The organism is Bacillus sp. BPN334 (assembly GCF_008368885.1).
Lineage (GTDB): Bacteria > Bacillota > Bacilli > Bacillales > Bacillaceae_G > Bacillus_A > Bacillus_A wiedmannii.
In genome coordinates this window covers 1-230686 of the sequence record NZ_QOZW01000006.1, presented here as the reverse complement: position 1 = coordinate 230686, position 230686 = coordinate 1, and the positions used below count along the sequence as shown (strand labels likewise).

Sequence of the window (230686 nt, the reverse complement as noted above, 5' to 3'; positions counted from 1 at the left end):
TGCTCTCGAACGAGTTCTTGGGAACAAATTGAACCTTTCGCAAAATTTGCCCCTATTATTTCATGTGAAAAGATGAAGCATCCCCTCATTTCATCCGTCTACGTAGATCACTATGAAGGCTTCCGTCTCGGCACTGCCTATTTACTCAGTAAAGGCCATGAAAAAATCGGAATCTGTTTAGCAAGAAAAACGAGTGCAAATTCTATGGAGCGCGAAAAAGCATTTGCTGATACGCTTCATAACGAAGGTAAAACGGTACATCCAGATTGGATTTTTCATCAATGCTATACGATGCAGGATGGTGCAAAAATACTTCATCGCATTTTAAACATGAAAAATCGCCCAACCGCTATTTTTACAGCGAACGATCAAGTTGCAGCTGGTTTATTAACAGAGGCGCGAAAGCATAGTATTCGAGTCCCTGAAGAACTTGCTATCCTTGGATTTGATAATCATGAAATTTCAAAGGCGTTAGAAATTTCAACAATTGAGCATCCCGGCCTTACAATGGGCTCACATGCTTTTTCTTTATTCCATAAACAAATCCAAAGCGAGCAAATTGCCGGGAATGCAGAAGAGCTTTCATTCCATTTAATTGAGCGAGATACTGTCTGAAAAAAGAGCGTTACCTATAGCGCTCTTTTTCAGCTCTTCACCTATTGACTTTATATTTCCCATCTCATATAATGAACCTAACGAACGGTAGGTAGGGGATGAAAATGACAGCAAACCGCATTAAAGCTGTAGCACTTTCTCATTTCGCACGCTACGGCTATGAAGGAACTTCATTGGCAAATATTGCTCAAGAAGTCGGGATTAAAAAACCATCGATTTACGCACACTTTAAAGGAAAAGAAGAGCTATATTTTATATGCTTAGAATCCGCTCTTCAAAAAGATTTACAGAGCTTCACAGACGATATCGAAAAATTTTCAAATTCGTCTACTGAAGAATTGCTCTTACAGTTACTAAAGGGCTACGCAAAACGATTTGGTGAAAGTGAAGAATCAATGTTTTGGTTACGAACTTCCTATTTTCCGCCTGATGCATTCCGCGTACAAATTATCGAAAAAGCGAATGCACACATTGAAAACGTCGGAAAACTTTTATTCCCTATATTTAAACAGGCAAACGAGCAAAGTGAACTGCATAACATTGAAGTAAAAGACGCTCTAGAAGCTTTTCTATGCTTACTGGACGGACTTATGGTTGAACTACTATTTGCAGGTTTAAATCGCTTTGGGACTCGTTTAAACGCCTCTTGGCAAGTATTTTGGCGAGGTCTTTCAAACTGACGGATTGCTCCTTTGCAATGCGTCGTTTTTAAGCCCTTTACCTAACGACTGGTAGGAAGGAGAAATGACATATGGCATGGATTTATGTAATCATAGCTGGTATTATTGAAATCTTTTGGGTGATTGGACTTAAAAAAGCGGAGGCACCACTCGAATGGGCTGGTGTTGCGTTATTAATTACAATTAGTTTCGTCTTATTATTTAGAGCTTATAAAGATTTACCTGTCGGCACTGTATACGCAGTCTTTACAGGAATTGGAGCTGGTGGGATCGTTCTTACAGAGATTTTCGTCTTCGGAGAACCTTTCTCTATTGTAAAAGTTCTATTAATTGGTTTAATCTTCTTCGGAGTAATTGGGCTAAAACGAGTAACAGAAGAAAAAGAAGCGAAGGAGGCCGCATAAAATGGCTTGGTTATTTTTAATTCTAGCTGGTATTTGTGAAATTATTGGTGTACTCTTTATGAAAGTAGCCACTGAAAAGAAAGGCTGGGCACCAAAAGTTATTTTAATCGCTAACTTCGGCGTAAGTTTCTTCTTCTTATCCCTTGCGATGAACACGTTACCGATGGGAACTGCTTACGCGATTTGGACTGGAATCGGAACTGCGGGAAGTGCACTTCTAGGTATTCTTATTTTCCGCGAATCAGCGGATTGGCGTCGTCTTGCCTTCTTAAGTTGCATTCTATGCGGCGCTGTTGGCTTAAAACTATTAAGCTAACGTGAGGTGAATGTCATGTGGAAAGAAAAAGGAAAACAAATGTTAGCATGGATTACACTTGGAATTGTCATTCTATTACAAATCAGTTTTCATATAATAGAATGGTTGTTTCATAAAGTAGTATCCATTCTTACCTTCCTTCCTAGCATGGCACTTGAAATTGCATCTATTGCTTGGTCAGTTATTGCCTCCATTGCAATCGTCATTATATGGAGTATCGCCAAACTATGGAATAAATTATTTAAAAAGGACATTACTTCTGAAAAAGAGTAACTGTCCTTTTTTATATTCATTCAGACTTCCTGTAGAAGTTTGATGCGATAAGACAAAGAAGACCAATTATAACAATACTTACACCAATTCCTTTATGCAAATTAGGAAATGGTGATGGTATATCTGAGTAAAAATTTGCTAATATGAGACCGATTGAAAATAAAAGTACTCCTATTCTATATAACCATTTTCTTTTGTTCATCATTCTCCCTCCTAAAATTTTTCATACACTCCTTTCTTTTGGACATACTACCTAAAAAAGGAGTGAATAATATGCAAAATTCTATACATAAGCAGATCCTATTTTTATTTTTCCTCTTTCTCATTCTCGTTATCGTTTTCAGCTTTATATTACATACTCCAAAAGATGTTGTACCGAATAGCCTCTCTGTTTATAAACTCTTACTTTCATATTGTCGTTATTGAAGAAGGTGCCTTATATAAGGCACCTTTTAAAATTCTCTTTTCTCATACAATTTCACTGAAACGAAGATAGATATTATAAACATGCATATTGAACTAACGAATAACACGCTGTTATATAATTGAATTTGTTCCATGCTGACTTCAAAGAACATAGTACCAATTGCTGTCGGTGCTATTAGTATGAATAGCGTAATTAAAGAAGCTTTTTTATAGCCAAACCAAAACAATATCGGTAAAACAATGCTTAAATATATAAAAACAAAGCCAGAAATCATAATTACTGTTGTCGTTATAAATTCAAAAGTTCCATCTTCAAATCGATTGATTACTACAGGACTAGACACTATCATACTTATAATAAAAATAATAAGTGCCATTATGTATTTAGCTAATACGATTTCCTTTCTCGCTAGCGGTAAACTATTTACTATTACTTCACTATTATATTTTTTATCGTCATTAAATGTTTTTAAAATTGCTATTACTGGAATTATAGCTGACATAATCATGTAAAAACTTTTAATATCTATTAATGTCATATACAAGAAAAGAGGATACATTAAGTGCCATATTAAATACTTCCATTGCACGATAAAGTCTTTTATTATAAGTTGCTTCACGATCGCTCCCTCCTTATAAATCACGTTCATTGTACAAATGAATTGAGAAAAACATAGACATAACATATAAAAGAAGGAGTCCTGCTATAAAACAAATATTTACGACTAGACTCGTGTTCCAAGCATTCTCTACATCTAACCATACGTTACTTACAATCAGTCCACTTAAATACCCAAATGCAATTCCGGCGAACGGAGCAATTTGTTTTGCACTGCTATATCCTACTGAAAATTCGATTGGGAGTACAATCATGCTATAAACCAATCCTCCCGTTATTCCGCCAAGAATCTCTCCCCATAGCATAAATACAGTTATATGTTCATTTTGTAACTGGATTAAACCAACTACAAGTGAGAAAATCCCACCTAAAGCAACTAAAATACTTACAAATATGTATTTTGCTATGACAATTTCTTTACGTTGTAACGGTAAACTATTTACTAGCATTTCACTTTTATTTTTATTCTCATAACTCATTAACAGCATGATTCCAAGAACAGGTATAAACATGCTAAATGTCATCAGAAAACTATCACTACGAAAATCAACAATAGCAAGAAAAAACAAACATATTAAATACGCAAACCCTAACTTTCTTTGCAACATCATATCTTTTAAGACTAATTGCTTGATCATGTTTTACCCTCCTAATATGAAAATGCTCCTTCTATAACTCTGCCTCCTGAAACATTTTCATTGAGAGAAACATTGATATGACTATACTTACTAACACTCCGATACCAAGAATACTCATTGATAATGTAGCATCTTCAGATTGAAGTACTTTTAGCATGATTATTTCATCACCAAAAATATTGCACATAAGGCCAATCATACCCATTAAAGGAAAAATCATAATCACATTCAAGACAGTAATAGCTTTGTATCCTCCAATGTAATTAGTAGGTATCGTTACTACACAATAAATTAAAGTTGCTACTATTGCTGAAAATATTGCATATCCAGGAATAGCTATGTCTCTGTTCAATAAAATATTTCCTAATATTACGACTATAAAAGTTGTACTCAAACCAGCCATAATAAATAATGAGCTTGAAATATATTTAGCTATAACTATCTCTTTTCTCGTTATAGGCAAACTCACTAATACTTTTTCTGTTTTACTTTTCTCGTCATAATAAAAAGAAATATATATAATCGTACTACATGTTATAAATAATCCTATTGCAATCCCCATCGGTTCTACGGAATTTCTAAAAACGGATAAAATAGGTATTAAAAAATAGAAAGGAAACATCTTCTTCTGTAAGAAAAACTCCTTCAAAATCAACTGTTGCATATGAATTCCCCCTCTCTATAAATCACGCGTTTCATAAATTTTAATTGTAAGAAACATAGAAGCGATATAGACACTAGCTAATATAATTCCTCCAACTATAAATACACCGATATGCACTGGATTCATAATCCACTCAATGAATGAAGGTGTTGTTTCATCCAATCCATCTCCTATGAATATCCAAGCAATTCCACCAACTACCATTGATGCTCCTGACACTATACTTCGTGCTATCTTTGACCTTGTAACATAATAACTAGGAAAGAATGTTACAACAAAAAATACGGCATAAACAGCTCCATTTATTACTTCATACCACGGAATTTCAATGTATAGATTCGGATGATAGGTACCGATATCACCAATGACCACAATGCCTCTTACAAGAAAAACAACTAACATCGTAGAGAGTATGCCACCAACAATAAATATTGCACTGGAAACATATCTAGCAATTATGATATCCTTTCGGCTTACCGGTAAACTATTTATAATAATGTCACTGTTATTCCTTTCATCCATAAAAGTTAACGTCATAACGGAAGAAAGAGTTATAAATAGACAACTCATCGAAAATAACAATTCACCACTTGGATCTAACATAAATAATACAAGAGGCACAATTAGATTCACTAACCACGTTACCCTAAAAAAGAACAAATCTTTATATATGAGCTGACGCATAGGGACCTCTCCCTTTCGCGGTGTAAACGATGATATCGTCTAATGTTGGTTTTTCTAGTACAACCTCATTTCCAAACCAATCGATAATTGCTTGCTTATCCTTTGCTAAACCTTCGAAACCAAATTTATTTTTTCGTAATCCAACAAATAATTCTTTTCCTTCTCTATCTAATAAATCATTACTTCCTTTTACAATTACGTAGTTCTCCATTAATTCATCTTTCTCACCAGTAAATATAATTTCTCCATCATTTATGAACGTAATATAATCCGCGATGCGCTCTAAGTCTGTTGTAATGTGTGTTGATAATAATACAGATACTTCATCTTCCATTACAATTTCTTGCAACATATCAAGCAATTCACTTCGAACAACCGGATCTAATCCTGCCGTTGGTTCGTCCATAATAATAAACTCCGCGTGGTGTGAAAGTGCGATTGCAATCGCAAATTTCATTTTCATCCCTTTTGATAATTCTTTAATTTTTTTATACTTCGGAACTTGCAATCGATGCATATACGATTGATACTGCTCTTCGTCCCACTTTTTATATAGCGGTGCAATAATACGTTTCATTTGTTCACACGTTAAATCTTCGTAGTAATGATTTTCATCATATACAAAACCGATATTTTGTTTTATTTCCTTCTCGGCTTTTTTATTGTCCTTGCCAAAAATTTTTATATCACCGCTATCTTTTCTAATTAAATTCATAATCATTTTGATCGTCGTACTTTTCCCTGCTCCATTCGGTCCGACAAATCCCATAATATATCCGCGTGGTAACGTAAAACTTATATTTTTCACTGCAAAATCTTGATGACTTTTACAAACGTTTTTTAGCTCTAACATCTCTTATTCCCCCTCATATAAACACGCAATCATCTGCTGTAAATCTTCAAGTGAAAGCTGCAACGCTTTACTTTCATTTACAACCTCTTCCGCTTTACTTTCCAATAGACGTAGCCGCTGTTCTTTTAGTAGTTCATTATTTTTACGTGAAACATAAGTCCCCTTCCCAGCAACAGTTTCTATATATCCTTCTTTTTCAAGCTCCTCGTACGCACGCTTCGTTGTAATTACACTAACTTGTAATTCCTTCGCTAAGCTACGAATAGACGGTAATTGGTCTCCACCCTTTAAACCACCATTTAAAATAAGCTGGCTTAATTGTTTTCTTATTTGCACATAAATAGGGTCTTGGGAAGAATTCGAAATAATAATATTCATGTTTTCCTCCAGTGTGTGTATATACTGTATATACCTTATATATACAGTATATACACACCATCCTATTTTTGGCAAGAAAAAAAGACCAACATTTTCCTGTTGATCTTTCGTATATGTATCACTTTTCAAAGCGATCTAACATCTCATCTCTCATTCCAAAACTCACTACCGCAATTCCTACATACATAAACAGAAGGAACGCCGGATGAACTGTATTGTACCAAGTGCTATCAACAATTAAATAAATCGTTAATGCTACAACAAGAACAAACGCTAAGATAAACATATAAAAGTGTCTTGTACTACCCATAATAAACTCCTCTCTTCTCTCGTCACCATTCAACAGTATATTGTATCGAATAATTCGATATGACTCAAGGTTAACTTTCTGTTATGTAATCAAGTTCCACCTTTACAATGTCCTCACATGCTATTGAAATGATTGTTCCTTGCTTATCAATTGCCGTCACTTCTCTATTATCCATTACACGATGTGCTACTCTTTCTAGTACTTTTCCTTGATCTCGATAACAAAATTCTTTTACATCTTTAATCGTTTTTCCGTTTTCTAAATGGTATATCATTCTATAACACCGATATCCCACATTTTCACCCCCAGCTTGCTCGTTTTTTCACATATACATAAAAATGAGTCATTCCTATCTCATTACATCTTCTTAATTTCAATAAAATTCTAACAAAAATAAATACTTTTATCAAACTGACTTTTTCAACAAAATCACCTATAAAACTGCTTCTTTACACCATTATGAAACAAAAAATATAAACTTTTAACATTTTCTTCACTAATTCTGCACAAATTCTCCATACAAAAAAAAGAACCCGCATATAGCGAGTTCTTCCTTTGTTATGCTAATCAAACTTGTACAGGAGCTAACTTTTCATAACGTAAAACTGGTTTACGAGCAGCCAATGTTTCATCCAAACGTTTAATTACCGTTGTATGTGGCGCTTCTTGTACAACTTCTGGATTTTCTTCTACTTCTTTAGCAATTTGAATCATCTTATCAATAAAACCGTCTAATGTTTCTTTTGATTCTGTTTCTGTCGGCTCAATCATAATACATTCTTCCACATTTAATGGGAAGTAAATTGTTGGTGGATGGTAACCGAAATCAAGCAGGCGTTTTGCGATATCTAATGTACGTACACCAAGTTTCTTTTGACGACGACCTGATAATACAAACTCATGCTTACAATGTCTATCGAACGGAAGATCATAGAATGGTGCTAATCTTCTCATCATATAGTTCGCATTTAATACCGCATACTCCGTTACTGCACGTAGTCCATCTGGACCCATAGAACGAATGTATGTGTATGCACGAACGTTAATTCCGAAGTTACCATAGAATGGTTTTACGCGCCCAATTGCTTCTGGACGATCATAGTTAAAGTGATAGCCATTTTCTGTTTTCTCTAAAATTGGTTTTGGTAAGTACGGAATTAAATCTGCTTTCACACCTACTGGACCAGAACCTGGGCCACCGCCGCCGTGAGGACCTGTAAATGTTTTATGAAGGTTTAAATGCACAACGTCAAATCCCATATCTCCTGGGCGCGCCTGGCTTAATACCGCATTTAAGTTTGCACCATCATAGTATAATTTACCGCCTGCGTTATGGACGATTTCTGCCATTTCTAAAATATTTTCTTCGAATAGACCTAATGTATTAGGATTTGTTAACATAAGTGCTGCTGTTTCTTCGTTTACAACACGTTTTAAATCTTCTAAGTCAACAAGACCATGTTCATTTGATTTTACTGTAATTGTTTCAAAACCAGCTACAGTTGCAGATGCTGGATTCGTGCCGTGAGCAGAGTCAGGAACAATTACTTTCGTACGGTTAAAGTCACCATTTGCTTCATGGTATGCACGAATTAACATTAAGCCTGTCCATTCTCCGTGTGCACCAGCTGCTGGTTGTAATGTAACAGTATCCATACCTGTAATTTCAATTAAATGCTCTTGTAAGTCGTACATTAATTCCATTGCACCTTGTACTGTCTTTTCATCTTGTAATGGATGAATATTTGCAAATCCTGCGAAACGAGCTACATTCTCATTAATTTTCGGATTATATTTCATCGTACAAGATCCAAGTGGATAGAATCCAGAATCTACACCGTGGTTACGGTTTGAAAGTGCTGTATAGTGGCGCATAATGTCAAGTTCAGATACTTCTGGTAGCTCAGCATCTTCTACTCGAATATAATCGCTCTCAAACACATCCTCTAGTTTCACTTCTTCTACATCTAATTTTGGTAGGCTATATCCTATGCGTCCTTCTTTACTCACTTCAAAGATAAGTGCTTGGTCTTGGTTCTTCATTGGATAGCCCCCATTTCGTTTACAAGTGTGTCAATTTCCTCTTTTGTACGAAGCTCAGTTACTGCTACAAGCATATGGTTTTCATGCTCTTTATAATCACGGCCTAGATCGTAACCGCCGATAATATTCTTTTGTAATAATGCATCGTTTACTTCTTTCACTGGACGCTTGCAATCTACAACAAACTCATTGAAGAATGGTCCAGCAAATGTAACTGTGAAGCCTTGCGCTTCAAATTGACGTTTTGCATATTGTGCTTTAGAAATATTTTGACGTGCCATTTCTTTCACACCTTGTTTACCAAGTGCCGTCATTGCAACTGATGCTGCTAATGCATTTAACGCTTGATTTGAACAAATGTTAGACGTCGCTTTGTCACGGCGAATATGCTGTTCACGTGCTTGTAACGTTAATACAAACCCACGTTTACCATCTGAATCTACAGTTTGTCCAACAAGACGTCCTGGAATTTTACGCATAAATGCTTTCGTTGTTGCAAAGTAACCACAGTGTGGTCCACCAAACTGCGTTGGAATACCAAATGGTTGTGCATCACCGATTACAATATCAGCACCAAATTTTCCTGGTGGTGTTAATGCGCCTAATGATAATGGATTTGAAGAAACGATAAATAATGATTTTTGTTGATGAACGATTTTTTCAATATCAGCTAATTTTTCAACTTGTCCGAAGAAGTTTGGATATTGAACGATTACACAAGCAACTGTATCATCTACTTCACTTTGTAATACGTCTAAATCTGTTACACCATCTTTATGATTAATTTCAACAACTTCAAGATGTTGACCTTTTGCATACGTTTCAAGTACTGCTCTTGATTCTGGATGAACTGCACTAGATACAAGAATTTTCTTTTTACGAGTATGGCCAGCTGCTAGCATTGCCGCTTCAGCTAAAGCTGTACCTCCATCGTACATAGAAGAGTTTGCTACATCCATTCCTGTTAATTCACAAATCATTGTTTGGAATTCAAAGATTGCTTGTAATTCCCCTTGTGAAATTTCTGGTTGGTATGGCGTGTAAGCTGTATAAAATTCTGAGCGAGAGATAACGTGATCTACAATTACTGGAGCGTAATGATCATATACGCCTGCTCCTAAGAAAGAAGCGTACTCTTTTAAGTTAGCATTTTTACTAGCCATTTGAGTTAACTCTTTTAGCAGCTCTGGCTCTGATTTTGCTTCTTTAATTTTTAAATCCCCTTTAAAACGAACACTCTCTGGAATATCAGAGAATAACTCATCGATCGTTTGAACGCCGATCGTTTGTAACATTTCTTTTTTGTCTTCTTCTGTCATTGGAAGATAACGATGCAACATGAAATCTACCCCTCTCCCCGTTACTTTGAACGTTTATAAAATGGTGTTGGAACAACTACTGCTTTGACGCGTTTATTACGAATTTCAATTTCTACTTCTGTATCAACTGCTGCGTATTTTACATCAATTAGTGCTAAACCAATGCTTTTCTTTAACGTTGGAGATTGTGTACCACTCGTTACTTCCCCGATTTTTTCTTCTCCAATAAATACAGGGTAATGTGTACGAGGAATTCCACGCTCGATTACTTCGATGCCGACTAACTTACGAGGCGCACCGTTTTCTTTTTGCTCTTTTAACGTTTCTTTTCCAAAGAAGTCTGCTTCTTTATTTGGTTTTACCGCAAAGCCAATGCCAGCTTCAATCGGTGTAATATCTTTTGATAATTCTTGACCATAAAGTGGTAATGTTGCTTCGAATCGAAGTGTATCACGAGCACCTAAACCACATGCTTTTAAGCCTTCTTCTGCTCCAACTTCAAGAAGTTTCTCCCAAAGTTTTGCAGCATCTTCACTCTTACAGTAAATTTCAAATCCATCTTCACCTGTGTAACCTGTACGAGATACAAGTGCTGGAATTCCATCTACAAGAATATCGTTTTTAAATTTAAAGAACTTAATTTCTTTCAAATCTTCTGACACAACTTTTTGTAAAATGCCTTCTGCTTTTGGACCTTGAATTGCAAGCTGTGCAACTTCACTAGAAACATTGACTACTGTCGCATCGCCAATTACATGGCTAGCTAACCATTCGTAATCTTTCTCGATATTTGATGCATTGATTACTAATAAATAGTCTTCTTCACCACGTTTGTAGATTAATAAATCATCTACTGTACCACCATTTTCGTAGCACATAGCTGTATATTGTGCGCCTCCTACTTTTAAAGTAGAAACGTCATTTGTAACAACACGTTGTAAAAATGCTAAACTATCTACACCTTTTACCTCAACTTCTCCCATATGAGATACATCGAACAAACCTGCAGCCGTACGTACAGCTTCATGTTCTTCTTTAATGCTTGAAAATTGAACTGGTAATTCCCAACCACCGAAGTCGATTGTTTTTCCACCATACTTCGCGTATACATCAAATAACGGTGTACGTTGTAATGTAATCATGCTCTCTCCCCCTTATGCTTTGACAAATCAATAAAAGTTGCTCGCCATATCTAAACATTTTCACTCTGAAAAGATAGGATATACGGAATCTCATTATATTTTTTTATGAAAGCGTAAATAAAAAATCACTTTCTTGGATAAAATACGAAAGATTCCACACATTTCACACCATTATCCTAACATTATTCGCTATATTTCATCAATATTCTAGCATAAAAAATAATTTAGAATTTTTCATTCTTAATCTTATTAAATACAACTTTCAAAATTCAACCCTTTATCTTTGCCTATTCTTTAACTTTCAGTATGTGTAATAGCGCCTTATTACAAGGCTTATATAATAAAGATTTTTTTAATAATTACTTTAGTTTATAAAAGGTGGGAGAGTCGTAATGAATGTCGATATTTCCGTAGATCGAACGTGGCAAAACAATTTTTTAAATAGAATTAATGAAGATGGTCCTTGGACAAATTGGGATTTATATCATTTAGCTTATAAAACAGAAAAATCGTTACTTGTTCCTACTTTCGATGGATTACAAGCACCGAAACATTTATCTCATTTCACACCACTTCCTCATCAATTAGAAGTCGCTCAAAATGTCATTGAACAAATGAATGGTAAAGCGATACTAGCAGATGAAGTGGGACTTGGGAAAACGATTGAAGCTGGGCTTATTTTAAAAGAATATATGGTCCGCGGCCTTGTGAAAAAAGTACTTATACTCGTCCCTGCCTCTCTCGTATCACAATGGGCATACGAATTAAATACAAAGTTTTTTATTCCAGCTGTAGCCCAAAAGAAAAGCTACTCGTGGGAACAAGCCGATGTGATTGTATCATCAATTGATACTGCAAAACGTTCACCGCATCGCGATATCGTTTTGAACCTAGAATATGACCTTATTATTATCGATGAAGCACATAAACTTAAAAATAATAAAACAAAAAACTATGAATTTGCACAACGATTAAAAAAGAAATTTTGTTTATTATTAACCGCTACGCCTGTTCAAAATAAGATTGATGAAATTTTCAACCTCGTTTCTTTATTAAAGCCAGGACATTTAGGCAATCAATCCAACTTTGAAGAATATTACGCTTCAAAAAATCGTTCCGCCAAATCTGATGAAGATTTAAAAGCTCTTATTAACAAAGTGATGGTCCGAAATCGACGTCATAATACCGGAATTGATTGGCCAAAGAGACATGTACGTACAATTTTTGTTGAGTTTAATGAAGAAGAGCAAGCTTTGTATAATGGTATTGAAAATTGGCGAGGACAAGATGCCTTCACATCTGCTTTCTCATCGTTAACTTTAAAACGGGAAGCGTGTAGTAGTCGTGAAGCTGTTTACTACTCATTAAAAAAACATGTGGAAAAAAGGCAGAAAGAAAATGAGCATTACATAAAGGACCCACATATTGATGTGCTAATGGACAAAATTAATCATATTCCTTTCAACTCAAAAGCGAATAAAGCTCTTGAGCTTATAAAAGAAATTGACGATAAAGTCATTATCTTCACTGAATATAGAGCTTCACAAATGTATTTACAATGGTTTTTACAACAACACGGTATTTCTTCCGTTCCATTCCGCGGCGGGTTTAAACGCGGGAAGAAAGATTGGATGAAGGAGCTTTTCCAAAACCACGCACAAGTATTAATTGCAACGGAAGCTGGTGGCGAAGGGATTAACTTACAGTTTTGTAGCCATATGATCAATTATGACTTGCCATGGAATCCAATGCGTCTTGAACAAAGAATCGGACGTATTCACCGTCTTGGTCAAAAGAATGATGTTCATATTTATAACTTAGCTACAAAACATACTGTTGAAGAACATATTTTGAAACTGTTATATGAAAAAATCAATTTATTTGAGCGTGTTATCGGCGAGCTTGATGAAATTTTAACGAGAATTAATATGAAAAACATCGACGCGCATATTCAAGAAATCTTTGCGCAGTCAAAAAGCGAAGGAGAAATCCGAATTAAGATGGAAAACTTAACATCTATTATCGACTTCGCGAAACGAAATGAAGCTGAGGTGCAAGGCTATGCAGCAACATGAAATTCATAATTACTTATACAATTTTTTTGAGGCGAATAACTGCGAAATTTTAAAGCGCTCCCCTCATCTATTAGATGTGCAGTTAACAATTGAGATGGATAAATTATTAATGAACCGTCCTTTTTATTGGCACTATCTTGAGAAAACAGGAGGCGTACCGAATCCGATGCGCCTTACTCTTCTTACAAATCCAGAAAGTGAAGAAAACGATGGTGAGCTTATTCACTACGGTTCACCACGTCTTCATCAAATTTTCCAAACGACAAAAGAATTAGGCTCTTACATACGTTTATATGAGGAAGTACGGCATAGCGGGGCAACGCATACACCGCTCCATCCTTGGCTCGGTGTAAATATAAAGGTTTCCTATCAATGTGATCGAAAAAAAGACATCCTTCACTCCATTGGGATTCATCTCATTTCTGGCACAATGATTGCAAACTTTCATGAAACATTAGCTAAAATTAAACTTACACCGAAAATACCTGACTTTTGTTTTACGCTCTCGCCTATCATTAAACCGCAAAGCGGTTTACAACGTATAGAGGATGCTTTAAAGAATATTATTGCAGAAGATGACCATACGTGGGCGAAAGAAGCAAGAGTGCGCTGGAATCACGATTTAGACCTTTTAAATCGTTTTTATGAAGAGAGTGATGAACTTCCCGAAAGCTATGAAATTGAAAAGCAAGCCTTGCAAGAACAATATGAACCCCGCATTACAGTGCAAATTATTAACGGCGGACTCTTTTATGTTACTGCGAATCATTTTCTTTCTTAAAAAGCCCCTTCTGTTTTAGAAGGAGCTTTTTTTGAGTTATCCTCTATCGCCATTACGCTCTTGTTGTTTTTGCTTTGCCATACGTTTTTGATGCGCACGATCCTTTGCGCTCACATGATTAGCATCAGTTGGAAGATTTTCTTTTGAACGACCAATTCCATTGCTCATCTTTATCACTCCTTTTTATATCTTTCAAAATACATCCTTATTTTCAGCTAGAGATACAATCCTTATACAAAAAAATAAGAGCAGCCATTGGCTACTCTTACTTACTCACTCACGTATTTTTGAAACATATCATGGATGCCTTTATTTACTAGGTTCGAGATCTGCTCGTCAGATTTATTCGGATAACGATCACGCAATCTGATAGATGCCTTCACCATTAAATTTTCTAATACAGAACGGCCACCTTCTCCATAAATAATTTCAGCATACTTAACAAGCCTTCCATCCTCTACTGTTGCTGGATTATGATTGAAGAAAAATTTACTCATTGTCTCCACCTCTCTATTTTGATAACGTTTACATTTATATAGATTATTTATGTTATTTATTTCACAATATTGTATGCATGTATATTTAATTAGTTTCATTATAAAGCAACATATCGATAGTAAATATGTGATTTTCCGTCCATTTTGTGAACAAACCAAAAAATGAAAGCGTTTCCTTTATTATATACTAAAAAAACTTACTACGCTAGGGGCAATTTTTTTAATCTACTACTCCCTCAAAAATTAATATATTTTTTCTTTTCCCATTAAACCTTATACAATTTTCAGAAATTATATTATAAAATATATGTATGACTTAAGGAGGATTTATATGAATCAAAATAAAAAAGCTATATTAGATCTTGTCTTTTATCTCGTAATCCCATTCCTCATTTGGAAATTTGCAAAACCTTATATCGATCCTTATTACGCGATGTTACTTTCCTCTGTTCCAGGGATTATTTATACACTGTATACCTTTAAAAAAGAAAAACAGTTTAACGTGACAGGGTTCTTTATTTTAATTACACTCATTTCTAATACAACAGTAGACCTATTATCTGGATCAGCTGAACGAATGTTGTGGAACGATGCGTATTATCACATCGTACTCGGTATTATCGTCATATGTACAATTTTTATAAAAAAACCACTTATGTTATATTTCGCAGCAGATATTGCCGCATTGCAAGGCCATGACCGTGATAAAAGTCGTGAACTGTATCGTGATAGTCGTATCTATCCAGCACTACAATATTTAACGCTATTTTTCGGGCTACAATTTATATTAAAAAGCTTCTTAAAAATTTATTTCATCTCTGTTTTCGGTGTAGATGGCTATGGTGAAATGAGAGCGATTATGACCGCTGTTGGGTGGGGCATTTCCATTTGTATCGGAATTGGATTTGTTTGGGTAAACAATAAAATACATGCAGTGACAGAAGAAAAAGAATCTGTACAGTAAATGAAAATCCCCTAGTAGCATCATACTACTAGGGGATTTTCATTTTGCTACACATATTACGAAATCGTTAACTTGATTTTTTTCTTTTATCTTTTACGTTTCGATAAAACAAAGCAGCACTTAGCGGCATAACACCAAACCACTTATTCATAAATGGCTCTTTTTCAGCACGGCGTTGTTCTTTCTTTTGTTTACGATCTTCTTTTGGAGCATCCATGTACGACACAAACTGCTGTGTCACAAAGCGAACATAATCATTAGTAGACATATTATCATCACCTCTACTTGATTAGTATGTCCACTTTTTTATTCATTAATCTTTTCTTTTAATTCATTCATAATTTGCTTTACAGACTTATTCGTCGTATCGATATGAATATGAGCCTCTTCATAATAAGCTCGGCGCGATTCAAATTTTGCCACAAATGCCTCTATATCTTTCTTCTGAAATAGTGGACGCGTCGTATCTTCACGGAGTCTTTCTGCAATTACATGTGGATCACAATATAAATACACGACAGTTCCATTTTCCTTCATCCACTTTCGGTTTTCCTCTCGCTCGATGATTCCACCACCAGTTGTAATAATTACATTACAACTGGGTAGTGAACGTAACATTTCACTTTCATATTCCCGAAAAGCGATTTCGCCTTCTTCGGCAAAAATATCACGAATTGCCTTCTCCTGATTCTCTTCAATTTTTTGGTCTGTATCGACAACATCCATATGAATTTCTTTACTTAACGCTTTTCCAATTGTTGTTTTCCCAGCTCCCATATAACCGGTTATGTATATAGATTTCATGTTCGTTCCTCTCAATCATCCGTTATTATTTTTTATTATAACGAAAGATTTCATTATTTAATAAAAAAACGTTTTGTTCTCCTTATACAATGAAGAACAAAACGTTATATACACGCTTTTACTTATAAGCGCCTCTTCTCACCCACTGTGTTGCAATCCATTTCTCACCTTTCGTTACAGGTGCCCCTCCATGTAACGTAAGCTCATTTAATGATTGGTCTTGATAAAAATACTCAAAGTATACTGCCATTCCCTTTCTAGGGTGCACAGAAAGATTTAATTTCGGAAAGAACGTTTCTCCGCCTTCTTCTACATCATTTAAGTACATGACAAGCGTACTAATACGATTATTAGCAGCTGATCTACTATGTTCCGCAAAATAATCATAGTGCGCTTTATATTGTTGATCCACTTCATAATTTAAAATGTGTAATCCTTCTCCATGCGACACAGGAACATTCATGATAGATGAAATTCGTTTTTCAATCTTTACAGTAAGCTCATTGTCTTCCAAAAATGCACCGCTACTCGTTCGAATATCATTTACATCACGTGATGAACCAACTTTAGAACGTTCCATTTTACTTTTAGACAATTCAATCAATTCGCCGCATTCTTCATCACTTAATACATTTCCTAACACGACAATAAGAGGTTCTTCGAATTTTGAAATAATGTGTATTTCCCTATCTTCCGTCATAATTGTATTTCCTTTATGATCAAAAATAGTTTGTTCCTTATTTTCACCTATTTGATTGTTATTTGTCATTTCCCTATTCTCCCTAAAAAAATATGTTTGGATAGCTTGAATATATCATATTCTTTCCACCTTTCTCTTTTTTGAGAAAATTTAAACTTTCGTTCGTTATATTTATCCATTTGCTATAAAAAAATAACCTATTTTAAAATAAGAAATTATGGTTTTCATCCGTATATTTTACATTCTATCCTTCTATCCAATCGAATATTTTTTCATCCTTTTTTCTATACCGAAAACTAACCTTGTAGAAAACTTCTTGTTTTATTTTGCACTGCAACGAAACGAGTATAACATCGTTTTCAAAGACGTAATTCCCACTTGCTTCGCCCTTTTCATATTGAAAGAAAAAAGTATCTTCCTTTTCTTTTTGCTGTAAGTCTTTTTTTATATTTGTAATTGATCGATTTAGTAGTTCTTCCAGTACAAACTTTTGCTCTATTTCAATATAAAATTTTTTATCTATAAGCAACATATTCGTTTCGTATACAAAGAACGAAGTTAATAATACAAGAAAAATGATTGTTCCTGGCATCGTAAATCCATCTTGTTTTCTCATATATTTATTTCCATTTCGCTATATCTGACAGCTACACCTTCATATATTTTCCCACTCATATCTTTCACATTTATAAAGAGCAAATGAGGTGTTACTTCATACGAAACCATTTCAACATTTTGTAATATAACTTCTCTTCCGCGCTTATTCACTTTTCTTATAAGATGATTATTCAATTTTTCATACGTCACTTCATCTCCAGTGCGAAGACGGAAGCGTAAAAGATTATCTTTATTTTCAGGGACTATTTTTTCTACAAAAGATACTTCACGAAACTCTAACTGTACTTGTCCTATAAATAGATACACCCGTTTTCTTTGCTTTTTTACCTTTGTAAATACCTTGTTGTATCAGCATTTTTACCCATGACCTTTTTCAAATGTTTCCTATCTTTTTCTATAAAGCGGGGCAAGGGTGGGGCATTACTAAAAAGATGGGGCAAAAGAGCTGAATCTACATTCAGCTCTTTTTTATTGAATTGAATAACGAAAATAAAACTACATCAAATCATACTTTTAAAATATTGTATTAATTGTTATGCTTTACTTAAATTAAGGGAGACGATTATGTGAAGGTTGTTCAATCTATATTTAGGGGATTCCGTTTATTAAGTAAAATCATTAATCCGATATTAAAGGCATTGTCTAAAAGTAAATTTTAAATCTCATAATAATAAAAATCCCCTTCTGCATATGGGTGCAAAAGGGGATTTTTATTATTATGGATGTCTCTTATAGATATAAAATTCGATATTGTTTTAACTAATAACGTCTGCTTCTACTGCTAGTATTGTTCCCGAAAAACACCCACACAATAGCTACAAATATTAAAAGGCTTACTAATACTCCTAATAAACTCGAAAAAACATATTCAATAAAAGTTAATACAAACACTCCATGAATAAACCCTATAACGAATGCCATAATTCTTCCCATGATCGGCTCTGAGAAATCATCCGCAAAAATATCTTTGAACCACACACCTACCATTACAATATTAAGAGCTATGCTTAAAATGTTCATCCACCAAGTCCAGGTTATTTCTGAATTATCTTGATGACTATTGATAATATTCCAATAATCCTGTACAGTTTCAACTTTAATGTCTTGATATTTAAAAATCGCAACTATACTTACGATTAATACAATTAATGAAGCGATAGATTTTCCTGGACGCTCTTTAAATACATCTATAATTTTCTCCATAACGTCTCTCCCTATATTTTATATAAGTCTTATGAAGAGATAAGTCACGTCGCTAAGCTTACCTATTCTATTTATCTATTCACTTTTCTTTTCTGCTTTTCTCTTTTCAAGATAATCCTTATGCTGTTCTGGAGTAACATTCCAGCAAAATGCTTTCTTTCCTACATCCTTCGCATAAATCCTTCTACCTTTTACCGTAATAAACGGTCGACAAATTTTCATTATTATCACTATCCTCTACATAAATTATTTGCAAAGGACCTTAAAAAGTGTTACATTATATGTGTTAATTTTCTGGCGGAAATTAATATAATGTAGCGACGATCACTTTTGATTATTAGCTATGTAGGCCCTTTACATGGGCTATTTTTTTTGCGATTCATGCCTTTTTCTCCTCCATTGTTCTAGATATTCTTTAATTGAATTTGCGCAACGGATAAAGAGACTCCGCAACTTAAAGCAACTTCTCGTGCGGATAATCCCTTTATGATTTGAGGTGGTGCAAGTAACTCACCAGCAAATGTGTTAGCTTGCCACTCTGGATCTTTATATGCTGGTATAGACTCGATATTTTGAGTTCGTGCAAGTTCAATTTTCCCAGGACTATGCATAATAAAATGTCCAATTTCATGTGCCACTGTGAATCTATCTCTTGCACGACCATCAATGGCTCCTTCGTAAACATCCTCACGTAACCTTATTAAATTTTTTTCTGGATACGTTACTCCATATTTACCAACCATTTCATCAATTGACACTATTTCATACTCAAAATCCTTAAATAGCTCAGTCAATCCAAGCTCCAAAAAATCAACAATTGGAAAGTATTCCTCATATTCCATATCCATTATCGATCTTAGCGTATTCGCTAACTCTCTAATACCTTTTCTCGATGTAGGATTAGCGACATAAATCCCCATCTAATCCCTCCCTTTTTTCTTTTTAAGGAGGATATTTTTAATTTTATTTTTCTCCTTCTCGTCTAACTCTTTAAATTCTCTTGCTAAAGCTAAAACAGTAGTTTTATCATCAGAACTAAAACCTTCAAAATCAATTTTAATGACTTTCTGTGAATCTTGTACAGATTGTCTTAATTCTTCAGATTCCTCGTTACTTAAAGAATAAAATACTGAAATTTTGTTAAACCATTCTTGAGGAACATTTCTTTTACCATTTTCTACCGCAGATAAATATGAAGATGTAACTTCTAGTTTACCTGCCATATCCTTTAGTAACTCGCCATTATCGATTCTTAGCTTTCTACAAAACTTTCCGAATGGAGTCAGCATATTTGTTCCTCCTTCCTATTTACGAAATTGTTTACACCTTTATAATACAAAATCTCGTTAATTCAGTCAACATTTTTTGTTGATTCATTTCACAAAAAGAATAAAAGTAACTTGATTTGCAAAAATAGTACGATTGTCAATTAAAACGTTTAATTAGCACACTCTACTCAAGTTAAACAGAAACATCTACAATGGTTATATGCTATCTTTTCAGAAATTCTAATTATATAGAAATAAAAAAACCGCCCAATAGGACGGCTCTTATTTTCGTTAATCAAACTATTCTTTTATTTAACTTCATAATGCCAACCAAGATGTAGCAACCATTCTTCGCAAGCTTTCAGTTGTATATCAGAAGTAGGATCTGTGATGATATAAGCTAATCCATCCGGCTCAAGGATGAACTTACCAGTCATCTTTAACGATGTAAGAGCTTGCATGGCATTAAGCACTTCATAAGGTGAAAACGCTCCTGTTTGAATGATATTTTGTCTAGGTACCTCCGTTTGTACTTGCTCTTGTGCTGCTCCCGTAAACCAAGACAGTGACTTACTCCCTATAAGTGAATTTAGGTCACATTTCCCGATACCAGGTACATTTCCCGTTTCTGTGTACTGCCAAATATCACAAGGATATGCTGGTTTATTACCGCCGTAACGTGGAATCCATACAAAGTCACATTTTACATTTGCCATACCAAATGGAGCATACATATGATGGCCGACATATAAACCAACTTTCTTAGCTCCTAATCGATATAACTCATCGATAAACGCCTGTGTACCGGCTCTCATGTCATCCATTGTTTTTACTTCTACATCAGCCACCCAAACCGTAGCGCTCTTGTCACCGCGATTCCAGAAGTCTTGCGCTTCTTTTTTCGCATCATTAATTGATACAAAACGGCAAAATGCATAGTTACCAAACGGAATGTTATGTTGCTTCATGCTTTGTACATATCCTTTATATAATGGATCTACATAATTTGAACCATCTTGTACACGAGCGATAATAAAATTTATGTATTGCTTTGCTAGAGGCCAATTAATATTACCGTTCCATTTTGAAATATCCACAATATATCTCATTATTCAACATCTCCTTTTTTCTCTTCTTGTTTTTGTTTGCCACCTAAAATCTCAACCGCATTCGTTAATGCTGAAGGTAAAGTAATCCCCATACGTCCTGCGTTTTCTAAAAGAGACAACAGTTCATTTCCAATGAATAAAAAAATTGTCGCTTCACGAACTGCACTATTTGTACCCATAATCACATCAACTTGAGTAGCTGCTGCAACCAATAAAAATAGCATCACCTTTTTGGCGATGCCTTTGAAACCTACTTTACTTTTTAATTCTCCATTGAATCCAGCTGCAATTACCCCTGTTAGGTAGTCAATGACCGCCATCGTAACTAACACTTTCAATGTTGCATCCCATCCTCCCAAGAAGTACCCACAGAAGCCCCCAAACGTAGCTATAAATGTTTTCAATACTATATCAATACGATCCATATTTTCATCTCCTTATTTAGAATAAAAAAGAGAGACGCTTGTCCCTCTCTCAATAAGTACTTTTATTTTAAATTATTAAATCATCCCTTTTAATATTAAACCCAAAAGTGACATAGTGATTGCACTGATAATAATTCTTAAAATCCACGTTGTATTCATGCTAATCTTTTCTAATTGCTTATTAATTGTAGCGATGTCTTTCTCGTTAATTGTTGTACGAGTCTCTAAATTACGAATATCTCGCATAATTTCTTTTTGTTCTGCTTTTAAACTATCAATTTTTACATATACATCTTCCAATATACTCACATCCTTTTTATATCTTAATAAAATAATCTCTACATGATATGAGACAACCTTATTCATGGTGAGTACATCGCAGGAATTTCCATACAAAAGCCGTATTTTGTGCAAAATAAAAAACAGCTTATAGCTGCTCTGATTTCTTATCAATTAAATTTTGAACTAACAATTGTTCTAACACTTCAATTCTACGGTTCATTTGTTTATTCTCTTCTTTTAACTCTTCAATTTCAGCATCTTTAGTAAGTTTTTCTTCTTGGAACGCTTTTATTTGAAGTGCTATTGAAGAATATATTTCAGCTGCATTTTTTTCTTTTGTAACAAAACATTCAGGATTACTTTCATCATCTGCAATCCAACCGTATCGAGTTTGAATATCATTAGTAGTAAGTACCGGATCGTTATCTTGACGATTCATTCGCATTTCATATAGTTGTTCCATATCCGTTTTCAAATTGTATTGTTGGATATTTAACGCCATAATTTTTTCTAAAGCGCTAAACTGCACATCTCGAATATTTGTTTTATACTTACGTTGCGATGATGTTTCAAAATTACTTGCCACTACAGGCGAAAAAGAAGTACCTGAACCGGATTTAACCTGTAATTTACCCGCATAGCTAGATGGTCCATTTCTAAGCGTTAGTGTTTGGAACCGTAAATCCGTATCTCCATTGTAGTCCACTACATCAAGCATATTTTTATCTTTCAAGCTGAAAATAATAGCTGTTTGACTGTCTATCAATACGTTTTTATTTCCACCTTTTAATCCGATACCACCAGTAGCTTCTACCCAATACGACCCACCATTTGCGTAATTAGTTATACCTTTACCTGATTTAACGGTTACAGCCCCATTCATGCCCCCCTCTAGGATCAAATCACCTGATCTTCTAAACATAACTGAGCTTACAAAATAAGGGTCTCCGTTAGAATCTTTTCCGTTTATTATTCCTAAGAATCCTTGCGTTGGTTGTTTACTTAAGACAACAGAACCATCTTGGAAATCAGAATCTCCCCCTAATACAACTGTTGGCTGAATTTGGCTTGTACGATCTTTATAGTATCCAAGGTAAGCCCTGCTTATATTTGACTCCATTAAACGGATGAATTGCTTTTGAATGTGAACGTAATTAACACCATTATCTGTTCGTATTGTAGTCCCTTTAAGCTCCTGCGCTTCTAGATACTTTGCTATAGTTGTTCCATCTAACTCTATTTTACCTGCTTTAATTTTAATAGTTTCTGCTGTTTGATTGATAGATGAAATGATATCGCCTTTTTTCACAGTACTAAGGATATTGGTCTCAGTAACGTGAATACGTCCTTCTAAATCCCTTACATAGGAATCCTTAGCGAATTGTCCATCTGCTTGTATCCTTGTATATACTTCTGTCTTTTTTGCCGCTAAGTCAATGCCTTTCTCATTAACACTAAAGCGGTTATCGATTTGAGTCATCTTTTGATTGTATTGCTCAGTTGCTACTCTATTAGCTATATCTTCTAGCATTTTATCAGCATCAGTTTGATCTTTCGGATGTAACCAAAACTCAGTTGCTACTGTGCCACGTTGCATTATAGGTGCAGCTAACCAAAAACGACCATTTCTTTCGTTGTACGCTCTCCACCTTACGAAACCAGTGTTAGCAGGTGCCTTGCTTGTGTTAACACATCTAACCCATGTGTGGTTTAAGATATTCACTTTAGTCCTACTTGTTGTAATTCTAGTTTTTTTGTCTGAGGTCCAGTATTCTATTTCAATAAAGCAACCAGTCCCAGGATCAAAAACAGGAGGTTTTCCATCAGTAATGAAGTAAGCTGAAGCGACAAAATCCTCTCCAGCTTGACACACTATAAAATCTCCAGAAATGCCCCACCATCTATTCTGATCTAGTCCACTAGTATTGAATTGGAATGAGTTCATGCCTTTGTATTTAAGATTCTTGTCCACAGATACCGTTGTGCCTATATCTCTATTGATAAGCCAATACTTTAAATCTTTTTCGAAATCAGCATTCCTTAATTCGTTAATAGATCCTAATCCACCTACATAGTCCTCAACGTCTTTCTTTTTCATCGTTAGATTCAACGCCTCAGAATGTTGCTCTAACGTTGTAGTAGCCTGAGTTAATGTTTTCCCTTGCTGCGTTTGTGTCTCTTGTAATTTAGAAACATTTTGAGTAATTCCATTTGCTGTTTTCTCTACCTCGGTAAAACGTTTATCAAATCCGCTTTGATTATTTTCTACTTTTGTTATTGTTTCTTTAATGCCATCAACATTTTTTTCAATTTCGGTTGTTTTCTTTGTGAATTCATCTGTTGTTACTTGATCTTCAGGAGCTGGTGTCCATTCGGTAGCTTTATTACCTATTTCAATTTGAAAATTAGAAACGATAATTTTTGCTCCAGTTGTAAAATTATCTAATCTCATATTTATAGATTTAAAAGCACTACCACTAATCGTGATTACTCCTAAGTATTTTCCGCTTAAGTTTTGAGGAGAAAATGTAATTTTGGCCGCAATAAGGGGATAAGGATTACTCCCTTGCATATGCATAGTGCCCGATGGTGTCGTTGTACCTTCAACTTTCCAATCAAAGGAAACACAAGTTTCTTTATTTAAAATTGAACTAGAATCCCCACCTGCAAAATTATAAATATTTACAGTTTGATTCGCTGTATTATTACCAATTAAACTAGCTGGGATTGATGTGCCGAGAACAACATTTCGTCCACCTATTTTAGCATTATTTACTTTGGACTCTACACTCGTTAGCTTCTCACTGATTTTCCCAGCTTCTTCTTTGATTTCAGTTGTTGTTTTCTTAAGCTCACTTGTTGTTTGCTGCACATCAGAAATCGTCTTTTTTGTGCCTTCCACAGTTTGCTCTACTGTATTTAATTTATTGCTAATATCATTATCTTTTTTAGTTAACGATTCAATAGATTGCTTAAATCCATCTGCGGTTTGCTCTATTTGAGTCACTTTTTTATTAATATTGCCTTGTTCTTTTTGTACATCAGAAATTGTGCGACTAACACCCTGTAAGCTTTCCTTTACTTCGTTGAATTGTCCTGTTGCTTGATTCTGCGCTTCTTGAACCTTTTGATTCAACTCTGTTTTTGTGGACTCGATATCTTTGCTTACTTGTTCTAAAGTTTCTTTCTTTACCTTCTCAACATCAGGAACAACTGGGTCCCAAATACCATCTTTCCATAGTTTTAAAATGCCAGGTTTACCATTAGAAATATCTAACCATAATGTTTTTCTATCTTTAAGCCCAGTTGTCGGAGGGTACTTCGATTCAATGATTTCAACGGTATTATTTTTAATGTTCTCTTGAACCTTTTCAGCAATCTTTTTGGCTGTTTCCGATTCTTCCTTTGCATTAATAGCTGTATTTTTAGCTTCTTCCGTTAATTTCTCCAGTTGCTCTAACAGTTCTTTGTTAGCTTTGTTCCCAAGCGAACTAAGAATACGATTGTAAATCTTTCTTAATTCTTCATTCGGATCAACAATTTCATGATAATCTCCAAATACATATTTATCTTGCAATGGATTTTTATATGATTCATCGCCAGCAATCGCTCTTGCTTCTAGATACAATTTAGGTGTAAACCCTGTATCTTTTATTCGGATTGTGTCTCCATCATTAATTAACTCGTGATTTAGTCCGAATACACGACCGATTGATTGTGCTTCAACTTCATAAAAAACAGAGGAATTTACACGTTTTTTTAACTCTGTATTCATAAGAGTCATTAAACGTTTCGAATCCATGTCTTCGTTTTCTGTCTCGGGACTATAAAATCCGAATTTATGTTGCCCTTTCTCATTCCACCTTTGAAATGCATCGCTGTCCACAAGATAAGGGACACCACCATTTATTTCTGTAATAGTAACAAACTCTCCACCTTCTTTTTTCACAAAACCTAATAAGGCTGTACAAATGTTTTGAGAGTTTTCAATCCGTTTAATCCCCAGCAAATCTTTACCGAGGGTTATTTCTTTTCCTGTTTCTCTACCACGCTTCTTTACCATATCTACATAACGCCCAACGATTTGAGAGCCTAAAACTTCAGCGCGGTATTGTATTTCTAGTTCGAATAATGATGCTATCTTTTTTAGAAAACTTAATGGATCAATGAATTCATCAATAGTCATGGAACGGAAACTAGCATATTCTAAATTTCCTTTTTTCCACTTTGTACCTGCAAGAGCTATATCCATCATTTCTATTAAGGTCTTACCTTCTAATTTTTGTGGAGGGATAATTCCAGCTTTAGCAAGTTGAATCCATTCACCAGATGCATAAGCAATTACTGATCTATCATCAGAATTCTTTTCAATTTCAGTAATTACATAAGGAACAATACGACCATCGCGCACTTCTTTTAACACTAAGTTTTGCTGCATAAGTGTGGATGAATGCCTTGTATTATCGAATACTCGAAATTCTAATGTATCGATGTTATTTTTAATTTCCCAATGTCTTTTATCATCCCAATAATCTGTAGGCTGAATAGATGCAACAATTTGTTCTGTTTTAAAATCAACAACATGCAATTCACCACTTGGCGTTCTCATCTGTATCGCTCCCTGTAACTAATTGTTGCTCTAACACCTGGTGGCATAATATCAATACGATTATCTCCACGTATGATTTTAGGAAACTCACTAAATATATCTTTAATATTGATAGCATCTTTCCCGTTAATCGTAACAAGGCTTCTTTCAGTATCAATAATTACTTTATCTCCTGCATCGAAAATATAAGGTTTTGTATTAGAAGGAACTTTGTTTACCTTCCAAATCTTTAAATCATCAATTTGTATTTCGTTAATAGGCTGGTGATTATCCCACTTACAAATCGCAATCATAACTTGTGCAATTTTACGTTCTGTCATCGGATTTCCTGTTTCATCAATCCAACGTTCCACAAGCGAAGCGCCATCTGTTTCTTTACCATCTATAAACTTAGCTACATATACAGACCACACATTTCCACGCCTAGCGATACGTAAACGCCCTCGGAATTGGTTAAATGTATTCGAATAATATCCACTTGTATCAACTAATTTCCGAAAACTATTGGGTGTTCCGCTATTTCCAATTTTCATATGAGCCTTTGTAATTTCAGCAGTCACATATAGATCATTCATATTGATGCGAGCTACCACGTTGCTCGCTTCATCTAACAGAAGAACTTCAACACGCCCCATTTCATCAATGTTTTTGGACTTTAAAGTCATCCATGCCTCCATTTCAAAATCTTGTAATGGACCACCTGGAATGCTTTTCTTAGCTATTGCACCGTAAAATCCTTTCCCTTCTCCGTATTCTTCACAATATAGTGCGTAACCGCCTCTTGATTTAAAACTACCTGTCCCTTTCATATCATCAAATTGTCCAGTAACAGGAGTCCAGCCTATAGGTGAAGCCATTTCATCCCATAGCACACGCTCACGCTCTTGTACCGTTGTTTCCTCAACAGTTAGGGGATAACCAATACGGAAATAGTTTCGTTCTAAAGGATATTTACCAAACCATACATCTAAAAAAGTGCTTGGTTCTTTTACAGTCATTTCAATTAACGCTGGAGCTTCTACACTTCCTTTATTCGTGAACTCTGAGGTAATCTCAGTGGACCAACTTTGAGTGAATGTGTGAGTCTGTACTTTACCTAATTTATATGGTGTGGGACAAACAAATTTAATTGTACCGATGCCAAGCGTTACAAATTCATCTGGATCAAAACTATCATCCACTACGGCTAAATATGTTCTATTTGGTTCTACATCGAAAGTAAGCTCTGCTGCTTGATCTGTAATTAACCAATCTGCAATTTCTTCTTTTATGATTTCTAAATCTGATCCATCAGGAACGATAATTCCTACAGGGATTGATAAAACACGCATTTCCGTTTGTGTGTTTAATAATCTTGCACCTGGATATCCAGGAACACTTAAAAAATTCCTTTTTAACGGTGCCCAAGCTGGTCTTTTCCATCCTTTTGCAATTTGAATAAAGTCTTTTCGTTCGTTATTAAATGTAAAAGAACTCATGTTGACACCTCATTTTTTAATAAAATAAAAGAAACCCAAACCTAAAAGTCTGAGTTTCTTTTTGCTTCTCTTTCTTGATATTCGGTTGTATAGCGATACGTACCGCGTGCCACATCTTGCCCATTTAAAACAACAGGAACTTCCACTACTAAGTCGCCGCCCTGCATTGGACTTACCCTATTATCACCGGATGATCCAGGAGAGTAATTGAGTACTTGATTTGCAACGCCGCTGGTCATAGCTTGTCTACTATTTGACATATTTCCATATACTCCACTCATAACAGTCTTTAGACCTGACAACTGACTCATAGAACTAGCCATCATACGACTCATATCCCCCATCAATTGATTCATTGTTCCTGTTATACCAAGCGATTTTTCTTTTGATGATAAAGGTGTAACCGTAATGGAATTACCTTTCTTATTAAATAATTCTGGTCCGGCTTCTCCGGTAATAAATGAACCATCACCTACAGGTTTTCCACCTTTAGCAAGCATCGGAACATATGGAATCGTTGGGGCGCTCACTCCAGGGATTCGATTTAATAATTGTGCCGGTGTATTGAATGCGGCAATAAATTTATTTATCATATAAATAATTCCGTTAATAGCTGATTTTATACCACTTTTAAGACCACTCCATACACCAAGCACAGCCGATTGCATACCATAAAAAGCTCTGTTAACGGCGTTAGTAACCCAATACACAGGAGTCATTATTGCGTCTGTCAATCCAGTCCATATCGAGGATGCTGTTGATGTAATACCACTCCAAATACTAGAAAGCGTGTATTTAATTCCATTCCACACGCTGCTACTCATACTACTAATCACATTCCATATAGATGAGATAACTTCTTTAATATTATTAAAAATAGACCTTGCTGTTGAAACCATTGAGTTCCATAAACTAGATAAGTAGTTTGTAACGGCGCTCCATACTGCACTTGTAGTAGAACTAATCGTGTTCCATGTATTTATAATCCATTCTTTTATTGAATTAAAAATTGGTACCACAAAAGCAACTATTCCGTTCCAGCATGATTGCAAGAAACTCTTAACTGCATTCCATACATTCACTGTTGTTGTACTGATTGTATTCCACACCGCTATGATCCAAGTCTTGATTTGTTCAAAAATCGGCACAACAAATGCTACAAGTCCATTCCAACAGGAAACTAAGAAATTCTTAATCGTTTCCCACACAAAACTTGTAGTAGAACTAATCGTATTCCAACATTCAGTAATATAATTCTTGATACTTTCAAATATCGGAGTAACAAAGTATAGAATTGCTGTCCAAATCGCTTGTAAATATTGAGTAATGAAATTCCATACGGTTTGAATAACTGTTGAAATGCCAGTCCAAATCATAGAAAAGAAATCAGCAATTCCCTGTAATACAGGAGTTATAAAAGCAACTAGTCCATTCCAGGTGCTAATAAAAAACTCACTAATCGCTGTCCACACTTCAGAAGTTGTTTGTTTAATACTGTTCCAAGCTGCTGATAGTGTCTCAACTGCACCATTCCAAACTCCGGTTAAGTATTCGACAATTGAACTCCATATTTCTGTAGTATTTTCAACCATCGTATTCCATGTTCCAGTTAATAAGTCCCTGATTCCATTCCATAGCTCTATTAAATATTCTTTAATTGAATTCCATATGGATGATGTGGATTCACTAATACTATTCCATGTATCACTCGCCCATTGTGCTATACCTTTCCATATTCCTACTAAGAAATCTCCAATTGCATTCCAAGTATCAATGGTCCATTTCGTGATAGAATCCCAATTTTTATAAATAACTACACCTAAAGCAACCACAGCGGCTACAATCAAAGCGATTGCTGCTATCCATCCCATCATTGCTGCCCCTATGGTCGATATGACAACAACTATTGGCGCTAAAGCCATAAACGCTCCTGAAATTACCCCTATAGCTACCGCTATAGCTGCTAATGTAGCTGCTAACTTTGGATTATTAGAAATCCAATCCGCAATTTTAGCAACAACATCAGCTATAACTCCAAGAACAGGTTTGAGGGCCATTTGTAAATCTTGCATTGCTTTTTGAAATTTAACTGCTGGACTTGCATCTATTTTAGAAGTAGCACCATGTAAGTCCTCTACTCCTTTTTTTAAATCAACTTGTTTACCTTCTGCTTTCAAGATGGTGTCTATGATTTTCTTTCCTTGGTCTTCCCAAAGAGTACCGAACATCTTCGTGCCAAGTGCATTTCTGTCTGTTGCATTTTCAACACCAGCTAAGGCCTTGGTTGCTTCAAGCATAGCTTTTTGTCCACTTTCACCGCCACCAACAATTGCCTGACCCCATTTTTCAAACTGATCTGCCGAAATCTTTGTTTTATCTAAAACCTCTTGCATAGACTTATCTATACCGGCCCCAAACTCAGCCATTTTGATACGTCCTTCTTTAACACCATCCAAAAGGTTATCTATATTCCAACTTTTAGTATCGACTCCTGCAGACAGGATTCCTTGGACTTCTTTAGCTGAAAATCCAGCTTGAACCATCTGATCCCCATATTCAGCAATGATATCTAATTGTTCAGGTGGAAAGCCAGTTTTTAATAGCGTATTAACTAACCCTAATGCTTCCTCATTAGTAATACCTAACGTTGCGCCAATCTCATTGGTTTCTTGTATAAGTTCATTAAAATCAATTCCAGCGTAGGATGCTGCAATAGTCGCTGCCCCTTTAACCACAGCGGCATTTGTTTCATCAGAAGCATCCTTATTTAATGCCCATTGTCTGCGAACACCTTCTAATGCTTCTTCAGCGTCAATACCATAAGTACTAACACCTCTAATAGCTTCTTCAACTGATTTTTCCGATGATTCTGGAACATCAAAGGTGATATCAATCTTTGTTTGTAGCTTTGACATATCCATCGATTTTTCAATAGCGGCTGCAATTCCGCCACCTGCTGCCATACCACCAATAACATTTTCTAATCCTATTTTTAACCCCTCGAATTTCTTCTCTGTTCTGCCAGCCTCTTGCTGTAAGTCCCTTAATTCATTTCGTACTTGCTGAATTGAATTACCAGAATCCACAGATCGAAGCGATTGCTGTAATTTTTCAATGTCAGCTTCTGCTCCTAATGCTTCACGACCAATAAGACCAATCGCTTGGTCTAACTGCCTACTTGTTGCTGTGCCGCTTTTAATTGCATTCACAAGACGATTCCCTAATGCTCCTGCAAAATCATCAACACTTTTCCCAGTTGCGCTAAACAATGTTTCTAATTGCCTTGTGGAACTCGCCACATTATCTTGTTCAGCCTTCATATTTCCAAGCTTATTTTTCAGACCATTAAGAGACCCTTCTGTAAATTCAATCTCACGCCTAAAAGCACGATATTGTTCTTCAGAAATTTTACCGTTTTGAAATTGGGCTTGTACTTGTTGTTCCGCTGCCTTTAATTTATCTAATTTCTGCGTTGTATTTTCTATTTGTTGTGTGAGTAATTGTTGTTTTTGAGCAAGTGCTTCAACGTTGCCTGGATCAAATTTCAATAAACGCTCAACATCTTTTAACTCTTTAGCCAAAGAATCACTTTGTTTATTTACATCTTTCAAGGCATTTTGTAACGGTTGAGTATTCCCCCCGATTTCAATCGTAATCCCTTTAATTCTTCCTCCTGCCATCATCTCACCCCTTTCTTAGAATGCATCGAAGTCTTTTTGGTTCGCTTTACGAGTTTTGTCTTTATCTGGGTTCTCCATTTCAGCAAATTCAGCAATGTAATCAAAACAATCACCAATTGTCATAACTTCTAAATCCCAATGCGTTAATTTCGCCTTATAACAAAGAGCAAGGAACGTATCAGTGGTTAATTCTTCATCACTGAAAGTCCCTTGCTCTTCATTATTTTTGTTTATTTTTTTTTTGCTCCCATTGTACTCTGAATCATATCCATAATTTCTGGAAGGATTTCAGAGATTGGGAATTCATCAAAACCATCTAACCATGTAATTGGTTCAGCAATTGCTGGATTTGCTGTTTTCGCATATAACCAAACTAAATCATAAACCACTTCAAAATCTACTTTACTCAAATCAGCATTTGCTAAATCAATAGTAGCTAATGAGCCCGTTTGAGGATTTGAAGGAGCAATAACCCCTAGCTTAAACATGTCTGCAAATAAATCACGTCTAAATTGTGCTTTGTATCGTTTTACAGTTGCCGCTGTACTTTTTAATCGAACCTGTTTACCGTCTATTGTAATTGTCTTTTCCATTTATTTACGCTCCTTTTGATGCTGCTGTTTTCTTTACGTACACTTCTTTGTACCAGTTATCGTAAAGGGCTTGAGTTGTTTTAGAAGTTGTTTTTGTTTTAACCATACGTTTTCCATTAATATCAATAGGGCTTGATACAAATTTAAGTTCATTTGTATTTGGCTCCGCTGAATTTGTTTTAGTTTTAGATGCAATAGTTGGTCGGCTTGCTGAATTATTGTACATAACGTGTCGAGTTGCGTTTACATCACCATCAAACTCAAACAATAAGGCGAATGGGTTACCTTTCGCATCAGCTAACTCATTTAATACCCCATCTGTTTCATCTAACTGTTCGCCTAACGCATCAATAGCAAATTGTTCTGGAACAGTCGCAATGGATAGCGTTCCATCATAACCTTGGTTATTACTTGCTGCATAGTAAAGCATGTCATCTGCGTAGAACTCAATTAAATCTCCGCGTGGATCAAACGTTAATTCAACCGCTCCTGGAATTGGAATTGGTGTTTTAAATGTAACGACCCCACCTGTCACATCATAAAGTGCGTAATAAACGTTCTTTAAACCAAATGCGACTTTATTTTCTTTAGTCATTTATATCAACCTCGTTTCATATATTTTTTGATACATTTTTTCAGATTCAATAAAAGTCCCATACGAGTCATAAGGAATCTCATGATCGTCTAGGACTTTTTCAAGTTTTGCTTCTGCAACTAAATCTTTTTTAGTTGTGTAAAGCTCAATATTTGCATCGTCTATCTTGTGATAAACCTTGTTATCAGCCATTAAATTCGCTGATCCATCCACAAGGATACAAATATAAGGTGGCGCTGGCACTGGCTTACCTGGCGTTGCTATGAAATGCGAATAAGCCACAGGATAACCTGTAGCTCCAAGGATTTTTGTTAATTCACCTAATGTCATTATTCAAGCGCCCTTTCAATCTGTCTTGGTAATTCATTAATTACATACTCTTCAACTGGACGAATATGTACTTGAGCCGGAACACGTCCACCACCAGCCTTTGCATGGCCATTTTCCAAAAGATGCGTTAGTTGTCCTTTGGTATTGTGAACGACAACGCTATTACCTTCTTTTTTCTTACGCCACCCTTTACGATAAGCACCTGTTTTTTTAGGGCCACTTTGTCTTAATTTACTTACAGCAAGATCAGCTACTTCTTCTTGTGCTGTAAGCAATTCTTCTTCTACAACATTTGCATACCTTTGTAACTCTCTAGCAAGTTCGCTCGCAAAATCGTTCATATTAAACATGCTCCTTTGCGATAATAGTCAATGTTTGATACATTTCATCATCATTCATTGGTGGTTCGATAATGTCAAAGATACGACCATTCATTTTAATTCGCATTAATTCTGTAATACCTGTTGTATAAGGAATTACAAACCGATAAATTCGTGTAGAATGTGAAGCCGAAGCTTCAATATACTCAGAACCTTTTAATGTTTTTGTCATTGCCCATACTTTTTTAACTTCTTGCCAATTACCTGTTTCAACTTCTTGATTTAATTCATCTTTTATTACTTCAGGTTGTTCAATGATAATTCGATTTCTAAAATCACCTGTATTCAGTGGCTTTTTGTATTGAAAAGGACGCATATCAATCACCGTCCAATTTAATTTCTTCTAATGCTTTATCGATGCCTAAACTATTAATCTGACTTAAAAAATTCTTGTCAAAATACTCTAAAGCATCGTTATAAACATAACGAGAGCGTTCAAAGACTAATTCTTTGAACTCCTCGTCATTATTTAAATCATAATCTCCACAAACCCTAATTAATGCCTTGTTAGATGTAGAGAGGATGCGCTTTAGGTTATCATCTTCCTCATCCCCTAAGTGCATCCTCTCTTTAAATCCTTGCAATATTCCATCTGAAATTGTTGCGTTTCTCATTCACTTCACCCTTTATTTAGTTTTTGTTTCTACAGGTGGTGTAAATGAAATTTCTAAATCGTAAACAAGAGCCGCTTTATTATCTTTCGGTTTCCCATTAGCAAATTGTTTAATTGTATAAAGAGTAGCATCTTCGAAAGCTAATGTTTGATCGAATTCTTTTAACTTATATCCACCTGCGATTGCAGCAATATATTGTCCTTTTACAAAGAACACTGCTTTACCAACAGGAACTTCCTCACACTCAACAGGTTTAATGTTATAAGGCAATGCCATTACCCATTGACCTGTTGATGTCTGGATTGTATTACGTGCTTGTACACCAATCGCATCAATCGGGTTAACTACCATTACAATTTTATTTAATACTTTTCTAGATTTCCCTTTTGCATCAACAGATAAAGCTTTTACCACTTCATAAAGTTCTCCGGCTACGATCTCCCCTTTATCAGATGGAGCAAATGTTAATTTACCAGAAGATTTTTTGTCAGTAACTGCACCTGTTTCTGGATTTACATCTTTCATTAAACCAACCGGTTGATGTGCCACAGAACCACCGCCATTAACGAAACCAAATTCTAAACCGACAGAATACGTTTCTACTAAAACAGTTCGGACATAACGCTCAATCCATTCCGGCCCAAGTTCTCGCATATCATTCGGAATTGCTGCAAATGCAGTTAATTTAAGTTGTCCAATTTTTTCTTGTTTGAAGATGGCGTCGATTTGCCCTCGAATTTCACCGAATAATTCGCCCCATACATAAGCTTTTGTTGCATCAGAATAGATAAATTTCGTGACAGCTCCTAGATCTTGCAAACCAATTTCAGCCAATAACGGATGCTCTGTAACTAAATCTTCAAATACACGTTCTTGTGTCGTTACAGGAAGAATTTCACCGTCTGTAAATCCACCCTCTTTTACAACAGCATTGAAGAATTTTGTTTCTGCTGAAGTTAAAACGTTTTGACCACGTTGTTGTAGAATGGAACGATCAAGCATATCATTGTTTACTTGCTCACGAACTGTATTCGCTACATCTGTTTGTAATGCATCAAAGAAATTTTCAAACGCTGTCGTTTGCTCTTTTTCTGTACTTTCAGCATTAGTTAGAGTGTCTGTTAATTTTGCTTTCGCCTTAGTAAAAGCTTCTGATTTATTAAATTTAATTGTCATTATGTGTTTCCCCCAATTTTTATAATTTTAAAAAGAGCCCTTTAATCCCACTGTTTTTAACAGGTTTCGGATTTGGCTCTTTTGGTTTTGGTTCTGTATTAGTTTGTAAATCATTCATGATTTCATTTTTTAACCCAGATAATGCAACGTTTAAATCTTCTTTTGTAATCCCTTCAGATTTCCCTTTATTAAGTGTTCCGTTTCTAAAACCATCGATTACTTTCTGCGGAATCATAGCAGAAGCGGCACCTGAAGCAGTCATTTTCACCGGATTATCCATAAACATAATTTCATCCACAAAATTATTTTCTAATGCTTGTTGTGGTCCCATCCATGTTTCTTCAGCCATCATATTAAGTAATTCCTCTTCAGATTTACCACTTTTAATGACGTAGGCATTTACAATTGCTCGATCTGTCGTTTTCAACATTTCAGCAGCTTTTTCCATATCGCGATGATCGCCACCATTCCACATCGATGCATTATGAATCATGATTTGTGCTGTTGGAGAAATTCGAACTTTATCACCAGCCATCGCAATAACAGAGGCCGCACTTGCAGCCAAACCAACAATTTGAACTTCAACCTGACCTGCATAGTTTTTTAATGCTGTGTAAATCTCTGAACCTTCGTGTACATAACCACCAGGACTATTAATTGATACAATCAAATCCTCACCATTGGCATTAGTAAGTTCTTTTGCAACCATCCCTGGGCTTGTTGCATCCATTTCAAACCATTCATATATCCAAGCTTCATCACTAGAAATGATTGGTCCTTTAATATCAAGCTTCACCGTCATTTTCTTTCTCACTTCCTTGAGATTCAGTTAGTTTCGTGTAATTCTTCGTAATATGATGTGTATTTAAATTAGGATCGTCAGAATCTTCATATCCTACTTCTAATCTGATTTCATTTCCTGTAAATGCACTTGAAGAAATAAGTTTATCAATACTTGTCGCAAGGTCAAAAATACTTTGATACGAAACTGCTTTGATTTCAATTTTTTGCCCTTCAAGATATTCATTTTTTTCAAAGAATTTCACATTTCCTTCATCTGCAATCTTTTTTAACAATGGTTTTACTGTGAAAAGCATGTAATTTTTTGTTTGCTTTTCTACATCAGCCATTTCCCCGTATAACAAAGCAGTTGGAATACCAATAGTCATTGCAACTTGATTAAGAAAACCGTTTGTTACTTTGTTTATTTCATCCACACTTTGACCAGAATTTCCACCACTTGATGTTTCAGCGTATTTGAATCCAGGTTGTTGTGGAATTATAGCAACGTCCTTCTCTCCAATCGCTTTATACATGTTATCAATGAATTCTTGGAGTTTTGCTTGATGCTTCTCGCTTTTTGCTGCAAGCATATCCATATCAACTGTTCCGCGAATTTGATTTTTACGTTTTTGAGAGTTTAATATTCTTCCAAATAAATCACCATAGTCAGCAAAAAGCCCATCAATTAACGGCGATAACTTATCATTCCGATATTTTAAATGAATGACTTCACTTTGTTTAAAACTTCTCTTAAACTGATAATCTTTTACGATAACATTTGTAAAAGTGTCCTCAAAAACGGCGTATTCATCATGCACAAAATCATCAGCAATAAGTAAATCACCATCATCAGCTTGTATAATTAAAGCCTCATTTTCATAAATAAGTTTGTAAATGAACCTTTCCCAAAAGGTGCTTGCTGTCATATTCTTATTTGGTCTAACATTCAATCGATAATAAAGTTCATTTTTTTCAAATTCTTTACCATTTCTCACTCTGAATTCTGACTGACTAATGGTCCGACCTAAAAAAGAAATACAAGTATCAATAGCAAGTCGTTTCATGTGGATTCGATTTGCTTTTTCTATAAACATTTCTATATCAAACATAAAGCCTACTTCACTATTTCTTTTAAATACTGAATCTAGCCATCCAATGGTTATCACCCCCTTTATTAGAATTTAATATCGCTTAATATGAAGTCTGCGGCTTCTTGTATTTCATCTGCTCGATAAAGAGAATGAACAAAGCTTTGGAATCCGTCAGTTTTTCTTCGCACCGGTTCTTTCTTTTCATATATTTTGTTTCCGTCACCCTTAATCACAACCAATACATTCTGTGTATACCAACGCATAAGAGGGTTATCACCGAAAATAATCTGCTCATTTGCAAATGCCATTTCAATCCGTGGCGCTAATAAACTATGAATTGCTTTAGGGTTTCTTATAACTTCTATTTCAAACCCTTCTGCTACTAATAAAGGTCTTATCGCTTCCATTCGGAAGTTATCAGCTATAATTTTTTTAATGCCATATTGTTCACGCATTTTTACAAACCAATCAACAATGTGTTGAGGATTGATAGTTGGCTCGTCCACAACAGTTAGTAAGCCTTGTTCTTCCCATTCTTTTATTGGTGCAAACTTCTGTTTTTTGAACTCGCCTGCTTTTTTTGAATATCCATAATAGACATCAACAAATTCTTTTCGTACAAAGGAATGAGTTTTAAAAATATACTCTCCAGTTTGTCTAAACAAAAGACCACATGCCGCGAAATCTCGAATGCTCGCAAAGTCTAATGATCCAATGCATTCTTGACCATGTAAATCTGGAAACGGTCGATTTGTAGCAAGAATTTCTGACCACTTTGCAACAGAGCGTTCTAAATTAGTAACAGGTAAGTTCATACGCTTTGTCATGAACTCTTCTCTATTACTCGGGTCGTCTTCTAAATCTTCATATTCTTCCTTAATTGTTTCAAGTAACCCTTCAGCATACTCACTTAAAGGCTTAGATAACATGGGATTCGCAAGCTCCCAATTATCAAGATCATCTACTTCAGTTTCGTCATTCAATTTACAAATAAAAGGAAAGACAGCATTCGGACGTGCTTCGCCGTTTAATACCTTCATTGCCTTTTCTTTTTGCTTATCTAAAAAACCGTCACGAACATATCCATCTGTACCAATGTAAAATTCACGTGGGTTTTTCTTTTTCCCTAAACCACTGATATGAACACGGACATCTTTATTGCTTTCGTATTGATGTATTTCATCAAATACAACCGCACCATCACGCAAACCATCTTTTGTATCTCCATTTGAAGTCCTAAATTTCAGTACACTTTCAGTAGCCTTTGAAACTGTTTGAGTTAACGTTGTTTTAAAGGCTCTTTTCAAGACCTCATTCTTCTTCACACATTTATGAACCTCGTCAGGGCTTGTTTTTGCTTGTTCTTCACTATTCGCTACAACTGAAATGTTATACTCTGGAATGCCATGTAATTCACTAATTAAAAAGTGAATAATAACAGAAATCAGACCGTTTTTACCACCGCCACGTCCTAACATCCATAGGAATTTGCGATAAAATACACGTCCATTTTTCTTATAAAATAAAAAGACGAATGCTATTAAGAATTTTTGAAATGGCTGCAATGGAAAATACCACTTCTCACCGAAGTTGATACAATCCTCAATCATTTCATCATCAAAATACAAATCGTCTCTGTTTATAACATGTTTTTCTAGATATTCAATTAACAGTTCTCTCTCTTTATTGAACTTTACTTTCCCACTTCGATAAAGTTCAATATATTCTTCCACATACTTTTGCTTAATCATGTAAGATCACTTTTGCTATAACCTGCATTAGGGATAGTATTCTTAACAACAAACTTTATATCTCTCCCTAATGCAATTAAAGAACTGTTAATTTTATTCCTCTCACTTATAAGAGGGTGGGCCTTAACGAAAACTTGAGTTCCATTTTTAATTGTTACGGATTCCCCTTCTTTAGTTATCGTTTTATTAATTTTTCGAAATGCTTTAACTAGATCAATATAGCGTTCTACCTTTTCAACTTCAACTAAATCTGTCGTATCAATACTATTCATAAGCTGTTCCTTTAACCTTACAATACTAACAGCCATCTACCCACCCCCCCTTACGTGCGTATTTCCGAAAAAAACCTGACAGTTAACCCCCTCCTCCGGTGCCCCTTAGAGCAATTTTTGATGAAATTTTTTAAGGGGGGGGTTATTTCTGATTCTTTTTTACCACTTTTCATCGTTTTCCCATTTATTCTGTTTCTTTTCAAAGAATCTTCCATGTTCTTTATTATGGCAATCCACACAGACTGTTTCTAAATTATCTTTTTCTAATGCAAGTTCTGGATGATGTTCGAGTTCTTTTATATGATGGACAACGAGTTGAATCTTCTTACGCTTGGCGCTCTCACTGTACTCATTCGTGTCTGTTTGTACTCGACCATTCCGTTTACATTCCTGACATTCATAGTTGTCTCTCTTCTTTACTTGCTCGCGTATACTCTTCCATTCACCACTGTCATAGAACTTACGCTTCTGTTGTTTTGTTTTGTATTCATTCATCTGTCTTTATCCAGCGTGTTTGATTCTCTTTATCTCTTTCCAATAAATCTTTTATTGGTGTTTGCATGAGATATTCTATAGAGTAAAACATTGGCTCCTGTTCATACAGCTTATAATATTTAAAGCGCTTAATATCAATCCCAGACTTCTTATACGCTTTCTCATTAGGCTTAAAGTATTTGATGTATGCTTTCTTATCAATAGGTATAAGACCAAGCGCAGCAACCCTACTGTTTAAAACACTATCCAATTATTTTCACTCCTTGCTATTTAATAAATCATCTATTAACTTATTAATTAAATCTGTTATGGCTTCTTCCTTTTCTTCCAGCTTTGTTCTTTTGTTTAACCTATTTAATACTTTAACTACTGGTCGCAATGTTTCTAATTCCACATACTCTTTAAGCTTGTCTTCATCAATAGCATTAAGGATTGTACCAAGAGTAATTGCTTGCTCAAGTTTAGTTAATTGCATCTATACTCACACTCCTTATGCTCTAGGAATTAGAAATTCATCTATCGCTTTATCCAGTACATTAATAAGCGCTTCGCGTACTTGCTTCGGTGTCATATCATCATTCATTTCGTTATGCAATGCTACAGCCTTCTCTAATTTTTGTGGATCAATATGTTCCTTAACTAATTCCAAACCAATAACATTGTTGATTAACTTACCGATAATAACCGTTTGTTCTTGTTTGTTTAGTTTCATTTATTCTCACTCCTCAAAAATAAAAAGCACCCGAATGGATGCTTTTTATAGATTATTAATTTGTACTTCAATTACGGTACGTGAAGTTTTATTCTTCTCTCAGCTAACAACCACGACAGACACTATTGGCAAACTTATCAGGTTCACCTCATTCCATCTACCTAGGATGTTGTTAGCTCAAAGAAGAGCAAAAGCTCTCCTTATTAACGGTAACATTCAATCAGTACCATCTGCTGGTTTCGGATTTTATGCGCCGTCATTATGAAGCCGTTTAGAAATTTAGAAAACAACATAGTGAGTTGTGTTTTCCGCCACTTCTCACAATACAAATATAACACGTTGATTCCAAAACAACCGGCACATTTCCTGCCAAAAAGCGGTCACGACTCTGCCACTTATTTTCCAAAAAAATAATGCAATAAAAAAAGCACCCTCGAAAGGATGCTCTCAAAATCAATTAGCTTCCTGATGATATCGTACAATTAAACCATCAGGGATTTCACGATTAGCACCTGGCCTAAACACTCTATCCCAAGGGCCTCCCGCTTGATGTGTCTTAGCAACTAACTCTCCCGCGCTATATCCACCGTACTTTTTTAATACATTTAAAATGCACGCCACTGCCTCTTCACCATGTTCTGAAGATGTCACCTTCATAATAGAAGGTGTAATAGCTAATGATTCTGTTGAATAACAAATTGTCTCATCTTCTTTATAATCAATTACTGTAGAGCCATGAACTTTATACTTATGAAAAACACTTTCAACTACAGGGCCATATTTAAAGGCTACTAATGGCTCTTTAAATAATTTAGTGCCTGTTTGTATCAAGAATTCTGCATATGAATAATAAAGTAATTTTTGTAATTTAAGGTGTGAAGATGGCAAAATTGATAGTATGAATTTCGAAACATCTGTAGGACTTAACTCTTGACCCTGAACAACCATTCCAATAAAAGTATCAATATCTGGAGTTCTATACACATCTTCAAAGAAAGAATCTTTTTGCACTACGGAATCCCAAGAAGTAGAATCAGTTACTAATTTGTGAATGCCTAATTGTACTTCTCCACATTTTCCTTCTACCCTCTTAAAGAAACCTTGAATATATTCTTTATCAAGTCGAGAATCAGCAGAATAATGCCAAGCAATTCTTCCCCCATGCGAATAGTGACTCATAGCTGCAATAAAATGATAAGCCATAATTAAGCACCTCCTTCAATTTCTTTTGTATTCTTATAAATTTTTGCCCATTCAGTATATGAGCGTTTATGTACTCCATGTGAAATGTCATTTGATTTACAATCATCTGCATTCCATATTTGTAGTTCCCAAGGAAAAAATTTATTATTTCCGCCATAAAAATAAACATGCGTTGCTCTATAGTCATTTTTTGATGAGTTAATTATACGTATTTTATATTTATCTTTTACAGGTTCACAAATTTGATAAAAGTATTCACAATTATGGTCAAAATTCTCAATAACTATTCGAATACCGAAAAGGTCATTCAAACATTTATTAATCTTAAAGGCTCCTGCAACTCCATTGCCTTCTTTTCCAGTAGTATAATATTGTAATTTGTTCATTATCGAATCAAAATCTTTCCCACGAGATCTCATATCAAAATGCTCATAATTATATGCCATCTCGAAATCTATTGCTAAAGGTTTTAACTCATTCATGTAATTTTTTAAAAGACGATTAAATTCATCCTTCGGGAAAAACACTTCTCTTTCTTCGTAAATATCAGTAACTTCTCTAACTTGTTTCTTATTTAAGTTTAGAAATTCTAAATCACTTGATTTATTCTTATCTATCCACGTTGCTGAGAATTTATTATGAAAATCACAGATTTCAATAATAATCTGCTTTATCTCATTATAGTAACAGTGTGGTTTAGTTTCTTGTAAACTTTGTAATTGTAAGCTTTCCAATTCTTACCCCTTCTCCTAACAAATCATAAAGAAATTTAAATTCCCCTTTCATATATAATACCAGAAAAATGAATTTCATTCCATATATGACTTACCCATATCTTATATTGTGTGTAACTGACCCCTTTGCCGAATCGCTTGATATCATTGACTTAATTAAACTTTCCCTTTTGAGTTACACAGTATGGAATTTATGAGTAACTGTATAGAATTAAAAAGAAAAAGCAACGCTTAGATTTTAAATCTAGTCATTGCTTTATCCATTGCATCTTGATTTACACCTATATAACGTAATGTGACCTTCTCAGACGAATGATTGAATATCTCCATGAGTAATGCTATGTTTTTTGTTTGCATGTACATGTGATACCCGTACGTCTTCCTCAAGGTATGTGTTCCTATTTCATCCAACCCAAACTCTGCTGCCGCTCCACTTAGTATCTTATATGCCATACTACGACCAATTGGACGATTCCTACCTTGCCTGCTTTGCAATAGATACTCATTATCTTCTCTTTCTTCAATAAACCATTTAAGTTCTCTTTTCAGTGCTGCAGTAATTTGTATCCGTTTCTGTTTTCCTGTTTTCTTTTCTCTCATAGATATATGACTACTTTTTACATCTCCTACCTTCAATTTCAAAATATCTGAAATTCTCAGGCCTGTATTGATTCCCATGATGAAGAGAATGTAATTACGTAAGCTCTTTTCTTTAAAATAATCTTTTAGCTGCTGTATTTCTTCTGGATCACGTATTGGCTGAACAAAATTCATTATTCATTACCTCCAGTCTCTTCTGTCTCGTAAACTTCTAATCCAAGTGCAAAAGCAAGCTTATAAAATGCTTTAGACTTCCAACGTCGATAAGTACGCTCTGACATCCCTATTTCGTTATAAACCATGTAATCACATACGTCCTCTTCTTCTAAATAACGTTTATAAATAATATCTCTTTGAATGCTTCCTGCACGTCCGTTCCCTAATCGATTTAGAAACTGATCAATACGTACTGACATTCGTTCAAGCCACTCTTCTCGTTTACTTTGTTGGATATTTGCTATAGCAACATCTTCTAATGGTTTTCCAACTGTATGTGTAGGACCATGCTCACGTATTTCATAAGAAGGAGTGACTTTCATTTCTTTACGCATCATCCCAAATTGTCTATGTATACGTACACTTTCCAACACACCTTCTAATTCCTCTTGTGTTGCTACTCTATCGATTTTTGGTAAGAAAGATAATTGTTTAGTCATGTAAGACCACTCCTTTTTATTTTTAAATTACTTTTGTCTTAATGCTCCACGTCTACGTTCATATCGTGGCCCACGAATCCCCATTAAATCTTCAATATCACGAGTACTTAATTTCTCTTTTTGTTTTTTCTTATTTTTCTTCTTTGCTTGTTTCGATTGCTTTTCCCACTCACGTAACTGATCTCTTAACACCTTCATTTCCCCATCTCCCCTTTCAAAATAAAAAGGACACCTATTCCTAAAACAGCTTTAATTGCTGTTCTAATGAATTGGTGTCCTCTAGTTTTCTAGCCGGACCATATTTGTTTTTCACTTTAATTTAGCTTTTTTACTTCCCTTATAAAATCCATACCGATGATCAACCTCTGAAATAAAAATTACAAGTACCATAATGATTCCAGCTTGTATGAAGCTTTTTGAATTACTAAAGGTCACGAACATAATGATTAAGTAAAGAGCCAAATACATTCCGAAAAACTGTTTACTATTCATTTTTTATTCCTCCAGTACTGTTATTTTATTATTCCAGCTTGAACAAAAATGTTTCTCCAAGCGTTATCGACTTGATGTTTCTCTACTGCCTTCGCGCGACGAGCAATTGCTTTTCTAATTTTTCTTTTCTTCAAACCTTTCATTCTCCCAACCTCGCTTTCTATTAAAAGGATTATTTTATTAAAACACAGGAAATAACTTCAAATTCTTAGATTGAAATGAACATCTAGACGATTACACCATATGCTAATTTAAATACTTTCTAGGAAAGCAGGTGAATACTATGCCTTCAGTTGTAGCAAACCTTGTCGTACAAAATAGTACTGGTTCTTTCAACTTAGGCGATTTTTATAACGTTTCTCCAAAAGAGAATACAAAATCTTATAATGGTTCAGGGGCGTCAAATGTTGGTTTTGTTGTCAATACCTTTAGCGGTGTTAGCGCAACAAACACATTTGATGCTGATGTTGCAGACCAAAACCAAGTTGGAACAGCCTAAATTTATTCATTTACCTCTCCCCCTTGAATAAAACTCAATATTCCGTAAATACTGTAGATAGGCTGTTTAACAGCCGGAAATCTCTTATGTGTAACCGTACTGATCGAGATCTCCAATCCACACTGAGCAGTTAGCTTTTGCTAGTTGCTCTTTTATTTTTTCTGACACCTATATATATGGTGATTCATACTATATATAGAAAATCAAACTCATTCTTATATTTGAGGAATATTACTCATGACTCACAACTTGGGTATTCCACTTGTCTGTTTAGTTTTAGGTAGCTTTTGGCAAAATTCACTCCGAGAAAGGGCACTGTTCGAAGGTGCTCTTTTTATTTGTGACCACTCTAGACTAGATTCCATACAATATAGTCAGTCTTTTCTTATAACCTGAGCTCGTCACTTTCGTTATAAAAATGGGATTATATCCTATAACCTTTTCAGGAATTATTCATATTTTATTTCTGAAAAAGTTGCTCTGTTTTATAAAAAGGTGGTTGCGGAAACAACTGCCTTTTTATTTATGACAAAATGCAATTTTCATCACAAATTCAAAATTATGTATTAAAAATGAATCCATTTGATAAAAATCATTTCTTATAAGGGCGCTATTTACTTGCGCCCTTATTTAAATACTTAACTTTACTCCTGACATATTATTTATAAATTAAATACAGTGCCATATGGAATCATTGAAAAAGGCATTCCATATGGCGTAGTGTGATACATTGGGTAATAATATCCCATAGATGAATAGTACGGTTGTGTGTCTTGTTGCATTTGTTGTTGCATTTGTTGTTGCGATTGCAATGCTTGTTGAGCAGCTTGAATTGTACTTTGCATTCCACTAAACGTGATACCCACCGTACCATACGGTCGCATTCTGGATCGATTATCAAAATATGAATAAAACATTATTATTCAACTCACTTCCATATAAGTCATTACAAAATATGATATGAATTTCAATCTCATTAAGTGTTGAAAACTAATCCACTTACTTTTATTTAAATAGCGTTTTTATTTAATTATTGGTTTCACTTCTTCATTTGCTTATATTTGACATGAAACATTGCATATTTCGACATTCTTCTACACAAACAGTCAAATATGGTGTATTATATAGTGGAAGAGTAAGGTAAGAGTTACTCTTTGCCATTTTAGGAAAGGGCCTGCTATTTTTAGCGGGTCCTTTTTTGTCAAACTACAACTAAAATAAAGATTTTGTTTAGTTTTTTATTAGATCTAGACTTTCGTAAATGTTTCCTATCACTTCTAATTCATAACCTCCAGGAATCCATCCGATACAATGTACATCCATATATATGTCATATCCAACCATATCAACAACAAAAGCCCCATCTGATTCATAAACCTTAGAAACGTATTCTTTTTCTTCTGGATCATGAGGAACAAAAATCCTTACGATATCCCCTTCATAAATCTCCTTATCATTCTTGTCTTTTAAGCCTGTGTATTGCATTAAATCAATGCGACTTGTTATATTCAATCCTTCGTAATAAATTTGACCGTTATTCGGGTTAAATGAATATCCGTTGTTATGAAGGCTGATCCAACATTTCTTTTCTTTATGCCAAGCACGAAATTTATTCTTTTTCATTCCCGTTCCCCTTTTCGATTAAAATAAGAATTTTGTTTAAATTACTTCTAAATTTCACATGACCATTTTCTTTAGTGACAAGCTTCATAAACCCAAGTAAGGCATACAATATTAAGAATTTACTCATGAAACACTTTACCTACACCACTTATCATTTTAAGAACACACATATTTGTGTGTTCTATTCTTTTTTAACTAAATAACTATTTTGTTTAAATTTCATGTAATTCTCCGATGTAAGCTGTAACGTATCGGATATACGACTCTTGATTATTTTTTCCGTTCCAAATCTCTATTCGGTCTATGTTTATACTTGGGAATCTTTCTTCCAATAGATTTATCAGTAATTTTTTATTAGTATCGTTATCCACTAATTGCAACTCGTTATCTTCTTTCATAAAAACGAATCCCTTATCACTTAATTGTTGAATTTTATCTACTTCTTCTTTCTTATCTGATACTGGTTTCTTGCTAAACATTCTGCTAAGTCTAGTTAAACTGAAAGCAAATTTTATATTCAATCCACCATACTCAGTGAAAGTCATTTCAGAAATATAATTAAATCCGAGTTCTCTCCACCAACCTTTAATTTTGTTAGTCAATGAATTAAGTTGTTCACTCAGACCATCAATAGGTTTCATATCAGCCATCTTCTTTTCTAGTTCTCTAATACGTAAATTCGCATTCCTAAGATCAGTACTACGTCTTTCTCGTTCCCTAGCCAAATCAGATTCGTAGTTTGTTTCTTTCGCTATAACTGAAATATGACTTTCGGATAAAGAAATAAGTGTCCCCTTCATTTCCTCCGTTAACTTATCCTTTGATAACCATTCATGCATTTGTTGTGCTGCAAAACATAAATCTTTTAATCTCTTTAAAGTGACTGCCTTTTGATCTTCATTCAAAACAACTAATGGTTTTTGATTTTCCACTTTTCATTCCCCTTTTCGATTAAAATAACGCTTTTGTTTAGTTTTTACGTACCTTATCCGCAATCATCATTACGAAATTGGCAACATCTGAGCATTCTTTAATAATTTTCTCCTTGTTGTCACCTAAATCTCTATGAGCATCCAATTCACGCGATAACTCCACGCACTCTTTTATTGCTCTATTGAGAAGCCAATAGCAATCACAATCTTGCCAACCGCCTTTATGGTCATTCTCCTGCAACTTGCTTTCCATCTGTTCAGCAAACCATTTAACTTCAGTTCTCATATTATTCGTATCATGTAATAGGTTCATGGTTTCAAGGTGTTCACATTCACTCTTTTCTAATGCTCTTGCGACCTTATCATGACTTTGTTTCCAATCATCTATTTCTAAATTTGAATTCTGAACTTGTTCAATTAACCAATCGTAATCAAACTTCGTCATACAAATTGCATGATCTGCTATGTTTGTGACATTTTCTTTCACTTCCTGTAATCGTTTGTTCATATCCCATTCCCCCATTTCTTAATAAAATTCAAATTTGGTCTTACTTTAGTAGATCTGAACCCGCCCTTTTCCCTCTGTGTTGAGTTAATATAGTCTCTAATGCAATTACTATTCCTTCATTCGCAATCCACTGTCCACGCAAGTATCCTGATAAACCTAAATCACCATTTTCATACGCTTTATCTGATCCCTTTCTGTTCTCTACTGCGGACTGTTTTAAATGATTGATATATTCTTCAATTGCCTTTTTCATTTTCTCCATCCCCTCCTAATCCAGTGCCAGAAATTCAGCTCTGGTACGATTCGAATGAGTTATCCTAATCTTCTGAATACATTTTCCATGCTCTTCTATTGTTGCGTTCCAAGCTTCGGTTTCAGTCTTAGCATCAAAACAATCCATCTTTTGGCGTTCCTCTTTATCGTAGAAATGGACTTCATAGCTTGGATTCAAAAACTTTTCACTGGTACTTATCGCGTTGTAGTTGAAACTACCTATAACGTCATCAATTGTTAATTGCTTCATAATCGCATCCCCAGTTATTTAATTTTTTCAGTGATTGTAGTTGATACACGATCAACTTTCCCGCCTTGCCAAGTAATTACTTGTTCACCAAATCCTGTTGCTGGAGGATTCAGCGGAGTAACCTCACCGTTTTTTACTACATAAATTTTATTATCCGTAACATCGATTTCGATTTTCATAGGCTTCATACGACTGAAATCCTCCTCTTTCTTGTTAACTAGCTTTTTGTTGTTTCTTTCTTTCTAATTCTTGTTTCATTGATTCAAATTTTATTAACCATGCTTGCCAACGCTTATCGTTTTCTTCTTGCTGTTGCTTTGCTACTTCACAATTACAACCTTCCGTTAGAGTTACACCCGGATAAGTTTCTTTACGAATAATCCCTGTATCATGACATAATACACACATGCTTATTCCTCCTTTTTGAAATTACGTAATCTATAATTATCCCCATACATTTCTAACATTTCAGCGTTTTCCATCATCCGACTGAAATCACGTTCTCCATACATTCCTGCTAATTCATCGACCGTAAAATTAGTAGTAAATAATGTACTTTTACCTATACGGCTATCTACAATTTCATTTGTCTTCGTTTGCTTCCATGTAACGCCTTCTTTATCTTTCTCTGTGAATTCCGCTCCAAAGTCATCGATAATCAAGACATCAACTTTTGCTAGAAGGGACATAAGCTTGTCCTCTGTCATTTCACTATTTTTATTCCAAGTTGATTTGATTTTAGTAAATAGCTTATTCATTTGAATAAACATTGCACTGTGACCCTTTTTCATAAGTTCTTTAGTGGCTGCCACACACAAATGACTTTTTCCTACTCCATAATCACCCGTTATTATCATGCTTGTTGGTTCTTCTTTATTGAATGAAGTAACAAAATTCATTATCGTTGCTTTTGCATCAGCTAATTCCCTTTTAGTAGGTACATAATTTTCAAATGTAGCTTTTTTGAGTTTGTCATTTATTAAACTGTTATCAGCAAATGAATCATATAAATGAATGATTTCATTTTTCTTTTTTATAGCTAGTGTCTCTATAGCTAATTTCTGATCTTCCTTTTCTACCGATCTGCACTGAGGACAAAATTCCTCGTTTGTTTCTGTATCTATCAACATGCGTTTACTGCAAACATCTTTAAAATTTTCTTTTCCTACTAAAAATACATTCGTGCATCTATTAGGCGACAACACATATCTTTGACTAGCGTTTCTTGAAGTTATATTTGTTGATGAAGCTACTATCTTTTTGATTGCTTGCATTAGTTAAACCTCCTTTATAGACTCCTTTTCGTCGTACAGGTTTTTCATTTAAATAACTTTCGAATTTAGTTCCAAATAAAGTGATAGGTCTCAAATAGCCACTCATTTCCGTATTATCAATCCATTGTGAAGCCTTGATGTCAATTACCTGTTGAAAATGATTTAATCTGAAACCCTCTTTCCATCTTGTCCTAATTAAATCTTGTGTTTTTTTAGATGTATATTTGTAATTGGTTTTTGCTTTCGTATTGAGATAATCAACAATTTCTTGATATGGAATAGATTGAACGATGTCCTGAGGTTTTTCAGGACTATAATTCTTTTTTATTTCTTTATCTATATCTTTATCTAAATCTTTATCTATGTCCGTTACGTCATCGTTACATGTAACGTTACAACTAAGTGTTTGTTGTTTTTTCCTTTCTCGGTGTGCCGCTACGCGTTTTCTAGTGTCTTCCTTTATCTTTTCTAAACGGTCTAGATTCTGATGATTTCCCCAATTAACGACGTTGATGTAATGATTATCGTCAATATCAATCATTCCGAAATTTTGAAATACACCTAGTGCCATCCGAACTGTATTTAGAGGTCGATTAAATAGCGTTGCTAGCATATCTTCCGTATATGGGATATTCTCGTTTAAAAAAATATAACCACTTGCATTTGTTTTACCAGCTTGAGCTAATAACTTAATCCAAATGATTAATAATGTATCAGCTTCAGGCATGCTCTCAATTAAGCGTATTTTTTCATCCTCAAACATCGTTGTTGAGAGTTTTATCCATTTCACTTTTACTTCAGACATAGTCCTTACCTCCTCGTACAAATTGCTATATGTGCTTGTCCACTTTGGATAATCCGTTGAATTTCATAATGCGAATAACCAATTTTGAAATACTGCTTAATCATTTGTTTTAATTCTTCTTTGCTTTTTGCTAAATCCCAAAACTGATTAGGTAATAGCACTTGATATTCGATTAAATCCATGTACTATTTCCCAACTTTCCGTGTTATACTTATAGAAACTTGTTTTTTCTAACGGACCCACTGCAATGGGTCTTTTTATTTTGTTCTACATCACTCCAAGCCCATTTTCTTATTGGCTCATAAGTGATATACAGTAGCCATAATCCACCTGTGATTGAAAATCCAAATATAGCTAAAGATGTTAAATCTTCCACAAAATCACCTCCTTATTGTTCTGATAACCATTGCAATAAAAATTCTTTTACTTGTTGAGCTGGGAAATACCACTTTCCTCCTACTTTGTGTTTCGGAAATCTAGGATCAAAAAAGAATGTTTTTTGAATGCTATTCCATCCCATACAAGTTCTTCTTTTTAACTCGTTAGCGTCCCAATACACTAACTCTGCATCGATTTCTTTAACTTTTTCCGCGATTTCTGCTAGATAAAGGTTTCTCACTTCATTTTCATCAACTTGAACACTAATCATTTTCTTTCTCCTCCAATTCCCTAGTTGTCATTTTGACAACTTTTTCCGTAAAAAAAAGTTCGTCTATTGATACTCCAAGCGCATCTGCCAAGGTAGGTATCTTTTCAGCATCTAATCTTCTCTTGCCGTTCTCTATGAAAGAAATAGCTGAAGCGTGGCTAAAATCAAGCTTCTTAGCTAGTTTTTCTTGAGTAATATTCTTTTGTTTGCGAATATCTCGGACTCTGCTTCCAAAAGTCATATCCGCTTCACCTCCTGTTGTTGTCGTTTTGACAACTTCTTGATTTTATTATAGGTTGTCATTTCGTAAATGTAAACCCTATTTTGTCATTTTGTTATTTTTTTTTTTACAGATAGTGAAAAGTTGTCAAAAAGTATATATACTGTAATTAAGCAAAAGTTTTGCAAGGCACAGCAAGGCAGTGTAATACACCTTAAATTAAGGCGAGGCACATAAGTAATGGGATATTATTTATAAAGGGGAATAATGAAATTATGAACTTAAACGAAAGATTGAAAGCGTGTCGCGAAAAGAAAGGTTATACGCAGACTTTCATCTCAGAAAAATTAGACGTGAATAAAGCAACTTTATCTAGTTATGAATCAGGAAGACGTAAACCCGATTATGAGACATTAACTAAATTAGCAGACATATACGAGGTTTCTATTGATTATTTATTAGGAAGATCGATGCATCAAAAATTAACAGTTAAAGAAACCGAAGAAATACACAAAGAAACTAATGAATGGATGACACTGATTAACCAACTTTCTGAGGACAACAAAGAGTTATTTAAATCAACAATACAAAACTTTATATCTAAAAATAAAACTCCGTGAGACTAATAATTGTCTACGGAGTTTTATTTTGTTCTTTTCCCTGTTCAGCAAGTCCCTTTAACAAATCGCGTAAATGATTGACATTTACCCCTTCAGCTTTCTCTATTAATAAAACTTGCGTTATCATTTCTTCCATTTGCCTTTCCCCCTGCATCCTCTTTTAGTTATACACATCGTGGAAAGTTTTTGACCATTCGGTCATTTACTTTCCATTCCTTATAAAGCACGAATGACGCTATCTCTATGATAGCGTCATTCTTTATTTTCAGCCGCCTCCAGCACCCGGATCGACCATCATTCTATATTCAATTGGAGTTTGAGATTGTTGTGATACCTTTTTATCATTTTTTGTTGGTATGAAACCAATAGAAGCAATAATTGCTGCTGTTATTACTATTTTTATAGCCTTTAACTTCAAATAAAATCACTCCTTTTCATACCACAATTATATCATTTTAAGCACTCTCTTGGTAGTCTGGAATAGAAAAAATCCCCTAATCTTTCAAAATCTTCTATTGATTCTTTGAAATAATTTTCTTCCCCAGTGGCTAGACCTTTGTAATATTTTTGTATAGGACTTAGTTTTTTATTTTCTTTTTCTAATTCGTCTAACAACAATAAAGATTTTTCCTCACGACCGGTTACAGCATATAAAAATGCTTCTTCAGCCTTATCCGTAGGTCTTATATTTTCTAAATCCATTCTCCAATAAATCTTTAGGAAATTAAGAGTATTCTCTATAGCCTTTTTTCTTACTATACTTTTACGATTTGACGGAGAATCCAACGTTGATATCCCTTGTTCAAAATAATACTTTGCAATACTGTAATCCTCTAAGATATAAGTTTCACCTAAAATACAGTAAGCTAAAGCTTTCATACACTCATATTTATTCAAAGGATCATTTACAATTTCAAAGCAATATTTTCTTGCTTGTTCTAAATCATTTGCATGCTGGTTACTTGTAGCTAACATTTCTTTTGCTCTTAATGTAAAAGATGTTTTCGAAGTTCCTTTTTTGATTTCATCAATATATGGCATCAATTGCTTTGTGTATTTTAAAACCATTTTGTGATCGTTAAAATCTAGATGTGAGTATATTAACGCGAAATCAGAAATTATTTTCAGTTCATTAGTCGATATTTTTCTTGAATTTCGAAAATCATCTACCGCCCGAAAGAATTCATGTTTATTTATAAATCCTTCATTACGTAATGCTAACAACTGATATACTTCTGCCATCTTTTTATTCAATCTCGCATTTTTATTTGTTTCTGTATTATTTTGGATCTTAGAAATCAATTTTTTTTGTAGTTCAAATTCTCCATACATATTTAATACTTCAAGTCCTAGTCTTTCGTTATTGGGAGATAAGTCATTAAACGACTTCAATAATGACTCTCTTCGAAAATTAATATCCTTAGGCTCATATAATCTTAATGTTTCAACATAGTGCATGAAATCAAATTTAGTACCTTGGGAAAAATAGCTATTCACTGTCGTATGACTAACATTAAATAACGCCGCTAATTTACGATTAGTGTAACCATTAGACTTTAAATCTTCATGCATCTTTTCCAATAACAGTTTCACTTTGCTCCTCCTTGTCGGAACAAAAGACACGTTATACCCATTTTTTAACTTTTAAAGGAAAACGCGTCACTACATTCAAATGATGTGTTATAATTTATGTAAGACTTGCAGTAAGTGTTTTCCCTAGCTGGATTAGGGAAAGCGGTGTAAGAGTGTTAGCGCACTACTTATACACGCTGTGAGTCTTTTTTACGTCCGTATATTTATTTATTTTCATAATAACACAAATTTCCCAAAATTCGGTCATGTAGTTATCTGATTTTTATTGAGAAAGTCGAGAAACCGTGGTAAAACAACGTTTCTTATGTTCTTAAGAATAAGATATGCAATTTTGCATGTACTTGTATGAAATTCCATATCAATATTTTACCATAAAACCGAACTTTTGTTCTATTATATTTTGTAATTAAAATAGATTTACTATCAATATAACATAAATGACAATAAATCTATCATTTATAGTATATCAATATGTCTATAATTATACTTGTACTATGAAGACATTTAGTGAAACTTTAAAAACGTTAAGAAAAAGTCGTTCGTTAAGGCAAGAAGATTTAGCTCTTGAACTAAACCTAAGTAGAAGTCAAATAAACAACTACGAAAATGGTTTTTCAGAGCCTGATCTCACTACATTATTTCACCTCGCTTCCTATTTCAATGTAACACTAGATGTGCTTACAGGTCGCATTGATAATTCGGATGATGAAATGTTACATAATACCTTGATTGGTGTTCAGAAAACATATGGGGTGTTATCTGAAACACAAAGAAAAAACTTCTGCAAGCAACTAGATTATTATGTACGTTTCCTTGGTGAGAATAATGAAATACTATGATTTGATTTCATCATAAAAGAAATCATTTCCAATTTCAAATTGTAAAATTTTCTTCTTTTTACAATTTGAGCAAGAGGGCTGAATAGCTCTCTTTTTTTATTTGACTAAATATAAAAGTGTAAAAATCAATAATTCCCTATCATCGTGTGAAAATCTTACATTTATCAACAAATTATTATTGTATTTTCAGTTTTCAGAATGTAAAATATTCCAATGTAAGCATATACCATTTAAGGGGATGAAGGATTTCATGAAAAAACTATTAGCATCAGCTACAGCATTCACACTATTAACAGTTGGGTATAGTTCCGCTGCATTTGCAGCCAAAAGCCCTAATGACACAAAAAACTGTGGACATTTTAAAAATCAACAAGAGGCTCAAGCTTTTTGGGATCAAAACGGATATGCTGTTGGAAATGATCCAAATCGTTTAGACAATGATAAAGATGGCATTCCATGTGAAGATTATAAGTATCAAACAAGTACAAATACTACAACAGACAATAAAGAAACTGCTAAACCTCAAGAACAAACTAAGCAGGAAAATATACAACAAAATAACCAAGTAACCAATAATAACCAACAATCTAAACAAACAGCTGTAACAGCTGAAACAAAAAAACAAGGCGAAAAATTACCTAATACAGCATCTAACGGTGTTACAATGATGCTTGCAAGTGCTGCTTTAGTATTAGTAGGTTCAATCCTTGTATTCCGTCGTAAAAAAACGAATGTCTAAACTAATACCTAAAACGGCAGGAATATTCCTGTCGTTTTTAATGTGGAGTGATACTCTTGAAAAAACTTGAATGGTTGGGAGTTTTATTAATTACTATAGGCTCTTTTGCTTTTGTTTATTACTTTATAGATTGGTATGATGCAAGAAAAACTGTTGAGTCCTTAACAAGTACTGAAATTCAGCAATATAAAAATATAGAAGCTGTCACTAATGAGAAAAAAGATGTCAACAACGAAGCAAACAAAGAACAATCCCAACATACTCTACCACATCAAGAATCGAATCTTACAAACACTATTGAACCATTACCGGAATCACAAAAACAGATTCCAGCTTCTCAAGTTCAACATCAAATGGGAGAACAAATCGCTTACATGGTTATACCGAAAATCAAACAAAAATATCAAGTTTATTGGGGCGCTGATGCCAAAACTTTAAAAAAAGGAGTAGGAATGTTTGTTAGTGATATTACGACCGCTCCTTCTGGTAATGGACATACTGTTTTAAGCGGACATCGTGACACAGTATTTACTAAATTGGGGGATTTACAAGAAAATGACTATATTTTACTTGAATATGATAAAAAAATATACATCTACCAAATTCAAAAACACTGGATTACAGGGGCAGATGATCGTACTGTGATTATCAAAAAAAATACACCCACATTAACATTAACTACCTGTTATCCATTTAACTATATTGGGGATGCCCCTAATAGGTACATAATTGAAGCTTCTTTAGTTTCTATACAATAAAATACTGATTTTTTCTCAAAAAAGACACTTAAAAAGTGTCTTTTTTTATTATATCCCTGTTCCAGGTCCAAATAACTTTTGCTTACCAATTCCGCCACCTGGTCCATATAATAATGACGATCCTCCTGGATCAGTCATTCCATGCCCTCCCGGATCAGCCATTCTATGACCACCTGGTTCTTCAGTAAAACTCTCCATCTTTCCATTCCCCTTTCTTATTTTGAATACATAATCATTTTAGCACACACGTTCTACATGTGTAAGTTTTTCTTTTACAATAATTAGGTTATCGTGCTATGATTCAAATTAAGTTCAGTGATAACATATCCCATAATAAATTACTAACATGAAATATACATAAAGAGGAGGAATTTTAATGGCAACGTTCAGAAAGCGGGGCAAAAAATGGGAATATCGTATTCGATATGTGGACAAGACTACAGGTAAAAAAAGAGAGATTAGCAAAGGTGGATTTGATTCAAAAAAAGAAGCAACCTTCCATGCTAATGAACGAGAGCGTCAATTATTTCACGGAATGGATGCAAACACCAAAAAAACTCTATTAAGCGAGTATTTAATAGAGTGGCTAGAGACTTATAAAAAGGGAAAAGTGGGGCAAAGCACTTATATTCTTCATAAGAGCAATATTAATAAACACATCATCCCGTATTTTCAAAACATCAAATTGGCTGATATAAATAAAATAGAATACCAAAAATTTATTAATCATCTTATAAACAAAGATTATTCAAAACGTACAGTTAAAATTATTCATTCAACAATGTCTAATTCAATAAAACGTGCTATAGATTTAGAATTGATTTACAAAGATTTTACCAACGGAATTCTAATTGCTGCTGATCGTTTCAACCAGCATTCAAAAAAAGAAAATTACTTAACAAAAGAACAAGTAACAAAATTATTGAATGCGGCTCATAAGGATAAAATACTATACTATACATTCATTTATACCTTAGTAGAAACTGGTATGCGTAAAGGTGAAGCAACAGCATTAGAATGGGATACGAATATTGATTTAGATAACAAAATGATTCATATTGATAGAACTATAAACTATTACGCTTATACTCCTATAGGACAGAAAAATAACAAAGATTTAATTGGTAAAACAAAAACTTATGATTCAGTACGTTCAATTACTATTTCAGATAGACTTGTTACTGTGCTTAAAACATTTAAAACATATCAAAATGAGTGCAAATTAAAACTAGGCGCTAAGTATGATAAAACTTTTGATTTTGTATTCACGACTACAGGTAAGCCATTAACAAAATCAACATTAAAAAATGTTTTAGATCGTATTCTAAAAAATGCTGAACTACATCAAATTAGTGTTCATGGATTAAGGCATACTCATGCTGTACTTCTTTTGGAAGCTGGAGTTGAAATGAAGTATATACAAGAAAGATTAGGACATAAAAGTATCGAAATTACTTCTGATATTTATTCACATGTCACACCTAAAGTAATCCAAAATGAACAAAGCAAATATGAGGCTTATGTGGGGCAAGAATTTATCCTTTAGAAAAAAGCGGGGCAAAAGCGGGGCGTTTGAGATTTATAATACAAATACCCTTCATTTCAAACACGAATAGAAACCCGATAAACCCTTACGTATCAACGGGTTTCAGATTCACCGAGATTACAATAAAGACAAGTGAAACTATCAATTGTCTTTGTCCTATAAACACATCCCATTCCCAATTATTTAATCCTTTTGATTGGTTGTTTTCTATTCCAATAAAATTCAAACGTGGTAAGAGTAAAAAGAACAGTGATAACAGAAAAAAACATACGATCATTTCTATTAATGTAAACCCAACTTCTAATTTATTTTTTCTCCTGCATAAAAGCATTGTTCCATCATTCTTCCTTTCACATCTTTCCACATAGCACAAACTTCATTTCCTCCCCAATATGTGTAATATACATTTCCGTTTACGTCTTTTTCTTTCTGTTGTTTCGCCCCATTCTCATACATATATAAAGCTGCTTCCCTTTTTAATAATACAAATGCTTTATAACGAATTTGTATGTTTTTTCGTTCTTGCATCATCAATACTGTTTGCGGAAGTAGTAAAAATACTGCCATCATTACTATACTTAATGCTACAAGCATCTCAGCCATCACTGACCCTTTTTGACATTTCACGATACGTAAATCTCCCTCTTCCAAGTTGAAATACAATCTCATATTTATAACTTCGATACGAAAGTAAAATCGTTCCACCTCTATTAATATTTCCACTCGGATTATATGTCATCGGATTAGGAAAAGTATTCAAATCAATTTGTACATCGCTATCATATTCTCTTTTAATGATAGAAAGATTCGTACTCGAATCCCCTATATAATACGTATGTCTATCTTTATGCCATCGTAATGTATAGTGTTTTTGACGGTTTATCGCTAATTGTTGCATATACAAAATATCATTTGAAAACTGTCTTAAAAATTGTTCCACTTTTTGTTTTTCATGTAATGAATGTACGTTAAAATACGTGACCATACTTAGTACAGAAATTGCAAATAGAACGAGTAGCATTTCTAAAAGAGTAAAACCTTTTTGCTTCACAGTTTCCCAGTTGTTACTGTGCCATCATTTGAAATATGAATGGATTCACCATTCGGACACTCATCAGCTGTAATATATTTTTCATCCCTTAGCTCTTTTAGCGAGGGTATTTTATTATGTTGTAAATGGTATGCTTGTATTTGAGCTTCTATAGATTTCACATAGGCTTTACATCCTTTTCCTTCGACGGATGAACGCTGTGTAACTACATTCGGAATAATTAATAGTAATAATACAGTTATGACGACCATAACTAATAACATTTCTAAAAGGGTAAACCCTTCTTCATTCTGCATGTAAATGCCTCCTAAATAGAATTCATCATTTGAAACATTGGCATAATCATCGCTAAATACATAAGAACGACTATTCCTCCAATACACGTAAATAAAATTGGTTGAATGATCACTAACATACGTTTAACTTTTTGCTCCATTTTTTCCATAATAAGATCGCTATAGTCACCTAATTCAATCGCCAAATTACCGTTTGCTTGTCCATGCGTAATAATATAAGAAAGTTCTTCCTCATAATATCCGCTTTTAGCAATAATAGATTGCAACGGTTCTCCCGCAATTAATTGACGTTCAATTCGGCCCGCTTCATATTGAAAAAACGGATGATAATGTTGCTCCATCATTATTGTTAGAGCCTCAAGTACTGATAGTCCGCCGTGTAATAAACCGCTCAATTGAGTGGCGAAATAATGTGAATGCTTTAAAATAAGAAATTTTTTTACGAGGGGGATACAAAGCTTAATTTTTACCTGCTTCATATGCGGGAGTTTTTGAAAGTAAAATATATATACACTACAGCCAATCATAACGATAAAAATAGTGCTAAAAATAAGATAGGGTAGTAGCTTAATTGCACTTAATATTTGTTCTGTAAATAACGGTGCTGTGGAACCAAACGAACTATATACCATGTCGACCTGTGGTAATAAAATGCGATTAAAAATCAAAATCATGATTAGTAAAAAGAGCGCCAAAAACATAGGATACTGCATTATTTTGATCATATCTTTCCTATACTTATCCTTTTTATAAAGAAGTGCGCTCCCTTGTTGCAATGCAAAAGAAATATCACCATGTTTCTCGGCATAAAATAAATAACTTAACATCTCCTGATGAAACTTTAATTGATGAAAAGAATCGTGTAGACTTTTTCCATCTTTTAATCCATCAATCATATGCTGCAATTGTACTTTCTTTTCTAAAGGTAATTGAAACCGCAAAAATTCTAGTGCCTGCAAAAGAGAGTACCCTTTCTCTAATAATTCTCCTAATCGTTTCAGTAATACTACTTGATCACTTAAACTCCATGTTTTCTTAAACATAAACATCTTCTTCTAAAAATCCTAAGGCGTATCCTTTACGTAACGAAGATTCTAATGTTTCATGCTTGTACGTAACACATTCTCCGTTCGCTCCTTTAATCGCTTGTTTTAACTCATATCCATATAACAACTCATAAATGCTCGCTTGCCTTACTTGCCGCATTGATTTACATAAAACAGAGCAGTTTCCTCTGCAAAACGGGCACTTCAATTCGACAAGTCGCTGTGCAGCTACAGCCAATAAAGATTGTTCAATCTCTTGCCTCGTTATGCCATAATCCATAAATCGTAGTATCGCTCCTTTCGCGTCACTAGTATGCAATGTCGTCATTACTAAATGGCCAGTCAAACTTGCTCTTACAGCTATTTTTGCGGTTTCTTCATCACGGATTTCACCGACTAAAATAATATCTGGGTCATGACGTAAAATAGCCTTTAATCCCGTCTCATATGTGATACCTGCTTTTTCATTTATTTGAATTTGTAATACATCATCATTTCTTTTTTCAACCGGATCTTCAAGTGTAATGATGCGACGTGTTTTCTTTTTTCTAATCGCCTCTAATAATGCATACATTGTTGTTGTCTTGCCAGAACCAGTCGGTCCAGTAAATACGAGTAACCCATGTGAATAGTGTAAAAAAGAGAGTATTTTTTTCGCTGTACTTGGAAATAACGAAAGATGAGATAACGGCTGAATAGATGCTTGTAAATGAAGACGAATAACGAGACTTTCTTGATATACGGTTGGAAGCGTGGAAAGGCGTAAATACACTTCTTGTCCATCCATTTGTAAATACAGTGAACCATTTTGTGGCTTCCGTCTCTCCCCTATATCCATGGATGCTAAAAATTTAAAGTGTGAAACAAGTTTTTCTCCAAATTCCTTTTCGATACAGTGTTTCGTCATTAAATCTTTTCCTATACGCAGTTGAACCGCTACATCCTTCTTCCGGGGCACAATATGTAAATCCGAAGCTTGTACCCTGCACGCCTCTTTCAAAATCATATTCGCAAAAATTTCAATTCCATTCATCATTTTTCCCTCCCCACTATGTATATAGCATGAAAAAACAGATAAGAAAAATCGATAATTTTGTATTTTCACCAGAGAAAAAAGGGAAAATATGTTTGTGAAATTATGAACAATTTCCGAATTATTGTCTGAAATTACCTATATGGAAGTTTATCTGTATTATAATGTTATTATCTTGGATAAAGTGATAAAGGTGGAGATCCTCATGGAACAAGCTTTAAAAATTACAGGCGTATTATCTGACCCAACTCGTTATTACATTTATAAATATATTTCTCAAAAACATAGTTACGTAACTGTACAAGAAATTGCAGATGAGTTTGACATTCATCCGAACGTAGCGCGTTTACATTTATCTAAATTAGAAGATGTTCATATGCTGAAATCGGAAACGAAGAAAACTGGAAAAGGCGGAAGACCAAGCAGATTATATGTATTATCTGAAGATGTAATTCAATTGCAATTTCCATTCCGTGATTATCAATTGTTAGCAAGAATCGCATTTAATTCTTTACTTAGCCTTGGCGCTGCTGGTGAAAAGGCGCTATACGAAACAGGAAAACAATTCGGGGCCGAGTTAATGCAACAACATATGCAGCGTTTACATGTGAATGAAGATGCTTTAACAGTAGAGCAAAAAGTTCAAATTGCAAAAGAAGCTTTCTCAACAGCTGGCTTATCACCTGCTTTTGAATTAAGTGCAGATGGAACGAAAATTTTCTACGATGTACACAATTGTCCATTTAAAGAGGTTGCTGTTCATCACCCAACTGAAATTTGTAATATGCACGGGGATATGATGAAAGGGATTTTCGAAATCCTATTCCCTAACACGGAATTAACTCGAAACGATAGTCTACTAGATGGATGTAAATCTTGTAATTATAAACTAACAATTTAATTTCTCATATAAAAAGAAGCCAATTATAATTGGCTTCTTTTTATATGAACGAATATTTACAATAGTAAGAAAAATAAACTATAATGAGGAGAGGTTTACTTTTTTTAGAAAAGGAGGGAGATGGCATGGAGCGCATGTTTCGCGTTCTCGGCTTTTGGACTGGAATTTTCTCGGTTATGTTTTACGTAGGGGATATGCATTCGACCGCACTACTATTTTTAGGACAAACAGGTTTCTTCGTACTTTTAAGCTATTTAAATTTAACAGAGCGTATGTATATATACGTATTCGGGGCATATTTAACTGTTTTCTTCATAGGATTTACATACTACACGACGTTTTTACTTGTCCCTGGAGCTGGACATTAAAGATGGCATTTTGCCATCTTTTTTTTAATTCCGCAATTCCCTAGTTGACTTATAGGTTTTATTACCTTATATTCTATATAACAGATTGGAATTAGGGGGAATCAACATGAATACACTGCTTGTCGGAATTAACGTTGCAGTCATGCTCATCTTAGTTGGCGTATTATATTATATGCAACGTAAGCATGTATCTTTTAATAAACGTGTATTTACTGCTTTAGGAGTCGGCATTATATTCGGTCTTATATTACAATTTATTTATGAGCCAACTTCTAAAGTAATTATTGAATCAAATACTTGGTTTAGCTTGATCGGTAACGGTTATGTGAAATTACTTCAAATGATTGTTATGCCACTTATTTTAGTATCTATTATTTCCGCATTTACAAAATTACAGTTAACGAAAAACCTTGGTAAAATTAGTGGTCTTATTATCGGAATTTTAATTCTTACTACAGGAATCGCTGCAGCTGTCGGTATCGCTGCAAGTGCAGGATTTGATGTATCAGCAACAGGCTTACAACAAGGTGATGCAGAATCCGCTCGTCTGAAGTTAGTTGAAGAAAGATTTACTTCTATTGAAAAAACAACAATTCCAGATAAATTATTAGAGCTGTTGCCTACAAATCCGTTTCTTGATTTAACAGGTGCTCGTCCAACATCAACAATTTCTGTTGTAATATTTGCAGCCTTTATCGGTATCGCCTTTATAGGGGTAAAACGAAAATATCCAGAACAAGCAGAACTATTTAAGAAAATGCTTGATGCTGTATATGCAATCGTAATGCGTATGGTAACATTAATTTTACGTCTTACTCCATATGGCGTATTAGCTCTTATGGCAAAAACAGTTGCTGGTAGCGACATAAATGCTATTTTAAAACTTGGTAACTTCGTATTAGCGTCTTACGTGGCACTTATCGTAATGTTCGTTATCCACTTATTATTAATTGCTCTATCTGGTTTAAATCCAATTCAATATTTAAAAAAGGTGTTCCCTGTATTAACATTTGCATTCACATCTCGCTCTAGTGCTGGTGCAATGCCATTAAATATTGAAGCGCAAAAAGAAAAGCTTGGTATTTCCGAAGGGATTGCAAACTTTGCAGCATCATTTGGAGTATCTATCGGACAAAACGGTTGCGCAGGTATTTATCCAGCAATGCTTGCAATGATGGTCGCTCCAACTGTAGGAATCGATCCATTACAACCACAATTTATTTTAACTTTAATCGCTGTCGTTGCTATTAGCTCATTCGGTGTTGCCGGTGTTGGTGGCGGTGCAACATTCGCAGCGTTAATCGTACTATCTACAATGAACTTACCAATTGGTATTGTCGCTCTTGTTATCTCAGTTGAACCATTAATCGATATGGGTCGTACAGCTCTTAACGTAAGTGGTTCTATGACAGCAGGTCTTATTTCTAGTAAATGGCTTGGTGAATTAGATCAAGATACGTACAATCAAGATGATACAAAAACTGGTGAAATTGCTTCATAATAAAAAGGACGCTAACAAAAACTGTTAGCGTCCTTTTTTAGTTCTTTCCATCTTCCTCTTTGTCTTTTATACATAAGGCATAACATATTGTTTCAAACACTATGTATAAAGCTCTACAAATTACTTCAACCATGGCAAAACATCACCTGTATATTATTACGTATAGATATAATGAAATAATACCATTTTTCATTTTTTTAATAACTATTATTCCTCATCTGCAAACTGTAAAAACTCTTCCAACCGCTCCTTTAACTCCTCCTCTATCTCACAATAAGATTCACCAACAAGTTCACCACTTAACTTACTTCCCCAAAACCTTATTTGAAGCGTTACTCCTAAAAAATAACTACAACATTCCCAGATAGGAACTGTATAAAATTCAATCATCTTTCCTTCTTCATCTAATACAGCTATCGAAATCGATGAAGAATATCCTGTTTCAAAAGGATTTTCTTTATCTCTGATCAGTTCTATAAATAATTCCATGTTTTTTTCTATGTACAAATGTGAATAATCTTTAAAAAGTTTAAATGATATTCTCTCTATTTCCTTCTCCATACACTGAATTTTCTCTTTTAACTCCAATGTAAAATCTTGTTCTTTATACTTCATTCTCGCCTCCTAAAACACTGAAAAAGAGAATACCAATCTCGTATTCTCTCATTCTTATGCTGCTACAATTATTTTTATTATCTCACAGCCCGTCCTTCTTACAAATAACCATTTTGTTCGCACCATTTATGAAATTGTCCTACGTCTACTCCAACTAACACGATATCCTTTAGCTCTACATCAATGATTTGTTCTCCAATTACAATAGCAAACTGCGCTTCTAATTTTGTCTCGCTGTTCTTTACAATTCCAATTCGGTTCCGATGCGGTCCATCTTTTATATATGCTTTTTGTCCTACAATATCAAAGTTCAAGTCTCTCACCTCTTTTATTGCGCTTAAATTTGAAATACGAACTCAAATTCGGAAAATTCCCTTTCCTTGCACTATTTCTCTATATATATGACGAAACAATAAAAGAGTCCTCCCTTCTTTACAATTATTTTTTCTTTGTTTCATTTTTGTGATTGAAACGTAAAGTTTATAATAAAATACACTTGGAAGCGCTTTCTATGTAATTTTTTGTGTTATAATATATAAGTAGAACTTCGCAAAGAGGGTTAAAAAAAATGAATACAAAAATGATTAAAAAAGTAATTGACGCATTAAAAGTATATGGCTTTCAGAATGTATCATTCTGTGACAAAACGAAACAATTTTTATTTCATAACGAAATGGATATTATGAGCGGCTATGCAGAAATAACATATAGTAGTCAATTTGAAAAATTCAACGTACAAATTCATCCGATTGAAACACATCACCAAGCAGAGTTACAAGAGGTTGAAAGACATATACAGGCCTGTATAAGAAAAGTGGAATATTTAAACGCACTTCTTAGCGGACAAACAAAACTAGATGACAAAATTATTATAATGTAAAAAAAAGAACGTGAGGATATCACGTTCTTTTTTTTTCACATTATACGTTCATCTTTCCCTTCAGTTGTAATCCTGTAATGGATTCTAATACATCCATTGCTTCTCCAAATGTCATATCAAAAATTGTCTTATCTTCTATGTATGGAAATTGTCTAAAGCGTTTTTCTAACGTTTTCACGGCGTCTGACGTAAAGTGTACGCTATCAATGCCAAATTCTGTTTCAAGAAGAACAATCCAATCTAACACATGAAAACCTAATCCATTTACGAATGAAATAAGTTTTTCTTCTGGCTGTGAAGATAAGAATACGTGTCGTTCCATCTCATCGAAAAGTTCTTCACCTAAAACTTCTGCTAATTCATCATCATGTTCGCGTTCAATAATCTCTTCATATCCGTAATCATCCACAAGCTCTTCTACTTCTTCACTATCCTCACAAAGCAATTGACTAAGAACGGCCTCTTTCTTAAATTCACTATTTTGTACAACTTCTAAAAAGCTCGTTTCCCATCCATTTTCTAATTTCATATTATATACTCCTTTATATACGTTTCTTATCATCACTGTACCCAAAAGATCACTTTTATAACCTTTTAGGTCGTTACTATTATTTCACATGATTCATAACATAAGATGCAAATGCAGTTGCATCTCCTTCAAAAATATTTATTTCTGGCAAATGATAGAACGTTGTTTGAAGCGGGTTTCTTTCATGATATACATATATCTTTTTCTCTAGCGCAATCGCCATTCCAAACTCTGTATGGCTCCCGTTTCCGCCATCTAACATAAGTAAAAAGACATCCGCTTCTTTAATAGCATTCTTTTCTGCCTGACCAATCTCTCTTAATTGATCTTGATTCACTGCTCTTTCGTTTCTTGTCCAATCATATGTATGGTGCCATCCTGCATGTTTCAGTTCATTTGCTATAGAACGTACAAGATGTTTATTTTGGAATCCTGAGGCGACATAAAAATTCATTTATATACACTCCTTCATTATGTACGGGAAACTCCTTTTAGCGTTACTTGCTATAAACATAATAAAGAACGACTTCAAAAAAAAATGCCCATCTTTAAAACTTATTTGCGTTTAAATGATGGGATTCTTCATGCTCTTCTTTTATTTTTTTCTTTTTATAACTTTCATCAGCTAACATTTCTAGTTCAGCTGTTATTTCTGATTTTTCAAGCTCTCTTTCTTGCGAAAATTTCCTTGAAATATAAACAATAACACTACCAACGTACAACACAAAGCATATAATAAGTGCAGTATTTTCATAGAGACTTAGCTCCAACACAGTCACTCCTAATCCATTCGTATTTTCACGCTTCATTAATTGGAATTTCCCTACTAATCCATTTGCTATTGTAACATAAAAATATCAATCCTTGGAATCTTTCACCCTATTAAAAAAGACATGATTGTTTCATCATGCCTCTGAAATATGTTGAATGATTGTTTGAATTGCTTCTTTTCCATTATATTTTTTTAGAGCTGTTTTATACATCTCATTATTTTGATTTAATTCTTCGACATGCTTTATAAGAGATTTCACAGTCACATCTTCTTCATACAATACGGAAGCATATCCTTGTCTTTCAAAAGACTCTGCATTTAGTATTTGATCTCCACGGCTTGCAAATTTCGATAGCGGAATTAAAACCATCGGCTTTTGCAATGTTAAAAACTCAAAAATGGCATTAGAGCCCGCACGTGAAATAACAAAATCTGTTATCGCTAATATGTCTGGCAGCTCTCCATGTATATATTCAAATTGTCTATATCCTTCTTGATTTTGTAAGCTTTCATCAAGATTATCTTTTCCACAAAGATGAACAATTTGATACTTTTTCAGAAGTTCTGGTAACGCTTCTCGAACAGTTTCATTAATTTTCTTTGCGCCCAAACTTCCTCCCATAATTGTAATAACTGGCTTTTTACGTGAAAAACCTAAAAACACTAAACCTTTTTCATGATTTCCCTTTAGCACGTCTTCACGTACAGGAGATCCTGTATAGATTACTTTTTCTTTCGGTAAATGTTTCGCAGCTTCTTCAAATGTAACAAATATTTTCGAAGCAAAACGGAGCGCAATTTTGTTTGCTAGTCCTGGCGTCATATCAGATTCATGTAATAAAACAGGGACTCTATTTAGCCATCCTCCAATTACGACTGGTACAGATACGAAACCACCTTTTGAAAAAATCACATCCGGTTTTAGTTTTCGAATCCTTACATAGGCATCCATAACACCCTTCATTACAAGAAAAGGATCTTTTATATTTTTCAAATCAAAATAACGACGTAGCTTTCCGCTTGCAATACTATAGTACGGAATGCCTTCCTTTTCTATAATTGTTTTCTCAATTCCTTGATGAGAACCGATATAAGAGATATCCCAATTCTGTTCTTGTAAATGTGGAATGATGGCTAAATTAGGTGTTACATGCCCTGCCGAACCGCCACCTGTAAAGACTATTTTCTTCATACGTCTCCCCCTTCTACACTATAATACACTAAAATATCTTGCCTCAGGGTGAGAAAATACCATAGCCGTTACAGATGCTTCTGGTTCCATCATAAATCCTTCCGTTAATGAAATACCTATTTCTTCTGGATGAATAAGGCGAAATAACTTTTCTTGATCCGCAAGTTCTGGACATGCTGGATAACCGAAGGACACGCGTATCCCTCTATATTTCGTACGGAAGCGTTCTTCCATCTTCAGTTCTGGTGAATCTGGAATGCCCCAGCGATCACGAATGAGCATATGTGTTTTTTCAGCAAGTCCTTCTGCTAGTTCAAGCGCTAACGATTGAATAGCATGACTGCGTAAATAATCACCCTTCGCCTTCCACTCTTCAGCAATGTCCCGAACGCCTTCCCCAACCGTAACAGATAGGAAAGCAACATAGTCCATCTCATCTCCAACTGGTCGTACATAATCACCTAAAGTACGATATGGTGCTTTTCCTTGTCTTGGGAATGTGAAACGCTCTATAACACGCGTATGATCTTCTGGATCATATATTACAATGTTTTGTCCGTCACTTTGCGCTGGGAAAAATTGATACACCGCTTTCGGTTTTAACCAAGATTGTCCTTCCTGCAATAATTCATCTATTAAATCATTTAATTCATGTGCTTTCTTATCTCCCTCTCGCAAAAGCTTCTTCACATTTCCTTTTAATCCAAGGTGATGTCCAAGTAGCATTTGTCTATTTAAAAATGGAGCGAGGTGTGCAACTGGAATATCACGTAATACAATTCGCTTTGTTGAATCAGGTATCATAACCTCAGCCTTCGGTAATGGTTCAATTACTGCTGGAATTTCTACTTTCTTCTCCTCTTTTTTTACGATATGAAGATGACGCTCTTTTTTATCTTGTTTCATCTTCTCGCGCTCTTCTTCTTTTTGAAGCTTATTAATAATATCAAGCCCGGTCATCGCATCACTCGCATAGCATACGAGCCCTGTATATGATGGTGAAATACGATTATCTGTAAACTTTCTCGTTAATGCTGCCCCGCCTACAACGATTGGAATATCAATATTTGCCGCTTTTAAATCTTCAGCAGTCGTTACCATTTGTTGCGCTGATTTTACTAATAAACCAGAAAGGCCAATAATGTCAGGCTTCTTTTCTTGTACTTCTTGTACGATTCGATCCGAGCGAACATTGATTCCTAAATTAATAATCTCATATCCGTTATTCGATAAAATAATTTCAACGAGGTTTTTCCCAATATCATGTACGTCACCTTTAACAGTTGCTAATAATACTTTCCCTTTTTTCGCACTCTCGCTAGATTCCATATGTGGCTCTAAATAGCTTACGGCAGCTTTCATACTTTCAGCACTTTGCAATACTTCGGCAACGATAAGCTCATTATTATTAAATAATCGTCCCACCTCATCCATTCCTGTCATAAGTGGGCCATTAATAATATCCAAAGGTTTTCTTCCTTCTGTAAGTGCGAGGCTTAAATCTTCTTGTAGCCCTTGTTTCGTACCTTCAACAATGTAATTTGCCAACCTTTCATCAAGAGTTAATGTTTCTTGGATAACGACATCTTTCTTTTTTGCCGCGCGATAAAAGTTTGTAAATTCTTCTAACGTCTCTTGCGTCGTTTCAAAAAGTAATGCATCTGCAAGACGTTTTTCTTCCTCTGGAATTGACGCATACCGTTCTAATTTTTCCGTATTCACAATCGCGTAATCTAATCCTGCTTTCGTTGCATGATATAAAAAGACGGAATTTAATACTTCGCGGCCAGCTGGTGGTAAACCAAATGATATGTTACTTACACCTAAAATCGTTAAACACTCTGGTAATGCTTCTTTAATAAGGCGAATTCCTTCTATCGTCGCTGCCGCTGAACCAATATATTCTTCATCACCTGTACCTACAGGAAATACAAGTGCATCAAAAATAATATCTGACGGGCGTATACCATATTTCGTCGTCAATAACTCATAACTTCTTTTCGCGATTTCGAGTTTTCGTTCTGCACTAACCGCCATACCATCTTCATCAATTGTTCCTACAACAATAGCAGCACCATATTTCTGAAGAAGCGGCGTCACTTTTTTAAATCGTTCTTCTCCATCTTCTAAATTAATTGAGTTAATAACAGCTTTTCCTTGAATATAAGTAAGAGCTCGCTCCATCACATTTTCATCTGTTGAATCAATCATAATCGGTACTTTTAACACTTTCGTAACTTCTGCCAAGAAGTTTTCCATATCTTCTATTTCATCGCGATCAGGGTCTGCCATACAAATATCAATAATATGAGCATTTTTCTTCACTTGCGCTCTTGCGACTTCAGCAGCCTCTTCAAATTTCCCTTCTGCTACTAATCGTTTAAATTTACGTGACCCAATAACGTTTGTTCTTTCACCAACAAATAATGGTCTCATAGAGTCATCATATTGAAGTGCCTCTAATCCACTAACCCCGTGTCCAGCTCTTTCGTGGTGTTCACGCGGCTTAAGAGAAGCTAACGCGGATTTCATCGCTTTTATATGTTCTGGTTTTGTGCCACAACAACCACCGATAATATTAACCCATCCTTCTTCAGCAAATCGCTTCACTTTTTCAGCGAGAGAAGATGGAGATTCATGATAATGTCCATCTTCATCAGGAAGACCTGCATTTGGATAACAAGAAATGTAACACTCCGACAAATCAGATAGTGAACGAATATGGTCTCTCATAAACTCCGGACCAGTCGCACAGTTTAATCCAACAGATAATGGCTTCATATGTTCTATCGATAAGTAAAAAGCCTCAATTGTTTGCCCAGCCAGAGTCGTTCCCATCGGTTCGATCGTTCCCGAAATCATAATAGGGACAATTTTATTTAGCTCGTCAAAAGCTGCTTGAATTCCAATATAAGCAGCCTTCACGTTACGCATATCTTGACTCGTCTCAACGAGTAATACATCTACGTCGCCATTCAATAAACCTCTCGCCTGCCGTGTATAGGCTTCAATTAATTCTCCGAACGTCACACCACCTGTAACACTAATCGCTTTCGTTGTTGGTCCCATTGCTCCCGCAACATATACTTCCTTCCCGCTTTCTTTGACCGCTTGCTTCGCTAAACGTGCTGCCTTCTCATTTAATTCCTCATCTAAATGAGACAACTCATAATCACTTAATACGATATTCGTCGCCCCAAATGTATTTGTTTCAATAATATCCGCTCCAGCTTCAACATAAGCTTTATGAATCTTTAAAATGACATCAGGCCTTGTTTCTACTAAATATTCATTACAGCCTTCGTACTCTTCTCCTCCGAAATCTTCCGCAGTTAAGTCCTCTTGCTGGATCATTGTTCCCATTGCACCATCTAATATTAAGATGTTATTTTGTAATTTTTCTTCTATACATTTCATCAGTTAATACCTTCTTTCACTTCTTGCTTTTCTCTCACATATTTAACAAGATGTTCTGTAATTTCATATTTTAGAAATGGTGTAATAAGATAAATGCCGTTAAAATACTTCATCGCCGCATCAATTAATTCTTGTGAAATGAGAATTCCTTCCTCAATTGCTGCCTCTTTCGTTTCATGTCCATCCATTCTCTCCCTTATTTCTTCAGGTAGAGTAATACCCGGTACCTCAAAATGAAGGAAATCTGCATTCCTTTTACTTATTAATGGCATAATCCCAATAAAAATAGGTTGTTCCAAATGCTTTGTCGCTTCATACACTTCTTCAATTAACGCGATATCATAAATTGGCTGCGTTAAGAAATATTCCGCTCCAGCATCTATTTTCCGTTCCATTCGCTTAACCGCTGCTTTTAAATGTCTTACATGCGGATTAAACGCACCTCCCACTGAAAACCTTGTTGCTGGACCTATTGATTTCCCTAAAATCGAGCGCCCGTCGTTCATTTCTTTAATCATTTTAATGAGCTCAATAGAGGACAAATCATATACAGAAGTGGCACCTGGAAAATCACCGACGCGTGCTGGATCCCCAGTTAAAGCTAACACTTCTTCCATGCCTAACGCTGATAGGCCTAGTAAATGAGATTGTAGTCCGATGACGTTATGGTCTCTACACGTTAAGTGCGTCAATACCGGAATATCGTGCTTCGTTAATAATGCCCCCATTGCCATATTCGAGATGCGAGGCGATGCTAATGAATTATCTGCTAGAGTAATAGCATCTGCACCAGCCCTTTTCAATGCTCTTGCTCCTTCAAAAAATCGCTGCGTATCTAACGTTTTCGGTGGATCTAATTCCACTACTACTGTCGTTTGTTTTTTTGCTTTCTCTGCTAAAGTGACATGAGCTTTCGAACGTTTCTCATGTGTATGAACTACTTTCGGTCTTTGAATCGTATCCTTTTCTATTACAGGCGTAACATTTAGAGTAGCACGTTTCATACTTTCGATATGTTCTGGAGTAGTGCCACAACAACCACCCAATAACCGAATACCTTGCTCAATAAATTTCGGTGTCATCGCTTCGAAATAAGCCGGACTTCCCTCATATACGTAGCGTCCCTCCACATAATTCGGGAGACCTGCATTTGGATATGCTGACAAGTAGCCATTTTGAGGAATCGATATCATTTTAAAAGCTTCCGTCATGTGAAGTGGCCCTAGTTGGCAGTTCAATCCAACGACATTTGCACCGTAATCTAAAAGCTGTTTTAATATTTCATTTACATCATTTCCATTTTGAGTCGTACCTGCCTCATGTAATGCTAATTGAGCTACAATTGGAATATTCGTTTGTTTTCGTAACACCTGAACAGCATGAAGTAATTCAAACTCATCATAGAAAGTCTCTAATAGCAGTCCATCAACCTGTTCTTCTAGTAATGCACTTGCCTGTTCCAGTAACATAAATTCTCGCTCCATATCAGTTGTCGTAACAGCTCCAATATGTTTCATACCGCCAATTGTTCCTAAAATTGCATTTCTGTCTGTAACAGATGCTTTCGCCAGTTTTACTGCGGCTCTATTAATTTCAGTAACTTGATTTTCTAAACCATACATACGTAATTTCGCCTCATTTGCTCCGTACGTATTTGTTTGAATCACATCTGCCCCAGCAGCTACATATTGTTTATGAATCGATATAATTAAATCTGGATCAGATATATTTAATTCTTCAAAACTACTTTGCAAACCATGTGAATGTAATAACGTTCCAACCGCACCATCACCTATTACAATTCCTTTTGATAATAAATCTAGTAATTTCACAAATCTCCCTCATTTCTATCAATATAAAAAACCCCCTCTTCACTTTGAAGAGGGGGACATAATCGTTCCTCCTCTTATTATGCAAAACATTCGTTTTGCAGGTATTAGCACCGTTTCAAACATTTCGTTTGAAGGTTGCCGGGTTTCACAGGGCCTTTCCCTCCACCGCTCTCAATAAGAGTTTGTCTTTATTATTTTATTTATGTAGCTAAAAGGAAATACGTTCCCCTTTTAACAATGTTTGTTAATTTTTTAATAAATTTAGCATGCACAAATTCAAAAGTCAATGACACTTGCGGAAAAATAAAAATTATTTAAAATAAAGTTGCAATTCAATTATCTTTTGTTGTAAAGTTAAAAACATAATAAAATTTCATACGAACATTCTTATCTAGAGAGGTAGAGGGACTGGCCCTATGACGCCTCAGCAACCATTAACATTTGTTAATAAGGTGCTAATTCCAGCAAATTGTGAAAGATTTGACAGATGAGAAGAAGACTCTATTCAAACCGAAAGCCTTCTTCTTTAGAAGGCTTTTTTTATTTTACATTCACTTAATTGTTAATTTAAAAAGGAGGAATTTTCACATGTCAACTATTGAAACAAAACTAGCACAAATCGGAAACCGGAGCGAAACTACAACAGGAACTGTTAACCCACCTGTTTATTTTTCAACTGCTTATCGTCACGAAGGAATTGGTAACTCTACTGGCTTTGACTATTCACGAACTGGCAATCCAACTCGCGGTCTTTTAGAGCAGGCAATTGCAGATTTAGAGTACGGTGAACAAGGTTATGCCTGTAGTTCAGGGATGGCAGCTGTTCTCCTCGTCCTTTCCCTATTCCGTTCTGGAGACGAACTTATTGTATCTGAAGATTTATACGGGGGCACTTATCGATTATTTTCTGAGCACGAAAAAAAGTGGAATGTTCGATGTAGATACGTAAATACACAATCTATTAAACAAATTGAGCAAGCTATCACAACTGAAACGAAAGCTATTTTCATAGAAACTCCAACTAATCCGTTAATGCAAGTTACTGATATTGCCGCTGTCGCAACTGTAGCGAAAAGACACGGACTCCTTCTTATTGTAGACAACACATTCTATACGCCTTATATACAGCAGCCATTAACAGAAGGTGCCGACATTGTACTTCATAGCGCAACGAAATATTTAGGGGGACATAACGATGTCCTAAGCGGACTTGTCGTTGCAAAAGGAAAGGAACTTTGTGAGGAAATCGCTCATTATCATAATGCCTCTGGTGCGGTCTTAAGTCCATTTGACTCATGGCTATTAATTCGTGGTATGAAAACGTTAGCGCTTCGTATGAGACAACATGAAGAAAATGCAAAAGCAGTTGTTGCTTATTTAAATGACGCTGACGGAGTGACAGATGTATTTTATCCTGGAAGAGGCGGCATGATCTCATTTCGTCTGAAAGATGAAACATGGATCAATCCATTCTTACAATCTTTATCCTTAATTACATTCGCTGAAAGTCTTGGTGGTGTTGAAAGTTTAATGACGTATCCAGCAACGCAAACACACGCTGATATTCCTGAAGAAATCAGAACAGCAAACGGTGTATGTAATCGTCTTCTACGATTTTCCGTTGGCATTGAAAATAGTAACGATTTAATTCAAGACTTAAAGCAAGCCATTAAACTTGTAAAAGAAGGTGTAAGAATATGAGTTATTCTATAGATACACTCTTACTGCACAACCAATATAAACATGACTCGCAAACAGGAGCTGTTAACGTTCCCATCTATAATACATCAACATTCCACCAGTTTGATGTAGATACGTTCGGAAAATATGACTATAGTCGCTCTGGTAATCCAACTCGTGAAGCTCTTGAAGATATCATTGCTTTATTAGAAGGAGGAACAAAGGGATTTGCCTTCGCATCAGGAATTGCAGCGATTTCTACTGCATTCCTCCTTCTTTCACAAGGCGATCACGTACTCATTTCAGAAGACGTATACGGAGGAACTTACCGAATTATAACTGAAGTGCTCTCCCGTTACGGTGTGTCACATACATTTGTTGATATGACAAATTTAGAAGAAATAAAGCAAAACATTAAGCCAAACACAAAACTCTTTTATGTGGAAACACCCTCTAATCCACTTTTAAAAGTGACAGATATTCGTGCTGTTTCTAAACTTGCAAAATCTATTGCTGCCCTTACTTTTGTTGATAATACATTTTTGACACCACTATTCCAGAAACCACTTGATCTTGGCGCCGATGTCGTTCTTCACAGTGCCACAAAATTCATTGCCGGTCATAGTGATGTTACTGCCGGATTAGCGGTTGTAAAAGATGCCGAACTCGCTCAAAAACTTGGATTTTTACAAAATGCATTCGGCGCTATTTTAGGTCCTCAAGATTGTTCTCTCGTACTTCGCGGTCTAAAAACATTGCATGTACGTCTTGAGCATTCAGCTGCAAACACCAATAAAATTGCACACTATTTACAAGAGCACGCTAAAGTTAAAAACGTCTATTATCCTGGCTTACAAACACATCTTGGATTTAATATTCAACAATCTCAAGCTACATCAGCCGGAGCTGTCCTATCTTTCACTTTACAATCAGAAGACGCACTCCGCCAATTTTTATCAAAAGTAAAATTACCTGTCTTTGCAGTTAGTTTAGGAGCTGTCGAATCGATTCTTTCCTACCCAGCTAAAATGTCACATGCAGCACTGTCGCAAGAAGCTCGTGATGAAAGAGGGATTTCTAATTCATTACTTCGGTTATCCGTCGGTCTTGAAAATGTTGACGATTTAATATCCGATTTTGAAAATGCCCTTTCTTATGTAGAAGAACCTGTAAATGCATAGAACGAACAGAAGGTATGAAATTAAGTTTTCATATCTTCTGTTTTATGCCGTTACGTATATTTTTTACTTTTCGTATAGTTCATAAAAAAAACGAAAGAGCACCATCTATTTCTAAATAATGAATTAATTGATATATTAAGAAGTAAAAAAGGGGCAAAAATAATGGATACTTGTGCAGATGTTTTAATCGTTATCGATTTACAAAATGGAGTATGTTATAGCGAAGAGCATTTATTTGATTTACAAAATTTACTTACAAAAGTAAATAAAAGAATTTCTTCATACAGAAAATCAAATAAACCAATCATTTTTATTCAACATTGTGATGATGATTTAGTACCCGAAAAAGAACTTTGGGCTATTCATGCTGATCTAGATGTTCAGGAACAAGATTTTTTTGTAAGAAAAACACATGCCAATTCATTTTATAAAACAAACTTGAAAGAGATTTTAGAACAATTATCTGTACACCGTATTGAATTTTGTGGCGCCCAAACAGAGTACTGTATGGATGCTACGATTAAATTTTCCCATGGACTAGAATACGAAAACTTCATGGTACAGAAAGCAACCTCTACGTTAAATAATCCATTTATGTCCGCAAAAGAGACAATTGATTTTTATGAGAACATATGGAACCGCAGATTTTTAAAGCTGATAAAAGATGAACTCTAGAATATATAACTAATGTCTTGGTAATTCTAAAATTTATCAGCTATACTCAAATGTTTTGTTATCACCATAAAGATGCTGACTACATTCAGCTTCTTTTCTTTTAACCTGTTTTATATTCTATATATAACATTATAATTCCTTTTTCTTATTATTTTAAAAATTTTGTATATTCATTTGAAAGAATAAGAAAATCATGATAAAATTGTGTTACAAATATATCTATATCTTTCAATTTTTAAAACGCATCAAAATTTTCACCCAAAAATGTCATTTTACAAAACCATGCAAATTTACCTACTTTATTTACATCAGGGTCTCTTTTCTTACAATTTCTTTACTTTAGGAATTTTTTTCTGCAACAACTGTTTTCTTTTCTTTAATTTTTTGGTATGTATAGTATGGTATAACAGCTCACACGGAGGTGGAAAAGAACATGTTAGAAACCTTTCAAAAAGAAATAGAACTATATGAAAGCAATGCAGAATTATTGAAAGTACTTGCTCATCCTGTTCGCTTATGTATTGTAAAAGGATTAATTGAACGTGGTCCAAGCAACGTTTCTACAATGTACACTGGCTTAAACATGCCACAATCTACAATTTCACAGCATTTAGCAAAATTAAAAAGTGCTAAAATCGTTTCAAGTGAAAGAAAAGGATTGGAAATTTATTACAAAGTAGAAAACGAGACAATTATTCAACTCGTTCGCGTATTATTAGGTTAAGAGCTCATAAACAGAGAAAAAGGGCGTATTTTATATTTTTCATCTCATATCTTTAATATAAATATATATCATGAGAGAAAATATATGATGCTACATAATTAAAAAGTCGTATTAAAAAACAAGACACAGAAATATGCTGTGTCTTGTTTTTTTATATTTTCAAATACTGATTCAAGTGTAACTGTTGCATATGTTTCGTATGTATCACAACATCAAATGCAATCCCTAATCCTCCGCTCAAAATCATAGAACGAACTGCACGATTTTGTTTTTGAGTTTCAGAAAAAGGATTTCGATCTTGGTGATCCGTAAGCTGATCTAATATTCCTGCTGCTAACAAAAACTCAGATTGCTTCTTATGCCATACTATATTCATGCCTTGCAGGCTAAACATCTCTTTCAGTTCGTCCCAATGAATATGAGTAGTAAGATCCATTTCACCTGGATGCGCTAAAGGATTACGGATTAACTTATGCTCGTAATATCCTCGTAAACTTCCTTCTTGATGTGCAGGATGCATCCATTCTTCTTTTGTGTATCCATAATCAACGGTAATACATACACCTCGTTGAAACCATTTCGCCATTTCTACTATATATTCTTCCATCGCAAGTGGCACTTCAAAACGCTGACCTTCAGCAAGATGAATATTATATTTCAATAAGTATCGACCAATACTTTTCTGTAGCGGTCTACATACTTCTGCGAGTTTCCCTTCCTCTGTGTACGTAACACGTACTTCATACAATATTCCATTTCTCTTCTCAATTACTTCAACAGGAAATGCATCAAATAACTCATTCGAAAAAAGAATCCCTTCGAACGATTCTCCCATTTCACTATGCGACGTATAATACGACACATTAGAAAACGAACAAAGATTTTTCTGCTGTAAGTTTCTATGAAAAGGGCTCATTTCAATCATTGAATAGTTTAAATCCATAAAGGTTTCTGGAGATACTTGCTTCCACTCTTGTAAAATATCATAGGCAAACCTTCCTGTTCCCCCACCAATCTCACAAATATTCGGAGCAACTTCACCATTTTCAACAAGACGAATAAAAAACTTAGCAAATGTTTTTGCAAAAACAGAGGATACGTTGCTACTTGTAAAAAAATCCCCTTGTCTTCCAATTTTTTCACGTTCCTTCATATAATAGCCATGTCCCTCTGTGTACAATACGAGGTTCATATACGTACTATATGAAATTGAATAATCCTTCTCTTTCTCCATCCATTCTTTTAAAATGAGCTCCATCTCCATACTAGCTCCTTACTGTAAAAATGGATTATTTTCTTTTTCAAAACCAATGCTTGTTTCTGGACCATGTCCACATAGCACCGCTGTTTCATCTGGTAATACAAATAATTTTTCTTCAATGCTTCCAATCAATTCAGCAAAACTTCCACCGGGTAAATCTGTTCTTCCGATGCTCATTTGGAACAATACATCACCAGAAAATACAGCATTCGCCTCTTTACAATAATAAGAAATACTGCCTGGAGAATGTCCTGGCGTCTCAAAAATCTCAAAATTAAATGAACCAATTGCTAATGCACCTTCTGCATCAATAATATGATCTGCTGGTTTTGCTGTAATACTGCGATTCATCATAAAAATTTGAGAGCCATTTACAGTTGCATCGCCTAACCAATCTGCTTCTTCTTTATGTACATACACAGGAATATGAAAAGCGTCTCTTACCGCGTCAACAGCACCAATATGATCAAAGTGAGCATGTGTTAATAAAACAGCCAGTGGCTTTAATTGTTCTTCTTGTAAATATGTAACGAGCTTCTCTCCTTCGTGACCAGGATCAAAGATAATACACTCATTTTGATCATTCGTTAAAATATAAGCATTCGTTTGTAATGGGCCTAACGGCATTTGTATCCATTTCATATGAAAATCTCCTCCAATTATTAAACTTACTTTCAATGATACAACATTTTTTTCTCTTAGGAAAAGAAAGGATGCTATCTCGACAATCATTTTTAAAACATGTACAATATAAAAGAGTTAATATTCTAAAAACTCATATTAAGGAATGGGTAGACAGAGGAGGATATTGTATGGGCCTTGTTATTATTTTTGCGCTAGTCACTCTGTTAGCTGTATTCGCTACGCTTAGAACTCTTCGCGAAAAAAATTTATTCGCGGGCGGCTTTGCAATTGCAACTGTACTCGTTTTCGGATGGTTTACGATCATGACTGTTCTATATAACGGGTACCCACCAGCAGCTTAATTCATTTACATGTTATTCTTCATCAAGGTTTCACACAAAAAGAGGAAGGGTTTCCCCTTCCTCTTTTCATATTTCACAACTTATGCCATCTTCGCTTCGTATTTGTGCTTTTTTACAAGCCAAGCTCCTCCGATAACACCTGCATCATTACCAAGTATTGCAATCGCTAACTTTGTGCTCTTTACAGCACGTGAGAAAGCATATTGCTCGAAATAACGTTGAATTGGCTCTAATAGTGCATCTCCAGCTTTAGATACGCCCCCGCCAATAACAATTTTCTCTGGGTTCAACGTACTAGCAAGGTTCGCTACAGCTAATCCTAAATAAGAAGCTACTTTTTCTACTACTTCGCCTGCTAGCTCGTCACCTTGTCCAAGTGCTTCAAACACATCTTTTGATGTAATACGCCCTTCTTCTGCTAACATAGAACGTAGAACACTCTCTTTATTAGTCTCTTGTATTTTTTGCATAGCAACACGCACAATACCCGTTGCAGATGCTACAGTTTCTAAGCAACCAAATTTCCCGCAATTACATGGGAAAGCATTCTCTGTAACTACTGTAATGTGTCCGATTTCACCAGCAGCTCCGCTTACGCCGTGTACAATTTCACCATTGGCAATTACACCGCCGCCAACACCAGTACCAAGTGTCATACAGATTAAATCTTTTGCTCCTTCACCAGCACCTTTCCACATTTCACCAAGCGCTGCTAAGTTTGCATCATTATCAATAACAACAGGTAATCCTGTTTCTACTTCTAATAAATCTTTTAACGGATAGTTTTTCCATCCTAAATTAACCGCTTCATAGATCATTCCAGACGCCACGTGTACAGGACCAGGAGCTCCCATACCAATACCGATTAACTTGCTTTTCAATTCACCTAACTCTTCTAACTTTTTATCGATAGCTTTCGCTACATCAAGCGTAATATGTTTTCCTTGCTCATTTGTATTCGTAGGGATTTCCCACTTATGTAAAATTTCACCGTACACATTAATAAATGCTAATTTAATCGTTGTACCACCAAGGTCAACCCCAACTAACCATTTCTCTTCCATGTTGCTTACCTACCTTTATCTAATTCTTATTTAGCTCTTTTTGAATTTCTTGCTTCAATAAAAATAAAGCTGTTTGATAGTCTTGTGGATCGATTAACTGTGATTGATTTAATTCACGCAATTCATCTTGCATTAATTGTAAATCTGCAATTCGATCACCCGTATAAATAATCGTACCAAATTTCTTTAGCAATTGTTGAATATCATAAATAGATACCATTTCATCACCCTCTATGCTCACTTACTATAAAAAATTATAATAAGAAAACGTTCACATATTTTATTATAATCAAGAAGAAAAAGTCTCGTCAATTTTTATTTGTCTATACAAGCCCATTCTTAACCATTGTTCCTTTTTCTGTAATAATTTTTTCTACGTTTTTATCAAACGGCTCTACTGGAATATGGTCTACCATTTGAAAACTATAAGCTAATGATAGCGTTTTCCCTTTATAATGCACGAGATAACGATCATAATACCCACCGCCATATCCAATCCGTTCTCCTCGCTCTGTATAAGCTACACCTGGCACGATTTGAAGATCAATGTCATCTGCATTCACTTCTTCCGTACGCGCTGGAATTGGTTCACGTAAATTCATATACACTATTTCTAATTGATCAAAATTACTAATTTGCCGGAAAGACATTGTTCGTGTTCCTTTATTACACTTTGGAACAACAACTCTCTTTCCTTCTTCCCAAGCTTTTTCGATAATAGAATATGTATTCACTTCATTTTCCATTGAGAGAGTGATTCCAATTGTTTTAGCTTCAGCCCACTCTTTTTGCGCATACAACGAAAATGCAATTTGCTCTGATAAAGTTGTATACCGTTCTTCTGATAAAGAATTCATGTGCTCTATTATTTGTTTACGTAAACGTACTTTCTCTTCTCTCACACACTTTCCCCCTCACAGTAATACTTTGCTCTACGATGATAGTGTATCACTTTTAACAGGGGAATCGAATAAAAAAAGAAACAGTAGGAAAATATTCCTACTGCTTACTTTGTTTCACGGTGTAACGTAGACTTCTTGTCACGCTTGCAATACTTTTTAAGCTCGATACGCTCAGCGTTGTTACGTTTGTTTTTCTTTGAGATATAGTTACGATCTCCGCATTCTGTACATGCTAGAGTAATATTCACACGCATTCTTATTCCCTCCAGTACTAATAACTTAAATCAGACTATACTATAATACCACTTTTAAAATAAAAATTCTACACCTTTTGATATTGTCTAATTTTTTCTATAAGATTTTTCATGTTTTCCCTTGCTATTACTGGGTTTCTGGCATGTGAATACACTAAAAATTTCGGTTGTTTTGTGTCAGAAACGATATAAGACCACTCTTTTTCGGTATATTTGAACTGTACTCCTTCAAATATACCTTCTTCCTTTCTTTCCATATCAGCCAATAATTTCCTCATTACTTTCCCTTTTTCATTCCATGAACATACAACTTCATCACAAAGTAGGTAGAGCGGCGGTGATTGCTCTACTATGCTGAGAAATGTTTTCCCCTGCAATGCTATTAACTCGAATAATTTTCCAATTCGATATAAAATATCTCGCTTCCATCTTGCTTGAAACGACTTTTTTTCATCCTGCGTATAAAATAGAAGGTAACATTCTCCTAATTTCAAAGACATCGGGTAAATATTTCCTGCCGATTCAAGTAATAAATCTGGAATATCTACCTCTTCAAAATCTGTTCCTTGGTAAATATTACTATGATTATCATATAACTCGAAATAATTTCCTTGCTCTGAAAACATAAGTGCCATATTTGCTTTACTTGATTTCATCAAAGCTTTCACATGATCCTTTTGTTGGCCCGCATAAATCCATGTAACTGTGCATCCGAGCCTTTGTAAAAAGAGCATCAGTAAATGTTGTAACATATCATTCCTCTTATTAATAAGAAGATGAAACTTTTGTTTTTGTATTTTCTCAATATCAACGCGCTCTAATACAGCCTCTATATAATCATGTAAAGAAACGTGGACTAGCTTATTCCGCCCCATTTCTTTCTCACATACGTAATAAAACGACTCAGACATATATACTTGTTCTATCGCTTTTTGCTGCTTATACGTTAATTGTACCCCATCCTTACCATATAACTTTATAACAACCTCTTTTTCATTTTCCACTTGAATGAAAACCCCACCAGCACATTGTAAATCCTGAATGCTATACTGAAAAAGCGATTCGTTCATTTCTTTGCATTCCATCGTATGAACCCCGATACCATGAATCGCATGAAGAAAGAGATTTTTATAAGAAGTCGTTTCTATATGTTCTTGACTCCCAATTAATATACTTTCCCCTTTCGCAAAAAGGGACCCGTACGCCATTGCAACCTTTACAATAAATTGAGGAGTGATCTCAACATTACCTCTTCCTACAATGCGGCTTTTTTGCAGCCATCCTGCACTCTTTTCACTTTCTTGAACACCAGCCGATCCTACTACCGAATAGCTGTCAATCGCCTTATATGGCCATAGTTTTCCCTTTTGCTTAATTACCGTACTTTTCCCTATATGACAATGATCTGCTACAATGCTTTTTTGAAACAGCGTAACGTCATCTTCCACCATTGTATGCTCTCCTATTGTCGTTTCTAATAGCTCGCAATACTGCCCAATGTGCGTATTTGCAAAAACAATACTTTTTTGAAGATGAGAATAACTTGAAACAATACTATTTTTCCCGATAATAGAGTACGGTTCAATTACAGCTCCAGCACCAATCTTTACTCCTTCTCCAATAAAAGAAGGACCGTGAATTTTCGTTCCTTTTCCTATCGTCACACCTTCTCCCATCCATACCATCGGCAATACTTCCGTATAAGGAATTGGTACTTGCAATTTTTTCGTTAACAAATCAAATTGTGCTTGTCGATATTGATCAAATGTACCGATATCTAACCAATAACCTTCTGACAAATATGCAAATAATGCGTTCTTATTTGCCAATAGCGGAAACACATCTTGACTGAAATCAAAAAATTCTCCGGGCGGTATGTAAGAAAAAATTTCTGGCTCCATAATATATATACCTGTATTCACAATATTAGAGACTACTTCATTCCAGCTCGGTTTTTCTATATATCGTGTAACCTCTTGTTCTTTGTTCATTACAACTAAACCGAATGAGAGTGGGTTTTCTACTTCCTTTACAAACATAGTTACCATTCTTTTCTTTTGTTCATGAAACATAATTCCTTCTGATAATTGAAAATCAGTTAACGCATCCCCGCTTATGACAACAAACGTTTCATCTAAAAATGTTTCCGCTTGTTTAATACTCCCTGCGGTTCCAAGCGGTGGAGAGTCTTCAAAATAGTACAAGTTAACGCCCCATTTGCTACCGTCACCAAAATATTGCTTAATGGCTGTACTCATATACTGAACAGTAATTGCAATTTCACGAATACCATGCTGACGTAATAATTCAATATTGTATTCCAAAACTGGCTTTTCTAATAATGGCAACATCGGCTTTGGAGTATTACATGTTAATGGTCTAAGGCGTCGTCCTTTTCCTCCAGCTAAAATAACCCCCTTCATATACTTCAGCCTCCACTTATATAATGTTCAGTAACTTCATATACGATATGTATATTATCTACCCCGCATTAACTAGCAGTATAAAATAAAACTTTAATTAGTAAGGATTTTGTGCATCCCCCACTGATTATTAGCCTTGACCACTCGACTCGGGCTTTTACAGGCAGTAAAACTCCCTATATACATGTACATTTTAAATGCCACGAAAGAAAGCGCTTACTATTAACTCGTTAAACTATTACTTATTAAATGAACAACATATGTGTCCTATTTTTTCCATTACATTATGATACATCTTATCATCATAAACTAAAGGAAACAACGAGCTTTTTTTGTCATGTTTTGACTAAAAAAGGCAGGTGATGTTTCACCTGCCTTTTTTCTTTATTCATTTAATAAGTAATGCTTTCCTTTTACTAAATAAAAAACATTTTCAGCAATATTTGTAATATGATCTGCTACACGCTCGATATATCTCGCCACAAAGGATAATTGTGTAATTTGTGTAATTGCTTCTGGTTGTTCTGGAACTGAAGATATAAATTCACGAATCGCTTTCCCATATATTTCATCAACTGAATCATCCATTTCGGCAATTTGTTTCGCAAAAGTTAAATTTTCTTGCTCATATGCTTCTAGCGCTAACTGTAGCATCTTATTTGCAATTGCAAACATTTCATCAAGATTGTGCAAACTAACAACCACCTCTTTTTCCCCAAGACGAATTGTTGATTTCGCAATATTAACAGCATGATCTGCAATACGCTCTAAATCTGTCGCTGTTTTAATTGAAATGAAAATCCTTCTTAAATCACTTGCTACAGGTTGCTGCTTCGTAATAAGCATCAGCGCAAGATCATTTATTTCCTCTTCTAAATTATCCATACGATAATCACCATCAATTACCTCTAACGCTTTCTCTACATCCCTTTTATGAAGACCTTCCATAGCAAGCAATAAAGCTTCCCTCGCTAGCTCTCCAAGCTCAATCACCTTTTGCTGTAACATTTTTAAATCACATTGAAACTGTTCTCTTACCATTGTTTCTTCCCCCCTCAATATTATGTGCCATTATATATAGATCTCCTACCTAGCCTATTTGTAATAAGCCTTAAGATAGGAGAAGTATTACTTCTCTAATTAAATGAGGTAAAAATAAGAAATACCCTCTGTTAAGAGGGTATTTACTCTTATCCTTGCAACGATATCAACCGAATCGGCCTGTAATATAATCTTCTGTACGCTTATCTGAAGGTGTCGTAAATAATTTATTTGTATCTGTATATTCCACAACTTCTCCACTTAAGAAGAAAGCAGTTTTGTCTGAAATACGTGCTGCTTGTTGCATGTTATGCGTTACGATCACAATACTAAAGTCTTTCTTTAACTCTTGAATTAATTCTTCTACTTTTAATGTTGAAATTGGATCTAGTGCCGATGTTGGCTCATCCATTAAAATAACGTCTGGTTCAATTGCTAAACAACGTGCGATACATAGACGCTGTTGCTGTCCACCAGATAAACCGTATGCATTATCATGCAAACGATCTTTTAACTCATCCCAAATCGCTGCTCCACGTAAACTTTTTTCAACAATTTCATCCAATGTTTTCTTATCACGAATACCATGAATTTTCGGGCCATATGCTACATTTTCATAAATAGATTTCGGAAATGGATTTGGCTTTTGGAACACCATTCCCACATGAGTTCTTAATTCTTCAACTGGGTATGATTTTTCAAATATATTGCGCTCTCTATATTCAATTACACCTGTAGTTCGCACGATTGGTACTAACTCTACCATACGATTTAATGTTTTTAAGTACGTTGATTTACCACAACCACTTGGTCCGATAATTGCTGTAACTTCATTCTCATGAATGCTTAAGTTAATATCTTTTAAAGCATGGTCTTCTCCGTACCATAAATTTAAGTTTTTCGTATCAAATACTACTTTATTTGGTGCAGTCTCGATTTTCTCCTCGTTTTTCACCTGTACATTTACTACTGTTGCTACCATTTGAATTCCCCTTTCATCCATTTCCAACTTATTTTCGATTTCGTAACCATAAGACAAATATATTGATAAAGAGTAATAAACCTAACAAGACAATCATCCCAGCAGCTGCTACGTACTGAAATTCTTCTTGCGGTCTACTCATCCAATTAAAAATTTGAATTGGTAAAACTGTAAATCTATCAAACATACTAAATGGAACATAATTTGCAAATGCAAGTGCCCCGATAACTAATAGCGGTGCCGCTTCTCCAATCGCCCTTGATATCGCTAACGTACAACCCGTTATAATTCCTGGGAAAGCAGATGGCAATACAATTTGATACATCGTTTGCCACTTCGTAGCACCTAATCCGTAAGAGGCTTCTAATAATGAACTTGGTACAGATCGTATCGCTTCTTGACTCGCTACAACAACTGTCGGTAAAACGAGTAAACTCATCGTCAGTGCCGCCGCAATAATACTCTCACCTAAATGAAGAGCATATACAAAGATAGTTAAGCCGAGTAATCCAAATACAACGGAAGGTACTCCTGCTAACGTTTGATTATTAATTTCTATTACCTTTTTAAATATAGATTCCTTCGCATATTGCTCCAAATAAAGAGCAGTTCCAACTCCAAATATAAAGGAGACTGGTATAACAATACTCATAAATAATATTGTTCCTGACAAAGCTGCAGCAATCCCAGCTTCTTTCGGATTACGCGAAGCGAAGTTTGTAAAGAAATCTATCGAAAGGTAACTTATACCTTTTTCAAAAATTTGAAAAAGCAAAATAAGTAGTATTGCTATTGAAAATAAAATTGCTATATAAAATAACAACTTGTAAACTCGGTCTTTTAAAAAACGTGATGCCATATTTTCTTGTATTTTTTTATGATTCAACATTCGCATATTATGTCACCCTCCTAAAGCGGCGCATAATAGAGTGTGAAATGATGTTCATTATAAGAGTAAACAAGAATAACGTTGCGCCTACAGCGTACATGCTGTAATACGTAATTGTTCCATGCGGAGCATCACCTAAGCTCACTTGCACAATATAGGCTGTTAGCGTTTGAATAGAGTGTGTCGGATCAAGCGATACATTCGGTGTAGATCCCGCTGCAATTACAACTATCATCGTTTCACCAATTGCCCTGGAAGCAGCTAATATAATCGCTGCCATAATCCCTGTAAAAGCCGAAGGAAACACGACTTGTTTTACCATCTCAAACCGAGTTGCTCCAAGTGCTAACGAAGCTTCTTTCGTCCCTTTCACTACAGCTCTCATCGCGTCTTCAGATAGAGATGCAATTGTAGGTATCATCATAAAGCCAATAACAATACCTGGACTAATCGCATTAAAAAACTGTAAATCTGGTATAATCCGTTGTAAAAGTGGTGTGACAACTGTTAATGCAAAAAAACCATATACAATTGTCGGAATACCTGCTAATAGTTCTAACATCGGTTTTAATACTTTCCTTGCACCGTTTGAAGCATATTCGCTTAAAAATACGGCACACGCTAAACCGATAGGAATTGCTACAAGCATGGCAATTGCTGTTACAAGGAACGTTCCACATATAAGTGGTAATATACCGAATTTAGGATCTTCAAAAAAAGGTAACCATTCTTTTCCCGTCAAAAAGGAGAGTAATGGTATTTTTTGAAAAAACATCAATGTTTCATTTGCCAATGTGAAAATAATTCCAAGTGTCGTTACAATAGACACGCTAGCAATTATTTTTAGTACTAACGGAACGATTCGATTGATTCGCTGCGTTTTTTTTCTTTGTTTTGTATTTCTTTCAATCAAATGTTGTACAGAAAATGTAATTTGATTTTTGTCATTATGAGCCAAAGATGAAAACCCCTCTCCACCCTGACATTACCTTTTTATTTCTGTTAACATCCGCAGCTGTTCATTGTATTGTTCTTTTGGTAATTTTACATATCCAACCTCTTCAGCAAGATCACCAACATGTTGAATCATAAACTCAATATAATTTGCTACATTCATTTTATTTCGGATAGATGCATCATTCACATAAGCAAATAGTGGCCTAGATAATGGCTTATACTTACCTGATTGAATGGTATCTTTCGTCGGAAGTACACCATTCACTTTTATTGCTCTCACCTTATCTCGATTGGCCATATAATAAGCATATCCTACAAAAGCAATGGCATTTTTATCATTCATTACCCCTTGCATAATAACTTGATCATCTTCAGACAAAGAGACTTTTTTTACAATGCGACTATTTTGTAAGATGACATTTTGAAAATAATCATACGTACCAGAGTCTACACCTGGCGCATAAAACTTCACCTGTTCACGTGGCCATGATGAATGAATTTGTGACCATCGCTTTTCGCTTTCATCTTCACTCCATAATAGACGTAACTCTTCTACCGTCATATTGTCTACCCAAGTATTTTGGCGATTTACAACGATCGTAAGACCATCGTAAGCGACTTCAAACGGTGTAAACTGAATGGAGTTTTTCTTCATCTCATTTTCTTCCACTTGTTTCATTGCTCTCGAAGCATTATTTATATCTACTTCTCCTTTACTGAAACGATTAAATCCTCCTCCTGTTCCAGAAACACTAATAGAAATTTTCACGTTTGGATGCACCTTTGTATATTCCTCCGCTACTGCTTCTATAACAGGAAAAACTGTTGAGGATCCATCAACTCTCACTTCTCCCATTTCATTCACAGCAAATGCAGTAGACGTGCCAACATAAAGGAAACATGTCGACAGCATGAAAACTTTAATCGATGCACTTATCCATTTCACGTGTTCTTCCTCCTAGAAGTAACCGGAAATAACAGGATTACAGATATAAGAATACTGCTAAACTATTAATTCGGTTTTAATTGTTTGTAAAAGTTTTGTAAAGTTCCACAAGAATCAACATTAGGTAAAACTTTAATCCGTAGCCACTGTTCATTTTCACTGATGATTGGTTCATAAAACCATTTTCCTCCAGAGGAATGTATAAGTATCATTTGTGAGGCCTCTTAATTTTCCGATATGATATGCTTGTCCACTTTATTAGAACGTATGCATGAACCATAAAAAAAAGCACACTATCTTTTCAGATAGTGTGCTTTTTTTACAACTTTTTTATTCATCATCTTGCTCTTTATTTTTCTTTTTATTATCTATTTCCTCTTTTGAAGCTTCGCCATTTTCTATTTTTTTCAAATCAAAGTACGCGTCCATAATGTCACGGCTAATATATCCGTTAATACCTGATTTATCATCTACCCAAGGTACAACAACAGAAAATGCTACTTCAGGGTCTTCAAGTGGCGCATAACCTACTAATGTTAAGTTATATGTTTCTTTACGCTCACCGTTTGCCTTTCTACCAATCTCTTTATCTCCGCCATACACAGTTTGAGCTGTACCTGTTTTACCAGCAGCTTTATATTGTGCACCTGCAAAGTATTTCGCAGCTGTACCACCAGAATCGTTAAATACTTGTCTAAATCCTTCCTGAACACGTTTAATTTGTGATTCAGGCATATCAATACGATTTAGCACTTTCGGTTCCATTGAATGAACCACTTTTCCAACTTCGTCTGGTTTCACTGCCGGTTGACGAATTTCTTTCACAACTTGCGGCTGCATACGGTAACCACCATTTGCAATTGTTGAAACATATTGCGCTAATTGAAGTGGTGTATACGTATCATACTGTCCAATTGATAAATCTAATAAGAAACCTGGCTGAATTCCTTTACCTGTTTGGCCCGCTGATTCATTCGGTAAATCAATACCTGTTTTCACACCAAGTCCAAACTGTCCGAAATAATAACGCATCGTATCAAATGCTTTTTGTGGTATATCTAACGTACCACCTCTCACATATTGAACACCTGCGAGATTCATCGCCGTTTTAAACATATAAACGTTAGAAGACATTTTTAATGCTGTCAAATCATTAATATATCCCATCGTCTTCCAAGAAGATTTTTTCGGCGTTCCTTTCAATACGATTGGTTCATCGAGTTGAACTGAACCTGGTTGAATCGCACCTGTTTGATAGCCTGTAAGTACTGTCGCACCTTTTACAGTTGATCCCATCGGATAGGAACTTGTCATCGTTCCTAATGCGAAATCCTGCACTTTCGTTTCGCCATTTTCATTCACTAACTGTTTCCCTGCCATAGATAAAACTTCACCATTTTTCGGATTCATCATTACAACGAATGCACGATCTAAAAGAGGTTGTCCCCCTTTATATCTCAATAAATTTTTAGTGATAATTTCTTCTACACGCTTTTGTAATTCCATATCAATTGTTAAATTCAGATTATTACCACTTTGCCCTTTTGATACATTAATCGTTTCTAAAATATTACCGTTTTTATCTGTAATATTTTTCACTTCCGCTTTATTACCATGCAAACTATCTTCATACTGCTGCTCAAGATAACTTTTCCCTACGCGGTCATTTCGATTATAATCACGAACAAGATAGTAATCTAGTCTTTCTCTAGGTAAACCTTCATCAGACGTTGACACCCCGCCAAGTACACTTCGGAATAAATCATCATAAATATACTTTCGATCCCAATCAACATTCGTATCTACACCCGGTAATGCTGCTAGGCTTTCACTAATAATCGCATATTCTTCTTCTGTAGCATCTTTTTTAATAACTTGAGGTGTCATTGCATATCCGCCGTCCATTTTGCTTTTAATCGCTAGTATTTCTAAATCTTTTGCGGATAATTGATTCACTTCTTCTTCTGTCACGCGACTTCGTTGACGTTCATCTAATTCTTTATCGTCAATTTTTTTATCTTTTAACTCTTGACGATCTTTATTCGTAATCTTTTCTTTAGCTTCCTCTTTGTGCATAGCAAGCCAATAATCTTTTTTATCGCGATCTGTTAATTTATCTGTCGGTACTTCAATCAAATCTGCTAGCTTTTCCGCTGTTTCTAAGCGAGCCTCTGCAGTTGATCCTTTCATTTTTGTAAATGTAATCGTACGAACAGCTGCATTATCTACTACAGCTCGCCCATAACGGTCAAATATTTTCCCACGTGGTACAGGATTACTTATCGTCGAGTTCTCTTTCCTCTCCACTTCATTCTTATATTCCTCACCGCGAACAATTTGTACATATCCAAGTCTTACAATAACCGCGGAGAACATTAAAAACACGCAGAAAAACAGCACGTTTAACCGAAAAGGAACGTGAGTCTTTTTCTTTTGTTGTTTCTGCTTCTTGCTCATACAAACCCCCTCTACCAACAGCTATGTAATGTGAAAGGGACACCTTCATACAGGTGTCCTCACTGCTGTCTTACATCTTTTTCTATTCTAGCATAAAACAACCGAGAAGTTAACCTTCTGGTTCTGTTTGATTCTGCGCAGTTGCTTGCGTTACAACACTTGTTTTACTTGCATTTCCCTCATCATATTTGACATTTTTAACTGCAAAATAAATAAGAAAATGTCCTGCACCTAAAATACATAATAAGTAAGGTAAACTTTTTTCGGGCGGAAAGAATAGTACAGCACATAAAAAACTTAAAATCGAGCAAATTCTTCCTGCATTTAACCATAATTCCCGGACAACTACATACTCTACACGCCACTCTCTCGCATTTTTCGCTCTGCCAATTACATCATATGTCATGGACCCGTACGGAACGAGCAAAATAGGGTATGCAATCGCAATACACGCTGCGTAAATAAGTAATTTTGCGTATGTAACATTGAATATAACTAAAAATACGACTGCATATAAAATAATGCCGCCAAGCAAAATTGCTTTTTTCCGCCACTCTTTCTTTAACATACGAGTGACTAAGTAGTAACATACAAATGATACAGCAGAATTTACTAAGCTATATTTTCCTAAGGCGAGTTCGCTATCCGTCGCTAAATACACGTACACGGAAATTACAAAAATAAACGTTCCCTCTCTCAACCCTTGGAAAAAATGAGCACGTGTAATTCTTCCCCAATTTTTATCAATCTGCCGCTCTTTCAATACTTGTACAATTTCATACCGTCCTTCACATTCTCTCTTAGATACAAAAAAGCTTAAAATGACAGCAATTGCAAATAACAGTAACGAAAGAAAGAATATGACCGTATAACCACTCCATTTTTCCATACGTGAAATTGTGTATCCAGCTGCTATCGGTCCAATCATGCCAGAGAAGGATGTAAGAAGTCCAAGAAACCCATTAAAGAAATCTCTTGTTTCTGGTTCTGTAATCTCAAATGTTAATAAGTTAAACGCGAGCCAGTAAAAACCATATCCGACTCCTAAAAGAGCCCCCATTAATAAAATATAGTGAGAAGCGCTTTTTCCCGCTACTAAAACAACGATAAAAAAAATAGCTAACGTGCCTACGCCTATTCGTAACAAGATTGAGCGATCAATACGCTTCGCTAATTTCCCACCTATAAGAAATGTGAGAGGCTGTAATACAACGCTGGCCAAATTATACAAGCCAAGATTCACATAATTTTGTGTTTGTTTCCATAAATAAATGTTAACAAACGTATTCGATAAAGAAATTGCGAGCGTGTATAAACCTCCAATAAGGAGCAATAACACTAAATCCCGATTCACTTCAACGTCACCAATTACATGTTTCCACTTCATACACAACTCTCCTTTACTTCATGTTCTAGTCTTCCAAAGACAAGCCCAATTATGTAAAAGGAAAGCATAGAAAAAAGCTAGGAGCATTCTCCTAGCTTTTTCTATCGTTATTACAATTATTTTGCTTCTTGGTAACGTTTTTCAGCAGCGTTCCAATCTACAACGTTCCAGAATGCACCGATGTAGTCAGGACGACGGTTTTGGTAATTTAGGTAGTAAGCATGTTCCCAAACATCTAAACCTACAACTGGAGTTTTACCTTCAGTTAGAGGAGAATCTTGGTTTGGCGTGCTTGTTACTTCTAACTCACCATTGTTTACTACTAACCAAGCCCAACCAGAACCGAAACGAGTTGCGCCAGCTTTTGCGAATTCTTCTTTGAATGCATCGAAGCTACCGAATTTCGCTTCAATTGCAGTTGCAAGTTCGCCTACTGGTTGTCCGCCGCCGTTTGGAGATAAGATTGTCCAGAAGAATGTATGGTTAGCATGTCCGCCACCATTGTTACGTACTGCTGTACGGATTGCTTCTGGTACTTCGTTTAAGTTTGCAACTAATTCTTCTACGCTTTTGTCAGCTAATTCTGCATGACCTTCTAAAGCAGCGTTTAAGTTTGTAATGTACGTGTTATGATGTTTTGTATGATGGATGTTCATTGTTTCTTTGTCAAAGTGAGGCTCTAAAGCATCATACGCATAAGGTAAATTTGGTAATTCGTGTTTTGCCATTGTTATATTCCTCCCAATTTATGTATTGCCACTTAAGTGACATACAACTTCATTCTACCCTAATTGCCATAGGGTGCAAACAAATAAATCACATTGTCTTGCTATCATTAACGTAGCAAAAATCCCACTTCTTTTCAATTAAAATGCTCATATATTCCGTAAAAAAAGCTCCCTTCTACAAGGAAGCTTCCCACTGACATAATAAACATGTGAAATGGATATGGACCCTGTAGGACTCGAACCTACGACCGGACGGTTATGAGCCGTCTGCTCTAACCAGCTGAGCTAAGGGTCCACAATTATGTATGTAACAACATATCAAATAAAGGAATTCCTATCAGATATATCCTTTAAGAAATGTAAGATAAATTTACCATATGGCAAAGAAAAGTGTCAATTGTATTTTTCTCATATAAAAGAAGAAAATTAATAAAAAGAAATTTAGTTATCTCCACTATATGTAAATATAATATATCTTGAGATTCTCTAGATTCCTACGTTACAATGATTTTATACATACATAAAGGAAGTGAATCTATGTCCATATTTACCCAATTAGCCAAAAGCGTGTATTCGCCTAAAGATATGGCGTTATTCCGTTTTCAAAAAATCGGAAAAACCATTTTGTATATTATGCTACTTTGTCTAATCACTACTATTCCAAGAACATTCTTTTACGGTAGCTTTATTCAAGATAGTGTTACCATGGTAAATCAAGCAATTGAAAAAGATTTACCTGATTTTAAAATCGAAAACGGTGAACTAAAAGCAGATATTGAACAACCTATTCTAAAGGAAGAGGGAGATGCTCTTTTCGTATTCGATCCCAATACAACAGATATAGAAACATATCAAAACAAAACTGGTTTATTTATTTTAAAAGATAAAGTAGTTTCTATAGGAAATGGTCAGACACAAACATACTCCTATAATGATTTATTAGGGACATCTCTTGAGAAGAAAGATTTGCAAGATTTCATTTCTGTATTCGATAGTATTTATCCAATTTTACTAGCTGTTATCGGCGTGTTAGTATACCTATTCCAATTGTTTATTACTTTCTTAGGAATTACTTTACTTGCGTTTATAGGTTCTGCTATGAGCGGTCAACGTAAATTATCTTATAAGCAAGTATGGACGTTAACTGCATACAGCTACACAATTCCAACAATCTTCTTTATGATTATGGATCTATTCAAAATTGTTGTACCTGGTTCAACATTCATTTATATCGCAGTTGTTTTAATTGTTCTTTACTTAACGATTAAAGAAGTTCCAAAACCGAAAGAAAAATAAGAACGAAAAAAATGCCTAAATAGGCATTTTTTTTTTGGACAAGCATATATTCCTAGCAAAGGAGTGAAGAATATGAAGAGATTAGGTGTATTCTTATTCGTGCTTGTTCTTGGTTATATATTTTATTACGATATAAAAATCGGCACTTTACCGATGTTAAGTTCATATAAAAAAACAAATGCGGCCCAAACGATAAAACAAGAAAGTACAGATACAAAACAAAATAAAGAGAACAAGGCAGAAAAAGAAACAGATGTAACTTATAAAACAATTGAAGTCAAAACAGGTGAGACAGTTCTTTCTATTACCGAACAAATTAATAAGAAAAAAATCCCTTCCATCGAAAAGGTAATTGATGACTTTAAACAACTAAACAAAAGTACGTCTGCTACAAAAATACAAATTGGAAAGTCTTATAAATTCCCGTTATATCAATGAGCAATCACTTAATCCTTGTCAATTGCATAAAGGCGCTGATACAATAGTAAAAGTGAAACCGAGCACTTCGGTTTCTATAGCCCTGTATCACGTATACTTTCATTGATATGAGGGACTAAATAAGAAACTTCTTTTATAAGGAGAGCGATCTATTCGTGAATGAAATGACTCATCGTACAAAAACACGTCCAGTTAAAGTCGGTAATTTAACAATTGGCGGTAATAATGAATTAATTATACAAAGTATGACAACAACAAAAACACATGATGTTGAAGCAACAGTTGCTGAAATTAAACGTTTAGAAGAAGCTGGCTGTCAAGTCGTCCGTGTTGCTGTTCCAGACGAACGTGCAGCAAATGCTATTGCTGATATTAAAAAACAAATCAACATTCCACTTGTTGCTGATATTCATTTTGATTATCGCCTTGCTTTAAAAGCAATTGAAGGTGGCATTGATAAAGTACGTATCAATCCAGGTAACATTGGTCGTCGCCATAAAGTAGAAGCTGTTGTAAATGCAGCAAAAGAACGCGGTATTCCAATCCGTATCGGTGTAAACGCAGGTTCATTAGAACGTCACATTTTAGAAAAGTACGGATACCCAACTGCAGATGGTATGGTCGAGAGCGCCCTACATCACATTAAAATTTTAGAGGACTTAGATTTCCACGATATTATCGTATCTATGAAAGCCTCTGATGTTAACTTAGCAATTGAAGCATACGAAAAAGCTGCTCGTGCTTTTGATTACCCATTACATTTAGGTATTACAGAATCCGGAACATTATTTGCCGGAACTGTAAAAAGTGCCGCTGGTCTTGGCGCAATCTTAAATAAAGGCATCGGAAATACACTACGTATTTCATTAAGTGCTGACCCAGTTGAAGAAGTAAAAGTTGCGCGTGAACTATTAAAGTCATTCGGTCTTGCATCTAATGCAGCAACACTTATTTCTTGTCCAACTTGTGGTCGTATTGAAATTGATTTAATTAGCATCGCTAACGAAGTGGAAGAATACATCTCTACACTAAAAGTACCAATTAAAGTTGCAGTACTTGGTTGCGCTGTAAACGGTCCTGGTGAAGCTCGTGAAGCTGATATCGGTATTGCCGGTGCACGTGGAGAAGGATTATTATTCCGTAAAGGGCAAGTTGTTCGTAAAGTACCAGAAGAAATAATGGTAGAAGAACTGAAAAAAGAAATCGATGTAATTGCTGCTGAAATGGCTGCTGAACGAGAAAAAGAAAAAGAAACAGAAACACAAGAACAATAAAAAGAAGGTTGCCACAATATTTGTGGGCAACCTTCTTTTTTACGTAAAAAAGCTCGTCAGTTATGTAACCGACGAGTTCTTATTTTGCACATTTTGGACAACGGCCATATATTTCAAACTTATGCCCGGTTACTTCATAACCGTTAAAATCTTTATTCATAAAATCCATCGGGCAGGAAGTAATCTCTTTCGTCCCCCCGCAATCTAAACAAATAAAATGATGATGATGTTCCATAATAGAACATGTAAAACGAAAATGTTTTTCACCATTTAATTCCGTTTGTTCTAAAACACCAATTTCAGCAAACACCGTTAAGTTACGATAAATCGTATCAAAGCTAAGACCTGGATAATCATCCTTCATATGCTCTAAAACGTCTTTCGCCGTTAAATAACGATTGTGAGCCGCAAATAACCTGAGCATTTCTTCCCTTTTCCCAGTATGTTTGTATCCTTTATCTTTCATTAGGCGTAAAGCTTCTGTTAGATTCATATCTATCCCTACTTTATGCAGTTTTTTTCTTTTTCCATAAAATCGCACCAATTAAAATAAGAACTGCTATCATAACAATTGTACCACCTGGTGCTAGATCAAGTTGATATGAAGCAAACATTCCACCAATTACTGCAATTTCACCAAATAAAATGGAAAAGAAAATTGTTTGTTTAAATCCATTCGCAATACGAATACTTGCTGCAACTGGTAACGTCATTAATGATGATACAAGAAGAACCCCTACTACACGCATTGATACTGCAATAACAAGAGCAACCAATATAATGAAAATAAAGTGAATCCACTTTGCACTCAAACCGGTTGATACAGCATATTCCTCATCAAACGATAGTAAAAATAACTCTTTGTATAATAAAGTGATCGTTATAATAACAACAATTGCTACAATGCCGATGATTATTAAATCCGTACTTGTTACAGCACTTACACTCCCAAATAAATAACTAAATAAATCAGTGTTAAATCCATTTGCAAGTGATATAAAAATAACCCCAATCCCCATTCCTGCTGAAAGAATAATCGGAATTGCTAATTCTTGATAATGTTTATATACAGTACGTAATTTTTCAATTAGTAACGCCCCACCAATAGAAAAAATCATTCCCATATATAACGGATTTAAAAATCCTCCTGTGAAAATTGTTTTTTCTAGTAGTAAACTTGCAGCAATACCCGATAATGTCACGTGACTTAAAGCATCCGCAATAAGCGACATTCGGCGAATGACAACAAATACACCGATAAGCGGCGCAACAAGTCCTATTAAAACCCCTGCATATAAAGAGTTACGTAAAAAGTCATATTGTAAAAAATCTTGTATCATTATATCCTCCCGTGATGCTCATGCTCGTGTTCTAAGCGATGAACATGATGTCCATATAAGACGGACATTTCTGCATCTTCTAACTCTCGGAACTTCTCTACATTTCCATGGAAATGTAGATGTTGGTTTAAGCATGCCACATGTGTTACCTTCTCTGTAACAGCTCCCATATCATGAGTAACGAGAATTAATGTGATTCCTAACCTTTTGTTTAAATCCTCTAATGTCTCATAAAAACTTTCTACATTCTTCACATCTATTCCAACAGTGGGCTCGTCCAAAATAAGTAATTCAGGATCACTAACGAGCGCACGAGCAATAAATACACGCTGTTGTTGTCCACCAGAAAGTTCTCCGATATTGCGCCCTTGAAACGCACTCATCCCTACATCAGCAATCGCTTTTTCCACCTTTTCCTTATCGTTTTTCGTGAAAAAGCGAAACAGCCCTTTTTTCGAAACGAGTCCCATTGATACAACTTCAAAAACAGTGGCCGGAAAACCAGAATTAAAGCTATTTGCCTTTTGCGACACATAACCAACTTTGTTCCATTCTTTAAACTTCTTACTATCAACACCAAACAAACGAATACTTCCCTGTTTTGGCTTTAAAACGCCTAATAAACATTTTAGCAAAGTTGATTTCCCAGAACCATTTGGCCCAACTAAACCTAAAAAAGCTCCCTTCGGAACTTGCAAATTAATATCTTCTAACACATTTCGATCTTCATATCGAAATGACAATCCTTCTATTTCTAATATATTATTCATAGCATCTCACCTATTTTAATTCAGAATGATTCCGATTTATATCTATTTGAATTATAGTACAGCTTATTATAGTTGTAAACCAATCTGCCTAAAATATATCAATTTTTTCAAGAAACCTTACTATTATAACAAAAAGCAGAGAAAAATTCTCTGCTTTCGAAAAGTATTCCTATAAAGTGAAACTTTAATCAGTGGGGGTTTTCTTCATCCCCCACTGATTATTAGTTGAACCAATCGGACTTTTATGGGCAGTTGATCCCCCACCTAACTTCTTTGCTTTCGCTGAATTTTGAGGTGGGGGTCTTACTGCCCATTAAAGCGGGATAAAATGAAACCTTAATCAGATGAGGCCATCCCCTAACGATTGGCGAGGGCTTTTTCTGGATAATTTTTCTAGTGGATAGCTGATTTAAACTTGCCACCATTTGTCTCTTGTGTATTCATAATCGTAACAAACGCATTCGCATCAATTTCATACACAATTGATTTTAACTTCGTCACTTCCAGACGCGTTACAACTGCATAAATAACTTCTTTTTCTTTATCCGTGTAACCGCCTTTCGCTACAAGCTTTGTAGTTCCACGACCAAGACGATGCAAAATCGCATTTGATACTTCCTCATATTGATCTGATACAATTAAAACTGCTTTCGTTTCATCTAAACCTTGAATAACTGTATCAATTGTTTTGAATGCGATATAGTACGTCATAACAGAATACATAGCTTGTTCAACACCAAATACAAATGCTGCCCATGCAAAAATGAATAAGTTCACAAACATTACAAATTCGCCAACAGAGAAAGGTAATTTCTTCGTTAATAAAATACCCATGATTTCTGTTCCGTCCATTGATCCACCATGGCGAATAACGAGCCCTACACCAATCCCTAAAATAAGACCACCAAACACTGTTGCTAAAATTGGCTCTGTTGTAAATGGCGGAACAGCATGTAACGTTGATTCAATAAACGCTAAAGCTACAATACCGAACGCCGAAGATAGCATAAACGTTTTTCCGATTTGCTTATAACCTGAATACATAAATGGGATATTGAGAATAACGACTAAAGTAGAGAAACTTAACCACCAAATATTAGGAGTAAGATAATCTAATATAAGAGAAATACCAATAATTCCACCATCAATAATTTTATTTGGCATTAAAAATAGTTCAATCGCTACCGCTGCGCATGCTGCCCCAAAAATAATCATAACTAAACGATAAATAAGATGGATAACACTTTCTTTTCGATGTTGCTTTTGTTCCATAAGTCCTCCTTATACTCTTTTTCTATAGTTTCGTCCTTATATTATAACATACGCTTCTTTTTCTCATGAAAAAAGAAACTCTACGCGAATATGTACAAGCTACGTACTCATATATTTCGATAGAAGAACGTGTGAAGGAGGATAACTCAATGAACCTCATTAAACAACTTGTAAATAAAAAATTAAATCATATTTCTACAAAAGAGTTATTGAAATATAGTAAAGAGTATGAAGTTTCTATTACGACTGCACAAGCGGATCAAATTGTTTTACTTATGAAAGGTAAGAATATTAACATTTACGATAATGACGAACGGCTAGAGCTCTTAAAACAAATAGCAAAAGTAACCTCCCCTGCTACTGCCCAACAAGTAAATACTTTATTTCAGCAACTACTAAAATAAGGAGGGGAAAATCCCCTCCTTATTTCTTATTGCGCTTTAATTTTCTCAAGAATTCCTTCATCAAAAGTACCATTTTTCAGCATTTCGATTTCTAATTTATATGGCGGCTTCTTATCTTTTTTATCTTCACCTACATATGGCGTTTCAAGAATTTTTGGTACGTGCATTAACTGCGGATGATGTACAATATGATGTAACGCTTTATAACCGATATGACCGAAGCCGATATTTTCATGACGGTCCTTTCCTGCGCCGCATACATTTTTACTATCATTAATATGAAGTACTTGCAAACGATCCATACCAACAATCTTATCAAATTCGTTTAATACGCCGTCAAAATTATTTACAATATCATATCCTGCATCGTGCGTATGACACGTATCAAAGCATACTGATAATTTTTCATTATATTTTACACCATCAATAATCTTTGCAATTTCTTCAAAGCTACGACCGCATTCTGTTCCTTTTCCTGCCATCGTTTCTAACGCAATGTTAACCGTCTGCTCTGACGTTAATACTTCATTAAGCCCTTTAATAATTTGTTGAATACCAGCATCCGCTCCTGCACCAACGTGCGCACCTGGGTGAAGAACGATTTGTTTCGCTACACCTAATGCCGATGTTCTTTCAATTTCCATGCGAAGGAAGTCTACACCTAATTGGAATGTTTCTGGCTTCGTCGTATTCCCAAGATTAATAATATATGGTGCATGTACGATAATTTCCTCAATACCGTTTAGTTCCATATGTTTTCTTCCTGCTTCTATGTTCAATTCTTCAATTGGTTTTCTTCGTGTATTTTGCGGTGCACCTGTATAAATCATAAACGTCGTTGCACCGTATGAAACAGCCTCTTCACTTGCTGCTAATAACATTTTCTTACCACTCATAGAAACATGAGATCCAATCTTTAACATACAATCACCTCTTCAATATACAATAGATATAATGATAGCATAATTTGTAGAAATATGTAGCGAATTGTTTGTTCCTAAAACACTACGCAAATTGTAACTAGCTACACCGAAACTTTAATCAGTGTTTTTCCATTCCCCACCGATTATTATCCCGCAAATAGCCGGATAAAAAAAGATAAGGGGGCTCCCCTTATCTTTTTTTATTGCTATATTTTTTCTTGACTTTGTCACGTTCTGTTGCAAGTTTACGTTTATAGTTTGGTTTTACTTTTTTCGGCTTTTTAATAACTTTCGTTGCCATAACGTCAAGTTCATCATTTGGTTTTTTACGGCTCTTACGACGACGACGTTCACCTAAATCCGCCCACTCATCTCCGCGTAACTCTACATGCTTGAACTCAATATGACGTTGTTTTTCTAAACTATCTAACGCTTCTTCATTTGCTGGATCATAAATCGTCACTGCAATACCTGAATGCCCCGCACGTGCTGTTCTTCCAACGCGGTGAACGAAGAAATCTAAATCTGATGGAAGTTCGTAGTTAATAACATGACTAATTCCTTCAATATCAATACCACGTGCTGCTAAATCAGTTGCAACAATATATTGGAATTCAAGATCACGAATTTGTTTCATCATTTTTTTACGATCACGCGGTGATAAATCTCCGTGAATTCGTCCAACTTTTAAGCCACGTTCCATTAATCCGTCAGCAACCTGATCCGCCATCTTCTTCGTATTCGTGAAAACAACTGCTAAATACGGTTTAAATTGTAGCAACATTTTGTTCACTAAATCGATTTTGTTACGATGTTTAGAAGGTACTAAATAATGCTCAATATTCCCAGCCGCAACTTGTTTTGGATTGATATGAATATGCTCTGGATTCTCCATATATTTCTTCAGAAACGGTTTTAGTTTTTGAGGAATTGTTGCAGAGAAAACTAGCATTTGCAAGTTTCTAGGCATGCGTGATGCAATTTTGTCTACATCATGAATGAATCCCATATCAAGCATTAAGTCTGCTTCATCGACAATAATAGTATTTGCTTTATGAACAAATAATGCTTGCGCTTCTACTAAATCTTTAATACGTCCTGGTGTTCCAACTACAATATGAGGTTGTTTTTTCAACTTTTCAATTGATCGTTGTTTATCAGTTCCACCAATTAAACAACGTGCTGTAATCATTTGATCTTCCGCACAAAACTTTGTTAATTTCACGATTTCTTCGTAAATTTGTTGTGCTAACTCACGAGTAGGCGCTGTAATAACAAGTTGTACTTCTTCACGACTTGCATTAATTCTGTTCAATGTAGGAAGTAAGTATGCATGTGTTTTCCCAGAACCTGTTTGGGATTGTCCAATTACACTTACACCTTTTTTCACGACCGGGAAAATTTTCTTTTGAATTCCTGTCGGTTCTGTAAAGCGTAGTTCACGAACTGCATCTATTAAAAATGGTTTAAAATCATACTGTGTAAAAGTTTGTTGTGTCATAAGTTACACCTTCTTTCTAAATTTCTACTGCGCGCACAAATCAGTCAAGTCTACATTATATCGAAATCTACAAGTAAAATCCATCTTTAGTTTAGGTTTTTCCTTCAAAAACTAACCTTCTTCCCTCTTATTGCATATTGTATGTGTATATACCTAACTGAAGAAAGGAGGATTTCTCACATGTTTCCAAAATCCCCCACAAGGCAAATGTATCCGAATCAAGGACAACAACCTTATACACCATATCCAATTCCACAGCTACCACCGATGGCACAAAAAAAGAAAGGGTTCCTTGCTAAACTCTTTAAAAAACACGATCCAACCGAGCCTTTCATGCAAATGGTTCCACCTTATCGACAAATGGAAGGACCGCCGCCAATGATGCACCAGCAACCACCGCCCCAATATCAACAACAATACCAATACCAATACCAACAACAATACCCGCAGCAATACTCACAACAATATCAACCATACATGCAGCAACATCCAGAGCAAATGATCCCCCCTCAAATGTATGAATCAAATGAAACGCGCGGCGGTGCAGCAACTACAGCAGCATCAAGTAGCGGCATCGGCAGTTTTTTTGCAAATTTAATTTCGAATCCAACTAATATGATAAACAATATTGAAAAAGTATCCCAAGTCGTTCAATCTGTAAGCCCTGTCGTCGAACAGTACGGTCCTATTATGCGTAACCTACCAAGCATTGTTAAAATCCTCACCTCTGGAAAAAGTACGGAAGAAGATCCAACTGAAAATCCAACTGAAGACATAACAGAAAAGGTTGAGGTAGCAACTCCGCCTCCTCCACAAAAAAAAAGAAAAAGAAAAAAAATAGTGATTGAGCCTGTCATAGAAAAGGAATTACGAGAGGAGCCTGTTCAAAAAATAGCAACAAAACCAAAACTATATGTGTAACAATCCTTTGTTTTCTATCCACTCCTCCTTTATAATGTAAAAGACTATGCACAAAAGTATCTCTTGTTTAGAAGGAGAGGATTACTCATATGAAAATTGTTAAAATTTCCCCTCGTGGTTATTGCTACGGTGTTGTGGACGCGATGGTTATTGCACGTAACGCCGCATTAGATACATCATTACCAAGACCTATTTATATTTTAGGTATGATTGTTCACAACAAACATGTAACAGATGCATTCGAAGAAGATGGCATCATTACATTAGACGGTCCAAGTCGATTAGAAATTTTAGATAAAATCGAATCTGGTACTGTTATTTTCACTGCACACGGCGTTTCTCCAGAAGTTAAACAACGTGCAAAAGAAAAAGGTTTAACGACAATCGATGCCACTTGTCCAGATGTTACAAAAACACATGACCTTATTGAAGCAAAGAAAGCTGAAGGTTACCATGTCATTTATATCGGCAAAAAAAATCATCCAGAACCAGAAGGCGCAGTTGGTATTGCACCTGACATCGTTCACCTTATCGAAAGAGCTGATGATTTAAAAACATTAGAAATTCCAACAGATAAAATTTTAGTTACAAATCAAACAACGATGAGCCAATGGGATGTTCAACATTTAATGGAGGACATTCAGAAGAAATTCCCAACAGCAGAATTCCATAAGGAAATTTGTTTAGCAACTCAAGTTCGCCAAGAAGCTGTCGCTAAACAAGCTGATGTTGCAGACTTAACAATTGTTGTCGGTGATCCGAAAAGTAACAACTCAAACCGTTTAGCACAAGTATCACAAGAAATCGCTGGTACGAAAGCATACCGCGTTGCAGACGTAAGTGAGATTAAATTAGAGTGGCTACAAGGTGTAGAAAACGTAGCTGTTACAGCAGGTGCTTCTACTCCAACTCCAATTACAAAAGAAGTTATCGCTTTCTTAGATCAATATGATCCAATGAATCCCGCTACATGGGAGAGAGTTCGAAAAGTACCATTACAAAAAATATTACCTCGTGTAAAAGTGAAAAAAGAACAATAATAAAAACCGTTGCCTATATGAGCAACGGTTTTTATTTTTCTTATACAAATGTAAATGGATCTGTATGTAATTGCGAAGCATGAATGTGTACATTGAGTTTCTTTTCATCCACTTTTTCTTGTAATTGCTTTTGTACCCCTTGCTTCATTACTTTTTCAACGTTATGTCCTGGGTCAACTATATTTAAACCGAGCATCATCGCATCATGAGCAACATGATAATACATGTCACCTGTTACATATACATCCGCTCCTTTAAATTTAGCCTGATTGATGTATTTGTTACCATCGCCACCAAGTACAGCTACTTTGCGCACTTTATCATTTAAATCCCCAACAACTCGTGCACCCTTTACATCTAATGATTTCTTTACATGTTCCGCAAACTGTCCAAGTGTCATTTCTTCTTGTAAATATCCTATTTTTCCAAGCCCTAATGTTTCACCTTTGTTATCAAGTGGATACACATCATATGCTACTTCTTCATATGGATGTGCAGTTACCATTGCTTTAATCACTTTTCGCTGTAGTGAAGCTGGAATTATCGTTTCGATTCGCACTTCTTCTACGTGTTCTAACTGCCCAGTTTCCCCGATATAAGGATTTGTTCCCTCTTGAGGTACAAACGTGCCTGTACCCTCGCTATTAAACGTACAGTGGCTATAATTGCCGATATGACCAGCACCTGCGTCTCCTAATACTTTTCGTACTTCTTCTGCATGAGTTACTGGCACAAACGCAACAACTTTTTTCATTTCTTCTGCATATGTCGGTGCCAAAACTTCTGTATTTTGCAATCCTAACGCCTCAGCAAGTAAATCATTTACCCCGCCCTTAGCAACATCCACATTTGTATGTGCTGCATAAATGGCAATATCATTTTTAATACACGTTTCAATAATTCTTCCGTACGCTTTATCTGTATGAATCGCTTTTAACGGATTAAAAATTAAAGGGTGATGCGCAATAATGAAATTCGCCCCTAATTGAATTGCTTCATCCACAACTTCCTCCGTTACATCTAACGCAATCAATACGTGTTGTACGGGTTTATTAAGCGCTCCAATTTGCAGGCCAACCTTATCTCCTTCCATCGCCAAATGCTTCGGATACATACTTTCAAATAAAGAAATAATTTCATGGCCATTTGGAATTTTACTCATGATAAAACCTCCCGTATCATTTTCATTTTCGCTTCTACTTCCACACGCTTCGCTTTTGTTTCTTTAGAATCAGCCGCACGTTCTAACTGCTTTAAAATATTTTGGAAGTTTTTCAATTCCCCTTCCCATTTTTCAACGAAAGCTTCACCTTTTTCTTTTATTAAAAATGGCCCCATAAATAATTCCGCTTGTTTATTTTCAGAATAAGGCACCACGATGTTTCCTCGCTCGCCTACTAAAATCTCGTAAATTTTCCCATCTTCTTTTACGATTTTTTCATGGATAAGCTCCCATCCATTCTCAATAAACCATTCACGAATATGATGCGCTGCAATATTCGGCTGTAAAATTAAACGAGTTACCCCTTCTAATTTTTCTTTACCACTTTCTAAAATGTCACGAATTAACGCTCCACCCATTCCAGCAACCGTAATTACATCTACTTCTCCTGGCGCGATAACAGCTAATCCATTCCCTTTACGCACATCTACTTTATCTTGTAAGCCACTTTCAGCTACAGTTGCTTGCGCAGAGCGAAATGGCCCATCTACAACCTCTCCAGCAACTGCTTTTGTAGCAATATTATTTATAATTGTATAACACGGTAAATACGCATGATCCGATCCAATATCAGCAACTGTAGATCCTGCCGGTATTTCACGCACAACTTCTTCTAATCGTTTTGAAAGCTTTACTTCATTCATGTATTTCCATTACTCCTTCTCTTGTCAGTCTGTCTCCATGATAATGAATTTATAGTAGTTGTTGCAAGCCTATAACAACAATTCCATTCTCTATCACTCATCGTATTTTAGAAAATATAGAAAAACAAGCCCTTTGCATAAGCAACAGGCTTGTTATACGGAACTTTATTTTTTCTTCGATAACCAATCAGCTACTTTAGCGGCTTGATCAGCTGGAACTATATTTGGTGGCATATTTCCTTTTCCTTTCGAAATAACTTCTTGAATCTCTTCTTTCGAAAGTTTCCCACCAATTTTTTGTAAATTAGGCCCTACTGCCCCTTGTAACTGATCACCGTGGCAGCTCGTACAGCTTTGCTTCACAATATCCTCTGGTTTTGATGCTGTTTGCGCTGGCTTCCCGCCATTTTTTGCATCAGCTAACTCTTTAGATTTATTTAGCCCCTGAAATGAAAATACAAACATAACGATAATACCTAATGCTGCAATAAGAGCGAACGGAATCAGCGGATTACGTTTCATATCTCTTCTCCCCCCTCTATACCCCTAAATAGTTAGATGATTCAGTCATTTCCATTGTACTTGAAAACGCTCTATCAGAAAAGAGTAAACTACTAATCGTCGAAAATATTCCATAAATTCAGTTTATTGTTTTTTATTGTTATATCGCTTATTATTTCGATAATTATTAACGTTTCTCATCATATTTTTCACTTTTCTACATATATTTTTGTATAGAATACACAAAATTAATCGAAAAATCGAAAAATGAGCATTTGCAAATCAAAAGACAATTCTGTAAAATAAATTACAAGAAATTGTAATCGTTGCCGATAGCTAAAGTTTAACAAAAGTTAACAAAATAAAAAAGTTTACTTCACAAAGGTGAAGTAAACTTAAAGGTAGCCTATTCTAAGAAATCCTTAAGACGCTTACTACGGCTTGGATGTCTTAATTTACGAAGTGCTTTTGCTTCAATTTGACGGATACGTTCTCTCGTTACGCCGAATACTTTCCCAACTTCTTCAAGCGTACGAGTTCGTCCATCATCTAAACCAAAACGAAGACGTAGAACATTTTCTTCACGATCTGTTAGGGTATCTAACACATCTTCTAATTGTTCTTTTAGCAATTCATACGCTGCATGGTCCGCAGGCGATGTTGCTTCTTGGTCTTCAATAAAATCACCTAAATGGGAGTCATCTTCTTCACCAATCGGTGTTTCAAGAGAAACTGGCTCCTGTGCAATTTTTAAGATTTCGCGTACTTTTTCTGGAGCAAGATCCATTTCTTCACCAATCTCTTCAGGAGATGGTTCGCGTCCTAAATCTTGTAGTAATTGACGTTGTACACGAATTAACTTATTAATCGTTTCAACCATATGAACTGGGATACGAATTGTTCGTGCTTGGTCTGCAATCGCACGTGTAATCGCTTGGCGAATCCACCAAGTTGCATACGTACTAAATTTGAAACCTTTACGATAATCGAACTTTTCAACCGCTTTAATTAGACCCATATTCCCTTCTTGGATTAAGTCTAAGAAAAGCATACCACGGCCCACGTAGCGCTTTGCAATACTTACTACAAGACGTAAGTTTGCTTCTGCCAGACGACGTTTCGCTTCTTCATCGCCTTCTTCAATACGCGTTGCAAGTCGAATTTCTTCTTCTGCGGATAGTAAATCTACACGACCAATTTCTTTTAAATACATACGAACAGGATCATTGATTTTAACCCCAGGTGGTACACTTAAATCATTAAGGTCAAATTCTTCTTCCGCTTTTGTAATTTGGCGATTATTAGGACCTTCGTCGTTGTCATTGTCACCAACTAAGTCAATTCCTTGTTCACCTAAATATTCATAGTATTCATCCATTTGATCGGATTCAATTTCAAATCCATTCATGCGTTCTGCAATCTCTTCATATGTAAGAACGCCACGTTTTTTTCCGAGCTCAGTGAGTTGTTCTTTCACTTGCTCAAGGGTCATTTCAGTTTCAATTTGTTTAGAACGAGCTGGTTTGTCAGCCATCTGTTCCCCTCCTTACGCGAGATACAAACATTCATTATACTAAAAATTTATCAAAAAAGCTATTTTCTCGCTTTTTGATTTTGTAAATATGCTACATAATATTTAGCAGCCTCTACAGGATCTGTTTTTTCCATTTGTTTTACCTTAAAGATGATTTCCATCTTTTCAAGTTTTTCTTGATGACGGTTGAGCGTCTCTAAATGGCCTTGTAACACTTCTTCTGTGTATTCTGGATTAATAAATTCATCCGTCGAAATATCAGTGATAATATTTTTCAACTTCTCATCAGAGAGCCAACTTAAAAATGTTCCGACTGAAGGTTCATTTCCCTTTTCATAATATGCGTATAGTTCATATAAAATCCCTTTATGTTCTTCTGTATGAAAATCTTCTATGTGGGATTCCATACGAACAGCCACTTCTGGACTTTGCAACATATGATAAATAATTTCTCTTTCTGCCCTTTCAAAACCTGTTAACTTCGGTTTTGTTTGAACAATTTGAGACGGCTTAGAAACCTGCTTTACTTGTTTTTGCTGTACCTTTTGTTCTTTGCGATATTGGTGCAATTGATTCAAAAGAGTTTCCATTGAATACGAAAATTCTTGCGATAATGACTTCAAATATGATTCTGCCTGCATCGCATCCTGTAGCAACGATAACTCTTTTAAAACACTTTTCACATATTCTTCTTTGCCAGACTCATCTTGCAAATTTTTCCCTAAACGCAAATAATTTATTTTAAAACCAACAAAACTTATACTTGATTTCACAAGATTTTCAAAAGCAGTTGTCCCATATTGTTGCACATATTCATCAGGATCAAGCTTATCTGGCAAGGATGTAACTTTCACTTGGCAACCAACTTTTAGCAATAATTGCCCTGCTTTCATCGTTGCTTCTCGCCCTGCTTTATCACCATCATAGCAAAGAACAACAGTTTCAACGTTACGTCGCAGAAGTTTTGCTTGTTCTTCAGTTAAAGCTGTTCCCATTGTCGCAACAGCTTCTTCCACACCACTTTTTACCGCAGCTAGTACGTCGGCATACCCTTCAAAAAGGACCACTTGCCCACGTTTTCTAATAAACGGCCTCGCTAGGTGGAAGTTATACAACAATTTACTTTTATGAAAAATTGGTGTTTCAGGGCTATTTAAATATTTCGGAGTGTCATCTCCTAACGCCCTTCCACTAAACGCTATCACTTTACCTTGTAACGTAGAGATTGGAAACATAACCCTTCCACGGAAGCGATCATAATGACTACCATCCTTCTCGCTTCTTATGAGAAGACCAGCTTGTTCCATACTAGACAGCGATAAACCTCTTTTTTGTAAAATTTTCGTTGCTGCATCCCAAGCAGGTGACGCATAACCAATTTCAAACTTCTCAATCATCTCTTTCGTAATACCACGTTTTAGCAAATACGAAAGTGCTTCATTTCCTTCTTCTGTATTTACCAATAAATGGTGATAATACTTTTTCAAAAGTTCATGAGCCTGTTGCATGATGACAGTGTCATCAGATATGTCTTCTTGTTGTCCTTGCCCTGATGTATACTCTGCAACCGCAATTCCATTTCTTTCACCTAGCTTTTGAACAGCCTCGGTAAAAGCCAATCCTTCCATTTTCATTAGAAAGGAAAATACATTTCCACCTTCTCCACATCCGAAGCAATGAAAAATTTGCTTATCAGATGAAACAGAGAATGAAGGAGAATTCTCACCATGAAATGGACAAAGGCCGAAATAGTTACGCCCCTGTTTTCTAAGTTGAACGTATTCACCAATCACTTCTACAATATCCGATGACGTCCGAATCTGTTCAACAACTTCTTCGGGAATTCTGTTCCCCATAAATCCATCTCCGTGTCGTATTTTGTATTCGATATAAATTAAAAAATTCCTTTATAATTCGACAATATTTTTTCTAAACTTATTAGAAAGTGTTGTCGATCACGTTATCAAACGATTTTGCAGGCCCTTTTCTGCGTAATTTCGCAGATACGTACCTACTATATAAAATTGTATCCATTTGCTCATCTGTTACAAATGTACCTCCTGGAGACAATACATATACACTTTTTTTACAAGAAGACTAGCAAGCACCATATCCTATGTGATCACGAGATCTGTTTCTTTTGCATGTTGATACATATAAAAAATCAACTTTAGCTTATTCAGCATCTACATAGATCCAATTTCCCTTGCTACTTCCTTAAACGATGAGCATACGATGTGACAAACAAAATTTCGACATGAACTTTCGTTCCAACTTGCACAATTTTCAGCATTCACAGGATATGCATCTGCATCAACTAATACGATATTGATGTTTTGCATATTTCTGTATTCTACATCCCTTCTGCGAATCCTTCCATAATGTGCGTTTTCTTGTATAGATTTTGTCGATTTAACGTAATTACATGTCTTTTCGTAAATCCTATCCCTAGTTTATTCTGAAAAATTAAAGTCTAAACGTAAAATATAGGTTTTTATCACAATTTTTTATTATAATATATTTTCTTCAACTACGCTACATATCCCTTTATTTTTTCATCTTCTATTTCAGGATAACGAAACCCTGCCTTTAGCATAATAAAAAGACAGAAGAATATAAGTATAACCACTCCGCTATAATCTATTACGAAATCAACAGGTATTGTGTTTCTCACGAGCGAAAAAAGCACATTCACCTTTGGTAAATGTGCTAAAACAATTTTTGGTTTTGCACTGCATTCACAATAATGTTGGCTGTTTCTTCAATCGCTTTATTCGATACATCAATTACTTGACAATTTATTTTACCAACTACATTCTCAAAGTGATCAATTTCTTCTTTAATACGATTAATATTGGCATATGTTGCACCGTCACTTAGTCCAAGTGATTTCAATCGCTCTTTTCGAATATGATTCAACTTATCTGGCGTAATTTTCAAACCGAAGCATTTTTCTTTAGCCACTTGATATAATTCTTCAGGCGGATCTACTTCTGGTACGAGCGGTACATTGGCAACTTTCAAACGTTTGTTATGAGCTAAATATTGAGAAAGTGGTGTTTTTGATGTGCGCGAAATTCCAATCAACACGATATCTGCTTTTAAAATACCACGTGCGTCTCTACCATCATCATACTTTACAGCAAACTCAATCGCTTCAATCTTTTTAAAGTATTCTTCATCTAATCTACGAACAACACCCGGCTCATATCTTGGTACTTGCCCTGTAATTTCTTCAATTTGATCGATAAGAGGCCCGATAATATCATATGCCTCTACGCCTTCTTTCGCAGCCTCTGTCACTAAATACTGACGCATGTCAGGCTTTACTAACGTAAAACAAATAAGCGCTTGATTGCCCTTAGCAATCGAAATCACTTCTTTTAATGTCCCTGTATCTTCTACATACGGTACACGTCTAATATCAGGAGCAAATGGGAATTGCCCCATCGCTGCTCGAACAACCAAATCAGCCGTTTCTCCAACAGAGTCAGATACGACATATACGATTTTATTATCCATTACATTACCTCACTTTAAACAAATTACACTTATTCGTTATTTACTAAGTTTACAAACGCACGTGTAATATTTGTTTTTGTAATTCGTCCAATCACTTCTAAACCTTGTTTCGTATCTTTTACAACTGGCATTGCATCAATCTGTCTTTCTATTAATTCCATCGCAATATCATATAAAGAATCTTCTCTACGACACATCGCAATGTTCGGCATCCTTGTCATGATAATATTAACCGGAAGAGAGGTTAAATCCTGCTTTCCAAGGCTAGCTCGTAATAAATCTTTACGAGATACAACGCCAACTAATAGCGTCGATTGATCTACAACGAACAATGTACCTACATCCTCTAAAAACATAGTACAAATCGCATCGTATACTGATACATTTTTATCAATTACAGCTGGTCTAGATTGATAATCTTGTACTTTAATTTTCTTAACAGCTTCAGATAATAGCTGCCCCCCGGTTTTACCCGTATAAAAATAACCTACGCGTGGACGCGCTTCTAAATAACCAGCCATCGTTAAAATTGCTAAGTCTGGTCTTAGCGTTGCACGTGTTAGTCCTAATTGCGCAGCAATTGACTCCCCTGTAATAGGACCGTGATCTTTTACAATCTGAATGATATGTTCTTGCCGTTTATTCAGCTCTATGATAATCACCACCTTTAATGCACAACGAAAAAAGTTATACTATCTCTTAAATATTATATACTAAATATGCTATTCGAAAAAGATAGGATGTAAAAAGGACCGTATACGGTCCCAAATTATATTTGAAACTTATCAAGTTGTTCTAAGAAACGTCTTGACTTCAAATAAATCCCGCAATATTCATCATAATATGTATTCAATACTAAACGCATTTGTTTTTTTGTGCTATCCTTCACTGATACATTGCCAAGTCTATGTAAATCGAAGTGGTAGAAAAGACGTAATAATTTATGAACAGCTTCCCCCACTGGTATACGATACTGGTCTTGCTCAGCATGACGCGAGCACAGAAAACCGCCTTCCCGGACAGAGAAGGCGACAAAATCTGTTTCTTGATGACAAATCGCACATGTATCAAAGTACGGGCGCATCCCTAATACCGGAAGCATTTTCGTTTGATAAATTAATGATAATACTTCTGAATCAACACCCTCACACATATAATGCAACGTTTGATATAACATTTCAAATAAATATGGATTATGTTTTTTATCTTCTGTTGCTTTATCAGTTAACTCAACAATAAATGATGCATAAGCAGTTAAAAATATATCCTCGCGAATTTCTTTCATAGTTGAAATAATCTCGCCTTGTTGCAAAGTTCCAAGTCCAGATCCCATTTGAATAAGAAAATTACCATGGGTCATAAGTTGCGAAACAGATGCTAACCGGCTTTTCGGTTTTTTCGCTCCTCTTGCCATTGCACTTACCTTACCCAATTCTCTTGAGAATATTGTAACAATCTTGTTCGTTTCTCCGTAATCTGTCGTACGGATAACGATGCCCTCAACTTTTTGAAACATGTTCGTCACCATCCAAGGTTTGAACAAAACGGGTCAAGAAATTGGAGAGTCTAGATGCGCTAGCTCCTCTTCATGTTGATCCATCTCATCGTTTACGTCTTTTTCCATTTCTTTCAAAAGCAAGTACGTTTCAATGCTTCCTGTTTTGGAGAAAAACTTCCAGGTAAAATCTAGCATAAGAATCCACCTTTCTCAATAAGCGTAGCCTATAAACCAATTTCCTTTGTTGTTATTAAATTGACCCATTTTGTCCATTTTCATGTGAGAAAAATTTTTCCTAATTTATCAAAACTTATAAAAACCAATAATCAGCGGATGAACAAAACATCCGCTGATTACAGCTTTACTCTATTTTAGTACTCGTCTTCGCGGAAACCAAGGTCACGAAGCTGAGACATTTTATTACGCCAATCCTTTTGCACTTTTACCCATACTTCTAAAAATACTTTAGAACCAAGTAGTGCTTCAATGTCAAAACGAGCTCGCTTACCGACTTCTTTTAACATCTTTCCTTGCTTACCTATAATAATTCCTTTTTGTGATGCACGTTCAACAACAATCGTTGCGTTTATATAAACCGCTCCGCCCTCACGTTTTTGAATTGCATCAATAACAACCGCTACAGAGTGCGGCACTTCTTCACGTGTTAAATGTAATACTTTTTCACGAATAAGCTCTGAAATAATAAATCGCTCTGGATGATCCGTTACTTGATTATCTGGGTAATATTGCGGTCCTTCTGGTAAATACTTTTTAATTGTTCCAATTAAAGCATCCACATTATTGCCGTCTAATGCAGAAATTGGTACAATCTCTGCAAACTCATATAGTTTACGGTATTGATCAATTAACTCTAACAATTGCTCTGGATGAAGTTGGTCAATTTTATTAATTACTAAAAATACTGGTTGTTTCGTTTCTTTTAATTTCTCAATAATAAATTCCTCACCACGACCAAATCCTTCAACTGCATTGACCATAAACAGAACAATATCAACTTCTTTTAATGTCGTTTGAGCCATCTTCACCATGAAGTCGCCTAATTTATGTTTAGGTTTATGTATTCCTGGTGTATCAATGAAAATTACTTGTGAATCATTTTCTGTATATACGCCTTGAATTTTATTACGAGTTGTTTGTGGCTTGTCACTCATAATGGCAATTTTCTGGCCGATAATACGATTTAAAAATGTAGATTTCCCAACATTCGGTCTGCCAATAATAGAGACAAAACCTGATTTATAACCTTTTCTATTCATGTAAATCCTCCGCTAAAAATGCTCCTGGTAACAATTCTCCGACTGTCGTCTCTTGAACGTCACCATGTAAATTTGATAGGTATACTTTCGTATCCTGTTTACATAATTCTACCATAACTTGTCGACATGCTCCACAAGGAGGTACTGGACGCTTTGTATCCGCCACAATCGCGATAGCTACAAACTCTTTATCTCCTTCAGAAACCGCCTTAAATAAAGCTGTTCTTTCTGCACAGTTACATAAGCCATATGATGCATTCTCAACATTACATCCACGATATACTTTTCCATCCTGTGTTAATAATGCTGCACCTACTTGAAATTTAGAATATGGTACGTACGCTTGTTTACGCGCTTCGATTGCTTCTTGAATTAATTGTTTACTATTCATATTCCCGCATCCTTCCTGTCCACAGCTGTGAATAGATACACTCTCTCATTAAAGGCCTTTACGGCACTTTCAAAGCTTCATAAAAGCTTTGGAATGCAACTATACCACATACGGCAAAAAGATAATAGCACCAATTATAACAGCTATTATCGCAAACAATAAAACCGATCCGGCTGCGACATCCTTTGCAATTTTCGCAAACGGATGTATATCGGTAGTCGCTAAATCTACTGTTTTTTCCACAGCCGTATTTACCATCTCTAAACTCATTACAATTCCTATTACAATAAGTAATACTGTCCACTCTACTTTCGTAATATGGAAATAAAAGCCGCAGCATATAACAATGACTGCGGCTAAATAATGAATTTTCATATTTCGTTCATGACGAAGACAAAAGAATATACCTGCTATAGCATATCCAAAACTATTTATAAGTTTTCCTTTTTTCATCGTCCTAATCCAAATGCCTCTAAAATTTCTTTTTGTCTTCCAAACATTTCTTTTTCATCCTCTTCTGTCATGTGGTCATAACCAAGTAAATGTAAAAAGCCATGTAACGCTAAAAAGCCAAGTTCACGATCAAAAGAATGTCCATACTCTTCAGCTTGTTCTTTCGCTCTCGGAATAGAAATAATAAGGTCACCTAACATACGAGGCATCTCTGCACCTACAATTTCCATTTCTCCTTCTCCCATTTCTTCCATAGCAAAGGAAATGACATCAGTAGGCTGATCCTTATCTCGGTAATCACGATTAATCTCGCGAATGCGTTCGTTATCTACAAATGTCACTGATAACTCCGCACCATCCTCTATTTTTTCCATTTGAGCTGCTTTTTCTAATATCTCACGAATTAAATTCACATATTCTTCTTTCACTTCTTCTGTTTCATCAATGAAATCAATTAATAAACTCATTCTTTCTCCTTCTCTTCCGGTGGTTCCGGATATGTAATACGCGAATGGAAAATACCATTTAACGTTTCACATAACGTTTTTCCAACGATTTGTAGTTCCTTAAACGTCAAATCACATTCACTAAATTGCCCATCTTGCAGGCGATCTTTAATAATACTTTGCACTAAATTATTAATTTGATCTGGCGTTGGGTGATTCATAGATCGTACCGCCGCCTCAACACTATCAGCAATACCAACAATTGCCGACTCTTTAGAAGTTGCTTTTGATCCCGGATAGCGAAACATCTCTTCTGTATATTTTTCTTTATCTTCTTTAATTGCCTTATAGTAAAAATATTTAAGTAATGTTGTACCATGGTGTTGTCCAGCAATATCGATAATTTCTTGCGGAATATGGTATTCTTCGAGCATTCTGACTCCATCTGTTACATGAGCAATGATAATATCTTTACTCGTCACAGGCTCTAATTTATCATGTGGATTTTCAATTCCCATCTGGTTTTCAATAAAGAATTGCGGTTGTACTGTTTTTCCTACATCATGATAATACGCCCCTACACGTGCTAATACACCATTTGCTCCAACCGCTTCACACGCTGCCTCAGAAAGATTCGCTACCATTACACTGTGGTGATACGTTCCTGGCGCTTCTAACAAAATTCTACGCAAAAGCGGATGATTCGGACTTGATAGTTCCATAAGCTTCATGCTTGATACAATTCCAAGTCCACTCTCTAAATATGGTAATATCCCCATAGCCAAAACGGATGAGATAATTCCTGAAACGGAAGCCATCAATAATTGCGTTCCAATTTCAAGAGGTGAAAAATTCCCATTACGTAATAATAATAACGCCGCTAAGACGACCACATTTAAGATAGAAACGAGTATACCAGCTTGCAAAATCATCGTACGACGATTTTTTTCTCTTAAGAAAATGCTTACTGATAATGAACTTAACAACACATAAATACCTACACTATAATTCAGTGTACTTGTTACCCCTTCATTAAACATAATACTTCCGCACACAGAAAAAATCATACTTGTTAAAAATACAAATCGATCGCCAATCATTAGTTTTACAAGTATTGTTCCCATCGCAACCGGGACAACATACGCAATTCCTGCATATTCAAGCTTTTGAAACAAACTAATCGTTTTCATTAAAACAATCGTGATAGACAAAATTGTAATATACGCTAAAATATATGGTCTATCTTCTCTTTTACGCTGTAAAAATACTTCAAACTGCTTATGCATAAAGTACAGTAACACACCAATGAGCACTGCTAATCCAACATAAGGCTGAAAACTATTACCTTTCTCTAATAAACCGACTAATTTCAACTGATTATACATATCACTTGAAATTGTTTCACCTTCTCTAACAATAACTTGTCCTTGAAGAATATAAACAGGTGGAACTAAATCTTCTTCCGCTTTCTTCTTCTCTTTCGTTACAGCCGGATCATAAAAATAATTTGCTGTAATTGCATATGATCCTAGCGCGTTCACAGCTTCCTTCAATCCGCTATTCACATTGAGGCTTTTCATTTCATTAACAAATCGCTCTTTTGCTGCTATTTCTTCGGACATTTTAATATTTCCACCCATAATAACACTAACAGACGTTAGAGCCGCGTTCTTTGCTAATTCTAATTGATCCGGTTCTGCATTAATAAAATATAATAAATTCTCATCAGATAATTCCTTTGTTAAATTAGATGGCAACTTCTTCTTCAACTTTTCTAATTTATTTGCATCAGTCATCTTTTTTTGCTCTTCAGGTCCAGCAGCTTTCATCTCTTGAATTGCTTCATTTACCTTAGCAAAAACATCATTTACAATATCTACTCTATTTTGTTTATATTCACTTCTATATGTATATTGATCCCCAACTTTTTGAGCGGCCTCTTGTTTTTTTCTGTCCGTTATAACCTTATCTTCAATTTTAATAGGAGAATGAATTGTTTTTTTTGCAATAGAATACATATCAACATCTAATTGCTCTGGTTTTACATTATTCATAAGTGCAAAAAACAACACTGCTCCTAATAAAACGTAAGAAATCCAACTTAGTTTTTTCGAATGTTGTAAATTACGAAACCACTTAGAAATTTCTTCAGATCTTAACATGATTTCAATACCTTCTCCTCTCCAGAAATAAAGTGAAACTATTTATAGCTTTCATTTCTTCTAGCCAACGATACTTTTAAGTAACATTTTGATAAACCAGTACCTATAGTTTATTTCTCTTATCTTTTATGATAGTAAAAAACATGCCGTTCGCCAACCTTAATACAAAAAGAAATGATCCTGACAAATAGGATCATTCCATTTTATCATATGCCTCAATAATACGTTGCACCAGCGGATGCCTCACAACGTCCGTTTGTTCTAATGTAATAAATGAAAGACCTGACACACCAGATAAAATGTTAGAAGCTAGCGAAAGCCCTGATTTTACCCCTTTTGGTAAGTCTACTTGTGAAGGATCCCCCGTAATAACCATTTTAGAACTAAAACCTAATCTAGTTAAAAACATTTTTATTTGTGCACCCGTTGTATTTTGCGCTTCATCTAAAATAACAAATGAATCATCGAGCGTACGCCCTCTCATATAAGCAAGAGGTGCGATTTCAATTACCCCTCGCTCCATCATACGTTGCGTATATTCTTGTCCAAGAATATCGTGCAAAGCATCATACAATGGACGTAAATACGGATCTACCTTCTCTTTCAAATCTCCTGGTAAAAAACCTAAACTCTCTCCAGCTTCTACAGCCGGTCTCGTTAAAATAATTTTCTTTACATACCCTTGCTTTAAAGCTCTCACAGCCATTACTACAGCTAAGTATGTTTTCCCAGTCCCAGCAGGTCCCATTCCAAATACAATATCATTCTTCTTCATTGCATGAATATATCTTCTTTGCCCCATTGTTTTTACACGAATGGATTTACCTTTTGCCGTTTTAAAGATTTCTTCTTCATATAACTCTTCAAATTGAGCAATTTTCCCTTGTTGTGCGAGCTGAATTGCATACGCAACATCTCTTTCTGTAATTGATATACCTTTTCGAATAACAACAAGTAATTGCTGTAAGATTTTTTCTACGAGTGTCACAGTTTCAACTGCTCCAGATGCATGAACAGTTTCACCTCTAGTTACAATCGATACATTCAGTTCACGTTCAATTACTTTCAAATGAGCATCATTGACTCCAAAAAGAGCGATTGCTTCGTTAGTATTTTCCAATTGTTGGTTCATTTCTACTAATTGTTCTGCCATTACTCAGTCTCCTTGAATATCGGATTCGGATATTGGTTGTGGCTCTGCAATATTTTCGATCACAGTATAATGCAACGTGACTTTTAGTTGATCCGCCTCAACCTCTTTACTCAAAATCTTATCACTTACAATCATAGCATGTTCATCCAATTTTTTCTTTAGTTCTTTTTCAGCCATCTCTTTTGCTACTTTCATTGCCTGTTTTTCTGTATATTCCCGATTCGCTTCTTCCTCTTCTCGTACAATATCTTTTTCATACGCGATCGGCAGTGTAAAACCAAATAGTTTCACATCGTGTTTTACACTTTCAGTACGAGAGCGTTTATACTTATCATGTTGAAATCCCCATATTTTTATTTTCGCACTCCCAAACGTAAGGTAATGCTCATTATATGCATTGCCAGTATATACTTGAAATTGCGTCTTCAGTGGTACATTCACCTCAGATGTGTACCACGTTTCTCCATATACAATACCTTTCGCCGAAACAATCGTCGGACTCTCCTCATTACCGTATACCCCTGATACGAGAAGCTGCCCTTTTTCGACATGGTCATTTTTCAAGACGACTGGTTTTCCTACTTCAACAAATGTTTTTGTCACAATCGCTTCTTTTTTTGCTACTAAATTTTGCGGCCTTTGTTCCTTTTCTTTTTTCGGCTCGTTTTTTTCAACAATTTTAAAATGATACGTCGTTCCTCTTATTTCTAGTCCCGCCCAAGTAATCGCATTAATATTGTCTGTCAAATGACGTTGTACATCTTCTACATTAGGCATTTGGAATTGTAATTTCCCTTTTTTAATACCCATTTTGTCCAATTCTTTCATCAATATATATTCTGTTTCAGGTTTCGCCCCTGTAATTTCAATTTTCCAAACCATATTGGATAATGCAATCATGCCAAAAAAGAAAATTAAAAACCCAATTAAGAATCCACTATTTTTAATTAAACGCTTATTCAAAAAGGGAAAACCGTAACGCCCAATAAAATATAGTTTACATTCATTTTTTCTATAAATTGGTTTTATTTTCTTCACATCTCGTAATAACATACAAAAAACTAACGTTTCATCAGCAATCTTCTTAACATCCCAAACTAATAATTTTCTACGTACACATTCGTTAACGAACCGTTCCGCTCCTCTACCTTCAATTCGTACTCTTACATATCCAAGCCACTTTATAAACCATTTATTTTTCATCTACTATCTCCACTACCTTTCCAAAAGTATACACACTACTTTTTTCACTTTAATTAGCAAAATAGCTCGTACGAAAATGAAATAAAGAGTTCTACCACCCATAAATAGCGAGATAAACTGAATAGTAAGTTCGAATCACGAAAATAACGAAGAAAAACTTCACATATGGAAGTTTCCCTCACTCCTCTTTTTTTTCGTTTTCTAAAAATGTCACTTGCTCAATTATTCCTTCAAGCAAAAGTTCTTCTGGAAGGATTGTTTTAATAATAAAGGATTGCCCTTTAATTAATAATTGACCGTGCTTTAATAACAATCTTACTTCTTTATCTGAAAACACTAATAAACCCCGATGATTTTCTATATAGATATGCACTTGCCCAACAAGCGTGATCCGAGGTAGATCCATTAGCACATCCACTGGCAGGTCTATTTGCTTTGTTAACCAATTCTTCATTTGTTCTAATTTTTTCATCTCAAAAGACCCCCTCTCATCCCATATGTATGAAAAAAGAGCTTGTAATATCACGTCCAAACTGAAAAAAAGCATAAAAAAACGTCTCATACGAAATGAGACGTTTTTTTATGCTAATAGCTGGATAACCAGCTTATTCACAAGTGATCCGTCTGTTTTACCTTTTACTTTCGGCATAACAGCAGTCATCACCTTACCCATATCTGCTTTAGAAGTCGCACCAACTTCAGAAATAACTTGCTTAATTACATTCGCTAGTTCTTCTTCTGTTAATTGCTCCGGCAAATATGCGCTTAAAATCTGAATTTCACTTTGCAGTTTATTAACAAGGTCTTCACGACCAGCTTTTTTAAATTCAAGGAGGGAGTCCTTATACTGTTTTACTTCACGAGCTAAAACTGTTAATTCCTCTTCTTCAGTAAGAGTATGTTGCAGTTTAATACCTTCATTTTGTAAAGCAGCCTTAACCATACGAATAACGGTTAATTTTTCTTTTTGTTTATTCTTCATCGCTTGTTTCATATCATCGTTTAAACGACCGAGAAGACTCATAACTTACACCCTCTCTTAGAATTTACGCTTTCTTGCCGCTTCAGATTTCTTCTTACGTTTTACACTTGGCTTTTCATAAAACTCGCGCTTTCTTGCTTCAGCAAGTGTACCAGTTTTAGAAACCGATCTTTTAAAACGGCGAAGTGCATCCTCCAAAGACTCGTTTTTACGAACGACTGTTTTTGACATTCTCTTTCCCTCCCTCCGAAACATCACACTTACATACTAATTTCAGCATGCAAAAAGAAACCCTTCTTCAGCATGTCTTTTACGATTATAATACATTTTATCACTTCAGGTCAACTATTTGGCAGAATAAAAGAAGAATAGATGCCCTTCCCTGTTCAAAAGCTATGTAGATAGCTATTATCCTTTTCCCCTGAAGACAACTATATTTTTATCATTACATCTTTTTTAATACAAGAAAATATTAAATAACTACTCATTCGACGTACCTGCCTTTTCAGTACTTAACTTCTCCACGAAAAAAAAGAAAGCATGCAAATCGTTTCCGTTTGCATGCTTTTTTTATCCTGCTATTTACCGGGCAGTAAGACCCCCACCTCAAAATTCAGCAAAAGCAAAGAACTTAGGTAGGAGTCCGGCTGATAATGAGCGGGGAGGAACAAAAACCCCACTCATTAAAGTTTCATTTTATGCGCTTGCTGATTCTTTTTTTACATCATCTTCAAGAACACGAACAAATTGCGCTTCGTTATATGGATAACCAGCTTTCGTAATTTTCACTTTCACTAGCTTACCAATTAATTCTTCTGATCCTGCAAATACAATTTTTAAGTAGTTATCCGTATAGCCTACATATAACCCTTTACGGTCGCCCTCTTTAAATTGCTCTTCCGGAATGATTTCAAGCACTTCCCCTTCAAACTGTGACGCATACTCTTTCGCTAATTGGTTAGATAGTTCAATTAAACGATGAACACGATCATTCTTCACATCTTCAGGAACTTGATCCTCCATACGCGCTGCAGGTGTTCCTGTACGCTTTGAGTAAGGGAATACGTGTAACTCTGAGAAGCGATTCTCTTTAATGAAATTGTATGTTTCCATAAATTCTTCTTCTGTTTCACCCGGAAAACCAACAATCACATCCGATGTAATCGCAAGACCTGGTAACGCTTCTTTCAATCGATCTAAACGCTCTTGGAAAAATTCCATCGTATACTTACGACGCATACGCTTTAATACAGTATTAGATCCAGATTGCAATGGAATGTGCAAGTGACGTACAACTACTTCAGACTTATCTAACACTTCAATTACTTCATCTGAAATCTGACTCGCTTCAATAGAAGAAATACGAAGACGTTTTAATCCGCCTACTTCCGCTTCCATATCACGAAGTAATCCAGCTAAGTTATAATCTTTAATATCTTCACCGTACCCACCTGTATGAATACCTGTTAATACGATTTCTTTATAACCTGCATCTACTAATTGCTGCGCTTGTTTAATAACTTCTTTTCCATCACGAGAACGCATTAAACCACGTGCCCAAGGAATAATACAGAATGTACAGAAATTATTACAACCTTCTTGTATTTTTAAAGATGCACGTGTACGATCCGTGAAATAAGGTACATCCAGTTCTTCGTATACACGTGTTTTCATAATGTTGCGGACAGCATTAATTGGTTGACGCTCTTTGCGGAATTCTTCGATGTATCCTAACATCTTTTCACGATCCTGTGTACCAACTACAATATCTACACCTGGAATCGCCATAATTTCCGCTGGAGATGTTTGTGCATAACATCCCGTTACACAAATAACTGCATCCGGATTTTGACGAACAGCACGTCTAATAACTTGACGGCTTTTCTTATCTCCCGTATTCGTTACTGTACACGTATTAATAACATATACATCAGCTTTCTTTTCATATTCAGTTCTTTCATATCCACCTTGTTTAAACAATTGCCAAATGGCCTCTGTTTCATAGTGGTTTACTTTACAACCTAACGTATGGAACGCAACAGTTGACATTGATCATCACCCCATCAATTCAAAATGATACGAAGCAGCACTTAACGCGTATAACGGCGCCGTTTCTGTTCTTAAAATTCTTGGTCCTAAACTACATGGTACAAATTTATGTTCACGAAGCGTAGTAATCTCTTCCTCCGCTAAACCACCTTCTGGTCCAAATACAATCAATAGTTTTTGGCCTGGTTTCATCGTCGTTAAAGCTTTAGCAAAATTGGATTTCTCACCTTGTTTTGCTTCCTCTTCGTACGCAACAAGGCATACATCATACTCATTACTCATTGAAAGCAATTGCTTAAATGATGCCGGTGCATGCACTTCTGGAATTTCGCTTCTATGCGATTGTTCCGCAGCTTCTTTCACAATTTTTCTTAAACGCTCAACTTTTTTATCAGCTTTTTTCGCATCCCATTTTACAATAGAGCGAGATGCTTGAAATGGTAAAAATGCGGCTGCCCCAAGCTCAGTTCCTTTTTGGAAAATTAACTCTAGCTTGTCTCCTTTCGGCAGTCCACTTGCAATCGTCACGAAAACAGGAAGTTCACTTGACGCCTCTACCCATTCTACAATAGCCGTATTAATAAATTCACTGGTAATTTCATCAATTGAACATACTGCTGTTTTTCCGTTTACACAGCAATAAATGTGATCCCCAGCTGACATACGCATCACTCTTGCGATATGATGTACGTCATCACCTACAATGCGAATACTTGTCTCATTTACATATTTCTCTTCTACAAAATAACGTTGCATATAATCACCTTAGTAGAGTTTCGTTCCTTTCGTAAGTCAACACTTACGAAAAGAACGAAACGTTATCATTTTTTCATATAACAAACGGCAAGTCCCTCACCTTATAGTGAGAGACTCCCCTTTTCATTATAAACTAAAATCTATATTACGCATTTCGTGCAATAATTGCTACCCAATCTTCCATTCGTAATACTTCTTCAATTGTAAATCCAGCTTTTTCTAGCGCCTCAGAAATTATCTTTTCCTTCGCTGCAATAATGCCCGATGTAATAAATAATCCGCCCGACTTCACAACTCTTGCTGCATCCTCAGGGAATAAAAGAATAATTTCTGCCAATAAGTTAGCTACGATTAAATCAACAGGACCTTCAATACCTTCTAAAAGACTATTTTGTCCAACAGACACGATATCATCTGTTTTATTTAAACGTACATTCATTTCTGCACTTTCTACTGCAACTGGATCTAAATCATAGGCTTGAACAGAAGACGCACCTAATTTTGCCGCTGCAATACTAAGTACACCAGAACCTGTTCCTACATCAATGACAGTATCACCTGGCTGAACTGTTTTTTCTAAAGCACGAATACACATCGTTGTTGTCGGATGGGTTCCTGTCCCAAACGCCATACCTGGATCTAATTCAATAATTTTTTCTTCCGGAGAAGCTGGTGTATATTCTTCCCACGTCGGCACAATTGTGAATGTATCAGAAATTTGTACTGGATGGTAATATTTTTTCCAAGCAGTAGCCCAATCTTCTTCATTGACTTCGTTAACGGTAATATTTCCAGTACCAATTTCGATGTCGTAAGATGGAAGCATATCAATAGATGATTTTACACCCGCAATCGTTTCCTGTAAAGAATCCGTTTGTGGGAAATATGCTTTTATTAATACACCTTCCGCCGGATATTCATCTGGGTTCAATGCATAAATTTCACCATATTGTTGCTCGCGCTCTTTCGTCAACTCCGCTGGATCCTCAATTGCAACTCCACTAGCACCAGCTTCGTGTAAAATATGAGAGACAGCTTCTACTGCTTCTTCTGTTGTATGAATACTAACTTCTGACCATTTCACAATTTACCAACTCCATTTTTTATTTCCATTATTCCCCTTTGAAAGCACGTTTAAGCTTTCCAAATAAACTATCATCCTGCTCTTCTTGTCCCGCAAATTCACGTAATAACTCTTTTTGATGTGAAGTTAATTTCGTCGGTACAACAACACGAACGACTACATATTGATCTCCTTGACCGTATCCACGTACGTTCGGAGCACCTTTTCCTTTTAAGCGGAATTCTGTTCCTGTTTGTGTTCCTGCTGGAATTTTCAGCTTCACTTTCCCATGAACAGTAGGAACTTCCACTTCAGCACCAAGTGCCATTTGCGCAAATGTTAATGGCATTTCGCAAATAATGTGATCTCCTTCACGCTCAAAGAATTCATGATTTCTAACATGAACAACAACATATAAATCTCCTGCCGGTCCGCCATTTACGCCTGCTTCACCTTTTCCAGATACACGAATTTGTTGACCATTATCGATACCTGCCGGAATCTTAACGTTGATTTTTTTACGTTTACGTACTTTACCAGAACCGTGACATGTCGTACATTTTTCTTTAATCATTTGACCAGTTCCTGAACAATGACCACAAGCTTGACGGTTTACGATACGACCAAATGGTGTATTTTGTTCTACACTTACTTGCCCTGATCCTGAACAATGTTTACATGTTTCTTTTGAAGTTCCTGGTTTCGCTCCGCTACCTTTACAAGTATCACATGGATCTTCTACTGGAATCTCAACATTTAATTCTTTACCAAAAATAGCTTCCTCAAACTCTAAAGTAACTTGATATTGTAAGTCAGCACCTTGACGCGGAGCATTTGGATCACGACGTCTCCCGCCACCGCCGCCAAAGAACGAACTAAAGATATCTTCGAAACCGAAGCCACCGCCGAAGTCTCCTCCGCCGCCAAAGCCTTGATTTGCACCAGCATGACCAAATTGATCATATTGCGCGCGCTTTTGATCGTCGCTTAATACTTCGTATGCTTCTTGTACTTCTTTAAACTTTTCAATTGCATTTTCTTCTTTACTTACGTCTGGATGGTATTTTTTAGCCAAACGACGATACGCTTTTTTTATTTCATCTTTTGAAGCACCCTGGCTAAGTCCAAGGACCTCATAATAGTCTCGTTTACTCATAAATTTACAACCCCCGAATCTTTCACATAAACGTAATTTTAACACCGAAAGAAAGTGCTTTGCAACAAAGTTTCCTCACTTACAGTATGCAAAGTAAAAAACTTAAGAACCTCACACTTTTCTTTTCATTCGTGAAAAAAGTCAAAATCAAGGCACGCTTGACTTTGACTTTTTGTCATCTTACTTATTTATATTACTTATCTTCTTTTACTTCTTCAAACTCAGCGTCTACTACATTGTCTTTCTTCGCGCCAGCATCTTGTGCTCCTTGTGCACCTTCTGCTTGCCCTGCAGCTGCTTGAGCTTGCTCATATAATTTAACAGTTAATTGTTGTACGATTTCTTGTAAAGCATCTTTTTTCGCACGGATTTCCTCAAGCTCGTTCTTCTCGATCGCAGCTTGTAATGCTTCTTTCGCTTCTGTTGCTTTTGCAACTTCAGCCGCATCCACTTTACCTTCTAAATCTTTTACAACTTTATCCGTTTGGAATACAAGCTGATCAGCTTCGTTACGAAGTTCAACTTCTTCCTTACGTTTTTGGTCAGCGTCAGCATTTGCTTCTGCTTCTTGTACCATACGATCTACTTCTTCATCAGAAAGACCTGAAGAAGATTGGATTGTAATAGTTTGCTCTTTGCTTGTTCCTAAGTCTTTTGCACGTACGTTAACGATACCGTTCGCATCAATATCGAATGTTACTTCGATTTGTGGAATACCACGTGGTGCTGGTGGAAGGTCTGTTAATTGGAAACGACCTAATGTTTTGTTGTCAGCTGACATTGGACGCTCACCTTGTAATACGTGAATGTCTACTGCCGGTTGGTTATCAGCAGCTGTTGAGAATACTTGTGACTTACTTGTTGGAATTGTAGTGTTACGCTCGATTAATTTCGTGAACACACCACCCATAGTTTCAATACCTAAAGAAAGTGGAGTTACGTCTAATAATAGTACGCCTTCTACATCACCAGTAAGTACGCCACCTTGAACTGCAGCACCTAATGCTACAACTTCATCAGGGTTTACACCTTTATATGGTTCTTTACCAGTTTCACGTTTAATAGCTTCTTGTACAGCTGGAATACGAGTAGATCCACCAACAAGGATAACTTTATCTAATTCGCTTGGAGCAAAACCAGCGTCTTTTAATGCACGACGAGTTGGCTCTAACGTTCTTTCAACAAGACCCGCTGAAATCTCTTCGAATTTCGCTCTTGTTAACGTTAATTCTAAATGTAATGGACCAGCAGCTCCAGCACTAATGAATGGTAATGAAATTTGTGTTTGTGTTACGCCAGAAAGATCTTTTTTCGCTTTTTCAGCTGCATCTTTCAAACGTTGAAGTGCCATTTTATCTTGGCTTAAATCAATGTTATTTTCTTTTTTGAACTCAGCTACTAAGTGGTCAATAATAACTTGGTCAAAGTCATCTCCACCAAGACGGTTGTCACCAGCAGTTGAAATAACTTCGAATGTTCCGTCTGCTAACTCAAGGATAGATACGTCAAATGTACCGCCACCTAAGTCATATACTAAGATTTTTTGCTCTTCATCTTGTTTTTCTAAACCGTAAGCAAGCGCTGCTGCTGTTGGTTCGTTAATGATACGCTCAACTTCTAAACCAGCGATACGACCAGCATCTTTTGTTGCTTGACGTTCTGCATCGTTGAAGTATGCAGGTACTGTAATAACAGCTTTCGTTACCGTTTCACCTAAGTATGCTTCAGCAGAAGCTTTTAAGTTTTGTAAAATGATTGCAGAAATTTCTTGAGGTGTATAATCTTTACCTTCAACTTCTACTTTGTAGTCTGTACCCATATGACGTTTAACAGACATGATTGTATTTGGGTTTGTAATTGCTTGACGCTTTGCAACTTCCCCAACTTGACGCTCTTCATTTTTGAAAGCTACAACAGAAGGTGTTGTACGGTTTCCTTCTGGATTTGGGATAACCTTTGGTTCTCCACCTTCCATAACAGCTACACAAGAGTTTGTTGTACCTAAGTCAATACCGATAATTTTACTCATGGCGAATCCTCCTACTTTTATGTAAATTATTGATTTACTTTTACCATTGATGGGCGAATCACACGGTCTTTTAGTTTATAACCTTTTTGGAATTCTTCAACTACCGCGTTTGATTCAAATTCACTATCTTCCACTTGCATAATAGCTTGGTGTTCATTAGGATCAAACTGTTTACCAACAGCTTCAATCGCTTCAACACCTTCTTTAGTCAACGCTTCTAGCAATTGACGATGCACCATTTCCATACCTTGTAACAAGGATTTCGTTTGCTCATCAGTCGCTTCCACTTGCATCGCTCTTTCAAAATTATCAAGAGCTGGCACAATATCTGAAACTAGACTTTGTGCTCTATATTTTTCAGCAGCCTGTTTATCCATTTGGACACGACGCTTATAATTTTCAAAATCAGCTTGTAGACGTAATGTGCGACCTTCCGTTTCCGTTAGCTTCGCTTGTAACTCATCTACTTTTTCTTGTAAAAGAGCAGCCTCACTTTTTTCTTCTACAGTTTTTTCACTGTTTTCTGTCGTGACAGCTTCTTCAACTTGCGCTTCTTTTACTTCTTCTACCACTTGTTCGTTACGCTCTTCCACAATATTCACCTCCTTAAAAGGTATTAGGTATTATGCTGAACACAATTACCTAAGCATTATATATTACACACAGCAATGAAAATTTCATTACTTGAGCGAATGTATTACTCTCATTTACTTTTTAAGCCCATCAGTAAATTGTCTCGTAAATAACTGTAACAAACTAATTACCCGAGAGTATTGCATTCTTGTCGGACCTAAAATAGCAATTGTTCCAAGCTGTTCTTCTCCAATCGAATATGTTGCAGAAATTAAACTACAATCTTCCATGGCTGTCGCAGAGTTTTCCCTACCAATGTTCACTTGAATACCTACTTGTTTATGACGCAAAATGTCATAAAACTCAGCTTCATTATCAATCATCGTCAACAAGGATCTTACTTTGTGAATGTCATGGAACTCTGGTTGCGAAAGCATATTTGCTTTACCTCCAAAGTATATCTTTTCCGATAAAGGAACTTGAAATGTACCATCTAACATTTTTATTGCACTATCGTAATTATGAACATATCCACGTAAAACTGTAACAATCTCTTTAAAGATTTTGTTATGCAGTTCTACCATTGGTACACCCGATAGCTTTTCATTTAAAATATTAACCATTTTTTCTAAATCTGATAAATCAACAGATTCCGGAACGGTAATCGTTTTGCTTTGTACATGCCCTGTATCCGTTACAATAATAGCGACTGCAGTTTGACGATCAAGCGGTACAATTTGTACGTTTTTAAGTTTATTTGTGCTTAACTTCGGTCCAAGAACAATGGCCGTATAATTCGTAAGCTCTGATAAAATTTGAGCCGATTGCTGTGCAATCTTTTCCGCTTCAAAAATTCTTTCAGCAAATAAATCTTTAATTTGTACAATTTCATCGTTCGGTAAGTTTTGCGGCGCTAAAAGATGGTCTACATAAAAACGATATCCTTTTTCAGAAGGAACACGTCCTGAAGAACTATGCGTTTTCTCAATAAACCCTAGTTCCTCTAAATCAGCCATTTCATTTCGAATAGTAGCTGAACTAAACGTAATTTCATCTTTCTTAGCCAACGTCCTCGACCCAACAGGTTGCGCTGATCCAATAAAGTCATCAATAATTGTTTGTAAAATTAAGAGCTGACGTTCCGTAAGCATCTCATCATCACCTCTGTTAGCACTCTTTGTCTTCGAGTGCTAAATCTATTAATAACTTACCAAAATTGACATTCAATTGTCAACGGAAACGTCACGAAATAATGAAACTTTTTCACGTTTATGGAACATTTAATTAGTCAATCAAAAACGATTGGAATACTTCATTCCCTAATAATTTTCCTTTTCGTGTTAAACGAACATATCTATCTTTCTCTTCAAGCAATCCTTGTTCTTGATTTTTTTGCAACTGCTTCGCGAAAACTTGATCCATCTCCATATTAAATTTCCTTTGAAACGCTACTTTAGATACACCTTTTGTTTTTCGAAGACCTAAGAACAACTCTTCTTCCATTCTTTCTTTCTCCGTCACCGCGTGAACATCTAAATACGGAAATCCAGTTTCATCAATTTTATTGAAATATTGCTTGAGCGGCCCTACATTTTGGATACGTTCTCCATTTACATAACTATGCGCTCCAGCTCCAAATCCATAATACTCCTCATTATTCCAGTATGTGAGATTGTGTCTACTTTCATTATCACCTTTTGAGAAATTGCTAATTTCATACTGGGTATAGCCGTGTTTCTCCATTTCATCCATTACCATTTCATACATTTTCGCTTCATGATCTTCACCTGGAAGTCTTAATTTCCCTTTATTCATTAAGTTATAAAACACAGTTTTCGGTTCCACAATTAATGAATATGCCGAGAAATGTTGTACACCAAGCGTAAAAGCAATGTCTAATGTTTCTTTTACATCTTCTATCGTCTGCCCTGGCAGAGCATAAATAATATCTACATTTATATTTTTAAAGCCCACTTCCTGCGCTTCTCTAATTGCTACAAATGCATCTTCCCTCGTATGCTTACGCCCAATTTTCTCAAGCAACTCATCCCGAAATGTTTGCACGCCAAAACTAATTCGGTTCACTCCACCTTCTAGCAATACATTTAACTTCTCTTTCGGTAAATCACCTGGATTCGCTTCAAATGTTAATTCACAATTTGGAGCAAACGGACGTAAGCGACGGTTTATAATATCTAGTAACTTTTTTGTCTGTTCCATATTTAATGCTGTCGGAGTTCCTCCACCAACAAAAATCGTTTTCATACTATCAAACGGTACTTTTTGAACTGTATTTATTATTTCTTTCTCTAAATACTCTAAATATTGATCGACCGGTTGGCGTTCAATAAACACTTTATTAAAATCACAATAGTGACAAATATGCTGACAAAATGGAATATGAATATATGCAGCTTGCACCAAATATAACTCCTACCTTTCTAAAAAGAAAACCTCCGCACTCCGGAGGAATCTTCACTTCTCTAACGTATTACGAATTTGTTCCATTCGCATTTTTCCCCAATCATACATCATTTCAACGATCGGTAAAAGCGACATGCCTAATTCCGTCATATAATACTCTACTCGCGGAGGAACTTCTGGGTATACTGTTCGGTCAACAATCCCATCTTCCATTAACTCTTTTAATTGGTTCGACAAAACTTTATGAGAAATGCTTGGGAATAATCGTTGCAATTCACTAAAACGATGAGGCCCTTCCACACCAAGATGCCACAGTATCACAACTTTCCACTTCCCGCTAATAATAGAAAGCGTCAATTCCTTTTCACAATTAAAATTGCCATTTTGTATTTTCTCGTGAATATCTTTTCGAATATTTTCGGACATTAATAGTCTCCTAACTCTATATCAATCATTCATAAATATAGCCACCTCACTATTGTAAATGAGAGAAGCTACGTTGTCTAAAAAGTAATTATACATAAAAAAGAAGCCGTATAAACGACTTCTCTTTTTATCTCAATTCGTACGAAATAACAATTAATTATTAGTTATCATCCATTTTCAGTACAGCCATGAATGCTTCTTGCGGTACTTCTACAGAACCAACAGACTTCATACGTTTTTTACCTTCTTTTTGCTTATCAAGAAGTTTACGCTTACGAGAAATGTCACCACCGTAACATTTCGCAAGTACGTTTTTACGCATCGCCTTAATTGTAGAACGTGCTACAACCTTGTTTCCGATAGTCGCCTGAATTGGTACTTCGAACTGTTGTCTTGGAATTAATTCTTTTAACTTCTCTACGATTACTTTACCACGGTCATACGCTGAATCACGGTGTACGATAAATGATAGAGCATCGACTTGTTCATTATTTAAAAGAATATCCATCTTCACAAGTTTCGACGGTTTATAACCGATTAACTCGTAGTCAAACGATGCATATCCTTTCGTATTTGATTTCAACTGATCGAAGAAGTCATATACGATCTCTGATAAAGGAATTTCGTATGTTAGTGTAACACGTGTTTCATCTAAATATTGCATATCAATAAACGTTCCACGTTTACCTTGGCAAATTTCCATTACAGCTCCCACATAGTCATTCGGAACCATAATTGACGCCTTCACAAACGGCTCTTCTACACGATCGATAGACTGTGGATCCGGCATATTAGATGGGTTATCAACAATAACATCTTCACCGCTTGTTAAATAAACTTTATAAATAACGCTTGGCGCTGTTGTAATTAAATCAATTTTAAATTCACGTTCAATACGTTCTTGAATGATTTCCATGTGAAGAAGTCCTAAGAAACCACAACGGAAACCAAATCCTAGCGCTTGAGATGTTTCTGGTTCAAACTCAAGAGCAGAATCGTTTAACTCTAATTTTTCTAACGCATCACGTAAGTCGTTGTAACGTGCAGAATCGATTGGATATAAACCACAGAATACCATTGGGTTTAATTTACGATAACCCGCTAACGCCTCTGTAGCCGGACGTTTTGCATGTGTAATTGTATCACCTACGCGTGTATCACCTACGTTTTTAATAGATGCCGCTAAGAACCCTACATCACCTACTGTTAACTCGTCACGTTGCGTTGTTTTCGGTGTAAACACACCTACTTCTGTTACTTCAAATTCTTTTCCAGTTGCCATCATACGTACTTTATCGCCAACTTTTACCGTTCCATTTACAACACGGATATATGCAATTACACCGCGGTACGGATCATATAAAGAATCGAAAATCATACATTGTAACGGTTCTTCAGAATCACCTGTTGGTGCTGGTACTTTTTCAACGATTTGTTCTAAAATATCTTCAATACCAATACCAGCTTTCGCTGAAGCAAGTACAGCTTCTGATGCATCTAAACCAATTACATCTTCTACCTCTTGACGTACACGTTCTGGGTCTGCACTTGGTAAGTCGATTTTATTAATAACTGGTAATATTTCCAAATTATTATCAAGCGCTAAATATACATTCGCTAATGTTTGCGCCTCAATACCTTGCGCTGCATCCACTACAAGAATTGCACCTTCACAAGCCGCTAAACTACGAGATACTTCGTACGTAAAGTCGACGTGTCCTGGTGTATCAATTAAGTGAAGAATATACTCTTCACCGTCTTTTGCTTTATACGTTAATTGTACTGCATTTAATTTAATTGTAATACCACGCTCACGCTCTAAATCCATAGAGTCAAGCAATTGAGCTTTCATTTCACGTTGTGTTAACGCGTTTGTTTTCTCTAAAATACGGTCTGCTAACGTTGATTTTCCGTGGTCAATATGAGCAATGATAGAGAAATTACGGATTTTAGACTGTCTTTTTGCTCTTTCTTCTTTGTTCATCTATGTTCTCAACTCCTAATAGTCTCGCCAATATACACTAGCACTGATTATATCAATAGAGCAGCAAAGATTCAATGAAAACTCGTGCTGCTTACAATACAAATCATTCTATCTATATCTTATGCGAACAAACCATAAGAGACAAACCTTTTTCAAATTAAAAAACGGCTGTCGTACAAAATGGTAAGACAACCGTTCCTCCTGCTACCCTTAACTAAAAATCTCTTTCACTTTCCCAACAACTATATCCGTTCCAAACTTTGTTACTTCATAAGTAGCACTTGCTATTGCCATACCAATTCCTTCTACAACATTAAAGCTTTTTAAGCTTTCTAATTGTTTTTGTTTTTCAGTAACGGAAAACGAACTTCCCAAAATTGCTGATTCAGCACCCGCACCCTCTGTCCCTGTCATATGAGCTATTTGTTCATACGACATTTGCTGATAACCTTTCATACTTTTTAAACCATGATTAGCAAGTGCCACCCCTGCTATTATCATAAGTAAACATAAGGCCGCACTACATATACATAATAGCGAAAAATGGCTTAAACGATTATCGTCTCTTCCCATCAATGTGTATACGCTCCTGTATTATCTTGGTCAATTTGATGATGCAAGGCTGCATTTAAACCACTCGCTATTACATTTGCCATATCCTCTATGAAAGCATCCACTTCTTTCGGAGTCACCATTAAATTATGGCCAAGAGGAGATAACACTTCATAAATTAATTTTCTCTTCTCTTCATCTTCCAATGTACCTACAGCACCTAAAAACATATTCCGACTCTTATCATCCGGCATATCTTCTTCTGTTAATTTTTTCTTTTCTCCAAATGTAAAACCAGCTGGTAACAGAGAACGGGCAGGTTTGTTTCCTTCTTTCATCTCCCGTCCAAAATGTTTCAAAATAAAATCAATTGTATCGCTTGTAATCGAAACGGCATCAACCACAGTCGGAACACCAATTGCGATAACAGGAATACCCAATGTTTCTTTACTGAGTTCCTTACGCTTATTCCCAACACCTGATCCAGGATGAATTCCCGTATCAGAAATTTGTATCGTACTATTTACTCGTTCAATAGAGCGGGCAGCTAATGCATCAATTGCAATGACAAAGTCTGGCTTCGTCTTCTCAATGATTCCATAAATGACATCGCTCGTTTCGATTCCTGTAATTCCCATTACCCCCGGCCGAATTGCACTAACAGGCCTAAACCCTTCTTCTACACTTTCAGGCTGCAATTGAAACAAATGTCTCGTTACCAATACATTTTCTACAACGATCGGTCCAAGCGCATCTGGCGTTACATTCCAATTCCCAAGACCAACAATTAAACAACTCGCTTCTTTCGTAACGCCAACCTCTTCTAAGAAATAAGAAAATTCTTTTGCAAAAATGCGCTCTACTTTTTGTTGCAGTTCCGTATCTTGTTGACGTATACCTTGTACTTCAAGCGTTAAATAACTCCCAGGTTTTTTACCCATCGATTCAGAGGCAACTTCATCAATCGTTACTTTTGTAATCGTAATACCTTCTTCTTCCCTCTCTTTTACAATAACTCCTTGCATCCCTTTTTGCTCTTCTTGACTCTCTTGCAGCATTTGATGTGCCTCTACAGCAAGGTCAGTTCTAACACTATATTTACTTAAATCTAATGGTTCTTTCATCGTATCTCCTCCGTAATTCATAGTAAATATCGTTAGATTTCCCAAAGTTATATAAGGTCATTCTTTCCTTTACGTGAAATTTCATTGATATACTATTGCAATTCTCTTCACCGTTTGATAGAATATCACTTGTTCTATGTTAAGAATCGAGTCATTCGATTGCACCAGGGAGGTGAAAAGTATGGCAAACATCAAATCTGCTATCAAACGCGCTAAACTTAGCGAAGAGCGTCGTTCACATAACGCTTCTATCAAGTCTGACATGCGTTCTGCTGTTAAAACTGTAGAAGCTTTAGTTACTAATAACGATCTTGAAAATGCTAAAGAAGCTTTCAAAACTGCTTCTAAAAAACTTGACAAAGCAGCTCGTAAAGGTCTTATCCACCAAAACGCTGCAGCTCGTCAAAAATCTCGCTTAGCGAAACAAGTAAACGCGTAAGGCGTTTAAAAAACGATCCATTTGGATCGTTTTTTTATATACAAAAAGTTCACGTGCTTAGCACGTGAACTTTTTGTTTCATCACATATGATTTAACCGCATTAAGAAAAACTCAAGCACAAGTTTCTTATCCATTTTTCCAGTCTTCATACTATAATCAGCTTCCGCTAATTCTATAATCACTTTTTTTAATTCTTCAAAAGAGAAAAACTTCGTTTGATTCATCGCTAACTTTACACGATATGGATGCACACCAATATGAGACGCAATTTGATTTTGTCCATAACCACGCTGCTGTAACTCTTTCACTTGATAGAGCAAGCGGAATTGACTTACTAATAACGCAAGCAGTTTAATCGGTTCCTCTTGCTGCGTAAATAATCCATCCAAAATTTGCATCGCACCCGCGATATCTTTTTTTACCACTCTTTCTGTCAAAGCAAACACATTTTGTTCAACCGATTTTGGCACAAGCTCTGCAACAAGTTTCGGTGTAATCTCTCCGCCCATACCGACGTATAACGTTAACTTGTCCATTTCCTTCGCCAACATCGTTACATTACTTCCCACAAGCTCTAACAACAAACTAACAGCTGCATTATCTATATGCACATGCACTTCATCTGCACGAGCAACAATCCACTTCTGAACATCCTGCACTTGCATCGCATTCGCTTCTACTACGTCCGCTGTTTTCTTTAATAGTTTTGTAATTTTTTTTCGTTCATCAAGTTTTTCGTAAGGCGCAACAAAAACAAGAATAGAAAATGGAGAAGGCTCTCCAATATATTCTTCTAAAATTTTTATATTTTGCTCTAATTTTTCTTTTTGTGAAGTTAAAAATAGTGGTGATTTTATTACTATCACTTTACGTTCCCCAAAAAAAGGAAGTGTACGTGCATCCTCAACAACATCTTCTAAATACGCTTCTTCTAAATCATATGTCACAACATTAAACTCGCGATCTTCCTCTTCAAGCGCTTCTGTTGTAATAAGCTTTATCGTTTCATTTATAAAAAACGCTTCCGTTCCATACAGTAAATACACTGGAGCAAACTGCTTCTTTTTAATCTTTTTATGTATATCACTCATACTTTTTCCTACTCCCTAACTTGGCAATATATATTTATACTAATGCCCTAGCTTTCGTTTTACAAGTACAAAGGAACAGGCTTTATAACCCGTTCCTTTATTTATATTAAACGCCACGCAATAAGCCCCGGGTTTCTTATTGGTGTGCGGTAATCACCTTCCCTTTATTATTCACAATAAAAATTCGAGTATAAGTGCCAACTGTTAACATGCTTGGAAACAAAAAACTCACGTTCCTTAATGATCTAAAAGTAGTAAAAACGCTCGATTTCTCTTCACACTGGAAATTGTAGATTTTTTTCTGACAATATTTTATACTAAAGTGGAATGTTGGGGAGGGATTCTAAATGAATGATTTTGAACAAAACGTTCAAAGTAAACGCAATGACGCTATTGATTCAGGGGTAGGATTTATCGTCTCATTTGGTTTTTTCGCAACACTTTTCATCATTGCAACTGTTATTAAATTTATCGGTTCTTAAAGACTGCTGCCTACTGGCAGTCTTCTTTTTTATCTATTATGTGTTTCATCATATGTGATTTTACTACGAAAGGTTCCGTGTTCCTCTTTAAAAACATAGGAAATAGCGCCTTGCTTATCCGTACGCCATATTTCAATTCCCATCTTCTCAAAACGCTCTATAACTTCCTTATGAGGATGCCCATACCTATTACGCTCACCGACAGAAATAATCGCTACATCAGGCTGTACAGCGCTCAAAAAAGGCGCTATAGATGACGTATTACTCCCATGATGAGCAACCTTTAAAACATCCGCCCGTAAATCTGGATACGTAGCTATTAAAAACTTCTCTCCTTCTTCTTCTAAATCACCTGTAAACAGCCACGTTAACCCTCCTAATTTTGCCCATATTACAATTGAAGCGTTATTTTCACTTCTTGCTTTTCCTGTTGGAGCTAACACAAAAAATTCCGCTTCATTTACACTCCAATTCTCTCCTTCCCCCACTTCACTTATTTTCACTTCCTTTTCTAATGCCTGTTTCTTTAATACTTTTTCTAATACCGCATCTTGTTCCTTTCGGCCAAATACAACTTCTTTTACAATTATATTCGATAATAACTCTTGCGCAGCACCTATATGATCCGCATCTCCATGCGTTACGATTAATTTATCGATGGTTTTAATACCTTCCTTTTGTAAATAAGGGATTAAAATATCATTTCCAACAGAAAATTCATGCTTTTTCCGCTGCCATTCTTCCTTATTTACACGCATTGTGCCACCAGTATCAATGAGGTAAATCTCTTTATCGTACGGGAGGCGAATTAATATTGCGTCTCCCTGTCCAACATCAAGAAATGTAACACTCCCACTTTCTCGAAAATACGGATATAAATAATGACATGTACAAACAAAAAGAAATATACCTGAAGCTATGAACATAATTTCCTTCGACACCCGCCTTTCCCAAATCATCAATATACTAACAATACTCGCGCAATATAGAGCTACAAGAAGTATAGGCGTTTGCCCGAAAACAAGGCGGATAAATGGTAAACTTTCACAATAACTTAGAAAATCATTAGAAAAATTCAAACCTATTGATAGTACATTCGCAAGTCCTTTTGCAAGAAACGGGACGATCGGTATACATACCAAAACGATAATACTACACGGCAATACAATGAGAGATAAAAACGGAACGTATAGGATATTAAGAAAAATACTATATGGAGAAAAATAACCGAAGTGATATAACAAAATCGGAGTACTAACGAGTTGTGAAATAAGAGAAATATAAATGGAATTTCGAATTACTCCATTACTACTATCTAGTAAAAGCGGGGCTGACAAAAGCAAAGCGAAACTACCAACGAACGAAAACTGAAAGCCAATATTAAAAACAAGATACGGATCAAATATAAGCATGCATATAGCTGTAACACTTAAAGCATCTAAGCTGGATAAACGAATAGAACATATGAAAGCAATCAACATCAAAACTCCTGTTATAGAAGCTCTTATAACAGACGGTGACGCTCCTGCTAAAATCATATATAGAGGAATGCAAAAGATCAGACATATTGTCACTACCTCCCTCGTCACACCACTTCTTAGTAAAATAAAATACACAATCACCATTAACAATACGATATGCGATCCTGAAATCGCCAACAAATGTACAAGACCAAATTGCTGATATTGCTCTTCAACTTCAAATGTCATTTGTTGTCTATCACCAAATACTAATGCATTCATAAATGCACCTGATTGCTCCGGAAACATTTCTGTAACGCCCGAGATTGCTTGCTGTCTCAAAAGAAGAATCCATTGCACGAGTGACAACGAAGTTTTTTGGCATTCAGAAATATATGTAGCCTCCAATATGAAATGAATATTTTGCTTATACAAATAATCACGATAATTAAAACCATGAAAATTCCGAGCTATTGGTGGTTCTTTCCTCTCACCTTCGAATACACATGATACTCCTGCATGTAATTGTCGCAGTTGTTTCTTTTCCAAGGCCGATTTAATTTTGTAACTTAACTGCACTATATTTTTATTCTGATCTTCAACTTGAAATGTTAGGCGATCCCCGTTAATAAGAGGTGTATTTTGTATTACCCCCCTTGTAACTTCGTAAGGTTCTCCTAGAGGCTTGTTTTGCTCTTGAATATAAGTAGTGTACATAGCACCACTAAAACACGCTAACATACAAAAAAAGAAGGTTTTACGCGAAGTACGATATAAACAATAGAAAACATACAAAACGAGACAACAAGTCAGCAATACAACTGAAGTGGAAAAGGCAATTGCAATCCCTATGATAAATGAGATTGCAACATAGCCCCATTGTCCATACAACTATACTCACTCCTTATAGCATCATTTTTGCTTTCGTGAATACATGCTGTAATTCTTCCATTGATAAGTTTTCTTTTTCTAAAGATGCAAATAGTTCTTTTAACTCCATATGACGCTTTTGATCCTCTAATGCTGCAATATTATATTCTAGCGGAACGTGTTTCACTGTTACATTCGCTTTTTCAAATAACTCTACAGCATATGGATGATTTTTATAATCCTGCGCATAATAAACTGCTGTAATACCACTTTGAATAATCGCCTTACAGCATTGTAAACAAGGGAAATGTGTAACATAAATTTCCGCTTCCTCCGTTTTCACACCGAATTTTGCACACTGTAATAAAGCATTCATTTCTGCGTGAATTGTACGAACACAATGATTATCGATAACGTAGCATCCATCATCTATACAATGTACGCCACCTTTAATTGAACCATTGTATCCACCAGCAATAATTCGTTTATCACGAACGATTGTCGCTCCTACTGCAAGCCTTGTACATGTACTACGTAAAGATAGCAGATGGCTTTGCGTCATAAAATATTGATCCCATGAAATTCGTTCCATATTTTTCACCTACTTTTTTGTCTACTTGTAGTGTAGCGAATGAAGAAAAACTTCGTCAATCTTTTACGGAATAATAATTTGATCTTTTATTTTTTCCAATGACTTCACACCGATCCCATCAATCTCTAACAAATCTTCTATTTTCTGAAAAGGACCATGTTCTTCTCGATATTTCAAAATACTTTCTGCTTTCCGAGAACCAATGCCTGTAATTTTTTCAAGTTGTTCTTTAGAAGCCGCATTTATTTGAACTTTCCCCTCCCCCTTTGAAATAGCAGCTACTTCTTGTACTTGTTCATTTTTATTCGGCACATAAAGGATCATTTGGTCTTGTACCATTTGTGCTAAATTTACATTCTTCCTATCTGCCTCAGGCAAAAAACCACCTGCCTTTTCAATGGCATCCTTGACCCGGTCCCCTTCTTTCATTTCATACACCCCTTCTTTAACAACAGCCCCTTTCATATCAATTATAATTATTTTTTTCTGCTGCTTTATATCCGATATTTTCGGTTTACTTTTTTTCTCTATCTCTTTCGCTTGCACATCCGTTGCAACGACTGATCGCTCTGTATGCTGGTTCGTTTTCCAAAAAAGAAGAAAAAGTACAGTTCCAATAATAGCTACTAACCCTAACCATTTCTTTGGAAAATCCCACATCATTTTACACCTCTAATCATAAATTTATAACATCATTCATATTGTTTAGGAGAAAGCTGTTACGAAGGAGGGATGAAACATTGAACATAGGAATTATAGGGACAGGGAACATGGGGAATATACTAATCGACGCATTTTTAGAAACCCGTGCTGTCAAACCTTCGTGCCTTACAATCATTAATCGAACGCCCGCCAAAGCATATCATATAAAGGAAAAATACCCTTCTGTTCATATAGCCAAAACTATCGATGAGGTAATCGAACGATCACATCTTATTTTTATTTGCGTAAAGCCGATAGATATATACCCGATCCTACAAAAATACGCTGAACATTTTTCTGATGAAAAGTGCTTAGTTTCTATCACAAGTCCAATATCTCCGTCACAATTAGAGACGCTTGTACCTTGCCACATTGCACGTATCATTCCGAGCATTACAAACCGCGCCCTGTCTGGCGCATCACTATTTACATTTGGAAGTAAATGCTCTGAAGAGTGGCAACAAAAGCTATTTCGCCTATTCAAAAACATTTCTACTCCTCTTATGATAGAAGAAGATATAACGCGCGTTTCATCTGATATAGCAAGCTGCGGCCCTGCATTTTTTAGTTATTTATTACAATGTTTCATTAACGCTGCTGTAGATAAAACAAATATTACACATGAAGAAGCCACTACTTTAGTAAGTGAAATGGTCATTGGAATGGGGAAACTACTTGAAAAAAAGATTTTCACATTGCCTACTTTACAAGAAAAAGTATGTGTTAAAGGCGGCGTTACAGGAGAAGGCATTCGTGTTTTAGAAGAACATGTTGGGGATATGTTTCATAAATTAATTGAGCGAACACACGAGAAATTTGATGAAGATTTAAAATGCGTCGATCAACAATTCAATAAACACACATAATAAATACGCCATCGTCATTCCAAATCCTTTTTATAAATACTTACTTTTTTACATTACATTTACACTTAAACTAGCATTTTCACACTTCACGTATATCATCTTCCTATTATGCTAGAACTAAAATTACAACTTCTTTATAAAACAAAAGCAACCTTATCGGTTGCTTTTGTTTTATGCGTTTTTCTTCGCCATGAAGAAAATACGCTCTGTTTGTTCTGTAACTTCAAGTCGCTCAAAGTCACCAGTCACACGAAGCACTGTAAAACCAGCTTCTTCAAGCCATTTCGTTAACTCTTCAACCTGATATGCACGTTGCACGTGACATTCGTCAAAACGATGGTACACATCTTCTTCTGGGTCTTGAACAAAGAATGTTAAATCATGTTCTACACTATTTGATTCTTCACCAGGGAAGCAATTCCAAATAAGAGATATTTCTTCTCCATTCACTGTGTATGTTTCATTTTGAAATACATGATGTATTTTATATAAAGAATGTACATCAAATAAAAACAAACCATCTTGACGTAAATGGTGAAACACTCTTCGAAATGTTTCTTGCACTCCATCTTCTTGCAATACATAATTTAATGAATCACAAAAAATCGTTACACAGTCAAACTCACCTGGAACATCAAGCTCTCGCATGTCTTGTTGGTAAAAAGGAATAAAGTATCCTTCTCCGCCTAGTTTTTGCTGAGCGACCGTTAACATCTCTTCTGAAAGATCGACACCGATTAAATCGTAACCCTTTTGTACAAGCGGAAGTGTTACATTACCAGTACCGCATGCTACATCAAGAATCTTCGCCTCTTTCATATCCGCTTGCTGTAAACTTTCTTCTGTGAATTCCACCCATTTATCATAAGGAACATCATTCATTAGTTCGTCGTACAACAATGCAAATTGTTCGTATTTCATTGGTCTAGCTCGTCTGTAATATCCTCACGTGGCACATCGCCCCAAAGACGCTCTAAATTATAGTGATTACGCTCATCTTTATGGAATACATGAGCAACTACATCTCCAAGGTCAACTAGTACCCAGCGTGCTTCGTCAAAACCTTCCATACGTTGTACGTCGATTTCAAACTCATGTGCTTTTGATTTAATTTCACGCGCAATTGCTTGCACTTGCTTATCTGAGTTACCGTGACAAATAATGAAATAATCTGCAATTGGTGAAATACCTTGCATATTTAGGACAACCATATCTTCTGCTCTTTTATCATCAGCCGCTTTTGCTGCTAATACTAATAAATCTTTATCTTTCATTTACTAATTTCCTCCTTGATAACTGCGTTGTATGTTTGGAATGTTAATGGATAAATCGTTTGATTTTTTTCCATTAAAAATTGAATTGTTCGCTTTAACGCAAATAATAAAGCTTGATTTATATCCGTATATGCTAGTTTGCGAGCTTCCTCCACCCCTGGAAACTTTCGCCCAGGCTCAATGTAATCAGCTACATAAATTACTTTATCTAACATCGTCATTTTCTCATGACCACTTGTATGATATGTAATAGCTTGCAGGATTTCAGGATCCGTAATGCCTACTTCTTTTTCTACTAAGTATGCCCCAACAGGTGCATGCCATAACTCTTTGTTATAACAAAGTAAATCTTTCGGCAAACCTTCACTTTTAATAATCTCTTCCATCTCAGAAATCGCTCTACACTTCGCATAATCATGGAATATAGCTGCAACTTCAGCCTTTTTTTCATCCACACCGTATAACTTAGCAAGTTCAATTGCTGTCTTCATTACACCTATTGTGTGTATATAACGTTTTTCATGCATTTGTTGTTTGACAATATGAAGTGCTTTCTCACGATTCATACAACCCATTCCTCTCGATATACACCTGTACTTTTTCAGGAAGTAAATATTTACACGTTCTCTTCTCTTTATATCTCTCACGCAATAAAGATGAAGAAACTGCAAACTCCGGAATTTCCACAGTGGTGATAGGATAAGGTGTCCGCAATGTATAACCAGGTCTTGCAACCCCAACAAACGTCACAAGATCAAGTAACGCTTCAATGTTATACCACTTCGGTAAATACTCAACCATATCTCCACCAATAATAAAGTGAAACTGCACATCCGGATACTTCTTCGTCAATTGTAACATAGTGTCATACGTATAAGATGGGCCCTTCCTGCTTAGCTCTTCTAAACAAATAGAAAAATGTTCCTCTGCCTCAGTCGCAAGCTCTAACATTTGTAAGCGATTTTCTACACTTGTAATATTCCGCCCTTGTTTATGCGGCGGAATTTGGTTCGGTAAGAACCATACTTCTTCTAAATTTAAAGCGTGATATACTTCATTTGCAATTAGCAAATGCCCATAATGCGGCGGATCAAATGTACCGCCAATGATGCCAATTTTTCTCAAAAGAAACGCCCCTTCCTTTTACCTACAGTAACTCTCTTCATTCCTATCCGAAGAGAGTTACCGTTAATAAAAGTTCAATTGGTTTCGCTCTCTACATCATTACGCACTAACGATAAAAAATAGCATATGCTATTCTTTTGATCGCGGAAGTTTAATTTGTTTATTTTCTCTAGATTCTTTGTATAAAACGATTGTACTTCCAATTACTTGAACGATTTCAGCACGTGCGCCTTTTGCAAGTTCTTCTGCAACTTCACGACGATCGAATTCACAGTTTTGTAGCACACTTACTTTAAATAGTTCACGAACTTCTAAAGTATCTGCGATTTGTTTAATCATATTTTCATTTACTCCACCTTTTCCTACTTGAAAAATTGGTGTTAAATGATGTGCTTGTGCACGTAAAAATCTTTTTTGTTTTCCTGTTAACATATATGTTAGCCTCCAAGCTTTCTTATAACTAATTGTTTCATTCTATCGATATTTGGTACACGCCCTGTCCACATTTCAAATGCAAGCGCACCTTGATAAACAAACATATCAATACCATTTTGAATCATTGCACCTTGCTCTTTTGCCTCACATAAAATTTTCGTTTCAAATGGATTATAAATTATATCTGATACAATCGTCCCTTTTTTTAACGAAGAAATTTGTAATGGCGTATGTTCAACGCGTGGATGCATACCTATCGTTGTCGTCTGAATGATAATATCATAATTTCCTTGTTCTTCCGTTGCTTTTTCTAGCGATAAAGCAACAGAATTAACAGTAGCCGTACATGCAGCAATAAGTTCTTTCGCCTTATTTACTGTACGATTAGCTACATCAATCTCTTTCACACCTACATCAGCAAGAGAAAAATAAATAGCTCGACTAGCACCACCTGCGCCAAGCAATAAAATACGTTTCTCCTGAAGTGGTTCACTACTAATTGACTGCAGCGCTCGGACAAAACCAATTCCATCTGTATTGTAGCCAATTAATTTCCCATCATTATGAACCACTGTATTTACTGCACCAATTTGTTTTGCTAGTGGGTCAATCTCATCCAAATAATCCATAATAGCAACTTTGTGCGGAGTTGTTACATTAAATCCTGAAATACCTAATGCTTTTAAACCTCTTACTGCTTCCCCTAGCACTTCCTCTTTAACAAGAAATGCATGATAATGGGCATCCATATTCAAGTGTTCAAATGCATCGTTATGCATAACGGGTGATAATGAATGTCCAATTGGATTTCCGATTACACCATATAATTGTTTCATAAATCCCTCTCCATATTAAATTAAAGATTTACGTAGCGAAACACTTACTCCTTTTGGTACGTGTGCAACAATTTTTGCTCCCGGTTCGTTTACCGTAACCCATCCTAATCCAGAGAATACAACATCCGTTTTTGGTTCACGAATATTAAATTCATATTTCACTAACTCTGGCATATTTTCTAATTCTTCTGGTGTTGGCGGGCTTAGTAAATCCCCAGCATGATTTTTAAACAATTCATCTGCTTTCTCAAGCTTTGTACGATGGATTGTTAAACGATTCGAGAAGTGACAAGTAAATGCACGACGACCACCACTTACATAATCAAAACGTGCCAATCCACTGAAGAATAATGTTTGTTCTTCATTTAATTGGAACACCATTGGCTTAATTTCTTTTGTTGGTGTAATAAGCTTTAAGCTTTCTTTTCCAACATAATGAGCCATTTGATGGTGGTTAATAATACCTGGCGTATCATATAAAGAAGATTCTTCATCTAACGGAATATCAATTAAATCAAGTGTTGTTCCTGGGAAATGAGATGTTGTAATTACATTTTCAGTCTCATCACTAAATTCTTTAATCATACGATTAATAAATGTTGATTTTCCTACATTCGTACATCCAACAACGTAAACATCTTTTCCGCCGCGGTAATACTCAATAGCATCTGCCAGCTCAGCAATCCCTTGTCCCCTTGCTGCACTAATTAAAAAGACATCTTCTGGCTTTAATCCTAGCTGCTTTGCACTATAGCGCATCCAATGCTTTACTTTATCATGTTTTACTGACTTAGGAATTAAATCAGCTTTATTTCCAACAAGTAATACTTTATTATTTCCCACGAAACGATGTAAACCAGGTAACCAGCTACCATTAAAATCAAAAATATCTACAATCTTAACTACTAATGCATCTGATTTTCCAATTCCGTTTAGAATACGTAGGAAGTCATCATCTGTTAATGATACATCTTGAATTTCGTTGTAATGCTTCAAGCGAAAACAGCGTTGACAAATTACTTGTTCTTTCTCTAAAGATGAGGCAGGAGCATATCCTACTTCATTTTTATCTTCTGTTTGAATTTCTACACCGCAACCAATACATTTAATTGTTTCAGTCAAACTTTATTCCTCCCAGTTAATTAAACCTTTTTTCTTCATATTTCTCATAATTCTTCGTTCAATTTTTCGATTAAAGCGCGTTACTAATCCGTCCGTTTGTGCTACCGGTACAACTAAAATCGTATGAAGTCCCACTCGGTTTCCACCTAAAACATCCGTTAATAACTGATCTCCAATTACTACAACTTCATCTGGCTGCAGGTGCATCTCTTGTATCGCACGCTTAAACGCGCGAACAAATGGTTTACGCGCACTATGAATAAATGGAATACCTAATGGATCAGCAAAGTCTTTCACACGTTGCTCATTATTATTTGAAACGACCGTTACTTGAATGCCTTGCTCTTTCATTTTCAAAAACCATTCTTCAAGTTGTGGCGTTGCATTTGGACGATCCCATTCAATTAACGTGTTATCTAAATCAGTAATGACACCTTTAATTCCACGTTTTTTCAAATCTTCTGGTTGAACATGATATACATTTTTCACATATTCATTTGGTAAAAATAGCTTCAATTTCTTTCACCTCTTTGAGGAGTTTTCATAAAAATTTTTCGACAACATATTTCGATATATGACCTGTGGATAAAATTGTACACATTTTCCACATTAATTTATCAGTCAATTTGGAATTTACTAACAATCTATACACATTTTATCCACCTAGGTATGTGGATAACCACTCGTTTGTGACTGTCATATTTTTTTGGTACATTAAATGCAACAACGAATCAATCCTTAAATTATTAGGAGGTGACTCACCTTGAAAACAAAATATATGGAACAGTTATCTACTGAGTTACTCACTGAGTCTTATTATAAAGCAAAAGAACTAAAATTAAATCCCGACTTCATTTTACTTATAAAACAAGAAATGATTAGACGCTCATTAGAGGACAAGCTTGTCAAATCGTCTTGATTACATATAAAGTGAAATTTTAATGAGCTAACTTGTAAAAAGAGCCATCCTGCGATGGCTCTCGAATAAACAAGTACTCCCATCTAGGGAATTTCATCATTAAGCATCTTTGTCCATAACTCTTGCTTACAGTTATAAAATGTTTTCTTTACTTATGAGCCGAACGAGTAGCAATTTTTTCACCAAGACGAATCTCTTGTCCACTCTTCAATTCCTGCACTACTTTTATCATATCTTTTTCAAACAATAACACAACTGTTGAACCAAATGTAAAGTATGCCATTTCTTCACCTTTTTGAACAGTGTCTCTTTCATGCAACAGCTCAATACTATTAACAAACATAGCTCCTACTTTTACAAGTGCCATATGTTCACCGTCACTATTTACTTCTGTAACAGAGCGATAATTTTTTGACAATGGCTCTTTCCCGTATTCCATACCAGCTGCATTTACCGGATATGACTTTCTACCAAGTACAAACCTTTCAGTCACAGAACCAGAAAGCGGACTATGAATACGATGATAATGACTTGGGCTTAAATAAATAACCATGTATGTACCACCTGCATATCGCTTTGCACGTTCTTCATTACCTAGCATATCCACGATTGAATAACGCTTACCTTTAATATCAAATGTTTTTGTGTCCTCAATAGGACCGTAATCAGCAAAAACACCATCAACAGGACTAACGATACTCGATGCATCTGTATCAACACTACGTTTTCCTTCTTTTAGCTTACGCGTAAATAATTCATGCAATGTTCTATATTCCTTCAAACCCTTTTCCATCTCATCTTGGTTAATTTGAAAAACTTTCGCATACGATGGAATAATGATAGAGCTCAAACGAGATTGTGCAAATTTACGCAATATATAAGAAGTAAAACGACCATTTGTAAGTTCGATCATAAGTCGATATAATGTACGTCGCAAATTGCGAAACCTCCTAATCAGTCTATAACTTTAGCTTCCCCTTCTTTTCCTTCTATATCATATGTAAAATTGGTTCTTATTCCCACATATCATATAGAACTGTTTCATTATACATGCGGAAAACTAAGTATGGTATTATTCTTAAATTGTTTAGCACCCTCTAATATTACAGATAGAATCCGTCATTTTCAACAGTGAACATAGATTTCTTCTGAACACAACTCTTTTTCTTTCCTTATTTACAAAAAGAAAAGCAGCCCATTTTAAAATATGGCTGCTTGCAATGTACATTATTCTTTCGCTTTTTTCTCTTTTTCAGCTCTTACAAATTCATGGAACATTTTCATTAAAGCGCGCTTTTCAATTCTTGATACGTAGCTTCTGGAAATACCAAGTGCCTTCGCAATCTCTCGTTGCGTTTTCTCCTTATCAAGCCCCAGTCCAAAACGCTTCACGATTACTTCTTTCTCTCGTTCGTCTAAAATATCGATATACTCTTTAATCTTTTCTAACTCCATACTAAGCTGAATCATATCAATTACATCTTCAGACTCTGATTTTAATATATCGATAAGCGATATTTCATTCCCCTCTTTATCTTGCCCGATCGGATCATGAAGTGAAACGTCTTTTTTCGTTTTTTTCAGTACACGTAAATGCATCAAAATTTCATTTTCAATACAGCGTGCTGCATACGTCGCAAGTTTTGTGCCTTTTCCTGCCGAATAGCTCTCGATCGCTTTAATGAGCCCAATTGTACCAATTGAAATTAAATCTTCTGCATCTTCTCCTGTGTTTTCAAATTTTTTAACGATATGAGCTACAAGCCGTAAATTATGTTCAATTAACAGATTTCTCGCTTGAGCATCACCTTGCTCCATTAACTCTAAGTACTTTCTCTCATCGTCTGATGATAACGGCTGCGGAAACGCATTATTCTTCACATAAGAAACAAAGACAAACACTTCTCGAACCATATATCCAATTGCGGCGAATAGACTCAAACCTTTCACCTCCGCCAAAATAGTGGTCTTTACTATGTGTATGTGGGCGTGAGGTTGTTTGTGTCTGTACGATATCATTCCAACATCTTTTTAAGCATAATTCTTGTCTCACAAAGATTTGCTACGTATACTTAAACAACAGATAGGAGGGTAAAATATGCAACATTTTATTGCCTTCTTGTACCTAAGTAGCTTGTAAGAGATGAACTCCTTGTACGCTCTTGCAAGCTGCTTGTACTACAAGGAGGGATTACAAATATGAAATTTGAAAGAACACGTGCTTATACAAGACATCAACGTCAACGCACAATGCGCCGAAAGATGAATATCGTAAAACATGCCTGGGGATATATCCCTGAAATTTCCGGTATTTTTGCGAAAGGAAAAGTCCACTGTTCTTGCGGAATGTGTACAACAAAGTGGCGAACAGAAGGACCACCCGCTAGTGTACAGAAGTGGTTATACAAAATTGATACATACGAAAAATAATCGTTCTTTCTAACAAAGGTCTTCCCTCGAAGACCTTTTTCCCTATTTAAAGACTTATTTACTCCAAATTTTTTCCCCAGTGTGAGCATCAATATAACGAATTTCTCGACTACAGCCAAAGGATTCTTTATGATTTTCATCTGTCGTTTGTTTATACAACAGTTCGTATTTCATTTCCTCTACATCAACATCTATATGCCATTCTAATTTCACTAGGATGGCCTCTTTGTATATTTGTAACGCTTTTTCTTTTGTTACTTTCGGTATTGTTTCGTATGTAAGCAGTTCTTTTATAAGGTTGCTAGACTCTCCGGAATAATGCACCACAGCCCCATTTTCCGCATTGATATTAACCATAAATTGCTTATACTCTGCCGGAATGCCATTCACATATACAGAAAAGGTAAATCTTTCAATCCCATCTTCTGCTTCTTCACGTTCTTCCCAAAGACGTAGATATTGTGTGACATCTGGAATAACTTGTTCCAAAAATTGAAGTGCTTTTTGTAAACATTCCTCTCTAGACAGTATTTTCTTTACTTCTTTATCGTCTGTCAGTTTTATAAAGCCAATTAATTCATTGGTATATTTATCAACCGTAATTCCAATTAAATTATTATATTTTAACATTGGTAAATGCTTTTTAAAGAATTCATTCATTAAATATGAGTTCTTTTCTTCTTTCTGTTTTTGTAATTCCTCTTTCGGAACAAATTTCGTCCTTATTTCATCATCATTTTCTGTCTCATCTACTTTTGTAAAACTTTCTTTATCCCAGCCAATTAATTCGAATATGTCACCTTGCCGGCTATCTTTTTTTGTTTTTTCAACAGCTACTGTCGGCGGTAATTTATAATGTTCTGGTCCAAATAAATCTTCTCCCGTACTTGCATTAATAGATGCATGACTAGGTTCTGGTTCATATACAAGATGGTACCCTTTTACTTCTTCTCCATTTTCATACTCACATGAAGAGTGTGTTAAATCTACAAATACAAGTCTCATATCTTGTCTAGCTTTCAAATTTTCTAAAACGACGTTCTCCTCAACAATTCCACTTGGCCATAAAGGTTTTTTCTCGATAGCTTTTTGTCCATTATAACGAAAATACATAACATTACCTGAAGGATGAACTCGCACAACACACCCTGTATTCGGCAATGGATAGCCATTTACTTCTTGCATATAATTTAATTCTTTCCGACCGCGCCTGTCGTCCTTAACCGTTACATATGTATAAAATTCATATCCTTCTTTTGTATATTTTTTTAAGAATGCATTTGCAATCTCTCTTGCTTTATTCTCCTCTAGCGCTTCCTTACCACTCGAAAAATATTTTTTATCATCTATACTAAATTCGATTAAATTACCAGTATGTCTATTCAGCGTAATTTGTATCGTTCTCTCCTCATCCTCTTTATGTTCCCACCATAATAGATGATATGGGTCATCCACACCTTCTTGATCATCTACGACAAGCCTAAAATCATCTGGAATATCAATCATATGAGCCACTTGCTCTTTTCTTTCTTTATCTTTTTGATTCATCATACCTCTCCCTCATTGCAATTTAAGGTAATTATAACAAATAAAACCAAATAACTATAAACAAAAAAGACTAGAGATATCTCTAGTCTTCTACTTCGTCTCACGATGTAGCGTTACTCGCTTTAATCGTGGACAATATTTTTTTAGTTCGATGCGCTCTGGATTGTTTCGTTTATTTTTTTTAGAAATATAATTACGATCACCGCACTCTGTACAAGCTAATGTAATATTTACACGCATATGTAATTCTCCTTTCCTTCAAAGATCGCAAACTAAAACGTAATGATTACGATTTATATGTTATATAACTTCATTCTATTTGTCAATTGTAAAAAAAGACAAAAATCTGAAACAATTAGTTCATACGAAATTCACACGAATCTATTACTATAGGAATTGTACATAGTGAACTTATTAACAATCACGTTTATTCATATAGAATCTTACTCGAAAGGAGTTGAAATTATGAAAACTAAATATCGTTTTATGATCTCATCATTTGCTGCTTGCGCTTATATGCTTTGGTATTTAGTATAATAACCTCGCTTGTAAATTGGAAAAGGTGTGTATATAAATGGAATATAATCAATCAACAGTTAACTATTGGAAAGCTTTTGTACTACCATATACATTTGCTTTAGAAGAGTTAAAAACTAAATTTGAAATTATGAACCGGGAAGCCCAATTTTTAGAGGATTACAACCCGTTTGAACATATAAAAACAAGATTAAAACAACCTGAAAGTATTATTAAAAAGCTTGAGCGTAAAAATTTATTACCGACAGTTGAAAATGCCCAAACTCATTTACAAGATATCATCGGCATTCGTATTACATGTTGCTTCGTAGAAGATATTTATCATTTAAAAGAAGTCATTCAAAAGCGTGAAGATATGGAAATCATAGAAGTAAAAGATTATATCGCTAATCCAAAGGGAAACGGGTATAAAAGTTTACACATGATTATTAAATATCCTTTATCACTGAATTCTGGTACAAAAGATGTATTTGCAGAAATCCAGTTACGTACGCTAGCAATGGACTTTTGGGCAAGTTTAGAACATAAACTTTACTATAAATATGAAGGGAAAATACCTGAGTATTTAAAAGATGAACTACATGATGCAGCAATGAAAGCTGAAGATCTTGATAATAAAATGGCAACAATTCGCCAAGATATTGATGAGATCGAAGCATGCTCAAATCAAATTATGTTACCACTATAAAAAAAGGTTCTCGCCAATGAGAACCTTTTTTATTTCGCTATTTACGGGCAGTAAGCTCCCAAGTTTCACGTTATTTTTTTCCTATCGTGCGAACTTCTTCAATTTTCCATCCATCTTCTTCTTTTCCAAGCGCATACTGTACATTTTTCTGAAGAGTGACCTCCCCATCTATTTCCTTTTCCTTTGTTTCAACTAAGACATATCCTGCTTTACTAGCTTTCATGTCTATATGTTCCAATTCAATTTTCTTATTTCCCTTTTGAAAAGCTGCTTCTTTTTGTGTTTTTAAGTCTTCAGCACTAGGCATCTTCTTTGAAAATAATTCCATATGTTCATCCAGATTTTTTTCATTTGTCGTCCGTACAAATTTCTCCATAACATCTTGAATCGATTTCTCTTCTTCTTTCGTTATTTGTACCTTTTCCTCAATTTTTTTAGTAGTAGATTTTTGTTCTATATGATTCTCTTGAGATTGACATCCAGCGAGCAATACTATACCTACTAGCAAAGGTCCGATTCCCATGAAAAAAGATCTCATCTTTCCATCTCCTAAAAAGAAAAGTGAGGCATTTCGCCTCACTTTCATTTATAATTAGCGTCTTCCTTTATTCGGATCGCCACCGCCAACAATATCAAAGACACGTTTAGCGATATTTGTATTCTCTTGAACGCCAGAGAACAAATATTTACCTGGGCCAAATGCATATACGTTTACATCTTCCCCTGTATGTCCACCTGTCGTCCATCCTGTAACCGAACGCTTATTGAAAATATCCTCAATCGCATTATCAATCTTTGTTACATCTTTTGAAGGAGCAATATCATTTACCGCTTTAATTTCTTCTGGTGTTAATTGTAAATCAATATATTTTTTCAATGTCTCTTCTACATTTGCACCTTTTGCAATCTCATTTGCCATGAAGTCTGGTGTGCGTTTTGCAGCTTTAATTGGATCTACTTTAAAGTTATACTCACCATTCGCACCTAAAGATAATCCGCCAGTAGCGTGATCTGCCGTTGCAACGACTAACGTATTTTTATCTTTTTTCGCAAACTCAATCGCTGCTTTAAATGCTTTTTCAAAGTCTTCCATTTCACTCATTGCACCAACGATATCATTATCGTGTCCAGCCCAGTCAATTTGGCTTCCTTCAACCATTAAGAAGAAACCATTTTTATTTTTGTTCAAACGCTCAATTGCTGCATTTGTCATTTCTTCTAATGAAGGCGTCTTCTCATTACGATCAATCATTTTATCTAATCCACCTGGTGCAAATAAACCAAGGATTTGATCATTTTTATCATTTAACAATTGATCTCGATCTGTTACGTAGCTATAACCAGATTTCTTAAACTCTTCTGTAAGATTACGATCTTTTCTAACAAAGTTTTTTACGCCGCCGCCAAGCATAACATCTACTTTATGCTTCCCTTTAATTTTCTCATCAAAATAATCATTTGCAATTGCATCCATATTTTTACGACTAATGTCATGCGCACCGAAAGCAGCTGGTGTTGCATGTGTAATTTCAGAAGTAGCAACAAGTCCCGTTGATTTCCCTTTTTCTTTCGCTTGTTCAAGTACAGTTTTCACTTCTGCTTTATCATTATCAACTGCAATTGCTGCATTATATGTTTTAATTCCTGCTGACATAGCTGTTGCTGCAGATGCAGAGTCTGTAATATTTTCATGTTCATCTTCCGGATATGTCTTTTGCGTTCCTACAAGATGCTTATCAAATTCTGTAGATTCCATCTCAAAAGTTTTTGGATTATCTTTCATATAACGGTGAGCCGTCATATATGAAGGTCCCATACCATCCCCAATTAATACGATGACATTTTTAATCTTTGCATTGCTTCCGTTCTCATCTGCATTAACCTCACTAGAACGAGTAAAATTCCATGTTGCTACCGAAGTAACTGCTAACGACGCCACAACTGCAAATGGCCATGCTTTTTTCACAAACTTTTTCACTGTCTTGTCCCCCTAATTAGGTTATTCATTTCCCACTATCAAATTTAATAGAAGACTATTAAGAGAAAATTAGTTATATGTAAATTTTTTGTTAACTTATGTAAATATCAGTTATAATTTGTATAACTTTGTCCTTTCATAGCAACCTCCTTCCCCTTTACAATCAAAATATAAATAAGTTGGATTTCATTTAAAGTAAATCTCTTATTTAACATTTTCAATCTACTTTTATGAAAATTAATAGAAAAGTGGTGAACATTTATGAAAACAATAAAGCTAGATGAAACTTTTATTTTTGATTTACTCGACCTTTGCAAAACTATTGGATGGTTACAAGATAAAGCATTTATGAAAAAACAATTTGAAATGTATCTTTCTCTCGGCACACTTATCGGTTATATGCATGAAAATAAACTGATTGCAGCTGGAGGAGTATTTCCTTTTAAAGATAGTTTTTCTACTATTGGCATGTTAATCGTTCATCCTAATTTTCAAGGCCGAGGCATCGGGCGTATTTTGCTAAATCGTTGCTTAGAACACACTCTCCCAAAACAACCAATTGCACTTATTGCAACAAAAGCTGGCGAGCCTCTTTATACATCATGCGAATTTCACACAGTAACAACGATTCATCGTTTTGAAAAACAAACTACTAAGACACATATTGCTCATACACAACAAGTAAAAGAAAAAGACCTTTTGTCTCTCACTTCTCTCGATCAAATCGTAACTGGTGTTAATCGCTCTCTACTTTACTCGTTACTATTACCAAGAGCCATACACTCTTTTAAAATTGAGAGAAATAACTGTATAGAAGCTTTTTCCTTATGTATACAAAAAGGTAATATATTATGCGTCACTCCACTTATCGCAAAACAAGAGAAGGATGCTATTCAATTATTCAAGAAGATCTGCGAGTGTTGGAATGGCACAGTAAGGATCGATGTCCCACATTCACAATTTTCATTTCGTAAATTTCTTCAAACAGAAAATTTCCAAGAAACGCTTCTTTCACCTCTTATGATGAAAAATGGTAGCCAACTTCCTGGAAATCGTAATATGCTATTTGCTATGATAGACACAGCGTTATGTTAGAAAGGGGACACCTCATTGAAGCGATTTAGCTATTTTATGGTAGGTTGTCTTACTCTTACACTTTTAGTAGGATGTAGTGCAGCAAAAAAGCCAGTAGAACAAGTAAAACAAGTTAAAAATACACTTACAGCGAAACTAGCTACCGAGGAAAAAATGGTAGAAATAGATGGTCAAACCATTTACTTTAAAAAGATTGGTAATGAAAAACCACCTTTACTTATGATCCATGGATTTGGTGGATCATCAGATGGTTTTCAAAAGATTTACTCAGACTTAGCAAAAGATCATACAATTATTTCTGTAGATGCTTTAGGATTCGGGCGCTCATCTAAGCCAATGGATTTTTACTATTCTTTCCCAACCCATGCAAATTTGTATTATAAACTAATGAAAAAACTAGGTTATGATTCGTTTGCAATACTGGGACACTCAATGGGCGGAGAAATTTCTCTTAATTTAACGTATTTATATCCTGAAGCCGTTACCCACCTTATTTTAACTGATGCTACAGGCGGTCCTCATACATTCGTTAATAAACAAGGCTCACCAAAACCACAGTTATCGACTGATTTAAATACCGTTTCTACTATTGCAGATTATGATGAGGGCAAAGTAAAATCCAAGCGTAATGATGAAGAGCATTACAATAAAATGAAATTATGGCCTAGACGTCTTCAAATCAATGCAAATGAAATTACACAACCAACCTTAATTATATGGGGAAGAAATGATAGTAGCGTTTCTTGGAAAGAAGGAGAAACGTATCATCAATTCTTAAAAAATAGTACTTTCCATATTATCGAAAAAGGTTATCATGCACCATTTCGTCAAGAGCCACAAGAATTTGTAGGGTATGTAAAAGACTTCTTTAAGAACAATAAAGTTGAAAAATAAAATAAGCGGGTATCTCATTTTGAGATACCCGCTTTCATATATTAAGCAGCTTGCTTTTGGCGTTTTTGAGTTTTTGATCCTAATACTTTCGGAATAATGAAACCATCTATTCCAAATTTACCAGCGTTCATACCAGAGACTAGAACAAACATTGATAGGATAACCATTTCAGGGTTTACACCAATTGACCCACTAAACATATAGGAAAAGTTCATTACAAGACCGAAAAAGACCGCTGTTTTTGTTAAACAGCCTACAATTAAACCAATTCCAACTAAAATTTCTCCCCACGTTACAAGTGTATTAAATAGATCAACGTTTGGAATTGCGAAATCTTGTAAAAATGATGCCCACCAAGATTGAACAGCCGGTTGTGCTCCTTTAGATTTTTCAATTGCACCTTGTAAATAACCAGTTGCATCGAATCCTTTTCCTTGTAGTTTACCGATTCCAGCCATTAACCATGTGTAACCAAGATACACTCGAATTATTGCCAACACAAAAGAAACTGCTTTGTTTTCTCTTAAAAATTGAATAACCATATCTTCCTCCTAAAGTTGTAATTAAGTTAGTTACAGATAATATAATAACATTAGTTACTTATTTTTCAAACGTTAATTACGAATAATTTGTGACATGTGTATGAAACATTAAAAACTAACGTTTATATAGTAACTTTTTTTACCTGTAAAAACTTGAACATATCATACCATAGGTGATAATCATTTTCATTGAAGAAAATGTAAAAAAAATGTGAGTTAAATGTGAAACGCCTATATTCGAATATAGAATAAAGGCGTTTTTTACTATTTATATAATTGAAATGTATGTGTCTCCTCATCGATTAATTTCGCCTCTTGAAAAGCATCTTCTAACGTTTTTTCATGGTTAATAAGCCCATAAAATAAGCGTATTGTAAGCATAAGTGCTGCATTCCCATCTACATAATCTATCGATCCAATATACGATTTCGCCCCACTACGTAAGAAAGATTCTGCTAGTTTTCTCTCCCCTAACGTACACCCACTATTTACAATATGTGTATTATGCAATTTTGCATATTTATAAATTTCTGCTGCACCAAAGTATCCCCTCGGTTCATCTTGTTCATATATATCTTCACCTAACTCTTCCATGACAAACTTTCCTTCCTCACCATGAAAGCAAAAAATAACATAATCGATATCGTTATATAAACCCTTTCCAGAAAGAATATTAATGAACTCTCTCGGTCTACCAATCCAGTATGTTACAACTTTTGCCCCAAAATATTCAAGCGATGCTCGGATTGATTGCGCCTCTAAATCCGAATTAAAACCAACTACTAATGCAACATTCAACATACACCCTCCATCCTATCATTAGATCTCATCCATCAAACTTTTAAGGGATAGATCCATTTCATATATACCCGTTTCTTGCAAAAAATCAGATCTAGTTAAAACGACTTTCTGTACATATTGCCTATACGCTGTAATTATCCCGTCGTGAGATACAATGCAAATTCTTTCAGCGCCTAGCTCATAGCACCAAAGAAGAAATTCATCTGCTATTTGCTGAAAACGATTCTCTGAAATAGTATTTATACCTTCCGTCCATAACTGCTTATTTGTACTTTTCTCTATCGAAAAATGTGGAAATAAATCTGCTATCATTCCCTGATCTACTATGTAATCACATGGTAATGTTTTCGCTCCTTCTCGATAAGGAAAAATACGTGGGGATACATATGGGTGGACAATTTTTTGACAAGCTACTTTCGTACTCCATATGTTCGCCGTTTGTAAAGTTCTAAGTGTAGGGCTGGCAATTAATATATCCGTTTCCTGTAATGGTACATCGAATTGAATGCATTTAGCCTGATTCTTTCCCTCATCCGTTAATGGTGGATGCAACACTTGTAAACTTGACGGCAAATCTTTTGTATGTTCTCCTTCACCGTGCCGAACAAAGACGAGTTTCATATCCAGCCTCCTCTCACTATGAAATCCTCTTACACATTTCTTCCCTATCTCATTCTTTATTCCTGCTATATGAAAAACTGGTATGTAAAAAACATTCGACATAATTAATTGGAAAACATTACAATTAGTTGTGTCAAATACTTTTTACAAGAGAGAGGGGAATCACAAATATGAAATGGATTATCGCCTTTATCGGAATGATCATATGGGGATACATAAATGGATTTTTTAATAGTGATAAAACTGCTAATCCTTGGATTACAGATGATGAACGTGAAACAAAAATTAAACAGAAAGCAATTACAGCAAGCTGGTCTGGTGTTTTTATGTTTTGTACCATTAACCTCTTAAACAAATGGTTAGGTGTAGGAACAAGCAATACATCACCTTACTTACCATCTTCTGTCGCAACTATTTTAAAAGAAAATGTAGAGTTACAAATTTTATTTATGCTATTTATTACGTATGGCATATTTTACGTATATTTTCGAAGAAAACTAAGTGCTTAACTTTTATTTCATGATTATCCTCCGAAATGGTTATAGTAATTAGGACGAAATGAAAGGAGCGATATAAAAATGGGTAACTCGAATGACTTTTTAGATACACTACAGGAAAAACAAGCAAAAGATGAACAAAACAGAAAGCGTCAGGGGAACGGAAACCCAGCGAAGAAAAAGCCGAATAAAACTCATAAATAACAATAAAAAAACGTGCCTAAAATTATTTTTTAGGCACGTTTTTTATTCTTCTTTCACCGAGATAACATTTTCCCAGTTCCATTTCTCATAATACCATTCTGGTACATCTATATTTTCAATCCACTTCTTTTCCTGTTTTCCATCACTATTGGCAATCCATACATTGGCTTTCTTACGGTCTGAACGTATCCATATTAATTGATTGCTCTTCCTCATGAAGATCGGATGATAATCACCTTGCTTATGAGCTGGCTTTGTGATTTGATATTGTTCGTCGCTTGTACTATCGATCTCATATAAAGATGGTAGTGGCCTTTTTTCTGGTGGCGTTTCTATCCCTGCCTCTTTTGCTCGTGAAACGATTATTACTTTATCGTTCTTCCATGCAAAATCCCAATCGACATATCCTTTCGGCGTAAATGTGTTCTGCTGAAGTGCAGGCAGTTCTTTTACTTTTAAATGCTTATTCTCTAACGCAACTCTCCCGCTTCCTTCAATATAGGCTAATATATTGTTGGATGGCGCCCATTTGAACCATTGGGTGTTTAATAGCATTTGATCTACCTTTTCAAATCGACTGCCATCTGCTCGAACTAAGCAAAGCGTATTACTATCAGCTGACCATGAAGCTGTCGGTACCGCTAAAAATGAAATCCACCTTTGATCTGGTGACCACTCAAACCCACTTGCAACTAGCGCTAGAAAATCATCATGTTCATTTGGTAATGCATACAAATGCTTCATTTTGTGAGGATTCATATGTGCATCTTTTTGCACTTCATATAGCTGAGCTCCTGTCCAACCTGTTGGAATTAAGTGTGCTTCAGAGGATACAAGAAACTTCTTTCCATCAGGGTACCATGCATAATCACCTACACCAGCCGATACATTTTCAAAATCTGTATTCTTTTTTTTGACATCAAACGTATTTAGTGTATTCATAAATACAAATGCAATTATATTCTCTTTCGGTGACCATTGATAATTCGATACTTCAGATTGCAATGGCCTAACTTTCTTTCCATCTTCCAATCGGTACAATTCCAAGGTGTTTTTCTTGTTTCCTTTAGCATAAGAAATCCATTCTCCATCATGAGACCATTTCGGCCCTGTTATGTACTCGCCTTTTGTTATTTGTTTTTCTTTTCCATCAATTTTAATCCAAAGATCATGATGACGAATAAAAGCAACTTTCACCCCATTATGTTCCGCACTAGTACTAAAAATTGAAGATAAAAAAACAAAAAAAACCACGCTACTACTCACGATAATTTTTTTCATACGTCCCTCCATTTTTCTTATAGCATTCCTCATATTCCGCTTACTATATGCGAACTTCACCCTGCATTAATTGACAGTTACTGCACAATTTTTGTGGATTCATGCTCAGTGGATGATGGGCTTTCCTCGCTGAATATTAGCCATTCGACATAATCCCAAAACATTTCCCAAGAAATTTTTAATTCAAAGAGGATTGGTATGAATTATGTCGAAAGTATAGTTTAGCCAACATTCGGTTTTATATTTCAGAACAAAAATGCAAGATAAATTTTCGGAATATTGACACTTTTTATTAAGGGGAGTTTCAATGAAAAAAACTACGTCTACACTATTAAGTATGGCGCTCGTCTTTTCTAGTTTTGGAGCTTTAAGCGCACGTGCTGAATCGCTGCAAAAGGAGAAGCAATTTAGTCCACAATTAAAAGTGAATATTGAACAATGGGGAGAAAACAAAATCGCGCAAAATGTTGAAACAAAAACATCAAAAGAAATTTCAGTCATTGTAGAATTGCAACATGCTCCGCTCGCTTCACAAAGTAACATTCAGCATGCTCCGGATTTAAAAAACGGCAATGTGCAATCATACCATGCACAACTAAAAAAGGCACAAGAGGATACAACAAAGAAAATTAAAGAAAAAGCACCAAAAGCAAAGATAAAAGAAACGTATAGTACACTATTTTCTGGATTTTCTATTTCTATCCCAGGAGATCAAGTTGCTGCTTTAGCTTCTTTACCCGAAGTAAAAGCTGTTTATCCGAACTTAACATATAAATTGCATGAAACAGCAAAAAGCGCTACTAAAGAAGAAGCGCCAAATATTGGCGGACCGACAATCGGTGCACCTGAAGCTTGGAAACTAAAAGATCCAACTGGCAAACCGCTTGATGGAAAAGGAATGAAAGTCGCTATTATTGATTCAGGTGTAGACTATACACACCCTGACTTACAAGCAAATTATATCGGTGGATATGATACAGTCGATGAGGATAACGATCCGATGGATGGAAATGTCCACGGCACTCATGTAGCTGGAATTATTGCTGGTAACGGAAAAATAAAGGGGATTGCTCCGAACGCTTCTATACTCGCTTACCGTGTCATGAATGATGGTGGTACTGGCACGACCGATGATATTATTCAAGGTATTGAGCGCGCTATTCAAGATGGTGCAGATGTTTTAAATCTATCTCTCGGTCAAGATTTGAATGTCCCTGATCAACCTGTAACAATGACGTTAGAACGCGCAGCAAAACTTGGTGTTACTGCAGTCGTTTCAAATGGAAACGATGGACCAAAGCCTTGGTCTATTGATGCTCCTGGTAATGCTAGTAGTGTCATCTCTGTTGGTGCATCTACTGTTTCTATTCCATTCCCGACATTCCAAGTAGCTGGTTCTAATAAATCTTACCAAGGATTACCGTTATCAAACGCAGATTTCCAAGTAGGAAACGATGCTCAACTTGTCTATGTTGGCTACGGTAATTCGAGCGATTATGCTAAACAAGATGTGAAGGGTAAGTTCGCCCTTGTCTTACAAGGAACTTCAAGCACATTAGTAAAAGCAGAACAAGCGAAACAAGCTGGCGCTATCGGGGTACTACTAATTTCTAATGAAAAAGAAATTAATATTATGCCCGAATATTTTGGACATGAAGATGTAGCTCTTCCGGTTATGCAGCTATCAAATACAAATGGCGAAGAGTTGAAAACTTTAATTACAAAACGAAAGAAAAATATAAAGATTGGACAACCAAACAAAACCGAACTGATTGGTAACTTCAGCTCAAGAGGACCATCACAAGGAAGTTGGCTTATAAAACCTGATGTTATTGCACCTGGAGTAAAGATTACAAGCACAGTGCCACGAGGTGGCTATGAATCTCACAACGGAACAAGTATGGCTGCTCCGCAAGTAGCGGGAGCCGTTGCCTTACTGCGTCAAATGCATCCTGATTGGACGACAGAACAATTGAAATCTGCTCTTGCCAACACTGCAAAAACATTAAAGGATGTCAATGAAAATACATATCCTATCATGGCACAAGGATCAGGTTTAATTAACATTCCAAAAGCAGCCCAAACAGATGCATTAGTGAAACCGAACAATGTAAGTTTCGGTCTTATTAAGCCAAATAGTAGCAAAGTGAAACTAACACAAAATATTACGTTACAAAATCTTTCTAACAAAAAGAAAAACTTTTCAACTCGTATTGAATTACTAGATACAAAAACAAAAATCCAGACTTCTTTCCCTTCTTCAATTAGTTTAAAACCAAATAGTAACATCGAAAAGCCTTTTACTATTACTGTGGACAGCTCCTTACCACAAGGTGTATATACAGGAAATCTGTATGTAAAAGAACAAGGTAAAACTGAAGAAATGCGTATCCCATTTACATTTAGTATTGATCCGAAAGAATACAAGCGTATCGATGGCGTTGAAATCGTTAATTCTACTTTCAGTCCAAATAATGACAACATACTAGATGACAACCTAATCAATTACTATTTAGTTACACCTGTTGAGGATATAGCGTTTCATGCTAATTTAATTACGAAAGACCGTGTGACATATCAAGGCATGGTATACCAAGGCAAAAACGAAACACCTGGTTATAAATCTTTCAAATGGAATGGTACAAGAAAGGACGGATCTCCATTGCCTGATGGCTTATATCAAATCGAAGCTGTTGCTTCTAACTCTGGTGGAGAAACAAAACAAACAGGAGCTGTATTTATCGATCGAACAGCACCTAAGTTAACACACGAAATTGATCAAGAAAATCTCATAATTAGAGGGAAAGTTGATGATATTCTACTAGATTGGATGACAGAATCTGGTTGGATTGCACCTGGTATTCCAGTAAGAATGCAATATGAAATTAACGGAAATGGTGTATGGGAGAGTGCATTCCTAAACACTTGGGAGAAAAACTACGAAATTTATTTCGATCGTAATCAATTACAAGAAGGAAAGAATACCATTCATATCGTTGCAACCGATGCAGCTGGAAATACGACTAATTTAAATATTGATTTAGAAGTGAAATAAAGTGAAACTTTAATCAGCACTCACCAATCGGACGTTTACGGGCAGTAAGGCTTCCATCTAACTTCTTTGCTCCGGCCAAATTTTGAGGTAGGAATTTTACTGCCCACAAATAGCGGGATAAAATTATTGTTGACAATCTTTTAAAAATAGTTTTATAATACGAAACATAGTTTAGTTGAACGAATTATATATCGGCTTTGAAGGAATACTAGTAGCGACTTATATCCCTGTCTCAGAGAACTGATGATTGGTGCGAATCAGTACATATACAAGCGTGAATTACAATTCTGGAGCTTCTTTCCCGTAGTGCACATAATGCATGAAGAGAAAGACGGATCTTTCCGTTATCTTAAAGTGAGTGGTAAACAATTTTTCTGTTTACAATTAGGGTGGTACCGCGATTTTTATCGTCCCTATCGGATTTTCCGATAGGGGCTTTTTTGCGTCCTTCCCTTTTGCACAATTTCATATATACGCGTTGAAAGAATCGCAGTAATATCTTATATCCCTGTTACAGAGAGCTAATGGTCGGTGGAAATTAGCACATATATAAGTATGAATTACAATTCTGGAGCTTCTTTTTCGTAGTGCTTGTACGCATGAAGGAAAAGACGGAGTTTTTCCGTTATCATTAATTGAGATGTAAGTATGTTTTCACTTACAAATAGGGTGGTACCGCGATTCTTTCGCCCCTATCGGATTTTCCGATAGGGGCTTTTTCTATTTCTCACAGAAACAAATGTTAAATAATTCCGAATCTTATGATAAAATTTTATAAGCGCTTACAATTTTGAAAGGTGGTGGTTCCAGCTATACCCAACCAATATTCAATTTTATAAAAAACAAGGAGGATGTCTAAATGACAAAGAAAACAGAAATTCCATCGCATTTAAAACCATTCGTATCCACGCAGCATTATGATCAATATACACCGGTGAATCACGCTGTTTGGCGTTACATTATGAGACAAAATCATAGTTTCTTAAAAGACGTTGCTCATCCAGCCTATGTGAACGGACTACAATCATCTGGTATAAATATAGATGCAATTCCAAAGGTAGAAGAAATGAATGACTGTTTAGCACCAAGCGGATGGGGAGCTGTAACAATTGATGGACTTATTCCTGGCGTTGCATTCTTTGATTTCCAAGGACACGGCTTACTACCAATCGCAACAGATATTCGGAAAGTAGAAAATATCGAGTACACACCAGCTCCAGATATCGTACACGAAGCAGCAGGACACGCACCTATTTTACTGGATCCTACATATGCGAAGTATGTGAAACGCTTTGGACAAATTGGTGCGAAAGCTTTCTCTACAAAAGAAGAACATGATGCTTTTGAAGCTGTTCGTACATTAACAATCGTAAAAGAAAGCCCTACTTCTACTCCTGACGAAGTTGCCGCTGCTGAAAATACTGTAATTGAAAAACAAAAGTTAGTTTCTGGTTTATCAGAAGCTGAACAAATTTCACGTCTTTTCTGGTGGACAGTAGAATATGGATTAATCGGAAATATAGATGCTCCAAAAATATATGGTGCTGGTCTCCTTTCTTCTGTTGGCGAAAGCAAACATTGCTTAACAGACGCTGTAGAAAAGGTTCCATTCTCTATCGAGGCATGTACAGGTACAACTTATGACGTAACAAAAATGCAACCACAACTATTTGTTTGTGAATCATTTGAAGAGCTGACTGAAGCACTTGAGACATTTGCTGAAACGATGGCCTTTAAAACAGGTGGAAAGGAAGGTTTAGAAAAAGCGATTCGCTCTGAAAACTATGCAACCGCTGAACTAACTAGTGGATTACAGATTACAGGTACATTCAGCGAGACAATTGAAAACGATGCAGGTAAAGTGATTTACATGCGAACAAATTCGCCAACTGCATTAGCAATTCATAATAAACAACTAGCGAATCATTCTACATCTGTACACAGTGACGGCTTTGGAACACCAATTGGATTACTCACTGAAAATATTGCATTAGAAAATTGTACAGATGAACAACTACAATCATTAGGAATTACAATTGGAAACATTGCTGAATTTACTTTTGCAAGTGGTATTCATGTAAAAGGAAAAGTAACAGATATTATAAAAAATGATAAGAAAATTGCTCTTATTTCCTTTATCGATTGCACTGTTACTTATAACGCCCGCGTATTATTTGATGCTTCATGGGGCGCATTTGATATGGCTGTTGGCTCACAAATCATTTCAGTATTCCCAGGAGCAGCAGATGCAGCATCATTTTTCCCAATTGATGAGGAAATAGAGGAAACTCCAGCACCTCTTGCATTAACTGAGCTGGATCGTATGTATCAAACAGTTCGTGATATTCGAGGTGGAGGTATTTTACACGACGCACATGTCGATCAATTAGTAGCAATTCAAGAGGTATTAAATAAATTTTATCCGAAAGAATGGCTGCTTCGCCTTGAAATATTAGAATTACTTTTAGAGCATAACAAAGGGCACGAAACATCAGCAGCATTATTACAAAAACTTTCTACTTTCACAACTGACGAAGCTGTAACACGCCTTATTAACAATGGTCTTGCACTACTGCATGTAAAGGATGTGAAAAATGATGCTGCGATTAACTGAAGAAGAAGTTCAAGGGGAATTATTCAAGGTGGATAAATGGATAGTAAAAGATGAAAAATGGATTGAACGAAAATATATGTTTTCCGACTACTTAAAAGGAGTCGAATTTGTCTCTGAAGCCGCCAAACTATCAGAAGAACGTAATCACCATCCATTTATCCTTATCCAGTATAAAGCAGTCATTATTACTTTGTCATCTTGGAATGCAAAAGGTTTAACGAAACTAGATTTTGAGCTTGCAAAGCAGTTTGATGAACTATTTTTACAAAACGAAAAAGCAATTATAAGAAAGTAAAAAAAGAGAAGCCTTTTTTAGGCTTCTCCTTTTATTTTGAAATGAATACAATGTTCAAATGGGTCCTCAACTTGTAATATTCCATCTTTGTACGTAGCGACTTTGCCAATATTTTTTAAGCTTTCACATACTTGCTCTTTTTGTTTTTCATCCGCTAGTACAATTGTGAAATATTTCAAGCCGACGGAATTTGGCATTTGCGGCGGTATTTCTTCACCTTGCCACGTATTTAAACCGATATGGTGATGATAGCCACCTGCCGATACGAACAACGCTCCATTACGAGCTGGGATTGTTACTTCAAAACCAAGACCATCCACATAGAAACGTTTCGCTTCTTCCAAATCAGCTACATGGAGATGAATATGTCCCATCACAGTACCCGCCGGAAATCCATTCCATGTACTTCCTTGCTGTAATAGTTCTTCACCAGCTAACGGGTTACTAACAAATGGTAGTTCTCCATTCTCATCACGCCAAACTTCTTTTTGGCGATCATGATAAATTTCAATCCCGTTTCCATCTGGATCAGCTAAATAAAGGGCCTCACTAAAGTAATGGTCGGCTCCGCCGTGCAGTGGATATACCATTTCTACAAGATGACGAAGAATATTCGCTAAATCCTGTCTGCTTGGTAATAAGATTGCGTAATGATATAACCCCGTTCTCCCTCTTTGCTTTGGTAGAGCTTCTTTCTTTTCTTCAATAATAAGGAGTGGTTCGTTATTTTCATTCCCAAATGTAACAACCATTTCATCTTCTTTTAGTACTTTCATACTTAGTACTTCTGTATAAAACTCTAGTGATTTCTTTATATTTGATACATATAAATGAACAACATCAAGTGTTGTGTCGGGATGAAGTTGAAAACTCATCTTGTTAGCCCCCCATTTAATTTAGTTCTTCTTTAACATTCTCTCTTTTAAGAAATTATCTACAAAACCGTCTGCTTTCGCAACAAATAAGTACGCACCCATTGCTAACAATGCAAGTTCTAATTCGAAGCCAGGATTTTTTCCATCTCCTAATAAACCAGCTGACCATTTTACTTTTACAATTGCTCCAACCATTACAAGTGCAAATAATAATCCAATATATCTTACACCTAAACCTAGAATTAACAATATACCACCAACTACTTCCGCTGTTGCTACACCGTATGCAAGACCTCCTGGTAAACCAATGCTTGTAAACCACCCTGCAATATTGTCAATCCCCGATTGGAATTTTGTTAAACCGTGCATAAAGAACGTTACCCCTAACACGATACGAATAATTAAGTTACCGATATGTTGATTCATTTCATTCTCTCCTTTATAGTTTTCTTATACAAAACTTTTATTTACATTACAAAACATACACTAATTTTTTTTATTCGTCAATTCATTTTCACTGGGAAAAAATATATTTTTTTTGCTATGATACAAATAGTTGTTTACAAAAAGGAGCTTGATTTTATGAATATTGGTTCTGCAATACGTGAAATTCGTCAACGTAGAGGCATAACAATCGCACAAATTTGTGAGGGAACAGGTCTTTCTAAAGGATTTATGAGTCAGGTTGAAAATAATAAAACATCACCATCTATCTCAACTTTAGAAACAATCTCCAATTTTTTAAACGTTCCCCTTCCCTATTTATTATTAGAACAAAAAGATCGGTTGAAAGTTGTCAAAAAGGGAGAGCGTAAATACAGTGTATACGGAAAAGATGAACAAAGAATTGAACATGTTGCGGAGCAAGGTGGCCTTCGCCTAAATCTCGTGGAAATTCCTGCTGGGTTTCCGAAAGAAAATATACCAAATGCCCATGAAGGGGAAGAATGTCACCTTGTATTACGCGGAAAACTAGAAGTTCAACATGGAGAAGATATTGCAATTGTAGAAGAAGGTGATTCTTTCTCTTGGAATGCATGTGTTCCTCATATTGTTCGTAATATAGGAGAAGAAACTGCATTATTACTCATCTCTAGTCATGCAGAAAATCGAAAACGTGTTTATTAAATAAAAAAGAAGCCTGTAAATCAGGCTTCTTTTTTATCCCCTTATAACTCCATAACTTGTCCCAACTAGTACAGTCTTTTCATGTTGATTGCGATAAACTGACTCGATTGAAACCTTTTTATATCCTTCCATCTGTTCAATATTTGTTAAAGTTAATTCACAAGTGATCGTATCTCCTGTAAAAACCGGTCTAATAAACTCACTTACTAATTCTCTTGCTATGTAATGTAATTCTTCTCCTACTTTCGTTCCAATACTAGCAGTTAATAAACCATGAACCATTAAACGTCCATTTTCATCATATTCCATATGATGCCTACCTTTATCTCCTGTAATATTTGCAAATTCAAAAACCTCTTCCTCAGTAAATCTTCTTTCGTATTTAAATACATCCCCAACTTTTACATTCATTTTTATCCCCCGTTTAATAAACAGAATTTTCTTTTATTTTATCATAAAATGAGTCTCAGTTCAGTTTATATTATTAAAATAGCGATCCTTTTTTACACTATCTTATTTTTATCGGTGCCCATCTTTTTTTGCTACTTGATACCCGTAGTACGCACATGTTCCATTTCTCGATAACTCTCTCACCTCAAAACCACAACTTCTATAAAAATCAAAATTACTCGCAGATGTATGTGCAAACCAGTCTCCATGTGGCAACTTTTGCAAACAAAGAGCGACAAGTTTCTTACCTAATCCCTTCCCTCTATATTCACATTTCACAACTAAATTTACTATGTTCGCGATCATGATTCCATCAGAAATGACTCTAACCATCGCAATCATCTCTTCTTCATCCCAAATTGTGAATGCCCATGTTGAATTTTCAAATGCTATCGTGAATTTTTCAATTTGCCAAGAAGGGATATTATCATTACTCCAACCAGCATCTTCGAATAAAGTTTTAATTGCATATGCTGGCACACCATTCGTTCCCTCACGAATAATAAGGCCATTATGATAAATATACATGTAATCCCCCCTTTATTTTTATATACCATTCTTCAAAAGATGCAATTTACCTTTTTTCATCCTACGCGTTTAATGGAATAAACGAGAACGTCCATCCCATGAAATGAAGTTGTTTTCTCATAACTAAGCCCTGTTTTTCTAGCAACAAAGATTGAGGCGGGGTGATCCGGATTAATAAGAGAAATTAATTTATTCATTCTTAATGCTTGGAAACCATAGTCTCGAAATGCTGCCGCTGCTTCTTTCGCATACCCTTTTCCCCAATACTGAGGTGATAACCAATAACCAATTTCAATTTCCTCTTTTCCATCTATCTGCTGCTTTACTAACCCTGCATGACCAATTCGTATTCCCGTTTCCTTTTCAATCAATACAAATAAACCAAGACCGTTTTTATAGCTAGGAATTACCCACTCCTCCAAACTTTTTTTACATTGCATATATGTTTTTAACGTCCCATTTCCAATATAGCGCATTACCTTCTCATTTCCCCATAGCGAAGCATAGAACTGCAAATCATCCATTGTGTATTTGCGAATTTGTAAACGATCTGTATGAAACATCTCTGCACTCCTTTCCACGAATTTGTACTTAACTACACGCTCATGTTTTGTATGTATACTAAATGTTACTATCTATTATAAAGTGAAACTTTAATCAGTGGGGGCTTTTGTTCATCCTCACTGATTATTAGCCTTCACCAATCGGATATTTACGGACAGTGGACCTCCCGCCTAACTTTTTTCTCTAGCTGAATTTTGAGGTGGGAGTCTTACTGCCCACAAATAGTGGGATAAATGAACTAATGACTAAATACAGAATATTCAATCTCTAAAGGATTAAAAAAAGACAGTAGACAAATATTGTCTACTGCATCCATATCATAACTAGCATAAAGAAAACTACAATTGAGGGGGTGTAGGATTTTCAAATATACTAGATACTTATCCCGTTCTAACGGGCGGTAAACTTTTCAATTATATGAAAGTGAAAAGTTTACCGCACATAAGAACCTTTGCGGTCATTAAGAGAGCACCGTTAAGTACTCAAATACACGCTGTGCTTTTTCTCCACCCATTCGTGCATGTTGAAGAAGGGAAATACCATGTGGACCCGATGCACGCAATGCCTCTGGTTGTGCTACTAAAATAGCTTGTACAACTTCTAATTCTCCAAGCATCGCGGCCGCGAAAATGTCCATTCGAGCACCCTTTTCTAGTAAATAGAGAGCAATATCTTTACGACCTACATGTGCTGCTGCTCCTAACGCACTTTCCCAATCTGATCCGCCCCAATTGTAAGAGGCATGAAGTAAGCTTGGCAATTCAGCCAACAGTTCTTGTACTTTTTCTAAATCTCCGTGAGCTGCCATAACAAATTCTCTTACTAACTCAGTGGTAATACGTTCTTCTGTTCGCATTTTGCTCCTCCTTTTTTAGAAATTCGTTTTGGTGTGAAAAATGGCTTGTCGCTTCCTTGAAAAATATCTACCTCTATGCCGAACACACGTTGAAACATTTCATGACATAACACTTCTTCTGGTATACCGTCATACTGAAGCTTCCCTCGCTTTAATACGAGTAAACGATCACTATATTGAGCCGCTTGGTTAATATCATGTAAAACCATTACAATTGTCATGCCAAACTCCTCGTTTAACCGTTTCACAAGTTCCATTACTTCCAACTGATGAACGATATCTAAAAAAGTTGTTGGCTCATCTAATAATAAGACATTTGTACGTTGTGCTAGCGTCATTGCAATCCAGGCACGTTGTCTTTCCCCTCCTGATAAAGATTGTAAAAGACGATATTCATACCCTTCAAGATTTGTAACAGACAATGCCCAATCAACAATTTCTTCATCGTCTTTATTTAAGCGATCTTTCCATGATTTATGAGGTCCTCTTCCAAATTCGATTAATTCTTTCACTGTTAAATCTAATTGATGATCATGCATTTGTGGTAACATCGCTAATTGCTTCGCTACATCGGCACTTTTCATCATATGAATACTTTTTCCATCTAAAATGATATCCCCTTCGCTTTGTTTAAGTAGTCTTGCCATTAAACGAAGCAAAGTAGATTTCCCTGATCCATTCGGTCCAATTAAACTAACGACCTCTCCAGCTTTAATATGTACATTCATATTTTGCATTTGAAATCTTTCAGAATGTGCGTAAAACACTTTATTAACGGAAATCACGTTGTCTTCCTCCTCTATGAATTAAATATAAGAAGAACGGACCGCCTAAGAATGATAATAAAATACCAACAGGCAATTCAATTGGATCGAACCAACTTCGAGCTATCGCATCCGCGAAAACAAGTAATATCCCTCCGCCAAGGCATGATAATGGCAGTAAATATTTATAGTCATTTCCAACTAATAAACGTAACATATGTGGTACAACAAGACCGACAAATCCAATAAGACCAGAAACACTAACTGCAATTCCAGCTAATAGTGTACTTACTACTATTAAATAAAACCGGCTTCTCTCCACGTTATGACCTAATAATTTCGCCATTTCATCTCCAAGCATTAATACTCGAATATGCTTTATACCAAAGAAGGCTAATATAATAGCGAATATTGCATAATAAATAATCATATTTAAATGTGCCCAACTTACACCACCAATGCCACCTGCTAACCACGGTAACACCGATTGTACTTTGTCACTATGTAATAACATTAACGCTGACGTCGCTGCACCAATTAATGCATTGATTGATACACCTACTAAGACAATCCTTGAAGGCGGCGCCCCTTTTTGCCATGATAAAGCATAAATGACCATCGCCGTTATGAAAGCTCCTATAAATGCCCCGAGCGGTAAAAATGCCATATGCTGAGGGAATAAAATCATAATTACAATTGCTACAAGGCCTGCTCCAGATGAAACCCCGATAATACCAGGGTCTGCAAGAGGATTTCTCATAACCCCTTGCAGCAGTGCACCAGATGCTGCTAAACATGTTCCTACTATAAATCCAACGAGCACTCTCGGTATACGAAGGTCCCATACAATTCGATGAACCGTCGAACCTTCATCTTGTATCCCTGTTAGAATATCTCGTAAAGAAAAGGATAGGCTTCCTGCGAAAAGACCGTAAAAAAGACCTAAAATCGCTAATACAACTAAAGTAACTGCTATTATCCACCTTTTTTTCGCAAAAGGATGTTCCTTTTCCCTTACTACTTCACTACTTTCCATACTTATCATTTCCTTACATCTTGTATACTTTTATACATAAAGTCCATTGCTTCTGTAACTTTTGTTCCAGGATTTGATCCAAATAAGTCTGGTGGCAAAATAACTACACGATTTTGTTTTACTGCATCTAAATTTTTCCACGCTGCATTTTTCATCATTTCGCCTTCAAATGCTTTTTTAACGCTATTTGGATCTCCATGTGTAATTAAATAAATCACATCTGGATTTGCCTCAATAATACGTTCTACACTTAGCTGCGCATATTGCGGATATTCCTTCATTTCCGGAAAATCAGCTGCAATATTTTTCCCGCCTGTTTTTTCTAAAATATCGCCTGATAAAGATGTTGGTAATGCTGCTAAATAAGTACCTGGTGCTCCGTATACTAACAGTGCTTTCACATCACTCTTTTTCTCATATGTCTTCATTTGATCATTAATTTTTTGATTAAGTTCTTTTGCTTTATCTTCTTTCTTCATTATCGTTCCATATAGTTCAATATTCTTTTGAATATCTTGTACAGAATTCGCAGAAGAAATCATTACTTTCGTTCCTTGTCCTTCAACCGTTGGAACATTCTTTTGAAACCCATTGTTAGCAATAAGTACATCCGGTTTTAAACTAGCAATTTGCTCAAAATTCGGTTGATGTGCATTCCCGATTACTTGTACTTTCTTTAAATCCTCTGGAAGAGTTATTTTTGCATCCGGACGACCTACTATTTTTCCGCCTAAAGCATGAATAATATTCATGTCTCCCATACTTAATGTTGCAAAACTCTCTGGCACTTTATCGAATGTTACCTTTCTTCCTGACAGGTCGGTAACTTCGATTTTCTCTTTTCCTTTTTCTGTTTTTGTTGCAGATGCTTTTTCGTCTCCCTTTGCATTGCAACCTATTAACAAGAAAAAAATAGATAAAATCGCTGTGAATAGCGTAATAGATTTTTTCATTCTTTCACCTCTAACTGATAATGATAATCATTAACTACTATTCTACTTTAATTGATAAGGATTATCATTGTCAATATAAACCGCATACATTTTTTCAAAAACAAAAAGCACTACAAAAAGATTCGTTCTTTTCGTAGTGCTCTATTTCATAATATTACTCACATTCATTTCCCTCTAACTGATCTCGCATCACTTTCACACGCTGAAAGAAAAAGAATGATAAACTTAAAAATATAATGGTGCTCCCCATCATAACAAAAGATTGTATTGTTTCTTTTGCTCCATTCGGAATCAATAAGCCAACCATTAACAATGTACTTACAGCGAGAAGGATTTGTCCGAACCGAGTATAATCTTCTATTTTTCCTTGTAATTCTTTCATTATATTCTCACTCCCCTATTTCACTGTATCATATTCTATTAAACTTAAAGACCAGTAAATACAGCCATTCTGGGAGATGTTTTCCAAATGAAAAAGAGCCGCTTTATTGCGACTCTTTCATAACCATTACTCCCCTTTATATGCTTCCATATAAATTTCTTTCAACTCTGAAATGAGAGGTAATTTTGGATTAGCTGTTGTACATTGATCTTCAAAAGCTCTTTCTGCTAATAATCCAACAACCTCTTCAAATTGGTCTTTAGCAACTCCTTGTCCTGCAATACTCATATTTATATTTAAGCTTTTTCCAAGCTCAATAATTGCTTGGACGAGTGATTCCACACCTTCTGCTGTCGAGCCTGCTGGAAGCCCGAGCATTCTCGCAATATGTGCATAGCGTTCATCAGCTACAAAGTGCTCATATTTTGGGAACAACGCGTGTTTTCGTGGCTTAATAGCATTATAGCGAACTACGTGCGGCATAAGAATTGCATTCGCACGCCCATGCGGAATATGAAATTCCGGTCCAATTTTATGTGCTAAGCTGTGATTAATACCTAAGAAAGCATTTGCAAATGCCATCCCAGCGATTGCAGAAGCATTATGCATTTTTTCTCGCGCTTCTTCGTCATTTCCATCTTTAAATGCTCTTGGTAAATATTTAAATACGAGATCAATGGCCTTTAATGCTAATCCATCTGTATAGTCATTTGCTAGAACAGACACATACGCCTCGATTGCATGCGTTAATACGTCCATACCAGTGTCTGCTGTTACATGTGGTGGTACTGTCATTACAAACTGTGGATCAACAATTGCTACATCTGGTGTTAATTCATAATCCGCGAGCGGATACTTTATATTATTTTTCTTATCTGTAATAACCGCAAATGGTGTCACTTCTGATCCTGTTCCTGATGTTGTTGGAATGGCAACAAACTGCGCCTTACTTCCTAATTCCGGATATTTACATGTACGTTTTCTTATATCTAAAAACTTCTGTTTAATTCCATAGAATGTTGTTTCTGGGTGCTCATAGAAAAGCCACATCCCTTTCGCTGCATCCATAGCTGAACCACCACCAAGTGCGATAATTACATCTGGCTTAAAACTTCTCATCATTTCCGCACCTTTAAACACAGTTTCATCTGATGGATCTGGCTCGACCTCAAAGAAAACTTCGACTTTTACATCATTTGCATGTTTACGAAAATAATGCGTAACCGTATCTACATATCCGTGCTCAACCATTCCTGGATCCGTTACAATAAATGCACGTGAAATGTTAGGCATATTTGCTAAATATGCTGTCGCATGTTTTTCAAAATAAATTTTTGGTGGTAATTTGAACCACTGCATATTCTTTTTTCTATTTGCCAACCTTTTTATATTTAATAAATGCGTCGCTGTTACGTTTTGAGAAACTGAGTTTTTCCCATACGAGCCGCAACCAAGCGTAAGTGATGGAATAAATCCATTATATATGTCACCGATTCCACCTTGTGATGAAGGGGCGTTTACAATAAGACGGCAAGCTTTCATACGTAATCCAAATTGTTTTTGTACTTCTTTATTTGTAGAATGAATGACTGCTGAATGTCCTAAACCACCCAGGTTTAACATTTCTTCGCAATATGTAAATCCTTCTTCTAATGAATTTGCTTTTACACACGCTAATACTGGACTCAGTTTCTCACGAGATAGTGGATATGCTGCTCCGATACCTTGTATTTCAGCTACAAGCATTTTTGTATTTTCAGGCACAGTAATTCCAACTAATGCGGCAATGTACTGCGCTGATTTCCCTACAATATCACTATTTACTGCACATGTATTTTCATTAATAACTAGCTTTTCTAATTTTCTTCTCTCTTCTTCTGCTACAAAGTAACAATTGTTTGCAATCATTTCTGTTTTCACATCATCATAAATTTCCTTGTCTATAATGATTGCTTGTTCTGATGCACAAATCATACCGTTATCAAATGTTTTTGATAAAATTAAATCATTAACAGCTCGTTTTATATGCGCTGATTTCTCTATATAGCATGGTACATTACCAGGACCTACACCTAGCGCTGGTTTTCCAGTAGAATAAGCTGATTTCACCATACCTGCTCCTCCAGTTGCCAAAACAAGCGCAACACCTTCATGGTTCATTAATTGTTTTGTTGCTTCGACAGAAGGTTTTTCAATCCACTGAATACAATGTTTTGGTGCCCCCGCCTTCACCGCTGCATCATATACTGTTTTCGCCGCTGCAATGGAACAGTTTTGTGCTGAAGGATGAAATGCGAAAATAATTGGATTTCTCGTTTTTATCGCGATTAATGCTTTAAACATTGTTGTCGACGTTGGATTCGTTACTGGCGTTACCCCAGCTACTACACCGACAGGTTCTGCAATTTCTATTATTTCTTCATGAGGATCTTCGTGAATAATCCCTACTGTTTTATCTTTTTTTATGCTATGCCAAATATATTCAGTAGCAAAAATATTTTTAATACATTTATCTTCATATACACCACGACCCGTTTCTTCAACAGCCAACTTCGCAAGCGGCATATGTTGATCCACACCTGCTAATGCCATTTCGTGAACAATGTTGTCAATTTGCTCTTGTGTAAAACCTTCTAATGCTTGTAAAGCCTTTCGACCGTTATTCACTAACGTATCAATCATCTCTTTTACTTCCTGCATTTCATTTACAACTTTCTCTTTGACTACCATGTAAATTCCTCCTATTCTGCTATCGTGGACTAAATGAGACCCTATAGGTCATAATAAGTCCCGATTAGCGTAAAAAAATAGAGTTGCTTTCCTGCATGAACCTCATTGTTTGTGAAACATTTCACAAGATTGTTCGTGAGTAACATTTCATGAACTTAATATACATGAAATAATTTCATTTGTGTATGTCTATTTTGTGAAATATTTCACAAAATGATGTGATAAAAATGCACTGCCTTATATTAGCAGTGCATTTTTATTATGCTAACGCTTGTGCTAGATCTTCAATTAAATCTTCACCGTCTTCAATACCGACAGAAATACGAATTAATGTATCTGTAATTCCTAATTCTTTGCGGCGATCTGCTGGGATTGATGCATGTGTCATTTGAGATGGGATAGAAATTAAACTTTCTACTGCCCCTAAACTTTCAGCAAGTGTAAAGTATTGTAATTTCTCAAGTACTTTATTTAATGTTTCTTCGCTATCTACATCAAATGAGATAATAGCACCAAATCCATTTGCTTGTTCTGTTGCAAGTTCATGGTTTTGATGTGACTCAAGACCTGGGTAATATACTTTATTTACTTTTGGATGATTATTTAAAAACTCGGCAATTGCGCGTGAATTCGTTTCATGCTCTTCCATTCGAATTCCTAATGTTTTTAAGCCACGAAGTAGTAAGAAGCTATCTTGCGGGCCAAGAATGCCTCCTGTTGAGTTTTGTACAAAGTGAAGGTCTTCTGCTAATTGCGGGCTATTTACAACTACTAGGCCTGCAACTACGTCACTATGACCTCCTAAATATTTCGTTGCACTATGAAGTACAATGTCTGCTCCTAAAGTAATCGGCGACTGCCAATATGGCGTCATGAATGTGTTATCGATAATTGTTAATAAATCTTTCTCTTTAGCAAGAGTAGATATTTTCTTAATATCAGTAATTTTCAGTAATGGGTTCGTTGGTGTTTCCACATAAATCGCTTTCGTATTCGGACGAATTGCTTCTACAACTTCCTCTAAGTTGGTTGTATCTACAAATGTATGCTCAATACCGAAGCGATTTAATACTTTCGTGATAACGCGGTACGTTCCACCATACACATCATCTGTTAAAATAACGTGGTCACCTTTTGAGAACAACATAATTGTAGCTGTAATAGCAGCCATTCCTGAACCAAATGCAAAACCAGCATGACCGTTTTCTAATACTGCAATCATTTCTTCTAAAGCTGCACGTGTTGGGTTGCCTGTACGTGAATATTCATATCCTTGATGCTTACCAACTGCTTCTTGTTTGTACGTACTTGTTTGATAAATCGGTACATTTACAGATCCAGTTGAAGGTTCTCCTATGCGAATACCATGAATTAACTTTGTCTTTGCTCTCATTTTTTATTCCCATCCTTTGTATATGTCTTTACTTAAATAACGCTCACTACTATCAGGAAAAATCGTTACAATATTTGTACCTGGCGCCGCTTGCTCTGCTTCAAGTAAACTTGCATGAAATGCCGCTCCTGAAGAGCTCCCAACAAGCAGTCCTTCTTTTCGCGCTAATTCCTTTACTCGTAAAAATGCATTTCGATCAGAAATTGTATGAATTTCATCAAAATAAGATGTTTTCAAAAATGGCGGGATGAATTCAAGGCCGATCCCTTCTGTTTCATGCGAACCAGCTTTACCACCATTTAAAATGGATCCTTCTGGTTCCACAATAACCGTTTTTATATCTACATTTTTTTCTTTCAAATAAGATGCAGTCCCCATGAATGTACCACCAGTTCCTGCTCCTGCAACAAATATGTTAATCTCTCCGTTCAGTGCATCCCAAAGTTCAGGACCTAGTGTTTTGAAATAAGCACGCGGGTTTGCTTCATTCGCAAACTGACTTGGAGAGTATGAATTCGGTATTTCATTTACTAATTCTTTTGCTTTTGCAATTGCACCGGTCATTCCTTGCTCAGTTGGTGTATGCACGACCGTTGCGCCTAGCGCTTTCATTAATTCTTGTTTTTCAATACTAAATTTCTCTGGTACACAAACAATAACGCGTAAATCATGTTGTAACGCTGCAAGTGCCAGTCCAATACCAGTATTTCCAGCGGTCGGTTCAATAATTGTTCCACCCTGGGTAACAAGCCCTTTTTCTAGCGCATCTTCGATTAATTCTCTTCCTAAACGGTCCTTAACGCTTCCACCTGGGTTATAAAATTCAAGCTTTGCAAATAAACGGACCCCTTCTGGAAGTGAAAAACGAGTAATTTCTACAACTGGCGTATGACCAATCAACTCATGAACTCCACGATATACATTCATCGTGTTCTCCCCCTTATTTGCCAATAAAGAAAAGGCAACTGTATGTATTTTCTTTATATGAGACAGTTGCCTTTTTGTTACATTACTTTAACTCTTCTAGTACTTTTACGATAAAGTTTGTAGAATGAAGAGCTGCTTGATCTAAAAATTGATCAAATGAAACATTTGATTCTTTACCAGCAATATCAGAAAGTGCACGAATAATAACAAACGGAACTTCATATTGGTGGCATACTTGTGCAACAGCTGCTGCTTCCATTTCTACTGCATAAAGGTCTTCAAATTTATCACGAATTGCTGCAACGCGGTTCGGATCACTCATAAATGAATCACCTGTTGCAATCATACCTTTTACAACTTGAATATTTTCTTCTGCCTGCATACATTTCTCAGCTAATGCAACTAATGCTTCATCAGCCTTGAATCCAGGAGGCATTCCTGGTACTTGACCATACTCATAGTTAAATGCTGTTACATCTACGTCATGATGACGAACTTCTGTTGAAATAACTACATCTCCAACGTTTAGAGAATGATGGAAGCCACCAGCTGAACCAGTATTAATTACTTTTTCAGGCTTATATCTTTCTAATAAAATTGTCGTTGACATCGCTGCATTTACTTTACCAATACCAGACTTTAACAAGATTACTTCATGTCCTGCTAATTGTCCTTTCGTAAATTCACAACCCGCAACCGTTTCTGTTTCTGCTTGTTCTAATTTGTCACGTAAAATACGTACTTCTTCTTCCATTGCTCCAATTACAGCAATTCTCAATCTAATCCCTCTTTCTATTGCTTAGTTGCCTCCATTACCCAAACGAAATGATTTAATCTCGTAAACGTTACATGGAAGCCATTGTTTTCAAAAATAGACTGCATGACTGGAATACGTGTATAATATTCCGTTTGCAAATCGTTTGCTAACTGATGGAAACCTCTTTGTTTTGCTGTTTCAACAGTTTTATCATATGCATCTTGATCTGCAAATATCGTATCAGCAAACACTATTTTACCACCTTTGTTTAGCAATTGACTATAGTTCGCAATCGCTACATTTTTTTCATCGTCTGTTAAATGATGAAATGCATAGGTGCTTACAATGGTATCAATTGAATTTGGAACTTCAAACGAAAGAAAATCACCTTCTGTAATCGAAAACTCTTGCGGCAATTTCTCTTTTGCAATCATGCGCATTTCACGTGACGGTTCTATACCGTAAACTGTGTGGCCAGCAAGTAATAATTTATTTGTTAAATTTCCAGTACCAACACCAAATTCTAATACATTACCAAATGACTTGTTAACTACATCCTCTAGAATATCCTCATAATGAGCGAAAACTTCTTTATATTGTATATCTTCGCCTTGTACGAATGAGTCGTACGTATGAGCCCACTCATCAAATAAACCATTAAATTCTGTCCCCATAAAAATTCCCCTTTTTCTTATCGGTTTTATCAGTATGATATGCCCTCTTGCTAAAAATGTCAATTGAAATGTACATGGTATTTCATTCTTTTCTTTGTTACACTATAGTTGATTACATAGGAGAGGGGTCGTCTTCGTGTCATTTACCTTTGAAATGTTAGAAGATAAAGTAGAGTTTTTCGAAGCAGGAGACTTAGCTTCTTTGGAACGAAAAATTAGCGAACAAATCGATAATAATAAAGCACTTATGCTTGAAGTTCATCACATCTCGCATCAAATGGTTATGGATCCCGAAAGCAAAAGTCCATATTATAGCGCGGTTGTTCATTTTAAATTAAAGAAATTACGCTAACTAAAAAAGAGAAGCTCCTAAGGAGCCTCTCTTTTTTAGTTTAGAGTTTGAACAAGTACTGGTTTCCAGCCCTCATTTTCTACCCAATCAATATTCACATAATATTTTTTACCTGATTGTTTATCTTGTACGTTACCGTAAGCTTTATTCTTACCGTTATTTCCAATTCTATGGATAACTAATTGATTTACTGGAACGTCAATTGCAGCTGAAATCGCTTGATTCATCTCATTCCAATCTGCTGTACCTTTTTTAAACGTCATCGCAGGTGTTGCACCTTGCTCTGTACCTACTGGCTTCCAAGAAGATTTCGTATAAGCATCTGTTGCCTGTGACTGTGTTTTTTCAGCTGGTGCTTTCTCGTTAGCTTTCGCTTCTTCTTCAGCTTTTTTCTGTTCTTCCTCAGCCTTTTGCTTCGCTTCTTCTTCCTGCTTCTTAGCCTCTGTCTTATCTTGCTCGTTCTTCTTCGGCTCTTCTTTGCCTTTAGCTTTCTCAGCTTTATTCTCTTTCGTTGTTTGCTGAGCTACTTTTTTATCACTAGAAGACGCTTGCTCTTTTCTTTCAGGAACAAACAATTGATATGATACAATAGCTACTAATATTAATACAATTGCAATTGCAATATTTAAAACACCGTTTTGACGACGTTTTTGTTGTTTCTGTTGGAATCTAGATCCTCCTGCCATTCTTCAAACCTCCATGCAGTTTTTCATACTTGCTATTGTAACATTAAATCTAGAAAGGTTGAACATTTACAATAATATTTTCACGAAATGAAAACATTTCAATATGAATTGCAAGATTACTTTTCATTCTCTAATCGATAGATTGATTCTACGATAGCTTTGAAAATAGGTGTAACTTCATTTCCATTACTATTCGTTTCTATATCCACGACAACTAAAGCATATCTTGGATTTTCATATGGAAAATACCCTGCAAACCAACGATTCACTTTCGTCCCTTTTCCTGTTTGCGCTGTCCCAGATTTTCCGGCAACACTTAGTGGCAACGACCTGAATGCGGCTCCTGTTCCTTTCTCCGTTGTTACAACGCCCCTTAATAACTCTTGTAATGTTTTAACCGCTTCATACGAAAGCTGTTTCCCGCCTATTGTATGGTCTTCAAATGTATAAAAGTCCGTTCCATTTTTATACATTATTTTTTCCACAGCTTTCACTTCCATCTTTTCTCCATCCCTAGCAATCGTCGCCATCATATTTGCAATCGCTAGAGGTGACATACGTACATCTTTCTGTCCAATCGCGGTTTGCGCTACCGCCTTTTTACTATTCTTATTTCCTTCACTCCTCCAAATCGTAACCCTCTTCTCCTCTGGCATTTGCTCAAAATGAGTTGTATGAAATACAGAACCTTTCCATCCAACCTTACCAGCGCCTCCTAACGCTGCTACGTAAGTTTCTAACACCATCTTATCCTTTTGTATTAGCTCATTACCTAACTCTGAAAATGTCCTATTACAGCTTCTAGCAAAGCTCTCTTTAAAACTAAGTGTACCCATCATAACTTGTGGATGGTCTTCACCATATAAATCTTGATTACAATTAAATGTACGATTAAACACATTTTCATTTTGATCAATCACTGCCGCTGCAACTATTGTTTTAAAAACAGAACCGGGAAAATGTGGTGTTAACATTTGATTTTCAAGTGTAGTTGTATATAAACGCTCATCCTTCACCTGTACAGATGGTTTACTGACCATCGCTAAAATTTCATTTTTCTTTACATCAAGTAATACTAATCCCCCCTTCTTTATTTCGCTTGCTTCAACCACTTCTTCTGCTTTTTGCTGTAACCTGTTATGTAAAGTTGTTTGAATCGTCACTGGATAAAACGGATTTCCAGGCGCAGTATATTTCGCTTGTTTTCCAAAAATCGGTTCTCCTTGTCGGTCCACTTGATACAATACTTTTGCCTCTCCATCGGTCAAAAGAAATTCATCAAATGATTGCTGCAATCCTGAAATGCCAATTGGCGTTTGCCTTGAAATTTTTCTTACTTCTCCGTATCGTTTTTGAAATTCTCGTTCATTCTCCCCCACATCGCCAATTAAATGATTCATCGCGCCAGTTTGCCGTAAACGAACTTCAGCTGCTACAATACCTAATACATTTAATTGATTTACCTTCTCCATCTGCTCTCGTGCCAATCGAAATGGACCATTTCCCCTTTGCATGATAAATGCACTTTTCTTGTCTTTCATTTGACTTTCAATCTCTTGTCTCGACACACCAATGATATGCGCAATTTTCTCTAACATGTCATTTTTTATTTGTAGAAATGGAAAAACAATTAAAACAGGATACTTTTTCTCACCTATTTCCTTACCGTTCCGATCTATAAAATGGCCTCTTCCATCATCTACCGTAATGGACTGCGTCCGTTGTGTAACACTTTTTTCAATTAAATTTATCTTACGATCTGTAAATGATTCTGTATCTATAATTTGTATTTGAATTAAACGACAAAGTAAAATAAACATGATACACATAAAACAAATTAAAACAATTGTAATTCTCCGTTTTATTTTCATAAAAAAACACCTCGTCTATTATAGTTTGGACGGAGTGTTTCATCTTTTATACAAATAAAAAAATCACTCGCTTTTACACGAGTGATTTTTTATTATTTTACAGAGATAATCTCTACTTGCATTTCTCCACCTGGAGTTTGGATTGCTACCTTCTCACCAATTTGCTTACCTAATAAGCTTTTTGCAATTGGAGAATCGTTAGAAATTCTTCCTTCAAATGGATCTGCTTCTGCGCTACCTACGATTGTGTAAGATTCTTCATCTCCACCTGGCAACTCTTTAAATGTTACTGTTTTACCTAATGTAACAACTGTAGATTCTTCGCCGTTATCTGTGATGATAACTGCGTTACGAATCATGTTTTCTAATTGTGTAATACGTCCTTCTACGAACGCTTGCTCATCTTTCGCTGCATCGTACTCAGAGTTCTCAGAAAGATCTCCGAAGCTACGTGCAATCTTAATGCGCTCTACAACCTCTTTACGTTTTACCGTTTTTAAATCTTCAAGTTCGTTCTCTAGCTTTTGCTTACCCTCTTGCGTCATAGGGTATGTTTTTTCTGTTGCCATATTTTCCACTCCTTTTATATACCAATCCCCCGAAAAAAAAGAGGAGTTCCATATGAAAACTCCCCCACTTATATGTATAGCGGAGGTTTCTAGCACGCCTGTACTAGCGGAGTTGTCACATACAACCCCGTATTCCCAATTCTTCTTTATATAAAGAAGATATGTATGGAAAGTTGATATAAATATGCCCTCACCTATATATAGATGAGGTTGCATGTTTCATTGTATTCGATAGGAAGGGAAAAAATCCCTTCCTATCGTATATCTTTTACTATGCTATTACAAATTTACTTTTTGTTCAAGAATTGTTGCAATTTTTGTCACCATAATATCAATTGCAACATGATTTTGTCCACCTTCAGGGATAATAATATCCGCAAATTTCTTAGAAGGCTCAATAAATTGATTGTGCATTGGACGTACAACACTTACGTATTGATCAACTACTGAATCCATCGTACGACCGCGCTCTTTAATATCACGCTGCATGCGGCGTAAAATACGAAGATCTGCATCTGTATCAACGAATAGCTTTATGTCCATTAACTCACAAAGACGTGGGTCTTCTAAAATAAGAATTCCTTCTAAAATGATTACATCTTTCGGCTCAACTGGAATAACTTCTTCTGAACGCGTATGCAATGTATAGTCATATACAGGCTTATCAATTTGCTCATATGCAAGCAACTGCTGCAAATGTTCAATTAACAGATCATTATCAAACGCAAGCGGATGATCATAATTTGTTTTTAAACGCTCTTCCATTGGTAAATGGCTTTGATCTTTGTAATAATAATCTTGCTCTAAGATTAAAATAGAATGACCTTTAAAATGGTCAAAAATCGCTTTCGTTACACTCGTTTTACCTGATCCCGAACCACCAGCAATTCCAATTACAACAGGCTTATTCGTCCCCATTCGACTATCACTCTTTCTTATTGAAGTATGCTTTTGCGCATCATATTATTCACATACACTGGTTGATCCACTTTGAATTTCACGATTTGCAACGGATGTCTCGCTGCATCTAATTCGTTTCCATCCTCATCCCAAATTTTCTCCACCGTCTGCGTAAAGTTTTCTATTTCTGGTCCAAAGAACTCGACTTCATGTCCTGGTTTGAAATGATTACGTTGCTCAATCGTTACAATGCCCGTTTCTTCATTATAATCTAACACTAAACCAGCGAAATCATACGTTGTTTTCTTACTATGATTTCCAAACATTTGCTCTTGATGTCCTGGAACCCCTTCAAAGAATGCGGGAGCTGTATCACGATTTGCACATTTATCAAGCTCATCTAACCATTCTTGTTTAAACTCAAAATTATCCGGATCCGCACAATACGCATCAATTACTTTACGGTATACCGTTGCTACAGTCGCTACGTAATGAATTGATTTCATACGTCCTTCAACTTTTAAGCTATCAATTCCAATTTCAATCATTTTCGGAATTGATAAAATTAAATTTAAGTCTTTTGGACTCATTGCAAAGTGAGCATCTTCTTCTTGGAATAGAGGAAGCTCTTTTGCATCTTTATGTTGTGATACTGTTTGAACTAAATCATAGTCCCAACGGCAAGATTGACAACAACCACCACGGTTAGAGTCACGTGCTGTCATATGGTTACTTAACGTACATCTGCCTGAATATGCGATACACATTGCACCATGGACGAATGCTTCAATTTCAATATCCACTTTTTCTTTAATTTCTTTCATTTCTTCATAGCTTGCTTCACGAGCTAATACAAGACGATGTAAACCTTCTTCTTTCCAATACTGTGCTGCTTTCCAGTTGGATAGTGATTGTTGTGTACTTAAATGCACTTCAACAGAAGGCGCTACACGTTTACAAGTCTCAATAATAAGCGGATCAGCAACGATAATTCCCGTTACGCCAGCTTTTTCAATCCCTTTTAAATATTCCTCTAGCCCGTCCATATTTTCATTATGTGCAAAGATATTTGTTGTTACATATATTTTTGCTCCATATTTCTTTGCAAATTCAACACCTTCTGCCATTTCTTCCAGTGTAAAGTTACCTGCATTCGAACGAAGACCAAATTCTTGTCCACCTAAATATACAGCATCTGCCCCATAATGGATAGCTACTTTTAATTTTTCTAAGTTACCCGCAGGGATTAACAGTTCAGGTTTCTTCACAATAACGCGTTTGCCATCGATTACTCGTGAAATTTCTTGTACAGTCATTTCCTACACCCTCCTCGTTTAGTAAACCGTCTCTTTAAAGAAGAATCCTGTATCTAACGGACGATTTACTGGTTGCATTTCTTCTATCTCTTTATATAAATCGTCTTTCACGTCATAATACGCATCACGATCTTCTACACATAAATCAATTGCTTTACGATATTTCTTCGTTACCTCAATAATGTATGCAGAGCTTTTTAGTACACCATCAACTTTTAAGCTAGCGACTTCAGCGTCAATTAGTTCTTCTAACTCATCGATGAAACAAATATCGTTTGGACTCATAATGTGAGTACCATTTTCATCTTCATAAATTGGATATTTATTGTTACGCTCTGGGTCATATAAGAACATATTCTCTTCATATTTTTTCTTTTCAATGTCAAGATTACGTCCTTGATACTCAAAGTAGTTTCCTACTAAGGAACGCTTCGATTGGAACATACAAGTCATACCGTGAATTTGTACTTCAAGTTCCACTTCAGCATTTTCTTTTAATTCAACAATTTCATCTAAGCTAAGCTCACGAGCTAATACAGCTCGTTTTGCTCCTCTTTGTCCCCAGTAGTTACAAGTAAACCAGTTTGTTGCTGTTGTTTCTGTATTCCAGTGCAATTGCATATTTGGCGCTACTTCTCGGACCGCCATTAATACTGCTGGATCTCCGAAAACAATTGCATCTACACTTACTTCGTTTAAAAATGCAACATATTCTGTTAATTCTTCTACTTTATCATTGTGGAACATAGCGTTCATTGCTACGTATACTTTTATACCATTTTCATGCGCAATCTTCACAGCTTGTTTCACATCTTCACGTGAAAATTCCCCTGCTAAACGTAAACCGAACTTTTGCTCACCGATCATTACCGCATCTGCTCCTGCTTTCGCAAGAGGTTCGATATCCACTACTGCTTTTGGCGTTACTAACAATTCAGGTTTCTTCATACCTTGGTCACCCTCTCTTTTTACTAACAGCTACTCCATCACCAATTGGGAAAATCGTTGTATCATATCCTTCATGGTTCATAAGCCATTCATTGTACGTCTTAATACGACGAATTAAACCACGTGTACGTCTGTTTTCAATTTTCTCTTTTGTCGTTACAAGGCCATGGTACATAACATTATCTGAAATAATTACGCCACCAGGATTTAATAACGGTTCATATAAGTCAAAAAAGCGACGATATTGTCCTTTTGCTGCATCAATAAAAATAACGTCAAACGTTCCATGTTTTTCTACTTGCTCGCCTGTTTCTAACGCATCACCGTAAATAACGGAAATACGCTCTTTAACTGGTGAACATTCTATATATTCAAGTGCTTTTTCATATCGCTCGCGATTGCGTTCAACTGTCACAATGTGAGAATTTGGAATAGCTTGCATCATACGAATACTAGAATAACCAATTGCTGTACCAAGCTCTAAAATGCTTTTTGGTCCAATTAAACGTAAAAATTGCAACATAAATTCCATTCCAAGTCGATCCATAATCGGCACATGATTTTCTTTCGCATAATCTTCCATTTCAAGAATTAATTTATCTTTTGGATCAATAAATGATAATAGGTACTCGTTAACTGCATCCTCCATAATGGTCCTCCTTATTTACATGGAGAAGTGCCTCTATGACGTCTTTTCACACATAGAATGCAATAAAAATACAAGCCAGTTTCACCCTTAGCTTGTACGTCCCGTTTTGATATTAAAAACGATTCTTCTGCCAGTTTTTAACCCGATATATTTTACCACAAAAAAGAGGGATGTGCGACCTTTTTCGCTATCCCTCCCCATTTCACTGTTTTTTCGTAATATATTTTTGCTTTAATGCATTATGCTCTTCCAATGTTTTCGCATAGTACACTTCACCAGTTGGTGCAGCTAAGAAATAATAATAATCTGTTTGCGCAGGTTCTAACGCCGCCTCCACTGAATGTTTACCAGAGTTTGCAATCGGACCAACTGGCAATCCTTTCACAACATACGTATTGTACGGTGAGTTTATCTTTAAATCTTCGTATAATACACGTTGTTTATGCTTTCCAAGTGCATATAATACCGTTGGATCAGTTTGCAGGGGCATACCTTTTTCCAAACGATTATAAAAGACACTAGAGATTTTTTGACGATCTGTAAAGCCTGTTGCCTCTTCTTCAATAAGTGCAGACAATGTTAAAAGCTGATGAACATCCCAGTTTTTAGCTTTCATTTTCGCCTCGTTTTGAACAATGATTGCATTCGTTTTCTCAAGCATTGGAATTATAATTTCTTCTAACGTCGTATCTTTTTTATAGAAAGAGTACGTCGCAGGATATAAATAACCTTCTAATGGGTATTTAATATTGCTATCAAAGATTTTATCCGTTAACAACTTCGGATACTTTTGCTGCATTTTTTGAATAAATGCTTTATCGTTTAATTGACGTACGACATCATCTTTATTCCACTTTAATTCGTTTGCAACCGTTTCTGCAATTTCAGTTACTTGTGCACCTTCTTTTATCGTCACTTTATAAAGAGCTGGACGATGTACATTACCAGATGACATTTGTTCAATAACATCTGAGGCACTCATTGAAGGATTTAATAAATATGTACCCGCTTGTAAATTTTTCGATTTAGCCTTTGTATAAAAACTAAAAACTGTACCGTTTTTCACAGCACCTTTTTCTTCTAAAATCTCACCAATTTTACTAGTAGATGATCCTTTTGGAATTTCTACTTCAACCTCTTTTTTATTCCCGCTATCAACTGGTCCTAATGCGGATGAAATATACGCATAGACTGAACCACAAACTAAAAGCAGTGCAATAATCGAAAATAAAAAAAGACGTCTACGCTTTTTTTTCACTTGATTCTCTATCAACACTCTTCCTCCTCAATTAAATTGTAGACCGTATGTATATCTTTCTACACAACACGATATAAAAACACAATAAAATTATTTATCTTTTTTAGATAGACACTTTATTTTTCTACAATCCGTCTCATTATACTACAAAGGATTACACAGTTTCGACAAAAAATCTTTCATTTTACATATAAAAAAAGATGGACTATATGTCGTCCACCTTTTCAGTACTTATTATTCAGCTTCTTGCTCATCAGCTAGAGTATTGAACATTTCTTGTACCATTTCCCACTCTTCTTCAGATTCGATTGGAAGTAAACTTCCGCCCTCTTCTTCATTTTGCTCATAAGCCATTGCATCATAAATTGGGTCTCCATCTTCGTCTACTTCACCGATTGGAGAGAAGACTACGTATGATTTTTTGCCAAATTTTTCAGCATCAAAAGTGAAAATAATTTCACATAAATGTTCGTTACCTTTTTCGTCTACAATTGTAATTTGATTTTCTTCCATTTTGGTCACCTCTTATTTACTATCTAAAAACCCTTGTAAGATTACGACTGCAGCCATCTTATCGATTACCTGTTTTCGCTTCTTACGACTCACATCAGCTGAAATGAGCAGACGTTCCGCTGCCATCGTTGACAAACGCTCGTCCCACATTACAACTTCTAATTGTAACAGATTTCGCAGGTTTTCTGCAAATTGCTGGCACGCTTCACCACGTGGGCCAATTGTACCATTCATATTTTTAGGTAAACCTACTACTATTTTGTCCACATTGTACTGCTTTACTAACTCAGAAATACGGTCAAAACCAAAGTGGCCTCGTTCTTCGTTAATCCTGATTGTTTCCAGCCCTTGCGCTGTCCAGCCCATTTCGTCGCTCATTGCAACTCCGACTGTTTTTGTACCTACATCTAAACCTAATATCCGCATAAACTACTCCTCACGATGATGTTTCAAGTACGACTTCACAAGCTCTTCAATTAACTCATCACGTTCAAGCTTGCGAATGATGCTTCGTGCATCTTTATGGCGAGGTATGTATGCTGGGTCTCCACTTAATAAATAACCGACGATTTGGTTAATCGGATTATAGCCTTTTTCTTGAAGTGCATCATACACAGTTAAAAGTACATCATTTACATGGACACTCTGTTTTTCATCTTGAATGCTAAACTTCATTGTTTTATCAAAACCGTCCATTTCAAGCACCTCACTTATATAGTAAGTATAGGGAGAAGAACTTCTCCTCTCCCTACCATTGTACACTACTATCTCTTTATTTTGAAACAGATTTAACGTACTCTTGTACAAATGCTAAAGCTTCCTCAACTTGCGCTGGGTTTTTACCACCTGCTTGAGCCATGTCAGGACGGCCACCACCGCCGCCGCCACAACGAGAAGCTACTTCTTTCACAAGTTTACCAGCATGGTAACCTTGGCTAATTAAATCTTTCGTTACGCCAGCTAAGATGTTTACTTTATCATCATTTACAGACGCTAATACGACAACTGCAGACTCTAATTTATTTTTCAGGTCATCCATCATCGTACGTAAGTTGTTCATATCTGCAACGTTTACTTTCGCTGCTAATACGTTTACTCCATCAACTGTCATTACTGAATCAGTTAAGTTTCCAGCTTCAATATTGCTTAATTTTGCAGCAAGAGATTCGTTTTCTTTTTGAAGTTGTTTTACTTCAGCAAATAAACCATCCACTCTTGTTAAAATATCTTTCGGATTTGTTTTCATTTTTCCTGCTGCTTCTTTTAATAAACCTACTTGATCATTCATTAATTCGTATGCAGATTTACCAGTTACTGCTTCAATACGACGCGTTCCTGCACCGATACCAGACTCAGCAACGATTTTGAAAATACCGATTGAAGCTGTGTTATCAACGTGACAACCACCGCAAAGCTCTAAGCTGTAATCGCCTACTTGTACAACGCGTACAACATCACCATATTTTTCACCGAATAATGCCATTGCGCCCATTTCTTTCGCTTCTTCAATTGCTTTTTGAGAAATCTCAACATCAATACTTTCCCAAATTTTCTCGTTTACCATACGCTCAATTTTTTCTAATTCGTCAGCTTGTACTTGACCGAAGTGAGAGAAATCAAAGCGTAAACGTTCAGAAGTTACAAGAGAACCTGCTTGGTTAACATGCGTTCCAAGTACATCTTTTAATGCTTGGTGTAGTAAGTGAGTTGCTGTATGGTTTTTCACAACGCTACTGCGGTTTTTCGTGTCGATAATAGCTTTCACAGCCGCATCTTTCGTTAATGTACCTTCTTCAACAACAACTTTGTGTAAGTTTTGACCATTTGGTGCTTTTTGTACGTCTTTTACAAGTACTTTCACGCCGTCAGCAAGAAGATAACCACGGTCTGCAATTTGTCCACCGCTCTCAGCATAGAATGGTGTTACATCAAGCATTAATTGCCCTTCTTCACCAGCTTGTAAGCTATCTGTGTATTCGCCGTTTTTCACAAGTGCAACAACGTTACTTTCTGTTGCAACTGTACCGTAACCAACGAACTCGCTCGCTACTTTCACTTCTCCAAGGACACCGCCTTGAACTTGCATAGAATCAACGTCTTGACGAGCTGCACGTGCGCGCTCACGTTGTTTTTCCATTTCACTTTCAAAGCCTTCCTGATCAACTGTCATACCAGCTTCTTCTGCATATTCTTCAGTTAATTCAATCGGGAAACCGTATGTGTCATATAGACGGAACGCATCTACTCCAGAAATAACAGTTGTTTTTTCTTCTTTTGCTTTTGTGATAACTTCAGCTAAAATTGCTTCCCCATCATGAAGTGTTTCATGGAAACGCTCTTCTTCGTTTTTCACAACTTTTGCGATGAAATCTTTCTTTTCAAGTACTTCTGGGTAGAAGTCTTTCATTACTTCTCCAACAACCGGCACTAATTCAAACATGAATGGACGGTTGATGTTTAATTTCTTCGAATAACGAACCGCGCGGCGTAATAAACGACGTAATACATAACCACGGCCTTCGTTAGATGGAAGAGCACCGTCACCTACAGCAAATGTTACTGTACGGATATGGTCAGCAATTACTTTAAACGCCATATCTTTTTCTAAGTCACCATTACGATACTTCTCACCAGAAATTGATTCTGTTGCGCCAATCATCGGCATGAATAAGTCTGTGTCAAAGTTTGTAGGTACATCTTGAACGATAGATGTCATACGCTCTAGACCCATCCCTGTATCGATGTTTTTCTTAGGAAGCGGTGTATATGAACCGTCTGGATTATGGTTAAATTGAGAGAATACAAGGTTCCATACTTCTAAGTAACGCTCGTTTTCTCCGCCTGGATATAATTCTGGGTCACTAAAGTCATTACCATAAGCTTCTCCGCGGTCATAGAAAATCTCTGTATTCGGTCCGCTTGGTCCTTCACCGATATCCCAGAAGTTTTCTTCTAAACGGATGATGCGCTCTTTTGGAACACCCATTTTTTCATTCCAAATTGTGAATGCTTCTTCATCTTCTGGATGGATTGTAACTGATAGTAATTCTTTATCGAATCCGATCCATTTGTCGCTCGTTAAGAATTCCCAAGCCCAAGTAATTGCTTCTTCTTTAAAGTAATCACCGATTGAGAAGTTTCCTAACATTTCAAAGAATGTATGGTGACGAGCTGTTTTCCCTACGTTTTCAATATCGTTTGTACGAATTGATTTTTGAGCATTTGTAATACGTGGATTTTGCGGGATTACACGTCCATCAAAATATTTTTTTAATGTCGCTACACCACTGTTAATCCATAACAGAGATGGATCTTCATGCGGAACTAGTGATGCACTAGGTTCTACTGCATGTCCTTTTTCTTGGAAAAAGTCTAAAAACATTTGACGAATTTGTGCGCCTGTTAGTTGTTTCATTGTATTTTCCTCCTTAAATATAAAAAACTCCCGCCCCTATAAAAGGGACGAGAGTTAACTCGCGATACCACCCTAATTATGAATTGATTATTATAACAATCAATTCATCACCTCATGGTGCCGTAACGTGGCAAGACGGCAGTGATTAGCTGCTCTCAGGATTAGCTTTCTGTTACCCTTCATTTAAAGCTTCTTTCAGCCATATGGAAGCTTCTCTCTATAAATGGACTGTAACGTACTTTTTCCGTCATTGATTTAATGTATTATATGACTAAATATAATAGAATTCTCTTAAGTTTGTCAATGTAGATAATCATTTATATTGCATTAACCATAGTTATTCTACTATTCATTCTTAACAGCCTTTCCATATATTATGCATTTATTAATAAATTGTACTACCTCTATATTTTTTTCGGAATATTATATTTTTGTCATAATTAAATTATCAATGATAAAGAAGCGAGCAAAATGACAACTTTATTGAACAAGGCTAAAAACATATTAACGACTGACGAAACGATATTATTTTACACTGCATGTTCATTAAATATATTTATTTATCGTTCCGTTGCAAGACCAGGACTGTTAATTTTAACAAACAAACGGCTCTTCTTTTATGGACCAGATGTAAGTAAGAACCCAATATTTGAAGAGTACTCTTTTGCAAACATTTCTAATCTAAAAGTGCAAAAGCGTCTTTTCAGCAATCAAATTATATTTATGTACGATAATGAATGGAAAAAAATAAAACATATTCAAACAAATGATGTAAGCTCTCTCGTTCAACAAATACACGAGCAACTCTCTAAATAATGATAGCCCTCTACTTTTATAAGCAGAGGGCTATCATATTACACATCTTCTTTTTTCCAAAGAGGCCTTACATGAACGATCACCGTACGAATGACCGCTAAAACAGGAACTGATATTAATAACCCTACAATTCCTGCCACTTCTCCCCCAACTAATAATGCAAGCATAATAATAACAGGATGCATACGAAGTGACTTACCAACGATGTAAGGTGATAAAATGTTACTTTCCAAAAATTGCAAAATAGCAATCGTAATTCCCGCCTTAATGAGTAAACTCGTTGATACCGTTGCCGCAATCATCAATGTCGGAATCGCCCCTAAAATAGGACCGAAGTACGGGATTATATCCGTTACCCCAATAATAATGCCGAGTAATAATGGATATTTCATACCGATAAACCAAAAAGAAAGAACAGATACTCCCCCTAATACTAAGCAAACAAATAACTGTCCTCGAATATAACTTCCGAGTGACTTATCAATTTCTTTCGCCAGCATTTGCCCTGTACTACGCCACTTACTCGGGACTAGTTTCCAAAAAATATTATAAAACTCACCGTAATCTTTTAATATGTAAAATACAATGAACGGTATTAAAAAAATAATAAGCAACGAGTCCAATACGCCACGGGCTGTGCTCATCACTTTATTTAAAAGTGATTGTATCTTCGTTTCTACTCCACCAAAAATTTGTTTCACCTTTTCATGAATAAAGGACGGGAAGTTCGCTGTTTGTTCCGTAACGCCATCCATCCAAGAATCATACATTTTTGTAAACTGCGGAAATTGTTCATTAATCTCTTGTAATTGCTTAATAACAATTGGCGTTCCTTTATAAATTCCATAACCAATCCCACCAAAGAAAAGGATGTAAATAAGCAAAATAGCGAGTGTGCGCGGCATCCCTTCTTTATGAATTTTTTCAATTAAAGGATGCAATAAATACGCAATAAAACACGCAATAAGAAACGGTGTAATTGCCACTTTAAATACAAAGATAATCGGTGCCCATAGCGGCTTAATTTTTAAAAAGACAAGCAAACAAAGAAATACAAGTAACAATAACCCTAAACGATATATCCAAATGATTTTAAGATTCTTCACACGAAAAACCTCCTCCACCTTTATTTTGAAAATAAATAGGTTAGGTTATGTGCAAAAGTTTTAAAATCTTTTCGTGCAGACCATACTGTTTTGTAAAGACGTACATATACATAACATAATAAGGACAACCACCCCTGAGAACGCAGCATGAAACAATATAATCAGGAGGGCTCATAATGGTTTTATTTATGCTCGTATTATCAGCACTTTTTATGATTCTTGAATGGGTTTGTATCGGATTTGGTATTTGGAAAGGTTTCTTTATTCGTTCCTCACGAAAAGAAAGGGCGAAGCAATTATTTCATTACGGAATGCTTGGCGTTGGATGTTACGGCCTATCTTATCTCTTCTCTGAAATCGGACTTTTATATTTGCATACAAGTGCATAAAAAAACTCCCTTATAATGAAGGGAGTTTTTTACGCTTATAGATAAGATTTAATCATCTTACGTGCTTTTTTCATATTGCGTTTTGAAAATACATCTTGCTTGCGAGCATATTGATATGCTGCAGCTCCAACACCTAATGCGATTAATGAATTGCGTAGATTCAAAGTAAATCCCCCTTTTCGTTATCCGATCGTTCTTTCGTTCTCATCAAATAAATCATCAAGAGAGCTTAATGAACCATCTTCCTCTACTTGATGTGTATGGATTTTCCCCTTTGAAACCGATAATTCGATATAACAATTCCAGCAATAAAATTGGTTGACACCTATTTTCCCAATGTCTTTCCCTTTGCAATTTGGACAAATGAACATATGGCTTTCATCTCCTTACAGTCTCCCAGATTCTATTCGCCATTATGTCCAAACCGCATTCATTTATACATTGCTGGAGCCTTTCAACGTTATACGTTTGAAAGTTTCACTATATAATTTCACCTTGTTACATGAAATCATACGGTGAAATGTTTTCCACGTCCATTTCTTCGCCATTAACTGTTACCATCTGTACTTCTCCTTGTGATTCTTGCAAACGACCAGCTAAAGTCGTTTGACGCATTGCATCATCAAGGCGATTTACACCGGATTGAAAAGCCGCTTCCTCCCCACAAATAATAAGGAATTTCTTACTCCTTGTAATGCCCGTGTAAATTAAATTACGACGTAACATACGGTAGTAGCTCTTTACAATCGGCATAATAACTATTGGAAATTCACTACCTTGTGATTTATGAATCGAGCAGCAATATGCATGGGTAATTTGATTTAAATCCGGCTTTGTATACGTTACTTCGATTCCATCAAATGAAACGATAATCATGTCCTGTTGCTCAACATTTTCTTTCGCATAAAACACCGAAACAATTTCTCCGATATCACCATTAAACACTTGGCTCTCCGGCTGATTAACGAGTTGCAGTACTTTATCGCCTCTTCGGTATACAACATCACCGTAAGCAATTTCTTTACTCTTTTCCCTTTTCGGATTAAACACTTCTTGCAACGCTTCGTTTAGTACATTAATGCCGGCAGGTCCACGGTACATCGGGGCCAGTACTTGTACATCTCTTGCGCTAAACCCTTTTGTCTTAGCATTTTCACAAACCTTCTTAACAACCTCAACAATTTGAGCTCCTGTACAGCCGATAAATGAACGATCTTTTTGATTTTGCGCTAAATCTGGCGGGAGCGTTCCATTTTTTATCGCATGAGCGAGTTGAATAACAGATGAGCCTTCCGCTTGACGATAAATTTCAGTAAGCTTTACTGTTGGAACTGCACCTGCATTCAATAAATCTTTCAACACTTGTCCAGGTCCTACAGATGGTAATTGATCTTCATCACCTACAACGATAACTTGAATATTAGTCGGCAATGATTTAAACAGCTGATTTGCAAGCCAAATATCTACCATCGAAAACTCATCAATAATGAGTAACTTCCCTTGAACTGGATCGGTTTCATTACGCTGGAAAGACCCTTCTGGCGTCCAACCAAGCAGACGATGAATTGTACAAGCAGGGAGCCCGGTAGATTCACTCATTCGCTTCGCTGCTCTTCCTGTTGGAGCCGTTAATAATATCGGAAATGGATTATCATCACTGTATTCATTCGGATTTAATGATACACCATGCAAGGATGCGTACATTTCAACAATTCCTTTAATAACTGTTGTTTTCCCCGTTCCTGGTCCACCTGTCAATAACATCATCGGCTTATGAAGTGCCGTTTGAATTGCTTCTTGCTGAAACGGTGCATACTGCACCTTCAGCTGTTCTTCAATTTCACCTAACGTCTTTAACACTTCTGCTTCAGGAAATGAAGGGGTTTCCTCTTGATTCATAAGCCTGCGAATAGACTTTACAACACCTTTTTCAGAGTAAAATAACGACGCTAAATACACTCGTTCTTCTTCAATGATGACTTTCCCTTCACTTTGCATCATTTCAACACAACCTATAATATCTTCCTCAGTCACTCTACCTTCTTGATTATTTAAAAGTGACATCGTTTCTCTTACAAGTTGATCTTTCCCCATATAAACATGGCCGAGCTGCAGTGAAACATTCTCTAACGTATAAAAACATCCCGCACGTACACGGTCATCATGATTACCTGATATACCTAACGCACGTCCTATATCATCCGCTCGGCCAAAACCAATCCCGTCCACTTCTTCAATAAGCTGATATGGATTATTACGAATCACTTCTAATGTCATCTCTTTATATTGCTGGTAAATCTTAATAGAAAGCTTCGTTCCAAAACCGTAACCATTTAAAAAACTCATTACTTTCTCTAATCCTTGATGTTCAACAATTGTCTCATATATTTCTTGCGCTTTTTGCTTATTGACAACACCATTTAACGCATCCGGATCATCCATAATTTTAGAAATGGCATGTTCCCCAAGATGATCCACAATTTTTTCAGCTGTACGCTTTCCTATCCCTTTAAATAAATCACTCGCTAAATATTGCACCATACCAGCTTTTGTTTGCGGCAATTCTTTCTTAAACGTTTCAACTAAATATTGTTTCCCATACTTCGGATGGTCTTTAAAATGCCCTGTCAATGTAAACACTTCATCTTCATGCATGCGAGGAAAATGACCGTTTATCATCACTTTTTTTTCATCGTACGTTTCATTCGTCTCAATGACTTTCATACTGACAACGGAATAGAGGTTTTCTTCGTTGTGGAAAATGGTATGAAGAACTTGCGCTTTTATAAACTTTTTCTCTTCCTCAAACAAATCCATTGCATGTTGATTTCCCATCTTTCCTCTCCTTTCCGGTTCGTTTCACTTTAATGAGCAGTACATCCCCCACCTATTTAGATGAGGGATAACTACCCATTAAACTATATTTTCATCTTATTCAGCTTCTTGCTCCAATAAACGAACACCATTACCAGCTAAAAAATGATCTGGCTGAATTTCAGTTGCTTTCTTAAATAAAGTAAGAGCCTTCTCGTTATTTTCTTCAAATACATACGCAACACCTAAATTATAATACGCATCTGCATGCTCTTCATCCATTTCTAATACCTTTTCAAAATAAGGTTTCGCCTCTTGAATATGTTCTAAACGTGCAAAGCAAAGTCCGCACTGGAACACAGCTTCTACATCGTTTTCATCTAATTCTGTTGCTCTTTGTAAAAACGGCAGTGCAAGACGATCATTTCCAAGTTGCACATGTGTAATACCTAACATAAATGTTACATCAGCTGATTGTAATCCCGCTTGCATCGCTTGTTCAAATACAGCCTTTGCCTCTGTAAATTGCTCTTGACCGTAATACACATTTCCTAATCCATAATAAGCAGCCGCAGATTTATCATCTAATTCTAATGCCCGTTTATAAAATAAAATTGCTCTTTCACTATCACCTAGTGCATCTAATAAGTTCGCAAAATTAATGTACCCAAGCGCATCTTTCGGATTTTCTTCGATTGCTTCTGTGAAATTTTTAGCAGCTTCTTCCCAGTTTCCTTCTTGCATATATTGAATACCTGTTTCAAGTTTGTTTGACATGTCCTTCACCTCTACAACAAATTATAACAAAGAATGTATTTTCCAAGCGAACGAAAATTCGCTTTATGTAAAAGAAACCTCTAACCGCTAATCGGCAGAGGCTTCTCATTTTATCCTAAATAATCCAATTTCTTACCACTACGATATACTTCATCAATTGTAGCACCGCCTAAGCACTCATCTCCATCATAGAAAACAACTGCTTGTCCTGGTGTAATTGCACGAATTGGCTCGTCACAAAGAATACGAACTGTATTTTCATCAACGATTTGAACCGTTACTTTATTGTCTTCTTGACGATAACGGAATTTCGCTGTGCACTTAAATTCTTTTTCTTTCGCTTCATTACTTACCCAGCCGATATTCGTAGCAATAACTTCATCACCATATAGAAGTTCGTTATGGAATCCTTGATCAACATATAAAATGTTTTCTTTCAAATTTTTCCCAACAGCAAACCACGGATCACCGTTACCACCAATACCAAGGCCATGACGTTGTCCAATTGTATAGTACATTAAACCGTCATGCTTCCCTTTCACTTCACCAGATAATGTTTGCATCACACCTGGTTGCGCTGGTAAATAGTTGCTTAAGAAATCTTTAAAGTTACGCTCACCGATAAAGCAAATACCAGTACTATCTTTCTTCGCCGCTGTCGCTAAACCAGCTTCTGTCGCCATTTCACGAATTTGCGGTTTCTTTAATTCACCTAACGGGAACAATGTTTTTGATAATTGCTCTTGGCTTAATTGATTCAAGAAATACGTTTGGTCTTTATTATCATCAACGCCGCGAAGCATTTTATATTCGCCGCCTATATAAGCAACGCGTGCATAATGACCTGTCGCTACATAATCAGCACCAAGCGCAATCGCATGCTCTAAAAATGCTTTAAATTTAATTTCTTTATTACACATTACATCTGGGTTCGGTGTACGACCAGCTCGGTACTCATCTAGGAAGTACGTAAATACTTTATCCCAGTATTGTTTTTCAAAGTTTACTGCATAATATGGAATGCCAATTTGGTTACACACTTCAATTACATCATTGTAATCTTCTGTTGCTGTGCAGACACCATTCTCATCTGTATCATCCCAGTTTTTCATAAAAATTCCGATTACATCATAACCTTGCTCTTTTAATAAAAGAGCTGCTACAGATGAATCGACGCCACCGGACATCCCGATGACAACGCGTGTTTCTTGAGGTAGTTTGTTCATCATGTCACCTCCCATGCTAATTTTGTGTTAATCGCTTCACGATTTTCACTGTTTCGTACGCCGCTTTCTCAATTTGCTCTTTCGTATTTCCAAGTCCGAAACTAAAGCGTACGGATGAACGTATTTGATCGGAGTCTTTTCCGAACATCGCTACTAATACATGTGATGGATCAATCGAACCAGCTGTACACGCCGAACCACTTGACACTGCAATGCCAGCTAAGTCTAAGTTCACAAGGAACGGTTCAATGTTCATTCCTGTAAAATTGATATTAAGCACATGTGGTAAGCGATATTCTAAGTTTCCGTTTACCTCGAAAGTAATGTCTTCATTTTTGAAGACAGATACCATTATATCTTTAAACTCTTCATATTGGGCATTTTTTTGCTCACGAGTTTTTTCAGCTAGCAAAATTGCATGTTGCAAACCAACGATACTCGGTACATTTTCAGTACCAGCACGGCGTTTTCTTTCTTGCTCCCCGCCTATTAATAACGGTTCAAATTTCACATTTGCACCAGCGTATAGGAACCCTACACCTTTTGGTCCATTAATTTTATGAGCTGAAATCGATAATAAATCAATGCCGAACTCTTTCACATCTATTTCTACTAATCCGTAAGCTTGTACCGCATCTGTATGAAAATAAGCTTGATGCTCTTTTAGCAACTTCCCTATTTCCGCGATTGGTTGCATCGTCCCGACTTCATTATTCCCAAACATAACGGATACGAGAATCGTCTCTTTTGTTAATGCATTTTGTATGTCAGAAACTTGAACGCGTCCTGTTTCATCGACAGGTAAATATGTCACTTCAAACCCTTCGCGCTCTAACAATTCACACGTATGCAAAATTGCATGATGTTCAATTCGCGTCGTTATAATATGGTTACCTTTATGACGGTTCGCACGTGCTACACCTATAAGTGCTAAATTATCAGCTTCTGTACCACCGCTCGTAAATATAATTTCATTCGGATTCGCATGAATGCTACGTGCACCCGCGCGTCTCGCCTCATCTACTGCATGGCGCGTTTGCCGTCCATAAAAGTGAATACTAGACGGGTTCCCGAATGTTTCTGTCATATATGGAATCATCTTTTCGACCACTTCTGGGTGAGTCGGAGATGTCGCAGCATGATCTAAGTAAATGCGTTCCATTAAATCTCCTTCTTTCCAAATCGTTTCACAAGGAATTAAATGTAAAACATATAGCCCCCGTGATTTTCTTCCTCATAACGTACTAAATCTTCTAACGTTGTACTATCTAATACTTCTTGCACCGCATCACGAACACGCATCCATAATTGGCGTTGTGCCGGTTCCTCTTCTTCTATCATTTCTACAACACTAATCGGACCCTCTAATACACGGATTACATCCCCAGCTGTAATGTTAGCTGGCTGATCAGACAATACATATCCGCCATATGCCCCACGCGTACTCTTTACTAGACGAGCGTTACGAAGTGGTGAAATTAATTGCTCTAAGTAATGTTCCGATAAATCATGTGCCTGCGCAATTGATTTTAAGGAAATTGGACCTTCACCAAACTTTTTTGCAAGATCGATCATAATTGTTAAGCCGTAGCGGCCTTTCGTTGAAATCTTCATCTATTTTGCACCTCTTTTCAAATTTTCACTTCTATTGGTTATATCTTATTTATAAAAGAACACAATTTAAAATCCTATGAAATTATAGCATAATATAGTATTATAAGAAATTTCAACTTGTGTATCAAAATGATAACATAAAATCACATTGAAAAACTCGGAAATTATTACAATTGAAAGAAAAATGAAAATATTTATATTCATTTTTCCCACAAAACAGCATCCTATTTCAAATTCCACTAAAAAAAATGATACGATAGAAAGAGATTATACATTAAGGGAGACGGTAAAAATGAAACAGCCACTCGCACATCGAATGCGCCCTACAAATATTCAAGAAATTATCGGACAACAACATTTAGTTGGTGAAGGAAAAATTTTATGGCGAATGGTCCAAGCAAATCATTTTCAATCTATGATTTTATACGGCCCTCCAGGCACAGGAAAAACATCCATTGCGAGCGCAATTGCAGGAAGTACTGGAACCCCTTTTCGCCTATTAAACGCTGTTACTCATAATAAAAAAGATATGGAAGTTGTCGTACAAGAAGCAAAGATGCATCGACACCTCGTTTTAATTTTAGATGAAGTACACCGTCTAGATAAAGCAAAACAGGATTTTCTATTACCTCATTTAGAAAGCGGACTCCTTACCTTAATCGGTGCAACAACGAGTAATCCGTTCCATGCTATTAATTCTGCTATTCGAAGTCGTTGTCAAATCTTCGAATTACACGCATTAACAGAAGAGGATCTTTTAATTGGCTTAAAACGAGCACTTGAAGATAAAGAAAAAGGTCTCGGTGAATATGATGTAACGGTTACGCCTGAAGCATTACATCACTTTGCAAATGCATCTGGTGGAGACATGCGTTCTGCTTATAATGCACTTGAACTAGCTGTTTTATCTAGCTTTACAACGGACGAAAAAGCTGCGGTAATTACGCTAGAAATTGCAGAAGAATGCTTGCAAAAAAAGAGCTTCGTTCACGACAAAGGCGGTGATGCTCATTATGACGTATTATCGGCATTTCAAAAATCGGTGCGCGGAAGTGATGTAAATGCAGCACTTCATTATTTAGCACGTCTTATTGAAGCTGGTGATTTACAAAGCATTGGTAGACGTCTTCTTATTATGGCATATGAAGATATCGGACTTGCTAGCCCACAAGCCGGACCGCGTACACTAGCAGCTATAGAATCAGCGGAACGAGTTGGATTCCCGGAGGCACGCATACCACTTGCAAATGCTGTTATCGAGCTTTGCTTATCACCAAAGTCAAACTCAGCCTATAAAGCACTTGATGCTGCCTTACACGATTTACGCAACGGTCAAACAGGCGACATTCCAAGTCATTTAAAAGATAGTCATTACAAAGGCGCAGAATCACTTGGAAGAGGCATTGGATACTTATACCCACACGACCATCCAAATGGCTGGGTACAACAACAATACTTACCTGATAAAATAAAAAACAAACAATATTATAAACCGAAAACGACAGGGAAATTTGAGCAAGTACTTTCTACTGTATATGAAAGATTACAAAGTTCGAATAAAACGAAAAATAAAGGGTAACATAAGCGAAAACGTCACCATTATGGAGGCTTCGCTTATGAAAACACGTCAAGATGCATGGACAAAAGAAGACGATCTCCTTTTAGCAGAAACTGTTTTACGACATATTCGCAGCGGTAGCACACAAATAAAAGCATTCGATGAAGTCGGCGATACATTGAACCGTACTTCCGCAGCTTGCGGCTTTAGATGGAATGCTGAAGTACGACCGAATTACGAAGATGCGGTGCAACTTGCAAAAAAACAACGGAAAGAATTAAAACGCTCTGAAGCTAAAATAGAAAAAGAGCATTTCACGAAAACGAAACAACTCGTAATCGATGCCGAGTTTTCTGAAGATATTACGCTAAGTAAACAGGATCTTACCATGCAAAGTGTCATTTCATTTTTGCAAAACTTGGAGCACAATAATCCTTCACTCGCAAAGTTACAAACTGAAAATGATGTATTACAAGCTCAGCTCACTTCCCTGCAAAAAACAAATCATGAACTTGAAGCAAAATTAGCGGTACTCTCAAAAAAACAACAAGCAATCGAAGAAGATTACGCAATGCTTGTTAGAATTATGGACCGTGCTCGAAAACTCGTTTCAGTTGAAGAACAAGAAGAACAGATCGCTCCAATTTTCAAGACAGATCAAAATGGAAATTTAGATATTATATATTCTGCAGAAAATTAAAAAGGATGTCACCTAGTCGGGGTTTCTGACTGTGTGGCATCTTTTTTCTTCGGTAAAAATATATTGTTAAATAAAGTTACATAGATTTATCAGCAAAAATTGACAACAATAAACCTCAAATTCACACAAAGAAACGTCAGGTAATAATTGGATATTCCTCACTTGAATGTTGCTATAAAGATATATGTTTGAAAGGAGATGGTCGCTATTTCATTAATAGTCTTCAAAATAACACTCGGTATTCTCGTTCTAACATTAGGACTTTTTACCATTCAGAGTTTAAAAAAGACTTCCGCCTATAAGTCGGATAAATACGATTATTCTTTATTAGGATTACTTACATTCGAATTATTAGTATTGCAAATATCCATATTTCTTTAATACATATAAAAAAGCATATATCCGAAATGGATACATGCTTTTACTTTATTCTTGTCCTACACGCTTCACTTCAACGTTTTTAATACGTTCACGTACAACGTGACTTGCCATAATTAGGCCTGCCACAGATGGTACGAATGCATTTGATGAAGGTGGTAATTTCGCTTTACGAATTTTTGCATTTTCGTCTGGTACGATTTCTTTACGTACTTCTTCACGAATTACGATTGGGTTTTCGTCAGAGAAGACAACTTTTACACCTTTTTTAATACCATCTTTACGAAGCTTCGTACGAATTACTTTCGCAATTGGATCTGTATGTGTTTTAGAGATGTCCGCAATACGGAAACGAGTTGGGTCCATTTTATTTGCTGCACCCATGCATGAGATAATTTTAATTTTTCGACGTAAGCACTGTTTAATTAAATGAATTTTGAACGTAATCGTATCAGATGCATCTACTACGAAATCCAATCCATGTTTGAAGAACTCTTCATATGTTTCATCAGTATAAAACATTTCTAGTCCAATTACTTCACACTCTGGATTAATGTCTGCGATACGCTCTTTCATTAATTCTACTTTTGAACGTCCTACAGTAGATACTAACGCGTGAATTTGACGGTTTACGTTTGTAATATCTACAACATCTTTATCAACTAATACGAGACGTCCTACGCCAGAACGTGCTAACGCCTCTGCCGAAAATGACCCTACGCCGCCAATTCCTAAAATACCGACTGTACTATTTTTTAATATTTCAAGTCCTTCTTTACCGAAGGCTAATTCATTACGTGAAAATTGATGTAACATTCAGCTCTACACTCCTATTACAAAAATGGTCTATCATGTATTCTAGCGTTTTTCCGACTATTTGTATAGAAAAAGTTATAGAATTCCTAAAAATACATATTTCGAGAAGGAAAGCATAGTGTAAACCGCGCTTTACCTCTTCTCTCAATTATCCATTAAAAAAGTCTAGATGGTATTAGTATAACCATCTAGACCTTATTTTTACTTCTCTTACTTCTCTTCTTTCACGCTCAATTTTAAGCTTAGCTCTTCAAGCTGAGCTTCTGCAACTGGGCTTGGAGCTTCTGTTAATAAGCAGCTTGCGCTTGCTGTTTTCGGGAATGCAATTGTGTCGCGAAGGTTCGTACGGCCTGCAAGTAACATAACAAGACGGTCTAAACCTAATGCGATACCGCCGTGTGGTGGAGTACCATATTCGAATGCTTCTAATAAGAATCCGAATTGCTCTTGTGCTTCTTCTTGTGAGAATCCAAGTGCTTTGAACATTTTTTCTTGTACGTCACGCTCGTAAATACGAAGTGATCCACCACCAAGCTCATAACCGTTTAATACAAGGTCATATGCTTGTGCACGTGCTTTTTCTGGTGCCGTTTCTAATAACTCAACATCTTCACGGAATGGCATTGTGAATGGGTGGTGAGCCGCGAAGTAACGATCTGCATCTTCATCGTACTCAAGAAGTGGCCAATCCGTTACCCATAGGAAGTTAAATTTACTTTCGTCAATTAACTCAAGCTCTTTACCTAGACGTAAACGAAGTGCACCTAAGCTATCTGCAACAACGCTTTTCTTATCTGCTACGAATAGTAATAAGTCACCAGCGGTAGCTTCTAACGTAGTCATTAACACGTTTGCATCTTCTTCACCGAAGAATTTTGCAATCGGTCCTTTTAAGCCGTCCTCTTCCACTTTAAGCCAAGCTAGACCTTTTGCACCGTATACTTTCACGAATTCAGTTAATGCATCGATATCTTTACGAGAATATTTGCTCGCAGCACCTTTTGCATTAATTGCTTTTACTTGTCCGCCACTTTCTACAGCACTTGTAAATACTTTAAAACCACAACCTACTGCAAATTCAGATAGGTCTGTTAGTTCCATTTCAAAGCGTGTATCTGGCTTATCAGAACCGTAACGAGCCATTGCATCAGCATATTTCATACGAGGGAATGGTGCACTCACTTCTACACCTTTTGCATCCTTCATAACTTTCGTCATCATGCGCTCCATCATATCTAAAATTTCATCTTGCGTTAAGAATGAAGCTTCGATATCGATTTGCGTGAATTCTGGTTGACGGTCTGCACGTAAATCTTCGTCACGGAAACAACGTGCTACTTGATAGTAACGCTCAAATCCACCGACCATAAGAAGCTGTTTAAATAATTGTGGAGACTGTGGTAACGCATAGAATTCACCATCATGTACACGACTTGGTACTAAATAGTCACGAGCTCCTTCTGGTGTGCTCTTCGTTAAAATTGGTGTTTCTACTTCTAAGAACTCTTCTGTGTCTAAGAAGTTACGAATTGTTTTCGTTACATCGTGACGCATTTTGAATGTGTTAAACATTGCAGGACGACGTAAGTCTAAATAACGATATTTTAAACGCACATCTTCTGATGCATCTGTATCATCAGCAATAATGATTGGCGTTGTTTTTGCTGCATTTAATACGTTTACTTTCGTTGCTTGTACTTCAATACGACCCGTTGCCATATTGTCATTAATTGCGCCTTCACCACGCTCAACAACTGTACCTTCTACGTGCAATACGTATTCACTACGAATAGTTTCTGCTATTTCTAACGCTTCTTTTGATGTTTCTGGGTTAAATACAACTTGCACGATACCTGTACGGTCGCGTAAGTCTATAAAGATTAATCCACCTAAATCACGGCGTTTTTGTACCCAACCTTTTAATTGAACTGTTTGTCCAACTGCTTCTACTGTTACTTTTCCACATGCATGTGTTCTTTCAGCCACTGTAAGTTCCCCCTATATTAATTTCTCTGCTACGTATGAAGCAAATACATCTAATGCTACTTCTTCTTGTTCGCCCGTTTCCATATTTTTCAAGTTAATGATACCTTTATCTAGCTCATCTTCCCCTAATACAGCTACAAATTTCGCCTTTAGACGATCTGCTGATTTAAATTGTGCTTTCATTTTGCGGTCTAAATAATCTTTTTCAACTGATAATCCAGCTTTACGAAGATCAAACGCAACTTTTGCAGCATGGTCTTTCGCTTTTTCACCAAGCGCTACAACATAGCAATCAATACTATGTTCAATTGGTAATTCGATGTTTTCAGCTTTTAGCGCCATAATTAAACGTTCGATACTCATCGCAAAACCAATACCTGGCATTTCTGGTCCACCGATTTCTTGTACAAGCCCGTTATAACGGCCGCCGCCGCTTAATGTAGTGATAGCACCGAAACCTTCTGCCTCACTCATGATTTCAAAAACAGTGTGTTGATAGTAGTCTAAACCACGTACTAAGTTCGGATCTTTTTCAAACGGAACATCCATCATCGTTAATAATTCTTGAACTTTGTCGTAGTATACTGCCGAATCTTCGTTTAAGTATTCTGTAATAGATGGTGCTGTTCCCATTAATTCATGGTTACGGTCCTTCTTACAATCTAAAATACGAAGAGGGTTCTTTTCTAAACGAGATTGACAGTCAGAACAGAACTCGCCGATACGTGGCTCAAAGTGTGCGATTAACGCATCACGGTGCGCTTGACGGCTGGCTGCATCACCTAAACTGTTTAATACAACTTTAATATTTTTCAAGCCCATGCCGCGGTAAAACTCTACAGCAAGTGCAATTACTTCTGCATCAATTGCAGGATCGTTACTACCGATTGCTTCAATACCAAATTGTACGAATTGACGATAGCGACCTGCTTGTGGTCTTTCGTAACGGAACATTTGACCGATATAGTATAATTTCGTTGGTTGTGTTGCATCACCGAACATTTTGTTTTCAACGTAAGAACGTACAACAGGTGCAGTACCTTCTGGACGTAATGTTAAACTGCGCTCTCCACGATCTTGGAATGAGTACATTTCTTTTTGTACGATATCTGTCGTATCACCAACACCACGTAAAAATAGCTCCGTGTGTTCAAAAATTGGTGTACGAATTTCTTTATAGTTGTAACGACGGCAAATTTCGCGTGCTTGCCCTTCGATATACTGCCATAACTCAACGCTACCTGGAAGAATATCTTGCGTTCCGCGTGGGATTTGAATAGACATATTCAGTTCCTCCTCAAATTGTTTTAATCTTAATAAAAATAAAAAAACTCCCGCCTCTACTGTTTGAACAGTAGGGACGAGAGTATTATACCCGTGGTGCCACCCTAATTGAAGCACGTATGCTTCCACTTTTTTAATAACGCTTAAATGTGCGTTCATCCCTACTAAGCATATATGCCGTTCAAGTTGAAACCTCTAGAGTGTCATTCAATCAGTCATCATGCAGAAATGTTTTCAGCCTAAGACATTTCTTCTCTTTCCATGTGTGTCTCATTTACTCTTCTCTATCAACGGTTATATTCATATGTAAATATAAAATTACTATACGTTTGTTGAGTAGGATTGTCAAGTACTCTAAGAGCGTTCAATCTGCTTCTTTAGACGCTTTACATCTTGAAGAGAAATCCCAAACTCAGAAGCAAGCTCCATTGAAGTATTGTTTTGCTCTTTTGAAATAAAATCATGAAAATTTACGTTAAACAGTTGATTTGCACCATTTGTAACAGAATGCCCTTTTTCATTCATACGCATACGTATATCCCTCACATTCAATATAGATGTTTTACTTTTTATTGTTCCATATTGATGAAAGAGTTATACATAACTGAAACAGCTATTGATTCCAAATAAAGTGAAACTTTAATGAATAGGGGTTTTGTCCATTATGATTCATTATTAACCCTCACTAATCAGGCTTTTATAGGCAGTTGATCTCCCACAAATAGCGAGATAAATGAACAAAATATACAATAAAGTATAAAAAAGAGAGGATTATATAATCCTCTCTTTTTAAGCAACACTATTTACTATCCACAATTAAGGTCACCGGACCATCATTGATTAAAGAAACATCCATCATTGCTCCAAACTTCCCTGTTTCTACATGCAATCCTTGCTTACGAACTTCCTCATTAAAGAAATCATATAAACGCTCTGCATAGTCAGGTTTGGCAGCATCCATAAAGTTTGGACGTCTTCCCTTGCGGCAATCTCCGTATAATGTGAATTGCGAAATTGATAGAACTTGTCCTTCTACATCAAGTACAGAATGGTTCATCTTTCCACTCTCATCTTCAAAAATACGTAAGTTCGCAATTTTTTCTGCAATGTAAGTTGCATCTTTTTCTGTATCTTCATGCGTAATGCCAACTAGTAATGTTAAACCGAACGGAATTTGTCCTACGATCTCACCGTCTACTGTGACAGACGCTTCTTTTGATCGTTGTAAAACAACTCTCATCTTTTCTACACTCCCTATTAATGCATCATGCGTCGTACTGCATAAATTTCTGGAACACGTTTAATGCGTTCTACTACTTTTTTCAAATGCTGTAAGTTACGAATAGAGATTGACATATTAATTGTCGCCATCTTATTACGGTCACTTCTACCAGAAACTGCCGAAATGTACGTTTTCGTCTCTGTAACAGCTTGCAATACTTCATTTAATAAACCACGGCGATCGTAACCTGAAATTTCAATATCAACGTTATACTCAATTTCTTTTTCAGGGCTACCTTCCCACTCTACTTCTAATAAACGTTCTACAGCTTCTTCTGTATGAACATTTACACAATCACGGCGGTGAATCGATACGCCTCGGCCTTTCGTAATATATCCAACGATATCATCACCCGGTACTGGGTTACAGCATTTTGATAAGCGAATTAATAAATTATCCGCACCACTTACTTTAACGCCAGAATCCCATTTTCGAATTTTCATCGGTTTACGAACTTCTTTAACTTCAACAATCTCTTCTTCTTCACGTTGCTTACGGAACTTGTCCGTTAGTCGCGTAACAATTTGTGATGCAGTGATGCCATTATATCCAACTGCTGCAAACATATCTTCTTCATTTGCAAAGTTGAATTTTTCAGCAACACGTTTTAAATTGTCAGGAGCTAACACTTCTTTCATCTCATACTCTAGGCTACGCACTTCTTTCTCAACAAGTTCACGGCCTTTTTCAATATTTTCATCTCTACGTTGCTTCTTAAAGAATTGACGTATTTTGTTTTTTGCATGAGATGTTTGAGCAAGTTTCACCCAGTCTTGACTTGGCCCATACGAATGTTTCGATGTTAAAATTTCAATGATGTCACCTGTTTTTAATTTATAATCAAGCGTCACCATTTTCCCGTTTACTTTTGCACCAATTGTTTTATTTCCAATCTCCGAATGCACGCGATACGAAAAGTCAATCGGAACAGATCCAAGTGGCAATTCCATTACGTCGCCTTTCGGTGTAAAGACGAATACCATGTCAGAGAATAAATCAATTTTTAATGACTCCATAAACTCTTCTGCATTAGAAGCTTCATTTTGCCATTCTAATATTTGACGGAACCATGTAAGTTTCTTCTCTAATGTACCTGTTGTTTCTGCTGTTTTTCCTTCTTTATACGCCCAGTGCGCCGCGATCCCGAATTCTGCAATCTCATGCATTTCTTTCGTACGAATTTGCACTTCAAGCGGATCACCTTTCGGGCCAATTACAGTCGTATGAAGCGATTGATATAGATTCGCTTTCGGCATCGCAATATAATCTTTAAAACGACCTGGCATCGGCTTCCAGCACGTATGAATAATTCCAAGTACTGCATAACAATCTTTAATACTATTTACAACGACACGTACAGCTAATAAATCGTAAATTTCATTGAACTGTTTATTTTGCAGTGCCATTTTACGATAAATACTGTAAATATGCTTTGGTCTTCCAGAAATCTCAGGTTGAATTGCAACTTCTTTTAATTTCTCACGAATACCAGTCATTACTTCATCTAAATATTCTTCACGCTCTGCACGTTTACGCTTCATTAAATTTACAATACGATAGTATTGCTGTGGATTTAAATAGCGAAGTGACGTATCCTCTAGCTCCCATTTAATAGTACTAATTCCGAGTCTATGTGCTAAAGGTGCAAAGATTTCTAACGTTTCATTTGCAATGCGACGCTGCTTCTCTTGAGGCAAATGTTTCAATGTACGCATGTTATGAAGACGATCAGCTAGTTTAATTAAAATAACTCGAATATCTTGAGCCATTGCAATAAACATTTTGCGATGGTTTTCTGCTTGTTGTTGCTCATGAGATTTATATTTAATCTTTCCGAGCTTTGTTACACCATCGACAAGCATAGCAATTTCTTTATTAAATTCCCGTTCAATATCTTCTAATGTAATTTCTGTATCTTCCACTACATCATGTAAGAAGCCTGCTGATACCGTAGCTGGATCCATGTGTAAATCAACTAAAATACCTGCAACTTGAATTGGATGAATAATGTACGGTTCACCCGATTTTCTGTATTGTTCGCTATGCGCATCACGTGCATATCCATAGGCACGTGCCACTAGCTCAATATCTTCATTTGCTAAATATTGACTTGCTTTCTCGAGTACCTGTTCAGCTGTTAGTACCTGCTCATTTGCCATCGAATCACCTTTTATTGAAAATTGACTTTATCTTAATTAAGTAGAATAAATTATATTCTATCATTATAACCTAATGATTGTGAATTGTGAAAAGGAAAAGATTTTACTGACATTTCACCTTATTTTTTTGTGCAATTATACAAAAGTACCCGCTCCTCTCCAAGAGATTCACGGGTACTTTTTATCACCGTAGTTTTACCTATATAGTGATTAGTATTTTTCTAATACTAATACATCGTAACCATCTAACATTTTACGACCATCTAAGTAAGTAAGCTCTACTAAGAATGCAATTCCTGCTACAACTCCGCCAAGTTCTTCAACTAGCTTAATTGTCGCTTCAATTGTTCCACCTGTAGCTAATAGATCATCTGTAATCAATACGCGTTGACCTGGCTTAATTGCATCTTTATGAATTGTTAAAACATCTTTACCATATTCTTTACCGTAGTCAACTGTAATTACTTCACGTGGTAATTTTCCTAATTTACGAACTGGTGCAAAACCTACTTCTAACGCATAAGAAACTGGGCAACCGATAATAAAGCCACGTGCTTCTGGCCCTACTACAACGTCAATGTCTCTTTTCTTTGCATACTCAACGATTGCATCTGTTGCTGCTTTGTATGCTTTACCGTCGTTCATTAACGGTGTAATGTCTTTAAATACAATACCTTCTTTTGGATAATCCGGTACAATTGCGATATGTTGCTTGAAATCCATATTTCTGAATCCTCCTCAGATCTAAAAGGTTTGTAAATACAAATCCTTTACCCTAACTGTTCTACTTCTTTATGATTACGAATCGTTTCAAACCATGTATATAGTTGCTGATATGTGCTATAAACCAATTCTTTTTCTAATTGTAAGTGGTTCATTTTCTCACGATATGTGTTCGATTCAATTAAATCACGCTTTTGTTTTTTGTCTGCCATAAAAATGACGCCATCTTTTATTGTAACAAATTCTAACTCAAAAAACACCTGTGTCATGAAATTTACTGTATCTTTTGACCAACCTTTATGTCGACATAGTTGTTCTCCATATTGTCTTAAAGAAAATGGTGCTTTTTGGCTCAAGAACGAATAGTACCATTTAAAATGTTCCCTCGTTGGAACAGTACTAAATAAATGATTATTCTCTTGATAAAATAGCGTATAAATTCGCGACGGGAACCCCACTTTAAATAAATCTCGTAATTCATCTGTTCCTTTTGGCAAATCAAGTAACACGATGTATTGATCGTCTAAATGAGTTACTTCTGATGCATGCATCATATGCTCTTTATAGTCTTCTAAAGAAAATTTATTCAATACCTCTTCAGAAAAATACACCATCGTTATTTTTTCTTTCGGAAGTTCTGCTACATTCGCTTCTACGTTACGCATACTACGCCAATCAAATAATTGCCACGCCTCTACAGCAATATCTTGCACCATTAATTGCGGCTTCTTAAAATTATTCCATTCATTGATAGATGCCTCCCCTATTACAGATACCTTTGCAACTGGAGAAATTTCTTTCGCATACGTACCAAATCCAAATCCGATTGTATCCAGTGTCGCTTGTCCATCGCGAAGAGCCATTTTCAAATGTGAACCGTCTGATCCGATTGCACGAATACTTTCTAGCTCTGCATCCTTCACTGCAATACGTGGTTTTGGATTTCCAACACCAAATGGCGCTAACTTTTGCATATCTTCAATTGCTGCCAGTGTTACATCCTCCACTTTACAAAAGACATCAACAGCTGTAATTGGAATAAAATCTTCTTCTGTTAAAATTACCTCTGCTTGTTCATTTAAGCGGCGGCGTAATTCATCTACATCATTCATATGTAGCGTCATTCCCGCTGCCATCGGATGTCCTCCGAAATGTGGCAATAACTCTCTACAATCTGACAAGTTTGCAAACAAATCAAATCCTGCAATACTACGTGCTGAACCTTTTGCTGTTTCTTTTACAGGATCAATGCATAATACAATCGTTGGACGATAAAAACGTTCAACTAATTTAGATGCGACAATTCCAATTACACCTGGATTCCAGCCTTCTTTTGCCAGTACTAGTACTTTATTGTCTTCTGGCGGGAAATTATTTTCCACTTCAGCGATAGCTTCTTCTGTAATTTGCTTTACAATATCTTTTCGCAGTTTGTTCAGCTCATCAATTTCTTCAGCCAGCTCTTTTGCTTCTTCTGGATCATCTGATAATAAAAGATGTACAGCCGGCGTAGCATCTTCTAAACGGCCAACTGCATTAATACGTGGTGCGAGTGAGAATCCAATGCTCTCTTCTGTAATTTCACTTTGCGAAACGTTAGCAACTTTAAATAGCGCCTTTAGTCCGATATTTTTCGTCATGCGCATATGCTTTAAACCGCGCTTCACTAGCAATCTATTTTCACCATGAAGTGACACTAAATCGGCTACTGTACCAATTACTGCAATTTCTAATAAATGTTCTGGTACACGGCCTAGTAGTGCATGTGCAACTTTAAACGCAACACCTACACCAGCTAAATAGTGAAACGGATATACACCGCCATCTAATTTCGGATGAATAATCGCAAGTGCTTCTGGCAATTCTGGTGGTGGCTCATGGTGATCTGTAATAATAAGATCTATTCCAAGCTCCTTCGCTACCTTCGCTTCATGCACTGCTGCGATACCAGTATCGACAGTGATAATTAGTGAGAATCCTGCGCTATGTGCCCAACGAAATGCTTCTTCGTTTGGTCCATATCCTTCTGTAAAACGGTTTGGAATATAAAATTCTACGTCTGCACCTAATTCTTGCAAGGCAAGATATAACACAGTCGTACTACTTACTCCGTCCGCATCGTAGTCACCAAATATTAATATTTGCTCTCCATTTTGAATCGCCTTATTTACACGTTCTACCGTTCTATCCATTCCTTCTAATAAAAATGGATCATGAAATTCTTGATTTTCTGTATTTAAAAAATCTAAAATCTTATCTTCTGTATCTAGTCCTCTACCGAGGAATAACGAAACGACAAGTGGTGATAATTGTAATTTACTTGCTAATTCACTCACTCGCTCATTATTATATTCTTTTTCTTTCCAACGCGTCTTCGGTTGTAACACGAAATCACCCCTTAACCTGTTCATTATACAAGACAGATTAAGGGGTGACAATATAATGCAAACTACGATGAAATATCTATATACTAAAATGTTAATGATATTTAATTTTGGGAATACGGATTTATATGTACAAACACATTTTGTACGTTATCTTGTTCCATAAGCGTTTCTTTCACATGCTTTCCAATGCGGTGCCCTTCTTCTACAGTAATGTATGGATCTACAGAAACTTTAATATCAACAATAACGTAATGACCATGCTCCCTTGCATATAAAGAGCCGATTTTTTTTACACCGTCTATTTGAAGCACAGCCTCTCTAAGCGGCACAACATCTTCCTCATGAAGAACATGATCAAGCGTTGCATGAATTGCTTCGGCCCCAATACTCCATGCCATTTTTGCAACAAGAAGTGAAACAAATAATCCTGCAATCGGATCGGCATATACAAGCCAATCTAACCCGAACTTACCACCCATAATCGCTGCACAAATACCGATTAAAGCTGCAATTGAAGAAAACACATCCGAACGATGTTCATATGCATTTGCAATAATTGCATCACTATTTATCCTCTTCCCTAATCGGAATTTATATTGAAACATTCCTTCTTTCACGATAATCGAAAGAACAACAGCAAAAATCGTAATTCCTTTCGGTGGTTCTAGTTCCTGCGAAAAAGCTTTTATAGACGAAATCGCTATCTCGATTCCCACAATAAATAATAATACTGCAACAATAATTGCTGAAATCGATTCCGCTTTACCATGACCATACGGATGATCTTCATCAGGCGGTTGCTTTGCTGCTCGCAATCCAAAAAGTACAGCGAGCGAACCAATTACATCTGATGCAGAATGCACGGCATCCGCTAATAGTGCTTTACTGTTCCCAATATAACCAATTACCGCCTTTACAATCGCTAATATAATATTACCAACGATTCCGACAATAGCACCAAACTCGGCCTGTTTAAAACGTTCATCTTTTTCCATAATTAAAATCCCTTCTTTTCTTAACCTATCTTTTTATTGTAGCAAAAACAGCGATAACACCACCACTTTCTTCCATCTTCCTTCTGTTAAAAAGTTGCTATCTTATTGTATCCACAAACGAAAAAAGAGATGCCTCATAAAGAGACATCATCTTTTTTATACTTGTGGTTCAGATTCTACTTTCTCAACCTTTTTCTTGTTTTTGCCCTTTTTCAAACGACGGTTTTCAAGCATTAACCAAATTTGAGAAGCAACGAAAACAGAAGAGTACGTACCTACAACTAATCCAACAAGTAACGCAAACGAGAAGTTACGTAATGACTCACTACCGAAGATAAGTAATGTAATTACCGGGAATAACACTGTTAATACGGTGTTAATTGAACGACCAAGCGTTTGGCGAATACTTGCATTTACGATTTCTTCTAAGTCTTTTATATCACGAACTCGTTTTTTCTGTTTGTATAATTCACGGTTTCTATCAAATGTAACAATTGAGTCATTAATAGAATAACCGATGATTGTTAACACTGCAGCGATAAACGTTAAGTCTACCTCTAATTGGAAAATACTAAATATAACAACCATAACGAATGCATCATGTAATAATGCAAGTACTGCAGATAATGCGTACGTAAATCTGAATCGAATACTTACGTATAAAATGATAACTGCAGAAGCGATTAATACTGCGATAAATGCATTTCGTGCAATTTCTTTACCAATTGTTGGTGAAACTGTACTTACGTTTGGATCAGTACCATATTTATCATGGAAGAATGTTTTTGTTTTCGCAATTTCATCTTTTGATAGAACACCTAATGTACGAACTGCGAATCCTTTATTGTCATCCCCAGTCGGTACAATATTTTCTTCCTTCACGTCAATTTTCAATTCTTTAAAATCTTTATGAACATCAGACACAGTAAGTGTTTGTTTTGATTGCAAGTCGATACGTGTACCACTCGCAAAATCAATACCAAGATTCAATTTGAAAATTGGTAGTATAATTGCACCTGCAATTACAACTACAATCGAGAAAACAAGGAATTTATGACCGATATTTACGAAGTTAATACGATCAAATCTTGTCGGTGGATGTACTACACCTTTTGTTAATGGAATAATATCCTTTTGTTTCACACCAAAGTATCCTGGCTTTTTATCGAAGTAACGGCTCTTTACAAGTAAACCTAGTAAGAAACGAGTACCGAATACGTTCGTAACGAAACCAACTAAAATACTTACGATTAAACTTGTTGCGAATCCTTTTACAGAGCTATTACCATAAACGAATAATACACCAGCCGCTGCAAGAGTCGTAACGTTTGCATCTAAAATTGTTGCTAATGAACGATGATTACCAGCACGGAATGCTGACATCATTGACTTACCAATTTTCAACTCTTCTTTCAGTCTCTCGTACGTAATAATATTCGCATCAACTGCGATACCTACCCCGAGCACTAATGCCGCAATACCTGGTAATGTCAGAACCGCATGCATCCAGTTAAATACGAGTAGCGTAACAAAAATGTATAGACCTAACATAATAACCGCTACAATTCCTGGTAAACGGTAGTATACAAGCATAAATAAGAAAATAAGAGCGATACCAATCGCACTAGCGAAAATCGTTTGCTCTAACGCTTGTTGACCAAATTTCGCTCCAACTGATGTTGAATACATTTCTTTTAAATCAACAGGAAGTGCACCTGCATTTAATAAAGATGACAGTTGTTTCGCACTTTCAACTGTGAAGTTTCCACCTACGATAGATACTTCAGCTTGATTAAACACTTGGCTTACTGTTGCTGCTGATAAGAACTTCGGATTCGGTTTTGCAGACTCTGCTTTATACGAATCTTTTCCTTCTTCAAAGTCAAGCCAAATTACCATTAAATTCGTTGGTGGTGGCATTTTTGAAATTTTTTCAGTTACTTCACGGAATCTATCAGCGCTTTTTAGTGTAAGACCTACGCTCGCACGGCCTTGCTCATCAAATGTTTGTTTCGCTCCGCCGCCTTTTAAATCCGTTCCGTCCATAAGAAGGTTATCATCTACATCACGGAATGTTAATTTCGCTTGTGTTGATAACATTTCACGTGCTTTTTGCTGATCTTGTACACCAGCAAGCTGTACGCGAATTCGATCTTGTCCTTCAATTTGAATGTTCGGCTCACTTACACCGAGAACATTGACACGATTTTCAAGAGCACCTACTGTACTTACAAGTGCCTCTCGGTCGATTTTATCACCTTTTTTGGCTGGTTTTACTTCATAAAGAATTTCAAAACCACCGCGAAGGTCTAGTCCTAGACTAATTCCTTTTGCTATGTCTTTTCCTGCCGCACCAATTACTCCACCGATTAATAAAACGATGAGGAAAAAGGCGGCAATTCTCGTACCACGCTTTGCCATATGTACCCTCTTTCTGCTACTAACACTTTAAATAAATCTCTTACGATTCACTTTTACACGTATGCATACGCCTAGTTAGTAGACTTCCTTTCTATAATTTTGCTAGTTCATCACTAGCTGTGTCGGTACGTTTTTCACAATACCTACACTTTCATTATTTATTTTTTCTCTTCACTACCCCCTTTATATATAATCTTAGACATAATTATTTCCTCATTATCAATACCTATCATTATACTGCAAAAGGAAGAACAAACCAATTGCAGTCGGTTATTTATTTTCATATTCATCAAATGACCAAAGTGGCGCTTGATATGCTTCAACAGTTAAATAATTCATATATTCATTAGTACTTACTCTTAATACATCATTTACTAATTCATATAATCTAACATCACCGTTTATTTTTTTCCACTTCTTCACTTTAAGAAACTTCCAAATATCATCATCTGTTACTCGGTCATAACCGAACATGTGAAACTCTTCTACTTTGCTTTCTAAAACGACTTGTAACTGTCCGCGGTACGATTCTACCAAAGCCTCTTTTTCTAACATACATAAACATCTCCTTCTTATTTCAGCACGAAAAGTCGCTTTTAATCCCGCTCTAATGGACAGCAATAACTACTTTCAAGAGCACTCTCATACTTCACTCTCTTAAATGCTTGTCATTCTTGTCTCATACGTGCATATAAATTATTGTAAATCATTCCACTGATTTTGAGAAGGTAGGAGAAGACCATGACGAGACAAAGCTTTTTAAAAGGCGCATTTATTTTAATGATAGCCGGCTTTATTACCAAAATCCTTGGATTTATTAACCGGATTGTAATGGCACGTATTTTAGGGGAAGAAGGTGTTGGCCTTTATATGATGGCCGTTCCTACATTCATTCTAGCAATTACATTAACACAAATCGGCCTTCCTGTCGCAATCGCAAAATTTGTAGCAGAAGCGGAAGCTGTGAACGATAGACAAAGGGTTAAAAAAATATTAACAGTATCATTAGCTGTTACATCCGTTATTAGTATCATTTTAACAATCGGAATTATGCTCCTCACACCTATTTTAGCAAAAACATTATTAACTGATGAACGAACGTACTATCCATTAATGGCCATTTTACCTGTCGTTCCTGTTATTGCTGTTTCTTCTGTTTTACGCGGTTATTTCCAAGGGAAACAAAATATGAAACCTAGCGCTTATGCTCAAGTTATAGAACAAGTTGTCCGCATTACAATTATCGCTATATGCATTCAGTTATTTTTACCTTACGGCGTAGAATATGCTGCAGCTGGCGCTATGTTATCAGCCGTTCTCGGTGAAGTTGCATCGTTATTATTTTTACTCACTTTATTCCAGCGCGAAAAACATTTATCTATACGCTCTGGATTTTTCACTACTGTAAAGGAGAGCAAAGGTACATTTTATTCTCTGATGGATATCGCTCTTCCGACTACAGGAAGTCGTTTAATCGGTTCCGTTTCATATTTCTTTGAGCCTATCGTCGTTATGCAAAGCTTAGCGATTGCCGGAGTTGCTGCCTCTGTCGCAACCCAGCAATACGGTATATTAAACGGTTATGCATTCCCACTTCTATCACTGCCAGCCTTTATTACATACGCTCTTTCTACAGCGCTCGTTCCATCTATTAGTGAAGCGATGGCTAAAAGACAGCATAAATTAGTGGAACACCGACTACAACAAGCACTTCGGATCTCATTAATTACTGGTGGGTGGTCAGTCGTTATATTATACGTATTCGCTTCTCCTATTTTAACTCTTATGTATGGATCGGATAGTGCAACAGCATTTATCCAGCTTCTTGCACCTTGCTTTTTATTTCATTACTTTCAAAGTCCACTTACCTCTGTTTTACAAGCTTTAAACTTAGCAAGAGCTGCAATGATGAATACATTTATTGGCGCCATCGTGAAATTAATCCTTATTTTTGTACTAGCTTCAAGGCCAGATTTTCAAATGATGGGGGTTGCCCTTGCAATTGCAGCAAATATAGTAACGGTAACATTCCTTCATTACGCTACTGTTTTAAAGAAAATTACATTTACCATTTACGCAAAAGACTACATTTTCGGTGGACTTGCTATCGGTATTGCAGGCGCTTTCGGTTTTTATCTTCATAAATATATGATTTTCTCTCATTCACTCGGCGTACAAACATTATGGGAAATCACTTTAACAACAATCGTTTATATTATCCTCCTCTTCACTTTCAAACTCATTCGAAAAGAAGAGTTAAGCCGACTCCCAATCATTCGAAAACTTTCATTTTTGAAGTAAACGGGCTTACTATTTCATATAGTAAGCCTCTAGTTTTCTTTCAAATCAACAAAAAATTGTCCATTTTGAAAGCTGCAGTATAAAATTTGTTTGATATCGTTATAACCTAAGTTTTTTAATTTGCCAATAAGCCATTCGTCTGTATGTTCAATCATTTGTAAATGATTCAATTGAATTTCTCCATCAATAATAAGAGGAAGAGTAAACTGCAATGTATCCTGTTTACCTTTTTGTTTTTGAAAGACAGATAACTTCCCAGATGGTTCTAAAATAGCGTATTCTACATCTCGGATATCTCCAACTCCTTGCTCCCTTAATTGCATCAATAAATCATCTATATTATAACGCTGCTTTCTCATCTTCTTTTCATCAATTTTCCCCGCATTTACAAGAATAGCCGGCTCACCTTCTATTAAATGCCGAAATCGTTGAAACTTTAATGAAATGACTGACAAAATAATCTGTATACACATAAGAAAAGTCATGGGAACTAATTGGTGCCAAAGTGATTTATCGGTATTTTCAATTGCGACTACAGCCATTTCGCCAAGCATAATGAATACGACTAAATCTAATACACTTAACTCTCCAATTTCACGTTTACCCATAAGACGAAAAATAATTAATATGATGAAATACAAAAGCATCGTCCGGCCAATGATTGATACCCATTCCATTTCTACATCTCCTTTTTTACGTATAGACTCCCCTATAAAAAATAAACTAGTCTAACTTGGGCAAAAAGAAAATATGCTTGTATTAAAAAGGGGGAATGTATAAATGGATGGAACGAAAAAATTATCAACCGCAATCGGCTTTGGTATCATTACCTTATTAATTCTCGCATCAATTATTAGCATGGTTATAGCTCTTTTATTAAAGTTTACAGATATGACTGAAGGGACATTAGCCGTTACTATTTTTATACTAGCTCTTTTATCTATGCTTATATCCGGATTTACTGCCGGCAAAAAAGCACAAGGGAAAGGTTGGCTAGTAGGTTTCACAACAGGTCTTACATTCGCTATACTTGTTTTTCTAGTTAACTATTTAGGCTTCTCTCAAACTTTATCGAACTCCCAGTTACTTTATCAATTAGCATTAATGGGCGCGAGTACACTCGGTGGTATTTTCGGGGTAAATATGTCAAAACAAAATAACTAAAAAAGGCCCTGCACATTTCATGCAGGGCCTTCCTCATTAGTTTTTCACAACTTCACGAATCGCATTACGATCGAAAGTTAAGTGTGAACCACCAGATTTAATAACGATTTTCGTCTCATCTACTGATTCGATTGTACCGTGTAAACCACCGATTGTTACGATAGCATCACCTTTTGCTAACTCATTTTGCATTTGAGCAACTGCTTTTTGACGCTTTTGTTGCGGGCGAATTAATAAGAAATAGAAAATCGCAAACATCGCAACGATCATAACGATATTCATCATACCTGGATTCATCTTTTGTTCCTCCTTTTAAATTATGTATTAGAAGTTTTTAGCATTCGGTTTATTAAAGCCATACTGTTCAAAGAATTCTTCGCGGAAATCGCCAAGACGGTCTTCACGAATAGCTTGTCTCACCTGCTCCATTAAGTTTAACAGAAAATGAAGGTTGTGATAAGACGTTAAACGAATTCCGAACGTTTCATCACATTTCATTAAGTGACGAATGTATGCACGAGAGTAATTTTTACATGTATAGCAATCACAATTTGGATCAAGCGGACCGAAGTCTCTTGCAAACTTCGCATTTTTTACAACTAGACGGCCTTCACTTGTCATACATGTACCATTTCGAGCGATACGAGTTGGAAGTACGCAGTCAAACATATCAATACCACGAATTGCACCATCGATTAATGAGTCAGGAGAACCTACTCCCATTAAGTAACGTGGCTTATTATCTGGAAGAAGTGGTGTTGTAAACTCAAGTACACGGTTCATAATATCTTTCGGCTCCCCTACAGATAAACCACCTACAGCGTAACCAGGGAAGTCCATTGAAACAAGGTCTTTTGCACTTTGACGACGAAGCTCTTCGAACTCTCCACCTTGTACAATACCGAATAAACCTTGATCTTGTGGACGCTCATGCGCTTTTAAACAACGTTCTGCCCAACGGCTTGTACGTTCTACAGACTTCTTCATATATTCAAAAGTAGCTGGGAATGGTGGACACTCATCAAATGCCATCATAATATCTGAACCTAATGCATTTTGAATTTCCATCGCTTTTTCTGGCGATAAGAATAATTTATCTCCATTTAAGTGGTTACGGAAGTGAACGCCTTCCTCTTCAATACGACGGAAGTCACTTAAACTGAATACTTGGAAACCACCAGAATCCGTTAAGATTGCACGATCCCAGTTCATAAATTTATGCAAACCGCCTGCTTCACGAATAATTTCGTGACCTGGGCGTAGCCATAAATGATACGTATTACTTAAAATAATGCCAGAATCCATTGCTTTTAATTCTTCTGGTGACATTGTCTTAACTGTTGCAAGTGTACCAACTGGCATAAATGTTGGTGTATCAAATGAACCGTGCGGCGTATGTACACGTCCTAAACGCGCACCCGTTTGTTTACAAGTTTTAATAAATTCATAACGAATTGCTGTCATAATTTACTCCTTTTATTTGTTTCCCATTTTAGCGTGAGATGCAACGAACATTGCATCACCGAAGCTAAAGAAACGATATTTTTCTTTTACTGCTTCATTATAAGCATGAAGTACATTATCTCTATTTGCAAATGCACTTACAAGCATAATTAATGTTGATTTCGGTAAATGGAAGTTTGTAATTAAACCATCAATTGCTTTAAATTCATAACCTGGGTACATAAAAATGTCTGTCCAGCCCGAAGCAGCACAAAGCTTGCCGTCATGATCTGTCGCAATTGTTTCTAACGTACGAGTTGAAGTCGTACCTACCGTAATAATACGTCCACCACTCTCTTTCACACGATTTAATAATGCCGCTGTCTCTTCAGACATATGGTAATATTCTGCGTGCATATGGTGTTCTTCAATCGTATCTGCAGAAACTGGCCTAAATGTTCCAAGTCCTACGTGAAGTGTAATGAAAGCTAACCCAACGCCTTTTTGTTTTAACTTCTCCAGTAGCTCTTCTGTAAAGTGAAGTCCCGCAGTCGGCGCTGCTGCTGAACCGATTTCTTTCGCATATACTGTTTGATAGCGATCGCGATCTTCTAGCGTCTCTTTAATATATGGAGGAAGTGGCATTTCCCCAAGTTCATCTAAAATTTCATAGAAGATGCCGTCATATGAAAATTCAAGCTGACGTCCACCTTGATCTGCAGTTCCTATACAAGTTGCTTTTAATTTCCCTTCGCCAAAAGAGATAACAGTTCCTTCTTTTACACGTTTCGCTGGCTTAACAAGCGTTTCCCACTTATCGCCTTCTTCTTGTTTTAAAAGAAGTACTTCAATGTGCGCGCCTGTATCTTCTTTCACACCATGCAAACGAGCAGGCATAACTTTCGTTTCATTTAAAACTAAGCAATCCCCCTCATGTAAGTAAGAAAGAATGTCTGTAAAATGTTTATGCTCAATATCGCCTGTTTCACGATCTAACACCATTAATCTTGATGTTTCACGATCTTCTAATGGGATTTGTGCAATAAGTTCTTCTGGTAAATGAAAATCAAACAGATTAATATCCATAACTATATCCACCTATTTCTTATTTAAATCGATTTATTATATACATAATAAAAGATAATACAATACTTAACACAATACATGTAATGATAGGAAAATAAAAGGTAACGTTTCCTTTTTTCACAAAAATATCGCCTGGAAGCCTTCCAATGAACTTCCAAGCTAATCCAACAACGATGAGTAAGATACCTGCTGTAATAAGCAATTTTGGCATCTCCGTCATACTTTTGGCATCTCCATTCCGAAATGCTCATATGCAAGCGGCGTTACGATTCGGCCCCTTGGCGTTCGTTGTAAAAAGCCAATTTGTAATAAATATGGCTCATATACATCTTCAATCGTATGAGATTCTTCTCCAATCGTTGCCGAAACCGTTTCTAACCCGACTGGGCCACCACGGAATTTCTCAATAATACCAAGTAATAATTTATGATCGATATGATCTAGACCTAATTTATCTACTTGCAGTAGTTCTAACGCCATTTGTGTAATTTCCATTGTAACCGTTCCGTTACCACGAACTTGTGCGAAATCTCGTACACGTCGTAATAAACGATTCGCAATACGAGGTGTACCACGAGCACGTCTTGCAATTTCTAGTGCGGCTAACGAATCAATTTCAACTTCAAATACTTCTGCTGTACGTTCAACAATCTCAGAAAGCTGATCTACTGTGTAATATTCTAATCTTGAAAGTACACCGAAACGGTCACGAAGCGGCGCTGATAATGCCCCCGCACGCGTCGTTGCTCCAACTAGTGTAAACGGAGGCAAATCTAAACGTACAGACCGTGCTGACGGCCCTTTTCCAATTACGATATCAAGGCAAAAATCCTCCATCGCAGGATATAACACTTCTTCAATTGATCTATGCAAACGATGAATTTCATCAATAAATAATACATCACCCGGCTGAAGTGCTGTTAATACAGCTGCTAAATCTCCCGGCCTTTCAATTGCTGGGCCTGAAGTTGTTCTAACATTTACGCCCATTTCATTGGCAATAATATTGGCAAGCGTCGTTTTACCAAGTCCTGGTGGTCCATATAGAAGCACATGATCTAACGTTTCTTCACGCATTTTCGCTGCTTCAATAAACACCTCTAAATTATGTTTCGCTTTATCTTGGCCAATATACTGACGGAGCGTCTGTGGCCGTAATGAATATTCTAAATCCGAATCTTCATATGCAGATTCCCCTGAAAGGAGACGTTCGTCCATTATACTCACCTCTTACCATTTAGTAAAAGACTAAGTGCCTTTTTAATATACTGATCCGTCGTTAATGATTCTTTTAATAACTCTGGTACAACGCGAGAAACTTCTCGTTCTGCGTATCCAAGTGCGCGCAGAGCTTCCAGCGCCTCATCAAGCTCAGCTGATGAACCTTTCTTCTCATCAAAACGTTCTGTGTCTGAGAATAAATCAACAAACGCATCTGGCACGACATCAGCTAGTTTTCCTTTTAAATCTAAAATCATTTGGCGTGCTGTTTTCTTTCCGACGCCCGGGAACTTCACTAAAAACTTCTCGTCTTCGTGTTCAATCGCTTGAACGACCTGTCCTGTTTGACCAGATGCTAAAATTGCAAGAGCACCTTTTGGTCCAATACCAGACACACCTAACAACTTTGTAAATAATAAACGCTCTTCACGTGTTTTAAACCCGTAAAGTGCCATAATATCTTCTCTCACATAATGATATGTATAGACACGGATTTCTTGCTTACTTCTTTGAAATACATACGGATTTGGTGTGAAAATTTGATAACCAATTCCATTATGGTCAATTACGACATATTCCGGTCCTACATATTCCACGTAACCTGTAACATATTCAAACAAAATACGATCTCTCCCTCTTAAATCATGTATTCCATTTTAACATATTTAATGATAGAAAAGCGAGACTACCCCAACAAATGTTCTCTATTTAAAACTTCTGTTATTTTCCATTGACAGAAAGTATGAAGCACCTTAATATACAGAAGTCGATAATGATTATCAATACTAATTAAAGGGGTTACATCAGGATGAAACAGAAGCTATTTATTTTATTTACTATTATGCTAGTTGTTCTTTCTATCGTTGGCTGTTCTTCTCAAAAAGAAGAATCGAAAGCGAAAGAACAACCGAAAACAAAAGTTGTAAAACACGCTAAAGGGGAAGCTACAATTCCAGTAAATCCAAAGAGAATTGTTGACCTATCTGGATCAACAGAAGAATTATTACTTCTCGGACACAAACCTGTTGGTACAGCAAACACATATAAAGATAAAATCCAAAATCATTTAACAGAAAAATTAGACGGCGTAAAGGCAGTAGGTTGGTACTGGGCACCTAAAGTTGATTTAGAAGCTGTTACTGCATTAAAACCAGACTTAATTATTTTAAATAATCGTCAGTTGAAGATCTATGATCAATTAGAAAAGGTTGCACCAACAGTTGTTTTAGAAACAAACTTAGAAGACTGGCGCGGTAAGTTTAAAGAAGTAGGTAAACTATTTGACGAAGAAAAGAAAGCAGACAAATGGATTGCAGACTACGATAAAAAAGCAGACTCTTTATCTAAAAAAATTAAAGAAAAAACAAAAGATGAGAACTTTATGTTCGTCGCAGTTACACCACAAAACTTCCGTGTATACGGTAGCTTCGGATACGGTGACATCATCTTTAATGACTTAAAACTTCCAGTAACAAAAGGTACAGATTTAAAACAAACGATGGCACAAGTATCGCTAGAAGGTCTTGTTGCATTCCAACCTGATCAAATGTTTATTGTAAACTTTGGCGGCGAAGCTGATAAAGTTTACGAAGACTACAAAAACAGTGCCGTTTGGAAAGACAATAAAGCAGTTAAAAACAATCACGTATATGAAGTATCAAATGAAATCTTCAATACGAAAGCTTTCAATCCAATCGGAAAAGATATGCTAATTGATGAAATCGCAAAACAAATTTTAGATAAAAACAAGTAAAAAAAAGCAGCTCACCATGAGCTGCTTTTTTTCTTATTTTGCACTGCGTATTGCTTCATTTTTTCAATCGTCTTCACAAAACCTTCTTTTGATTTAATGCGAATACCACGCTTCAATTTTGCACGCTCATAACTCTCCAGCTTTTTCATATCAATTTGAAAGAAGGAATGAATCGCATTATCACTTTTCGGTACACCTTTAAAAATTTGTAATATCCCTTCCTCTGACACACCAAAATATCCGCTCGTTTTCAATAATGGAGAAATATCATCAACTTTCTTTTGTAATACGATTTGTACATCATCACGATCAACGAGCTGCCATTCTTTATATTGCTGTAGAAACTTTTCTAAGTCCGCTACTTTTTCTGTAAATATTTCCTCGCTTACTTCTCCATCAACATACATTCGCTCTAATAAAATTGTAACTTCCGGCTCTTTTTCTGTTACTTCTGGTACTGGCCCTTCCGCCTTCACATTCGTTTCATAAACGAAACAAAACATCATAACGAAAGCTTGTACTGCAATCAGTATCCATTTCATTTCCGTTCACCTCTTTTAGGCAAGATCAAACTTTCATTAGTAGTTTTTCCGGAAATGGGGGTTTTATCCATATAAATGACCGTATTACATTTCTCTCGAAAATAAAAAATGCAGATAAAGTTTTATCTTTATCTGCATTAGCATTTGTTTTTATATAAAATGAAAGACGCCTGCAAAGCAGGCGTCTTGATGCGTTTACGGCGAGAGACCAGGCGACCACATTCGCGTGTTTAGCACTTAAGCATATCTCTCGTCTTACGTAAATTAGCTCATCGCTTTGCTAATATAACATTAATAAATTATAAGTGCAACATGTTTATAAAAATATTTTATTTCCTCTTTCTCCCAAACGAACTTTATGTAAATTATAAATTGATAAATGCAATATATATGTTACAATTAATATAACAGCGAAATCATAATAAACAGGAGATGGATATTGTGAAAAAAATAAAGGATGAACGTCTCATTCTGAAAACATTAAAAAACATACGTATTGCCTTTCTTTTTCAATCGCTTGGTATAATTGGCATTTTAGGATATATCGGATTCACTGAAGGAATGGATCAAATTACGAAATCTCCATTATGGTTATTATTTATCCTTACAAGTATTGTACTTAGTTATTTACAGTTAAGCGTTTCTATCGATGTAGAAGAAGGCGAAAAGGATATAAAGTTAACTCCTTATTACAAAATTATTTTACGCTCTCTTATTGTAGGAACTATTATAGCCATTATTTATATTATTTTCAGTCCAGAAAGACCTCTCTTTGAGGCTATTCTAACAGGTAGTATTTTCTTTATATGTTTTTTAATTTCTTATTCCATTAGTTATTTCATTAAAAAACGTCGTTTACAAGACAACGATGAATAAAGAGGAAGGGCTACCCCTTCCTCTTTTGTTTTGCTATCGCATAGTACCAGTTAAACCGTAACGAATGTCTCGGAACATATTCCCTATATCACGATTAAAATCGTTTGTAACTGTACCGTTACGTAGGCGTGTACTCATTGCATCGACACGAGTAAACATGTCATTTCTTACAGAAACATATACATTTCTGTTTCCAACTTCATTTACAACAGCTTGACGAACTTCGTTTGCAAGTGCCGTTTCATTCGATACTGGATTACGCGGTTTTACTGCAATCGCCACATCGTTTCCATATACAACTGTAGACACGCGGTCTACGTTATTCATACGCTTTACACGATTTGTTATTTTTTCTGCTGTTTTACCATCATTGTTAATGTATGAATTGTTCATTGTAATATTACGTGTTGGACGCGGGTTAGCAATTTGACCGTTGTAATTTACATCTCGGTAATAATTGTTATATCCTGTATCATTACGACCATTTCTATATGTTACATAATCTGTATAACGATCATTACGCGTTACATTATCACGATACTGGTGTGTATCATTATAAGATGTACGCTCGTAATTGTAGTTACGTCCATCCATTGCATTATTATCTTTTGGTGTACCACATGCAGCTAATGCACTGGTAACTAACAAAGAAGCAGCGATCACTTTTACTTTCGTATTCAATACAAAAACCCCCTCTGTTAGAATGAGCTTCTTTTCTGAAAAGCTCCCTCTTATGATGAGTAACAGAGAAGGTTTTTACACTGTTAATATTTCACTGGGGATTTTCTAACATTTGATGTAAATCTTCCATTTTCAGAACGACTCTACATAAAAAAAAGGCGGGAATAATCCCACCTTTTTTAAACTTCCTCTTCGTCCTCTTCTTCTGAAACTGGATCTCCAAATACATTTGGTGGATCCGGTTGATAATACATCGTTCCTGGCTGTGGCGCATATGCCGATTGAGTTGGTTGATAATATAAAGGATTCGCATATTGTGGTCCTCCAGGTTGAGGACTATATAACCTACTCTCTCCTCCGCATCCACAATCTTCTTCACCTTGTACGAGTGGCGGCATATTATTATCCATTGGCATCATATTTGGATTTGGCATAGACGTATATTGCGGTCCAAACGGTGCTCCTTGCTGATATGGCATTTGATATGGATTTTGTTGTTGATAATACGGATTTGGCGGCATCATAGGCTGTTGGTATGGTATTTGATATGGCATCATATTCGGTGGTTGATTATTATCCATTATCGGCATCATATTCGGCATTTGATTGTTATCCATTATTGGCATCATGTTTGGCATTTGATTGTTATCCATTATCGGCATCAT

The 230686-nt window shown here is 36.0% G+C and carries 264 protein-coding genes, 1 tRNA gene, 4 pseudogenes, 2 riboswitches and 4 other annotated features (1 of these 275 cut by a window edge); of the genes and pseudogenes, 53 read left to right on the top strand and 216 right to left on the bottom strand.

Going from position 1 to position 230686, the window contains the following annotated elements; genetic code table 11:
• The 5 genes from DN393_RS08140 to DN393_RS08120 all read left to right on the top strand — a co-directional run.
• Positions 1 to 615 carry the 3' portion of a LacI family DNA-binding transcriptional regulator gene (locus tag DN393_RS08140; RefSeq protein WP_064474818.1) on the top strand. It extends 363 nt beyond the left edge of the window, so the window shows 615 of its 978 coding nt (coding positions 364-978); its start codon lies off the left edge, out of view; it ends in the stop codon at positions 613 to 615.
• Positions 616 to 713: 98 nt separating this feature from the next.
• Positions 714 to 1295, top strand: coding sequence for a TetR/AcrR family transcriptional regulator (locus DN393_RS08135; protein ID WP_142289409.1), 582 nt, complete (start codon positions 714 to 716; stop codon positions 1293 to 1295).
• A gap of 71 nt (positions 1296 to 1366) precedes the next feature.
• Positions 1367 to 1699: a DMT family transporter gene (locus DN393_RS08130; RefSeq protein WP_000312344.1), complete on the top strand. Its 333-nt coding sequence runs from the start codon at positions 1367 to 1369 to the stop codon at positions 1697 to 1699.
• Between the two features lies 1 nt (position 1700).
• Positions 1701 to 2015 carry a DMT family transporter gene (locus DN393_RS08125; protein WP_046956356.1) on the top strand — a complete coding sequence of 105 codons (315 nt, stop codon included), beginning with the start codon at positions 1701 to 1703 and terminating at the stop codon, positions 2013 to 2015.
• 15 nt (positions 2016 to 2030) lie between these two features.
• Positions 2031 to 2288, top strand: a complete 258-nt coding sequence (locus DN393_RS08120; RefSeq protein WP_064474817.1) for a DUF3975 family protein — start codon at positions 2031 to 2033, stop codon at positions 2286 to 2288.
• A gap of 16 nt (positions 2289 to 2304) precedes the next feature.
• Here DN393_RS08120 and DN393_RS08115 read toward each other — a convergent pair whose 3' ends face one another.
• From DN393_RS08115 to gcvT, 12 genes are all read right to left on the bottom strand, one after another.
• Entirely contained in the window at positions 2305 to 2490 is a 186-nt protein-coding gene (locus DN393_RS08115; protein WP_142289408.1) for a hypothetical protein, read from the bottom strand.
• Between the two features lie 250 nt (positions 2491 to 2740).
• Positions 2741 to 3334: an ABC-2 transporter permease gene (locus tag DN393_RS08110; RefSeq protein WP_088048121.1), complete on the bottom strand. Its 594-nt coding sequence runs from the start codon at positions 3332 to 3334 to the stop codon at positions 2741 to 2743.
• A gap of 13 nt (positions 3335 to 3347) precedes the next feature.
• Positions 3348 to 3971 (bottom strand): ABC-2 transporter permease, encoded by a 624-nt coding sequence (locus DN393_RS08105; protein WP_088048120.1) that lies wholly within the window; start codon positions 3969 to 3971, stop codon positions 3348 to 3350.
• A 31-nt stretch (positions 3972 to 4002) separates the two neighbouring features.
• Positions 4003 to 4635, bottom strand: coding sequence for an ABC-2 transporter permease (locus DN393_RS08100; protein WP_088048119.1), 633 nt, complete (start codon positions 4633 to 4635; stop codon positions 4003 to 4005).
• 15 nt (positions 4636 to 4650) lie between these two features.
• Positions 4651 to 5319 (bottom strand): ABC-2 transporter permease, encoded by a 669-nt coding sequence (locus DN393_RS08095; protein ID WP_002143120.1) that lies wholly within the window; start codon positions 5317 to 5319, stop codon positions 4651 to 4653.
• Positions 5300 to 6172 carry an ABC transporter ATP-binding protein gene (locus DN393_RS08090; protein ID WP_088048118.1) on the bottom strand — a complete coding sequence of 291 codons (873 nt, stop codon included), beginning with the start codon at positions 6170 to 6172 and terminating at the stop codon, positions 5300 to 5302. Before DN393_RS08090 ends, DN393_RS08095 begins: the two co-directional genes overlap by 20 nt.
• Before the next feature lie 3 nt (positions 6173 to 6175).
• Positions 6176 to 6550, bottom strand: a complete 375-nt coding sequence (locus DN393_RS08085; RefSeq protein ID WP_001021362.1) for a GntR family transcriptional regulator — start codon at positions 6548 to 6550, stop codon at positions 6176 to 6178.
• Positions 6551 to 6668: 118 nt separating this feature from the next.
• Positions 6669 to 6860, bottom strand: a complete 192-nt coding sequence (locus DN393_RS08080) for a hypothetical protein (protein WP_000535935.1) — start codon at positions 6858 to 6860, stop codon at positions 6669 to 6671.
• Between the two features lie 70 nt (positions 6861 to 6930).
• Complete coding sequence (locus DN393_RS08075) at positions 6931 to 7134, bottom strand: DUF3929 family protein (RefSeq protein WP_000639160.1); 204 nt, start codon at positions 7132 to 7134, stop codon at positions 6931 to 6933.
• Positions 7135 to 7427: 293 nt separating this feature from the next.
• The gene (gcvPB, locus tag DN393_RS08065; protein WP_000795689.1) at positions 7428 to 8903 is read right to left on the bottom strand and encodes an aminomethyl-transferring glycine dehydrogenase subunit 2; all 1476 of its coding nucleotides are present in this window, start codon (positions 8901 to 8903) and stop codon (positions 7428 to 7430) included.
• On the bottom strand, positions 8900 to 10243 hold the full coding sequence (gcvPA, locus tag DN393_RS08060) for an aminomethyl-transferring glycine dehydrogenase subunit 1 (protein ID WP_000903245.1): 1344 nt from the start codon (positions 10241 to 10243) through the stop codon (positions 8900 to 8902). Before gcvPA ends, gcvPB begins: the two co-directional genes overlap by 4 nt.
• Before the next feature lie 20 nt (positions 10244 to 10263).
• Complete coding sequence (gene gcvT, locus DN393_RS08055) at positions 10264 to 11364, bottom strand: glycine cleavage system aminomethyltransferase GcvT (protein ID WP_000631766.1); 1101 nt, start codon at positions 11362 to 11364, stop codon at positions 10264 to 10266.
• A gap of 392 nt (positions 11365 to 11756) precedes the next feature.
• Here gcvT and DN393_RS08050 point away from each other — a divergent pair, with 392 nt between their 5' ends.
• Both DN393_RS08050 and DN393_RS08045 read left to right on the top strand, forming a co-directional pair.
• On the top strand, positions 11757 to 13439 hold the full coding sequence (locus tag DN393_RS08050) for a DEAD/DEAH box helicase (protein WP_088048116.1): 1683 nt from the start codon (positions 11757 to 11759) through the stop codon (positions 13437 to 13439).
• Complete coding sequence (locus DN393_RS08045; protein WP_001183977.1) at positions 13426 to 14220, top strand: YqhG family protein; 795 nt, start codon at positions 13426 to 13428, stop codon at positions 14218 to 14220. The genes DN393_RS08050 and DN393_RS08045 overlap by 14 nt, the downstream gene beginning before the upstream one ends.
• A gap of 36 nt (positions 14221 to 14256) precedes the next feature.
• Here DN393_RS08045 and DN393_RS31905 read toward each other — a convergent pair whose 3' ends face one another.
• Together DN393_RS31905 and DN393_RS08040 are read right to left on the bottom strand one after the other, a co-directional pair.
• Positions 14257 to 14388: a hypothetical protein gene (locus tag DN393_RS31905; protein WP_000064661.1), complete on the bottom strand. Its 132-nt coding sequence runs from the start codon at positions 14386 to 14388 to the stop codon at positions 14257 to 14259.
• A gap of 101 nt (positions 14389 to 14489) precedes the next feature.
• Entirely contained in the window at positions 14490 to 14717 is a 228-nt protein-coding gene (locus DN393_RS08040) for a hypothetical protein (RefSeq protein WP_000032702.1), read from the bottom strand.
• A 73-nt stretch (positions 14718 to 14790) separates the two neighbouring features.
• On the opposite strand from DN393_RS08040, the pseudogene DN393_RS08035 reads away from it, so the two are divergent.
• Positions 14791 to 14908, top strand: a pseudogene (locus DN393_RS08035) (GTP pyrophosphokinase).
• Positions 14909 to 15048: 140 nt separating this feature from the next.
• A complete protein-coding gene (locus DN393_RS08030) occupies positions 15049 to 15681 on the top strand; it encodes a VC0807 family protein (RefSeq protein WP_001073110.1) in 633 nt (210 codons plus the stop codon).
• A gap of 67 nt (positions 15682 to 15748) precedes the next feature.
• Here DN393_RS08030 and DN393_RS08025 read toward each other — a convergent pair whose 3' ends face one another.
• The 37 genes and pseudogenes from DN393_RS08025 to DN393_RS07845 all read right to left on the bottom strand — a co-directional run bounded on the left by DN393_RS08025 (position 15749) and on the right by DN393_RS07845 (position 44477).
• The gene (locus tag DN393_RS08025) at positions 15749 to 15949 is read right to left on the bottom strand and encodes a YqzE family protein (protein ID WP_000106080.1); all 201 of its coding nucleotides are present in this window, start codon (positions 15947 to 15949) and stop codon (positions 15749 to 15751) included.
• Between the two features lie 38 nt (positions 15950 to 15987).
• Positions 15988 to 16485, bottom strand: coding sequence for a shikimate kinase (locus tag DN393_RS08020; RefSeq protein ID WP_064474810.1), 498 nt, complete (start codon positions 16483 to 16485; stop codon positions 15988 to 15990).
• 118 nt (positions 16486 to 16603) lie between these two features.
• Positions 16604 to 17254: a 2OG-Fe(II) oxygenase gene (locus DN393_RS08015; RefSeq protein WP_149173438.1), complete on the bottom strand. Its 651-nt coding sequence runs from the start codon at positions 17252 to 17254 to the stop codon at positions 16604 to 16606.
• Between the two features lie 175 nt (positions 17255 to 17429).
• Complete coding sequence (gene comGG / locus DN393_RS08010; protein ID WP_046956345.1) at positions 17430 to 17801, bottom strand: competence type IV pilus minor pilin ComGG; 372 nt, start codon at positions 17799 to 17801, stop codon at positions 17430 to 17432.
• Positions 17798 to 18115 (bottom strand): annotated as a pseudogene (locus tag DN393_RS08005) (competence type IV pilus minor pilin ComGF); the annotation flags it as partial. The gene comGG and the pseudogene DN393_RS08005, both read right to left, overlap by 4 nt.
• Before the next feature lie 447 nt (positions 18116 to 18562).
• Complete coding sequence (locus DN393_RS08000) at positions 18563 to 19006, bottom strand: hypothetical protein (RefSeq protein ID WP_149173436.1); 444 nt, start codon at positions 19004 to 19006, stop codon at positions 18563 to 18565.
• A gap of 75 nt (positions 19007 to 19081) precedes the next feature.
• Positions 19082 to 19228: a hypothetical protein gene (locus DN393_RS31490; RefSeq protein WP_179958505.1), complete on the bottom strand. Its 147-nt coding sequence runs from the start codon at positions 19226 to 19228 to the stop codon at positions 19082 to 19084.
• A 182-nt stretch (positions 19229 to 19410) separates the two neighbouring features.
• Positions 19411 to 19926 (bottom strand): ImmA/IrrE family metallo-endopeptidase, encoded by a 516-nt coding sequence (locus tag DN393_RS07995; RefSeq protein ID WP_149173435.1) that lies wholly within the window; start codon positions 19924 to 19926, stop codon positions 19411 to 19413.
• Positions 19927 to 20295, bottom strand: coding sequence for a helix-turn-helix domain-containing protein (locus DN393_RS07990; protein WP_149173434.1), 369 nt, complete (start codon positions 20293 to 20295; stop codon positions 19927 to 19929).
• A gap of 287 nt (positions 20296 to 20582) precedes the next feature.
• Complete coding sequence (locus tag DN393_RS07985; protein ID WP_149173433.1) at positions 20583 to 21383, bottom strand: GH25 family lysozyme; 801 nt, start codon at positions 21381 to 21383, stop codon at positions 20583 to 20585.
• Positions 21383 to 21808: a phage holin family protein gene (locus tag DN393_RS07980; protein ID WP_149173432.1), complete on the bottom strand. Its 426-nt coding sequence runs from the start codon at positions 21806 to 21808 to the stop codon at positions 21383 to 21385. The genes DN393_RS07985 and DN393_RS07980 overlap by 1 nt, the downstream gene beginning before the upstream one ends.
• Before the next feature lie 75 nt (positions 21809 to 21883).
• Positions 21884 to 22108 carry a hypothetical protein gene (locus tag DN393_RS07975; RefSeq protein ID WP_149173431.1) on the bottom strand — a complete coding sequence of 75 codons (225 nt, stop codon included), beginning with the start codon at positions 22106 to 22108 and terminating at the stop codon, positions 21884 to 21886.
• Between the two features lie 127 nt (positions 22109 to 22235).
• Positions 22236 to 26699: a phage tail spike protein gene (locus DN393_RS07970; RefSeq protein WP_149173430.1), complete on the bottom strand. Its 4464-nt coding sequence runs from the start codon at positions 26697 to 26699 to the stop codon at positions 22236 to 22238.
• Complete coding sequence (locus DN393_RS07965) at positions 26696 to 28177, bottom strand: distal tail protein Dit (protein WP_149173429.1); 1482 nt, start codon at positions 28175 to 28177, stop codon at positions 26696 to 26698. The genes DN393_RS07970 and DN393_RS07965 overlap by 4 nt, the downstream gene beginning before the upstream one ends.
• Before the next feature lie 41 nt (positions 28178 to 28218).
• Entirely contained in the window at positions 28219 to 31860 is a 3642-nt protein-coding gene (locus DN393_RS07960; RefSeq protein ID WP_149173428.1) for a phage tail protein, read from the bottom strand.
• A gap of 227 nt (positions 31861 to 32087) precedes the next feature.
• Positions 32088 to 32450 (bottom strand): hypothetical protein, encoded by a 363-nt coding sequence (locus tag DN393_RS07955; RefSeq protein WP_149173427.1) that lies wholly within the window; start codon positions 32448 to 32450, stop codon positions 32088 to 32090.
• Between the two features lie 4 nt (positions 32451 to 32454).
• The gene (locus tag DN393_RS07950; RefSeq protein ID WP_097841678.1) at positions 32455 to 33045 is read right to left on the bottom strand and encodes a major tail protein; all 591 of its coding nucleotides are present in this window, start codon (positions 33043 to 33045) and stop codon (positions 32455 to 32457) included.
• Positions 33046 to 33375: a hypothetical protein gene (locus DN393_RS07945; protein WP_098111309.1), complete on the bottom strand. Its 330-nt coding sequence runs from the start codon at positions 33373 to 33375 to the stop codon at positions 33046 to 33048.
• Entirely contained in the window at positions 33375 to 33716 is a 342-nt protein-coding gene (locus tag DN393_RS07940) for an HK97 gp10 family phage protein (protein ID WP_098103280.1), read from the bottom strand. The genes DN393_RS07945 and DN393_RS07940 overlap by 1 nt, the downstream gene beginning before the upstream one ends.
• A gap of 1 nt (position 33717) precedes the next feature.
• Positions 33718 to 34071: a phage head closure protein gene (locus DN393_RS07935; protein WP_149173426.1), complete on the bottom strand. Its 354-nt coding sequence runs from the start codon at positions 34069 to 34071 to the stop codon at positions 33718 to 33720.
• A 1-nt stretch (position 34072) separates the two neighbouring features.
• Positions 34073 to 34369, bottom strand: a complete 297-nt coding sequence (locus tag DN393_RS07930; RefSeq protein ID WP_149173425.1) for a hypothetical protein — start codon at positions 34367 to 34369, stop codon at positions 34073 to 34075.
• 12 nt (positions 34370 to 34381) lie between these two features.
• Positions 34382 to 35545, bottom strand: coding sequence for a phage major capsid protein (locus DN393_RS07925; protein WP_149173424.1), 1164 nt, complete (start codon positions 35543 to 35545; stop codon positions 34382 to 34384).
• Between the two features lie 19 nt (positions 35546 to 35564).
• Positions 35565 to 36347 carry a head maturation protease, ClpP-related gene (locus DN393_RS07920; protein WP_098111314.1) on the bottom strand — a complete coding sequence of 261 codons (783 nt, stop codon included), beginning with the start codon at positions 36345 to 36347 and terminating at the stop codon, positions 35565 to 35567.
• On the bottom strand, positions 36331 to 37494 hold the full coding sequence (locus tag DN393_RS07915; RefSeq protein ID WP_002165187.1) for a phage portal protein: 1164 nt from the start codon (positions 37492 to 37494) through the stop codon (positions 36331 to 36333). The genes DN393_RS07920 and DN393_RS07915 overlap by 17 nt, the downstream gene beginning before the upstream one ends.
• 8 nt (positions 37495 to 37502) lie before the next feature.
• On the bottom strand, positions 37503 to 39170 hold the full coding sequence (locus DN393_RS07910) for a terminase large subunit domain-containing protein (protein WP_098111315.1): 1668 nt from the start codon (positions 39168 to 39170) through the stop codon (positions 37503 to 37505).
• Positions 39167 to 39478, bottom strand: a complete 312-nt coding sequence (locus DN393_RS07905; RefSeq protein WP_002165185.1) for a P27 family phage terminase small subunit — start codon at positions 39476 to 39478, stop codon at positions 39167 to 39169. Before DN393_RS07905 ends, DN393_RS07910 begins: the two co-directional genes overlap by 4 nt.
• Positions 39479 to 39601: 123 nt before the next feature.
• Positions 39602 to 39937: an HNH endonuclease gene (locus tag DN393_RS07900; RefSeq protein ID WP_149173423.1), complete on the bottom strand. Its 336-nt coding sequence runs from the start codon at positions 39935 to 39937 to the stop codon at positions 39602 to 39604.
• Positions 39930 to 40187: a hydrolase gene (locus DN393_RS07895; RefSeq protein ID WP_149173422.1), complete on the bottom strand. Its 258-nt coding sequence runs from the start codon at positions 40185 to 40187 to the stop codon at positions 39930 to 39932. The genes DN393_RS07900 and DN393_RS07895 overlap by 8 nt, the downstream gene beginning before the upstream one ends.
• A 6-nt stretch (positions 40188 to 40193) precedes the next feature.
• A complete protein-coding gene (locus DN393_RS07890) occupies positions 40194 to 40412 on the bottom strand; it encodes a hypothetical protein (RefSeq protein ID WP_149173421.1) in 219 nt (72 codons plus the stop codon).
• 15 nt (positions 40413 to 40427) lie between these two features.
• A complete protein-coding gene (locus DN393_RS07885) occupies positions 40428 to 40649 on the bottom strand; it encodes a hypothetical protein (RefSeq protein ID WP_149173420.1) in 222 nt (73 codons plus the stop codon).
• 453 nt (positions 40650 to 41102) lie between these two features.
• Positions 41103 to 41852, bottom strand: a complete 750-nt coding sequence (locus DN393_RS07870; RefSeq protein ID WP_149173417.1) for a Panacea domain-containing protein — start codon at positions 41850 to 41852, stop codon at positions 41103 to 41105.
• A 2-nt stretch (positions 41853 to 41854) separates the two neighbouring features.
• Positions 41855 to 42586, bottom strand: a complete 732-nt coding sequence (locus tag DN393_RS07865; RefSeq protein ID WP_149173416.1) for a nucleotidyltransferase family protein — start codon at positions 42584 to 42586, stop codon at positions 41855 to 41857.
• 231 nt (positions 42587 to 42817) lie between these two features.
• Positions 42818 to 43360 carry a site-specific integrase gene (locus tag DN393_RS07860; protein WP_149173415.1) on the bottom strand — a complete coding sequence of 181 codons (543 nt, stop codon included), beginning with the start codon at positions 43358 to 43360 and terminating at the stop codon, positions 42818 to 42820.
• On the bottom strand, positions 43360 to 43842 hold the full coding sequence (locus DN393_RS07855; RefSeq protein ID WP_074602621.1) for an ArpU family phage packaging/lysis transcriptional regulator: 483 nt from the start codon (positions 43840 to 43842) through the stop codon (positions 43360 to 43362). Before DN393_RS07855 ends, DN393_RS07860 begins: the two co-directional genes overlap by 1 nt.
• A gap of 27 nt (positions 43843 to 43869) precedes the next feature.
• A complete protein-coding gene (locus tag DN393_RS31485) occupies positions 43870 to 44040 on the bottom strand; it encodes a hypothetical protein (RefSeq protein WP_098082051.1) in 171 nt (56 codons plus the stop codon).
• A 111-nt stretch (positions 44041 to 44151) separates the two neighbouring features.
• On the bottom strand, positions 44152 to 44334 hold the full coding sequence (locus DN393_RS07850; RefSeq protein WP_098082050.1) for a hypothetical protein: 183 nt from the start codon (positions 44332 to 44334) through the stop codon (positions 44152 to 44154).
• Between the two features lie 20 nt (positions 44335 to 44354).
• Positions 44355 to 44477 (bottom strand): DUF3983 domain-containing protein, encoded by a 123-nt coding sequence (locus DN393_RS07845; RefSeq protein ID WP_098649489.1) that lies wholly within the window; start codon positions 44475 to 44477, stop codon positions 44355 to 44357.
• Between the two features lie 140 nt (positions 44478 to 44617).
• Here DN393_RS07845 and DN393_RS07840 point away from each other — a divergent pair, with 140 nt between their 5' ends.
• Positions 44618 to 44833, top strand: a complete 216-nt coding sequence (locus DN393_RS07840; RefSeq protein ID WP_149173414.1) for a spore germination protein — start codon at positions 44618 to 44620, stop codon at positions 44831 to 44833.
• A gap of 662 nt (positions 44834 to 45495) precedes the next feature.
• Here DN393_RS07840 and DN393_RS07835 read toward each other — a convergent pair.
• The 15 genes from DN393_RS07835 to DN393_RS07780 form a co-directional block, all read right to left on the bottom strand.
• Positions 45496 to 45750, bottom strand: coding sequence for a DUF3947 family protein (locus DN393_RS07835; protein ID WP_149173413.1), 255 nt, complete (start codon positions 45748 to 45750; stop codon positions 45496 to 45498).
• Between the two features lie 313 nt (positions 45751 to 46063).
• Positions 46064 to 46456, bottom strand: coding sequence for a YopX family protein (locus tag DN393_RS07830; RefSeq protein WP_149173412.1), 393 nt, complete (start codon positions 46454 to 46456; stop codon positions 46064 to 46066).
• Positions 46443 to 46583 carry a hypothetical protein gene (locus DN393_RS31480; RefSeq protein WP_179958504.1) on the bottom strand — a complete coding sequence of 47 codons (141 nt, stop codon included), beginning with the start codon at positions 46581 to 46583 and terminating at the stop codon, positions 46443 to 46445. Before DN393_RS31480 ends, DN393_RS07830 begins: the two co-directional genes overlap by 14 nt.
• An 85-nt stretch (positions 46584 to 46668) precedes the next feature.
• Positions 46669 to 47388, bottom strand: coding sequence for a hypothetical protein (locus DN393_RS07825; protein WP_149173411.1), 720 nt, complete (start codon positions 47386 to 47388; stop codon positions 46669 to 46671).
• Positions 47389 to 47425: 37 nt separating this feature from the next.
• Positions 47426 to 47896, bottom strand: a complete 471-nt coding sequence (locus tag DN393_RS31900; protein ID WP_255449739.1) for a hypothetical protein — start codon at positions 47894 to 47896, stop codon at positions 47426 to 47428.
• Positions 47897 to 47936: 40 nt separating this feature from the next.
• The gene (locus tag DN393_RS07815) at positions 47937 to 48149 is read right to left on the bottom strand and encodes a glyoxalase (protein ID WP_149173410.1); all 213 of its coding nucleotides are present in this window, start codon (positions 48147 to 48149) and stop codon (positions 47937 to 47939) included.
• A 15-nt stretch (positions 48150 to 48164) separates the two neighbouring features.
• A complete protein-coding gene (locus DN393_RS07810; protein ID WP_149173409.1) occupies positions 48165 to 48419 on the bottom strand; it encodes a hypothetical protein in 255 nt (84 codons plus the stop codon).
• Positions 48420 to 48433: 14 nt separating this feature from the next.
• Positions 48434 to 48607 (bottom strand): DUF3954 domain-containing protein, encoded by a 174-nt coding sequence (locus DN393_RS07805; protein WP_149173408.1) that lies wholly within the window; start codon positions 48605 to 48607, stop codon positions 48434 to 48436.
• A gap of 25 nt (positions 48608 to 48632) precedes the next feature.
• Positions 48633 to 48827, bottom strand: coding sequence for a hypothetical protein (locus tag DN393_RS07800; protein WP_149173407.1), 195 nt, complete (start codon positions 48825 to 48827; stop codon positions 48633 to 48635).
• A 2-nt stretch (positions 48828 to 48829) separates the two neighbouring features.
• A complete protein-coding gene (locus DN393_RS07795; protein WP_149173406.1) occupies positions 48830 to 49693 on the bottom strand; it encodes an ATP-binding protein in 864 nt (287 codons plus the stop codon).
• Positions 49635 to 50498, bottom strand: a complete 864-nt coding sequence (locus DN393_RS07790; protein WP_149173405.1) for a phage replisome organizer N-terminal domain-containing protein — start codon at positions 50496 to 50498, stop codon at positions 49635 to 49637. The genes DN393_RS07795 and DN393_RS07790 overlap by 59 nt, the downstream gene beginning before the upstream one ends.
• Positions 50499 to 50503: 5 nt before the next feature.
• Positions 50504 to 50680, bottom strand: coding sequence for a hypothetical protein (locus tag DN393_RS31475; RefSeq protein ID WP_179958503.1), 177 nt, complete (start codon positions 50678 to 50680; stop codon positions 50504 to 50506).
• Between the two features lie 29 nt (positions 50681 to 50709).
• Positions 50710 to 50874, bottom strand: coding sequence for a hypothetical protein (locus DN393_RS31470; protein ID WP_179958502.1), 165 nt, complete (start codon positions 50872 to 50874; stop codon positions 50710 to 50712).
• A gap of 12 nt (positions 50875 to 50886) precedes the next feature.
• Entirely contained in the window at positions 50887 to 51147 is a 261-nt protein-coding gene (locus DN393_RS07785; RefSeq protein WP_149173404.1) for a group-specific protein, read from the bottom strand.
• The gene (locus tag DN393_RS07780) at positions 51140 to 51388 is read right to left on the bottom strand and encodes a helix-turn-helix domain-containing protein (protein WP_149173403.1); all 249 of its coding nucleotides are present in this window, start codon (positions 51386 to 51388) and stop codon (positions 51140 to 51142) included. The genes DN393_RS07785 and DN393_RS07780 overlap by 8 nt, the downstream gene beginning before the upstream one ends.
• Positions 51389 to 51660: 272 nt before the next feature.
• On the opposite strand from DN393_RS07780, the gene DN393_RS07775 reads away from it, so the two are divergent.
• On the top strand, positions 51661 to 51987 hold the full coding sequence (locus DN393_RS07775; RefSeq protein ID WP_255449738.1) for a helix-turn-helix domain-containing protein: 327 nt from the start codon (positions 51661 to 51663) through the stop codon (positions 51985 to 51987).
• A gap of 13 nt (positions 51988 to 52000) precedes the next feature.
• Here DN393_RS07775 and DN393_RS31895 read toward each other — a convergent pair whose 3' ends face one another.
• The 3 genes from DN393_RS31895 to DN393_RS07770 form a co-directional block, all read right to left on the bottom strand.
• Entirely contained in the window at positions 52001 to 52123 is a 123-nt protein-coding gene (locus DN393_RS31895; RefSeq protein WP_255449737.1) for a hypothetical protein, read from the bottom strand.
• Between the two features lie 129 nt (positions 52124 to 52252).
• Positions 52253 to 52405, bottom strand: a complete 153-nt coding sequence (locus DN393_RS31465; RefSeq protein WP_179958501.1) for a hypothetical protein — start codon at positions 52403 to 52405, stop codon at positions 52253 to 52255.
• A gap of 32 nt (positions 52406 to 52437) precedes the next feature.
• The gene (locus DN393_RS07770) at positions 52438 to 53580 is read right to left on the bottom strand and encodes an AimR family lysis-lysogeny pheromone receptor (protein WP_149173402.1); all 1143 of its coding nucleotides are present in this window, start codon (positions 53578 to 53580) and stop codon (positions 52438 to 52440) included.
• Between the two features lie 494 nt (positions 53581 to 54074).
• On the opposite strand from DN393_RS07770, the gene DN393_RS07765 reads away from it, so the two are divergent.
• From DN393_RS07765 to DN393_RS07755, 3 genes are all read left to right on the top strand, one after another.
• Complete coding sequence (locus tag DN393_RS07765) at positions 54075 to 54419, top strand: helix-turn-helix domain-containing protein (RefSeq protein ID WP_149173401.1); 345 nt, start codon at positions 54075 to 54077, stop codon at positions 54417 to 54419.
• Between the two features lie 250 nt (positions 54420 to 54669).
• The gene (locus DN393_RS07760) at positions 54670 to 55158 is read left to right on the top strand and encodes an excalibur calcium-binding domain-containing protein (protein ID WP_149173400.1); all 489 of its coding nucleotides are present in this window, start codon (positions 54670 to 54672) and stop codon (positions 55156 to 55158) included.
• A gap of 56 nt (positions 55159 to 55214) precedes the next feature.
• The gene (locus DN393_RS07755) at positions 55215 to 55916 is read left to right on the top strand and encodes a class D sortase (protein WP_149173399.1); all 702 of its coding nucleotides are present in this window, start codon (positions 55215 to 55217) and stop codon (positions 55914 to 55916) included.
• A gap of 48 nt (positions 55917 to 55964) precedes the next feature.
• Here DN393_RS07755 and DN393_RS31460 read toward each other — a convergent pair whose 3' ends face one another.
• Positions 55965 to 56114, bottom strand: a complete 150-nt coding sequence (locus tag DN393_RS31460) for a hypothetical protein (protein WP_179958500.1) — start codon at positions 56112 to 56114, stop codon at positions 55965 to 55967.
• A gap of 178 nt (positions 56115 to 56292) precedes the next feature.
• On the opposite strand from DN393_RS31460, the gene DN393_RS07750 reads away from it, so the two are divergent.
• Positions 56293 to 57462 carry a site-specific integrase gene (locus tag DN393_RS07750; RefSeq protein ID WP_149173398.1) on the top strand — a complete coding sequence of 390 codons (1170 nt, stop codon included), beginning with the start codon at positions 56293 to 56295 and terminating at the stop codon, positions 57460 to 57462.
• Between the two features lie 142 nt (positions 57463 to 57604).
• On the opposite strand, the pseudogene DN393_RS31890 reads toward DN393_RS07750, so the two are convergent.
• From DN393_RS31890 to comGA, 6 genes and pseudogenes are all read right to left on the bottom strand, one after another.
• Positions 57605 to 57793: pseudogene (locus tag DN393_RS31890) on the bottom strand (pilus assembly FimT family protein); the annotation flags it as partial.
• Positions 57763 to 58065 carry a competence type IV pilus minor pilin ComGE gene (gene comGE, locus DN393_RS07740; RefSeq protein ID WP_064474807.1) on the bottom strand — a complete coding sequence of 101 codons (303 nt, stop codon included), beginning with the start codon at positions 58063 to 58065 and terminating at the stop codon, positions 57763 to 57765. The gene comGE and the pseudogene DN393_RS31890, both read right to left, overlap by 31 nt.
• Positions 58058 to 58513, bottom strand: coding sequence for a comG operon protein ComGD (gene comGD / locus DN393_RS07735; protein WP_064474806.1), 456 nt, complete (start codon positions 58511 to 58513; stop codon positions 58058 to 58060). The genes comGE and comGD overlap by 8 nt, the downstream gene beginning before the upstream one ends.
• A complete protein-coding gene (gene comGC, locus DN393_RS07730; RefSeq protein WP_001178693.1) occupies positions 58510 to 58809 on the bottom strand; it encodes a competence type IV pilus major pilin ComGC in 300 nt (99 codons plus the stop codon). Before comGC ends, comGD begins: the two co-directional genes overlap by 4 nt.
• A gap of 11 nt (positions 58810 to 58820) precedes the next feature.
• On the bottom strand, positions 58821 to 59852 hold the full coding sequence (gene comGB, locus DN393_RS07725; RefSeq protein WP_088048114.1) for a competence type IV pilus assembly protein ComGB: 1032 nt from the start codon (positions 59850 to 59852) through the stop codon (positions 58821 to 58823).
• Positions 59845 to 60888 (bottom strand): competence type IV pilus ATPase ComGA, encoded by a 1044-nt coding sequence (comGA, locus tag DN393_RS07720; RefSeq protein ID WP_064474804.1) that lies wholly within the window; start codon positions 60886 to 60888, stop codon positions 59845 to 59847. The genes comGB and comGA overlap by 8 nt, the downstream gene beginning before the upstream one ends.
• 205 nt (positions 60889 to 61093) lie before the next feature.
• Between comGA and DN393_RS07715 the strand changes: the two genes are divergently transcribed.
• The 3 genes from DN393_RS07715 to DN393_RS07705 all read left to right on the top strand — a co-directional run bounded on the left by DN393_RS07715 (position 61094) and on the right by DN393_RS07705 (position 63658).
• Positions 61094 to 61789, top strand: coding sequence for a helix-turn-helix transcriptional regulator (locus DN393_RS07715; protein ID WP_000434122.1), 696 nt, complete (start codon positions 61094 to 61096; stop codon positions 61787 to 61789).
• A gap of 125 nt (positions 61790 to 61914) precedes the next feature.
• The gene (locus tag DN393_RS07710; protein ID WP_000440714.1) at positions 61915 to 62157 is read left to right on the top strand and encodes a DUF2626 domain-containing protein; all 243 of its coding nucleotides are present in this window, start codon (positions 61915 to 61917) and stop codon (positions 62155 to 62157) included.
• A 106-nt stretch (positions 62158 to 62263) separates the two neighbouring features.
• Positions 62264 to 63658 (top strand): L-cystine transporter, encoded by a 1395-nt coding sequence (locus tag DN393_RS07705; RefSeq protein WP_048562307.1) that lies wholly within the window; start codon positions 62264 to 62266, stop codon positions 63656 to 63658.
• Between the two features lie 207 nt (positions 63659 to 63865).
• Here the strand turns inward: DN393_RS07705 and DN393_RS07700 are convergent, their stop codons facing one another.
• The gene (locus tag DN393_RS07700) at positions 63866 to 64273 is read right to left on the bottom strand and encodes a hypothetical protein (protein ID WP_064474803.1); all 408 of its coding nucleotides are present in this window, start codon (positions 64271 to 64273) and stop codon (positions 63866 to 63868) included.
• Between the two features lie 98 nt (positions 64274 to 64371).
• Complete coding sequence (locus DN393_RS07695; RefSeq protein WP_064474802.1) at positions 64372 to 64587, bottom strand: DUF3912 family protein; 216 nt, start codon at positions 64585 to 64587, stop codon at positions 64372 to 64374.
• Positions 64588 to 64841: 254 nt separating this feature from the next.
• Here DN393_RS07695 and DN393_RS07690 point away from each other — a divergent pair, with 254 nt between their 5' ends.
• Entirely contained in the window at positions 64842 to 65153 is a 312-nt protein-coding gene (locus DN393_RS07690) for a hypothetical protein (protein WP_001093232.1), read from the top strand.
• A 40-nt stretch (positions 65154 to 65193) separates the two neighbouring features.
• Here DN393_RS07690 and DN393_RS07685 read toward each other — a convergent pair whose 3' ends face one another.
• The 6 genes from DN393_RS07685 to DN393_RS07660 all read right to left on the bottom strand — a co-directional run bounded on the left by DN393_RS07685 (position 65194) and on the right by DN393_RS07660 (position 72895).
• The gene (locus DN393_RS07685; RefSeq protein ID WP_064474801.1) at positions 65194 to 65682 is read right to left on the bottom strand and encodes a hypothetical protein; all 489 of its coding nucleotides are present in this window, start codon (positions 65680 to 65682) and stop codon (positions 65194 to 65196) included.
• A 79-nt stretch (positions 65683 to 65761) separates the two neighbouring features.
• Positions 65762 to 66136 carry a nucleoside 2-deoxyribosyltransferase gene (locus DN393_RS07680; RefSeq protein ID WP_064474800.1) on the bottom strand — a complete coding sequence of 125 codons (375 nt, stop codon included), beginning with the start codon at positions 66134 to 66136 and terminating at the stop codon, positions 65762 to 65764.
• Positions 66137 to 66230: 94 nt separating this feature from the next.
• Positions 66231 to 66491 carry a DUF3966 domain-containing protein gene (locus DN393_RS07675; RefSeq protein WP_000817963.1) on the bottom strand — a complete coding sequence of 87 codons (261 nt, stop codon included), beginning with the start codon at positions 66489 to 66491 and terminating at the stop codon, positions 66231 to 66233.
• Between the two features lie 96 nt (positions 66492 to 66587).
• Positions 66588 to 67646, bottom strand: a complete 1059-nt coding sequence (murG, locus tag DN393_RS07670; protein ID WP_064474799.1) for an undecaprenyldiphospho-muramoylpentapeptide beta-N-acetylglucosaminyltransferase — start codon at positions 67644 to 67646, stop codon at positions 66588 to 66590.
• Positions 67647 to 67664: 18 nt separating this feature from the next.
• On the bottom strand, positions 67665 to 71063 hold the full coding sequence (gene metH, locus DN393_RS07665) for a methionine synthase (RefSeq protein ID WP_088048112.1): 3399 nt from the start codon (positions 71061 to 71063) through the stop codon (positions 67665 to 67667).
• A complete protein-coding gene (locus DN393_RS07660; protein ID WP_088048111.1) occupies positions 71063 to 72895 on the bottom strand; it encodes a bifunctional homocysteine S-methyltransferase/methylenetetrahydrofolate reductase in 1833 nt (610 codons plus the stop codon). Before DN393_RS07660 ends, metH begins: the two co-directional genes overlap by 1 nt.
• Before the next feature lie 71 nt (positions 72896 to 72966).
• A riboswitch (SAM riboswitch) is annotated at positions 72967 to 73076 on the bottom strand.
• 203 nt (positions 73077 to 73279) lie between these two features.
• Positions 73280 to 73389: riboswitch (SAM riboswitch) on the top strand.
• Positions 73390 to 73483: 94 nt separating this feature from the next.
• Here DN393_RS07660 and metI point away from each other — a divergent pair.
• The 4 genes from metI (at position 73484) to DN393_RS07640 (ending at position 77155) form a co-directional block, all read left to right on the top strand.
• Entirely contained in the window at positions 73484 to 74596 is a 1113-nt protein-coding gene (gene metI, locus DN393_RS07655; RefSeq protein WP_088048110.1) for a cystathionine gamma-synthase/O-acetylhomoserine thiolyase, read from the top strand.
• Positions 74593 to 75756 carry a cystathionine beta-lyase gene (metC, locus tag DN393_RS07650; protein WP_149173396.1) on the top strand — a complete coding sequence of 388 codons (1164 nt, stop codon included), beginning with the start codon at positions 74593 to 74595 and terminating at the stop codon, positions 75754 to 75756. Before metI ends, metC begins: the two co-directional genes overlap by 4 nt.
• 162 nt (positions 75757 to 75918) lie before the next feature.
• Positions 75919 to 76431, top strand: coding sequence for a cysteine hydrolase family protein (locus tag DN393_RS07645; RefSeq protein ID WP_000379163.1), 513 nt, complete (start codon positions 75919 to 75921; stop codon positions 76429 to 76431).
• 433 nt (positions 76432 to 76864) lie between these two features.
• Positions 76865 to 77155, top strand: a complete 291-nt coding sequence (locus DN393_RS07640; protein ID WP_000894375.1) for an ArsR/SmtB family transcription factor — start codon at positions 76865 to 76867, stop codon at positions 77153 to 77155.
• 151 nt (positions 77156 to 77306) lie between these two features.
• Here DN393_RS07640 and DN393_RS07635 read toward each other — a convergent pair whose 3' ends face one another.
• Together DN393_RS07635 and DN393_RS07630 are read right to left on the bottom strand one after the other, a co-directional pair.
• Positions 77307 to 78419 (bottom strand): class I SAM-dependent methyltransferase, encoded by a 1113-nt coding sequence (locus DN393_RS07635; RefSeq protein WP_088048108.1) that lies wholly within the window; start codon positions 78417 to 78419, stop codon positions 77307 to 77309.
• Between the two features lie 9 nt (positions 78420 to 78428).
• Entirely contained in the window at positions 78429 to 79058 is a 630-nt protein-coding gene (locus DN393_RS07630) for an MBL fold metallo-hydrolase (RefSeq protein ID WP_000871244.1), read from the bottom strand.
• 170 nt (positions 79059 to 79228) lie between these two features.
• Between DN393_RS07630 and DN393_RS07625 the strand changes: the two genes are divergently transcribed.
• Positions 79229 to 79402, top strand: a complete 174-nt coding sequence (locus DN393_RS07625; protein ID WP_000524847.1) for a DUF2759 domain-containing protein — start codon at positions 79229 to 79231, stop codon at positions 79400 to 79402.
• A gap of 80 nt (positions 79403 to 79482) precedes the next feature.
• Here DN393_RS07625 and glcK read toward each other — a convergent pair whose 3' ends face one another.
• The 14 genes from glcK to DN393_RS07555 all read right to left on the bottom strand — a co-directional run bounded on the left by glcK (position 79483) and on the right by DN393_RS07555 (position 93727).
• Entirely contained in the window at positions 79483 to 80466 is a 984-nt protein-coding gene (glcK, locus tag DN393_RS07620) for a glucokinase (protein ID WP_064474792.1), read from the bottom strand.
• A 19-nt stretch (positions 80467 to 80485) separates the two neighbouring features.
• Positions 80486 to 80686: a YqgQ family protein gene (locus DN393_RS07615; RefSeq protein WP_000253699.1), complete on the bottom strand. Its 201-nt coding sequence runs from the start codon at positions 80684 to 80686 to the stop codon at positions 80486 to 80488.
• 103 nt (positions 80687 to 80789) lie between these two features.
• Positions 80790 to 81368 carry a 5-formyltetrahydrofolate cyclo-ligase gene (locus DN393_RS07610; RefSeq protein WP_064474791.1) on the bottom strand — a complete coding sequence of 193 codons (579 nt, stop codon included), beginning with the start codon at positions 81366 to 81368 and terminating at the stop codon, positions 80790 to 80792.
• Between the two features lie 104 nt (positions 81369 to 81472).
• The gene (gene rpmG, locus DN393_RS07605) at positions 81473 to 81622 is read right to left on the bottom strand and encodes a 50S ribosomal protein L33 (protein ID WP_001265616.1); all 150 of its coding nucleotides are present in this window, start codon (positions 81620 to 81622) and stop codon (positions 81473 to 81475) included.
• Between the two features lie 68 nt (positions 81623 to 81690).
• Entirely contained in the window at positions 81691 to 84045 is a 2355-nt protein-coding gene (locus DN393_RS07600) for a sugar phosphate nucleotidyltransferase (protein ID WP_064474790.1), read from the bottom strand.
• 384 nt (positions 84046 to 84429) lie between these two features.
• Positions 84430 to 85086: a phosphate signaling complex protein PhoU gene (phoU, locus tag DN393_RS07595; RefSeq protein WP_033657724.1), complete on the bottom strand. Its 657-nt coding sequence runs from the start codon at positions 85084 to 85086 to the stop codon at positions 84430 to 84432.
• Positions 85087 to 85252: 166 nt separating this feature from the next.
• The gene (gene pstB, locus DN393_RS07590) at positions 85253 to 86068 is read right to left on the bottom strand and encodes a phosphate ABC transporter ATP-binding protein (protein ID WP_064474789.1); all 816 of its coding nucleotides are present in this window, start codon (positions 86066 to 86068) and stop codon (positions 85253 to 85255) included.
• Positions 86069 to 86096: 28 nt separating this feature from the next.
• A complete protein-coding gene (gene pstA, locus DN393_RS07585; RefSeq protein ID WP_088048106.1) occupies positions 86097 to 86963 on the bottom strand; it encodes a phosphate ABC transporter permease PstA in 867 nt (288 codons plus the stop codon).
• 1 nt (position 86964) lies between these two features.
• Complete coding sequence (gene pstC, locus DN393_RS07580) at positions 86965 to 87915, bottom strand: phosphate ABC transporter permease subunit PstC (RefSeq protein WP_149173395.1); 951 nt, start codon at positions 87913 to 87915, stop codon at positions 86965 to 86967.
• Positions 87916 to 87942: 27 nt separating this feature from the next.
• Positions 87943 to 88860: a phosphate ABC transporter substrate-binding protein PhoX gene (gene phoX / locus DN393_RS07575; protein ID WP_088048104.1), complete on the bottom strand. Its 918-nt coding sequence runs from the start codon at positions 88858 to 88860 to the stop codon at positions 87943 to 87945.
• Between the two features lie 330 nt (positions 88861 to 89190).
• On the bottom strand, positions 89191 to 91317 hold the full coding sequence (locus DN393_RS07570) for a peptidoglycan D,D-transpeptidase FtsI family protein (RefSeq protein ID WP_064474785.1): 2127 nt from the start codon (positions 91315 to 91317) through the stop codon (positions 89191 to 89193).
• Positions 91318 to 91426: 109 nt separating this feature from the next.
• A complete protein-coding gene (locus tag DN393_RS07565; protein ID WP_088048103.1) occupies positions 91427 to 92704 on the bottom strand; it encodes an MFS transporter in 1278 nt (425 codons plus the stop codon).
• Between the two features lie 116 nt (positions 92705 to 92820).
• Positions 92821 to 93432, bottom strand: a complete 612-nt coding sequence (sodA, locus tag DN393_RS07560; protein WP_001052034.1) for a superoxide dismutase [Mn] — start codon at positions 93430 to 93432, stop codon at positions 92821 to 92823.
• A gap of 221 nt (positions 93433 to 93653) precedes the next feature.
• A tRNA-Ile gene (locus DN393_RS07555) sits at positions 93654 to 93727 on the bottom strand.
• A gap of 242 nt (positions 93728 to 93969) precedes the next feature.
• Between DN393_RS07555 and DN393_RS07550 the strand changes: the two genes are divergently transcribed.
• From DN393_RS07550 to ispG, 3 genes are all read left to right on the top strand, one after another.
• Positions 93970 to 94728, top strand: a complete 759-nt coding sequence (locus tag DN393_RS07550; protein ID WP_000021902.1) for a DUF1189 domain-containing protein — start codon at positions 93970 to 93972, stop codon at positions 94726 to 94728.
• Between the two features lie 72 nt (positions 94729 to 94800).
• Positions 94801 to 95166 (top strand): hypothetical protein, encoded by a 366-nt coding sequence (locus DN393_RS07545; RefSeq protein WP_088048102.1) that lies wholly within the window; start codon positions 94801 to 94803, stop codon positions 95164 to 95166.
• Between the two features lie 164 nt (positions 95167 to 95330).
• A complete protein-coding gene (gene ispG / locus DN393_RS07540; protein ID WP_142333971.1) occupies positions 95331 to 96440 on the top strand; it encodes a flavodoxin-dependent (E)-4-hydroxy-3-methylbut-2-enyl-diphosphate synthase in 1110 nt (369 codons plus the stop codon).
• Between the two features lie 79 nt (positions 96441 to 96519).
• Here ispG and DN393_RS07535 read toward each other — a convergent pair whose 3' ends face one another.
• The 4 genes from DN393_RS07535 to DN393_RS07515 all read right to left on the bottom strand — a co-directional run bounded on the left by DN393_RS07535 (position 96520) and on the right by DN393_RS07515 (position 99822).
• The gene (locus tag DN393_RS07535; protein ID WP_001054512.1) at positions 96520 to 96933 is read right to left on the bottom strand and encodes a Fur family transcriptional regulator; all 414 of its coding nucleotides are present in this window, start codon (positions 96931 to 96933) and stop codon (positions 96520 to 96522) included.
• Between the two features lie 13 nt (positions 96934 to 96946).
• On the bottom strand, positions 96947 to 97780 hold the full coding sequence (locus DN393_RS07530; protein WP_064474782.1) for a metal ABC transporter permease: 834 nt from the start codon (positions 97778 to 97780) through the stop codon (positions 96947 to 96949).
• On the bottom strand, positions 97780 to 98550 hold the full coding sequence (locus DN393_RS07525; RefSeq protein ID WP_064474781.1) for a metal ABC transporter ATP-binding protein: 771 nt from the start codon (positions 98548 to 98550) through the stop codon (positions 97780 to 97782). The genes DN393_RS07530 and DN393_RS07525 overlap by 1 nt, the downstream gene beginning before the upstream one ends.
• Before the next feature lie 393 nt (positions 98551 to 98943).
• Complete coding sequence (locus DN393_RS07515) at positions 98944 to 99822, bottom strand: YitT family protein (RefSeq protein ID WP_000435955.1); 879 nt, start codon at positions 99820 to 99822, stop codon at positions 98944 to 98946.
• A 149-nt stretch (positions 99823 to 99971) separates the two neighbouring features.
• Between DN393_RS07515 and DN393_RS07510 the strand changes: the two genes are divergently transcribed.
• Positions 99972 to 100226, top strand: a complete 255-nt coding sequence (locus DN393_RS07510) for a DUF2624 domain-containing protein (RefSeq protein WP_001048965.1) — start codon at positions 99972 to 99974, stop codon at positions 100224 to 100226.
• Positions 100227 to 100252: 26 nt separating this feature from the next.
• Here the strand turns inward: DN393_RS07510 and DN393_RS07505 are convergent, their stop codons facing one another.
• On the bottom strand, positions 100253 to 101149 hold the full coding sequence (locus DN393_RS07505; RefSeq protein WP_064474780.1) for a deoxyribonuclease IV: 897 nt from the start codon (positions 101147 to 101149) through the stop codon (positions 100253 to 100255).
• A 190-nt stretch (positions 101150 to 101339) separates the two neighbouring features.
• The gene (locus DN393_RS07500; protein ID WP_000194012.1) at positions 101340 to 102650 is read right to left on the bottom strand and encodes a DEAD/DEAH box helicase; all 1311 of its coding nucleotides are present in this window, start codon (positions 102648 to 102650) and stop codon (positions 101340 to 101342) included.
• 180 nt (positions 102651 to 102830) lie between these two features.
• On the opposite strand from DN393_RS07500, the gene vrrA reads away from it, so the two are divergent.
• Positions 102831 to 103571, top strand: a complete 741-nt coding sequence (gene vrrA, locus DN393_RS07495) for a VrrA/YqfQ family protein (protein ID WP_098102398.1) — start codon at positions 102831 to 102833, stop codon at positions 103569 to 103571.
• Positions 103572 to 103660: 89 nt separating this feature from the next.
• Positions 103661 to 104611 (top strand): 4-hydroxy-3-methylbut-2-enyl diphosphate reductase, encoded by a 951-nt coding sequence (locus DN393_RS07490; RefSeq protein WP_000706674.1) that lies wholly within the window; start codon positions 103661 to 103663, stop codon positions 104609 to 104611.
• Positions 104612 to 104651: 40 nt separating this feature from the next.
• Here the strand turns inward: DN393_RS07490 and DN393_RS07485 are convergent, their stop codons facing one another.
• From DN393_RS07485 to gpr, 32 genes are all read right to left on the bottom strand, one after another.
• On the bottom strand, positions 104652 to 105773 hold the full coding sequence (locus tag DN393_RS07485) for a Nif3-like dinuclear metal center hexameric protein (protein WP_088048100.1): 1122 nt from the start codon (positions 105771 to 105773) through the stop codon (positions 104652 to 104654).
• Positions 105770 to 106477, bottom strand: a complete 708-nt coding sequence (locus tag DN393_RS07480) for a tRNA (adenine(22)-N(1))-methyltransferase (RefSeq protein WP_064474777.1) — start codon at positions 106475 to 106477, stop codon at positions 105770 to 105772. The genes DN393_RS07485 and DN393_RS07480 overlap by 4 nt, the downstream gene beginning before the upstream one ends.
• Positions 106478 to 106642: 165 nt before the next feature.
• Entirely contained in the window at positions 106643 to 106999 is a 357-nt protein-coding gene (gene cccA / locus DN393_RS07475) for a cytochrome c550 (RefSeq protein WP_000828147.1), read from the bottom strand.
• A 385-nt stretch (positions 107000 to 107384) separates the two neighbouring features.
• Positions 107385 to 108512 (bottom strand): RNA polymerase sigma factor RpoD, encoded by a 1128-nt coding sequence (gene rpoD / locus DN393_RS07470; protein ID WP_000764061.1) that lies wholly within the window; start codon positions 108510 to 108512, stop codon positions 107385 to 107387.
• A gap of 59 nt (positions 108513 to 108571) precedes the next feature.
• Complete coding sequence (dnaG, locus tag DN393_RS07465; RefSeq protein WP_064474776.1) at positions 108572 to 110368, bottom strand: DNA primase; 1797 nt, start codon at positions 110366 to 110368, stop codon at positions 108572 to 108574.
• Between the two features lie 330 nt (positions 110369 to 110698).
• A complete protein-coding gene (locus tag DN393_RS31455) occupies positions 110699 to 110854 on the bottom strand; it encodes a hypothetical protein (protein WP_169833821.1) in 156 nt (51 codons plus the stop codon).
• A gap of 367 nt (positions 110855 to 111221) precedes the next feature.
• Positions 111222 to 112034 (bottom strand): pyruvate, water dikinase regulatory protein, encoded by an 813-nt coding sequence (locus DN393_RS07460; protein WP_064474775.1) that lies wholly within the window; start codon positions 112032 to 112034, stop codon positions 111222 to 111224.
• 29 nt (positions 112035 to 112063) lie between these two features.
• Positions 112064 to 112696: a transcriptional regulator CcpN gene (locus DN393_RS07455; RefSeq protein ID WP_000583755.1), complete on the bottom strand. Its 633-nt coding sequence runs from the start codon at positions 112694 to 112696 to the stop codon at positions 112064 to 112066.
• A 107-nt stretch (positions 112697 to 112803) separates the two neighbouring features.
• Complete coding sequence (gene recO, locus DN393_RS07450) at positions 112804 to 113550, bottom strand: DNA repair protein RecO (RefSeq protein ID WP_000487012.1); 747 nt, start codon at positions 113548 to 113550, stop codon at positions 112804 to 112806.
• Between the two features lie 33 nt (positions 113551 to 113583).
• Positions 113584 to 113727, bottom strand: coding sequence for a YqzL family protein (locus tag DN393_RS07445; protein WP_000883924.1), 144 nt, complete (start codon positions 113725 to 113727; stop codon positions 113584 to 113586).
• A gap of 176 nt (positions 113728 to 113903) precedes the next feature.
• A complete protein-coding gene (gene era / locus DN393_RS07440) occupies positions 113904 to 114809 on the bottom strand; it encodes a GTPase Era (RefSeq protein WP_001080239.1) in 906 nt (301 codons plus the stop codon).
• Complete coding sequence (locus DN393_RS07435) at positions 114802 to 115200, bottom strand: cytidine deaminase (protein WP_001086294.1); 399 nt, start codon at positions 115198 to 115200, stop codon at positions 114802 to 114804. Before DN393_RS07435 ends, era begins: the two co-directional genes overlap by 8 nt.
• Positions 115201 to 115299: 99 nt before the next feature.
• Positions 115300 to 115653 (bottom strand): diacylglycerol kinase family protein, encoded by a 354-nt coding sequence (locus DN393_RS07430; RefSeq protein WP_048562281.1) that lies wholly within the window; start codon positions 115651 to 115653, stop codon positions 115300 to 115302.
• Positions 115650 to 116120, bottom strand: a complete 471-nt coding sequence (gene ybeY / locus DN393_RS07425) for an rRNA maturation RNase YbeY (RefSeq protein ID WP_000054689.1) — start codon at positions 116118 to 116120, stop codon at positions 115650 to 115652. The genes DN393_RS07430 and ybeY overlap by 4 nt, the downstream gene beginning before the upstream one ends.
• Entirely contained in the window at positions 116117 to 118261 is a 2145-nt protein-coding gene (locus tag DN393_RS07420) for an HD family phosphohydrolase (RefSeq protein WP_088048099.1), read from the bottom strand. Before DN393_RS07420 ends, ybeY begins: the two co-directional genes overlap by 4 nt.
• 193 nt (positions 118262 to 118454) lie before the next feature.
• Positions 118455 to 119414, bottom strand: coding sequence for a PhoH family protein (locus DN393_RS07415; RefSeq protein ID WP_046957565.1), 960 nt, complete (start codon positions 119412 to 119414; stop codon positions 118455 to 118457).
• 3 nt (positions 119415 to 119417) lie between these two features.
• Positions 119418 to 120617 (bottom strand): sporulation protein YqfD, encoded by a 1200-nt coding sequence (yqfD, locus tag DN393_RS07410; protein WP_149173394.1) that lies wholly within the window; start codon positions 120615 to 120617, stop codon positions 119418 to 119420.
• Positions 120618 to 120795: 178 nt separating this feature from the next.
• Positions 120796 to 121089 (bottom strand): sporulation protein YqfC, encoded by a 294-nt coding sequence (gene yqfC, locus DN393_RS07405; protein ID WP_000732264.1) that lies wholly within the window; start codon positions 121087 to 121089, stop codon positions 120796 to 120798.
• 108 nt (positions 121090 to 121197) lie between these two features.
• Positions 121198 to 121641 carry a GatB/YqeY domain-containing protein gene (locus DN393_RS07400; protein ID WP_000054579.1) on the bottom strand — a complete coding sequence of 148 codons (444 nt, stop codon included), beginning with the start codon at positions 121639 to 121641 and terminating at the stop codon, positions 121198 to 121200.
• Between the two features lie 15 nt (positions 121642 to 121656).
• Entirely contained in the window at positions 121657 to 121830 is a 174-nt protein-coding gene (gene rpsU / locus DN393_RS07395) for a 30S ribosomal protein S21 (RefSeq protein WP_000048061.1), read from the bottom strand.
• Between the two features lie 465 nt (positions 121831 to 122295).
• The gene (mtaB, locus tag DN393_RS07390) at positions 122296 to 123648 is read right to left on the bottom strand and encodes a tRNA (N(6)-L-threonylcarbamoyladenosine(37)-C(2))-methylthiotransferase MtaB (protein WP_088048098.1); all 1353 of its coding nucleotides are present in this window, start codon (positions 123646 to 123648) and stop codon (positions 122296 to 122298) included.
• Positions 123649 to 123654: 6 nt separating this feature from the next.
• Positions 123655 to 124404 carry a 16S rRNA (uracil(1498)-N(3))-methyltransferase gene (locus tag DN393_RS07385; RefSeq protein WP_064474770.1) on the bottom strand — a complete coding sequence of 250 codons (750 nt, stop codon included), beginning with the start codon at positions 124402 to 124404 and terminating at the stop codon, positions 123655 to 123657.
• A gap of 145 nt (positions 124405 to 124549) precedes the next feature.
• Positions 124550 to 125488: a 50S ribosomal protein L11 methyltransferase gene (prmA, locus tag DN393_RS07380; RefSeq protein WP_000872122.1), complete on the bottom strand. Its 939-nt coding sequence runs from the start codon at positions 125486 to 125488 to the stop codon at positions 124550 to 124552.
• Between the two features lie 28 nt (positions 125489 to 125516).
• Positions 125517 to 126623, bottom strand: coding sequence for a chaperone protein DnaJ (gene dnaJ / locus DN393_RS07375; protein ID WP_064470265.1), 1107 nt, complete (start codon positions 126621 to 126623; stop codon positions 125517 to 125519).
• Between the two features lie 193 nt (positions 126624 to 126816).
• On the bottom strand, positions 126817 to 128652 hold the full coding sequence (gene dnaK, locus DN393_RS07370) for a chaperone protein DnaK (RefSeq protein WP_000034697.1): 1836 nt from the start codon (positions 128650 to 128652) through the stop codon (positions 126817 to 126819).
• A 26-nt stretch (positions 128653 to 128678) separates the two neighbouring features.
• Complete coding sequence (gene grpE / locus DN393_RS07365; RefSeq protein ID WP_088048097.1) at positions 128679 to 129245, bottom strand: nucleotide exchange factor GrpE; 567 nt, start codon at positions 129243 to 129245, stop codon at positions 128679 to 128681.
• Between the two features lie 114 nt (positions 129246 to 129359).
• Positions 129360 to 130376: a heat-inducible transcriptional repressor HrcA gene (hrcA, locus tag DN393_RS07360; protein WP_064474768.1), complete on the bottom strand. Its 1017-nt coding sequence runs from the start codon at positions 130374 to 130376 to the stop codon at positions 129360 to 129362.
• A 133-nt stretch (positions 130377 to 130509) separates the two neighbouring features.
• Positions 130510 to 131649 (bottom strand): radical SAM family heme chaperone HemW, encoded by a 1140-nt coding sequence (gene hemW / locus DN393_RS07355; RefSeq protein ID WP_088048096.1) that lies wholly within the window; start codon positions 131647 to 131649, stop codon positions 130510 to 130512.
• Positions 131650 to 131700: 51 nt separating this feature from the next.
• On the bottom strand, positions 131701 to 132075 hold the full coding sequence (locus tag DN393_RS07350; protein WP_088048095.1) for a winged helix-turn-helix transcriptional regulator: 375 nt from the start codon (positions 132073 to 132075) through the stop codon (positions 131701 to 131703).
• A gap of 160 nt (positions 132076 to 132235) precedes the next feature.
• The gene (lepA, locus tag DN393_RS07345) at positions 132236 to 134059 is read right to left on the bottom strand and encodes an elongation factor 4 (RefSeq protein ID WP_064474765.1); all 1824 of its coding nucleotides are present in this window, start codon (positions 134057 to 134059) and stop codon (positions 132236 to 132238) included.
• Between the two features lie 210 nt (positions 134060 to 134269).
• Entirely contained in the window at positions 134270 to 134635 is a 366-nt protein-coding gene (locus DN393_RS07340) for a YqxA family protein (protein ID WP_081257180.1), read from the bottom strand.
• Positions 134632 to 135735 (bottom strand): GPR endopeptidase, encoded by a 1104-nt coding sequence (gene gpr / locus DN393_RS07335; protein ID WP_149173393.1) that lies wholly within the window; start codon positions 135733 to 135735, stop codon positions 134632 to 134634. Before gpr ends, DN393_RS07340 begins: the two co-directional genes overlap by 4 nt.
• Before the next feature lie 181 nt (positions 135736 to 135916).
• Between gpr and rpsT the strand changes: the two genes are divergently transcribed.
• Positions 135917 to 136174: a 30S ribosomal protein S20 gene (gene rpsT / locus DN393_RS07330; protein ID WP_001274014.1), complete on the top strand. Its 258-nt coding sequence runs from the start codon at positions 135917 to 135919 to the stop codon at positions 136172 to 136174.
• A gap of 81 nt (positions 136175 to 136255) precedes the next feature.
• Here rpsT and holA read toward each other — a convergent pair whose 3' ends face one another.
• Positions 136256 to 137266 carry a DNA polymerase III subunit delta gene (holA, locus tag DN393_RS07325; RefSeq protein ID WP_064474762.1) on the bottom strand — a complete coding sequence of 337 codons (1011 nt, stop codon included), beginning with the start codon at positions 137264 to 137266 and terminating at the stop codon, positions 136256 to 136258.
• 347 nt (positions 137267 to 137613) lie between these two features.
• Here holA and DN393_RS07320 point away from each other — a divergent pair, with 347 nt between their 5' ends.
• Complete coding sequence (locus tag DN393_RS07320) at positions 137614 to 137748, top strand: YqzM family protein (protein ID WP_000997609.1); 135 nt, start codon at positions 137614 to 137616, stop codon at positions 137746 to 137748.
• A gap of 29 nt (positions 137749 to 137777) precedes the next feature.
• Here the strand turns inward: DN393_RS07320 and DN393_RS07315 are convergent, their stop codons facing one another.
• From DN393_RS07315 to DN393_RS07305, 3 genes are all read right to left on the bottom strand, one after another.
• A complete protein-coding gene (locus DN393_RS07315) occupies positions 137778 to 140099 on the bottom strand; it encodes a DNA internalization-related competence protein ComEC/Rec2 (RefSeq protein WP_088048094.1) in 2322 nt (773 codons plus the stop codon).
• A 13-nt stretch (positions 140100 to 140112) separates the two neighbouring features.
• On the bottom strand, positions 140113 to 140670 hold the full coding sequence (locus DN393_RS07310; RefSeq protein WP_000439786.1) for a ComE operon protein 2: 558 nt from the start codon (positions 140668 to 140670) through the stop codon (positions 140113 to 140115).
• A gap of 63 nt (positions 140671 to 140733) precedes the next feature.
• The gene (locus DN393_RS07305) at positions 140734 to 141333 is read right to left on the bottom strand and encodes a helix-hairpin-helix domain-containing protein (RefSeq protein WP_088048093.1); all 600 of its coding nucleotides are present in this window, start codon (positions 141331 to 141333) and stop codon (positions 140734 to 140736) included.
• A gap of 77 nt (positions 141334 to 141410) precedes the next feature.
• Here DN393_RS07305 and comER point away from each other — a divergent pair, with 77 nt between their 5' ends.
• Complete coding sequence (gene comER, locus DN393_RS07300) at positions 141411 to 142238, top strand: late competence protein ComER (RefSeq protein WP_149173392.1); 828 nt, start codon at positions 141411 to 141413, stop codon at positions 142236 to 142238.
• A 171-nt stretch (positions 142239 to 142409) separates the two neighbouring features.
• On the opposite strand, the gene DN393_RS07295 is transcribed toward comER, so the two are convergent.
• From DN393_RS07295 to DN393_RS07260, 8 genes are all read right to left on the bottom strand, one after another.
• Positions 142410 to 143159, bottom strand: a complete 750-nt coding sequence (locus tag DN393_RS07295) for a class I SAM-dependent methyltransferase (protein ID WP_000873068.1) — start codon at positions 143157 to 143159, stop codon at positions 142410 to 142412.
• On the bottom strand, positions 143156 to 143512 hold the full coding sequence (rsfS, locus tag DN393_RS07290) for a ribosome silencing factor (RefSeq protein WP_000653202.1): 357 nt from the start codon (positions 143510 to 143512) through the stop codon (positions 143156 to 143158). The genes DN393_RS07295 and rsfS overlap by 4 nt, the downstream gene beginning before the upstream one ends.
• Entirely contained in the window at positions 143509 to 144078 is a 570-nt protein-coding gene (gene yqeK, locus DN393_RS07285) for a bis(5'-nucleosyl)-tetraphosphatase (symmetrical) YqeK (RefSeq protein ID WP_098102392.1), read from the bottom strand. The genes rsfS and yqeK overlap by 4 nt, the downstream gene beginning before the upstream one ends.
• Positions 144068 to 144637, bottom strand: coding sequence for a nicotinate-nucleotide adenylyltransferase (gene nadD, locus DN393_RS07280; protein WP_001226041.1), 570 nt, complete (start codon positions 144635 to 144637; stop codon positions 144068 to 144070). Before nadD ends, yqeK begins: the two co-directional genes overlap by 11 nt.
• Positions 144638 to 144766: 129 nt before the next feature.
• Positions 144767 to 145069: a ribosome assembly RNA-binding protein YhbY gene (gene yhbY, locus DN393_RS07275; RefSeq protein ID WP_000955225.1), complete on the bottom strand. Its 303-nt coding sequence runs from the start codon at positions 145067 to 145069 to the stop codon at positions 144767 to 144769.
• 5 nt (positions 145070 to 145074) lie between these two features.
• Positions 145075 to 145908, bottom strand: coding sequence for a shikimate dehydrogenase (aroE, locus tag DN393_RS07270; protein WP_064474756.1), 834 nt, complete (start codon positions 145906 to 145908; stop codon positions 145075 to 145077).
• A 15-nt stretch (positions 145909 to 145923) separates the two neighbouring features.
• The gene (gene yqeH / locus DN393_RS07265) at positions 145924 to 147030 is read right to left on the bottom strand and encodes a ribosome biogenesis GTPase YqeH (RefSeq protein WP_088048091.1); all 1107 of its coding nucleotides are present in this window, start codon (positions 147028 to 147030) and stop codon (positions 145924 to 145926) included.
• Positions 147031 to 147033: 3 nt separating this feature from the next.
• Entirely contained in the window at positions 147034 to 147546 is a 513-nt protein-coding gene (locus DN393_RS07260) for a YqeG family HAD IIIA-type phosphatase (RefSeq protein ID WP_000765308.1), read from the bottom strand.
• Between the two features lie 247 nt (positions 147547 to 147793).
• On the opposite strand from DN393_RS07260, the gene sda reads away from it, so the two are divergent.
• A complete protein-coding gene (sda, locus tag DN393_RS07255; RefSeq protein ID WP_000853283.1) occupies positions 147794 to 147949 on the top strand; it encodes a sporulation histidine kinase inhibitor Sda in 156 nt (51 codons plus the stop codon).
• A 148-nt stretch (positions 147950 to 148097) separates the two neighbouring features.
• On the opposite strand, the gene DN393_RS07250 is transcribed toward sda, so the two are convergent.
• Together DN393_RS07250 and sigK are read right to left on the bottom strand one after the other, a co-directional pair.
• On the bottom strand, positions 148098 to 148886 hold the full coding sequence (locus DN393_RS07250) for a phosphatidylserine decarboxylase (RefSeq protein WP_064474754.1): 789 nt from the start codon (positions 148884 to 148886) through the stop codon (positions 148098 to 148100).
• Between the two features lie 290 nt (positions 148887 to 149176).
• A complete protein-coding gene (sigK, locus tag DN393_RS07245; protein ID WP_000051382.1) occupies positions 149177 to 149890 on the bottom strand; it encodes an RNA polymerase sporulation sigma factor SigK in 714 nt (237 codons plus the stop codon).
• Positions 149891 to 150148: 258 nt separating this feature from the next.
• Between sigK and DN393_RS07240 the strand changes: the two genes are divergently transcribed.
• The gene (locus DN393_RS07240; RefSeq protein WP_064474753.1) at positions 150149 to 150379 is read left to right on the top strand and encodes a hypothetical protein; all 231 of its coding nucleotides are present in this window, start codon (positions 150149 to 150151) and stop codon (positions 150377 to 150379) included.
• 54 nt (positions 150380 to 150433) lie between these two features.
• Here DN393_RS07240 and DN393_RS07235 read toward each other — a convergent pair whose 3' ends face one another.
• Positions 150434 to 151930, bottom strand: coding sequence for a YcdB/YcdC domain-containing protein (locus tag DN393_RS07235; protein ID WP_142289406.1), 1497 nt, complete (start codon positions 151928 to 151930; stop codon positions 150434 to 150436).
• Positions 151931 to 152017: 87 nt separating this feature from the next.
• Positions 152018 to 152167 (bottom strand): 50S ribosomal protein L33, encoded by a 150-nt coding sequence (gene rpmG / locus DN393_RS07230; protein WP_001265617.1) that lies wholly within the window; start codon positions 152165 to 152167, stop codon positions 152018 to 152020.
• 334 nt (positions 152168 to 152501) lie between these two features.
• On the opposite strand from rpmG (DN393_RS07230), the gene DN393_RS07225 reads away from it, so the two are divergent.
• Entirely contained in the window at positions 152502 to 153152 is a 651-nt protein-coding gene (locus DN393_RS07225; protein ID WP_048562265.1) for a GTP pyrophosphokinase, read from the top strand.
• 70 nt (positions 153153 to 153222) lie between these two features.
• Here DN393_RS07225 and DN393_RS07220 read toward each other — a convergent pair whose 3' ends face one another.
• Positions 153223 to 153690, bottom strand: coding sequence for a hypothetical protein (locus DN393_RS07220; RefSeq protein WP_088048089.1), 468 nt, complete (start codon positions 153688 to 153690; stop codon positions 153223 to 153225).
• Between the two features lie 54 nt (positions 153691 to 153744).
• The gene (locus tag DN393_RS07215) at positions 153745 to 155130 is read right to left on the bottom strand and encodes an alkaline phosphatase (protein WP_064474750.1); all 1386 of its coding nucleotides are present in this window, start codon (positions 155128 to 155130) and stop codon (positions 153745 to 153747) included.
• A gap of 261 nt (positions 155131 to 155391) precedes the next feature.
• Here DN393_RS07215 and DN393_RS07210 point away from each other — a divergent pair, with 261 nt between their 5' ends.
• Both DN393_RS07210 and DN393_RS07205 read left to right on the top strand, forming a co-directional pair.
• The gene (locus DN393_RS07210) at positions 155392 to 156225 is read left to right on the top strand and encodes a GNAT family N-acetyltransferase (protein ID WP_064474749.1); all 834 of its coding nucleotides are present in this window, start codon (positions 155392 to 155394) and stop codon (positions 156223 to 156225) included.
• A 15-nt stretch (positions 156226 to 156240) separates the two neighbouring features.
• Positions 156241 to 157119, top strand: coding sequence for an alpha/beta fold hydrolase (locus DN393_RS07205; RefSeq protein ID WP_064474748.1), 879 nt, complete (start codon positions 156241 to 156243; stop codon positions 157117 to 157119).
• A 41-nt stretch (positions 157120 to 157160) separates the two neighbouring features.
• Here the strand turns inward: DN393_RS07205 and DN393_RS07200 are convergent, their stop codons facing one another.
• The 3 genes from DN393_RS07200 to DN393_RS07190 form a co-directional block, all read right to left on the bottom strand.
• Complete coding sequence (locus DN393_RS07200) at positions 157161 to 157661, bottom strand: DoxX family protein (protein WP_088048088.1); 501 nt, start codon at positions 157659 to 157661, stop codon at positions 157161 to 157163.
• Positions 157662 to 157925: 264 nt separating this feature from the next.
• On the bottom strand, positions 157926 to 158462 hold the full coding sequence (locus DN393_RS07195) for a hypothetical protein (RefSeq protein ID WP_064474746.1): 537 nt from the start codon (positions 158460 to 158462) through the stop codon (positions 157926 to 157928).
• A gap of 18 nt (positions 158463 to 158480) precedes the next feature.
• Positions 158481 to 159083 (bottom strand): histidine phosphatase family protein, encoded by a 603-nt coding sequence (locus DN393_RS07190; RefSeq protein WP_088048087.1) that lies wholly within the window; start codon positions 159081 to 159083, stop codon positions 158481 to 158483.
• A gap of 170 nt (positions 159084 to 159253) precedes the next feature.
• On the opposite strand from DN393_RS07190, the gene DN393_RS07185 reads away from it, so the two are divergent.
• Together DN393_RS07185 and DN393_RS07180 are read left to right on the top strand one after the other, a co-directional pair.
• Positions 159254 to 159592: a hypothetical protein gene (locus DN393_RS07185; RefSeq protein ID WP_064474744.1), complete on the top strand. Its 339-nt coding sequence runs from the start codon at positions 159254 to 159256 to the stop codon at positions 159590 to 159592.
• Between the two features lie 69 nt (positions 159593 to 159661).
• Positions 159662 to 159784: a DUF4023 domain-containing protein gene (locus DN393_RS07180; protein ID WP_064474743.1), complete on the top strand. Its 123-nt coding sequence runs from the start codon at positions 159662 to 159664 to the stop codon at positions 159782 to 159784.
• Positions 159785 to 159826: 42 nt separating this feature from the next.
• Here the strand turns inward: DN393_RS07180 and DN393_RS07175 are convergent, their stop codons facing one another.
• Positions 159827 to 161065 (bottom strand): eIF2A-related protein, encoded by a 1239-nt coding sequence (locus DN393_RS07175; RefSeq protein ID WP_149173391.1) that lies wholly within the window; start codon positions 161063 to 161065, stop codon positions 159827 to 159829.
• 307 nt (positions 161066 to 161372) lie between these two features.
• On the opposite strand from DN393_RS07175, the gene DN393_RS07170 reads away from it, so the two are divergent.
• The 3 genes from DN393_RS07170 (at position 161373) to DN393_RS07160 (ending at position 167029) form a co-directional block, all read left to right on the top strand.
• A complete protein-coding gene (locus DN393_RS07170) occupies positions 161373 to 164120 on the top strand; it encodes a S8 family serine peptidase (RefSeq protein ID WP_088048085.1) in 2748 nt (915 codons plus the stop codon).
• A 188-nt stretch (positions 164121 to 164308) separates the two neighbouring features.
• Positions 164309 to 164538 (top strand) — a binding site (T-box leader).
• A 51-nt stretch (positions 164539 to 164589) separates the two neighbouring features.
• Positions 164590 to 164817: a binding site (T-box leader), on the top strand.
• Between the two features lie 162 nt (positions 164818 to 164979).
• Positions 164980 to 166734, top strand: a complete 1755-nt coding sequence (locus tag DN393_RS07165; protein WP_064474740.1) for an aromatic amino acid hydroxylase — start codon at positions 164980 to 164982, stop codon at positions 166732 to 166734.
• Positions 166715 to 167029: a 4a-hydroxytetrahydrobiopterin dehydratase gene (locus tag DN393_RS07160; protein ID WP_000979547.1), complete on the top strand. Its 315-nt coding sequence runs from the start codon at positions 166715 to 166717 to the stop codon at positions 167027 to 167029. The genes DN393_RS07165 and DN393_RS07160 overlap by 20 nt, the downstream gene beginning before the upstream one ends.
• Before the next feature lie 17 nt (positions 167030 to 167046).
• Here the strand turns inward: DN393_RS07160 and DN393_RS07155 are convergent, their stop codons facing one another.
• Positions 167047 to 167904, bottom strand: coding sequence for a VOC family protein (locus DN393_RS07155; protein WP_088048084.1), 858 nt, complete (start codon positions 167902 to 167904; stop codon positions 167047 to 167049).
• Positions 167905 to 167925: 21 nt separating this feature from the next.
• Entirely contained in the window at positions 167926 to 168330 is a 405-nt protein-coding gene (locus DN393_RS07150; RefSeq protein WP_001071551.1) for a DoxX family protein, read from the bottom strand.
• Between the two features lie 156 nt (positions 168331 to 168486).
• Here DN393_RS07150 and DN393_RS07145 point away from each other — a divergent pair, with 156 nt between their 5' ends.
• Positions 168487 to 169032, top strand: coding sequence for a helix-turn-helix domain-containing protein (locus DN393_RS07145; RefSeq protein ID WP_064474738.1), 546 nt, complete (start codon positions 168487 to 168489; stop codon positions 169030 to 169032).
• Positions 169033 to 169065: 33 nt separating this feature from the next.
• Here the strand turns inward: DN393_RS07145 and DN393_RS07140 are convergent, their stop codons facing one another.
• The 13 genes from DN393_RS07140 to DN393_RS07075 form a co-directional block, all read right to left on the bottom strand.
• The gene (locus DN393_RS07140) at positions 169066 to 169443 is read right to left on the bottom strand and encodes a hotdog family protein (RefSeq protein ID WP_001101452.1); all 378 of its coding nucleotides are present in this window, start codon (positions 169441 to 169443) and stop codon (positions 169066 to 169068) included.
• A gap of 108 nt (positions 169444 to 169551) precedes the next feature.
• Complete coding sequence (locus DN393_RS07135) at positions 169552 to 170010, bottom strand: GNAT family N-acetyltransferase (RefSeq protein WP_000276112.1); 459 nt, start codon at positions 170008 to 170010, stop codon at positions 169552 to 169554.
• A gap of 56 nt (positions 170011 to 170066) precedes the next feature.
• On the bottom strand, positions 170067 to 170645 hold the full coding sequence (locus DN393_RS07130) for a GNAT family N-acetyltransferase (protein WP_240368384.1): 579 nt from the start codon (positions 170643 to 170645) through the stop codon (positions 170067 to 170069).
• 389 nt (positions 170646 to 171034) lie between these two features.
• The gene (locus tag DN393_RS07125) at positions 171035 to 171430 is read right to left on the bottom strand and encodes an ankyrin repeat domain-containing protein (protein ID WP_064474736.1); all 396 of its coding nucleotides are present in this window, start codon (positions 171428 to 171430) and stop codon (positions 171035 to 171037) included.
• Positions 171397 to 172215: an ABC transporter ATP-binding protein gene (locus DN393_RS07120; RefSeq protein ID WP_088048083.1), complete on the bottom strand. Its 819-nt coding sequence runs from the start codon at positions 172213 to 172215 to the stop codon at positions 171397 to 171399. The genes DN393_RS07125 and DN393_RS07120 overlap by 34 nt, the downstream gene beginning before the upstream one ends.
• Positions 172202 to 173230: a FecCD family ABC transporter permease gene (locus DN393_RS07115; RefSeq protein WP_064474734.1), complete on the bottom strand. Its 1029-nt coding sequence runs from the start codon at positions 173228 to 173230 to the stop codon at positions 172202 to 172204. The genes DN393_RS07120 and DN393_RS07115 overlap by 14 nt, the downstream gene beginning before the upstream one ends.
• A 5-nt stretch (positions 173231 to 173235) precedes the next feature.
• Entirely contained in the window at positions 173236 to 174183 is a 948-nt protein-coding gene (locus DN393_RS07110) for an ABC transporter substrate-binding protein (RefSeq protein WP_000748444.1), read from the bottom strand.
• Positions 174184 to 174337: 154 nt separating this feature from the next.
• Positions 174338 to 174565 carry a YrhC family protein gene (locus DN393_RS07100; RefSeq protein WP_000661459.1) on the bottom strand — a complete coding sequence of 76 codons (228 nt, stop codon included), beginning with the start codon at positions 174563 to 174565 and terminating at the stop codon, positions 174338 to 174340.
• A gap of 126 nt (positions 174566 to 174691) precedes the next feature.
• Positions 174692 to 177295, bottom strand: coding sequence for a bifunctional acetaldehyde-CoA/alcohol dehydrogenase (gene adhE / locus DN393_RS07095; protein ID WP_149173390.1), 2604 nt, complete (start codon positions 177293 to 177295; stop codon positions 174692 to 174694).
• Positions 177296 to 177554: 259 nt separating this feature from the next.
• Positions 177555 to 178688, bottom strand: coding sequence for a bifunctional cystathionine gamma-lyase/homocysteine desulfhydrase (locus tag DN393_RS07090; protein WP_001201925.1), 1134 nt, complete (start codon positions 178686 to 178688; stop codon positions 177555 to 177557).
• A 3-nt stretch (positions 178689 to 178691) separates the two neighbouring features.
• Positions 178692 to 179615 (bottom strand): O-acetylserine dependent cystathionine beta-synthase, encoded by a 924-nt coding sequence (locus DN393_RS07085; RefSeq protein WP_088107373.1) that lies wholly within the window; start codon positions 179613 to 179615, stop codon positions 178692 to 178694.
• 82 nt (positions 179616 to 179697) lie between these two features.
• The gene (gene mtnN / locus DN393_RS07080) at positions 179698 to 180393 is read right to left on the bottom strand and encodes a 5'-methylthioadenosine/S-adenosylhomocysteine nucleosidase (protein ID WP_001217038.1); all 696 of its coding nucleotides are present in this window, start codon (positions 180391 to 180393) and stop codon (positions 179698 to 179700) included.
• Between the two features lie 14 nt (positions 180394 to 180407).
• Positions 180408 to 181046: a class I SAM-dependent DNA methyltransferase gene (locus tag DN393_RS07075; RefSeq protein ID WP_088048081.1), complete on the bottom strand. Its 639-nt coding sequence runs from the start codon at positions 181044 to 181046 to the stop codon at positions 180408 to 180410.
• A 136-nt stretch (positions 181047 to 181182) separates the two neighbouring features.
• On the opposite strand from DN393_RS07075, the gene DN393_RS07070 reads away from it, so the two are divergent.
• Positions 181183 to 181398 carry a YrzA family protein gene (locus DN393_RS07070; RefSeq protein WP_064474730.1) on the top strand — a complete coding sequence of 72 codons (216 nt, stop codon included), beginning with the start codon at positions 181183 to 181185 and terminating at the stop codon, positions 181396 to 181398.
• Between the two features lie 35 nt (positions 181399 to 181433).
• Here DN393_RS07070 and DN393_RS07065 read toward each other — a convergent pair whose 3' ends face one another.
• The 12 genes from DN393_RS07065 to alaS form a co-directional block, all read right to left on the bottom strand.
• Positions 181434 to 182084, bottom strand: coding sequence for a YrrS family protein (locus DN393_RS07065; protein ID WP_064474729.1), 651 nt, complete (start codon positions 182082 to 182084; stop codon positions 181434 to 181436).
• A gap of 116 nt (positions 182085 to 182200) precedes the next feature.
• Positions 182201 to 183955 (bottom strand): peptidoglycan D,D-transpeptidase FtsI family protein, encoded by a 1755-nt coding sequence (locus DN393_RS07060; protein ID WP_149173389.1) that lies wholly within the window; start codon positions 183953 to 183955, stop codon positions 182201 to 182203.
• Between the two features lie 92 nt (positions 183956 to 184047).
• Positions 184048 to 184524: a transcription elongation factor GreA gene (greA, locus tag DN393_RS07055; RefSeq protein WP_000179964.1), complete on the bottom strand. Its 477-nt coding sequence runs from the start codon at positions 184522 to 184524 to the stop codon at positions 184048 to 184050.
• Between the two features lie 279 nt (positions 184525 to 184803).
• On the bottom strand, positions 184804 to 185442 hold the full coding sequence (gene udk, locus DN393_RS07050) for a uridine kinase (RefSeq protein WP_000537083.1): 639 nt from the start codon (positions 185440 to 185442) through the stop codon (positions 184804 to 184806).
• A gap of 17 nt (positions 185443 to 185459) precedes the next feature.
• Complete coding sequence (locus DN393_RS07045; protein WP_000217969.1) at positions 185460 to 186740, bottom strand: peptidase U32 family protein; 1281 nt, start codon at positions 186738 to 186740, stop codon at positions 185460 to 185462.
• Between the two features lie 18 nt (positions 186741 to 186758).
• A complete protein-coding gene (locus tag DN393_RS07040) occupies positions 186759 to 187688 on the bottom strand; it encodes a peptidase U32 family protein (RefSeq protein WP_064474727.1) in 930 nt (309 codons plus the stop codon).
• A gap of 7 nt (positions 187689 to 187695) precedes the next feature.
• Positions 187696 to 188337, bottom strand: coding sequence for an O-methyltransferase (locus DN393_RS07035; protein WP_000389088.1), 642 nt, complete (start codon positions 188335 to 188337; stop codon positions 187696 to 187698).
• A gap of 202 nt (positions 188338 to 188539) precedes the next feature.
• Positions 188540 to 189610 (bottom strand): endolytic transglycosylase MltG, encoded by a 1071-nt coding sequence (gene mltG, locus DN393_RS07030; RefSeq protein WP_064474726.1) that lies wholly within the window; start codon positions 189608 to 189610, stop codon positions 188540 to 188542.
• A 219-nt stretch (positions 189611 to 189829) separates the two neighbouring features.
• A complete protein-coding gene (locus DN393_RS07025) occupies positions 189830 to 190108 on the bottom strand; it encodes a DUF1292 domain-containing protein (RefSeq protein ID WP_000392245.1) in 279 nt (92 codons plus the stop codon).
• A 12-nt stretch (positions 190109 to 190120) separates the two neighbouring features.
• Positions 190121 to 190534, bottom strand: coding sequence for a Holliday junction resolvase RuvX (ruvX, locus tag DN393_RS07020; RefSeq protein ID WP_001221204.1), 414 nt, complete (start codon positions 190532 to 190534; stop codon positions 190121 to 190123).
• 3 nt (positions 190535 to 190537) lie between these two features.
• Positions 190538 to 190804 (bottom strand): IreB family regulatory phosphoprotein, encoded by a 267-nt coding sequence (locus DN393_RS07015; protein ID WP_000348590.1) that lies wholly within the window; start codon positions 190802 to 190804, stop codon positions 190538 to 190540.
• A 76-nt stretch (positions 190805 to 190880) separates the two neighbouring features.
• Positions 190881 to 193523 (bottom strand): alanine--tRNA ligase, encoded by a 2643-nt coding sequence (gene alaS, locus DN393_RS07010; protein ID WP_000811817.1) that lies wholly within the window; start codon positions 193521 to 193523, stop codon positions 190881 to 190883.
• Between the two features lie 40 nt (positions 193524 to 193563).
• Positions 193564 to 193783, bottom strand: a binding site (T-box leader).
• Positions 193784 to 193994: 211 nt separating this feature from the next.
• On the opposite strand from alaS, the gene DN393_RS07005 reads away from it, so the two are divergent.
• Entirely contained in the window at positions 193995 to 194339 is a 345-nt protein-coding gene (locus tag DN393_RS07005; protein ID WP_064474724.1) for a PH domain-containing protein, read from the top strand.
• Positions 194340 to 194377: 38 nt separating this feature from the next.
• On the opposite strand, the gene DN393_RS07000 is transcribed toward DN393_RS07005, so the two are convergent.
• Complete coding sequence (locus tag DN393_RS07000) at positions 194378 to 195445, bottom strand: AI-2E family transporter (protein ID WP_064474723.1); 1068 nt, start codon at positions 195443 to 195445, stop codon at positions 194378 to 194380.
• A 176-nt stretch (positions 195446 to 195621) separates the two neighbouring features.
• On the opposite strand from DN393_RS07000, the gene DN393_RS06995 reads away from it, so the two are divergent.
• Complete coding sequence (locus DN393_RS06995; RefSeq protein ID WP_000242555.1) at positions 195622 to 195834, top strand: hypothetical protein; 213 nt, start codon at positions 195622 to 195624, stop codon at positions 195832 to 195834.
• 35 nt (positions 195835 to 195869) lie between these two features.
• Here DN393_RS06995 and DN393_RS06990 read toward each other — a convergent pair whose 3' ends face one another.
• The 7 genes from DN393_RS06990 to cymR all read right to left on the bottom strand — a co-directional run bounded on the left by DN393_RS06990 (position 195870) and on the right by cymR (position 202265).
• The gene (locus DN393_RS06990; protein WP_001053553.1) at positions 195870 to 195998 is read right to left on the bottom strand and encodes a YrzQ family protein; all 129 of its coding nucleotides are present in this window, start codon (positions 195996 to 195998) and stop codon (positions 195870 to 195872) included.
• Between the two features lie 18 nt (positions 195999 to 196016).
• On the bottom strand, positions 196017 to 196205 hold the full coding sequence (locus DN393_RS06985; RefSeq protein WP_000469281.1) for a hypothetical protein: 189 nt from the start codon (positions 196203 to 196205) through the stop codon (positions 196017 to 196019).
• A 127-nt stretch (positions 196206 to 196332) separates the two neighbouring features.
• Positions 196333 to 198669, bottom strand: a complete 2337-nt coding sequence (gene recD2, locus DN393_RS06980; RefSeq protein WP_064474722.1) for an SF1B family DNA helicase RecD2 — start codon at positions 198667 to 198669, stop codon at positions 196333 to 196335.
• A gap of 96 nt (positions 198670 to 198765) precedes the next feature.
• Positions 198766 to 199425 (bottom strand): tetratricopeptide repeat protein, encoded by a 660-nt coding sequence (locus DN393_RS06975; protein ID WP_064474721.1) that lies wholly within the window; start codon positions 199423 to 199425, stop codon positions 198766 to 198768.
• Positions 199426 to 199535: 110 nt separating this feature from the next.
• Complete coding sequence (gene mnmA / locus DN393_RS06970; protein ID WP_098102381.1) at positions 199536 to 200651, bottom strand: tRNA 2-thiouridine(34) synthase MnmA; 1116 nt, start codon at positions 200649 to 200651, stop codon at positions 199536 to 199538.
• Positions 200652 to 200667: 16 nt separating this feature from the next.
• Positions 200668 to 201813, bottom strand: a complete 1146-nt coding sequence (locus tag DN393_RS06965; RefSeq protein WP_149173388.1) for a cysteine desulfurase family protein — start codon at positions 201811 to 201813, stop codon at positions 200668 to 200670.
• 35 nt (positions 201814 to 201848) lie between these two features.
• Positions 201849 to 202265 carry a cysteine metabolism transcriptional regulator CymR gene (cymR, locus tag DN393_RS06960; RefSeq protein WP_000704116.1) on the bottom strand — a complete coding sequence of 139 codons (417 nt, stop codon included), beginning with the start codon at positions 202263 to 202265 and terminating at the stop codon, positions 201849 to 201851.
• A gap of 292 nt (positions 202266 to 202557) precedes the next feature.
• Here cymR and DN393_RS06955 point away from each other — a divergent pair, with 292 nt between their 5' ends.
• Positions 202558 to 203844 (top strand): replication-associated recombination protein A, encoded by a 1287-nt coding sequence (locus DN393_RS06955; protein ID WP_064474718.1) that lies wholly within the window; start codon positions 202558 to 202560, stop codon positions 203842 to 203844.
• A 37-nt stretch (positions 203845 to 203881) separates the two neighbouring features.
• Positions 203882 to 204523, top strand: coding sequence for an RsfA family transcriptional regulator (locus DN393_RS06950; RefSeq protein WP_064474717.1), 642 nt, complete (start codon positions 203882 to 203884; stop codon positions 204521 to 204523).
• 426 nt (positions 204524 to 204949) lie between these two features.
• Here the strand turns inward: DN393_RS06950 and DN393_RS06940 are convergent, their stop codons facing one another.
• From DN393_RS06940 to DN393_RS06895, 11 genes are all read right to left on the bottom strand, one after another.
• Positions 204950 to 205717 carry a tRNA threonylcarbamoyladenosine dehydratase gene (locus DN393_RS06940; protein WP_000903181.1) on the bottom strand — a complete coding sequence of 256 codons (768 nt, stop codon included), beginning with the start codon at positions 205715 to 205717 and terminating at the stop codon, positions 204950 to 204952.
• Positions 205718 to 205927: 210 nt separating this feature from the next.
• Positions 205928 to 207703, bottom strand: coding sequence for an aspartate--tRNA ligase (gene aspS, locus DN393_RS06935; protein WP_064474716.1), 1776 nt, complete (start codon positions 207701 to 207703; stop codon positions 205928 to 205930).
• A gap of 12 nt (positions 207704 to 207715) precedes the next feature.
• Positions 207716 to 208987 (bottom strand): histidine--tRNA ligase, encoded by a 1272-nt coding sequence (hisS, locus tag DN393_RS06930; RefSeq protein ID WP_149173387.1) that lies wholly within the window; start codon positions 208985 to 208987, stop codon positions 207716 to 207718.
• 69 nt (positions 208988 to 209056) lie between these two features.
• Positions 209057 to 209287 (bottom strand) — a binding site (T-box leader).
• 54 nt (positions 209288 to 209341) lie between these two features.
• Positions 209342 to 209518: a hypothetical protein gene (locus DN393_RS31450; RefSeq protein WP_001242605.1), complete on the bottom strand. Its 177-nt coding sequence runs from the start codon at positions 209516 to 209518 to the stop codon at positions 209342 to 209344.
• Positions 209519 to 209786: 268 nt separating this feature from the next.
• The gene (locus DN393_RS06925) at positions 209787 to 210227 is read right to left on the bottom strand and encodes a D-tyrosyl-tRNA(Tyr) deacylase (RefSeq protein ID WP_001266955.1); all 441 of its coding nucleotides are present in this window, start codon (positions 210225 to 210227) and stop codon (positions 209787 to 209789) included.
• A 17-nt stretch (positions 210228 to 210244) separates the two neighbouring features.
• The gene (relA, locus tag DN393_RS06920) at positions 210245 to 212428 is read right to left on the bottom strand and encodes a GTP diphosphokinase (RefSeq protein WP_064474715.1); all 2184 of its coding nucleotides are present in this window, start codon (positions 212426 to 212428) and stop codon (positions 210245 to 210247) included.
• 210 nt (positions 212429 to 212638) lie between these two features.
• The gene (locus DN393_RS06915) at positions 212639 to 213151 is read right to left on the bottom strand and encodes an adenine phosphoribosyltransferase (protein ID WP_000346221.1); all 513 of its coding nucleotides are present in this window, start codon (positions 213149 to 213151) and stop codon (positions 212639 to 212641) included.
• Positions 213152 to 213198: 47 nt separating this feature from the next.
• On the bottom strand, positions 213199 to 215538 hold the full coding sequence (gene recJ / locus DN393_RS06910) for a single-stranded-DNA-specific exonuclease RecJ (RefSeq protein ID WP_098102379.1): 2340 nt from the start codon (positions 215536 to 215538) through the stop codon (positions 213199 to 213201).
• A gap of 101 nt (positions 215539 to 215639) precedes the next feature.
• Positions 215640 to 216533 carry a cation diffusion facilitator family transporter gene (locus tag DN393_RS06905; RefSeq protein WP_088048076.1) on the bottom strand — a complete coding sequence of 298 codons (894 nt, stop codon included), beginning with the start codon at positions 216531 to 216533 and terminating at the stop codon, positions 215640 to 215642.
• 156 nt (positions 216534 to 216689) lie between these two features.
• Positions 216690 to 218954 (bottom strand): protein translocase subunit SecDF, encoded by a 2265-nt coding sequence (gene secDF, locus DN393_RS06900; RefSeq protein WP_064474713.1) that lies wholly within the window; start codon positions 218952 to 218954, stop codon positions 216690 to 216692.
• A 270-nt stretch (positions 218955 to 219224) separates the two neighbouring features.
• Complete coding sequence (locus tag DN393_RS06895; RefSeq protein WP_000890214.1) at positions 219225 to 219509, bottom strand: post-transcriptional regulator; 285 nt, start codon at positions 219507 to 219509, stop codon at positions 219225 to 219227.
• 186 nt (positions 219510 to 219695) lie between these two features.
• Here DN393_RS06895 and spoVB point away from each other — a divergent pair, with 186 nt between their 5' ends.
• The gene (spoVB, locus tag DN393_RS06890; RefSeq protein WP_064474712.1) at positions 219696 to 221255 is read left to right on the top strand and encodes a stage V sporulation protein B; all 1560 of its coding nucleotides are present in this window, start codon (positions 219696 to 219698) and stop codon (positions 221253 to 221255) included.
• 29 nt (positions 221256 to 221284) lie between these two features.
• On the opposite strand, the gene DN393_RS06885 is transcribed toward spoVB, so the two are convergent.
• On the bottom strand, positions 221285 to 221932 hold the full coding sequence (locus tag DN393_RS06885; RefSeq protein WP_064474711.1) for a DUF421 domain-containing protein: 648 nt from the start codon (positions 221930 to 221932) through the stop codon (positions 221285 to 221287).
• A gap of 103 nt (positions 221933 to 222035) precedes the next feature.
• Here DN393_RS06885 and DN393_RS06880 point away from each other — a divergent pair, with 103 nt between their 5' ends.
• Positions 222036 to 222419 (top strand): TIGR04086 family membrane protein, encoded by a 384-nt coding sequence (locus DN393_RS06880; RefSeq protein ID WP_048562228.1) that lies wholly within the window; start codon positions 222036 to 222038, stop codon positions 222417 to 222419.
• Between the two features lie 36 nt (positions 222420 to 222455).
• Here DN393_RS06880 and yajC read toward each other — a convergent pair whose 3' ends face one another.
• The 6 genes from yajC to ruvA are packed head-to-tail and all read right to left on the bottom strand — an operon-like array spanning position 222456 to position 226789.
• The gene (yajC, locus tag DN393_RS06875; protein ID WP_001068064.1) at positions 222456 to 222716 is read right to left on the bottom strand and encodes a preprotein translocase subunit YajC; all 261 of its coding nucleotides are present in this window, start codon (positions 222714 to 222716) and stop codon (positions 222456 to 222458) included.
• Between the two features lie 27 nt (positions 222717 to 222743).
• Positions 222744 to 223883 carry a tRNA guanosine(34) transglycosylase Tgt gene (gene tgt, locus DN393_RS06870; protein ID WP_000125362.1) on the bottom strand — a complete coding sequence of 380 codons (1140 nt, stop codon included), beginning with the start codon at positions 223881 to 223883 and terminating at the stop codon, positions 222744 to 222746.
• A gap of 12 nt (positions 223884 to 223895) precedes the next feature.
• Positions 223896 to 224948 (bottom strand): tRNA preQ1(34) S-adenosylmethionine ribosyltransferase-isomerase QueA, encoded by a 1053-nt coding sequence (gene queA / locus DN393_RS06865; protein ID WP_064474710.1) that lies wholly within the window; start codon positions 224946 to 224948, stop codon positions 223896 to 223898.
• Positions 224949 to 224967: 19 nt separating this feature from the next.
• Positions 224968 to 225168, bottom strand: a complete 201-nt coding sequence (locus DN393_RS06860; RefSeq protein ID WP_000138162.1) for a DUF2905 domain-containing protein — start codon at positions 225166 to 225168, stop codon at positions 224968 to 224970.
• A complete protein-coding gene (gene ruvB, locus DN393_RS06855; RefSeq protein WP_000344467.1) occupies positions 225165 to 226166 on the bottom strand; it encodes a Holliday junction branch migration DNA helicase RuvB in 1002 nt (333 codons plus the stop codon). The genes DN393_RS06860 and ruvB overlap by 4 nt, the downstream gene beginning before the upstream one ends.
• A 5-nt stretch (positions 226167 to 226171) precedes the next feature.
• Positions 226172 to 226789, bottom strand: a complete 618-nt coding sequence (gene ruvA / locus DN393_RS06850) for a Holliday junction DNA helicase RuvA (protein WP_000464511.1) — start codon at positions 226787 to 226789, stop codon at positions 226172 to 226174.
• Between the two features lie 188 nt (positions 226790 to 226977).
• Here ruvA and DN393_RS06845 point away from each other — a divergent pair, with 188 nt between their 5' ends.
• Positions 226978 to 227922, top strand: coding sequence for an iron-hydroxamate ABC transporter substrate-binding protein (locus DN393_RS06845; RefSeq protein WP_064474709.1), 945 nt, complete (start codon positions 226978 to 226980; stop codon positions 227920 to 227922).
• Positions 227923 to 227933: 11 nt separating this feature from the next.
• Here the strand turns inward: DN393_RS06845 and DN393_RS06840 are convergent, their stop codons facing one another.
• Positions 227934 to 228464, bottom strand: a complete 531-nt coding sequence (locus DN393_RS06840; RefSeq protein ID WP_000871201.1) for a BofC C-terminal domain-containing protein — start codon at positions 228462 to 228464, stop codon at positions 227934 to 227936.
• Positions 228465 to 228896: 432 nt separating this feature from the next.
• Between DN393_RS06840 and DN393_RS06835 the strand changes: the two genes are divergently transcribed.
• Positions 228897 to 229340 (top strand): branched-chain amino acid ABC transporter substrate-binding protein, encoded by a 444-nt coding sequence (locus DN393_RS06835; RefSeq protein ID WP_081257175.1) that lies wholly within the window; start codon positions 228897 to 228899, stop codon positions 229338 to 229340.
• A gap of 33 nt (positions 229341 to 229373) precedes the next feature.
• On the opposite strand, the gene DN393_RS06830 is transcribed toward DN393_RS06835, so the two are convergent.
• Together DN393_RS06830 and exsA are read right to left on the bottom strand one after the other, a co-directional pair.
• Entirely contained in the window at positions 229374 to 230021 is a 648-nt protein-coding gene (locus tag DN393_RS06830) for a YhcN/YlaJ family sporulation lipoprotein (protein ID WP_149173386.1), read from the bottom strand.
• Between the two features lie 179 nt (positions 230022 to 230200).
• Positions 230201 to 230686: pseudogene (exsA, locus tag DN393_RS06825) on the bottom strand (spore coat assembly protein ExsA); the annotation flags it as partial.

What these genes read in the sequence shown, in the direction of transcription:
- DN393_RS07210 (WP_064474749.1), top strand. Translation starts at nt 155,392, where the DNA reads ATGAAAACAATAAAGCTAGATGAAACTTTTATTTTTGATTTACTCGAC.
- DN393_RS07925 (WP_149173424.1), bottom strand. Translation starts at nt 35,545, where the DNA reads ATGACAATTAAATTTAATAAATCAGAAGCTTTTACTAAGGCGAAAGCA.
- DN393_RS07795 (WP_149173406.1), bottom strand. Translation starts at nt 49,693, where the DNA reads ATGCAAGCAATCAAAAAGATAGTAGCTTCATCAACAAATATAACTTCA.
- DN393_RS07110 (WP_000748444.1), bottom strand. Translation starts at nt 174,183, where the DNA reads ATGAAAAAATCTATTACGCTATTCACAGCGATTTTATCTATTTTTTTC.
- rpsT (WP_001274014.1), top strand. Translation starts at nt 135,917, where the DNA reads ATGGCAAACATCAAATCTGCTATCAAACGCGCTAAACTTAGCGAAGAG.
- DN393_RS07220 (WP_088048089.1), bottom strand. Translation starts at nt 153,690, where the DNA reads ATGAGATCTTTTTTCATGGGAATCGGACCTTTGCTAGTAGGTATAGTA.
- DN393_RS08045 (WP_001183977.1), top strand. Translation starts at nt 13,426, where the DNA reads ATGCAGCAACATGAAATTCATAATTACTTATACAATTTTTTTGAGGCG.
- DN393_RS07785 (WP_149173404.1), bottom strand. Translation starts at nt 51,147, where the DNA reads ATGATTAGTGTTCAAGTTGATGAAAATGAAGTGAGAAACCTTTATCTA.
- tgt (WP_000125362.1), bottom strand. Translation starts at nt 223,883, where the DNA reads ATGACAGCAATTCGTTATGAATTTATTAAAACTTGTAAACAAACGGGT.
- dnaK (WP_000034697.1), bottom strand. Translation starts at nt 128,652, where the DNA reads ATGAGTAAAATTATCGGTATTGACTTAGGTACAACAAACTCTTGTGTA.
- murG (WP_064474799.1), bottom strand. Translation starts at nt 67,646, where the DNA reads ATGAAGAAAATAGTCTTTACAGGTGGCGGTTCGGCAGGGCATGTAACA.
- DN393_RS06985 (WP_000469281.1), bottom strand. Translation starts at nt 196,205, where the DNA reads ATGTTCATTTGTCCAAATTGCAAAGGGAAAGACATTGGGAAAATAGGT.
- DN393_RS07530 (WP_064474782.1), bottom strand. Translation starts at nt 97,780, where the DNA reads ATGATACAAGATTTTTTACAATATGACTTTTTACGTAACTCTTTATAT.
- DN393_RS07035 (WP_000389088.1), bottom strand. Translation starts at nt 188,337, where the DNA reads ATGGAGGATGCAGTTAACGAGTACCTATTATCATTTATTGATCCAAAA.
- DN393_RS31475 (WP_179958503.1), bottom strand. Translation starts at nt 50,680, where the DNA reads ATGGATTTAATCGAATATCAAGTGCTATTACCTAATCAGTTTTGGGAT.
- DN393_RS07295 (WP_000873068.1), bottom strand. Translation starts at nt 143,159, where the DNA reads ATGAAATACGAACAATTTGCATTGTTGTACGACGAACTAATGAATGAT.
- DN393_RS07090 (WP_001201925.1), bottom strand. Translation starts at nt 178,688, where the DNA reads ATGAGAGCAAAGACAAAGTTAATTCATGGTATTCGCATAGGAGAACCT.
- DN393_RS07955 (WP_149173427.1), bottom strand. Translation starts at nt 32,450, where the DNA reads ATGGAAAAGACAATTACAATAGACGGTAAACAGGTTCGATTAAAAAGT.
- DN393_RS07235 (WP_142289406.1), bottom strand. Translation starts at nt 151,930, where the DNA reads ATGATGAATCAAAAAGATAAAGAAAGAAAAGAGCAAGTGGCTCATATG.
- DN393_RS07700 (WP_064474803.1), bottom strand. Translation starts at nt 64,273, where the DNA reads ATGAAGTATAAAGAACAAGATTTTACATTGGAGTTAAAAGAGAAAATT.
- DN393_RS07870 (WP_149173417.1), bottom strand. Translation starts at nt 41,852, where the DNA reads ATGGCTTATCATTTTATTGCAGCTATGAGTCACTATTCGCATGGGGGA.
- secDF (WP_064474713.1), bottom strand. Translation starts at nt 218,954, where the DNA reads ATGGCAAAGCGTGGTACGAGAATTGCCGCCTTTTTCCTCATCGTTTTA.
- DN393_RS07140 (WP_001101452.1), bottom strand. Translation starts at nt 169,443, where the DNA reads ATGAATGTAAAAGTTGGGGATGTATTTAAATACGAAAGAAGATTTACT.
- DN393_RS07985 (WP_149173433.1), bottom strand. Translation starts at nt 21,383, where the DNA reads ATGAGATATATTGTGGATATTTCAAAATGGAACGGTAATATTAATTGG.
- DN393_RS31905 (WP_000064661.1), bottom strand. Translation starts at nt 14,388, where the DNA reads ATGAGCAATGGAATTGGTCGTTCAAAAGAAAATCTTCCAACTGATGCT.
- DN393_RS07015 (WP_000348590.1), bottom strand. Translation starts at nt 190,804, where the DNA reads ATGGACGGTTTTGATAAAACAATGAAGTTTAGCATTCAAGATGAAAAA.
- DN393_RS31900 (WP_255449739.1), bottom strand. Translation starts at nt 47,896, where the DNA reads ATGAACAAACGATTACAGGAAGTGAAAGAAAATGTCACAAACATAGCA.
- DN393_RS08030 (WP_001073110.1), top strand. Translation starts at nt 15,049, where the DNA reads ATGAATCAAAATAAAAAAGCTATATTAGATCTTGTCTTTTATCTCGTA.
- DN393_RS31895 (WP_255449737.1), bottom strand. Translation starts at nt 52,123, where the DNA reads ATGGAAGAAATGATAACGCAAGTTTTATTAATAGAGAAAGCTGAAGGG.
- DN393_RS08125 (WP_046956356.1), top strand. Translation starts at nt 1,701, where the DNA reads ATGGCTTGGTTATTTTTAATTCTAGCTGGTATTTGTGAAATTATTGGT.
- DN393_RS07435 (WP_001086294.1), bottom strand. Translation starts at nt 115,200, where the DNA reads ATGAATAGTAAACAATTAATTCAAGAAGCAATCGAAGCGCGTAAACAA.
- DN393_RS31450 (WP_001242605.1), bottom strand. Translation starts at nt 209,518, where the DNA reads ATGCGTATGAATGAAAAAGGGCATTCTGTTACAAATGGTGCAAATCAA.
- DN393_RS07910 (WP_098111315.1), bottom strand. Translation starts at nt 39,170, where the DNA reads ATGATTAAGCAAAAGTATGTGGAAGAATATATTGAACTTTATCGAAGT.
- pstA (WP_088048106.1), bottom strand. Translation starts at nt 86,963, where the DNA reads ATGCGAATGTTGAATCATAAAAAAATACAAGAAAATATGGCATCACGT.
- DN393_RS08090 (WP_088048118.1), bottom strand. Translation starts at nt 6,172, where the DNA reads ATGTTAGAGCTAAAAAACGTTTGTAAAAGTCATCAAGATTTTGCAGTG.
- gcvPA (WP_000903245.1), bottom strand. Translation starts at nt 10,243, where the DNA reads ATGTTGCATCGTTATCTTCCAATGACAGAAGAAGACAAAAAAGAAATG.
- DN393_RS07635 (WP_088048108.1), bottom strand. Translation starts at nt 78,419, where the DNA reads ATGGAGATGGAGCTCATTTTAAAAGAATGGATGGAGAAAGAGAAGGAT.
- DN393_RS07705 (WP_048562307.1), top strand. Translation starts at nt 62,264, where the DNA reads ATGAATACACTGCTTGTCGGAATTAACGTTGCAGTCATGCTCATCTTA.
- rpmG (WP_001265617.1), bottom strand. Translation starts at nt 152,167, where the DNA reads ATGCGTGTAAATATTACATTAGCTTGTACAGAGTGCGGTGATCGTAAT.
- DN393_RS07685 (WP_064474801.1), bottom strand. Translation starts at nt 65,682, where the DNA reads ATGAAATTAGAAAATGGATGGGAAACGAGCTTTTTAGAAGTTGTACAA.
- DN393_RS07790 (WP_149173405.1), bottom strand. Translation starts at nt 50,498, where the DNA reads ATGTCTGAAGTAAAAGTGAAATGGATAAAACTCTCAACAACGATGTTT.
- DN393_RS07165 (WP_064474740.1), top strand. Translation starts at nt 164,980, where the DNA reads ATGACAAAGAAAACAGAAATTCCATCGCATTTAAAACCATTCGTATCC.
- aroE (WP_064474756.1), bottom strand. Translation starts at nt 145,908, where the DNA reads ATGAAACAATTATATGGTGTAATCGGAAATCCAATTGGACATTCATTA.
- DN393_RS07630 (WP_000871244.1), bottom strand. Translation starts at nt 79,058, where the DNA reads ATGAAATGGATACAAATGCCGTTAGGCCCATTACAAACGAATGCTTAT.
- DN393_RS07500 (WP_000194012.1), bottom strand. Translation starts at nt 102,650, where the DNA reads ATGACACAACAAACTTTTACACAGTATGATTTTAAACCATTTTTAATA.
- DN393_RS07835 (WP_149173413.1), bottom strand. Translation starts at nt 45,750, where the DNA reads ATGTTTTATTCATATTTTGATAATCGATCCAGAATGCGACCGTATGGT.
- metH (WP_088048112.1), bottom strand. Translation starts at nt 71,063, where the DNA reads ATGAAATGTATAGAAGAAAAATTACAAAATAACATCTTAATATTAGAT.
- DN393_RS07135 (WP_000276112.1), bottom strand. Translation starts at nt 170,010, where the DNA reads ATGTATATTTATCATAATGGCCTTATTATTCGTGAGGGAACGAATGGT.
- DN393_RS06895 (WP_000890214.1), bottom strand. Translation starts at nt 219,509, where the DNA reads ATGTTAGAAAAAGAGGCTTTGGTAGAATCGTACCGCGGACAGTTACAA.
- rsfS (WP_000653202.1), bottom strand. Translation starts at nt 143,512, where the DNA reads ATGAAAGATAAAGATTTATTAGTATTAGCAGCAAAAGCGGCTGATGAT.
- adhE (WP_149173390.1), bottom strand. Translation starts at nt 177,295, where the DNA reads ATGGTAGTCAAAGAGAAAGTTGTAAATGAAATGCAGGAAGTAAAAGAG.
- DN393_RS07350 (WP_088048095.1), bottom strand. Translation starts at nt 132,075, where the DNA reads ATGTCCGAAAATATTCGAAAAGATATTCACGAGAAAATACAAAATGGC.
- DN393_RS08120 (WP_064474817.1), top strand. Translation starts at nt 2,031, where the DNA reads ATGTGGAAAGAAAAAGGAAAACAAATGTTAGCATGGATTACACTTGGA.
- DN393_RS07175 (WP_149173391.1), bottom strand. Translation starts at nt 161,065, where the DNA reads ATGAAAAAAATTATCGTGAGTAGTAGCGTGGTTTTTTTTGTTTTTTTA.
- DN393_RS07430 (WP_048562281.1), bottom strand. Translation starts at nt 115,653, where the DNA reads ATGAAAAAAGGAAAACTTATAAATAGTTTTGGATATGCTATAGCAGGT.
- DN393_RS08095 (WP_002143120.1), bottom strand. Translation starts at nt 5,319, where the DNA reads ATGCGTCAGCTCATATATAAAGATTTGTTCTTTTTTAGGGTAACGTGG.
- comGC (WP_001178693.1), bottom strand. Translation starts at nt 58,809, where the DNA reads ATGCAGAATGAAGAAGGGTTTACCCTTTTAGAAATGTTATTAGTTATG.
- comGG (WP_046956345.1), bottom strand. Translation starts at nt 17,801, where the DNA reads ATGAGAAAACAAGATGGATTTACGATGCCAGGAACAATCATTTTTCTT.
- DN393_RS07760 (WP_149173400.1), top strand. Translation starts at nt 54,670, where the DNA reads ATGAAAAAACTATTAGCATCAGCTACAGCATTCACACTATTAACAGTT.
- DN393_RS07615 (WP_000253699.1), bottom strand. Translation starts at nt 80,686, where the DNA reads ATGGTATCTATTTATGATATTCAACAATTGCTAAAGAAATTTGGTACG.
- DN393_RS07905 (WP_002165185.1), bottom strand. Translation starts at nt 39,478, where the DNA reads ATGGCTGTTAGTATTGTAAGGTTAAAGGAACAGCTTATGAATAGTATT.
- DN393_RS07940 (WP_098103280.1), bottom strand. Translation starts at nt 33,716, where the DNA reads ATGAACGATTTTGCGAGCGAACTTGCTAGAGAGTTACAAAGGTATGCA.
- DN393_RS07600 (WP_064474790.1), bottom strand. Translation starts at nt 84,045, where the DNA reads ATGAAGGGGGTTATTTTAGCTGGAGGAAAAGGACGACGCCTTAGACCA.
- DN393_RS07025 (WP_000392245.1), bottom strand. Translation starts at nt 190,108, where the DNA reads ATGGAAGAAAATCAAATTACAATTGTAGACGAAAAAGGTAACGAACAT.
- DN393_RS07510 (WP_001048965.1), top strand. Translation starts at nt 99,972, where the DNA reads ATGAACCTCATTAAACAACTTGTAAATAAAAAATTAAATCATATTTCT.
- era (WP_001080239.1), bottom strand. Translation starts at nt 114,809, where the DNA reads ATGAATAGAAAAGGTTATAAATCAGGTTTTGTCTCTATTATTGGCAGA.
- DN393_RS07930 (WP_149173425.1), bottom strand. Translation starts at nt 34,369, where the DNA reads ATGAGAAACGCAACAATTTCAGATGGAATATTGCAAGGATTTAAAGAG.
- DN393_RS07995 (WP_149173435.1), bottom strand. Translation starts at nt 19,926, where the DNA reads ATGGGGATTTATGTCGCTAATCCTACATCGAGAAAAGGTATTAGAGAG.
- DN393_RS06880 (WP_048562228.1), top strand. Translation starts at nt 222,036, where the DNA reads ATGGATGGAACGAAAAAATTATCAACCGCAATCGGCTTTGGTATCATT.
- rpoD (WP_000764061.1), bottom strand. Translation starts at nt 108,512, where the DNA reads ATGGCTGACAAACCAGCTCGTTCTAAACAAATTGAAACTGAAATGACC.
- DN393_RS07045 (WP_000217969.1), bottom strand. Translation starts at nt 186,740, where the DNA reads ATGACTGTACAAGAAATTTCACGAGTAATCGATGGCAAACGCGTTATT.
- DN393_RS07100 (WP_000661459.1), bottom strand. Translation starts at nt 174,565, where the DNA reads ATGAAAGAATTACAAGGAAAAATAGAAGATTATACTCGGTTCGGACAA.
- DN393_RS07060 (WP_149173389.1), bottom strand. Translation starts at nt 183,955, where the DNA reads ATGAAAATAAAACGGAGAATTACAATTGTTTTAATTTGTTTTATGTGT.
- dnaG (WP_064474776.1), bottom strand. Translation starts at nt 110,368, where the DNA reads ATGGGGAACAGAATTCCCGAAGAAGTTGTTGAACAGATTCGGACGTCA.
- DN393_RS07830 (WP_149173412.1), bottom strand. Translation starts at nt 46,456, where the DNA reads ATGAAAAAGAATAAATTTCGTGCTTGGCATAAAGAAAAGAAATGTTGG.
- DN393_RS07980 (WP_149173432.1), bottom strand. Translation starts at nt 21,808, where the DNA reads ATGGATCGTATTGATATAGTATTGAAAACATTTATAGCTACGTTTGGG.
- DN393_RS07750 (WP_149173398.1), top strand. Translation starts at nt 56,293, where the DNA reads ATGGCAACGTTCAGAAAGCGGGGCAAAAAATGGGAATATCGTATTCGA.
- dnaJ (WP_064470265.1), bottom strand. Translation starts at nt 126,623, where the DNA reads ATGAGTAAACGAGACTATTATGAGGTCCTTGGACTTAGCCAGGGTGCT.
- DN393_RS07485 (WP_088048100.1), bottom strand. Translation starts at nt 105,773, where the DNA reads ATGAGTAAAATTCCAAATGGCCATGAAATTATTTCTTTATTTGAAAGT.
- glcK (WP_064474792.1), bottom strand. Translation starts at nt 80,466, where the DNA reads ATGGAAGAGAAATGGTTAGTTGGGGTTGACCTTGGTGGTACAACGATT.
- comGE (WP_064474807.1), bottom strand. Translation starts at nt 58,065, where the DNA reads ATGGCTGAGATGCTTGTAGCATTAAGTATAGTAATGATGGCAGTATTT.
- DN393_RS07240 (WP_064474753.1), top strand. Translation starts at nt 150,149, where the DNA reads ATGAAATTTGAAAGAACACGTGCTTATACAAGACATCAACGTCAACGC.
- gcvPB (WP_000795689.1), bottom strand. Translation starts at nt 8,903, where the DNA reads ATGAAGAACCAAGACCAAGCACTTATCTTTGAAGTGAGTAAAGAAGGA.
- holA (WP_064474762.1), bottom strand. Translation starts at nt 137,266, where the DNA reads ATGAGTGATATACATAAAAAGATTAAAAAGAAGCAGTTTGCTCCAGTG.
- DN393_RS07800 (WP_149173407.1), bottom strand. Translation starts at nt 48,827, where the DNA reads ATGTGTGTATTATGTCATGATACAGGGATTATTCGTAAAGAAACTTAT.
- DN393_RS31485 (WP_098082051.1), bottom strand. Translation starts at nt 44,040, where the DNA reads ATGAAGGTGTTAAGAGATCAGTTACGTGAGTGGGAAAAGCAATCGAAA.
- DN393_RS07840 (WP_149173414.1), top strand. Translation starts at nt 44,618, where the DNA reads ATGCCTTCAGTTGTAGCAAACCTTGTCGTACAAAATAGTACTGGTTCT.
- DN393_RS08080 (WP_000535935.1), bottom strand. Translation starts at nt 6,860, where the DNA reads ATGGGTAGTACAAGACACTTTTATATGTTTATCTTAGCGTTTGTTCTT.
- DN393_RS07320 (WP_000997609.1), top strand. Translation starts at nt 137,614, where the DNA reads ATGAATGATTTTGAACAAAACGTTCAAAGTAAACGCAATGACGCTATT.
- DN393_RS07075 (WP_088048081.1), bottom strand. Translation starts at nt 181,046, where the DNA reads ATGGGGACAGAATTTAATGGTTTATTTGATGAGTGGGCTCATACGTAC.
- mtaB (WP_088048098.1), bottom strand. Translation starts at nt 123,648, where the DNA reads ATGTCAACTGTTGCGTTCCATACGTTAGGTTGTAAAGTAAACCACTAT.
- DN393_RS06860 (WP_000138162.1), bottom strand. Translation starts at nt 225,168, where the DNA reads ATGACGGAGATGCCAAAATTGCTTATTACAGCAGGTATCTTACTCATC.
- DN393_RS07710 (WP_000440714.1), top strand. Translation starts at nt 61,915, where the DNA reads ATGGAGCGCATGTTTCGCGTTCTCGGCTTTTGGACTGGAATTTTCTCG.
- DN393_RS07310 (WP_000439786.1), bottom strand. Translation starts at nt 140,670, where the DNA reads ATGGAACGAATTTCATGGGATCAATATTTTATGACGCAAAGCCATCTG.
- DN393_RS08135 (WP_142289409.1), top strand. Translation starts at nt 714, where the DNA reads ATGAAAATGACAGCAAACCGCATTAAAGCTGTAGCACTTTCTCATTTC.
- DN393_RS06840 (WP_000871201.1), bottom strand. Translation starts at nt 228,464, where the DNA reads ATGAAATGGATACTGATTGCAGTACAAGCTTTCGTTATGATGTTTTGT.
- DN393_RS31460 (WP_179958500.1), bottom strand. Translation starts at nt 56,114, where the DNA reads ATGGAGAGTTTTACTGAAGAACCAGGTGGTCATAGAATGGCTGATCCG.
- DN393_RS07690 (WP_001093232.1), top strand. Translation starts at nt 64,842, where the DNA reads ATGAATACAAAAATGATTAAAAAAGTAATTGACGCATTAAAAGTATAT.
- sodA (WP_001052034.1), bottom strand. Translation starts at nt 93,432, where the DNA reads ATGGCAAAACACGAATTACCAAATTTACCTTATGCGTATGATGCTTTA.
- alaS (WP_000811817.1), bottom strand. Translation starts at nt 193,523, where the DNA reads ATGAAACAACTAACAGGCGCACAAATTCGTCAAATGTTTTTAGACTTT.
- recO (WP_000487012.1), bottom strand. Translation starts at nt 113,550, where the DNA reads ATGTTTCAAAAAGTTGAGGGCATCGTTATCCGTACGACAGATTACGGA.
- DN393_RS06835 (WP_081257175.1), top strand. Translation starts at nt 228,897, where the DNA reads ATGGATATTGTGAAAAAAATAAAGGATGAACGTCTCATTCTGAAAACA.
- DN393_RS07815 (WP_149173410.1), bottom strand. Translation starts at nt 48,149, where the DNA reads ATGAAAAAGGCAATTGAAGAATATATCAATCATTTAAAACAGTCCGCA.
- phoU (WP_033657724.1), bottom strand. Translation starts at nt 85,086, where the DNA reads ATGGTAAGAGAACAGTTTCAATGTGATTTAAAAATGTTACAGCAAAAG.
- relA (WP_064474715.1), bottom strand. Translation starts at nt 212,428, where the DNA reads ATGGCAAATGAGCAGGTACTAACAGCTGAACAGGTACTCGAGAAAGCA.
- DN393_RS07415 (WP_046957565.1), bottom strand. Translation starts at nt 119,414, where the DNA reads ATGGCAGAACAATTAGTAGAAATGAACCAACAATTGGAAAATACTAAC.
- DN393_RS07970 (WP_149173430.1), bottom strand. Translation starts at nt 26,699, where the DNA reads ATGAGAACGCCAAGTGGTGAATTGCATGTTGTTGATTTTAAAACAGAA.
- DN393_RS07855 (WP_074602621.1), bottom strand. Translation starts at nt 43,842, where the DNA reads ATGACTAAACAATTATCTTTCTTACCAAAAATCGATAGAGTAGCAACA.
- DN393_RS07780 (WP_149173403.1), bottom strand. Translation starts at nt 51,388, where the DNA reads ATGACTTTTGGAAGCAGAGTCCGAGATATTCGCAAACAAAAGAATATT.
- recD2 (WP_064474722.1), bottom strand. Translation starts at nt 198,669, where the DNA reads ATGGGAAATCAACATGCAATGGATTTGTTTGAGGAAGAGAAAAAGTTT.
- ruvX (WP_001221204.1), bottom strand. Translation starts at nt 190,534, where the DNA reads ATGCGGATATTAGGTTTAGATGTAGGTACAAAAACAGTCGGAGTTGCA.
- DN393_RS06905 (WP_088048076.1), bottom strand. Translation starts at nt 216,533, where the DNA reads ATGGAAAAAGATGAACGTTTTAAACAGGCCGAGTTTGGTGCTATTGTC.
- DN393_RS07400 (WP_000054579.1), bottom strand. Translation starts at nt 121,641, where the DNA reads ATGAGTCTTCTCGGTCGTTTAAACGATGATATGAAACAAGCGATGAAG.
- yhbY (WP_000955225.1), bottom strand. Translation starts at nt 145,069, where the DNA reads ATGTTAACAGGAAAACAAAAAAGATTTTTACGTGCACAAGCACATCAT.
- DN393_RS08020 (WP_064474810.1), bottom strand. Translation starts at nt 16,485, where the DNA reads ATGAAATCTATATACATAACCGGTTATATGGGAGCTGGGAAAACAACA.
- rpmG (WP_001265616.1), bottom strand. Translation starts at nt 81,622, where the DNA reads ATGCGTGTGAATATTACTCTAGCATGTACAGAATGCGGAGATCGTAAC.
- DN393_RS07960 (WP_149173428.1), bottom strand. Translation starts at nt 31,860, where the DNA reads ATGATGGCAGGAGGAAGAATTAAAGGGATTACGATTGAAATCGGGGGG.
- DN393_RS06965 (WP_149173388.1), bottom strand. Translation starts at nt 201,813, where the DNA reads ATGGAACGCATTTACTTAGATCATGCTGCGACATCTCCGACTCACCCA.
- DN393_RS07445 (WP_000883924.1), bottom strand. Translation starts at nt 113,727, where the DNA reads ATGCTAGATTTTACCTGGAAGTTTTTCTCCAAAACAGGAAGCATTGAA.
- yqeK (WP_098102392.1), bottom strand. Translation starts at nt 144,078, where the DNA reads ATGAATCGTGAGAAAGCACTTCATATTGTCAAACAACAAATGCATGAA.
- hrcA (WP_064474768.1), bottom strand. Translation starts at nt 130,376, where the DNA reads ATGCTTACGGAACGTCAGCTCTTAATTTTACAAACAATTATTGATGAC.
- mnmA (WP_098102381.1), bottom strand. Translation starts at nt 200,651, where the DNA reads ATGAACAAACTACCTCAAGAAACACGCGTTGTCATCGGGATGTCCGGT.
- DN393_RS08025 (WP_000106080.1), bottom strand. Translation starts at nt 15,949, where the DNA reads ATGTCTACTAATGATTATGTTCGCTTTGTGACACAGCAGTTTGTGTCG.
- DN393_RS08115 (WP_142289408.1), bottom strand. Translation starts at nt 2,490, where the DNA reads ATGAACAAAAGAAAATGGTTATATAGAATAGGAGTACTTTTATTTTCA.
- gpr (WP_149173393.1), bottom strand. Translation starts at nt 135,735, where the DNA reads ATGAAAGAACCATTAGATTTAAGTAAATATAGTGTTAGAACTGACCTT.
- comGB (WP_088048114.1), bottom strand. Translation starts at nt 59,852, where the DNA reads ATGTTTAAGAAAACATGGAGTTTAAGTGATCAAGTAGTATTACTGAAA.
- DN393_RS07155 (WP_088048084.1), bottom strand. Translation starts at nt 167,904, where the DNA reads ATGAGTTTTCAACTTCATCCCGACACAACACTTGATGTTGTTCATTTA.
- DN393_RS07935 (WP_149173426.1), bottom strand. Translation starts at nt 34,071, where the DNA reads ATGCGTCCTTTTCAATACAAAAAGCCACTGAATACAGGTGATTTTAGA.
- DN393_RS07570 (WP_064474785.1), bottom strand. Translation starts at nt 91,317, where the DNA reads ATGAGCAAGAAGCAGAAACAACAAAAGAAAAAGACTCACGTTCCTTTT.
- DN393_RS07640 (WP_000894375.1), top strand. Translation starts at nt 76,865, where the DNA reads ATGTTAGAAACCTTTCAAAAAGAAATAGAACTATATGAAAGCAATGCA.
- cccA (WP_000828147.1), bottom strand. Translation starts at nt 106,999, where the DNA reads ATGAAACGTAATCCGCTGATTCCGTTCGCTCTTATTGCAGCATTAGGT.
- lepA (WP_064474765.1), bottom strand. Translation starts at nt 134,059, where the DNA reads ATGAACAAAGAAGAAAGAGCAAAAAGACAGTCTAAAATCCGTAATTTC.
- DN393_RS07920 (WP_098111314.1), bottom strand. Translation starts at nt 36,347, where the DNA reads ATGACGGTGAAGCTTGATATTAAAGGACCAATCATTTCTAGTGATGAA.
- DN393_RS31480 (WP_179958504.1), bottom strand. Translation starts at nt 46,583, where the DNA reads ATGAGTAAATTCTTAATATTGTATGCCTTACTTGGGTTTATGAAGCTT.
- DN393_RS07040 (WP_064474727.1), bottom strand. Translation starts at nt 187,688, where the DNA reads ATGAAGAAACCTGAATTGTTAGTAACGCCAAAAGCAGTAGTGGATATC.
- DN393_RS07190 (WP_088048087.1), bottom strand. Translation starts at nt 159,083, where the DNA reads ATGAAACTCGTCTTTGTTCGGCACGGTGAAGGAGAACATACAAAAGAT.
- yajC (WP_001068064.1), bottom strand. Translation starts at nt 222,716, where the DNA reads ATGAATCCAGGTATGATGAATATCGTTATGATCGTTGCGATGTTTGCG.
- DN393_RS07420 (WP_088048099.1), bottom strand. Translation starts at nt 118,261, where the DNA reads ATGTTAAGATCTGAAGAAATTTCTAAGTGGTTTCGTAATTTACAACAT.
- DN393_RS07990 (WP_149173434.1), bottom strand. Translation starts at nt 20,295, where the DNA reads ATGCTGACTCCATTCGGAAAGTTTTGTAGAAAGCTAAGAATCGATAAT.
- DN393_RS06925 (WP_001266955.1), bottom strand. Translation starts at nt 210,227, where the DNA reads ATGAGAGTTGTTTTACAACGATCAAAAGAAGCGTCTGTCACAGTAGAC.
- DN393_RS07550 (WP_000021902.1), top strand. Translation starts at nt 93,970, where the DNA reads ATGTCCATATTTACCCAATTAGCCAAAAGCGTGTATTCGCCTAAAGAT.
- DN393_RS06845 (WP_064474709.1), top strand. Translation starts at nt 226,978, where the DNA reads ATGAAACAGAAGCTATTTATTTTATTTACTATTATGCTAGTTGTTCTT.
- DN393_RS07180 (WP_064474743.1), top strand. Translation starts at nt 159,662, where the DNA reads ATGGGTAACTCGAATGACTTTTTAGATACACTACAGGAAAAACAAGCA.
- DN393_RS08050 (WP_088048116.1), top strand. Translation starts at nt 11,757, where the DNA reads ATGAATGTCGATATTTCCGTAGATCGAACGTGGCAAAACAATTTTTTA.
- DN393_RS08075 (WP_000639160.1), bottom strand. Translation starts at nt 7,134, where the DNA reads ATGATATACCATTTAGAAAACGGAAAAACGATTAAAGATGTAAAAGAA.
- DN393_RS07765 (WP_149173401.1), top strand. Translation starts at nt 54,075, where the DNA reads ATGAAGACATTTAGTGAAACTTTAAAAACGTTAAGAAAAAGTCGTTCG.
- DN393_RS07890 (WP_149173421.1), bottom strand. Translation starts at nt 40,412, where the DNA reads ATGCAATTAACTAAACTTGAGCAAGCAATTACTCTTGGTACAATCCTT.
- DN393_RS07535 (WP_001054512.1), bottom strand. Translation starts at nt 96,933, where the DNA reads ATGAATCTAACAGAAGCTTTACGCCTAATGAAAGATAAAGGATACAAA.
- DN393_RS07480 (WP_064474777.1), bottom strand. Translation starts at nt 106,477, where the DNA reads ATGAATGAAGTAAAGCTTTCAAAACGATTAGAAGAAGTTGTGCGTGAA.
- DN393_RS07805 (WP_149173408.1), bottom strand. Translation starts at nt 48,607, where the DNA reads ATGAAGCCTATGAAAATCGAAATCGATGTTACGGATAATAAAATTTAT.
- ybeY (WP_000054689.1), bottom strand. Translation starts at nt 116,120, where the DNA reads ATGAGTTTATTAATTGATTTCATTGATGAAACAGAAGAAGTGAAAGAA.
- vrrA (WP_098102398.1), top strand. Translation starts at nt 102,831, where the DNA reads ATGTTTCCAAAATCCCCCACAAGGCAAATGTATCCGAATCAAGGACAA.
- DN393_RS07490 (WP_000706674.1), top strand. Translation starts at nt 103,661, where the DNA reads ATGAAAATTGTTAAAATTTCCCCTCGTGGTTATTGCTACGGTGTTGTG.
- DN393_RS07385 (WP_064474770.1), bottom strand. Translation starts at nt 124,404, where the DNA reads ATGCAACGTTATTTTGTAGAAGAGAAATATGTAAATGAGACAAGTATT.
- DN393_RS07125 (WP_064474736.1), bottom strand. Translation starts at nt 171,430, where the DNA reads ATGCGAACAGAAGAACGTATTACCACTGAGTTAGTAAGAGAATTTGTT.
- DN393_RS07680 (WP_064474800.1), bottom strand. Translation starts at nt 66,136, where the DNA reads ATGAATTTTTATGTCGCCTCAGGATTCCAAAATAAACATCTTGTACGT.
- DN393_RS07150 (WP_001071551.1), bottom strand. Translation starts at nt 168,330, where the DNA reads ATGAATCAACATATCGGTAACTTAATTATTCGTATCGTGTTAGGGGTA.
- metC (WP_149173396.1), top strand. Translation starts at nt 74,593, where the DNA reads ATGAGTTATTCTATAGATACACTCTTACTGCACAACCAATATAAACAT.
- DN393_RS06940 (WP_000903181.1), bottom strand. Translation starts at nt 205,717, where the DNA reads ATGTTACATCAATTTTCACGTAATGAATTAGCCTTCGGTAAAGAAGGA.
- DN393_RS07160 (WP_000979547.1), top strand. Translation starts at nt 166,715, where the DNA reads ATGATGCTGCGATTAACTGAAGAAGAAGTTCAAGGGGAATTATTCAAG.
- spoVB (WP_064474712.1), top strand. Translation starts at nt 219,696, where the DNA reads ATGACGAGACAAAGCTTTTTAAAAGGCGCATTTATTTTAATGATAGCC.
- DN393_RS07845 (WP_098649489.1), bottom strand. Translation starts at nt 44,477, where the DNA reads ATGAAAGGTTTGAAGAAAAGAAAAATTAGAAAAGCAATTGCTCGTCGC.
- DN393_RS07305 (WP_088048093.1), bottom strand. Translation starts at nt 141,333, where the DNA reads ATGATGTGGGATTTTCCAAAGAAATGGTTAGGGTTAGTAGCTATTATT.
- DN393_RS07965 (WP_149173429.1), bottom strand. Translation starts at nt 28,177, where the DNA reads ATGAGTTCTTTTACATTTAATAACGAACGAAAAGACTTTATTCAAATT.
- DN393_RS07460 (WP_064474775.1), bottom strand. Translation starts at nt 112,034, where the DNA reads ATGGATAATAAAATCGTATATGTCGTATCTGACTCTGTTGGAGAAACG.
- DN393_RS06975 (WP_064474721.1), bottom strand. Translation starts at nt 199,425, where the DNA reads ATGTCAAACAAACTTGAAACAGGTATTCAATATATGCAAGAAGGAAAC.
- DN393_RS06915 (WP_000346221.1), bottom strand. Translation starts at nt 213,151, where the DNA reads ATGGATTTCAAGCAACATATCGCAATTGTACCGGATTATCCAAAAGAA.
- ispG (WP_142333971.1), top strand. Translation starts at nt 95,331, where the DNA reads ATGACTCATCGTACAAAAACACGTCCAGTTAAAGTCGGTAATTTAACA.
- DN393_RS06950 (WP_064474717.1), top strand. Translation starts at nt 203,882, where the DNA reads ATGAAAACACGTCAAGATGCATGGACAAAAGAAGACGATCTCCTTTTA.
- comGA (WP_064474804.1), bottom strand. Translation starts at nt 60,888, where the DNA reads ATGAATGGAATTGAAATTTTTGCGAATATGATTTTGAAAGAGGCGTGC.
- DN393_RS07515 (WP_000435955.1), bottom strand. Translation starts at nt 99,822, where the DNA reads ATGGAACAAAAGCAACATCGAAAAGAAAGTGTTATCCATCTTATTTAT.
- DN393_RS07860 (WP_149173415.1), bottom strand. Translation starts at nt 43,360, where the DNA reads ATGAATTTTGTTCAGCCAATACGTGATCCAGAAGAAATACAGCAGCTA.
- DN393_RS07675 (WP_000817963.1), bottom strand. Translation starts at nt 66,491, where the DNA reads ATGAAGCGTGAAAATACGAATGGATTAGGAGTGACTGTGTTGGAGCTA.
- ruvB (WP_000344467.1), bottom strand. Translation starts at nt 226,166, where the DNA reads ATGGACGAACGTCTCCTTTCAGGGGAATCTGCATATGAAGATTCGGAT.
- yqfC (WP_000732264.1), bottom strand. Translation starts at nt 121,089, where the DNA reads ATGAAAAAATTAGAACAAATGAAGAATTGGTTAACAAAGCAAATAGAC.
- DN393_RS07525 (WP_064474781.1), bottom strand. Translation starts at nt 98,550, where the DNA reads ATGAATAATATATTAGAAATAGAAGGATTGTCATTTCGATATGAAGAT.
- DN393_RS07225 (WP_048562265.1), top strand. Translation starts at nt 152,502, where the DNA reads ATGGAATATAATCAATCAACAGTTAACTATTGGAAAGCTTTTGTACTA.
- DN393_RS07945 (WP_098111309.1), bottom strand. Translation starts at nt 33,375, where the DNA reads ATGACATTAGGTGAATTAACAAAAATCCTTGGAGCTACAGGTTATCCT.
- DN393_RS31490 (WP_179958505.1), bottom strand. Translation starts at nt 19,228, where the DNA reads ATGAAAATTTGTCGACCGTTTATTACGGTAAAAGGTAGAAGGATTTAT.
- DN393_RS07195 (WP_064474746.1), bottom strand. Translation starts at nt 158,462, where the DNA reads ATGTTGAATGTTGCATTAGTAGTTGGTTTTAATTCGGATTTAGAGGCG.
- DN393_RS07170 (WP_088048085.1), top strand. Translation starts at nt 161,373, where the DNA reads ATGAAAAAAACTACGTCTACACTATTAAGTATGGCGCTCGTCTTTTCT.
- DN393_RS07505 (WP_064474780.1), bottom strand. Translation starts at nt 101,149, where the DNA reads ATGTTAAAGATTGGATCTCATGTTTCTATGAGTGGTAAGAAAATGTTA.
- DN393_RS07185 (WP_064474744.1), top strand. Translation starts at nt 159,254, where the DNA reads ATGAAATGGATTATCGCCTTTATCGGAATGATCATATGGGGATACATA.
- DN393_RS07005 (WP_064474724.1), top strand. Translation starts at nt 193,995, where the DNA reads ATGACAACTTTATTGAACAAGGCTAAAAACATATTAACGACTGACGAA.
- DN393_RS07900 (WP_149173423.1), bottom strand. Translation starts at nt 39,937, where the DNA reads ATGAATGAATACAAAACAAAACAACAGAAGCGTAAGTTCTATGACAGT.
- DN393_RS06995 (WP_000242555.1), top strand. Translation starts at nt 195,622, where the DNA reads ATGGTTTTATTTATGCTCGTATTATCAGCACTTTTTATGATTCTTGAA.
- hisS (WP_149173387.1), bottom strand. Translation starts at nt 208,987, where the DNA reads ATGTCTATTCAAATCCCACGCGGAACGCAAGATATTCTTCCAGGTAGC.
- queA (WP_064474710.1), bottom strand. Translation starts at nt 224,948, where the DNA reads ATGGATATTAATCTGTTTGATTTTCATTTACCAGAAGAACTTATTGCA.
- DN393_RS08100 (WP_088048119.1), bottom strand. Translation starts at nt 4,635, where the DNA reads ATGCAACAGTTGATTTTGAAGGAGTTTTTCTTACAGAAGAAGATGTTT.
- DN393_RS07645 (WP_000379163.1), top strand. Translation starts at nt 75,919, where the DNA reads ATGGATACTTGTGCAGATGTTTTAATCGTTATCGATTTACAAAATGGA.
- yqfD (WP_149173394.1), bottom strand. Translation starts at nt 120,617, where the DNA reads ATGAAAAATAAATGGTTTATAAAGTGGCTTGGATATGTAAGAGTACGA.
- pstB (WP_064474789.1), bottom strand. Translation starts at nt 86,068, where the DNA reads ATGGTAGCAACAGTAGTAAATGTACAGGTGAAAAACGAGGAGAAAATC.
- udk (WP_000537083.1), bottom strand. Translation starts at nt 185,442, where the DNA reads ATGGGGACGAATAAGCCTGTTGTAATTGGAATTGCTGGTGGTTCGGGA.
- DN393_RS07200 (WP_088048088.1), bottom strand. Translation starts at nt 157,661, where the DNA reads ATGGTTATTCAATTTTTAAGAGAAAACAAAGCAGTTTCTTTTGTGTTG.
- DN393_RS07810 (WP_149173409.1), bottom strand. Translation starts at nt 48,419, where the DNA reads ATGAAGCAATTAACAATTGATGACGTTATAGGTAGTTTCAACTACAAC.
- DN393_RS07950 (WP_097841678.1), bottom strand. Translation starts at nt 33,045, where the DNA reads ATGACTAAAGAAAATAAAGTCGCATTTGGTTTAAAGAACGTTTATTAC.
- DN393_RS07085 (WP_088107373.1), bottom strand. Translation starts at nt 179,615, where the DNA reads ATGAATGTATATCGTGGAGTTCATGAGTTGATTGGTCATACGCCAGTT.
- DN393_RS07545 (WP_088048102.1), top strand. Translation starts at nt 94,801, where the DNA reads ATGAAGAGATTAGGTGTATTCTTATTCGTGCTTGTTCTTGGTTATATA.
- DN393_RS07715 (WP_000434122.1), top strand. Translation starts at nt 61,094, where the DNA reads ATGGAACAAGCTTTAAAAATTACAGGCGTATTATCTGACCCAACTCGT.
- rpsU (WP_000048061.1), bottom strand. Translation starts at nt 121,830, where the DNA reads ATGTCAAAAACAGTCGTTCGTAAAAACGAGTCTTTGGAGGATGCACTT.
- DN393_RS08085 (WP_001021362.1), bottom strand. Translation starts at nt 6,550, where the DNA reads ATGAATATTATTATTTCGAATTCTTCCCAAGACCCTATTTATGTGCAA.
- DN393_RS08105 (WP_088048120.1), bottom strand. Translation starts at nt 3,971, where the DNA reads ATGATCAAGCAATTAGTCTTAAAAGATATGATGTTGCAAAGAAAGTTA.
- cymR (WP_000704116.1), bottom strand. Translation starts at nt 202,265, where the DNA reads ATGAAGATTTCAACGAAAGGCCGCTACGGCTTAACAATTATGATCGAT.
- DN393_RS07625 (WP_000524847.1), top strand. Translation starts at nt 79,229, where the DNA reads ATGGGCCTTGTTATTATTTTTGCGCTAGTCACTCTGTTAGCTGTATTC.
- DN393_RS07065 (WP_064474729.1), bottom strand. Translation starts at nt 182,084, where the DNA reads ATGGCAGGAGGATCTAGATTCCAACAGAAACAACAAAAACGTCGTCAA.
- DN393_RS07145 (WP_064474738.1), top strand. Translation starts at nt 168,487, where the DNA reads ATGAATATTGGTTCTGCAATACGTGAAATTCGTCAACGTAGAGGCATA.
- DN393_RS08040 (WP_000032702.1), bottom strand. Translation starts at nt 14,717, where the DNA reads ATGAGTAAATTTTTCTTCAATCATAATCCAGCAACAGTAGAGGATGGA.
- greA (WP_000179964.1), bottom strand. Translation starts at nt 184,524, where the DNA reads ATGGCAACAGAAAAAACATACCCTATGACGCAAGAGGGTAAGCAAAAG.
- metI (WP_088048110.1), top strand. Translation starts at nt 73,484, where the DNA reads ATGTCAACTATTGAAACAAAACTAGCACAAATCGGAAACCGGAGCGAA.
- gcvT (WP_000631766.1), bottom strand. Translation starts at nt 11,364, where the DNA reads ATGATTACATTACAACGTACACCGTTATTTGATGTATACGCGAAGTAT.
- DN393_RS06955 (WP_064474718.1), top strand. Translation starts at nt 202,558, where the DNA reads ATGAAACAGCCACTCGCACATCGAATGCGCCCTACAAATATTCAAGAA.
- DN393_RS07850 (WP_098082050.1), bottom strand. Translation starts at nt 44,334, where the DNA reads ATGAATAGTAAACAGTTTTTCGGAATGTATTTGGCTCTTTACTTAATC.
- DN393_RS07565 (WP_088048103.1), bottom strand. Translation starts at nt 92,704, where the DNA reads ATGAAGTGGAAACATGTAATTGGTGACGTTGAAGTGAATCGGGATTTA.
- DN393_RS31455 (WP_169833821.1), bottom strand. Translation starts at nt 110,854, where the DNA reads ATGCAAAACATCAATATCGTATTAGTTGATGCAGATGCATATCCTGTG.
- DN393_RS08015 (WP_149173438.1), bottom strand. Translation starts at nt 17,254, where the DNA reads ATGACAAATAACAATCAAATAGGTGAAAATAAGGAACAAACTATTTTT.
- DN393_RS07885 (WP_149173420.1), bottom strand. Translation starts at nt 40,649, where the DNA reads ATGAAACTAAACAAACAAGAACAAACGGTTATTATCGGTAAGTTAATC.
- DN393_RS07115 (WP_064474734.1), bottom strand. Translation starts at nt 173,230, where the DNA reads ATGGAAAGTAGTGAAGTAGTAAGGGAAAAGGAACATCCTTTTGCGAAA.
- DN393_RS06885 (WP_064474711.1), bottom strand. Translation starts at nt 221,932, where the DNA reads ATGGAATGGGTATCAATCATTGGCCGGACGATGCTTTTGTATTTCATC.
- DN393_RS08130 (WP_000312344.1), top strand. Translation starts at nt 1,367, where the DNA reads ATGGCATGGATTTATGTAATCATAGCTGGTATTATTGAAATCTTTTGG.
- DN393_RS08000 (WP_149173436.1), bottom strand. Translation starts at nt 19,006, where the DNA reads ATGGAGAAAATTATAGATGTATTTAAAGAGCGTCCAGGAAAATCTATC.